Source organism: Novosphingobium marinum (assembly GCF_013408095.1).
GTDB classification, from domain to species: domain Bacteria; phylum Pseudomonadota; class Alphaproteobacteria; order Sphingomonadales; family Sphingomonadaceae; genus Novosphingobium; species Novosphingobium marinum.
On the sequence record NZ_JACBZF010000003.1, the window covers coordinates 164,927 to 389,008 of the forward strand.

The following is a 224,082-nucleotide window of genomic DNA, read 5'->3' on the forward strand; positions in this document are numbered from 1 at the left end:
GTCCGCCAAATCCTCCGGGGCCGCCGTTCCCGCCGCCGAACCCGTACCCCATGGTCGGGTTGCCATCGATGTCGATCTCGCCGCGATCGAAGCGGGCGCGCTTGTCCTTGTCGCTGAGCAGGTCGTAAGCGCGCGTCGCGTCGCTGAAGCGTTGCGCCGCATCGGGATTGTCCTTGTTCCTGTCCGGATGAAGCTCCTTGGCGAGCGTGCGATATGCGGACTTTATATCCTTGTCGCTTGCACTGCGCGAGACGCCCAGGACGGAATAGGGATCGGCTGCCATGGCAATAAGCTAGGTAGGCTCTCCCGTTCCGGCAAGCCACGCTTTTCTAGTACGGCGCAACCGATTATGGGCGGCATGCCTGCATCGAACCGAAAGGAAACGGACAGTGAGCAACGCCGAATTCGAGGATGTGATACCGCATCGCGATCCGCTGGCGATATTCGACGACTGGTTCGCAGAGGCACGCGTGGCCGAGCTCAACGATTCGAATGCCATGGCCCTGGCTACCGCGACTCCCGATGGTCTTCCCTCGGTACGAATGGTGCTTCTCAAGGGCCACGGCCCGGACGGGTTCGTGTTCTACACCAACGGTCGCAGCCGCAAGGGGCTGGAAATCCGCGCCAATCCCAATGTCGCCCTGCTATTTCACTGGAAATCCTTGCGCCGGCAAGTGCGCATCGAAGGATCGCTGGCGCCGGTCGACGACGAGACGGCCGATACCTATTTCCACAGCCGCGCGCGCGATTCGCAGATCGGCGCCGTCGCGTCCGAACAGTCCGCCCCGCTCGACAGCCGTGAGACGTTCATCCGCCGCTACGAAAATGCCAGGGCGCGTTTCGAGGGAGGGGAAGTCGAACGGCCCGCTCACTGGACGGGATTTCGTGTCGAGCCGCGCGCCATCGAGTTCTGGCAGGACCGTCCGCACCGGCTCCATGAGCGCCGGCGCTTCGTGCGCGGTGACCGGGACTGGTCCAGCACGCTGCTCTACCCGTGACCGCGCGCGCACGTTCACGCTGGCTCAACCGCAGCGCCGCATTCGCGAGCATAGCGACGGCGATCTTCCTTGTCCTGCTCAAGGCATGGGCGGCATGGTCGACCGGTTCCACCGCGATGCTGGGCAGCCTGGCGGATACGGTCCTCGACCTCGTCGCCAGTCTCGCGACGCTGACCGGGGTCTGGATCGCCGCCCGCCCCGCCGATGCCGAGCATCGCTTCGGTCACGGCAAGGCGGAGGCATTGGCGGCGATGTTCCAGGTCGTGCTCATTTCGATCTCCGCGATCGGCATAGCGACGCGCGCGATCGAGCAGATGCTCTCGGGCAGCAGGCCGCATGCGGCGGCAGAGGGCATCGGCGTGTCCGTGATCGCGATCGTGGTCACTCTAGGCCTGCTTTCGTGGCAGCGCTACGTCATCCGGCGTACCGGTAATCTCGCTATCGCGACCGATCATGTCCACTACCAGTCGGACCTGCTGCTGAACCTTGCCGTCATCGCCGCACTTGCGCTCGATCGCTATGCGGGGATCGCGGGGATCGATCCGCTGTTCGGGCTGGGCATTGCCGCGTGGCTCGCCTGGGGCGCATGGGGCGCATCGCACGATGCCATAGAGCAGCTGATGGATCGCGAATGGCCCGACGACAAGCGGGAGCGCTTCCTAGACGTCATCGCCCGCAATCCGGACCTCAAGGGGGTGCACGATCTGCGCACGCGCACGTCGGGCGATCGAGATTTCGTGCAGTTCCACGTGTGGATCGACCCCGACATGACGGTGCGCGAGGCGCACAAGGTCATGGACGACATCGAGGCGCGCCTGCATCGCGAGTTTCCCGACGTCGAGATCCTCATCCACCCCGACCCGGAAGGCCTCGTCGACGAAGAGGGGATGGCGGCGAAGAACGTCCTCCCCGACGCCAACGACCTCGTTACGAAAGCGACAACATGAACCGCTCGGTCCCCTATTTCCACGTCGACGCATTCGCCTCCGAGCCTTTCGCGGGCAACCAGGCGGCGGTGATGCTGCTCGATGGCTGGCCCGACGACGAGACGCTGCAGAGGATCGCCGAGGAAAATAACTTTGCGGAAACGGCCTTTCTCGTGCCGGATACGAGCGGAACCGCAGACCTTGAATTGCGGTGGTTCACACCCGCTCTCGAAGTGCGGCTATGCGGTCACGCAACGCTCGCTTCGGGCCATGTCCTGCTTTCACAGCAGGCCGGCCGCGACGCCGTGACTTTCGGCACCCGCAAGGCGGGCGTTCTCGAAGTGCGCCGTTCGGGCGAGGGCTACGAACTGGCGCTGCCCGCGATCCAGACGCGGCCCGAAAACTGGGCCGAAGCGGCTGCGGCCTTGGGCGGCGAACCGGTCGAGGTCTGGCGCAATCCGGACGGCTACAACGTTTTCCTCTACGACGAGGAAGCGGCGGTCCTCTCCCTCGGACCCGACATGCGCGCGCTTGCCGGCTTCGGCGACCACCAGTTCATCGCAACGGCTCGCGGAACGCGGACCGATGTCGTCAGCCGCGTATTCGTGCCGGGAGCCGGAGTGGACGAGGACAGCGTGACCGGCTCGGCGCATGCGGTCCTGACGCCGTTCTGGGCCGCGAAACTGGGCCGCGACGCCTTTACTGCCTATCAGGCGTCGCGCCGTGGCGGGCATCTCGCATGCAGGCTCGACGGCGAGCGCGCGTTCCTTGGCGGCTCCTGCGTGACGGTGGTCGAGGGCCGGTTTCGCTTCTAGCCGGGAAACAGCGCGACGAGTTCGGCGAGCCTGCGGCGCAGTTCGGGCTGGTCCTCCTCGGCGGTGTGGCCCAGGCGCACAACCGTCAGCTTCTTCTCGCGCGAGGCAAGGGCATACTGGCCGAGGTGCCCCATGCAGGCGAACATCGTCTCGGGCGCGCCCGGGAAGCGTATCTCCCCGTCGCGCGAGTCGGGCTTGTTGAGCCACATATGGCCGCCGTAAGAGGCATTGCGCGGCGAGGGCGAAGTCATGAAATCGATCCAGCGTCTTGGAACGACCTGCGCCCCGTCCACCGATCCGCCATGGCGGAAGAATTCGCCCAGCCGTGCCCAGTCGCGCGCGGTCGCGTAGATCATGCTCGATCCGATGATGGTGCCCGCAGCGTCGTACTCGGCCGTCATCGAATCCATGCCTGCCGGTTCGGTCAGCCTGCTTGCCAGGAAATCGGAGACCACGGCGCGGCGCCGCGCGGGATCGTCGCTGCGCGTCAGCGACCGCGCGACGAGATCGGACAGGATCATGCTCGTCGCCGAGGAGTATCCGAACTGACGCCCCGGCTCGGCCCGGAGCGGCTGCGCCTCCGCATAGGCCGCCATGTCGTCGCGTCCGTCGAGGAACAGCATCCGCACCGTGTCGGCTTCATACGGCGGATCGGACAACTCGGCATGGCGCAGGCCCGAGCGCATCTGGAGGAGCTGGCGCAAGGTCACTTCGCCGCGCGGGTCCCCCGGTCGGCGCCAGTCGGGCACCGGCGCACCCTCGTCGAGCCGCAGGCGGCCATCGCTCACCAGCAGGCCGACGAGCAGGCCGGTGACGCATTTCGACATCGACCAGCCGATCAGCCGCGTGTCGGCAGCATAGCCCGGCGCATATCTTTCGGCGACAACTTCGCCACCGCGCATCACGACAAGCGCGCGCGTCTCCCCGACGGACGATTCATCGAAGATCGCATCGACCGAACGCGCGAGCGCGGTTCCGGGCGCTCCCGGCTCTTCGGAGAGCGAGGCCAGCGCCTCTTCGCTGGGCGGCGGCGGACCGGCAGGGGGCTGGCTGCTGCATGACGAGAGGCTTGGCAGCGCCAGCAACGAGAGGATAAGGGATATGCGGCGCGTCGGCATGGCGCGCTCCTGATGCTCAAGCCCGATCGAAATGGCAATCTCCCAGCAACCTGTTTCCCCGCAGCCGGTCCACCAGCCTGCACCGAACCGCCGCCCGCGACGGCGAAAGCGCAAGATCGCGCTTGCCGTCGTCGTCGCCCTGGCGGGGATCGTCGCCTGGTACTGGCGACCTATGCACGAGTTCGGCCTGACCGCCGCATCCTTCGGCGCGCGGGTGGCTTGTCCGTGCCGCTATATCTCGGGAAGGCCGCTGGAGACCTGCAAGGACGATTTCGAGGAGGGCATGGACCTTGTCTTTCTAAGCGAGGACGAGGAGGCCCGAAGCGTCACGGCGACCGTTCCCCTGATCGCAAGTCAGACAGCCACTTTTCGCGAAGGTCAGGGTTGCGTTCTGGAAGGCTGGCGCGACTAGGCGGCCTGCGGCACTTCGGCAGGTTCGGTCGATGCGATCCAGCCGCCGCCGATCACCCGATCGCCCGCATAGATCACTGCGGCCTGACCGGGCGCTACCCCGTATTCGGGCACGTCGAAGCAAATCTTCGCATCGCAGCCGTCCGGAAGGTCTCCTTCGATCGTCACCGGTACGGGCTTCGCCAGCGAGCGCACCTTGGCCGTCAGCGGCGCGTCCGGTACCGGGCCGATACGATTGACCTCAGTGATGCGCGCCGACGATACCGCCAGCAAGCGACGCGGCCCTACGACGACCTTCCGTGCATCGGCATCGATGCGCACCACGTAGAGCGGCTCGGGCTGGCCGCCGATCTCGAGGCCCCGGCGCTGCCCTACGGTATAGTGGATGACGCCCCGGTGCGTGCCGAGAACCTCACCTGTCGTCGCGTGCACGATCTCGCCCCCCGCGACGCCTTCGGGCCGCATCTTCTTCACGGTGGAGGCGTAGTCCCCGTCGGGTACGAAGCATATGTCCTGGCTGTCGGGCTTCGCCGCGTTGCGCAGGCCCATTGCCTCGGCGATCGCGCGGACCTCGGTCTTCGGCAGTCCGCCGAGCGGGAACCGCAGGAACTCGAGCTGCTCCTCGGTCGTCGCGTAGAGGAAGTAGCTCTGGTCGCGTGCCGGATCGCTGGCGCGATGCAGTTCGGGCCCGCCCTCCCCCTCGAGGCGCTGCACATAATGACCGGTAGCGAGACAATCGGCCCCGAGATCGCGCGCCATGGCAAAAAGGTCGGTGAATTTCGGACCCATGTTGCATCGGATACACGGGATCGGCGTTCTCCCTGCGAGGTAGTCGTCCGCGAACCGTTCGACCACCTCCTCGCGAAACTGGGTCTCGTGGTCGAACACGTAATGTGCGATGCCGAGCCTGTCGGCGACGGCACGAGCGTCCCGGATATCGTCTCCGGCGCAGCAGGCGCCCTTGCGGCCCGTCGCGGCGCCATGATCGTAAAGCTGGAGCGTCACCCCGATCGTCTCCGCGCCGGTCGCCGCGGCCAGCGCGGCGACGACCGAGCTGTCGACGCCGCCGGACATGGCGACCACGATGCGCCTGCGAGAAAGCGGTCCTGGCAGCTGGAACAGCGCCGGTGCATCGACGCCCGGGATGAGGTCGGAAAGGTTCATGGGCGGCGCATATAGGGGGCATGTGCGCGCGTGAACAGGCCACGCGCGCGGTTCATGATCCTCAACACAGGGTAAATCGCGTCTTTACCGGTCCTTGAGGGAAGCCGGTTTAAAGAAGCCGGCATGGAGATCGAAGTCACCCACGAATGGATGCCGCAGGACGGCGCCCGAGTGCCCGTACAGCTCGACTGGCACGGCATGCGCTCGCGCCTGTTTGCAGGGCACGAGTTCCGCCGCCAGTTCGGACCAACCGGAAAAACGGGCCTTCGTCTCAGGCACGGCAGCTTTCATCGCAATGCGGCTCGGTTTCTTGCCGATCTCGATCATGGCTCACGTTCCGTTAACCCAACCGCTTTAGCGGATGGAAAGTTCAGGGGGGCCAACATCTTGGCCATCGCCGGGCCACCCGCGGCCGGTGATCGAGGGTAATGATGATCGAGAACCAGAAGATTCGTCCTGCCCAGGTCATTGGGCCGCTCGGAGAGCCGCTGACGATCGATACGCTGCCTCCGCCCAATACCACGCGCTGGGTCGTACGCCGCAAGGCCGAGGTGGTTGCCGCGGTCAACGGCGGGCTCCTGACCATCGACGAAGTCTGCGAGCGTTATCAGCTGACGCTCGAGGAATTCGCGTCATGGCAACGTGCGGTCGACCGGTCCGGCATGCAGGGACTTCGCGTGACCCGCATCCAGCATTACCGCGACCTTTACGAGCGACAGCAGAAGTACTGACGACCCGCTTCAGGCTCCGGCCGACGATCCCGCACCGCACGACTGTTGCCGATTTGTCGCGTTGAGCCGGCCAGGCTCAGCTTCGCATTGCCACCGGGGCGCGGCGGGTTTATTGCGCATCTCAGGAATTTTTTTGCGAGCACGCGGGCCGGCTGGCCTCGGCACGACATTCGCGCTTTTTCGAGGCGCGGGACTCGTCCGGGCAAGCCAGCCGCGTTCGTGCTGCGACCGGGATGCAAGGTCGAATGAACTACGACACGAAGATCGAGAGCGAAGAGACTGCCGAGGGCGGGGCACGGGCCTACGACCCTCTGGAAGCTGATGCCGCAGACGAACGGCGCAGCCGTCGCCGTCTCTGGATCGGCGCTGCGATCGTCCTCGCGATCCTCATCGCCATGTGGTTCATGTCGCGTGACGACGGCGCCGGAGCACTTGCCGAAGACGCCAGCGAACAGGCGCCGGTGGTCACGGTCGTGAGTCCCGGCCGGACGACGGTTCAGGGCGGGATCAGTGCGACCGGATCGCTGGCCGCTCGGCGCGAATTGCCGGTTGGTGCCGTTGGCGAAGGCGGGCGCGTCGATCGGGTTCTGGTCGACCAGGGTGACTGGGTGAGCCAGGGACAGGTTCTCGCGGTCATCGATCGCTCGGTTCAGACCCAGCAGCAGGCCGGGCTCGCCGCGCAGGTCCAGGTCGCTCAGGCCGACGCCCAGCTTGCGCAGTCCAACCTCGACCGCGCGCTTCAGCTCGTCGAGCGGGGGTTCATTTCGAAGGCGGACGTCGACCGCCTAACTGCGACCCGCGACGCAGCGGCGGCACGGGTGAAGGTGGCGCAGGCGCAGCTCGCCGAGATGCGCGAGCGAACCGCGCGCCTCAACATCCTCGCTCCCGCAGCAGGTCTTCTGCTCGAGCGCAACATCGAGCCGGGCCAGGTCGTCGGACCGGGAAGCGGCGTGCTTTTCCGCATCGCCAGCGGCGGCGAGATGGAGCTGCTCGCGCAAGTCGGCGAGGACGACCTTGCCAAGCTTTCGGTCGGGGCCTCTGCGGAAGTGACGCCGGTCGGATCCGAGCAGACCTTCAACGGCCAGATCTGGCAGCTCGAACCGACCATCAACGAAGGCGACCGGCAAGGCACGGCACGGATCGCGCTACCCTACGATCCGGCTTTGCGCCCCGGCGGCTTCGCATCGGCGCGGATCAACAGCGGCAGCGTGGTTGCGCCCATGCTTCCCGAATCCGCCCTGCTCAGCGACGATCAAGGTACGTTCGTCTATGTCGTCGGCAACGACGGCAAGGTGGCCCGTCGCAACGTGAGGACAGGATTCGTGACCGACGACGGAATCACCGTGATCGAAGGGCTCAACGGGACCGAGCGCATCGTCCTGCGCGCGGGCGGGTTCCTCAACCCCGGCCAGACGGTCAAACCCGTCCGGCAGGATGGAAAGCAAGGCTGAGGGCCGGGTCCGCCGATCATGAATTTTCGCAACATCTCGGCTTGGTCGATCCGCAATCCGGTCGTTCCGATCGTTCTTTTCCTGGGGCTCACGCTTGCGGGGATCGTCGCCTTTTCAGGCATGAAGATCCAGCAGGATCCCGACATCGAATTCCCGATGGTCATCGTCTCGGTTTCGCAGCCGGGTGCCGCTCCGACCGAGATCGAGACCCAGATCACCCAGCGGATCGAGTCCTCGGTCCGAACCATTAGCGGTGTTCGATCGCTCAGTTCGACGGCGAGCGAGAGCAACAGCCAGACGATGGTCGAGTTCCAGATCGGAACCGATATCAACGCGGCCGTGAACGAGGTGAAGAACTCCGTCGACCAGGTGCGCGGCGAATTGCCCGACGGCATTCTCGAGCCCCAGGTCTTCAAGGTTCAGACGTCATCCGATCCCATCGCCTATTTCGCGGTGGCCGCCGACGACATGACCATAGAGCAGCTGTCGTGGTTCATCGACGATACGATCGCCAAGCGGCTGCTCGCCATTCCCGGGATGGCGAACGTAGAGCGCGGCGGCGGCGTTGACCGCGAGATCGTGGTCGAGCTCAACCCGGCGCGCATGCAGGCGCTCGGCGTGACTGCCAACCAGGTCAACGCCGTCCTGCGGCAGGTCAACATCAACGCGGCGGGCGGCAAGGCGGAAGTCGCAGGATCGCGTCAGTCGGTTCGGGTTCTCGGGAACGCGGAAGACGCCTACGAACTCTCGCAGACGCAGATTGCGCTACCCGGCGGTCGCACCGTCAAGCTCGCCGACTTCGCAACGGTGACGGACCGCTACGGCGAACTGACCGCCAAGGGCAAGGTGAAGAACCGCGAAGTCGTGACGTTCGGGATTTCGCGCGCTCGCGGTGAATCCGACGTCAGCGTCTATGATGCGACGGTCGAGGAACTCGAGAAGATCAGCGAAGAGAACAACGGCCAGGTCCGCTTCACGCGCCTGTTCACCAGCGTCGATTACACCATCGGGCAGTACGAGAGCTCGATCGCCGCCATGATCGAAGGCGCGATCCTCGCCGTCATCGTCGTGTTCTTCTTCCTGCGCGACTGGCGCGCGACCGTCGTTTCCGCGCTCGCGATCCCGTTGAGCGCGATCCCGACATTCTGGTTCATGGACCTGATGGGATTTTCGCTGAACACCCTGTCGCTCCTCGCGCTCGGGCTCGTCGCCGGCGTTCTGGTCGACGATGCCATCGTGGAGATCGAGAACATCGTGCGCCACATGCGCATGGGCAAGTCGGCCTACCAGGCATCCATCGACGCCGCCGACGAGATCGGCCTGCCCGTCGTTGCGACGACCTTCTCCATCGTGGCCGTGTTCCTTCCGGTAGGCCTGATGCCGGGCGTTTCGGGGCAGTTCTTCAAGAATTTCGGCCTGACAGTCGTCGCTGCGGTGCTCATGAGCCTCGCGGTGGCCCGCATGATCACGCCGATGGTCGCGGCGTACTTCCTCAAGGCGCACGGCCATGCGGATCACGCCAGCGGTCCGATGATGGATCGCTACCTGCGCATCCTCGCCTGGTCGCTCGACAAGTCCAAGGCGCAGCGATACCGCGAAGGTCGTGGCGGGCTGCGCCGCTGGATGAGCCTGTTTCTCGATCACCGCATGTGGATGATGGGCGTGGGCTTCGCTGCGCTCCTGATTACCGGCGTCCTGTTCACCATGATCCCGATGCAGTTCTTCCCGGACAGCAACAGCGATTTCAGTCGCGTCTCGATCGAAATGGTGCCCGGCACCACGCTCGAACAGACCGAGCGCGTGGCGGACCGGGTCGCCGAGATCATCAATGAGCAGCCCGAAGTCGAAACCGCGCTCGAGCGTATCCGTGAGGGTCAGGCGTACATCTTCATCACGCTCAGGGACGATCGCGAGCGCACCAGCATGGAGTTCGAGCGCGAGTTGACTCCGATCCTGCAGCAGGTCCCGGACGCCCGCGTCAACTTCCTGAGCAATCAGGGCGGCGGCGGCACCGGCCGTGACATCTCGGTCATGCTTTCGGGATCGGATCCCGATGAGCTCAACAAGACCGCGGCGACGCTCGTTGAACAGATGCGCACGCTCGACACGGTCGTCGCGCCCCGTCTCAACGCCGACCTGCGGCGCCCCGAGCTCGTCATCGAACCGCGGCTCGATCTTGCGGCGCAACTCGGCATCACGACCGCAGCGCTCAGCCAGACTATCCGGATCGCCACGCAGGGCGAGATCGACCAGAACAGTGCGAAGTTCTCGCTGTCCGACAGGCAGGTTCCGATCCGCGTGAAGCTGCCCGAGGATTCGCGCAGGAACATCGAGACCCTTCGCAACCTTCCGGTTCCGACGGCAAACGGCGGATCGGTACCTCTCGAGCGCGTGGCCGAGATCCGCTTCGGCTCGGGCCCGACCCAGATCCAGCGTTACAACCAGAGCCGTCGCGTCTTCGTCGGCGCCGACCTTGCGCCGGGCGTGGTCAAGGGGACTGCCGACGAGCAGATCCAGAACCTGCCGATCATGAAGAACCTGCCGCAAGGCGTGTCGAATGCTCCGTTCGGCGCGGACGAGTGGCAGGCCGAGATGCTCAACAACTTCTTCATCGCGCTCGCGGCGGGGATCATGCTGGTCTTCTCGGTCCTCGTCCTGCTCTACCACCGGTTCGTGTCGCCGCTGGTCAACATGGGATCGCTGTTCCTCGCACCCCTCGGCGGCCTGATCGCGCTCCTGATCACGGGCCAGTCGCTTTCGCTGCCCGTATTCATCGGAGTGCTCATGCTTTTCGGGATTGTCGCAAAGAACTCGATCCTGCTCATCGACTTCGCGATCGAGGAGATGGCGACGGGCAGGTCGAAGTTCGAAGCCATCGTGGAGGCGGGCCACAAGCGTGCGCAGCCGATCATCATGACGACCGTCGCCATGACCGCCGGCATGGTCCCCACCGCGATTTCGCTTTCCGGCGACGCGGCCTGGCGCGCGCCGATGGGCACGGTCGTCATCGGCGGCCTGATCATGTCGACGGTCCTGACGCTGCTCATCGTCCCGGCGGGGTTCAGCCTTGCAGACGGTCTCGAAAAGCGGATCGGACCGAAGCTTCGCAAGTCGGTGCTCACTTTCGAGCCCGAGCATGCCGAGGACGATCGACGCCGCAGCCAGTCGGATACCGCGTACCCGGCCGAATAGCGGCCTGTCAGTGGCAATCGACAGGCCCATTTCCAGGATTGCGCCCGACAGGGACAAGGCGCGCCGCATGCGGCTGACGGCCACCGGGCTTCTCGTCGCGATGGCGGCGGCATTCATTTTCCTGAACCGCTATTCGGGCACGCACCCGGCCTGGGGCTATGTCCTGGCCTTCAGCGAAGCCGCGCTGGTCGGCGGCCTTGCCGACTGGTTCGCCGTGACGGCACTATTTCGCCACCCTCTCGGACTGCCGATCCCGCATACCGCGATCATTCCGGCGAACAAGGACCGGATCGCGGACACGATGGCGGCATTCCTGCGCAGCAATTTCCTGACCCCGCAGGTCGTCGCGCGCCGCCTTCACGGGTTCAACATTGCCGCCAGCGCCGGGGCGTTCCTCACCGATCCGGCACGCGGCGGCGAATCGCGCATTCGGGCAGGCGCGGCGGGCCTGTTCGCCGACATCCTCGAATCGCTCGACCAGGAGCGCCTGGGCGGCATGGTGAAGGCGGGCCTCAGGCGGCAGATCGAGAAGATCGACCTCGCCCCGCTCCTCGGCCAGATGCTGACCAATGCCATCGCCGACAAGCGCCATATCCCGGTGCTAGAGGCGATGATCCGCTGGATCGGAGGGATGATCGAGCAGAACGAGACGCTGATCCGCGACATGATCCACGAACGTGCGAACACGATCATGCGCTGGACCGGCCTCGACGAGAGGCTGGCCAACGGCGTGCTCGACGGCACCTACCGCCTGCTTGCCGAAATCCTGGTCGACGAGCACCACCCGCTTCGCAGCAAGGCCGAGGAAGCGCTGCATGGCCTGGCGCGCGATCTTCTCGAAGACCCGGAGATGCAGGCCCGCGTCGAAAGCTGGAAGGCGGAAATCCTGGCCAACCCCGCGATCGGGCACTGGCTCGACGGCATGTGGGAACGCAGCCGGCAGGCACTGCTCAGAACGGTACGCGATCCGGATAAGGCCTTGTCGGGCAGCATAGGCCTGAGCCTCGGAGAGCTGGGCAAGGCCCTGTCGGAAGACCGCCGCCTGCAGCAGCTGATCAACCGGTTTTCCAGGCGCACGCTCGTCGGCATCGTGTCGCGCTATGGCGACGAGATCGTACGCATCGTGTCGGAAACCGTCCGCCGCTGGGATGCCAAGACCGTGACCGCGCGGATCGAAGGTGCGGTGGGCCGCGACCTCCAGTTCATCCGGATCAACGGTACCCTCGTCGGCGGCTTCGTCGGCCTGTGCATTCACGGGCTGGAGAAGCTCCTGTGAGCGAGACGGCACCTGTACTGGTTACCAAGAGGCTGGAACTGTGGCGGCCGTCTGCCGCCGACCTCGAGGATATGGTCGACCTGCTCGAGGAGCCGGAAACGCGCCGCTATCTCGCCATGGACGAGGTGACGCATGCCGACGTGCACCAGCGATTGTGCCGCAATGCGGGAAGCTGGAGCCTCTACGGCTACGGCCTGTTCGCGGTGCGCCTGCTCGGCGGTCCGCAGATCGTCGCGTCCTGTGGGATCTTCCACAGCTGGCGCGGGTTCGACGATGCGATGAACGACGTTCCCGAGGCCGGCTGGATCGTCCGGCTCGACCGCGAAGGGCACGGCATCGCGCGCGAGGCGATGGAGGCTGCGCTCGGGTGGTTCGACGATGAGCACGGCCGCAGCCGTATCACCTGCATGATCGACGAGGGCAACGAAGCGTCGCACCTGCTTGCACAGCGCCTGGGCTTCACGCCGTTCGGAAAGCATTGCGAAGACGGGGACGGCGCCGATCTGGTGCTTTACGAGAGGCTGTCCACCAAGGGTCCTGTCAGCCCATGATCCACGTAACGCTGCCTGCGTAGAACGATGCCACCGGGCTTCCCGCCGCGTTCAGGGCAGGGTCGAAGCGCGCATGGTCCATCAACTGGTGGCACGTTTCTTTCTTGAAGATGTCGGATGCCACGGCGGATGCAATCGTGCAGCCGGTGGGCATGCCTTCCGCATCGACCATCAGGACGAAATTGACGATCCCCTGCATACCCTGGGTAAGGGCACGCAAAGGGTAATCGTTCGGCAGGATCCACCGGCCGGGATTGGAGGACGGGCGAGGTCGGTTTTTCAGGGCGCGCTGCTCGGCCGGATCGAAGCCCCACCTGCTGACGAGATTGTCGGTGCACGACCGAAACGCTTCGAACGGCTTCCCGAGCAAACCCGTCTCGAGGACGAGTGCGTGCCGTTTCCATTCGAGAGCGACGGTACCTATCGCATTTTCGACATCCGGCGGGATCGATGAATCCTCGTCCTCCGCCTCCCGCAATCTCGCTTTCGAGACGAGGACGACCGGTTTGCCCTCGGTCGTCTCGGCGGTTCGGGCCTTCAGGACGTTAGGGTCAGGATCGCCCGGGCCGAACGATACGGTGATTTCCTGCCCGAACCTGATCGACGAGAGGTCGTCGCCGACGAGCATAAGGCCGAAGTCGTTATCCGGTGCGAACCGCTCGAAGCGAAGCACGAGGGGCCGTTCGCGCGTGCCGAACTCGCGGCCAAGATAGCAGGTGCTCTCGTCCCAATGAACGTTCCAGGCGCCCAGAGGTTCGAGAACCCGAGGTTCTTTCGCACTTGCTTCCGGCACGCCGAACGCGACGGCCGGAAGCAGTGCCAATACGACCAGGAGGGAGCCGACCGGTTTCACGGCCCGATCAGAGCTTGTCGGTGAGCTCCGGTACGGCCTTGAAGAGGTCGGCGACGAGACCGATGTCCGCGACCTGGAAGATCGGGGCGTCCTCGTCCTTGTTGATGGCGATGATGGTTTTCGAATCCTTCATGCCCGCAAGGTGCTGGATCGCGCCCGAGATGCCGATCGCGATGTAGACTTCGGGAGCAACGATCTTGCCGGTCTGGCCGACCTGGTAGTCGTTGGGCACGTAGCCGGCATCGACCGCCGCGCGGCTCGCGCCGACGCCTGCACCGAGCTTGTCGGCGAGCGGCATGATGTACTGTTCGAAGGTCTCGGCATCCTTGAGCGCGCGGCCGCCGGAAACGACGATGTTCGCGCTGGTCAGTTCGGGGCGGTCGCCGCCCTCGGCGATTTCGGCGCCGACGAAGCTGGAGAGGCCGGAATCGCCCGCGCCGCTCACGTCCTCGATCTCGGCCGAGCCGCCTTCGGCCCCGGCCTTTTCGAACGAGGTTCCGCGCACGGTGATCACCAGCTTTTCGTCAGTGCTCTCGACCGTCGCGATGGCGTTGCCCGCGTAGATCGGGCGAGTGAAGGTCTTGTCGCCCTCGACCGAGAGAATGTCCGAAATCTGCATCACGTCGAGCAGCGCCGCCACACGCGGGGCGATGTTCTTGCCGGTAGTGGTGGCCGGCGCGAGGAAGGCGTCGTGATGACCCATCAGGTCGACGACGAGCGGCGCGATGTTCTCGGCCAGCGCGTTGGCGTACGCGGCATCGTCGGCGAGGTGGACCTTGCCCACTCCGGCGACCTTGGCGGCTTCTTCGGCCACGGCGCGACAGCCCGAACCCGCGACGAGCAGGTGGACTTCGCCGAGCCTGGAGGCGGCGGTCACGACGGCGAGCGTCGCATCGCTCATCGCCGCATTGTCATGTTCGACCCAGACGAGCGTTTTCATCTTATACGACTCCCATGTCCTTGAGCTTGGCGACAAGCGCATCGACGTCCTCTACCTTGACGCCGGCCTGGCGGACCGGGGGCTCGGAGACGTTGAGCGTCTTGAGGCGCGGCGCGATGTCCACGCCGTAGTCGGCGGGCGTCTTGCTATCGAGCGGCTTCTTCTTCGCCTTCATGATGTTCGGCAGCGACGCATAGCGCGGCTCGTTGAGCCGCAGGTCGGTGGTGACGATCGCGGGCAGGGTCAGCTTGACCGTTTCGAGGCCGCCATCGACCTCGCGCGTAACCGACACGGCATCGCCGTCGATCTCGACCTTCGAGGCGAAAGTGCCTTGCGGCCGGCCCATCAGGGCGGCGAGCATCTGGCCGGTCTGGTTCGAATCGTCGTCGATCGCCTGCTTTCCGAGAATGACCATGCCCGGTTCCTCGGCCTCGGCGACAGCCTTCAGGATCTTGGCCACCGCGAGAGGTTCGACGTCCTCGTCGGTCTCGATGAGAATCGCCCGGTCGGCACCCATCGCCAGCGCCGTGCGCAGCGTTTCCTGCGCCTTGGCGGGACCGATCGACACGGCCACGATTTCCTCGGCCTTGCCCGCTTCCTTCAGCCGAATCGCTTCTTCGACCGCGATTTCGTCGAACGGGTTCATGCTCATCTTGACGTTGGCGAGATCGACGCCGGAACCGTCCGACTTCACCCGCGGCTTCACGTTGTAATCGATCACCCGCTTCACGGGCACGAGGATCTTCATGAGGTCTCGTCCTCTCTTGCTTCTGGCTCGCGATGCAGCGATCCGCATCACATAGTACGTTAGTGAACCATATTGTTGTTCACCGCCGCTGCGTCAATCCCCCGTCCAACGCACGGGGAACCGAATCGCTGCGTTCAGGCGGCTTGCTTGACTTCTGCGACGATCTTCTTCGCGGCATCGCCCAGGTCGTCGGCGGAGACGATCGCGAGGCCGGAGTTGTCGAGGATCTCCTTGCCCTTCTCGACATTCGTGCCTTCGAGGCGGACGACGAGCGGTACCGAGAGGTTCACGTCCTTCGCCGCCGCGACGATGCCGTCGGCGATGATGTCACACTTCATGATCCCGCCGAAGATGTTGACGAGGATGCCCTTCACCGCAGGATCGGACAGGATGATCTTGAAGGCCGCGGTGACCTTCTCCTTCGAGGCACCGCCGCCGACGTCGAGGAAGTTGGCGGGGAATGCGCCGTTCAGCTTGATGATGTCCATCGTCGCCATGGCAAGGCCCGCGCCATTCACCATGCAGCCGATGTTGCCGTCGAGCTTGATGTAGGCGAGGTCGTACTTGGAGGCCTCGACCTCGGCGGGATCTTCCTCGGTCTCGTCGCGCAGCGCCTCGACATCCGGGTGACGGTACAGCGCATTCGAATCGAAGCTCATCTTGGTGTCGAGAACGAGCAGGTTGCCGTCCTCGGTCTCGACCAGCGGGTTGATCTCGAGCATCGCGCAGTCGAGCGCCATGAAGGCCTCGTAAAGCTGCCTGGCGAGTTTCTGGGCCTGCTTGTTGAGATCGCCTTCCAGCTTGAGCCCGAACGCCACGGCGCGGGCGTGGTGCGGCATGAAGCCCTGTGCGGGATCGACCGTGATCGTGGTGATCTTCTCGGGAGTGGAGTGCGCTACTTCCTCGATGTCCATGCCGCCCTCGGTCGAAGCGATGATCGCGACGCGGCCGGTTGCGCGGTCCACCAGCATGGAGAGGTAGTACTCCCTGGCGATGTCGACGCCGTCGGTCACATAGAGGCGGTTCACCTGCTTGCCCGCATCTCCGGTCTGCACCGTCACCAGCGTGTTGCCGAGCATGTCCTTGGCATGCTCTTCGACTTCCTCGATCGACTTGGCGAGCCGGACACCACCCTTGGCGTCGGGGCCGAGCTCCTTGAACTTGCCCTTGCCGCGACCGCCGGCATGGATTTGCGCTTTCACCACGTAGAGCGGCCCGGGAAGTTTCTTCGCGCCTTCGACCGCTTCCTCTACCGTGAGGGCAGGGTGGCCGGCGGGGATGCCGACGCCGAATTTCGAAAGCAAGTCCTTGGCCTGGTACTCGTGGATGTTCATGGGCAATCGCTTTCCTGCTGGTGTCCTGGAAGCGCCTATCGAGGGGAGAGCCGCTTTTGCGTTGCCGCATAAGCACAACACGGGCAGCTTGAAAAGGCCCGGAGACCCGCCAAATCTGTCAGGTAGGCGCAGGAAATCATGATCGATCGCATCCGACTCGAAGCCATTATCCGGGAAGCCGGGCGAATCGCTCTCGGTGGCTGGCCGGGCGGTGGCCACTCGGTCGAGGTCTGGGAAAAGGCACCTGGCAACCCGGTGTCGGAGGCCGACCTTGCCGTCGACGCCTTCCTCAAGCGCGAGCTGGGTGCGCTGCTTCCCGCCGCCGGCTGGCTTTCCGAAGAGACGACCGACGCGCCCGAGCGCCTGCAGGACGGCCTTGTCTGGCTCGTCGACCCGATCGACGGCACGCGCGATTTCATTCGGGGACGGGACGGCTGGGCGATATCGGTCTGCCTCGTGAGCAACGGTCGCCCGCTGATGGGCTTCCTCTTCGCCCCGACCAGGGACGATTACTGGAGCGCCGAGGCCGGGAAGGGCAGCCGGCGCAACGGCACGCTGCTGGCAGCAAGCGCGCGGCGCGACCTGAAGGGCGCGCGTGTTCCCGCACATTCGCTCCCACGCGAGGATTCGGACGTGCTCGTCCCCGTCGAACAACCGAACAGCATCGCCTTGCGGATCGCGATGGTTGCTTCCGACGAGGCCGACATGGTTGCGACGCTTCGGTGGGGCTTCGAGTGGGATATTGCCGCGGCGGGCCTGATCGCGCGTGAGGCAGGCGCGGCGGTGACGGATGCTTTCGGTGCGCCGCTCAACTACAACAAGCGCGACCCGCGCGCCTTCGGTGTGCTGGTGACGGCCCCGGCCATGCATGCGCAGGCGGTCGGATACCTGTCCGAACGCGCAGCGCGGCTGTCACAGCTCTGACGTTCCCGAAAAGCGAAGGGCCGGCGCATGGCCGGCCCCTGCCACATCATCGTAAGCGGCTAGCTCAGTTCGCCGCCTGGACCTCGTCGGTCGTTACCGGCGTGATCTTGATCTCGACACGGCGGTTCAGCGCGCGGCCTTCCGGCGTCGAGTTGTCGGCGACCGGATAGGATTCGCCGAAGCCCTGGGTCTGGATACGCGCGGAATTGACTCCCCGCGAAATCAGGTAGCGTGCAACCGCGTCCGCGCGACGCTTGGACAGGTCCATGTTGTAGGCATCGGACCCGGTCGAGTCGGTGTGGCCGTAGACGTCGATCAGGCTGTCCGGGTACTGCTGCAGGTTCTGCGCGATCTGGTTGAGCGTCGACTGGAAGGTCGGGCTGATCGTGCTGCTGTCGACCGCGAAGGTCACGCCGTCGGGCAGGTTGACGAGGATGGCCTCACCGTCGCCCACTTCGGTCACGTCGATGCCGGAACCGGCAGTCTGCTCGCGGAGTTCCTTGATCTGCTTGTCCATCTGGTAGCCGACCGCGGCACCTGCCACGCCGCCGATGCCGGCGCCGAGGATGCGGGCCGTCTTGCCGCCGATTACGCTGCCCAGAAGGTATCCGAGGCCGGCCCCGCCGACACCGCCGATCGCGGTTCGCGAGACTTTCTGCTCGCCGGTGTTCGGATCGGTTACGCAGGCGGAAACGGTAACCAGCGAGAACGCTGCGAAACCGGACAACAGCAGGCGAGACTTTTTCATTTTGATCCCTTCCTCTCAAGCATCGGAAAATGTGACCTAGTGAACATTGATGGCGCTTGAATTGCAACTTCGTCAACGTTTGTTGCCCTGTCCGGTTCCACAATCCGCCATTCGCGCGATGCTTGGCCTTCGCCTTGCCGGTCCTTTCTGCTAGCGCTCCGGAATTGTGACGCCGTTTCCATGGTCCGACGTCCTCGTCATCGCGGGGCTTATCCTTCTTAATGGCCTGTTTGCCATGTCGGAACTGGCGATCGTTTCGGCGCGCCGGTCGCGGCTGAGCGTGTCCGCTGAGCGCGGCAGCAGTGCGGCAAGGACGGCTCTTGCGCTGGCGGCCGATCCGGGCAGGTTCCTGTCCACCGTCCAGATCGGCATTACCCTGATCGCCATCGTGTCGGGTGCCTATTCGGGAGCCAGCCTCGGCGGGCCGCTGGGCGAACGGCTCGTCGCGATAGGTGTTCCGCAAGACGTCTCGGGCGAGGCCGGCTTCGCGCTTGCCATCATCGCCACGACCTATTTCAGTCTCGTCATCGGAGAACTGGTACCCAAGCAGCTCGCCCTGCGCGCCGCCGAGCCCATAGCGATCGTTATGGCCCGCCCGATGGCCTGGCTCGCGAAGGCGATGGCACCCTTCGTCTGGCTGCTCGACCGTTCCTCGGCACTGGTCCTCAGCATTCTCTCGGTCCGGCGCTCCGGCGACGAGAAGCTGACTGCCGAGGAACTGCACATGATCTTCGCCGAAGCGACGCGTTCCGGCCTCATCGAGGAAGAGGAACGCGCGATGATGACCGGCATCCTGCGCATTGCCGAACGCCCCGTGCGTGAATTGATGACGCCGCGCACCGAACTGCACTGGATCGACCGCGAGGCCAGCGAATCGGAATTGCGCGCGCGAATCAAGGAATCGCCGCATTCGCTGCTTCCCGTGGCGGACGGTACCGCCGACACCATAGTCGGCGTGCTCAAGGTGCGCGAAGTGCTCGCGCTGCTGCTGGCCGGGCGCAAGGTCAGCATCGGCCGGCTGATGAAGAAGGCCGAGATCATCCCCGACCAGCTCGACGCGATGGATGCGCTTCGCATCCTCCAGCAGGCCGAAGTGGCGATGGCTATGGTCCACGACGAGTACGGCCATTTCGAAGGCGTCGTCACGCCCAACGATATCCTTGCCGCGATCGCGGGCAGTTTCGCCAGCCACCAGGACGAGGGTGACGAGCCGATGGTCGTCGAGCGCGAGGACGGTTCGCTGCTGGTATCGGGAGCGATGCCGGCGGACGCCTTGTCGGACCGGCTCGACCTCGAGCTGCCCGAGGATCGCGAATTCGCGACGGCAGCGGGATATGCGCTCTGGATCCTGAAGCGCCTTCCCAAGGAAGGCGAGCATTTCAGCGATCAGGGATGGCGGTTCGAGATCGTCGACATGGACGGCCTCAAGATCGACAAGCTGCTCGTCAGCATGATCGCCGAGCCGGTAGAGACGGCTTTGGAGTCGCCGTCACCGGGCGAAGGCTGACCGACGCGAACCGGTTCCGGACCTAGCCGCCGGCCTGGGTGCGAGCTTCGCGGCCGTCGCCTTCCGGCGCTGCGAGAATGTCGCGCGTCACCGAGCCCTTGGCGACGGTGTTGGTCGCGACGTCGCCGACACTCGAACGGATGCCAGGAGCTGATTCTCCGGCCATGCTCAGCGTGTTCGTCTCGATGCCGCTGCGAGCGGAGGGGCCGCCGAACAGCGCGTCGAGCGTCTGTTCCTGCAGGGTGCCTTCGGCAGGGCGCGGCTCGCCCTGACCCGGAGGCTGCAGCGAGAAGTCGGGCGGAACGACCAGCGGGCTCTTGCGCTGGACCGCGAACTCGTCGGGCCGTTCGCGATTGAACAGTCCGCCGCTGCTGCACGCCGAAAGCGCGACGGCAAGCGTCGTTGCGGTGATCAGGGCCTTGGTGGTCTTCATGATTGGCTCTCCGGGGCCGTGGTCGCTGTCTCTTCGGGCTTTTCGCGCGAAAGCAGCGAGCGGGCAATGATAATCAGGACGCCGATGGTAATCGCGGCATCGGCAATGTTGAAAATGAGGAACGGGCGGAAATCGCCGAAATGCAGGTCCGCAAAGTCGACGACATAGCCGAAGCGCACACGGTCCCGGATGTTGCCGAGCGCTCCGCCGAGCACGAGCCCGAGCGCGACGATCTCGTACATCGCCTTTTCGCGCAGCATCCAGACAAGCACCGCGATCGAGATGATCCCGGTCAGCGCGACCAGCATCCAGCGCATCTCGGGCGACTGTGCGGTCAGCATGCCGAGCGAAACGCCGAAATTCTGCGTCCACCGCAAGTCGAAGAAGGGCAGAATCTCGATCACGCCGACGGTACGTAGGTCGAGCGGGCCGAGCATGAGCCACTTGACGAACTGGTCGGCCACGAAAATCGCTGCCGCCAGCGCGAGACCGGTCATGCGCCGTCCGCGCAGTGTCATTGCGCGCCCTCCAGCGAGGCGACGACGCTTTCGCACCGGCCGCACAATTCGCCGTCCGACCCGACTTCGGGAAGGTGGCGCCAGCAGCGACCGCACTTGTGATGGGACGTACGCGAGACGGACACGTCGTCGCCTTGCCCGCGCGCGACTGACGCGGTGATGAACAATTCCTCTAGATCTGCCTCTGGCGCCGCTCCCGGAACCGTCACCTCGGCCTCGAGGCTCGAGCGGACGACTTTCTCGCGCCGTAGCGGCTCGATCGCCTCGTTCACGTCCTCGCGCAAGTCGCGCAGCGCCTTCCACCGCGCCCGGTCCGCCTCGACCTCCGGAACTTCCGGCCATTCGAGCAGGTGGATGCTGCCGGCATCGGGGAAGCGTGTCTGCCAGACCTCCTCGGCGGTGAACACGAGGACTGGCGCGGCGTAGCGGACGAGCGCATGGAACAGCGCGTCGAGCACGGTGCGATAGGCGCGACGCCCGGGATCGTCCGGCGCGTCGCAGTAGAGACAGTCCTTGCGGATGTCGAAGAAGAAGGCCGACAGGTCCTCGTTGCAGAAATCGACGAGCGCGCGGGTGTAATCGTTGAAGTCGAACTCGTCGACGCAGCCGCGCAGCTTGCCGTCAAGATCGCCGAGCAGCGCCAGCACGTATCGTTCGAGCTCGGGCATTTCGGCGATTTCGACCCGCTCGCTTTCGTCGAAGTCGGCGAGCGCGCCCAGCAGGTAGCGGAACGTGTTGCGCAGCTTGCGGTACTGGTCCGCCACGCCCTTCAGGATCTGGTCGCCGATGCGGTGGTCTTCGGTATAGTCGACCGAAAGTGCCCAGAGCCGGATGATGTCCGCGCCGTACTGCTCCATGACCTGCAGCGGGCTTACCGTATTGCCCTTGGACTTCGACATCTTCTCGCCCCTGGCATCCATCGTGAAGCCATGGGTGAGGACTGCCTTGTAGGGCGCGCGACCACGAGTGCCGCACGATTCGAGGAGCGAGGACTGGAACCAGCCGCGATGCTGGTCCGACCCTTCGAGGTAGAGGTCGGCCGGGCTGCGCAGTTCGGGCCACTTGCCGCTTTCGAGGACGAAGGCGTGCGTCGATCCCGAATCGAACCAGACGTCGAGGATGTCGGTGATCCGCTCGAAATCCTCGATATTGTAGCCATCGCCGAGCAGCGCCTGCGCGTTTTCGTCCGACCAGGCATCGACGCCGCCGTTCCTTATCGCCGTGACGATGCGGGCGTTGACTTGCGGATCGGCGAGATACTGGCCGGACTTGCGATCGACGAACAGCGTGATCGGCACGCCCCAGGCGCGCTGGCGAGACAGGACCCAGTCGGGCCGGCCCTCGACCATGCTGCCGATGCGGTTGCGGCCCTTTGCGGGCACGAAGCGCGTTTCGGCAAGCGCACCCAGCGCCGTTTCGCGCAGCGTCCGGTCGCCGTGTGCCTGCATCGGCTTGTCCATCGGTACGAACCACTGCGGCGTGCAGCGGAAGATGATCTTCTTCTTCGAGCGCCAGCTATGTGGATAAGAATGTTGATAATCTGCGGACGCACTGAGCAAAGCTCCAGCGGACTTGAGGTCTTCGCAAATCGGCCCGCCGGTGCCGTCATCGCCCGGCGGCGCGTTCAGGTTCGGATTGATGACCGCGCGGCGGCGTTCGTCGCTGCCGCCCAGCCACGGCCAATCGTCGCGGTAGAGCCCGTCCGGCCCGACCGCGAAGACAGGTTCCAGCCCGTGCGCCTTGCACAGGTCGAAATCGTCCTCGCCGTGGTCGGGCGCCATGTGGACGAGGCCGGTGCCGCTGTCGGTCGTCACGAAGTCCGACCCGTCGAGCAGCGGGCGCGGTCGGGCGAAGAACTCGCTCTCGGGCAATGCATCCGCCATCGGGTGGCGGGCCTTCGTGCCGGCAAGTTCGGAGCCCTTGAGGCGCTTCAGGATATGCGGGACGAGCAGCGTTTCCTCGCCCGCTTCGGACGCCTCGACCTTGTCGTGCACGAGGCTGCGCATGCGTGCGACGAGCTTTTCGAGCAGGACCTCTGCGACGAGCACCTTGCGCCCTACCTGCGAGCGTGCACCCGGTTCCGCGGAGGGGTGCGCCTTTGCTCCGTACCCCTCCGGTTCGGCATCGAATGCGACGAGCACGTAGTCGACATCCGACCCGTAGGCGATCGCCTGGTTGACCGGGATCGTCCAGGGCGTGGTCGTCCAGATCACCGCGTGCGCGCCGACCAGTTCGTCGACCGCGCTCTCGACGATCTCGAACGCGACGTCGATCTGGGTCGAGACGATGTCCTCGTACTCGACCTCGGCCTCGGCGAGCGCGGTCTTCTCGACGGGCGACCACATCACCGGCTTCGCGCCGCGATAGAGCATGCCGCTTTCGGCAAACTTCAGGAGTTCGGCCACGATCAGCGACTCGGCGGCGAAGTCCATCGTCAGGTAGGGATTGTCCCAGTCGCCCCCGATACCGAGGCGCTTCAGCTGTTCGCGCTGCACGTCGACCCAGTGCGCGGCATAGGCGCGGCACTCGGCGCGGAATTCGCGCGGCGGGACCTCGTCCTTGTTCTTCTTCTTCTTGCGGTACTGCTCCTCGACCTTCCATTCGATGGGCAGGCCGTGGCAGTCCCAGCCCGGAACGTAGGGAGCATCCTTGCCGAGCAGGGTCTGCGTGCGCACCACCATGTCCTTCAGCACATGGTTTAGCGCGTGGCCGACGTGGATGTCGCCGTTGGCGTAAGGCGGTCCGTCGTGGAGGATGAACTTCTCTCGCCCCGCGCGCGCATCGCGGATACGGCGGTAAAGGTCCTGTTCCTGCCAGCGCGCCAGGATGCCCGGCTCCTTCTGGGGAAGGCCGGCCTTCATCGGGAAATCGGTCTTCGGAAGGAAGACAGTATCTCTGTAGTCGCGCTCGTCGGTCATGTTGCGGTGGCGCTTAGGAGTTTCCTTGCATCCTCGCAATCCTTGCGCATCTGCGCGACGAGCGGATCGATGCCCTCGAATTTCGCTTCGGGCCGGATGAAGTGGTGGAATGCCACCTCGATTTCCTGCCCGTACAGGTCACCCGAGAAGTCGAACAAGTACGGTTCGAGCAACTCCCTTGGCGGATCGAAGGTAGGACGAACCCCGATGTTGGCTGCGCCTTGCACCACGCGCCCGTCGGGCAGCTTCCCGGTCACCGCGTAGATTCCAAATCGCGGCCTGAGATACGATCCGAGATCGAGATTTGCCGTGGGATAGCCGATTTCGCGCCCTCGCTTGTCGCCATGCCGGACCGTGCCTCGCATCGCAAAGGGTCGGGTCAGCAACCTTGCGGCGCCTTGCGGATTACCGGCTCTCAGCGCCTCGCGTATCCGGGTCGAGGACACCGGTTCTGCCTCGTCGCTGACGGCGGCGACCTTGCGCGTCTCGATGCCCAGATCGGCTGCCCATGCGCGCAAGCGATCGGGATTACCGCCTCGCCCGTTGCCGAATGTAAAGTCCTCTCCCGTCACCAGGCCTGCCGCGTCGAAATCGCCTTCCAGCATTCCGGATACCCATTCCTCTGCGGGCATAGAGGCCAGCTCCGCGTCGAAGTGGAACACGAGCATCGCATCGGCGCCGGCAGCCTCGAACAGGTCCTGCCGCTGGTCGAGCGTCGTCAGCCTGAAAGGCGCGGTATCGGGTGCGAAATAGCGGACCGGATGCGGATCGAAGGTGGCCACGATGGCGGGCCGCTCCTCGCGCCTCGCCCAGTCGATCGCTTCGCCGACCACAGCCTGGTGGCCCAGGTGGAACCCGTCGAAATTGCCGAGCGCGATGATCGCGCCGCGATACTCCGGCGGAAGGGGATCGCGATGGTCGAGGCGAATCATGGCGGCCGCTATAGGCTGCGGACGAGAGTGACGAAAGAAAAGGCGGGCCGGTCGCCGTCCGCCGGATGATCTTCACGCATGGTTTCGGTCCATTGGCCGCCGATCGCCGGCAGGTGCGCGTCGCCCTCGTAATCGGCATGAACCTCGGTCAGCTCGATGCGCCGGGCCAGTGGCTCGAAAAGATCGTAAATCTGCGCGCCGCCGATCACCGCGACTTCGCCTTGCCCGGCGCGTTCCAGCGCCTCGCCCACCGAATGCACAGGCTCCGCCCCGTCGGCCTGCCACTCGCGGTCCCGCGTGAGAACGATGTGCCTGCGGCCCGGAAGCGGCTTGCCAAGGCTCTCGAAAGTCTTGCGTCCCATGATCATCGGCAGGCCGGTGCCGTACGCACCCATGGTCAGACGCTTGAAACGCTTCAGGTCGACCGGGAGATGCCAGGGCATCGCGTTGTCGCGCCCGATCGTACCGTTGGCAGCACGCGCGAAAATGAGGAAAAGTTCGGCGCTCAACCGAGGATCAGCCGCGTCACGTGCCCCATCTTCCGCCCCGGTCGCGCCGCCGCCTTGCCGTAGAGATGGAGATGGTTCGCCGGATCGGAGAGAATCTGCGCCCAGTCGTTCGCCGAATCCCCGAGGATGTTGTGCATCTCGACACCCGTCGCGGCCAGACCCGGATCGCCCAGCGGCAGCCCGCAGATGGCGCGGACGTGGTTCTCGAACTGGCTGGTGAGCGCCCCCTCGATAGTCCAGTGACCCGAATTGTGGACGCGCGGCGCCATCTCGTTGAAGACCGGACCTTCGGACGTCGCGAAAAACTCGCACGTCAGCACGCCGATGTATCCAAGCCGCTCGGCCACTTTCGCCGCAAGATCGCGTGCGGCGTCGACATGCGCCTGCACCGCCGAAGAGGCCGGAACGGTCGAACGCGCAAGGATGCCGCCTTCGTGCTCGTTGACGGGGGTATCCCAGAACCGGATGTCCCCGTCCTCGGCGCGGCACAGGATGACCGAGAACTCGGCGTCGAACTTCACGAAACCTTCGTAGACGAGCGGCGCGCCGGAAAGTTCGATATTCCCGGCGTCCGAAGCCTCTCGCAATCGCCACTGCCCCTTGCCGTCATAGCCGTCGCGCCGGGTCTTGAGGATACCCGGCAGGCCGATCCGTTCAATCGACGACTCCAGATCGGCAATCGTGTCGACCGCCGCGTATGGCGCGGGGCGTCCTCCCAGCCCCTCGACGAAACGCTTTTCGGCGAGCCTGTCCTGCGCGGTTTCGAGCGCGCGCGGATGCGGCCGGAGCAGCGATTCGTCGAGCGCGGCGAGCGGCGCGACCGGCACGTTCTCGAACTCGTAGGTTATTACCGCGCAGTCGGCGGCGAAGCGCGCCATCGCGGCGGCATCGTCCCACGCGGCGCTGGTGAATGCAGCGCAGACCTCGGCGGCGACGCACTGTTCCTCGGGCGCGTATACGTGTGTTCGGTAGCCGAGTTGCGCGGCGGCCATCGCCATCATGCGGCCAAGCTGGCCGCCACCGAGAATACCGATGGTCTCGCCGGGAGGGATCATGGCTGCGATGTCATCCCTCTGCCGAGGGGCGCTCGGCGACCGAAGCTGTCTGCTCCGCGCGAAAGGCGATCAGGCGCTCGGCCAGCGCTTCGTCGGTCGTGGCGAGGATCGCGGCGGCTAGCAATCCGGCATTTGTCGCGCCTGCCTCGCCGATTGCGAGTGTGCCCACCGGAATCCCGGCCGGCATCTGGACGATGGAAAGCAGGCTGTCCTGTCCTGACAGCGCCTTCGACTTTACCGGCACTCCGAGCACGGGAAGGTGGGTCATCGCGGCGACCATGCCGGGAAGGTGCGCGGCACCCCCGGCACCGGCGATGATGACCCTGAAGCCTTCGCCGGCAGCGCCCTCGGCGAATTCGACGAGCCGCCTCGGCGTGCGGTGTGCCGACACGATACGCACGTCGCTTGCCACGCCCAGCTTGTCGAGCGCGTCCGCCGCACACTTCATCGTCGGCCAGTCGGACTGGCTTCCCATCACGATCGCGACGGCAGGAGTGGACGCGCCTGTCACGTCAGCGCTCCGAGAGGTAATAGCGCTCGACTTCCGCCATCTCGTCGTCGAGTTCGTAGACGATCGGCTGGCCGGTCGGGATCTCGAGGCCGGTGATCTCGTCGTCCGAAATGCCCGAGAGATGCTTCACGAGCGCGCGCAACGAATTGCCGTGAGCCGATACCAGCACGCAGGCACCCGCCTTGAGATGCGGTACGATGCTGCTTTGGTAGTAGGGCAGCACCCGTGCGATCGTGTCCTTGAGGCTTTCCGTCGTCGGCACCGTCGCGTTGGCGTAGCGCGGGTCTCCCGAAAGGTCGAAGCGCGATCCGGGCTCCATGTCCGGCGGCGGCGTGTCGAAGCTGCGGCGCCAGATATGCACCTGCTCGTCACCGTGTTTCGCGGCGGTCTCGGCCTTGTCGAGACCGGTAAGTCCGCCGTAGTGCCGCTCGTTGAGGCGCCAGTCCTTGGTCTCGGGAATCCAGAGACGGTTCGCTTCCTCGAGCGCCAGGTGCAGCGTACGGATCGCGCGGGTCTGGAACGAGGTGAAGGCGACCGTGGGCAGCATGCCCTTCGCAGCGAGGAGCCTGCCCGCCTCACGCGCTTCGGCCTCGCCCTTTTCGGTCAGGTCGACATCCCACCAGCCGGTAAAGCGGTTTTCGAGGTTCCACTGGCTCTGGCCGTGGCGAACGAGGATCAGGCGTGGCAAGGCAACAGGCTCCTTGGGTTCGGGAGCCAGACCCCCTAGCTTTTCGGGGGCGGATTGGGAAGTCCGGCGTTGTCCGGCTCGTCCAGCCTGCTTCGCGCCTGCGCCTTGCGGCGGCGAAGATTCTCGCGAAGCTTGGCGGCCAGCCGCTCCTCGCGGGTCATCTCGTCCTTCTCCGGCATAAGGCCGACTTGCCGCGCGAACGGCGAAACCGCAAGGCTTCACTTGACATCGACGGCGCGCGAGACAATAGCGCGCGCCTGCCCGGCGGCCTCAGGGCGCGCCGGACGTAACCGGTCGGGATCGCTGCTGTAGCTCAGTGGTAGAGCGCACCCTTGGTAAGGGTGAGGTCGGGAGTTCAATCCTCCCCAGCAGCACCATCCGCGCAGCCGCAGCCGGCGAGGCGACGGGGCGGAGCGACCGGGTCCGCGTGCGGGAGCGCTTGCTGCACTGGCGAAGAAGGCGCGATTGCAGTAGTTTGCCGGATACGAATCACGGCAGGGAGAACCGGGCAGTTGACCTTTCGGGCGATCTACAGGACCGCAACCGCAATGTCGTTCGCGTTGGCGCCGTTCGCGGCGCATGCCGATGTCCTTGAAATCGACGCGTCCGGTTACGGCTGGGTCGCAGGTGGTCCGAAGGCTGCCGCAATCGTGGCGGAGCCCGTCGGCGGGTCGGCCCCGATCGTCGATTCCGCACCGCACCCGCAGTCCATAACCGAAGTTTCGGTCGAGGCCGGCCCCGCGCAGTGGCGCGCCCGCGTGGCCGAACTGGCCGCCAAGTACGATATCAGCCCGACGCTCCTCGAAGCAGTGGTCTGGCAGGAAAGCCGCTGGAACGCCCGCGCGATCTCGCCAGTCGGCGCGCGCGGCCTTGCGCAGCTGATGCCTGGCACCGCGCGCGACATGGGCGTCGACCCCGACGATCCCCACGCCAACCTCGAAGGCGGCGCTCGCTACCTGCGGATGCAGCTCGACGCTTTCGACGGCGACATCGAAAAGGCGCTTGCCGCGTACAACGCAGGGCCTGGCCGCGTGATAAGGGCAGGCGGCATCCCCCGCATTCGCGAGACGCAGGCCTACGTGGCTTCGATCATGTCGCGGCTCTCGCAGCCGGTTCGCAAGTAGCCACTGTGTCAATGCGCCCGATCCTCGGCGGAGCCGGCGCGGCATTGCTGCTGGCCTCCCTTCCGGTGGCCGCGCAGGATGCGCGCCTTGTCGACGTTCCTTACCAGGAGCGCGAAGTCGTCAAGATCGACAGCAAGCTCGGAATTCAGGCGACGGTCGCTTTCGAGGACGGGGAGCTGATCGAGAACGTCGCGGTGGGCGATGCCGAGAACTGGCAGATCACCCCGAACAAGCGTGCCGACCTGCTTTTCGTCAAGCCGCTCGAAGCTACCGCGCGTACCAACATGACCGTCGTGACCAACAGGCGTACCTATTTCTTCGATCTGGTCGCGACTCCGAAATCCGATCCCGTCTACATGCTCAGCTTCACCTACGGGCAGGTGCCCGGGGTCGCGAGCGCCGAAGCGACGCCCGAATTCTCCGAGGCCTTCGAGCAGATGGGCGCTCCAGCGACCGGCATGGCGAAGATCGAATCGCTGCGCCAGGAGCTGCTGGCCGGTGCGGCGACCGAGAACGTTGCGCCCCCGGCGAGTGCCGGCCCGGTCGAGGGCGCCTCCGCCGACCAGGCGGTCGACCCCGCGATGCTCAATTTCGCATGGCGCCAAGGCGGCTCCCGTCGTCTTATCCCGGCTCGGGTCTACGATGACGGGACATCGACCTACCTGCTCTGGGGAGAAGGACAGGACGTGCCGTCGATCCTCCTCGAAGGGGCGGACGGGACCGAGCAACCGGCGGAATATTCCTTGCGCGGAAACACGATCGTTCTCGCCCAGGTCCCCGAACGCATCCTCCTTCGCAACGGCAGCAGCCGCGCCTCGCTCGAAAACCTTCGCGAACCCGCCCCGGATGCGAACGATGGTTCCGCGACTGCCGCTTCGTCCGATAACGTCCCCGGCGCGGCAGTCGCCGATAGCCGGACGGCCAACACCACCCGCGGATCGCAGCCCGAGGAGAACTGACCCTTGGCCGATGGTCGGCAGCAACCTTCCGGGTCGATAATACCGACCGACGAGCGGCGACCGCTGGGCCAGGTAATCGACTTCACCTCGGGCAGGGCGATAGACGTTTCTCCGCCGCGCCGTTCGCCAAGATGGCAATGGCTTGTCGTGGCCGCGATCGCGGTGATCGCGGCGTTGGCCGGGCTGACCTGGTGGACCAGCGAGCAGGCGCGCAAAGAGCGCGTTCTGGCGGCGGCGGCGGCCTACGAATCGAGACCGCAACGCATCGAGTTTAGCGATATCGTGCGAGACCCGCTTCCGGCAGGCCTGCCCGACGCAATGCCAACGGAACCAGTGCCCTACGCTGCCTCCTCTTCGGGCGATACTACCGAGGAAAGCGCCGGCGTCCTGGCGCCGCCGCCGATGTCCCCCGTGCTGGCTGCCGCGCCCGAGGCTATTCCGGAGCAAGAGAAATTGTCCGAAGCCGCGCCGCCGAAGCGTGATCGCCGCTCGGTTCCGGTCCTCGTTTTCGATTCGAAGGGCGACACGGCGACGCGGACGGGGAGCGACGGGATACTGGCCCCGACGCCCGAGCGCTCGTCGACCCGCCAGGAACGGAAAGAGACGGTTCGCACCCCTGCGGCGGCTTCGCTGACGCGCGGAACCGTGATCCCCGCGATCCTTGAAACCGCCATCAATGCCGAATTACCGGGTTTCGTCCGAGCTGTCGTCAGCACCGACGTACGCTCGCACGACGGGGCCGGCGTCCTCGTCCCGCGTTCGTCCCGCCTCGTCGGGCGCTACGAGGGAACCGGCGCGGATGCCCGGGTCGTCTGGACAAGGCTCACCCGCCCCGACGGGACAGCCGTGAACCTTGGCGCGGGTGCTGCCACCACCGTGGTATCCTCGCGCAGCAAGGGCGACAGCCTGCGCGTCAGGCAGGGTGAACCGGTTCGCGTTTTCGTCGGAAAGACGGTCGCGCTCCCCGAGTAGGCCTGCCGGTTAGCGCGCGCCGGTCGCTCATCCCAGCATCCTGCGCATCAGCGCCTGCACGTCTGCGCCCATGTCCTCGCGCTCGAGGGCTAGGGCGAGAGTCGCTTCCACGAAACCCAGCTTCGAGCCGCAGTCGAAGCGACGTCCTTCGAAAGTGACGGCGTGAAAGGCCTGCTGGCCGATCATCCGCGCCATTGCATCGGTCAGCTGGATTTCTCCGCCCGCGCCCTTGCCCTGCGTTTCGAGCAGTCGCATGACTTCGGGCTGCAGGATATAGCGGCCCGACACGATCTTGTTCGACGGGGCTTCCTCGACCTTCGGTTTCTCGACGAGCCCCCTGACTTCGGTGAGCGGCCCGTCGACGTCGCCCGGAGTGATGACGCCGTACTTGTAGACCTCGTCGTGAGGCACCTCGAGGACGCTGATGAGATTGCCGCCTACGCGGTTGTAGGCATCGACCATCTGCTTGAGGCAGCCCGGCTCGCCCCACATCAGTTCGTCGGGCAGCAGGATCGCGAAGGGTTCGTTTCCGACGATGTCGCGCGCGCACCAGATCGCGTGGCCGAGGCCGAGTGGTTCTTGCTGGCGAACCGACGCGACGTTGCCCGGCTCGATCCGGGTACAGTCGAGCACCGAGAGGTCCTTTCCGCGCTCCTTCATCGTCGTCTCGAGTTCGAATGCGATGTCGAAATGGTCCTCGAGCGCGCCCTTTCCGCGACCAGTGACGAAAATCATCTGCTCGATCCCGGCTTCGCGGGCCTCGTCCACCGCGTACTGGATCAGCGGCCGGTCGACCACGCTGAGCATTTCCTTCGGGACCGCCTTGGTGGCGGGCAGGAAGCGGGTGCCGAGCCCGGCGACGGGAAAGACGGCCTTGCGAACGGGTTTGCGCGTGTCGGTCATGCTCTGGATCGTGCCCCTCGATTGTTTGCGTGGCGGTTAAAGCTCCTGATCCAAGCGCATGCAAGCACCGGCGGTTCCTTCCCGGCGGCTCCAACTTGCCGCGTCGGCAATTCGCGCTAATAGGCCGGGATGGACAAGATCATCATTCGCGGCGGCAAGAGGCTGACAGGCAGCATCCCGATTTCCGGAGCCAAGAACGCGGCCCTCACCCTGCTTCCCTGCGCTCTCCTCACCGACGAGCCGCTGACCCTGCGCAATCTCCCGCGCCTTGCGGACATCGACGGTTTCCAGCACCTGCTGAACCAGTTCGGTGTCTCGACCACGATCGCCGGATCACGTCCGGAGGATTTCGGGAGGGTAATGACGCTGGAAGCGCCGCGCATCACCAGTTCCGTCGCCCCGTACGAGCTCGTCCGGAAGATGCGCGCCTCGATCCTGGTCCTTGGCCCGATGCTCGCGAGGATGGGCGACGCGAAAGTCTCGCTGCCCGGCGGCTGCGCCATCGGGAACCGGCCGATCGACCTGCACCTGAAGGCACTCGAAGCGCTTGGCGCGGAAATCGAGCTGGCGCAGGGGTACGTGCGCGCATCCGCTCCCGATGGCGGCCTGCCGGGCGGGCGGTTCGGGTTTCCCGTGGTATCCGTCGGCGCAACCGAAAACGCCCTGATGGCCGCGGTCACGGCGCGCGGAAAGTCGACCCTGCACAATGCCGCGCGCGAGCCCGAGATCGTCGACCTGTGCAACCTCCTCGTCGCGATGGGCGCCGATATCGAGGGTATCGGCACTTCCGATCTCACGATCCATGGCGTTCCGCGTCTCCACGGTGCGACCTACCGGGTCATGCCCGACCGGATCGAGGCAGGCAGCTATGCTTGCGCGGCTGCCATCACCGCCGGCGAGGTCACCCTGGTCGGCGCCCAGATCGACCAGATGGAAGCGACCGTCCATGCGCTCCGCAACGCCGGCATTCACGTCGAGCCGAAGGACAAGGGCATCCTCGTCGCCGCCAACGGTGATCTTCGAGCGATCAATGTCTCGACCGCCCCCTATCCGGGCTTTGCGACCGACATGCAGGCGCAGCTCATGGCGATGCTGTGCTGTGCGAATGGAACCAGCGTTCTTACGGAGACGATATTCGAGAACCGCTACATGCACGTACCCGAACTGAATCGCATGGGCGCGCGGATCGAGACATCGGGGCGGACGGCGATTGTCCACGGTGTTCCGAAACTGTCGGGCGCCGAAGTCATGGCGACGGACCTGCGCGCGTCGATGAGCCTAGTCATCGCAGGCCTTGCGGCAGAGGGCGAAACACAGGTGCATCGCCTCTACCATCTCGACCGCGGTTACGAACGTCTCGAGGAAAAGCTCGCGCTGGTCGGCGCCGAAGTGGAGCGCGTCGGCGACGATTGACGGAAACCTCCTGCCCTCCTTGCGCGTTGAACGCACAAAGGAAAAGGAGAAGACCATGGGCCTCATCAAGTTGGCAGCAGCCGGTGCCGCCGGGTACGCATTCTACAAATACGCAACGCGCGAGAAGACCGAGCACGCCGCCTTCGCGGCATCCCAGAACGGAACCGTGCGCGATGCCGGGCCGCAAGCCATGCGGGACGAGCCGCGCCGCTGGCAGAAGACCGATGAGGAAAGCGACGAAAGCTTCCCGGCAAGCGACCCGCCCGCAAATTACTGACCCGTCACGTCGCACGAAAAAGGGCGAGGCTTCCGGCCTCGCCCCTTTTTTCATTGCGCCGTCCGGACGGCCTCCAGCACGAGCCAGACACGGATCGCACTTGCGAGGCCGGGCGGGATGTCGGCCTCGAGCCGCTCGGCATCGATGCGGGCGACAATGGCGTTCAGGGGAACGCCGCTACGCTCAGCGGCATCCTTGAGCAGATCCCAGAACACGGGTTCGAGGCTTATCGACGTCTTGTGGCCTGCGATCTCCACCGATCGCTTGACCGGCGGATGATAGCGGGTTCCAGGCAACGCCCGTCCCCGGTCAGTACATGTGCTGGCCGCCATTGATCGAGAGCGTCGATCCCGTCACGAAGGCCGCATCTTCGGATGCCAGGAACGCCACGCCGCGTGCGATCTCGTCGGCATGTCCGAGGCGGCCGACCGGGATGCGCGCGACGATCTTCTCGAGTACCGGCTCGGGAACGGCGGCGACCATGTCGGTATCGATGTAGCCGGGTGCGATCGCGTTGACCGTCACCCCGAATTTCGCGCCTTCCTGGGCCAGCGCCTTGGTGAAACCATGGATGCCGGACTTCGCGGCAGCGTAGTTGACCTGGCCGTACTGGCCGGCCTGCCCATTGACCGAGCCGATGTTGATGATCCGGCCCCACTTGCGTTCGCGCATCCCCGGAAACGTCGCTTTCGCCATGTTGAAGCAACCGCCGAGGTTGATGCGCATCACCTCGTTCCAGTCCTCGAAGCTCATCTTGTGCAGCGTTCCGTCGCGCGTGATGCCGGCGTTGTTGACGACGATGTCGACCGCACCGACCTCTTCGGCGACTTTCGCGCAGCCGTCGAGGCATGCCTGGTGGTCGCCCACGTCCCATTTGTAAGCCGGGATGCCGGTTTCTTCGCTGAATTCCCGCGCGCGCTCATCGTTTCCGGCGTAGACCGCCACGGGCGTATGGCCGAGTTCCTTCAGCGCCACGGAAATTGCGGCGCCGATACCCCGGCTGCCTCCGGTTACGATTGCGACTCGCGACATAGCTGGAACCCCTTCCTGAAAACGGCGTCTCTCGGGATGTGCAGGCTAGGCGCAGGGCAGTGGCCGCGCAACCGAAGAAGCAGACGTTTCAGGGGCCTGGAGTATTTTCGTGACGGCTGTGTGACGATCAGAACTTGAACTGGGTTCCGACGTAAACGGCTTGGCTATCGTCCTGCTTGCCGTCGGTGAGGGGGCGAAGCCTGTCCCTGTCCTGCGAATAGCGCACGCCTGCCGTCACGTTGAGGTTGCGGGTCACGCGATAGCTTCCGCCCACGTCGACCAGTTCTTCGGTATCGCCGGAGAAAGTCCGTGGAGCGCGGCCGGCGGACTGCTTCTCGTCGAGCACGATGCGGGGACTGAAGCGCGATTCGTCAGGCCTTGCGCCGGGCGACAGGCGAAACTTGGAAAGGTCGGGCAGTTCCGCCCGCTTGCTTTCCTTGGGAGGAACCAGGTCCTGCACGATATCTTCGTACCCGCGCGACACGCCCAGGCTGAATGCCGTGGGCGCTATGCGCAGCGGCGACGAGGCCGTCTCGCTGCGGTCACGTGCGAGCGGATGGCGAACGGTGATGGCCCTGGCCGCGTCCGAATCGACCCTGACCGCCACCGTGACAGAGCGGTCCGGACGATTCGGCGTCCCGGCAGGCGTGAAGCGATAGCGCTGGCCCTTGGCAAGCGAACGCAGGGGCACGGCCCGGGCGAATTCCGCATCGGTTCCGCGCTGCAGGGTCTCGATGGGAGCGCTCGCAGCCGAAGGGGCGCCCGCTTCGTACCCGGTCGAGAAGGCGAGCACCGCGCTGGGCAGGGCCAGCAGCGAAACCGCACCGCCGATCAGCAGGCCGGTAGAGATGCCGTTCCGCGCCGGTTCTCCTCCTTTCCAAACCATTGCCGTCGAACTCCTTTTCAATTCGCCCGCTGCACGCACGCAATGGTGCTGCAACCTTTGAGCCGGACTCCCCGTGCGAGTCGCATGCCGCAACTTAACATGTCCTAGATGGCATTGTGGATAACATTCGTGCGCGCGGTTTTCGCGAACACCTCGCGCGCAATTCATCCAGGGTGCAGCGAGCCCGCGTCAGGGAGGCACTTGCAGCAATGCGGGGCGCCCGTACTTGCCGCGCACGCACGCGGGCTATAGAGGCTCGGGAAAGCGCTTCGCCGTTGTCCGGCGAATGGCGCGCCAAATGGACCTGGAAGGCGACGATGACCGCTAGAATTTCTCACGAAACCCGCACCCCCGGAACGTTCGCGCGTGCCGGCCTCGTCGCCGTTGCCGCGCTCGCGCTGGCCGGATGCGGCGGTGGCGAGCGGCCCAAGGCCGACATCGCCGCGTCGCGCGTCACGACGATCGGCGTCAATAGCTACCTGTGGCGCGCCAGCCTCGACACGCTGGCGTTCATGCCGCTTGTACAGACGGACAGCTCCGGCGGCGTCATTGTTACCGACTGGTACGCCAACCCCGAAAACCCGAACGAGCGGGTGAAGGTCTCGGTGAGCATACTCGATCAGGACCTGCGCGCCGATGCGCTGCGTGTGGCCGCCAGCCGCCAGGTCGCCCAGGCGAGCGGCTGGGTCAACGCGCCCGTGCAGGCGGCGACGGTACAGAAGCTCGAGGACATCATTCTCACGCGCGCGCGCGATCTGCGCCGCAATGCGATCGGCGGCTGACGGAGGCTTTCCTTCGCCATGAGCGAACGTTTCGATCCGCAGCAGGCGGATATCCGCTGGCAGCGTGCCTGGGACGAACGCCAGTGCTTCCGCGCCGACGATGCGAGCGACAAGCCGCGCAGCTACGTGCTTGAGATGTTCCCCTATCCCTCGGGGCGCATCCACATCGGGCATGTGCGCAACTACACGATGGGCGATGTCCTCGCGCGCTACAAGCGCATGCGCGGACACAAAGTACTCCACCCGATGGGCTGGGACGCCTTCGGCATGCCAGCCGAAAACGCCGCGATGGAGAAGGGCGTCCACCCGGGCGGCTGGACGCGCGAGAACATCGCCAACATGAAGGCCCAGCTGCAGCGCCTCGGCTTCGCGCTCGACTGGAGCCGCGAACTCGCCACCTGCGATCCCGAATACTACGGGCACGAACAGGCGCTGTTCCTGAAACTCTACGAAGCGGGCCTCGTCTACCGCAAGGAAAGCTCGGTCAACTGGGACCCCGTCGACGAGACCGTGCTCGCCAACGAGCAGGTGATCGACGGACGCGGCTGGCGTTCGGGCGCACTGGTCGAGAAGCGCAAGCTCTCGCAGTGGTTCCTCAAGATCACCGAATTCGCAGACGAATTGCTGGAGGGGTTGTCCGGGCTGGAAAACTGGCCCGACAAGGTGCGGCTGATGCAGGAGAACTGGATCGGCAAGAGCCAGGGGCTGCAGTTCCGCTTCGACCTGTCGAACGGCGAGGCGGTTGAGGTCTACACCACCCGGCCCGACACGATCTTCGGGGCCAGTTTCGTGGCGGTCGCCGCGGAACATCCGATCGCGCAGGGCGTGGCAGAGCGATCGCCCGAAGCGCAGGCCTTCATCGAGACGTGCCGCGCGGGCGGGACAACTGCCGCCGAACTTGAAACCGCCGCGAAGCTGGGCTTCGACACGGGTATCACGGCCAGGCACCCCTTCACCGGCGCCGACCTGCCGGTCTACATCGCCAACTTCGTCCTGATGGACTACGGGACCGGCGCGATCATGGCGGTGCCGGGCCACGACCAGCGCGACTTCGAGTTCGCGACCAAGTACGCCCTGCCCATCCCGCGCGTCGTCGCGGCGAACGCGGACGAAGCCTGCAAGCCGTTTGCGGGCGAGGCGGAAAGCGGCGACGGCGTCATCGTCAATTCCGACTTTCTCGACGGCAAGAGCGTGGACGAGGCCAAGGCCGAAGTCATTTCGCGCGCCGAAGGCGGGGGCTGGGGGCAGGGCAGGACCGTCTGGCGGCTGCGCGACTGGGGCGTTTCGCGCCAGCGCTACTGGGGCACGCCGATCCCGTTCATCCATTGCGCCGATTGCGGCGTCGTTCCCGTGCCCGAGGACAGGCTGCCGGTGGTGCTGCCCGAGGATGTCGATTTCCAGACGCCCGGCAATCCCCTCGTCCGACATCCGGTGTGGAAGCACACCGACTGCCCGAAATGCGGCGGGGCCGCGGAGCGCGAGACCGACACGCTCGACACGTTCGTCGATTCCTCCTGGTACTTCCTGCGCTTCGCCAGCCAGCCTGCCGACCGACCGTTCGATCCCGACACCATTGCGAAATGGCTGCCGGTCGAGCAGTACATCGGCGGCATCGAGCATGCGATCCTGCACTTGCTCTACGCGCGCTTCTGGACGCGCGCGCTCGCCCGCGTCGGCCTGATCGACGTGAAGGAACCCTTCGCCAGCCTGTTCACGCAGGGGATGGTGACGCACGAGACTTACGAGCGCAGGAACCCGCAGAACGGACAGACAATCTACTTCAGCCCGGGCGAGGTAGACCGGTCGGGCGAAGCTGCGTCGCTGAAGGACGATGGACAGCCGGTCGAGATCGGGCGCGTCGTCAAGATGTCGAAATCGAAGAAGAACGTCGTCGATCCCGACGAGATCGTCGCGACATACGGTGCCGATGCGATCCGATGGTTCATGCTCTCCGACAGCCCGCCGGAGCGAGACCTGCCGTGGTCCGAGGCGGGCATCGAGGGTTGCGGCCGCTTCGTGCAGCGCCTGTGGCGGCTTTTTGCCCGGTACGACGCCTCGGCCTCGGGCGAGGACAAGGCGCTTGACCGCAAGCGCGACCAGACCGTCGCCGCCGTGGCCGAGGACATAGAGGCGCTTTCGTTCAACAAGGCGGTCGCGCGGATTTACGAACTGGCATCCGCGATCGAGAAGGCCGAACCTTCGGCCAGCCGCTCCGCCGCGATCCGCGCGATGCTGCTGCTCGTCGCCCCGATGATGCCGCACCTTGCCGAAGAGGGCTGGGCGGCGATGGGAGGCGAGGGGCTCGTTGCAGAGGCCGCATGGCCGGAAGTCGATCCTGCGCTGCTGGTCGATGACGAAGTCACTATCGCCATTCAGGTGAAGGGCAAGCTGCGCGATACGCTTACGGTCGCCAAGGGCATGTCGAAGGATGAACTCGAAGCCCTTGCCCTTGCCAGCGACAAGGTCCAGCGTGCGCTCGATGGAGCGGAAGTGCGCAAGGTGATCGTGGTTCCCGACAGGCTGGTGAACCTGGTGGCGTGAAGCGTCTTGCCGCCTCGCTTGCCGCCATCGGCATCGCCTTCGCGCTTTCCGGCTGCGGCCTTAAGCCCATGTACGCTGGTGGCGGCAGCGGCGAAGTGGCGCGCGGGTTGGCGGCGGTCGATGTCGCGGCGATCCCCGGGCGGTCGGGGTGGCTGGTGCGCAACGCCTTGCGCGACCGGCTCGGCGCAGCAGGCGATGCAACCGCCCGCTACCGGCTCGACGTGAGGCTAGACGACACGCTCGAAGGCTTCGCGCTACTTTCGGACGATACCATCGGACGCGAGCGGCGGGCATTGAGGGCGCGGTACCAGCTGGTCGACCTCGCCGACGGGACGATCGTGCTCGATGCGACTGCCGGTTCGGACGCCGGCATCGACGTAGTCTCGTCCGAGTACGCAACGATCGCCGCCGAGCAGACCGCGCTCGAAAACCTCGCCAGGGACGTGGCGGACAGGATCGTCACGCAAGTGGCGCTCGAACTGCGCGAGAGCGGACCGGGAGCGCCGTGAAGGCAACCCAGAAGGACTTCGCCGGCATCGCACCGCGCGCCGCTAACGACGCGAGGCTCTTCTTCTTCTGCGGCCCCGACGAGGCAGGCGCTCACGACGCCGCCATGCGCATTGTTTCGCTTCTGGGCGATGTGGGCGAGAGGATCGAGCTGGCCGGTGCGGACTTGCGCAAGGACCCCGTCGTGCTTGGCGACGAGGCGCGCTCGACATCGCTTTTCGGCGGCAGGCGGCATATACTGGTTCGGGCACAAGGCGAGGAGGCGCACGACGCCGTTGCCAACGTTCTCGATTCCGAGGTGGAAATCTGCCCGATTCTGATCGTGGCGACCGGCGCGACGGACAAGTCGCGCACGGCAAAGCTGCTCGCGAACCGCGGGGACGCGCTCGTCGCAATGTTCTATCCGCCCGACTTGCGAGCGGCGAGCGCGCAGGTGCGCGCTTTCGGCGATGCGGCTGGCCTGCGCATGGATGCCGATGTGGCCGATCGCATCGCGCGTGCGGCAGGCATGGACTCGCGGCTGGCCCGGTCAGAGATCGAGAAACTGGCTCTCTATCTCGACGCAGCGCAGGAAGCGCCGAAGTCGCTGACGCACGAGGCGCTGGCGGAAGTCGGCGCGGCGACCGAGGAAGAAGGCTTCGCCCCGCTGGTCAACGTCGTGCTCAGCGGTCGCCACGCGCGCCTGCCAGCAGAGCTGCAGCGGATGCGCGAACTTGGCCTCAATCCCGTGGGCCTGCTTCTGGCGCTTGAGAGGCGGGCGGCGCAGCTTGCTGGCCTCGCCGCAAAGCTGGGCAGGGGATCGGATATCGGAACCCTCGTGAAGGCGGAATCCGGTGCAAGGCGCATATTCTGGAAGGATCAGGCAGACATCGCCGACCAGCTCCGGCGCTGGCGTGGGAGAAGACTGGAAAGGCTGGTAGACAGGCTGACAGGCACCCACCGCGCTCTGCTGGCTAACAGCAGGGATGCGGAAATACTGCTTTCTCAGGAACTTGCGGAAATCGCGAGAGTTGCCGCATCGCGCGGCTGACCGGCGCATCAAGAGAACGATTCGTCGGCGCAAGGCAATTATGATATTGCCAATCTGGACTAGTGGAATATACGTACTGCAGTGCAGCATAGCGTGACTGCTTGTCGAAAGCATTCGCGCCGGAGCCGCAAAAGAACTTTCGTATACTTCGACCTCGGAGGGCTGCGACAAGCATGAATGCGCCATTCGCTGCCAAGCGCCTTGATCGATCAAGACCCGACGCGGACAAGCTTGTTCTCGCGCCGTCGCTCGAGCGTCGGAGGCTCCAGAGCTATCTGGGCCTGATGCTTGGCGACATTCTTGCGCTGCTTTTCGGATCGTTCCTCGCGGGATATGCGTACCTCGGCCCGGAAGGCGCGGACGAAGCGTTGTCGATCGGACAGCTTCTGCTGCCGCTTTTCCTGACCATAGCGCTCTATAACGGCGCCTACTCGATTGATGCGCTGCGCGATCCCTGGCGGGGAATTTTCAGGGCCGGGAGCGCGCTCTTCCTCTCTGCCGCCGCACTCGTCTTCTTTGCATTCTACACCAAGTCGAGCGCAGATTTTTCGCGGGCCGCATTCAGCATCTGCGTCCTCATGTCCGGAGCCCTGCTGTTGTGGACCCGTTTGCAGATGCGCAGCTTTGTACGCTGGCGCTGCGGATCCAATGCGGTGAACGAGGTGGTCATCGACGATGGCGGTCCGCCGATCGAGCTCGAAGGCGCGATACGGGTCGATGCGCGCGAACTCGGCTTGCGTCCGGACCTGCAGGATCCACACGCGCTCGACCGAATTGGCCTCGTCTTGCGCAATATCGATCGGGTCGTCGTCAGTTGCCCGCAGGAACGCCGCGCCGCCTGGAGCATGATGTTCAAGGGCGCGAACATCGAAGGCGAGGTTCTTGCCGACGAAGTCATCAGGCTCGGCGCGCACGGTGCGCGGGTTGCGGGCGGCCATGGCTTGTTGATGGTCTCGTCGGGACCTTTGGGGCTTCGTGCGCGAGCCATGAAGCGGCTGCTGGACGTCGCGTTGGCGAGCGCCGCCTCGCTCGTCCTGGCGCCGGTTTTCGTTGCAGTCGCGATTGCAATCAAGCTCGAGGACGGCGGACCTGTCTTCTTCGTGCAAAAGCGCATGGGTCGCGGAAACCGCTTCTTCGACATGTACAAGTTCCGTTCGATGACGGTCGTGGGTACAGATCGCGAGGGCACGATCTCGGCTTCCAAGACCGACCGGCGCATTACCCGCACCGGCAGGTTCATTCGCCGGACGAGCCTCGACGAGTTGCCGCAGCTGATCAATGTGATCGCCGGAGACATGAGCCGGTCGAATCTGTCAGGTCGCCGTAGTGCAGGACGAAGCGCTGGTCCTCGACGTGAGGGTCCTCGTAGATGTCCTCGATCCTGCCGGTGTTGAAGGAAGACGAGCGTCGCTTCATACCGTGGACGGTATATCCCTTCTCGAGCAGGAGCCGTGCGAGATAGGCACCGTCCTGTCCGGTCGCACCGGTAACGAGCGCCACTTTCCCGCTTGTATCGGACATCTGCAAATCTCCCGGCGAGCATAATGCTGCAACTGCGAGAGCGATAACGTCGTGCGCTCTCCGCACAAGGAAAATCATCGTATCCGACGCGGCAATGGCCTTCGACCCGTCGCGAAGCGGGCACAAGCGGACCGCCGACCCGGATACCCGGGTATGCTCAGTTCTGGTCAGGGACCCTGAAAGAGCCGGATACCCGGCCACCGCTGTTCCGGGTGCCCGCAGCATTCCCGGATGCGCGTCCGTCGACGCTCGAAACGCCGCTCTGCAGGTCGATGACGAGCCGGCCGCCGCTCAGGGTATCGCCGCTGCGCTGGAGACGGACGTTGCCGACCAAGGTGATGACCCGGTCGTTGAGGTCGTAGATCGCGACATTGCCCCGCGCGCTTTCGCCCCCGCGCGTGACGGTGACCCCGCCGGTCGCGGTGATGCGATTGATACGAAGCGTCCCGGCGTCAGAGAACGCGACAGTGGTACGTCCGGCCCGCAGCCGCAGGTTGTCCTGTGTGATGTCGACGTTGCCCGAAAGCACGACGCGGTCCTGCCGGTCCTGCAGTTCGATGCGGTCGGCCGCATAATTTACCGGTGCGTTGCTGTTGTGCCCGCCAAGCCCCTGCGCCGAAAGCTGCTGCCAGCCGACGAGCGCGGCCGCCGCGATGGCGAAGGAGGCGAGGCCGATGCGCAGCGCCTGGAAAGGAATGATGCGGCCGGTCATGATCAGAACCTCAGCTTGCCGGGAACCATGCGCATGCGCGCGTTGCCTTCGAGCGCTACGGTGCGCTCGGCGAGATCGGCGACGATGCGGTCGGCCCTGAAGGAGCCCGAGGGCACGGCGCCTTCGACACCCCCCGACCCGACCGCACGTTTCGTGTCGAGATCGATTTCGACATTGCTCGTCACCATCCGGTAGCCGTCCGCAGCGCGGAAATTGACCGGCCCCGAGACCGAGATTTCCTCGTCGCGATAATTGTAGAAGCCCTGGCTTGCCCGTAACTCGGCAGGTCCTTCGGGCATCTGCAGCCTGGCGACGAGATCCTGCATCCGCACGATCGGAACGGCACCGGTGGCCTGGATCGCGCTTCCCGCAGTTACGAGAAAGTCGCGGCCGCGGTCGTCCTGCCCGCGATAGGCCGCATCGTCGACGCGGAGCCGCTCGCCGGTGATGGCGACTTCATTGCGGTCCAGGAGGAACGAGACTTCTCCGCGCGGGCTGAGCGGCGTCAGGATCATCACCGCCGCCACGACTCCGACTGCCGCCGGAAGGGCCTTTGCGAGAAAGGAAACGAGTCGGTCGTGCGAGCCGCCGGGCGCCGCGAAGTTCCGCCTTCGGGACCGGATGACCTGGGCTTCGGCCGTCATTCGTGACTGAAGATGTCACGGTCGGCCCAGCCGGCGATGTCGAGCCGGGCGCGCGTGGGAAGGAAGTCGAAACAGGCCTGCGCGGTCGCAGTGCGGCCTTCGCGGGAAAGCCGCTCCGACAGGATGGCCTGCAGGCCGTGAAGGTAGCGCACGTCGGACGCTGCGTATTCGCACTGCGGCTCGGTCAGTTCGGCCGCGCCCCAGTCGCTCGACTGCTGCTGTTTAGAGATTTCCTTGCCGAGAAGTTCGCGCACCAGTTCCTTGAGGCCATGCCGGTCGGTGTAGGTGCGCACGAGCTTGCTGGCGATCTTGGTGCAGAACACCGGGGTCGCCATGACGCCAAGGTAGTATTCGATGGCGGCGAGATCGAACCGCGCGAAATGGAACAGCTTGACGCGCTGCGGGTCGGCAAGGACCGACTTCAGGTTCGGCGCGGCAAAGTCGCTGTCCACCCGGAAGCGCACTAGATGCTCATCGCTGCCCCCGTCCGAGATCTGGACGACGCACAGGCGGTCGCGATGCGTGACGAGTCCCATGGTTTCGGTATCGACCGCAACGGGACCCGGCGCGAGCACGCCTTCGGGGAGATCTTCTTCGTGGAGATGGACAGCCATATGCGGCAAGTGCTTAGGGATTGGGCCGGATTTGCGCAATGGCGAAGCGGGGAACGCGCCGATGGAAAAGACCGCAACGATGACTGCCGCCGTACCCGAAAGCTGGCGCGCCGCGCTCGACCCGGTACTTGGATCGCCGGAAGCGCGCAAACTTGGTGGATTTCTCAAGTCCGAGGAAGCAGCGGGAAAAAGCATCTTTCCGCCGCGCGGATGCAGGCTTCGCGCCCTTGAACTGACGCCGCTGGACAAGGTCAAGGTCGTGATCCTCGGCCAGGATCCCTACCACCGCCCGGGCCAGGCCCACGGCCTCGCTTTTTCGGTGCCGGAGGGCATCAGGATCCCGCCAAGCCTCGTCAACATCTACAAGGAACTGGCAAGCGATTGCGGCGTGGAGGCGGCGGCGCACGGCAACCTCGAGAACTGGGCAAGGCAGGGAGTCCTGCTGCTGAACAATGCGCTCACGGTCGAGGAGGGACGCGCAGGATCGCACCAGTCGCTCGGCTGGGAAGCGATAACCGATGCTGCCGTTGCGGCGGTCGCCGCGAAGTCCGACCCCTGCGTATTCCTGCTGTGGGGCAGCCATGCCCGGCGCAAGGCGCAGCGGGTTCCGGGTCTCGGCAAAGGCGAGCACCTCGTGCTGACGGCGCCGCATCCCAGCCCGCTGTCGGCGCACTCGGGGTTCTTCGGATGCCGTCATTTCAGTCAGGCCAACGCCTTCCTCGAAAGCCATGGACGGGGCCGGATCGACTGGTAACCTGCGGCGATGGACGAGGATGCAGCAAGGCACCGCCTGATCGCCCGCCGCGAGCAGCTCGACGAGGAAGATCGCATCAGCGCGGAATCGCGGGCTCCCGTCGCTCTCGAGCAGGACAGTGTCGGCCGCCTAAGCCGGATGGACGCGATGCAGGTTCAGGCAATGGCTCTCGCCGCCGAAAAGCGGCGCGCGGCCGAACGCCAGCGGATCGTCGCCGCGCTCGTGCGCCTCGACGAGGGCGAATGGGGCTGGTGCCGAACCTGCGGCGAGGAAATCGCAGAGGCACGCCTGCGCCATGACCCGAGCGCGAGCCAGTGTGTCGGCTGCGCTTCGGGAGAGCGGAGCTAGCGCCGCCCGGCTGCTGTCAGAGCGGCAGTTCCGACGTGCCCATGAGCACTTCGTCGACGGCGCGGGCGCACTGGCGGCCCTCGCGGATCGCCCAGACGACGAGGCTCTGGCCGCGCCGCATGTCGCCGCACGCGAAGATACGCGGATCGGAGCTCTGGTACTTCACGGTATCGGCCTTGACGTTGCCGCGCGGGTCGAGCTCGACGCCCGACTGGTCGATCAGGCCCTGCTTGCGCGGACCGATGAAACCCATCGCCAGCAGGATGAGGTCGGCCTCGAGCGTGAACTCGCTGCCTTCGACTTCCTGCATCTTGCCGTCGACCCATTCGACGCGGATGCATTCGAGGCCCTTGACGTCGTTCTCGCCGACGACGCGTTTGGTCAGCACCGCCCAGTCGCGATCGACCCCTTCCTCGTGACTTGACGAAGTGCGCAGCTTGAGCGGCCAGTTCGGCCAGGTCATCGCCTTGTCCTCCCTTTCGGGAGGCTTGGGCATGATCTCGAGCTGGGTGACAGAGGCGGCGCCCTGGCGGTTCGACGTGCCGACGCAGTCCGAGCCGGTATCGCCGCCGCCGATCACGATGACGTGCTTGCCGGTCGCGGTCAGCGAACCGCGCGGCGCGGCGCGCATCTCGTCGTCACCGGCGTTGCGCTTGTTCTGCTGGGTGAGGAACTCCATCGCCAGGCGTACGCTGGGCAGTTCCGCGCCCGGAATGTCGAGCTTGCGCGCTTCCTCGGCGCCGCCCGAGAAGACGATGATGTCGAAGTTTTCCTTCAGTGCCTTGACCGACACGTCGACGCCGACTTCGGTCGAGGTGCGGAAGGTCACGCCCTCTGCCTCCATCTGCACCGCACGGCGATTGATGAGGTGCTTTTCCATCTTGAAATCGGGGATGCCGTAACGCAGCAGGCCGCCGACCCGGTCGTGCTTTTCGAACACGGTCACCGAATGCCCGGCCCGCGCCAGTTGCTGCGCGCATGCCAGGCCCGCCGGACCGGCGCCGACGACCGCAACCGACTTGCCGGTGCGCTCGCCCGGGACGTACGGAACGATCCAGCCTTCCTTCCAGCCCTTGTCGACGATCGCGCATTCGATCGACTTGATGGTGACCGGCTGGTCGATGAGGTTCAACGTGCAGCTGGCCTCGCACGGCGCGGGGCAGATCCTGCCGGTGAACTCGGGGAAGTTGTTCGTCGAGTGCAGGTTGTCGAGCGCGTTCTTCCAGTCGTCCTCGTAGACGAGATGGTTCCAGTCCGGGATCTGGTTGTTCACCGGGCATCCGTTGTGACAATACGGAATGCCGCAGTTCATGCACCGCGAGGCCTGATCCTTCAGCTCGTTGTCGGCGAGCGGGATCACGAATTCCTTGTAGTGGTGCAGCCGCTCCTTGGGATCGGCGTAGCTGCGATCGTGGCGATCCAGCTCGAGGAAGCCGGTTTCCTTACCCATTGCGTATCAGTCCTGTCTTATTCTGCGGCGACCGTTTCGGCTTCCAGCCGCTCGGCCTCGAGTTGCTTGAGCGCGTTGCGATAGTCGCGCGGCATCACCTTGACGAATTTCGGCAGTGCGCTTTCGAAATCGTCGAGCAGCGCGCGGGCGCGCTTCGAGCCGGTGTGCAGAGCGTGACGCTCAAGCAGGATGCGTAGCCGGTCCGCGTCATGGCGCAGCATGTCGCCCATCCCGGCATCGTCGGCGCTGACAGTCCGCTGCTGCGGACGCCCGGTACCGTCTTCCTCGTCGCGCTCGGACGAGATCGTCTCGAGATCGACCATCGCGTGATTGCACAGCTTCCCGAATGCGCCGTCCTCGTCGTAGACGTAGGCGATGCCGCCCGACATGCCCGCGGCGAAGTTGCGACCGGTCTTGCCGAGCACGACGACAACGCCTCCCGTCATGTACTCGCAGCCGTGGTCGCCGACGCCCTCGACCACCGCGACGGCGCCCGAATTGCGCACCGCGAAGCGTTCGCCCGCGACGCCGTTGAAGAACGCCTCGCCCGAAATCGCGCCGTAGAGCACGGTGTTGCCGACTATGATGTTATTGAGGGGATCGCGGTCGACATGATCGGGCTGGCGCACGATGACGCGACCGCCCGAGAGGCCTTTGCCCACGTAGTCGTTGGCATCGCCCGTCAGGTCGAGCGTGACCCCGTGTGCGAGCCATGCACCGAAGCTCTGGCCGGCAACGCCCTTCAGGCGGATGTTGATCGTGTTGTCCGGAAGACCGGAATGGCCGTACCGGCGCGCGACATCGCCCGAAAGCATCGTCCCGACCGTGCGGTTGACGTTGATCACCGAGCGTTCGATGCGCAATGCCTGCCTGTTTTCGAGCGCATCCTTCGATGCCGCGATCAGGTCGTTGTCGAGCGCGGCGTCAAGGCCGTGATCCTGCGTTTCGGACCAGTTGAGCGACGGACTGTCGCCCTGCGGGACCTGATGCAGGATGCGAGACAGGTCGACACCCGCCGCCTTCCAGTGCGAAATGGCCTTGCGCATGTCGAGGCGGTCGACCCGACCGACCATCTCGGCGACCGTGCGGAAGCCGAGTTCGGCCATGATCGCGCGCAGTTCCTCGGCAACGAAGAAGAAGTAGTTGACCACGTGTTCGGGCTGGCCGGTGAAGCGCGCGCGCAGGACCGGGTCCTGCGTGGCGACGCCTACCGGGCAGGTGTTGAGGTGGCACTTGCGCATCATGATGCAGCCCGCGGCGATCAGCGGCGCGGTGGCGAAACCGAACTCGTCTGCCCCCAGAAGCGCCCCGATGGCCACATCGCGCCCTGTTCGCAGGCCGCCGTCCACCTGCACCGCGATGCGGCTACGCAGGTTGTTGAGCAGCAGTGTCTGCTGCGTTTCCGCCAGGCCGATCTCCCACGGTGAACCCGCATGGGTCAGCGAGGTCAGGGGCGAAGCGCCGGTGCCGCCGTCGTAACCGGAAATTGTCACGTGATCGGCGCGCGCCTTCGAAACGCCCGCTGCAACCGTGCCGACACCGACCTCGGAGACGAGCTTGACCGAAACGCGCGCCTTCGGGTTCGTGTTCTTGAGGTCGTGGATCAGCTGCGCGAGATCCTCGATCGAGTAGATGTCGTGGTGCGGGGGCGGGCTGATCAGGCCGACGCCCGGCGTCGAGTGGCGCACCCTGGCGATGACCTTGTCGACCTTGTGGCCCGGCAGCTGGCCGCCCTCGCCGGGCTTGGCCCCTTGCGCCATCTTGATCTGGATGTCGTCGGCATTGACGAGGTACTCGGTGGTGACGCCGAAGCGGCCCGAAGCGACCTGCTTGATCGCGGAGCGCATCGAATCGCCGTTGTCGAGCGGCAGGAAACGGTCCGGCTCCTCTCCGCCCTCGCCGGTGTTCGACTTGCCGCCGATCCGGTTCATCGCCATCGCCAGCGTCGTATGCGCCTCGCGGCTGATCGAGCCGAAGCTCATCGCGCCGGTGGCAAAGCGCTTCACGATCTCGCTCGCCGGTTCGACCTCGTCGATCGGGATCGGCTGTTCGGCCTTGCGGAATTCCATCAGGCCGCGGATCGCAAGCATACGCTCGGTCTGGTCGTTGATCGACTGCGCGAACTCGCGGTACTTCTCGGGTACGTTGCCGCGCACCGCGTGCTGAAGGCTGGCGACGCTCGTCGAAGTCCAGGCATGCTGCTCGCCACGCAGGCGAAGCTGGTAGATGCCGCCCACGTCGAGCATTTTCTCGAGCGTCGGATCGTCCCCGTAGGCAGCGGCGTGGCGGCGCACGGTTTCCTCCGCGATTTCCTTCAGCCCGGCGCCCTCGATGGTCGTGGCGGTGCCGGTGAAGTACTTCTCGACAAAGGAGGACGCGAGGCCGACCGCATCGAAGATCTGCGCGCCGCAGTACGACTGGTAGGTCGAGATGCCCATCTTGGACATGACCTTGCGGATGCCCTTGCCGACGGCCTTGATATAGTTCTTCTCGGCTTCGGTGGCGGAGACGGGCAGTTCCTTGCGGGTGCGGATGTCCTCGATCGTTTCGAAAGCGACATACGGGTTGATCGCTTCGGCGCCGTATCCGGCCAGCACGCAGAAGTGCTGGACCTCGCGCGCTTCGCCCGTCTCGACGACGAGTCCGGTCTGCATGCGCAGGCCCTGCCGCACGAGGTGGTGGTGCACCGCCGCGGTGGCGAGAAGCGCCGGCATGGCGATGCGTTCCGGACCCTGCGCCCTGTCCGAAAGGATCAGGATGTTCTTGTCGGCCAGCACCGCCTCGGTTGCCGCCCAGCACATCTCCTTGATCGCCATCTCGAGGCCATCGGACCCGCTCTCGGCGTCCCAGGTGATGTCGATGGTCTCGGTGCGGAACGCGCCGTCGAGCGCGGCTTCGACCGAGCGGATCTTGGCGATGTCCTCGTTCGTGAGGATCGGCTGGCTTACCTCGAGCCGCTTGTGCGTGCCTGCATCGTGGCCGAGCAGGTTCGGGCGCGGTCCGATCATCGAGACGAGGCTCATCACCAGCTCTTCGCGGATCGGGTCGATCGGCGGGTTGGTGACCTGGGCGAAATTCTGCTTGAAGTAGTCGTACAGCAGGCGCGACTTGTTCGAAAGCACCGCGATAGGCGTATCCGTCCCCATCGAGCCGACCGGATCGTCGGCCTTGGTCGCCATCGGTTCGAGGAAGCGCTGGATGTCTTCCTGCGTGTATCCGAAAGCCTGCTGGCGATCGAGCAGCGTCGTCGCCTCCACCGGCAGTTCGGAGTGCTCGGTCTCGACCACGTCGAGGTCGCCGAGCATGTACTGCGCCTTGTCGAGCCACTTCTGGTAGGGCTCGTCGTTCGCCAGCTTGGCCTTGAGCTCCTCGTCCTCGATTATGCGGCCTTCCTCGAAGTCGATCAGCAGCATCTTGCCGGGCTGGAGGCGCCACTTGCGCACGATGTTGTCTTCCTTGATCGGAAGGACGCCGCTTTCCGAGGCCATCACGCACAGGTCGTCGTCGGTTACGCAGAAGCGGGCGGGACGCAGGCCGTTGCGGTCGAGCGTAGCGCCGATCTGGCGGCCGTCGGTGAAGGCGACGGCGGCGGGGCCGTCCCACGGCTCCATCAGCGCGGCATGGTATTCGTAGAAGGCGCGGCGCTCGGGATCCATGAGGGGGTTGCCCGCCCATGCTTCCGGAATGAGCATCATCATCGCATGGGCCATCGAGTAGCCGCCGGCGACGAGCAGTTCGAACGCGTTGTCGAGGCAGGCGGTGTCCGACTGGCCGTGCGGAATGAGCGGCCACATCTTGTCGAGATCGACTCCCAAGAGGTCGGATTCCATGGTGCGGCGGCGCGCGTTCATCCAGTTCACGTTGCCGCGAACCGTGTTGATCTCGCCGTTATGCGCCATGAAGCGATAGGGGTGCGCAAGCCGCCAGCTGGGGAAAGTGTTGGTCGAGAAGCGCTGGTGGACGAGGCCGAGCGCGGATACGCAATCCTCGTCGCGCAAGTCGTCGTAGAAGCTGCCGACCTGCGTCGCGAGCAGCAGGCCCTTGTAGACGATCGTCCGGCTGGAAAAGCTCGGCATGTAGGTTTCGGTCAGGCCGGGAAGGTCGTGCTTCTCGGCAAGAGCGCGCAGGGGATTCTGCGTCTGCTTGCGGATCGCAAGCAGCTTGCGCTCGAACGCGTCCTGATCCGCGCAGCTTTCACCGCGGGCGATGAAGCACTGGCGGATGACCGGCATCGATCCGATCACCGCCTTGCCGAGGCCATCCAGCGTCGTGGGCACGTCGCGCCACCCGATCAGCTTCTGGCCTTCCTTGGCGACGAATTTCTCGAACGTGGCGATCACGAAGTCGCGCGCCGCCTCGTCCTGCGGCAGGAAGCACATCGCGACGGCATAATCGCCCGGCTGCGGCAGCGTCAGGCCTTCGCCATCGGCCCACTTGCGGAAAAGCGTATCGGGCATCTGGATAAGGATGCCCGCGCCGTCGCCCATCAGCGGATCGGCGCCCACCGCGCCGCGGTGGTCGAGGTTTTTCAGGATTTCCAGCGCCTGGCTGACGATCGCATGCGATTTTTGTCCCTTGATATGGGCGACGAAGCCCACACCGCAGGAATCGTGTTCATTGCGCGCATCGTAAAGGCCTTGGGGCTTCGGAAATCCCATCTATTCCATCCATCCTGTCGTTTTGCCGGCGACCGCCAGGCATCGTGCCATGTACCCCGCAGGTCGGGCGGCTCGCCGCCGTCACTATAGAGCACGACTCGCGCTGCCGCAAAGACGGCAAGGGGGCGCGAACGACCCCCATGACGACAGGACGCCGATTTTGCAACCGCGAAGGCGACGCGGGCGAACAAAACCAGTAGTTTCGACAGGTGGTCGCGCAAAGATAATGCGCGGCATCACGGAATTCTTCGTTTGGGTGATGCCTTCGCCGGTTTGCCGGATCAGGCGGCGCCGCTCATACGCTGCAGCGTGGCAAGCGCTGCCCTCAGCGCGCGCTCGGCCTCTTCGGGATCGCGAACCTGCTTGCGCGACTTTTCGGCTTCGGGCGGCTCGGGCTTGTCGAAGGGGCGTGCGGGTTCGGCCTCTGCCTCGCGCCGCGTCTCGGCGACAGGGTCCTGGCCGGGGAACACGACGACCGGCTCGACGGCGCCTGCTTCCGGCTCCGGTTCCTCGATCCTGACGAATTCCTGCCGTTCTGCTCCGGGTTTGCTCAGGTTGAGAAGCGAGCTGTACCCCTGGGCAAGGACCTGGCTGTCCTCGTCCTCAACCTCTTCGGTTTCGGTCGAAGGGGACGAAGCGTTGGAACCGGCGCTGGCTGCATCGTCTCCGTCCACCGCCGCAGCTTCGGTCGGCATGGCGAAATGCCGCGGCGGTACGAAGCTGGGAAGCGCATCGTCGTCATCGAAATCGTCGGGCTCTTCGATCGACACGGGTTTCAGAGCGGCGGGGATTCGCGGCACCGGCGGGCTGAACGGGGCATGGGGCTCCGTCAGTGCAGCCTCCGGCGTGCCGGTATCGTCCTCGGCATCGAATTCGCCAATGACGGGCTCTTCCTCTGACGCTGCCATCGCTGCGGCAAAGCCGTTGCGCGCATCTTCGGAGACCTCGGCAACCATGATCTTCGGGCTCGCCTCGACAATGGTTTCAGCGACAGCCTGTCGCCTGCGCTCCATCGAAAGGGCAAGGCGCTCGAGGAGTTCGACGTGCGAGAGATCGCCTAGCTCTGCGGAGCCAATCCGTTCAGCTGCGCTCGCGGCTTCCGATTCGTTCTGGGGCACGGGAACCGAGCCGGTCGCGAAGGCTTTTGCTTCGCCTGAAATTTCTCCGGTCGCCTCGCCTTCCTCGACCAAGTGCTCATCGTACTGCTCGACGTCGGCGGGCGTGGTCGGCTGGAAGCGCGAGAAATCGATCCGGGTCGGCGTGAACACCTGCTTGTCGGCACCTTCGCCGAAAAGGCGATTATCCTGCCGGTGGGCCCCGACCGGCTCCCCGGAATCAACTTCAGCGTCCGCTACTGCCTGATCGAGATCGCCTGCTTGGGCGGGTTCCGGGAGGTCCTCGTCCTGCGAAGCGGCAGGCAGATCGATAATGCGCGATGAGTCCTCGGAATCAGTGCCCTCGATCTCGCAGGGTCCGGGCTCACCGCCTGCGTCGGCCGGTTCAGCGGACTCGACATCGGTCTGAGCAACGTCCGGTTCGTCGACCGGCACGAAGACCTGCTTTTCGGGCTCCGGCCGCTTCTCGCTTGCGTAGCGGTCGAAAAGCGATGCCGCATCGGGAAGCGGCTTGTCCTCGTCTGCCGGCGGCACGAAGGAACTGTTGCGCAGCGCAGCGAAGTCTGCCGCGTGGGCCTCTTCCGCACTGGACTGCTCGTCGGTCGCACCCACCGGCTGCTGGTCGCTATCGCGCAGCCCGTCGAAGCCCACCTCCTCGACGTTCAGGTAGGGCGTCCTCGCACCGGGCAGCGGCGCACGATCCTCGTAATCGGGTCGACCGGTATCTTCTTCCATGGCTAGCGAACGACGGCGTGCAGCCTGCCCCTTCGCAGCGAAAACGCGCGCATCGGGTTCGTCGTCATCTGCCTCGCCCGAAGGATCGTCGAAACGCGCCTTGCCGACTGCGCCGCGCTTGCGTTCGCGCTTTTCGGGAGCAGGCCGGGCAAGCCGACGGGCGATGCTCGCTCCGATGATCCCGCCGAGGCCGGTGGCGGCCAGTGCCAGCAGAATTCGTGCCGTCGATCCCAGGGGCGGCGCGGCGGCCGCGAAGATGCTGTCGATACCTGTCGCGATCACGACGCTTTCGAGGAGGGAGGTGCGGATCGCCAGGCTGCCCAGACCGAACAGTGCCCCGAACCAGAGCGCGACGGTCGCCGGAAACAGCGGATGTCGCGTAATCGGCTGTTTTCCGCCGGACGTCTTGCGGTTTTTCTCTGCCAAGTCCCATACCCCGTAGCATGTAGGGCAAGTGGTGCCGTCGAAGCCTCAGGCGACGGTCTCCAGCCTGCTTTCAGCCTCTCCGACTAACAGGCTTTGGTAAACGCTCTGATAACGCTGAACATTGACGGACCAGTCATGTGCGCTCTCGACGTGCTTTCGACCGGCGACGCGCATTGCGGGCCAGCAATCGCGGTTATCGAGAAGGCGGGCCAGCGCGTTCGCGCAGGCGACCGGATCGTCCGGCGCGAACAGCACGCCGGTCTCGCCGTCCCTGATCAGTTCGCGGTGCCCGCCGACGTTCGAGGCGAGAACGATCTTGTCCTGCGCCATCGCTTCGAGCGGCTTCAGGGGCGTAACCAGCTCCGTCAGGCGGCTGGCCTTGCGCGGGTATGCCATGATGTCGGCCAGGGCGTAGTATCGCTCCACCTCGGAATGCGGCACGCGCCCGACGAAGCGGATCGCCTCGTGCGCGGTGCTTCGTGCGGCCTGTTCCCTGAGCGCGGCTTCGCGCGGCCCGCCTCCGACCAGCAGCAAGCGGGCCTCGGGATGCGTTTTCGCGAGCAGGGGCATCGCCGCAATAAGGTCGTCGATACCCTCGTAATCGTAGAAGCTTCCGATGAAGCCGATCACCGGACCCGAACCCAGGCCGAGTTCTTCGGCCAAGCGAAGGTCACGCGACGCGGTCTTGCCGAAGAGCGAAAGGTCGACGCCGTTCGGTACGATTGCAATCCTCTCCGGATCGTTGCCGCGGGCGACAAGGTCCCGCTTCAGTCCTTCGCAGATGGTGACGACGGCATCGGCCCTCGCGACAACGTGGTTCTCAAGGCTGCGGGTCAGGCGGTATTTTGCCGATCGATCCCTTCCGGTACCGTTGCCGACTGCTGCGTCTTCCCAGAAGGCACGTATCTCGTAGACGAGCGGAATGCCGCGCCGATCGGCGACGCGCACGGCGGCATGGCCGCAAATCGCCGGTGAATGGGCATGGAGGATGTCCGGTCGCCATTCGTCGCATAGCAGGTCGATGGCTTCGGCGAACTTGCCGATCTCGCGCCATTCGCGCCAGCCGGCGGGGCCGTACGCTTCTCCGGGCGTCCTGTGAAACAGCAGCCCGTCGACGTCCTGTACCGCCGGTCCGGACTCGGTATGACGCAGCCCGGTAACGCCGCGGACTTCGATGCCGGACGCCTGCTGCGCCCTGAGGATCGCGCGTGTGCGGAAGGTGTAGCCGCTGTGGATCGGCAACGAGTGATCGAGGACGTGCAGCACCCTGGTCATGGCCGCAATTCCTAGGCGGGCAACACTTAACGCGGCGTCAACCGCACGCTGCTAATCGAACTTTCGCATGATCGACAACTTCGCCCTCGCGCTGACGCATGGCCTGCTTGCGCTTGCAGCATGGCGGCTGCTGCAGCGGCCCGACCTCGACCGCGACCCGGTTGCGGACGAGCAGGACCCCGCCCCCCGGGGCCGGGGGCGCCGTGGTTGACCTTGCGCTGACCGCGTTCGTGCTGGGGCTGCTCGGCCTTGGCCTGCGGCGACCGTTCATCTGGGTTATGGCCTACCTCTACATCGACATCGTCGCGCCTCAGAAGATCAGCTGGTTCCTGCTGTCCTCGGTGCCGGTGTCGCTCATCGTCTTTCTGGCCGCATTCGGGGGGTGGATCGCCGCCGACAGCAAGGAGGGCAGCCGGTTCACTTTGCGGCAGGGCCTGATAGTCCTGCTGATGGCCTATTGCGGCTACACCACCCTGGGCGCCGACTTCCCGATCGATGCGGCAAACAAGTGGTCATGGGTCTGGAAGGCGCTGCTCTTTGCTATATTCCTGCCGCTCACGCTGCGCACGCGGCTCAGAATCGAGGCCACGGCGCTCGTCATGGTGCTTTCGGCGGCGACGATCATCATTCCTGCCGGCATCAAGACGAGCCTTGGCGGCGGCGGCTACGGCTCGCTACACCTGCTCGTGAACGACAACACCGGGCTTTACGAAGGCTCGATCCTGTCGTGCGTCGCCATCGCGATCATTCCGCTCATCGTCTGGCTTGCGAAGCACGGCACTGTCTTTCCCGGCGACTGGCGGGCCAGGGTATTCGCATTTGCGCTCGGATTCGCCTGCCTGCTCATTCCCATCGGGACGCAGGCGCGGACCGGCCTCGTCTGCATCGCGGTGCTCGTGATGCTGTCGCTGCGCAACGTGAAGCGGCGCTTTCTTTACGTCTCGCTGATCGGTGCGGTGGGTTTGCTGGCCATCCCCTTCCTGCCGCAAAGCTTTACCGAGCGCATGGAAACGATCGAGAACCATCAGGCCGACGAGTCCGCTTCCACCCGGATCGCGGTTTGGAAATGGACCTGGGAATACGTCCAGGACCATCCGCTCGGCGGAGGCTTCGATGCCTATCGCGGCAACGAGATCCGATACCAGACCCGCGAAAAGGAAAGCTCGGGCAGCACCGTCGCGATCGAGAGCGAGACGGTTGTCGATGCCGCGCGCGCCTATCATTCGAGCTACTTCGAGATGCTGGGCGAGCAGGGCTGGCCGGGCTTCATCCTGTGGTCTTGGTTGCAACTTCTCGGCCTGTGGCAGATGGAGCGCCTGCGCCGGCGGTGGCGAAATCGCACGGGCGAAGGCGAGCGCTGGCAGGCGCCGCTCGCTTCGGCCCTGCAGAACGCGCAGGCGATCTACCTGGTCGGCTCGCTCTTTGTCGGGATCGCCTACCAGCCTTTCGTCCTGATGCTGATCGGGCTGCAGTGCGGTCTCTGGGGATATCTCCAGAGGGTAGAGGCACGGCGCGAACCGGTGCGCTCGATCAGGAAGCGGCCGCGCCCGCTCGCTCCCGCTCCGGCACCCGACGCGCTTGCCTGATCGGCAAAGCGCGCGCATGCTTGCTGAAACGAGAGGGAGCGAGGCTTGGACCAGCCGCTTGGCATCGTGGAGATACTGGGACTGGCGGCGAGCCTCAGCCTGCTCTCCGGCTGGCGCCTCTACCTCACGATCCTCGCGACGGGCATCGCGATGCGGATGGGCGCGCTGCCCTTGCCCGACCACCTCGAAGCCTTGCAGGCGCTCGCCAACCCGTGGGTCATGGGCATATCGGGGATTGCCGCCATCGCAGAGCTCTTCGCCGACAAGGTGGCGTGGCTCGACAGCCTGTGGGACGGCGTCCATTCGGTGGTGCGTCCGCTGGGAGGCGCGCTGCTGACGCTGGCCGTGGTCGATCCCGCCGATCCCGTGACGCAGGTCATCGCATTCATCCTGGGCGGAGGCGGGGCGTTCCTCGCGCACGGCGGAAAGGCAGGGGCCCGCGCCGTGGTCAATACCAGTCCCGAACCGTTCTCGAATGTCGCGGTCTCGACGGTGGAAGATGTGGCGACGGGTGGCCTCCTCCTGCTCGCGTTCCAGTTTCCGGTCATCGCGGCGCTGATCGCTCTCGTGCTCCTGGCACTGACGATCTGGTTCCTGATCGTCGCCCGACGCTTCCTGAAGCGCCTTTTCGGAAGGGAAGGTGCGCCGGTTCGAAAGTGAGCCAGAATTACCGCGACTCGCGCAATCGTGCGGCTTTACGGATAATTAACCTTTAAACTTCATAGATTGCATGGTTAATGGTCGGCAATATCCCTTGCGAAGGGGTTATCGCCCTCCGTTCACGGGGCAAATACAGGGGGACTACCGTAATGCGCGTGCTGCTGATCGAGGATGAGCCGACCACGGCAAGGGCCATCGAGCTCATGCTCACGTCCGAGGGCTTCAACGTCTACTCCACCGATCTGGGCGAGGAAGGCCTCGATCTCGGGAAACTCTACGATTACGATATCATCCTGCTCGACCTGAACCTTCCGGACATGCACGGCTACGATGTGCTGAAGAAGCTTCGCGTCGCCAAGGTGCAGACCCCGGTCCTGATCCTTTCGGGCATTTCTGAAATGGATTCGAAGGTGCGCAGCTTCGGCTTCGGCGCCGACGACTATGTCACCAAGCCTTTCCACCGCGAAGAACTCATCGCCCGCATCCATGCGGTCGTCCGCCGTTCCAAGGGCCACTCGCAGTCGGTCATCAAGACCGGCAAGCTGACGGTCAATCTCGACGCCAAGACGGTCGAGGTCGATGGCGCGCGCGTTCACCTGACCGGCAAGGAATACGCGATGCTCGAGCTGCTTTCGCTGCGCAAGGGCACGACGCTGACCAAGGAAATGTTCCTGAATCACCTTTACGGCGGCATGGACGAGCCCGAACTGAAGATCATCGATGTCTTCATCTGCAAGCTTCGCAAGAAGCTCAGCCATGCATGCGGCGGTTCCAACTACATCGAAACGGTCTGGGGCCGCGGCTACGTCCTGCGCGATCCCGACGAACGCCAAGAAGCCGCCTGAACCGATTTCCCGTTGCGGGGGTAACGAGAAGCGGCTCGCCCTTCGGGGGCGGGCCGCTTTGCATTTCGGCCTAAGGCGCTTCGGGTTCAGCCCTTGTTGATCGGCTCTGCCTTCTTCGGAGCCTTGGGACGAGCCCGCTTGGGCCTCGGCTTCGGTTTGGACTTCTCAGCCGCCTCGGTGGCCTTATCGCCGTCGCCGTCCGGCTTGGCGAGAACGTCTTCGCCCTTGGCCTTGTTGCCGATCGAATAGCGGTAGATCACGTAGGCGGACGCGCCGCCAAGAGCCCATCGAAATAGCTTCACACACGTTTCCTTTCTTTCCCGGGACCCATTTTCGGGTTTCCTTGCCACAGGCGGAGCGGCACTTCTGATGCTCGCCGCGTCTCCGGGAGAATGCGCGGCCCTTATTTCAGGAATATCGCTGCGACTGCAAGCGCAAGGACGCCACAAAAGCGTCATTTTCACGATATTGGACGCGTGTTGACCCCGCCCGGCAACGCTGCCATCGGGCCGCCATGACTGCGAACAAGCCCGGCGATCCGACAACGCTCAACCGCCTTTACGGCCGCGCCAAGGGCAAGGCCCTGCGCGCCGGGCAGCAGGCGCTGATCGACGATCTCCTTCCACAGATCCAGGTTCCCGATGACGGGCCGGTTACTGCGCAGCGCCTGTTCGGACACGATTGCCCGCTTCATTTCGAAATCGGTTTCGGCGGCGGCGAGCACATGGCGATCCGCGCCGACATGCTGCCCGACCATGGCTTCGTCGGAGCCGAACCGTTCGTCAACGGGGTCGCCCAGGCGTTGGTTCACGTGAGCGGTGGCGATCCCACGATGAAAGGCGGCGCGCATCCTCCGCTGGGTAATGTGCGCATCCATCATGGTGACGCGCTGGAAGTCCTGTCGCGAGTGCCCATTGGCGCGCTCTCCTTTGCGTATCTGCTGCACCCCGATCCCTGGCCCAAGGCCCGGCATGCCAAGCGCAGGATGATGAACGACGGGCCGGTGCGCCTGATCGCGGACAAGCTGAGGCCCGGCGGCGAATTTCGCTTCGGCACCGACCACCCGGTTTACCTGCGCCATGCACTGATGGTCATGCAGCGCTTCACCGGCGACTTCGACTGGCTCTGCAATGCGCCGCAGGACTTCCTGAAGCGTCCCGGCGGCTGGCCCGAGACCCGCTACGAGGCCAAGGCCCGCGCGCAGGGGCACGAAGTCTGGTACTTTCGATTCAGGCGACGCTAGACTACGCTGATGTTGCAAAAACAACGACTTAGCTCAAAACACTTACGCCAGAATTGCCTCCAATTCGCCCCTTTTTCCGCTTGCGTGATTACCCGGTGATTGCCAGAAAAAGGCCACGAGGTATCGCATGGCAACAGGAAAAATCAGCAAGCGCACGGTCGATTCGCTCCCGGTTGGACCAAAGGAAAACTATCTTTGGGACACCGATCTCAAGGGCTTTGGCGTCAAGATTACAGCTGCTGGATCAATCAGTTACATAATCCAGTTCCGAATGGGCGGACGAGAAGCGAAGACCCGTCGTTTCACGATCGGATCACATGGATCGCCCTGGACACCGACTACTGCACGCTTGGAAGCTGAGCGGTTGTTGGTGATTGTTGCGCAGGGCATTGATCCGGTTGATGCGGAAAAGCAGCGCCGCCGGGAAGCTGTCGACCTCGCCTTCTCGAATTACGCTGACCTATTCACTCGCTCCTGCAAACGCGAGGGATGGCGTCGCCTCGTGGAGCGATCCATTCGCCTCTACCTTAAGCCTACATTCGGAATGAAGGCGCTGCCCGCGATTACGAAGATCGACGTCGTATCGGTTCTCGATCAGATGCCGCCCAAGCAGGTGGCAAACCGGCGAAATGTCTTTGCCGTTATGCGCCGCCTGTTTCGCTGGGCCGTAAGTCGCGGAGATATCGATCGCAGTCCGATGGAGGGCATGGAAACGCCGCCTCCGGTCAAGCCACGAGAGCGCTGGCTCAAGGATGGCGAACTCCGCCATATTTGGGACGCGGCACCGGAATGTCATCGATGCTTTGGTCCAATTGTCAGGCTTCTGATCGTGACCGGACAGCGCCGTGAAGAAGTCTCCGGAATGCACTGGCAGGAGCTAAGTCGCAGCGAAAGATTGTGGACCCTGCCCGGATCTCGGACCAAGAACGGAGAACCAAACTCCATTCCCCTCAACGATCTTGCAATCGCCGAACTCGACCGGGAGGCTCGCGGCGAGAAGTGGCCACGCAAGGGCCGTGTTTTCGCGACAGCTAGCGGGGCTGGCTTTACGGGATACGCCAAGGGGAAAGTGAAGCTCGACAGCCTGATTGAAGAACGTCGCGAAGAGCCGCTCGAAGCCTGGCGCCTTCATGATCTACGACGAACCCTCGCCACGAACTTCCAGCGGCTTGGCGTTCGGTTCGAGGTCACCGAAGCCGTTCTCAACCATGTGGGCGGATCTCGCGCCGGAGTCGCCGGCATCTACCAGCGCCACGACTGGAAGGACGAAAAGCGCCAGGCGCTCGATGCTTGGAATGACCACCTCGCGACGGTTCTGTCCGAGAGTGGAGCGACGACCTAAAATATTGGCGAGGGCTAGGCCGTCTGCTGGTTCAAACGTCCGACAAGAGCGGGTACCAGATCCTCAATGTGTTGATGATATGCGCGTACCGCCCGGGTTGAGCTATCGAACCCTTGCTGAGCTGTTCGCTCAATTTGCTCAAGGGCATGCGACGCCCCAGGCCAAATCTCCGGCTCGAGTTCACGTAGCGGATGGAGTCTGTCGCTAATGCGTTCGACCAAATGTACGCGAAACCGATTGCCTGAGTTTGCCGCGATGCCTCTGAAGACGTGCGCCAATCGGTCAGCATAAGCACCCTGAGTGTCGCTGGATGCTTCGTCGATTTGCAGTGATTTGCTGTCGGTATCGGGAGCCTCCGTCAAAAGCAGGGCGTTGACTTGCAGGATGTCGCGCAAGGCCTGTTCGGTAAGCAGCGGTACGCGAAATCCTTCGCCGGGCGTGAGGTCGACCAGCCCTTCACCCACAAGCTGGTTCAGGCTGTCTCTTACCGGCGTCATGCTCACTCCGAAATCGTCGGCCAGTCGCATCGCCTCGAGCTTCGCACCGGCCTGGAAGCGCCCTTCCAGCAATGCATTTTTCAACCGCCTGTACGTAGGCTCGAGGACGTGAGCGGGACTCATCGCCCGCTGCGGCGCGTCTCGGCGAACTCACGAACCGCTTCTTTCTGGTCGGGGCGCAGACTATCGGTTGCCTGTGGGAATTCGGGCACCTTGTCGCTCAGCAGAACCGAGGGGCATTGCCCTTCGAAGTTACCCAAATTCGGACGGTGCTGCACATATCCGGCGAGCTCGGCGAGTTCGGGAGAGAACTCTTTTGCTACTGCTGGCGGATAGGCCAGCCAGAGATTCTCGTAGGGTTTGAGCCAGCCGAGACTGTAGCCGATTACGACACCGCGGCGGACATCCTCGGTCTGGTTTGGTCCTGCTCCATGGACGGTGGAGCCAAGAAAGCAGATGGCATCGCCGGGCTTGCCAACAGCGACTATGGGATCGTCGAGACTTTCGAGATTGTCGACAGGCTTCCTGTGCGTCCCGGGGTAGATGCGTGTCGCGCCATTGAGGCGAGTAAATTCAGTCAGCGGCCAGATGACGTTGAGAAGATATTCGTGATCGCCCTTGCGGCCTGCCCACATATCCTGATCGCAATGCGGAAACTGTTCTATCTCGCCGGGATGGATCGCGATCGCCTGGGCGACATTGAGCTGTATCCGGTCGCAGGCGCTGCCGAGAATTGCGCGGGCGAGCGATAGGACTAGCGGCTGCAGGACCAGATCGCCTGCGACCTGCGACCGGCGAAGCAGGCTTCCGAACCGTTTGGTCCGATGGCCATAGAAGTCTCCCTTGCCGAGGGGTGCCTGCGCAAATGCGCCTTCCAGGTCGGCATCGAGTGCGGCGATCTGTTGCTCGGCGACAAGCTGCGGAATGATGCAATAGCCATCCTCTTGCAGCTGATCGAGCCAATACGCCTCGCTCGGCCCAGTCATGCTGCCAGCTCCATGCCGCCATAGGCTTCCGGCTTAGGATTGCGGTAATAGATCCCTGCGTTGGCGAGTTGCGCGCGTGTATCCTGGTCGATGTCGATGCGAAGAGCGACAAGCTGCTGCCCATCGATAGAAACGCACGGTCCAAGCTGCTGGCAGCGCCAGCCGAACTGGGCGATCTGACGGAACCAGGGCACCGGGGCGACCGCCGAATAGCCAGAGATCCCTTCCGATATTGCAAAATCGGCGAGTGCGGAGACGAGCTGGTTGCGAACACTCCGGCGATCAGCGCGCGGCAATGTGGGATCGATACAGAAGCGGGTAATCTCGCGAAATGCCTCATCCTGCGGAACCGGTCCGGTGCACAACTGCGGAAATAGATCGCGCAAGATATGAGGTCCGTCAGAACGCAGCAGACGGGCCGATGCACGATGCTCGCAATTTTCACCGGTGAGGACGAGATAGGCGGCGGAGGGCGTATCGAACTGGTCGATTTCGAAGGTCCCGTCGAGCACCGGAACGTCCCACCCAAGAAGATCCACGAACACGCGCTTGCGCGCCTCGAACATGGCGCGAAGTGCCGGATCGACCAGGCTTGCGCCATTTATACCGCTGCTTTGCTGCATGAAGATTACCTGTGAACTTGATGACTGCTCGCATCTCATCAAATCCGGATAGGCAGCGACATACCAAGAACTGGGGAGGGACCCGTCTGGCGCTCTACAGTGCGAGTTTACTGACCGCCCACCCTGTGCGATGAGCTTCAGCGTTTGAAAATCAACAAGATACGACAGGTATCCTATCGGTCCGATTCTGTTCATCCCGAGAAGGTCACAAGCTGGCTATGAATGCAAAAGTCATCACGAATTTCCAGCTTGGCAGCCGCGAATCCTCTTCGGCGCCGGATGTCTTGCCCCTGGCTACAGAGCATGCGCTGCAATCCGCGGGAGCTGCTTTCCATGCGCTCGCCGACACCATGCCGCAGATGGTGTGGTCGACTCTTCCCGACGGCTCCCACGATTATTACAATGCGCGCTGGTATGAATTCACGGGTGTCCCTGTCGGATCAACCGACGGCGAAGGATGGGCCGGGATGTTCCATGAGGATGACCAGGCCGACGCATGGAAGAAATGGAACCACTGCCTCGCTACCGGCGAACCGTACGAGGTTGAATATCGCCTGCGGCATCACAGCGGTGATTATCGCTGGATGATCGGTCGTGCGCTGCCGATCCTGAACGAGCAGGGTGAGATTCAGCGCTGGATCGGCACTTGCACGGATATCGACGAGCAGAAGCGCACCGCCCTCCAAAACGAAATCCTGAGCCAGGAGCTTAGCCATCGCATCAAGAACATCTTCGCGATTGTTTCCGGTTTGATCAGCCTGACAGCGCGCGCAAATGAAGCGTTCGGTGAAGCGTCGCGCGATTTGCTAGGCCGGATTTCCGCGCTGGGGCGCGCGCACGAATTCGTCCGGCCGCACAGCGAAAAGTCCCAGCCCGAGGGCAGGGAAGTGACCCTCGCCACGCTGCTTGCGACGATCTTCGAGAGCTATCCTGCCCTTTCCGAAGGAAGGATTGCGATTTCCGGCCCCGATATCGCGGTCGAAAGCCGCGCCGCCACGCCGGTCGCATTGGTGTTCCACGAGCTGGCCACCAACGCGATGAAGTACGGAGCTCTGTCCAATCCTGAGGGAAGGATTTCGCTGGACCTGTCGATCGAGGACGAGATGGTCCGCTTCCGCTGGAGGGAACACGGAGCGCATATCGACAAGGCGAGTGAGCCTCAAATGGGTTTCGGAAGTCGCCTCATCGAGTTGGCCGTGAAGCAACAGCTAGGAGGCAATTACGAGAGAACCTGGCATGACGATGGCGTTGAACTCGTCATGGATGTCCGAAAAAGCAGGTTGCAGGAGCCTAGTTGAAGAAGAGCCTAAGACGGGCTGGCGGATCGATTTTTTCGCCCTTCCGGACCGCAATGACATAGTCGAGAACCTGCTTGAGAATGCTAAGATCGACCGGTTTTTCCAGCGCGCCCAGTGTTCCGCTCACCCCTTCGCCGAGTTGTGCGGGATTGGCGGTTACGAAAATAACCTCGATCCCGAAAGCCGCAGCAAGCTTCTCGCCGATCCTCGGACCTGTGGCTCCATCGGCCAGATTAACATCGACGAGCGCCACATCGATCGCTTCTGAAGCCTTTGCCAATGCCGACTCCATGTCGTCGGCTATGCCTGCGGATTCATGACCGAGATCGTGAACCACCGCCTCCATTTCGACAGCTATGAGGAATTCGTCTTCGACAATCAGAATGGTGGTCGGCATGGAAGGCTATCAAAAGTTAAATGACAAGGCTCTGTAGTGAGGGACGGACAGGGCGCATATTCGTTCCCTCGCCTCGTTGCATCCGGCTTCGATCGAAATAGCTTCAAGACGCGCACCCGTTCCGACGGCATTGCTTCACGATCGGGCGCCAGGACCACGACCAAAGAGCGTATCTATGATGGGGCATTCCGGAACATCACCGCCTTCGCAGCGGGCTGATACATCGGCTAGCGTGCGCTCCAACCTAGTCAAATCAGCAATTTTAGCTCGCACGCTGGCCAGATGGTTATTGGTCAGATCCCGAACCTCGCCGCAGCTGTAGTGGTGCGAATCAACGAGGCTGAGCAGGCTTTTGAGCTCCTCGATCGAAAAACCCAGATCGCGGCCGCGCAAGATAAAGCCGAGCCGCGCTTGGTCGCCGGGTGTATAGAGCCTGTGCCCGCTTGCCGTACGCTCGGGAGGCTGAAGCAGACCGATGTTCTCGTAGTAGCGGATTGTCTCAAGGTTGCAGCCCGACCGTCTGGCCAGTTCTCCCCGTTTGATCACTTGCGATGCTGTCATCAGCCATATGCCAATTAGTGCTTGAACCTGTAGTTACTACAGGGAGTACATTGGTTTCCATGGTCGATCAAATGCACAAGAACGCGCAGCGCTTATGGGCGAGCGGCGGGGCGCTCGGCGCGATACTCGCCTCGTCCTGCTGTATTGTCCCGCTGTTATTGCTGAGCCTTGGCATCAGCGGCGCGTGGATCGGCAATCTCACTGCGCTCGAACAGTACAAATGGACGTTCATCGCTGCAGCGGTCCTCTTTCTCGGGCTTGGATTCTGGCGCGTCTATTTTCGGCAAGCCGAACCTTGCGAAGACGGAACATATTGCGCGCGGCCCGGAGCAAACCTGCTCGTCAAAAGCTCCTTGTGGCTGGCAACCGCTTTGATCGGTGCATCGGCCACCGTCGATTGGTGGGCGCCGCTATTCTATTAGGAGTTCGAAAGATGAAGAAGACGATGATCGCCGCAGTTGCGATATTGGGGCTGGCCGGAGCGGGAATCGGAGCAGCGACCCTGTTGCCGCAAAACTCCGACGAACGGGTTCAACAAAATCCGGCAATTCTGCAAACGGCGAGCTTTGCGGTCGAGAATATGACCTGCGCGACCTGCCCGATCACAGTGCGGCGCGCAATGGAGGGCGTTGCGGGCGTGGAAGACGTCACGATCGATTACGAGGCGAAAACCGCCATCGCCCGGTTTGACCCTGCACAAACGACCACCACTGCCATCGCAGCGGCGTCGACCGACGCCGGTTATCCGGCGACCCTTGCGGCGAGCGCGCTATGATCGAACTGAAGTCCGAGATCACATGCCCTACTTGCGGGCATAAAAGGATCGAAACGATGCCGACGGATGCCTGCTGGTTTTTCTACGATTGCCATGGTTGCGGTGTAAAACTCCGCCCCAATGCGGGCGATTGCTGCGTCTTCTGCTCATTCGGCACCATCCCCTGCCCGCCAATCCAGGAAACGCGTGCCGATGGCACGGGCGCCACATGTTGCGGAGGACGATGAGATGAATACGCGATACTTCGATCTTATAGCGCTGGGTGTTGGCATGGCAGCCGTAAATGCCGCCAACAAATGCGCCTCAGCCGGTTGGTCGGTCGCGGTAGTCGACGAACTGCCTTATGGCGGCACCTGCGCCCTGCGCGGCTGCGATCCGAAGAAAATGCTCCGCCGCGGGGCGGAAATCATCGACGCAGCGCGGCTCATGCACGGCAAGGGCATCGAACCGAACGACATCGCCATCAACTGGCCCGATCTGGTCGCCTTCACGCAGACGTTCACCGACAAAATGCCCGGTCGGATCGAAACCGGTCTGGAGAGCAACGGCGTCACTACCCTTCACGGGAAAGCGCGCTTCGTCGGCGAAGATACCGTCGAAATCGACGGCATGGGGCAGTTTCAGGCAAACCATTTCCTGATCGCAACGGGTGCCAAGCCGCGGACGATAGATGTTCCCGGCTCCGAACACCTTACCGACAGCACCGAGTTCATGCGGCTCGATGCGCTGCCCGAACGCATCCTGTTCATCGGCGGCGGCTTCATCTCGTTCGAGTTTGGCCATATCGCAGCACGCGCGGGCAGCAAGGTGTGCATCATCGACCGTGGCGAGAGACCGCTCAAGGGTTTCGATGCCGATCTTGTCGAAAGACTCGTTGCGCGGGGCGAGGAAGTCGGCGTCCAACTGCGACGGCGCACGTCACTCAAAGCGATCGAGAAGGACGGGACGGGTTTTCTTGTCACGGTAGAAACTGACAACAAAACGAGAGATTTGCGGACCGATCTCGTCGTCCACGGCGCGGGCCGCGTCCCGGCAATTGACCGGCTTGACCTGGCCGCAGCCAATGTCGAGGCAGGTGACAAGGGCGTTGAGGTCAACGCCTACCTGCAAAGCACGTCCAACCCCAAGATCTACGCTGCCGGCGACGCGGCCGACACGCAAGGCGCGCCGCTTACGCCTGTCGCGGTTTTCGAGGGCAAGGTAGCTGCATCCAATATGCTCAAGGGCAATCGGACAAAGCCGGATTATGCAGGCGTACCGAGCGCTGTATTTACGGTACCAGAGCTCAGCCGTGTTGGCATGCTCGAAGAGGAAGCACGAGAGGCCGGACATGATATCCGCGTCGTCGAAAATGACACCGGCGACTGGTATTCCAACCTTCGCGTTGGCGAAAGCTGCGCTGCCACCAAGGTAATCATCGACAATGACAGTGACACCATCCTCGGCGCTCATTTGCTCGGACCGGAGTATGGCGAGATCATCAACTTCTTCGGTTTGACCATTCGACTTGGACTGACAACAAGCGATCTCAAGAAAATGGTGTCGGTATATCCGAGCGTTGGCTCCGATCTTGGCTCCATGCTATCATAGATGCGCCTCGCTTGGTCCAGTAAAGCCATCATCGGGTAATCCGGATTGCGATCGACAGTCGAAATCTCGATAGAGGTCAGATGATGACCTTCCTCGCATATCTCGGTGCCGCAATTGCTGAAATTGCGGGCTGTTTCGCTTTCTGGGCGTGGTTGCGTATGGACAAGTCGGCTTGGTGGCTTGTTCCGGGCGTGGCCTCACTTGTCCTTTTTGCCTATTTGCTTACGCTCGTCGATGCGGAGCATGCAGGTCGGACCTACGCTGCCTACGGCGGGGTCTACATTCTATCCGCGTTATTGTGGCTTTGGATCGCAGAAGGCGTGAAGCCCGATCGGTGGGACACTCTGGGCGTGGCGATCTGCCTCGTAGGCGCCGGCGTTATCTTGCTCGCCCCCAGACCGGTATGAGGCAGATCCTTATGGGGCCGAAGGAAATATCCCACGCGTGCGATTGGCAATCGCTACCAGCGACAACATGACAGGCACTTCTACAAGTACGCCCACAACCGTCGTCAATGCCGCACCGCTGCCAATGCCAAACAGACCGATGGCTACAGCGACGGCCAGCTCGAAAAAGTTGGACGTTCCGATCAGCGCACAGGGCGCGGCAACTGTATGCGGAACTTTCCAGGCCTTGGCGGCACCATACGCGATGAAAAAGATTCCGTAACTCTGTACAATGATTGGCGCGGCGATGAGTGCGATCAGCAGTGGGCGGGCAACGATAGTTTCCGCCTGGAATCCGAACAAAAGGACCACCGTTAGCAGAAGACCAAGAATGGAGAGCGGTTTTATGCGTCCGATGAACTCGGATACCGCCGCTTCACTGCCGCCATGCGTCCCCAGCAGTCGATGCCGTACAAAGGCTCCAGCTGCCAGCGGCACGACGACATAGAGCGCGACCGAGAGCAGCAGCGTCTCCCACGGCACGGCTATGTCGGTAACGCCGAGCAGCAGCGCGACGATGGGCGCGAAGGCTACGACCATGATGAGGTCGTTCGCCGCCACTTGTACCAGCGTATAGGCCGGATCACCCTTGGTGAGCTGCGACCATACGAACACCATCGCTGTGCATGGGGCCGTACCCAACAGGATCAGGCCAGCGATGTATTGCTGAGCGTCATCGGGCGCGATCAGGTCCGCAAAGACGACCTCGAAGAACAGCACGCCGAGTGCAGCCATCGTGAAGGGCTTGATTAGCCAGTTGACCACCAGCGTGATGATGAGGCCCTTTGGCTTGTCGCCTACGCGGCGCACCGCGCCGAAATCGACGGCTACCATCATCGGGAAGATCATCGCCCAGATCAGCACCGCGACGACGAGATTGACCGAGGCGTATTCGATGGCTGCAAGCGAGGCGAAGATGCCGGGTGCAATATTGCCGAGCGCAATCCCGGCGAGGATCGCTCCGCCGACCCAGATCGAAAGCCATTTCTCGAACAAGCCCAGACCCGCCGCGCGGGCATCGATTTCAGCAGTGGTTGTGCTCACTGCTTGTCAGCCTCGTGGCCAATGGCTTGCAGTTTTTCGCGCAAGGCCAATTGTTCCAGGCTCGCAATCGGTAGCGCCAGCATCAGGTCGATGCGGCGCTTCAACATGCGGAAGGCATCGAGGAAGGCCGCTGCCTTCTCGGCATCGCTACCCTCGACTGCAGCTGGATCGGGAATGCCCCAGTGCGCCGAGGTCGGACGACCAGGCCAGACCGGGCAAGTCTCCGCCGCTGCGCTGTCGCAGACCGTAAAGATCAGATCGAACTCCGGCCCATCGGTAAACTCGCTCCAGCTCTTGGAAGAATAGCCCTCTGCCGGATAGCCAAGCGTCTTGAGCGTATGGATCGCCCAGGGGTTCACCGTGCCGGTCGGATAGCTTCCCGCGCTGTACGCTTTGAAGCGGCCCTCGCCGTCATGATTGAGGATTGCTTCGCCCAGAATCGAGCGAGCAGAATTGCCCGTGCACAGGAACAGCACGTTGAGCGGTTGATCGGACATGGGTTGCCTCAGCAGCAGGAAGTCTTGGCCGGGGCCAACTGCGGCGCGCAGCAGGCGCTTGACGCAGCGTTGGCGGAAGCGAGCTGGTCGAGGTCAGGGCTGCCGCCGTAGGTTGTGCTTTCGCTTTCGGTCAGGAAGGCTTCCCACACCACGCCATCAGGATCGGCAATCCAGCTCTTTTCCGATTGCGCGTAGCAACAGGTCGTCGCGCCTTCTTCCAGCACCGGACGATCAGCAGCCTTGAGGCGGCCATAGACCTCTTCAAGCTCGACCTTGTCCTCGACCTGCAAGCCTACATGCTCGATACCCTTGACCGCCTCCTCGCGCATAGAGATCGCGAAGTTGATGCGCGGATCGTCAAGCATCCACTTGGCGTAGTCGGCCTTCAGTACGGCAGGCTCGGCACCGAACAGGCTCGAATAGAAGGCAACGGATTTGTCGATGTCGGTCACGCCGACATGCACATGGAAGCGTTTCATCAGGCGCTCTTTCGTTGAGGAGAAGGAAGGCAGGTGGCGTCCTCGGAACAGGACGTATCGTCGGAACAGGATAGGCCGCCGCAGCAGTTTTCGGTGAGGTAGCCCATCAGGCCATTCATCGCGGCATAGTCCGCCGAATAGATGATCGAGCGGCTTTCGCGCCGCTGGGTGACCAGTCCCGCATTGGCCAGTTGGGCAAGGTGAAAGCTCATCGAAGACGGAGGCACGTCGAGCTTTTCAGCCAGCACCCCGGCGGCAAGTCCCTGCTCCCCTGCCTGCACCAGCAGGCGGAACGCAGCGAGGCGATGCTCCTGTGCCAGGCCAGAAAGGGCACGAATGACGCGGTCGGCTTCCATCGCTCACTCCAATGATTCGATAAATATCGAAATATGGAGTGTAGCGAGCCTGGTCAAGCCGTATCGCGCCAACGGATGATATCGCCGAAACCTATCAGACCATCGAACAGTGCCGAAACCACGAGCGACTGTTTACAATGGACCTGATAACGCTCGCGCGCCACCTTGAGATGCTGAATAACTGTCTCCGAGCTGATACCGAGAATCATGGCGACCTCGGCCGCCGTTTTGCCCCGCGCTACCCACAAGAGACATTCACGCTGCCGGTCGCTCAAAGCAGGCACCGGCTTTTGAGGACACTGGCCACTCAAACCCAGAGCGCAGCTCAGGGCTAGCGTTCCGACCATTTCAGCCAAGGCGAAAAGCCTTCGAGGCAATTTCTTCTCGGGCTTCACGGCGAAAGTGCAGGTACCCCGCCCGATACCCGGGAGGTGCCGGGGAACGGTATAACCGTTCCCGATTCCGCATTCGCGACCCACTGCCAGCATCTGCCGATCGCCGCGTGTCAGTGGAACAAGGTCGTCGATCCAGTCCCAGGCGAACCCGATTACAGTTTTGTCGCAGGCTCTGCGCACCGGATCCTGGCCAGCGAGATCGAAAGCGACGTAAACCTTGGCCCATTCGTCGGGATAATCATGCAGGAGCAAACCCGGATCGTCCCGAGATGCCGACCTCGTCTCCAGGCTGAGCGCAAAGTGGTCAAAGCCCAGGCGACGGGAAACCTGTCCCAGCGCTCCGTCGAGCTCGGCATCCGAGCGCACGTTGATGAGTTCCGATGCGAATTGCTCGGCTAGGTGAGAATGCATAGACCCGCCATCCGATCGGCAGGGCGCCATCCAACACGCCGCAGTCCGATCGCCTGCCCGATGCAGGACCGGAGGGTTCCATTCCATCCGCTCTCGCTGTTGCAGTTGCGACCCTGTGGGTCAGTTTACAGGACCACCCCGGCAAACGCCCCAGCGGTCGATTAAAACCATAGTGCATTCAAGGCGTTTGGGAAGCGCGCCGTCCTCGCGCGCTAAGTAAATCACGATATCCTGAAGCCGCCATCTGGCGAGCTTCTACGACGAGACGCTGCGTTTGGCGGCGCGCGGATGAAGTCTTCCAGTCGATCGCACGCAGATCGGTCTGAGACAATCCGAGGATAGTTGCGAGTTCACGAGTGGTCGGGTTCTTGCCCGCTGCTTCGTCAAGAGCATCGAGTAGCTTCAGCATCAGCAGGAACCGGTGCGATTGATAGGGTGTCGGTCGGAGCGGTGAAGCAACGGTACTGACTGTCTGGCCGGATGGTCGCGAGTTGAAGAACTGCAATGCGGTCAATCGTGTCTCGAGCGACTCATCGGCAGAAAGAAGATACGAAATCTTTTGTCCCGGCACCGGCTGCACGACCTTTAGCCGGTAGCGCTGCCAGCGCTCAGTCAGGACAAGATGGCGCTCTTGGTCATCTGCTTCATCGGCGACGACAGCCGCGGTGGCGAGGATAGCATCGCAGTCAGCGGCAGCCAGTACGATGACCTGTGGGTTGTCTTCGGCGCGCCAGATAGCAGGGTTCTCATTCGACGAGAGCTTGGGATCGATCGGGAAATTCGAGGCCCCATGTTCTCGCCATACGACGGGAAGCTGCAGTTCGCGCATTGCTGATGCCGCTTTGCGAAGTCTGATCGAATGCGCGTCGATATGCGTTGTTTCGGCGCAGGAATTCCTGCGCGAAGTCGCAAAGATCGAGTTCGCCGAACTGGGTCTCGCCGTCTGATGGTCGAGCCATGGAGCACCTCCTTTCTCACCGATCGCGCTAGAGGAGCCAGCACCGGGCGGACATTCCGAGACCAAGGTATCTCCTTCCCCAGTATTGGGGATGTTTGATCTGATGTTGGTTGAAACCGTGGCGTTCTTAGAGACGGCGACTACCGCCGCCACAAGGGCATCCAAAACGGCTCTACTCACCTCTTGCCAGTCATTCCTATCTTAGGCAGATTGACTGTGCGCGGATTGATATTTTGGCACCGTCCGCGTGGATATTTCCGCCGGACATCATGCACGCCGGTCCATCGCAGGCCCGGCGGCCGAACCGATCAAGGGGCACAAGCCAGGGCCCGGACGGCGGCACAGACCTGGAACCCGCACGCAGTTCGCCATGGCGAACTCAGGCTGCGGTCGCCTCCAAGTTCAAAGCATGACGCAAATTGCCGCCGAAGTTCGGCACCAATCTCCGCAGTGCGTGGGCCCCGCATATTGCGCTGCGAAAGTGAGCCGAACGGTCGGCCGCCGCCGCACACTCGATGCCCTCTACCGCGAGGAACGGGCTGGACTGATCGCATATTTTGCCCGCCGCGTGGGGCCCGAACGCGCCCGCGACCTAGCACAGGATGTGTTTTTGCGTGCAGCGACCAGCAAGCAGCTAACGGAGCTCGTCAATCCGGCAGGCTTTCTGAGGCGGATTGCATTCAACTTGCTGGTTGACGAGGCGCGACGGCAAAAGTGCCGGATCAGGACGCAGCCACTTCTGGAGAACGCAGACGCGCCAAGCCGCGCCGCGCAAGAAGATGCCGTACACGTTCGTGAAGCCCGGCACGTGTTGGAAGTCGCGCTCGCGGAGCTCCCGCAAAAGACCGCGCGTATCTTCGCGATGAATCGTATCGAGAAGAAATCCTACCGTCAGATACATCTCGAGCTAGGCATCGCGCTGCCCACCGTCGATTATCATATGATGAAAGCTCTAGCGCATTTGCGCCAAGCGCTGGGGCACAGTCGGTGACTGCAACCACCCGGCAAAAAGAGACCCCCTCAAACTTTTATTTCAAATGAAACTAAGGTGTTCGAAAAAGTGAGCGTCATTCTCTGAAGCGGCCCGACCGCGCCGGAACAGGGAGACCCCAATGTCATTGAGAAATCGCACACTTTCCGTCCTTCTAGCCGGGACAGCATTTGTAAGTGCCGCTCCTCCTCTTTTCGCCCAAGACAGTCCAGGCGAACAGGCACAAGATAACGCTGCCGAGGTTGGCGATACGGCTTTGGACGACGAAAGTTCTGCGATCGTTGTCACGGGAACGCGAATCCGAGGCGCACGGGTCATCGGTGAAGTCATCGAACTTGATCGCGAGACGATCGTCGAGGCCGGCCAAGTGGATCTGGGTGAAGCGATCCGCAGCCTACCCCAGAATTTCTCTGGAGGGCAGAACCCGGGGGTCGGCTCCGGTGCAGGGTTCGTCAACGAAAATGTCAATTCGGCTTCCACCGCCAACCTGCGTGGCATCGGTGCCGATGCCACGCTCACGCTGCTCAATGGCCATAGGCTCCCCTACAACTCGGCCTTTCAGGGGGTAGACATTTCGGCAATTCCCCTAGCGGCGGTCGACCGGGTCGAGGTCGTGCCAGATGGTGCATCGGCACTCTATGGCTCGGATGCCGTGGGAGGCGTTATCAATGTAATCCTCCGGCGCGACTTCGATGGTCTCACGACGTCGGGACAACTCGGTGCCGCAACCGACGGCGGCTACTTTCGCCAGCAATTCGATGCCGTCGGCGGCACCGGATGGCAGGGCGGCGGACTTATGCTCGCTTATGATTACGCCCATAATTCATCGATCAGGGCCGATCAGCGTTCATACGCCGCGACGCTCGATCCTGAAGTGACCCTTTATCCGGACATCCGTCGTCATGCCTTGACCTTGTCGGCGCATCAGGATTTGACACCGGGCATCCGCGCAACCATCGACGGCTTCTACTCCCGGCGCACCACCAGAGCTACGAATGGTGCGCCCGCGTTTCGCATTACCCAAAACCCGAAGCTGGAGGGCTATGCGATCGCGCCAGCCCTTGCGTTCGATATCGGGAATGGCTGGGAGGCGAAAATTGCCGCTGTCTACGGCAGCGACCAGACCCGTTTGGACGGCGCCTTTGCAATCGCGGGATCGGAGCCGATTGACGCGAGTGGTCAATATTTCAATGAAACCACCACGCTTGAGGCGAGTGTGGAAGGGCCTCTTTTCGTCCTACCGGGCGGCAGCGTGCGCTTGGCCATGGGCGCGGGCTTTCGGGACAACAGTCTGGCTTACGAGCGCAATGATGGCACCATAAGCACGAATTTCGATGTGAAGCGCCAAGCCCGCTTCGCTTTCGGCGAACTCTACCTGCCCCTTGTTTCCCCGCAAAACGACGTGGCCTGGATCGCCGAACTCACCGTGACCGCGGCGGTTCGCTACGAGGACTATCTGGGCCTTGACCAGCAGGCAACGCCAAGGATCGCCGTGCGCTACGCTCCTGTTGACAGCATTACCTTGCGCGCGAGCTGGACTCGTTCGTTCAAGGCCCCAACGCTCTACCAGCAGTATGTCTTCTACCAGGCAATCGCGGTCCCGGCATCATTTGTCGGCACGGGAACGGGTTCGGATACGATCATTGCCTCAGCTGGCGGCAATCCCGACGTCGAGGCCGAACGCGCAAGAAGCTGGACAGCCGGCTTCGACTTTTCTCCCTCCAGCATCCCGGAGATCACGATCTCAGGTACCTGGTTCGATACTCGGTTCACCGACCGGGTCGTCGCTCCTATCTCGGGGTCAGTATTTGCCGCCTACGGTGATCCCGCATACGCCAGCCTAATCAATTTCACGCCCACCCTTGGCGCGATCAACGAGCTCATCAATGGAGCGCAGTTTGGCCTTGAGAATTTCACCGGCGCGCCGTTCGACCCGGCGAGCGTGATCGCAATCATCGACAATCGTAGCATCAACGTCGCGACATGGTCCATCCACGGCGTCGATGCGCGTATCGATTGGAACCATGAGCTCGGCGACAGGCGATCGGTCGGGTTCGACCTCTCGGGCAGCTGGCTCGAGAGTGAGCAGCGGATCGTCGACTCATTACCGATCGTTCCACTCGCCGGGACGGTCTTCAATCCACCCAAGTACCGGCTGCGCGGAACAGCGCGTCTCGGATTAGATCGCTTCCTGACAAGTGTTTCCCTGAACTACACTGGGGCGCTTTTGGATCGTCGGTTCGAAAACAAAAGGCGCCTGGCTCCGAGCGCGACGCTTGATGTTGCAGCGACTTACACGCTGGATCAGGGTGACGGTCGCGAGCCAGGCCTTGAGCTATCTCTTTCGATCCAGAACCTCTTCGATCAGGCACCAAGAGGCATCGAGCAGGTCGGCCCCTACGACACTCCCTACGATTCGACGAACTATTCGCCGATCGGCCGCTTTGTCTCCGTGGGCGTCCGGAGGCACTGGTGATGAGCCCGCTACTGCTTGCGGCATTGGCCCAATCCATCGTTCCTGTTGCAACGCCCAGCGAGAGCGGCGGCGATCCGTGTACTGCGTTCGAAAGCGCGCCTACATCGCAAGCAGAAGCGCTTCCGATGAGCATCGCGGAACTCGCCGAAATCGCCGACATTGGCTCGCCCGTCCCCGGTTCTTCACCCGCGTTGGGCATCTCTCCGGACAGGAAGCGGATCGCTGTGCTCGTCAGTCGGGGTAATCCCGGGGAGAACCAATACTGCCAGCGCTTGCTGGTCCTGCCGATCTCGGGCCAGGGCCTCCCCGTCGAAATCGCCCGCGGTGGCGCCTATATTGCCGACGACTATTCGCTACGAGATTTCTCTTTCGTTCAGGCCGGTTGGCCGCGGCCCAATCCGCCACGCTGGTCACCGGACGGGACACTGGTCGCCTTTCTGCGCCGCGAAGAGGGCAGGACGCAGGTGTGGCTGGCGGACCCGGACGGAGGCCTTTCCCCCCGCCAGGCCACGGACCTCGCGGACGACATCGATGCCTTTGCCTGGGCGGCAGATGGCAAAGGCTTGGTCGTTGCCACTAGGCCCGGGATCCACGTGGCTGCTCGAGCAATTGCTGAAGAGGGGAACAGCGGGTTTCTTTACGACAAACGCTTCGCGCCGCAACTCTCCGACCGCCCCATCCCTACGGGCGAGGTAACGGCCCGATATACCTTCGCATCGCTCTCCGAAGGCTACACACGTGTTGCCACGGCGGAGGAGCGCGCCATTCTGGCACCGCTGCGACCAGGCAAGACTTCGGCCACTGCGACGATGTGGCGAACGGGCACACAAGACCGATTGGCGTGGATTGAACCAAAGGAACCGGAGCAAATATTGAGTCCCACCCGGCTCGTGATCGCCGATCCCGACGGCAGGCGCAGGGTCTTTTCGAGAAGCGAGTGCGAAGGGATCTTCGAATTGTGGTGGTCGTCCGATGGGACCTCGCTGATGGCCTTGCAGCGTACAGGCTGGGCAAGGAGCCGGACTGCGCTGCTACGTTGGGACAATGACGAGGCGCTCCCGGAGCGCGTGTTCGAAACCGATGACGTCATCGCAGGGTGCAAGTCGGCTGGGCGGGAGGCAATCTGTACCCGAGAGGGATCGACACGCCCGATCAGGATCGTCGCGTTTAACCTGGGCAGCGGCGCGCAGCGCATCGTCTACGATCCAAATCCGCAATTCGCTGACACGCGCTGGGGGGAAGTGCGTCGCCTACGCTTCCGCAATGCCTACGGGGTGGAAAGCTTTGCCGACCTCGTGCTGCCGCCTGGGCATCGCGCAGGGGAACGGCTCCCGATGGTCGTGGCGGGCTATTCCAGCCGCGGCTTTCTTCGAGGCGGGACGGGGGACGATGTCCCGATCCAGCCGCTCGCCGCGCGCGGCTTCGCGGTCCTTAGTTTCGCACGTCCAGGTTTCCTGCCTGCTGTGAGGGAGGCTCGATCGGAGATTGAGACCCGGACGCTGCTCGAGGAGCCTTGGGCCGATCGCCGCTCGGTGCTGTCGTCCCTCGAAATGGCGATCGAACTAGCAGTAGGCTCTGGAGCGGTCGATCAACGCCGAATTGGAATAACCGGCTTCAGCGACGGAGGGGCTTCAGCGCAGTTCGCACTCATCAACTCGGACCTGTTTTCCGCCGCCTCGTTTACGACTTGTTGCGAAGACAGCGGTTCTTTCGCGCTGGTGGCCGGCCCGCGCTTTACAGACTACCTCAGAGCTATGGGATACCCCTACTTCGACGGTGCGGCCGACGCGTTCTGGCAGCCGATGTCGCTTCTTCGCAATGTCGAGAACATCGATACACCGATACTGATCCTGGCTGCGGATAGCGAATACGAGGCTGCACTCGATGTGTGGGAGACCTACCGGCATCGCGGCAAAGCGATCGAGATGCGTGTTTTTCCGGGCGAGACACATTATCGCTGGCAACCGGCACACCGGCTCGCCACCTACCGCTGGCAGATCGATTGGTTCTCCTTCTGGCTCGCGCATCAATTGGATTGCAGCGCGCCGAGGATGCCCCAATACGCGCGCTGGCTGGCGTTCCCCGGTGCACCGGAACGGTCAGACCTCCACTGCTATCCTCCGGCGTCAACGGCTCCATGAGCGTGCCCAATTCTCGGCCTCGAGCAAGTCCATCAGGCGTTCGATCAACACAAGGTCAGTGACCTCATCTACGTCCAAGGCCGACGCGAGCGCAGATCGATCTAGGATGTTATTGGTCGCAAGGAGACCTCCGAGAAGTCGCTCACGAACGACCGGTCGGTGGCGGGCGAAAGCAAGGCGCAGGAAGCTGTCGGGGCCGGTTTTGGAAGTTCTGGTTCGGATCGATACTGGCAACTCTCGGGCAAAGGCGGACCGCGCCGGTGCACGGTTGCGCCCTCCCTGACTCCAAACCCAGCTGGGGACGCCGAGACAGTATTCGACGAGCGGCTGGCTTGCGAGTGGAGAAAAGCGTCTCCCGTCCTCGGCCACACTATGGAGATGATTCTGGGCATGCATCAGTAGCCGCAGATGATCGATTGCGCCCGACCGGTGTGGCGTCCATCCAGCGAGCCAAGGGGTCAATGGATCGAGCTCGATCTCCTTAACATCGCACGCCAACAGGCTCGAATCTTCGGGCCAAGGATCTTTCGGTCCTGCTCCCCGGATGCGCCGCAGCGCCGCGGCAAGCATGACAGGCACGCTGCATCCGGTAATGTGGCACATATCGAGGACCGTTTGCCACGTCGCTCGGTTAAGACCGCTGGCGCGCAGTCGGTCGACGACTGGCGCGGCCGAATGAAGATAGCAGAACAGATTATCGCCGTTGTTCCCGTCGAGGATCACATCGGCCGCCATCTCCGTGCGCGCCGCGTCAAGCAGATCGTCGAAGGTGGTACGGAATGCGCGCCGAGCTGGTCGCGCTAGTCCCCGAGAGGCGGATCGGGACGGATCGAACGCAGCTGCATCAAGCGTCCGCTCAAGACACCGAACATCGAGCGCCCTAGCGACAGATTGCGCGTGCAGACGCTCGTCGCCGCTCGGATCAGCGGTCGAAATAGTGACGCAATCGAAGTCGATCCCGCCGACTGCCAGAGCCGCAGCGACCAAGGAGGAGTCGACGCCACCTGATAGTGCGACCCCGACCCGACCGAAGCACTCGGCCCAGCAAGTCATGACGGAAACGCTCAGGGCGCGCAGATGTTCGCTCGCTTCCTCGAAACCGGGCGCTTGCTCACCTGGCAACATTGTGCTCGGCTCCCATAGCACTTTTTGGCGCATTTCTGTTTGACCGAATTCTACCAGGACACCCGGGACAAGCTCCTCCACACCGTCCAGACAGGTGGTGCGGCACCTGAGTTCAGGCCGCAGCAGATGCGTCGCAATCGATTGATAATTTATCGTCGCATTGAAGAGGAGAGGATCGCTTGCGACCAGTCTATGCGTGGCGATTTCCATCGAATATACCGGCGCAAGGCCGGATGGGTCAGGGAAAATCCCGATCGAAGATCTCGATGGGTCATGCCGGATCGCAACATAGGCGCCCCAGTATCGGCTCTTCAGGTACCGCGCGAATTGTTCGGTATCGGGAGCGACCGGCTCGATATCCCTTTCGTCCGAGATCGAGCCAAAACTTGATTTCGAGAAGAGTGCGCCAATTAGTATTGCATCACTAGCGACCGCGATGCTGGACACGCCGGGAGCAATCCACAGTGTCGGGTTTCCGGCAATCGCCTCTTCCGGCCGAGAAACGTGTCGGGGCAGGCCCGACATAACTGCACCATGGGGAATAGCCAGCAGGAACCGGAGCGGCGTCATACGACAAGGATTGGGGTATAGCGCAAGACTTCCTCGATCGAGTCGTTGAGCACGGTCTCGCCATGCTGCACCCAGCAATGGGCACGAAACGGATGAAGGCTCACACCGAGCACAACGAAAGTTGCATCGCCGACTGCAGCCAGATTGCTGGAAAGGGCAAGCGATCTGGGAAGACATCGATCGGCCGAGGTACGGAGCAAGCGGGTCTGGCCAAAGGAATGGACCACCGCTTTACCCTGCCCACTCAGGATATCGCGCCGAAAAGCCCGGCGTTCAACGAGGCGGCGGTGGTTCTCGAGGATTTTCTGGAAAGAGGTCGATGCGATCCGGGTCTCAATGCGGCGCTCTATCCACAAGGCGCGCGCGACCCGCGCGAGGTTGAAAGCTCCTCTCTCCTGTGCCGGTGAGGTCTTCGCGGGTTCTGTCCAATCTGATGGGCGCGGAAGAAAGTCGGGCTGGGCCCAGCCACCACGGGCGTTGTTCTCCCCCGCAGCGAGGAACTCGCGTTCGCTTTGCGGGGGCAGCCGAAAATATCGGTCCCGCGCGACATCAAGAAAGACAAGTTGCTCCCCGATGCGACACCAGGCCAGAGCCGAGACGTCTTCTGCAGCAATTGCCATGGGTGCAGATGGCGGGAGCGCGGGCGTCACCGGCCCGCGCTCCGCCTTCAGTCAGTCGTCGACGAGGCCGGGGGTGGAATTCTGCTTGCCGATGCCGGCATCGACGAATAACTGGCCCGCGCCCTTCGTTTCGACTGTCGCCTTGCCGAGATCGATAACCTCGCTGTCGGCGTTCTCGAAGTCCTTCATGATAAGCTCCTAAGGTTGCAGTTGCGACTCTATCAGCCGCCTTGGGAGCATGTTCTTCGATTCAATTATGATCCAACTTATAATGGAATTATAAACAGATAGTCCGGTAAATGAGGTGCGACCGGGCGATGGAAGCACTCGTTGGCAAGTGCAGCGATGCCTTTAACTTGAGCGCCTGGACATGCGCATCGCAACCCGGTCGCGAGGATCCTGAGTTCCCTACGTCACGATAAGGCCAATCATGCCTGATGAAACAGCGCAATTGTACCTATTGGCGCAATTTGCATTAAGTTGTTGCCGAGAAAAATCAGAAAAAATCCGGACACTGTCGGCAATTATTGCTTGGATATTGTGGGCGTCCTTCTAAGTGCCTTGGCAAAATCCCGGTCACTGGCCACGAAGCGCTCGATCATTGGTGGGATCAGAGCTGCGGGCTCGGGTGCGCCCTCTGAAACGCCGCCATTGAGCACGACCCCATATTCGACGAGCCGGCGATGGAGCCGCGCAGGGACCTCGATCGTCAGCTTGACGGGCTTGCCATCGGTGATGTCGGAGAGTTTGAGCCGGGTCATGCCTCACCCTCCAGCACAATATCGCGCGTCACCAGAACGCGTACGGGAAAGCCGGGCCGAATGGTCAGAGTCGGGCGGATATTAAGCTCGCGTGCAACGACCTGCTCGCCCGCCCGATTAATGCTGTCCTGGCTGCCGCGGCGAACGGCGCGGATCAGATCATCATCTCCGCCTGCGCCGAGTTCGCCGCCAATCCCGAGCAAAGTGGAAACGAGCGCCGCCTTAACGACACCGCCCCAATGGTAATCGACGCCGTCCTCCAGCCCGGCATAGCCCGAGGGATCGGCAACTGGCTGGCGATCGAGCACGATCGAGCGACCATCGGGCAGGATGAGCCTGGTCCAGGCCAGCAGCACCCGACGTTGGCCGAATCCGACATCGGACTCGTACTCACCGATCAGGCGCGCACCTTGCGGGATCAGAAGGTGCCGCCCGGTCAGGCTGTCATAGACATTCTCGGTCACCTGCGCGGTCACGAGGCCCGGCTGGTCCGACCGGATACCGGTGATCAGCGCTGCCGGAATGATCGACCCGGCCCGAAGCAGCCAGCCAGATGGCACCGCCTCAAGCCGCTGCACGGACGCCGTTTGCATGTCGGCGGGCCGTTCGAGAAAACTCGGCCGCGCGGTTGAGACGGATGGCTGAACTGGTGCTGGGGGTTGCGGCCCAGCCCCCGAAGCTGCCGGACTGGAATTGGCGGCGGGTGTCCCACTGCCGAAAAACAGTCGACTGCCGCGCGCCGCCTCGCGTTCCTGTTCCAAGCGTTCGCGCGCCATATCCTCGGGGCTAGGCGAAGCCCGCTGGGACGGTGTTGGAGGCGGGCCGCCGACCGGTGGAAGCGCGGCAACAGCCCCGCGATCCTGCGCCTCGAGGATCGGTTGACCGAGATCGCCCGGTAGCGGCGGCCCTAATCTCGGAACCTGGGAATAGTCCGTCGGGGCCGTGGCAAGTCCGTCTGCCACAGCGATTCCGTCGGTGTTCACTAGCTCTTCGCCGACGTCCTGCGAAGCCGGCTGCAGGGCGTAGAGCAGTATACCGCCAAGCACGGTCAGACCCGCGGCGCTGGCAATGCCGATAGCCTTGCGCGAGAGCCTGACCACGCGCGGTCCTTCCCCGCGCAATTGAACGATGCTTTCGGCATCGGGTGGCGGCTCGGTCTTGCTTTCCTCGTTCACGACCGCCCCCGCTTGCGGTTTTCGATCTTCACGCGGACCTGTCTGCGACCGGCACCGAGGCGCAGTTCGGCCTTGTGGAAGAGGCGGTCGACGATGAGATAGCGCCCGGTGACCCGGTAGTTGACCAGCTCGGCTGCGCCACCGGCGCCCACCACGAAAAATGGCGGCATTTCGCCCTGGGCGATATCGGGTGGAAACTCGACCAGGGTCCGCTGTCCGTCGTCGAAGACCCGTAGCGGGCGCCAGTCAGGCTTGTCACCCGAGATGCGGTAATCGAAATTGAGCGCCTCAAACGTGAACCCGTCGGCGACTGGTGCTGTGCGCGCCGCTTGCTCTTCTTCGCGGCGCAACGCGATCAGTTCGTCCGCCGGATAGGACCAGCTGACCGAGGCCATATAGATGTCCGGGTTGGCGCGCAGTTCGATATGATAGGTGCGGCGGTCGGTATTGATGACCAGATTGGTTGCGATATCGGGCCGCGTCGGTTTGATGAGGATATGAACCCGTTGCGTCGCTCCCGAGCCGCTCAGCGTGTCGCCGATCATCCAGCGCACGGTATCACCCGCCGCGACCGGCCCGGGGCCGACCAGTGTTTCGCCCTCTTGCAAGGCGATGTCGGTCACCTGCCCGGGTTTGGCGTAGACCTGGAACAATGCACCTTCGCGATAGGCATAGCGCTGGATGGCATTGTCGAATCCTGCATTGTCCGGTTCGATCCTGGCGGCCTCGTTCGCCGCTCCCACATGGCTCTGAGGATTAGGGGCGGGGTCAGAGGCAGGGGAGCGGCGCGCGGCAGTGGGGGAGGCCTGCCGCGAAGGGGTGATGGCATGTGCCAAGGCCCGAGCAAGGCGGGAAGCATCGGCGAGGTCGGAGGCGGTGATCGCACGCGATGCGGCCTGGGCCTGCGGCGCAGGCGTCGCTGCTGCCGGCGATCCGGCAAGGAGCAGAACGCCGGCTGCGAGCAGCGGCGGACGGGAGAGTTGAAGTAAATGGGTCATCAGCCAAGCTCCTTTGACCAGTTGATCGAGGTGACGAAGATCCCGAGCGGATTGCTGGTGAGCGCGTCGGGCGTTCTGGGAGGCTGGACGGCAATGCCGAGAATGGCGGTCCAGCGAGTGGTTTCGGCGAGCGCGCCGTCACGGTAGCGCCGCTCGACCCAAGCCACGCGAAAGCTGCGCGGGGAGGCACGGATCACGCTGGTGACATCGACCGCCACCTGTTCGCGGCCGATTGCCGCGAACGGGTCGTTGGCCCGCGCATAATCGTTGAGTGCCAAGGCGCCCTTGTCGCTGGCGAACCGGTAGGCTCTGAGCCAGTTCTCGCGCACTACAATTGGATCGTCGGGGATAGCGCGGACATGCTCGATAAACCGCGCGAGGTGAAAGGCGATCTGCGGATCGGTCGGCTCGTAATCCGCAGCGGCGGGAGCGACGGTGCGAGCCTCGCCGAGCCTGTCGACCTCGACCACCCAGGGCACGATGGTGCCGCGCGCATTCTGCCACACGAGCCCGCCGGTCAGCGCTGCCGACAGGCCGAGCGCGCCGAAAAAGGCGTAGCGCCAGCTCTTTGCCTGGACGCGCGCGGAACCGATGCGTTCGTCCCAGACCTGCGCCGCGCGCTGGTAGGGCGTCTCTGCTTGAGGCGTTTTTGCGTACCGGATCGAAGGCCGTTTGAACATTGGAGGCTAATCCTTCTCTTTGGTGTCGATGGAAGCGCCTGCACCATGGCCATCACCGGAGCGCACGGTGTGCGCGGCAAGCGAGGCCGAGTGCCCCAGGCTTTGCCTGTGCTTCATGGACCGCGCCCAGGCCGGCGGGCCGTTCGTCTGTTCCGGATCCGGTGACGAAGCACCGTGAGCAGGCACGATGCGTCCACCCATGTTCCCGACCGACGCACGCGCCCCGTCGCGGAAATTGCTCCTGGCGATGTCTGCCGCCTTGCGCAGCGGCGACATGGCGGCACCGCCTGCTGCGCGGCCAACACCCGCCATTCCGCCTGCAACCGCGGCGCCGCCGCTCTTGCCCGCCGAACCGGTGGCATAGGCCATGGTCGCACCTCCGGCGGCGCGCGAGGTGCCTCGCGCGACGGAAGAGGCAGCACTGGCGACCGCGCCGCCCGCAAGTTTGGCACCGGCCACGCCGCCAACCGCAGCACCGCCTGCAAGAAGCGCGGTGCCCGCAGCAGCGCCTGCACCGAGCTGCGGACCGCCCGCGACAATGCCATTGGCGATCCCCGGCCCGAAAATGCCCAGACCGAGCAGAGTGAGGCTGGCGAGCACGATGGCCAGCGCATCCTCGATGGTCGGCTCGCCGGGGATGGCGCCGGTGAATTCGGCGAAGAGCGTCGAACCGATGCCGATGATGACGGCGAGAACGAGCACCTTGATTCCCGACGAGACCACATTGCCGAGCACGCGTTCAGCGAGGAATGCGGTCTTGCCAAACAAGCCAAAGGGAATGAGCACGAAACCCGCCAAGGTCGTCAGTTTGAACTCGATCAGGGTGACGAACAGCTGGATAGAGAGAATGAAGAAGGCGATGATGACAATCGCCCAGGCGACCAGCAGAATGATGATCTGCAGAAAATTCTCGAAGAAGCCGACATAGCCCATCAGATCGGCAATCGATTCGAGGAGCGGCCAGGCGGCATCGATGCCGACCTGCGCCACCCTTCCCGGTTGCAACAGATCGCCTGCGCCGAGCCCCGAGCCACTCGCCTTCAGGCCTAGCCCGGCGAAACTGTTGAACACGATATTGGCGAGCGCGCTCCAGTTGCCGATGATGTAGGCAAAGATGCCGACGAAGAGCGTCTTCTTGACGAGCCGGGCGATGATGTCGTCGTTCGCGCCCCAGCTCCAGAAAAGGGCGGCGAGCGTGACATCGATCACGATCAGCGTGGTCGCGATGAACGCCACCTCGCCAGAAAGCAGCCCGAAGCCGCTGTCGATATATTGCGAGAAGATCGCGAGGAAGCGATCGACAACACCGGTGCCACCCATGTCAGTTCTCCCTTCGCGCTTCACTGGGCAAGGACTCAGGCAGCGCCTTGTCGCCGATCCCGGAATAAGCCTCGGGGTGATCGACGCCAAAGAAGCGGCGGCGCTTCTCGGCCCAGGCGGCGCGGCAATCGGGCGAGGACAGCGCCAGTTCGCCGATTTGAGCGCAAACCCTCAGCTGTGCCGGCAGCGGATCGCCGTCGGGCACCCATATGCGCCGGTCGGCTTGCCGCACCGGCGCGGGCTCCTCGCGCAGCTGGACGATCGTCGTCGCGATGGCGAGACCGACGAACACAGCGGCACCGGTGCGCGCGAGGAGCTTGGTGTCCATCGCGGATCAGTCCGATCCGCCGGGCAGATAGCGCGGACGAATAGCGAGAAACCGCCCCAACTGCTCGCGCGCCTGTGCCTTGGCCGCCGCGCGTTCGGCGGCATCGAGCGCCTGCGCCCTGCCAGTAGCGGCGATCGTGGCGGTCAGGTCGGCCAGCTGGCGGGCCTGCAATGCCAGCAGCTGGTTGCCAGCCTGTGCTGCCTGCAAGGCGCCCGTGGCGGACTGGCTTGCGGAAACGAGGCTGCCGAGCGCATCGCGCGAACCTTCGATATTGGCAACCGTGCCCGCCTGGACCTTGAGGGCATCTTCGAAGGCCGCCACGCTGTTTTGCCAGCGCGCCTCGGCGCCTTCGACCATCGCCCGCTGCGAGGCACCGAGCGGTACGTTCTTGTAATGCTGGTCGAAAGCGCCCTCGATGGTGCGGACATCGTAGGCGATGCGCTGGGCTTCGTTCAGCAGTTGCTGGGTCTGCCGGATCTGGTCCTGCAGGGGCTGCACGATCGTCAGCGGCAGGCTCTGAAGGTTCTTCGCCTCGTTGATGAGCGACGTCGCCTGGTTCTGCAGCATGCGGATCTGGTTGTTGATCTGCTCAAGCGTGCGCGCGGCAGTCAGCACGTTTTGCGCGTAATTGGACGGATCGTAAACGATCCCGCCGAACTGGGCGTGTGCAGGCGTTGATACCAAGGTGCTCGTACTCGCCAAGGCGAGCGCGGTGCCCATGGCCATGCTGCGGACGATTTTTCGAGAGGTCACTTCAGGTCTCCTTCTGGTGGGTTTGGGGGGTCGGAAGAGTGCGCATCGCTGCCGAGCAATTCGGCGGCCCAGTGGAGGCCGCGATACCTCAGCCAGTGGACGGCAAAGCCGCTCCGACCATGCTTTTCGATGATGCGGGACATAGCGAGCTGGTCGCTCTTGGAAGAAGCGGCGGCAAAGGCGAGCGCCACTTCGCCAAGGCCAAGTTCGAACAGGCGATTACCGCGAGAGGACTGACAGTAATGATCGCGCTTGGCCGTTGCCCGGCTGAGGATTTCAATCTGGCGGTCGTTCAGTCCGAAGCGGCGATAGATGCCCAAAATCTGGGGTTCGACCGCCCGGTCATTGGGCAGGAAGATTCGCGTCGGACAGCTTTCGATAATCGCCGGCGCGATCGCCGAGGTCTCGATATCGGCAAGGCTTTGAGTGGCGAAAACGACGCTCGCATTCTTCTTGCGCAGGGTCTTGAGCCATTCGCGCAGCTGCGCGGCGAAGGCCGGACTGTCGAGCACCAGCCAGCCTTCGTCGATAATGATGAGTGTGGGCGAGCCGTCGAGGCGACCTTCGATACTGTGAAACAAATAGGACAGCACGGCGGGCGCAGCCGCCGATCCGGTCAGCCCTTCGGTCTCGAACGCCTGGAAACTCGCTTCGCCCAGCCGTTCGCTTTCGGCATCGAGGAGCCGTCCGAACGGCCCACCGACGCAGTAGGGGGCAAGCGCCTGCTTCAATGCCTGCGATTGCAAAAGGACAGCAAGTCCGGTGAGCGTGCGCTCAGCGACCGGGGCGCTCGCCAGCGAGCTCAGCGCCGACCACAGATGATCCTTGGTCTCCGGATCGATTGCGACACCCTCCGCAGCGAGGATCGCCTGGAGCCACTCCGAAGCCCAGTTGCGCTGTGCCGGCTCATCGATCCGCGCCAGCGGTTGCAGCAGGACCGCCTCGTCGCTGTCCTCGGAAAGACCCGACCCCAGATCCTGCCAATCGCCGCCGCACGCGAGCGCGGCCGCACGGATCGAGCCGCCGAAATCGAAAGCGAAAATTTGCGACCCGGCATAGCGGCGAAACTGCAGCGCCATCATTGCCAGCAAGACCGATTTGCCCGCCCCGGTCGGACCGACGACGAGGCTGTGTCCGACATCGCCGACATGAAGCGAAAATCGGAACGGGGTCGAGCCTTCGGTCTTGGCGTAAAACAACGGCGGCGCGTCAAAATGCGTATCGCTTTCCGGTCCGGCCCAGACGGCCGAAAGCGGCATCATATGCGCAAGGTTCAGCGTCGAGATCGGGGGCTGGCGAACATTGGCGTAGACATGGCCGGGCAGCGATCCGAGCCAGGCCTCGATCGCATTCATGCCTTCGGTCACGCAGGTAAAATCGCGTCCCTGGATGACCTTCTCGACCAGCCGCAGCTTCTCGGCGGCAAGCGCTGGCTCTTCGTCCCACACCGTAACGGTCGCGGTGACCAGCGCGAGCCCGACATGGTCAGCGCCCAGCTCCTGTAGCGCGGCATCGGCATCCTCGGCCTTGTTGGCCGCATCGCTGTCGACCAGCACCGAGGCCTCGTTGGTCATCACTTCCTTGAGGATCGCGGCGACCGATTTGCGCTTCGCAAACCACTGCCGGCGGATTTTCGAGAGCAGCTTCGTCGCATCGCTCTTGTCGAGCATGATCGCCCGCGTCGCCCAGCGATAGGCAAAGCCCTGCGCATTGAGATCATCAAGCAGCCCGGGGAATGTCGCGCTCGGAAAGCCGATCACGGTCAGTGTCCGCAGATGGGCCGAACCCAGGCGCGGTTCGAGACCGCCGGTCAGCGGCTCGTCGGCAAGCAGCGCATCGAGATGCATCGGGGTTTCGGGAACGCGTACATCGTGCATCCGCGTCGAGATGCAGCTGTGAAGATAGCTCAGGGTCTCGCCATCATCGAGCCATTGGACCTCGGGAAAGAACCCTTCGAACAGGCGCAGCAGCCGGTCGGTCCGATCGGCGAAGCCCTCGAGAAGCTCGCGCGGATCCACGCCTTTCTCGGCCTTTCCTTCGTAGAGCCAGCTTTCAGCCCGCGCGGCATCCTCGACAGGCGGCATCCATAGGAAGGTCAGAAAATAGCGGCTCTCGAAATGCGCGCCCTCCTCTGCGAACTGCGCGGCGCGCTCTCGTTCGACCAGTGCCGAGGCCGGATCGGGAAATGCGCAGACGGGATAATCCAGTGCCGGACGGCGCACGGCCTCGACGAAGATCGACCAGCCCGAACCGAGCCGGCGCAGCGCACTGTTCAGGCGCGCCGTCGTTGCAACCAGTTCGGCAGGGGTCGCGCTGTCGAGATCCGGCCCGCGAAAGCGAGACGTGCGCTGGAAGCTGCCGTCCTTGTTGAGCACGACGCCGGGGGCGACGAGCGCCGCCCATGGCAGGAAGTCCGCAAGCCGGTCGGCCTTGTTCCGATATTCGCGCAGGGACAGCATGGCTCAGACCTGCAGATCCGCGGGGAACCGCAGATGCCGCCGCGCGACATCGACGAATTGAGGATCGTGCCGGGCGGCCCAGACCGCGACCATGTGGCCGAGCGCGAAAAACGCGACGCCTGCGATCCACAGCTGCAGACCCAGTCCGATCGCACCCGCCAGCGTCGCGTTGGCGATGGCAAGTCCGCGCGGCGCACCGCCGAGCAGGATATGCTCGGTCAGCGCCCGGTGGACAGGGACGGCAAAGCCGTTCGGCAGAGAAGATTGACCGCTATCCATCACACCAGCGCTCCGCCGCCGAAGGAGAAGAACGAAAGGAAGAAAGAGGACGCGGCAAAGGCGATCGAAAGCCCGAAGACGATCTGGATCAGGCGCCGGAAACCTCCCGAGGTATCCCCGAAAGCAAGTGCCAGCCCGGTGGCGATGATGATGATCACCGCGACGATCTTAGCGACCGGGCCCTGGATGGATTCGAGGATCGCCTGGAGCGGCGCTTCCCACGGCATCGACGAGCCGGCGGCATGGGCGGGCGCCGCAAATGCCAGCGCAATGACGCTGCCAACGATCAAAGCGGACAGGCGCGGGTGCGCTCGCGACAAGATATGGGTCACGAATGGTCTCCTGTTGTGGATGGAAGGGGTGCGAGGACGTATTCGCCGGCGGCATCGAGTCCGCGCACTTCGGCGAGTTCGGCAAGGCGCCGCCCGGTGCCGTCGCGCACGAGCACGGCGATGATATCGATGGTTTCGGCGATCAGCGCGCGCGGCACGGTGACCACGCTTTCCTGGATCAGCTGTTCAAGCCGCCGCAGCGTGCCAAGCGCCGAGCCGGCGTGGAGCGTGCCGACCCCGCCTGGATGACCGGTGCCCCAGGCTTTCAGCAGATCGAGCGCCTCGGCACCGCGCACCTCGCCGATGGGAATGCGGTCGGGCCGCAGGCGCAGCGCCGACCGGACAAGATCGGACAAGGTGGCAACGCCGTCCTTGGTCCGCAGCGACACCAGATTGGGCGCTGCACATTGCAGCTCCAGCGTATCCTCGATGAGGACGACACGGTCGGACGTGGCTGCGACCTCGGCGAGCAACGCATTGGTGAGCGTCGTTTTGCCGGTCGAGGTGCCGCCAACCACCAGAATGTTCTTTTTCGCAGCGACTGCACCGGCAAGCGCTGTGGCCTGCCATTTGCTCATGATCCCGGTCGTCACGTAATCGGCCAGCGAGAACACCGCGATGGCTGGTTTGCGAATGGCAAAGCTGGGAGCGGCAACCACCGGGGGCAGCAGACCTTCGAAGCGCTCGCCGCCTTCCGGCAGTTCGGCGGACACACGCGGTGCGCTAGCATGCACCTCGGCGCCGACATGATGGGCGACCAGCCGGATGATCCGCTCGCCATCGGCTGCGCTCATCAGACATTCGGTCGCCGCGAGACCCTCGCCCAACCGGTCCACCCAGAGACGCCCGTCGGGGTTGAGCATGACTTCGATGACATCGGGCTCGTCGAGCCAGCGGGCGATGTCGCCGCCAAGCGCAGTGCGCAGCATGCGCGCGCCGCGCGATGAGACTTCGGATCGAAGGGGGATGACCCTCATGGACTGCCTCGGATGCGGCAACCGACCATCGGCTGCATTCGCGAGGCAGATCAAAAAGACATTACTTTGCCCTCAGGCAATAGCGATCTGCGATGAGGGTAGAAGAGCGAAGAATAAGAAAGAAAGGAAAAGGCCAAATCGGAAGGTCGCCGCCGTCCAAGCTCCAACGCCGCGCGATCATGGTTGCTTTGCATGGCCAGGTTTGGTCTTATCGGTGCACCGATTTCAATGAAGGTTGTTCCTTGCGCAGACCCGGCCCCGCCTATCTCGATTTCATGGCCTCAACTCCGGTCGATCCCTCGGTGATCGATGCGATGGCGGATGCGATGAGCAATGACTGGGGCAATCCGCATTCGGATCATGCGCATGGCCTGCAGGCCTCGAAAATTGTCGAACGATCGCGCGAAGCGCTCGCAACGCTGCTCGGTGCCGGAGAGGACGAAATCCTCTTCACCAGCGGAGCAACCGAGGCGAACAACCTCGCCATCAAAGGTGTCATGAGCTCAGCGGAACGACGCGGAAACCATCTGGTGGTGTCGTCGATCGAGCACAAATGCGTGCTGGAAGCCGCCCGTTCGCTCGTGAAAACCGGGATCGAGGTCACCGAAGTCAAACCGGGGGCAGATTGCCGCGTTCGCGCAGAAGCCATCGCGCAGGCCCTGAGGCCCGACACGGCGCTCGTATCGGTCATGCACGCCAACAACGAAACCGGCGTCATTCAACCCGTGCGCGAGATTGCCGAAATCTGTCATCGCCAAGGTGTCCTGTTTCACACAGACGCGGCGCAGACCGTCGGAAAGATCGATGTCGATTTCACTTATATCGGTGCCGATCTGCTGAGTTTCTCCGGTCACAAGTTCTACGGTCCAAAAGGCATCGGCGGGCTTGCCGTGTCGCGCGCCGAGCGGTTACGGCTCGTTCCGCAGCTTGATGGCGGTGGACAGCAGCCTCTCGGACGCAGCGGTACAGTGCCGGTTCCGCTTTGCGCCGGGCTTGCAGCGGCGGCGCGGCTTTACGAGCGCCACGGCCAGTCGGCACGCACACATATTCAATCATTACAAAGACTTTTCGAAGATCGGATCACCAGGAAGGGATGCCCTTTTACTATCAATCCGCATGCCGAGCGCATCCCGGGTTGCACAAGCCTCAGGGCCGAGGGAGTGAATGCGGAAGACATCCTCTTGCATGCCCGCGGCGAACTATCGGCATCGACAGGCTCAGCCTGCAACTCAGGCAGCATCGAGCCGTCTTACGTCCTGTTGGCGCAAGGGCTTTCCTTTGACGAGGCTTCGTCGTCCGTTCGCATCGGGATTGGCCGAACCACTTCCGAGGCGGACATTGACCGTGCCGTCACTGCGCTCTTGGCTGCGTACGAGAAAGCCTACCGCGCCGCTGCCTGAAGCCTAAAACTTCGTACAAGAGGCGCGGGCAGGGTTGCCAACTGGGGGAAATCCCCAGTAGGAACAAATCATGCTCAGAGGACCCCTTGGACAGCCCGGCGTCAAGACGCGCTTCGCGGGACATGAAACCTTCCCGCTGAGGCGGCTGTGGCTGCGCAAGGCTTACGATGCCGTCTGCGAGGATTCGGAAGCTCCGGCCCCCAATACCTTCGACAAGGACGAAGGGATCATCCGGTTCGGGGTCGGCAAGAATATGGTTGCGGCGATCAAGCATTGGGCGCTCGCGTGCCGAATCATTGAAGAAGACCCGGAGAGGGGTGTCGGTGCCTTGAAGGCAACGCCCTTCGGAGATCTCATCTTTGACCGCGATTCAGGTCTCGATCCGTTCATGGAAAGCCTCGCGACCACATGGCTGCTCCATTGGCAGATCGCCAGCAATTTCGAGCGCGCCACGACGTGGTATTATGCGTTCAACCATCTGAATGCACATGGGTTCGACCGCGACGGCATTGCCGAGCCGATCCGGCTGCTGTGTGCCCAACTCGACCGGTCGCGGGCCTCCTCCACAACGATCAAGCGCGACGTGGAATGCTTTGTCAGATCCTATGTCGCCAAGGTCGGCGCGGGCGCGGTTGACGATCAGGTGGAAACCGTACTTGGCGAACTTGGCCTTATGCGCGAAGTGTCATCGCGATCGTTCGCTTTCCGCCATGGGCCCAAGCCCGGCTTGCCCGACGGTATCTTCCTTTTTGCGCTTGCAGATTTCTGGGCGAGGCGTGCGCCCGAGCAAGCAACGCTCGCCATCGATACGCTGGTATACGAGCCCGGATCGCCGGGGCGGATCTTCAAGCTAGACGAGGATGCGCTGATCGACCGGCTTGTCGATATCGAAAGGGTCGCCAAGGGCGCCTTTCTGTGGACCGACAGCGCAGGTGTGCGCGCGATTGCCAGGCGGGGAGAAGGCCTGCCTGATCCGGCCTCCTTCATCGCCAGCGCCTATCCGCACACCAAGGCGCTCGCGGCATGACGCAGGCCTATCTCTCAGACCATGTTTCGGTCGCCCCGCGCTACCAAAGATCGATCAGGATCGATGCCGATTTTGGCCAGGCCGATCCCCTCTCCGGCTATGTACTTCAAGGATCGGCGCGCGATGCGTTGACCACCACGCTCCGCCTCGCGACAAACGGCCAGGGCGCGTTCACCTGGACGGGCCCTTACGGCGGCGGCAAGTCGAGCCTCGCGCTTGCGCTTGCCTCCTACTCGCTCGGGCGCGGGCCCGCCTACAGGGAAGCGAAGCAACTGCTTGGCGATGTGCCCGAAGTGGCCGACGTTTTCGGGCGTGCGCCCAAAGACTGGCTCTGCGTGCCGGTGAGCGGTCGGCGGGGCAACCCGGTGGCGGACCTGCGCGAAGCGGTCGCATCCGCAATCGCTGGCGAGCCGGGCCACGCTCGGACCAAGCGGTCCAGGATGGAAGCCGCTGACGGGCGCGATATCGTCGAGCGGCTGCAACGCGAGGTTGAAGCGCGTCCCAAGGGCGGGGTTCTCGTCGTTGTCGACGAACTGGGCAAATATCTGGAAGGTGCTGCCGATCACGCCGTCGACATCCATTTCTTCCAGGATCTCGCAGAGGCGGCCAATCGCAGCGAGGGAAGACTTATCGTTGTGGGCGTGCTGCACCAGGCTTTCGAGCGCTATGCGGATCGCCTCGGGCAAAGCGTCCAGGACGAATGGCGCAAGGTTCAGGGCCGCTTTGCGGATGTCCCGATCATTACGGCGGTCGACGAGGTCATCGAATTGGTCGGTCGTGCCGTCACGACAGAGCGTTCGCACCCTCAGTCGCATCAAATTGCCGCTATTGTTGCCAGCGAGATTGCCGAACGGCGACCAGGTGTGCCCAAGGATCTTGCGGAAAGGCTCGACGATTGCTGGCCTCTCAACCCTGCGGCGGCAGCGCTGCTCGGGCCGATCACCCGGCGGCGCTTCAGCCAGAACGAACGCAGCCTGTTCGGTTTTCTTGCCTCGGCGGAACCCAGCGGCTTCACCGAATTCCTTCAGCGCACGACACTCGCCTCGGGAAGAACCTTCGGACCGGCAGAACTTTGGGATTATCTGCAGGTCAATCTGGAGCCTGCGATCATGGCTTCGCCCGACGGCCATCGATGGGCACAGGCCGCAGAGGCCATAGCGAGGGCGGGCCGCGACGGCACCCACCTGCGCTTGCAGATCGCGAAGACCGTGGCGGTCATCGATCTGTTCAGCAATGGATCGGGTCTGGCAGCCTCATCCCGGACGATTGCGGCAAGCCTCGGTCATTCCGATGCGGACGTCGAAGAGCAGCTTGCCGATCTCGTGAAGATTTCGGCGCTGGTCTACCGTCGCCATCTCGGCGCCTATGCAATCTATGCCGGCAGCGATTTCGACATTGAGGGCGAAATCGAGGCCCGCATCGCCGAACGCGGGCGGCTCGAGATAGCGTCTCTGAACGATCTCGCCTCGCTGCAGCCGATTCTGGCCAAGCGGCATTACGCCGAATATGGCACGCCGCGCTGGTTCGACGCACAAATCGGCGAACTGGCGCCGCAAGGGCTTGGTCCGAAAGACGTTCGGGTTAGCGCCGGGGCTGCTGGCAAGTTCCTGCTGCTTCTGCCTGGGATCGACGTCGATCCCGGCCAAGCGGAGGCGAGTCTGATCGAAGTCTCGCGCACGGAGCATCGGCACGGTCTGCCCGTAATTGTTGGTCTTGCATCGAACAGTGCGGACATTCGCAAAACAGCGATCGAGCTCGAAGCCGCGCGAGACGTGCGCAACGAAAGCCCCGAACTGGCCGGAGATGCAGCCGCCAGGCGCGAGATCGATGCCCGCATTGCCCATTTGTCCGCGCAGCTGGAAGGTCTCCTGAGAGAGGGTTTCGAGCGCGCGCACTGGTTCGACACTGGTAAGCCGCTCGATTTGCAGTCGCTTTCCTATGGCCTGTCGCAAGCAGCAAGCGATATCGCCCGGCGGACTTTCCGGCAGGCTCCGATCGTGCATTCCGAACTCATCAATCGTCGGCGGCCTTCGAGCAATTCCAATGCGGCGTTGCGAGCCCTGTTGCATGCTATTGTAGTGGGCCGCGGCGAGCAGCACTTCGGGATCAAGGGCTATCCGGCCGAGAAGGGCCTAGCGGTTACCGTTCTGGAACGCGCGGGTCTCTATGTCCGGCAAGGCGAGCGGTGGGACTTCGTTCCGCCCGGCGAAACCAGCACGTTCGCCCCTCTCTGGTCGCTAACCGATGGCCTGCTCGAAGCCGGCGAGCAGGTTGGTGTTGCCGACATCTACCGGGCTTGGGGCGAGCCGCCTTACGGCGTGCAGCAAGGCGTGATGCCCCTATTGCTCGTGACCTATCTTTTCTCGCGCCGTCACAGCACTGCGATCTATGCGAAAGAGGCCTTCCAGCCGGCAATATCCGATCTGGTCATGGATCTTCTGCTGCAGGACCCCGACCATATTGCGCTGAGATCGGTTCCGACCGATGCCGCGAATGCGGTCGCGCTGAAGGAGTTTGCAGCCGTCGCGAGCGAATTCGTCGAAGAGGCGCCGTCGGAGGAGCCGCTCGAGATAGCACAGGCGCTCGTGCAGTTTGCGTACAGCCTTCCCAACTGGTCGCGCAAGGCGCAAGCCACGCTCTCCAAGCAAGCAATCGATGTGCGTCGCTTGTTGCTAGATGCGGACGATCCCTACCAGCTCCTCTTCGTCGACATCCCCGAAGCGCTCGAGGCTTCGGGCGAAGGCACCGCACCTGCGCTGCGCACGGTCCTGAGCGAACTTGATCACGCTTACCCAGACATGATCGAGGATCTGAAAACCCGGATGCTGGAGGGCCTGAAACACCGCGATGCAGGAAATCTCTCCGAGTTGGTGGAACGAGCCAAGCGAATAGCGGGTCACGGGGGAGACGACCTCAAGCTTCGAGGCTTCATCACGAGGCTGGCCGAGTTCGATGGGTCGACGGAAAGCATGGCGGAAATTTGCGGTCTCGTGATGGGTAAGCCGGTGACGACGTGGCACGATCTCGAGCCGAGTCGGGCGGGGATGCAGCTGTCGGAATACGCCTACCGGTTCCGCCGCGTGGAACTGTTCGGCGACAGCGACCAGCAACCGACCCAGACCGCGGTGATGGTGATGGCGGGTGTCGGGTCGACCGAACGAAGCGTCGTCCGCAGAGCACAGATTGCAACCGAGGCGCAGAAGCGCCTCGGGCCACTCCTCGACGAGATCGGCAAGACGCTCGACGCCGCACAGCTCGAGCCCGATATGGTGCTCGCCGTGATCGCGGAGCTCGCACAGCGTTATATCGAGGATGACGGCGAGCGCGATGTCACTGTGCCCATCAGCGCGGAGAAGGAAGCGTGACCGGCGAGGCGATGCATGTTCTGGGTCTGTCCGGTGGACGAGACAGCGCTGCCCTCGCGGTCTGGATGCGCGATCACCGCCCGGACATCGATGTGCGGTATTTCTTCACCGACACCGGCAAGGAGCTACCCGAGGTCTACGATTATCTCGGCCGCCTTGAGGGCTTCCTTGGCAAGCCCATTGAAATGCTCAACCCTGGTCGGGACTTCGATTTCTGGCTAGCCGAATACGGCCATTTTCTGCCTTCCCCGCGGACACGCTGGTGCACCCGGCAGTTGAAAATTCAGCCATTCCAGAAGTGGCTCAAACCGCATCTCGACGCAGGCGTGGAGGTGCATTCCTATGTCGCGATCCGCGCCGACGAACCGAGCCGTTCGGGGATGATCGCAACCCACCCCAACATGCACGTCCATTTCCCATTGAGGGAGGCCGGTCTTGACAAGGCATCGGTCATCGGCCTGCTGGAAAACTCCGGACTCGGCCTGCCGGACTATTACCGCTGGCGCTCTCGCAGCGGTTGCACATTCTGCTTTTACCAGCAGAAAATCGAATGGGTGCGGCTGATGCGCGAGCACCCGGACGCCTTCGAGGAAGCCAAGCGCTACGAAAAATCAGCCATCGAGCACGGTTCGCCGTTCACCTGGACCCAGAACGAAAGTCTCGAAGAACTGGCGCGGCCGGAGCGGGTTTCCGAGATCGAGCGTAATCATGAAGAGCGCAAGGCACAGGCGCTCGCTCGCAGAATGCCAAATCCGCTGCGAGCACGGATCACCGATGAGACGGTGGAACAGATGCTGGCCGACGAGGAGAGCGGCTGCCTCGTCTGCCACAAATAGCCAGCCGCCAGCTTTCTGCTCAACGAAGGCGCGAACCCGCACCCAGTATATGCCTCGGAGTGTCCCGGGTCCGAGAATTCTTCTATCACAATTCTGTTGCCTCTTGCCCGAGCATGCTTTTCTTACCAGCCGAAATATCGCTAGGTAATCAAAGCACATGGATACAACCGCTGGGGGTAGGGTCTCTTGACCATCGATGTAGAAAAGGCCTTTCGGGCAAATCCAAGAAGCGTCTTACAATTCCTGCAGGTCCCGGGGCAGGGTTGCTACATTCCCGCATATCAACGGGAATACCGGTGGGATAAAGAAAACGTCAATCGACTGTTCGAGGATGCGCTTCACGGCCTGAGCCTGCTCCCTGAGCGCGAGGAAACGATCAGCTTCCTCGGTACGATCATCGCGATCCACGACACCCAGTATGTGACCGTGAAGCCGCATTTCCGGAACGAGATGCCACGGCCGGTGATGACGATCATCGATGGCCAGCAGCGCATCTCGACGTTCATTCTGCTTTTTGTTGCAATTCACAATCTTCTGGCGACCTGCCTGCCCTCGGTCGAGAAAGATGACGAAGAAGGCAGCGCCTGGCTGCTTGAAGAAATTCAGAAGATGATGGCGGAACTTCGCGATTGTTTCATTCTCGACAAACGCAGCGGAAAGGCGCTCAACAGGTACTATCCACGTCTCATCAGATCCTTCGACGATGTGTGGTCTTCAAAACCGGAAGCCCGGTATTCGAGCGCGATCGCCCGCCTGATTTGGGACTACCTCAAGCATATCGAGAACGAGGAGACCGAGGCCAAGCAGTTTCGTCCGAGCGAGCCCGATGGCGAAAAAGCTTCGACGCACAAGAATGTGGCCGCCGTCTTCCGGCATATGAACAAACGCCTTCGCGACCTCGTGCAACCGCAGGAGGAGATGCCCAGCCTGATCGAGCACGCGCTCAAAGCGGGCTTCGGCGAAGCACTCTTTGGTTTCGAAGTCCCATCCGAAGTCGCCGAAAGGCTCCGCAAGGATGACGAGACGACCACGGGCAAGCGTTTCCGGCTTGCCTTTGCCGCGATCATTTTTGCTCACTATTTGCAAAGGCGAATGGCCTTCACAGTTGTCGAAAGCGAAGGCGAAGATGACGCTTTCGATATGTTCGAGGCTCTCAATACGACCGGCGAACCGCTCACCGCCTTCGAAACCTTTCGGCCCCGGGTGATCGACGCGGAAGGGCTAGAGGATTATCAATCCACCCCTTCGCACGCGGACATGCTGCGGACCGAGAAATACGTCGATCGCTACGCCAAGGACGCGAGCAAGCTGCAGCGCACGACCTCCGAACTTCTTGTCGCTTTCGCGCTCGCAGAAACGGGCCAGAAGCTGGGTAAGAAGCTCAACGAGCAACGGCGTTACTTGCGCGCACAATACGGCGATCCGGACGACAAGACCCGGACGGAATTTCGGCGGGGCTTCGTAAAGCGTTTGGGCGATGTGTCCGATCTCATGTCGACTTCGTGGGATCCTGCAGAAACCCTTAATCCCAGCTTCGGCGGCCTCTCGAACATCGACGAGCCGGCGAAGGTCGCGTTCGAGTTTCTGCGTGGACTTAAGCATACGGTCACGATTCCACCGCTCAGCAGATTTTTCGGGGCCGCATTATCCGCCGATCCGGAAGAGCGCCTTCAGAAATCGGTGGCCTTTGCCGATGCAATCAAGGCGAGCGCTGCCTTCACTGCGATCTGGCGCGGAGCATTCGGCACGACGTCGGGCATCGATGCGGTGTATCGCGATGTCATGCTTTCCGGCGACGGGCAGGCTGCCCTTGCGGCACGGCCCTTCTCAGGAAACCCATCCACCAAACGCAAGAGCGCGCTCGACATCGCACTTTACAAACGCGTCCTGTGCGATGCGCTGGAAAAGGCCGGCATTTCGGAGAAAGGGAGCTGGTCCGGTAAAGTCGAAACGAGCCTGTTAGCCAAGCACGCGACCGAGGTTGCGAAATTCCTTCTGATAGCTTCGGCGCACGACGTAGAACCCGACCTCAAGAATCCGGGTTTGGTCGTGTCAGGCAGGAAAGGTGTTCATCCAACCCTGACGCTGGACGCGTGGAACCTGCTTTCGCCCATGCAGGTCGAGCACATTGCTCCACAGCAAGGGGCTAGCACTGACTGGCCCGCTGACCTCTACGACGAGCGAGAGCTGTTCCAGACTCTGGGCAACCTCACGCTGCTGCATCGCGACCACAACATCGTGGTGTCAAATCATCCCCAACCGAAAAAGATGGCAAGCTACCGCGCCTTGGCATCGCGAACGCCCGAAGCGTTCGAGGCCGCGCGCGAAGAAGCCAGAAAGTTGGGGTATGACTTGCCCGAAAGATCGGAAGCGATCCTCGCCGAAGCAACCCACGCGAGATTGTTGATCCCGCTCGTCGAATGTCCGTCCGACTGGGACGGGGAATTTGTGCGTCAACGCTCGCGAAGGTTGGCGGAAATTGCATGGGATCGCTTACGGCCGTGGCTAGATTAAGAGACTCAAACAGCGAACTGTTTGGTCAGTGCGCTACAGCCGCGCTATGAGATAGGTGCGGTGGTCTCTTTTGACCCTCTACAAAAACAAATGATGAAAGACACGAACTGGGCCGATAGCGGTCCGTCCGGTTTTAGGCACCGGGCTGGGGAAACTGCCTTTCCGCTGACTCCCCCAATTCAGACCAGCCGCCATGGTTGCGAAGGCAAAACTTCCACTTGGAGCGCCTCTAGATGACGCGGTTTTTGCGAGATCATTTTCCGACCGCAGCGTGTTAACGAACCCCGCATGTTGCTTCCCGTGCATGGCACTGAGTACGGATAGGCGAACCTGTTGCGGCTACCGGGAGCTTCCAGGCGGCGAAGGGGCCGGGGGCGGAATGTGACCTTCCGGCATTGGCGGGGGCGGCGGGGGCTCGAGAACGCTCTCCTCTGATCGTAAATCGAGCCGACGGCCCTCTTCGCCCGATCCATCTACCAGCACGATGCTGTCTGCTCCGGTGCGGATCACTGCAGGGTTGGCGGACAGCATCATCATTACCGCTCCCGGTCCATTGCTTGTCGTGCGACCGACGGCGGGGCACGCGCTTACATCGATATCATCTGTCGCTGCCAGCCGTGCGTCTGCAGTCCATCGTATAGGAATCTGCAGATTGGGACACCGCGACCACAAAAGGCGCTCCCGCCCGATCGTTAGAACACCTGGGTCATCTCCAATCCCAAACCCGGCCGACCCCCAACCGTCGTAGGTTGTCGACATTTGCGGCACCCACCGCCCTTCAATCTCGCGGAAATCGGGCTTATGCGCCTGGCGCCAGAAATCTGGCTCAATGAGCACCAACTCACCTGTCTCGCTTCTTAGGGAAACGCGCCCCGGTCCGATGCTGCGAACTTCGGGGTTACTGCCGAAGAAAGCGAAGAAGCGCTTGTCGCGCGCTTCTCGAGCAGGTCCGCAACCTTGCAGCGTCTGCAGGCGTGTTCCGTCGCCGCTATCACGCAGGATGCCATCCGGACCGAGGGAAGCTGAATTACCAGACTGATTGCAGCCGACGTTGTAGGTTATCCTGTCATCGTCGATCTGGAGATATGCGCTGCGCCATGACGTGCCGTTTCGCCATGAGGGTGTGAAATTCTCGAACCGCTCAATGAGCCAGAACCCTTCAATCTCACGCAGAGATGTCAGCAGCCGCCCGTGCTCCGCGCCCGAGTTCTCAGCATTGCTCTCTTCGTGATCTGTAGTGCCGCAGGCCGCTAAAGAAGCGCAGCATGCGCAAGCGAGTAGAGAATTACGAATAGAGTGGGTCATTCCAACACCAACGGTTAATGGGTCGTCTGGCTCCGACATGTGGAAAATGCCGTCCCCATCCCTGTCCTCCATCGCGCTCTGCTCGTCTGGACAGAAAGCCACCTGCCATGAACAACCCCATTATCTGAGATTGACCGGGCGGGCCTTCGAGCCTGAAATTTGCCGCGAGCACTGATGCGGTGTGTCAGCAACTTCGGGGCCACTAGCGGTCCGGCTACTTTTGACCAAATTTTTCTAAAAGTGGAACTTCCGCTTCCGACCCCTGTGTGGACGGCTCTCCGTTGGCAAGGGTTAGTTTGAACTTAGCGTAGCGTGTTGAGGCGCCCATGTGTCCGGCCTTTGTGTGCGGTTCACATGGACCGCTGGCCTTGATGCCTTTCGCGCGGTTCAGGTCCCTGTCCAATTGCACGCACTTCAAAGTGCTCGGGTCGTTCGGGTTGTCCTGCTCCGGCGGTTTCAACCGGCTTGTTGCATCAGTTCATTCATGCCCCTTCCAACTCTGTTAGCGCCGCAAGGCGCGTGTCTTCAGGCGGCCTGCATCTCGCGGTAGCTCTCGCCTCTTGTCATCATCGCCCAGATGATCCGGGCGTTCTTGTTCGCCAGCGCCACCGCGGCCACCTTGGGCTTCTTGCGTTCGAGCAACTGGGCCAGCCAGGGGCGCTTCGCGCTGCTGCGCTGCGCATGGCGCACGACCGCCATCGCGCCCATCACCAGCAGCTCACGCAGATAGCCGTTGCCCGCCTTGGTGATCGAGCCGAGCCGCTCCTTGCCGCCGCTCGAGTTCTGGCGCGGGGTCAGCCCGATCCACGCCGACAGGCTCCTGCCATTGGAGAACATCGCCGGGTCCGCGACCGAGGCGACGATCGCGCTGGCGAGCAGCGGTCCGATCCCAGGGATCTTCATCAAGCGGCGACCCGCCTCGCTCCTGCGGGCATCGGCCATGATCCGCCGGTCGTTGTCGAGGATCTGCTCCTTCACCATCTCCAGCTGGCTGGCGAGCACAGCCAAGCTCTCGCGTGCCTGTGTAGGCAGGCGGTCATCGTTGGGATCGGCCACTACAGCGAGCAGGCGATCGAGGCCCAGCCTTCCGACACGCGCGGTGATCCCGAACTCGGCAAGGTGCGCGCGCAGGGCATTGGTCAGCTGGGTGCGCTGGCGGGTCAAGATCTTCCTCACCCGGTGCAGCATCATCACTGCCTGCTGCTCGGGCGACTTCACGCCAACGAAGCGCATGGTGGGCCGGGTTACCGCCTCGCAGATCGCCTCGGCATCGGCGGCATCGTTCTTGCCGCGCTTGAGATAGGGCTTCACGTACTGGGCCGGCATGAGCTTCACCTCGTGGCCCAGCGCCATCAGCTGTCTGGCCCAGTGATGCGAGGAGGAACACGCCTCCATCCCCACCAGACACGGCGGCAGCTTTGCAAACAGCTTCACGAACTGACCCCGCGAGACGCGCCTGCGCAGTACCACCGCGCCGCTCTCGTCTACCCCGTGCATCTGGAAAACCGACTTCGCCAGGTCCACGCCTACTACCGCAACTGTCTCCATCTTCGCTCTCCTTTTCCGACTCACTCGAGGGAATTATCCCCCAAGGGATGGAGAGCCGTCCACGGCAACAATTGCGGACGTTCGCTTGCCGTGAGAGGCTTGCCGGGATGCGCCTGTTTCTAGTCCTCGCCGTTGTTTCTCTTATAGCGTCTGCCAGCCTTGTTGCGGTTCCGCTCGTTTCACGCGAAGCTGTTTTGGCTCCGTTGCTAATCATCAATTGGCTCGGGTTTGTTGGCTCGGTGGCTCGTCTGGAACGGGGCGGCAAAGTGACATCTCAACAGTGTCGCGCTTGGCGCCCTTTGTTGGTCTTCGAAGTGTTGGCATTCATAGGAGCTGCCTGGTTCGCATTATCTTCAGGCAGCCCGGTGCTGTAAGTTCAAGTGTCAGCTTTCCACCCCGTTCTCGCCGTTAAGACCAAGTGTGGATTGTGCCAGAAGCGGACCAGCAGATTGCGACGCCAAAGCGGCCATGTGAGACAGCCTCCTGCTTCCCGATATCTGCCGTCGACTCAGCTTATGCGCTTCAGCCATTTTGGGGCCGCTTCGAGACAGTCTGGTTTCGGGCGTTTTCCTAAGGAAACGGACAATCCGTTCGCAACCCAAATCGCATTCAAAGGCAACCCCGTAAAGTTAACGACATAACTCACGTCCCGGCCATTTCGAAGACAATGCCTGTCGCAATGAGGTGCAAGCGATCGCTGCCTTACTGATTTTTATCGGAATGGTTGCGCCTATCCGGTTTCGGCCTGTTCGTTACGGGCAGCAGCAATCGCCGCTGCAAGCTCTTTTGCTGGACCCACTCCCCAGTAGTGGAGGAAGTAAAACATCGGTTCACCGCCGATCATGTGGTTATGCAATGCTACGATATGGATATCCCGCTCGCGCAGTGCGCGGAGCACGGGCTGGACTTCGTCCTCGGTCATGATGAAGTCACCATCCACGGCGGCAAGGTCGTTGGTGCCCGAGAACGCCGCCCAGGTCGTAAGCCCCATCGAACCACCGATCTCAACGCCGTGCATGCGGCCTTGGCGAGCGAAGGTGTATTTCACGACACCATCGGCGATGCTTGGCTCGGTGCCCAAGATTTCGCTCAGCGCCAGGGCTTCGATCGTGCCGTTTGCATCCGGCGTCATGCCACCGAAACTGCGCTGCGGCGTCGGCGAGGCGGCGCGCACTTCCTTGATGGCATCCCAGACGGCTTTTACACCCGCTGCCAACTTGGCGGTTTCCCCATGCCCGCCGATATGCATAAAATAGACCGGCGGATCGTCGAATATGAAGTGATTGTGCAGCGCGGTGACGGTCAACCCGTTGGCGAGGGCAGCGTCCATCGCGGCTGTTATCTCATCCTCGAATACGACCGTGTCGCCCATGACCATCACTCCGCCATCGACGGGTTTGAAGGCAGCCCATGAGCCGAGACCTGCCGGGGGATCGAGGCGCATGCCGTCGACCATCACCGGCACGTCGGCGCGCGTCCAACCGATGCGTGCGACCCCATCGTCGGTCATGGTGACCTCCGAGTGCGATGCCTCGAAAATTAGCGCCTCGAGATTGCCGAGATTATCCTGCGCGTGAAGAGCCGCCGACATCGCTGATAGCGATAGAGCCAAGCCGCCGACGAACAATGTTCTGCGTAATTGCTTCATCTTAGTTCTCCTTGGATGTGATTTCAGGTGCCAGCCATCGTTGCGAGGTAATACAGCGACCCAATGAGTGCGCTCACGAAGAGAACGAGCAACATCCCGATCTTGAAGCGCAGCATGGCGATCAGGGCCGCAGCGGCAATGACGACGGAGGCGACGTCGATCGTGGCGAAGTCCGGCACGAGCAGGCGTGCGCCGTAACCTCGAACCTCGTCAAGCCGTGCGAAGGCAACGTGCAGCGCAAACCAGATGGCAAGGTTTAGGATCACACCGACGACTGCTGCCGTCACCGCCGAAAGCGCCGCTGTCAGAAGCTTCACGCCGCGCAGTTTTTCGATAAATGGCGCACCAAGGAAAATCCATAGGAAGCACGGCACGAACGTGACCCACGTGACGATGACCGAAGCCGCGATGCCCGAAGCCACCGGGCCTAACATGTCTGCTTCGCGATATCCCCCCATGAACCCCACGAATTGGACGACCTGGATCAGTGGACCCGGCGTGGTCTCCGCCATGCCCAACCCATCGAGCATTTCACCGGGGGCAAGCCAGCCATGCGTCTGCACGGCTTCCTGCGCCATATAGGCCAGCACGGAATACGCGCCCCCGAATGTCACGACCGCGAGCTTGGAGAAGAAAACCGCCAGTTCCGTGAACACGTGATTTGGGCCAACAAGAAGGATCAGCGCAATTATGGGAGCTGCCCAGATGCTGCCCCAGATCAAGGCCGTGCGGACTGCTCCGCGCCATGTAGGCTGCGCTTTCGCCATGCCACCTGTATGAAGCACGGCTTCCGGCTCGCTCTCCCCGTCCTCGGTCGTTTCACGGGCGCGAATGACCAGAAACCGTGCAGGATCGAAATGCCCTCCAAGAAAACCGACCAGCGCGGCGGCCGCGATAATCAGCGGGAAAGGTGCATCGAATGCGAATATCGCCACGAAGGCTGCGGCGGCAATCAGATACATGGGCCAAGTTTTCAATGCCCTTTTCCCGATGCGCAGCAGGGCCTCGATGACTATGGCGAGCACCGCCGCCTTAATGCCGAAGAAAATCGCCTGGACGAAGCTGGCCTCCTGAAAACTGGCATAGAGCACGCTAAGCGCCATAATGCTGAGGAAGCCGGGAAGGACGAACAGGCATCCTGCGACGAGGCCACCGCGAACGCCGTGGAGCAACCAGCCAATATAGGTGGCAAGCTGCATGGCTTCCGGTCCGGGCAGGAGCATGCAGTAATTGAGCGCATGCAGGAACCGGTTCTCCCCGATCCAGCGCTCTTCATCGACTAGAATGCGGTGCATCACCGCGATCTGGCCCGCTGGTCCACCAAAGCTCAACGCGGCCACGCGCGCCCAGACACGCACCCCTTCGGAAAACGGGATCGGAGTTTGTTCTACGGAACCTGAATTAGCGGGAGAATTCATCAACGCGTCCTTCGCACACAGCTCATCGAGCCGGACTTGGGCGCATTGCCTTACCGGGCGCCGGAATAAGTGCCCGAAGTCAAACTGCTAGATCATTGATCTGGTGTTGTCAAAAGCCTTACGCGAACAGTCTGCCTTGCACTTGGAGAATGTCGGCTTTCGAGATCGGCATTTGTATCTCCGATTTCCGGAATGGGGGCGCGAAGCGGACATTATCGGGGTAGGGGAACTGAAATTCCCCAATGATTACAGTGCCCATCATATTCATGCCGGGCGCGCCAGTGTTTGTGAAGGGGCAACCCGCAAGTTCCTGGAATTCGCCACACCAACTGTGGAGAATTTCCAATAATAGGCTTTGCCCGTGTGTCCGGATTGCGCCCCCGTCCGGCCGTTCGGCCTTGTCGCCGACGATCCCGAAAGCCGCCATTCTTTCCGCCAGCGCTAAACCGGTTCAGACCCGACATTGCGCTGACGGCCGAGCAGGCGTGGCCACAATTATATTCGGAGTGCAGCAATCAGGGCGTCCCGAGCCATGGCCACGCGCGGGTGTCGCAGCGATGAGCGTGCCCACACGAGGTAGTAAGCGTTGAGCGGCACCGTGACCGGGGCGGGTATCTCGATCAGCGTGCAGGCTGCGCGTTCGCTGCGGGTGAGATAGCCGGGCAGTACCGTCCAGCCGAGGTCCGCGCACAATCCGGATCGCAACACTCTCAAATCTGGCGCGGTCAAGGCAGGCTGGCTGGTCAGCTCGATCTGGTTCGCCTCGAGCCAGGTCCGCAGCAGCGGCCGGTCAAGATCGTAGGCGAGGTGGGCTGTTTGATTAAGCCCTTCGACCAGCGGCAATTCGGCAATCCGGCTCGCCACGGCGGGCGAGGCTATGGCGCGCAGGTGTTCCTCGCCCAGCGCATGGAAGGCCAACCGCGGCTCTTCGGGTTGCGAGGCGGTGACGGCCAGATGCACCTTGTCTTCGAGGAGCATGGCATAAAGCGCCTCGCGCCCGCCGATATGCAGGCGCAGGTCCAGCCCTGCTTCCAGCAGCGGAGCCAGTCGAGGCGTGATCATCTCTCCCAGCAGGTCCGACGGCGCGGCGATGTGGACCGTGCCCGAGATGCGCGACGATCGGGCCCGCGCGCTGGCCAGTGCCGATTCCGCCGTGTCGAGGCTGCTTCCGATCGAAGCCGCGAGATCGTCGGCAATTACTGTTGGTCGAACACCCCGTGAATGGCGATCAAACAAGGGACGGCCCAGTTGCGCCTCGAGCGATGCGATGTGCTGCGAAGCAGCCGGTTGGGTGATGCCGATTGCCCGGGCCGCCTCGCTCAGTGAACGACGGCGGTAGACTTCGACGAAGGTGCGCAACTGCAGGAGGGACATTCCGGTTCCATAAGCGAATTTATGGCCGTCCACCATTCCCGCTGGATTTCATGATGCCGTTCCCTGCCTATCTAGGCCGCCGAAAGGAACGAGCGAATGCAAAATCGCCTCCAACTGCTGAAAGCTTTCACCGCTGCCCTTGTGGCGGGTGCGGCTGCGCCGGTTGCGTTTGCTCGTGCCCCCGACATCAATGGAAAAGGACAATTGACGATGACCCGCATTCTCATGGTGGCCACATCCGCCGACCGCATGACTCCCGGCACCGAACCGACGGGTGTCTGGCTCGAGGAACTTACCACCCCGTACTATGCCTTCCGCGATGCGGGCGCCGAGGTGACGCTGGCCTCCATCAAGGGTGGCGCCATCCCCGTCGACCAGCGCAGCGTCAACGCCGACGGTGAGAACGACGCTTCGGTCGAGCGCTATCTGAAGGACGACGCCCTGAAGACCGAGGTTGCCAGCACCCCTGTATTCACAAGCATCGATCCCGCCGGCTACGACGCGCTGTTCCTGCCCGGCGGCCACGGCACCATGTTCGATTACCCCGGCAGCGACGAACTGGCCCGCCTGGTCGAACGCTTCGACCGCGAAGGCAAGATCGTTGCCGCCGTCTGCCATGGACCGGCAGGGCTGGTCTCGGCGAAGAAGGCCGATGGCACTCCCCTCGTGGCTGGCCGCCGTGTCGCGGGCTTCACCGACAGCGAGGAACGCGCGGTCGGCCTCGATCAGGCGGTGCCGTTCCTGCTCGAAACGCGCCTCAAGGAACTTGGGGGCAAGCACGAGGGCGGCCCCGATTTTGCCCCTTTCGCCCTGCGCGACGGCAATCTGGTGACCGGCCAGAACCCCGCCAGCGCTACCCGCACCGCGGAGCTCGTGATGGAAGCCCTCAAGGACAAGGTTGCCTGATCATGCGCTATCTCCACACCATGGTGCGCGTCGCCGATCCCGAGGCGGCGATCCGGTTCTTCACGCTGCTGGGTCTCAAGGAGACCCGGCGCATGGAGAACCAGGCCGGGCGTTATACGCTGATCTACCTTGCCGCCGACGAGGATTTCCGCGGCGGTGGCGAGCAGGGCGATGCCGAGGTCGAGCTGACGTACAACTGGCCGCCGGAGGACGGCAGCCCTGCCGAGACTTATACCGGGGGCCGCAACTTCGGCCATCTCGCCTACGGGGTCGACGACATCTACGAAACGTGCGCGCGGCTGCAGGCGGGCGGCGTGACGATCAATCGCCCCCCGCGTGACGGATACATGGCGTTCGTCCGCTCGCCGGACGGGATCTCGATCGAACTGCTGCAGAAGGGCGAACCCAAGGCTCCGGCCGAACCCTGGGCCTCCATGCCCAACACGGGCGAATGGTGATGGCGAAATTGTTCGATCCGATTGAGGTTGGCGGGCTGCGGCTCGCCAACCGCATCGTCATCGCGCCGATGTGCCAGTATTCGGCAGTCGACGGCGCGATGACCGACTGGCACCGGATGCATCTCGGCCAGTTGGCGCTCTCGGGCGCGGGCGCGCTGACGATAGAGGCGACGGCGGTCAGCCCGGAAGGGCGCATCACCTACGGTGACGTCGGCCTGTACGATGACCGTACCGAAGCGGCGATGCGAAGCGTGCTCGAAAGTGTGCGCCGTTGGTCGGACATGCCGCTAATCATCCAGCTGGCCCATGCCGGGCGCAAGGCGAGCTGCGCCAAGCCGTGGCACGGCGGAACGCAGATCGCTTCCGATTCGGAGAATGGCTGGCAGACCGTGGCACCCAGCGCCATTCCCTTCGCTCCGGACGACCATCCCCCTGTCGAACTGGACAAGTCAGGGCTTGCCCGCATCCGGGAGGCGTTCGCGGATGCCGCGCGGCGCGCCGGCAGGCTCGGCATCGAAGCCATCCAGATCCACGCCGCGCATGGCTATCTGCTCCACGAGTTTCTTTCGCCGATCTCCAACCGGCGCGGCGACGACTACGGCGGCAGCTTCGACAACCGGATGCGGTTCCCGCTCGAAGTGTTCGATGCCGTGCGCGAAGTGTTTCCGGCCGACCGCCCGGTGACCGTCCGCGTTTCCGGGACCGACTGGGTTGAAGGCGGCTGGACAGCGGAGGAAACCGCATTGTTTGCACAGGAGCTGGAGCGGCGCGGTTGTTCGGCAATCCACGTTTCCAGCGGCGGGCTCGACCCGCGCCAGCAGATCCCGGTCGGTCCCGGCTATCAGGTGCCGCTGGCCCGGACGGTCAAGGACGCGGTCGCCATGCCTGTCGTGGCGGTCGGAATGATCACCGATCCGCACCAGGCGGAGCGCATCCTCGAAGACGGGCAGGCCGACGCCATAGCGATAGCCCGCGCTGCGCTGTGGGATCCGCGCTGGCCCTGGCACGCCGCTGCGGCGCTTGGCGCATCGGTAAAGGCGCCCCCGCAATATCTCCGGTCCGAGCCCCACGAAGCGGGCCGCATCCTCAAGGAAATGATCCCATGAAAATCTCCGTCAAACTGCTTCTGGCCGCTGGCGCTGCCCTCTCGCTTGCTGCCTGCTCGACGACCCGCGAGGGTGCATCCGCGCCCCAGATCGAACAGGTCGCGACCTTCGATGGCGCGATGCCGACTGGCGTGACCGTCGCCCCCAACGGGCGCATCTTCGTCAACTTCCCGCAATGGGGCGACAACGCGCCGTTCACGGTTGCCGAGCTGGTCGACGGCAAGGCGGTGCCTTATCCCGACGCCGCGACCAACCGGCCCGATCCGGCCGACCCGGCGGGGCACTTCATCTCGGTGCAGAGCGTGGTGGCCGATGGCGCCAACCGCCTCTGGGTGCTCGACACGGCCGCGCCTAAATTCTCTCAGCCGCAGGCCGGCGGGGCAAAGCTGGTGGCGATCGATCTTGCGACCAACCGGGTGGTGAAGACGATCGTCCTGCCGCCCAGCGTGGTGCTGCCCACGACCTACCTCAACGACGTGCGCTTTGATCTGCGTCAGGGCGCCGAGGGCGTCGCCTACATCACCGACAGCAGCAACGCCGGTGTCGGCGGCATCATCGTCGTCGATATCGCCAGCGGACGTGCGATCCGGCGCCTGTCGAACCATGTGACGACCAACCCGGAGCCCGGCTTCACCCCGGTTGTCGACGGTGTGGTGCTGATGAACCGTCCCGCTGGTGGACCCGTGACGCCGCTAGCAATCGCGAGCGACGCAATCGGGCTTAGCGCCGACGGCAGCTTGCTCTACTACGGGCCACTATCGGGTCGCACGCTGCACGCGGTCCCCACGGCCATGCTGCGTGACCCCGCGGTGTCCGAGGAGGAACTGGCCCGCGCGGTACGCAGCCTGGGGCGCAAAGGCGCCTCGGACGGGATTGCCGAAGACGACCGGGGCCGCGTGTTCGCCGGCGATTACGAGAACAACGCGATCCGCGTGCTCGACCAGGGCCGCTGGACGACGGTAGTCAGCGACCCCCGCATCAGCTGGCCCGACACACTGTCGATCGGCACCGACGGCTATCTCTACTTTACTGCCAACCAGCTCCACCGCCAGCCCGGCTTTCACGGCGGACGGGATTTACGCCGCAAGCCTTACGAGCTGCTCCGCATCCGGGTGGGCGCCGGGCCCGTCCTCTTGCGCTCACAGTGATCCCATCAGGCCGGGCAGGCTCGCGCGGGGCCGCGATCCGGCAAAAAATCAACAACTGACTTGAAGGAATGCAATCATGACAAAGGGTATCGAAGGCAAGGTCGTTCTCATTACCGGCGGCAGCAGCGGCATCGGCGCGGAAACTGCGCGTCTTCTCGCGGAACGCGGCGCGAAGGTGGCGATCGCCGCGCGTCGCAAGGACAGGCTCGACGAGGTCGTCGCTGACATCGCCGCAAACGGTGGCACGGCACGTAGCTACGCGCTGGACGTGACCGACAAATCGGCGGTCCAGTCCGTCGTCGCCGCAATCATTGCCGACTTCGGCCGCCTCGACGTGCTGATCAACAATGCTGGGCTGATGCCGATCCGTCCGATGGCCGAGGTCAACACCGACGAGTGGGACCAGATGATCGACGTCAATCTGAAGGGTACGCTCTACGGCATCGCGGCGGCCCTTCCCGGTTTTCTCGAGCAGGGCAGCGGTCACATCATCAACCTGAGCTCGGTTGCGGGTATCAAGGTCTTCGCACCGGGCGGCACGGTCTACTCCGGCACCAAGTTTGCCGTCAGCGCGATCAGCGAAGGCTTGCGCCACGAGGTGGGGGAAAAGGTCCGGGTCACGTCAATCGAGCCTGGAGCTGTCGAAAGCGATTTGAAGTTCACGACATCAGGCACGGCTGCCGAAACGGTGCTCGACTTCTATAAGCAGGCCATCCCGACGGCATCGGTGGCGCGTGCTATCGCGTTCGCTGTCGAACAACCTGATGACGTCGACATCAACGCGATCGTCATCCGGCCGACCGCACAGGAGTTCTGATTTCGACGAGGAGGCGGGGCTGCGTGTGCTCCGCCTCTTGGGGAACGTACCGGCCCGCTCGTCTGTTAGATTGCCAAACAATATCTGTCCGTTTCACTTGAGGAGTAAATTATGCCCAAACTTGCCCTGTATGTACCGCTGAAGGCCAAGCCCGGAAAAGAGCGCGATGTCGCCGATTTCCTGACCTCGGCATTGCCGCTCGTTCAAGCTGAGCCGGGCACTCAGACCTGGTACGCGATCGAGGAAGGTCCCGGTGCGTACGCGATCTTCGATACGTTCGAGACAGAGGAGGATCGGCAGGCCCATCTTGACGGCAAGGTTGCCGCCGCACTGATGGACAAGGCAGACGAACTGTTTTCCGAACCGCCGCAGATTCACAAGTTCACCCTGCTGGCCGCGAAATAGCGGAGCGGTCGGCACCCTAGCACGTCGCTCTCGCCCGCGGGGCGACCCGCGCGCGGCGGCGTGCGCTGAACAGCTTTCCCCGAACTGGCCAAGGAGAGACGCCATGCACACCATCCAGACACTCGACCTGAACGACACGCGGACCATCATCGATGCGGGCATCGCGGAGGCCGAGCGGATCGGCAGCCCGTCGAACATCGCGGTGGTGGACGCGGGCGGCTGCCTCCTGGCGTTTGCGCGGATGGACGATGCGTGGCGCGGCAGCGTCGACATCGCGATAAGCAAGGCGTGGACGGCGCGCGCGTTCGACGTCGAGACCAAGGCGCTGGCCAAGCTCTCCCAACCGGGCGCCGACTTCTACGGCATCCATGCCTCCAACGACGGCAAGGTGATGATCTTCGCCGGGGGCGTGCCGATGAAGAAGGGCGAGACGGTGATCGGCGCGGTGGGCGTGTCGGGCGGCACCGGCAAGCAGGACCAGGGCGTGGCCGAGGCGGCGGCGAAGGCTTTCGCGCACGGCTAAGCTTTAAAAGCGCGGCGGCGCCGGCTCAGTCGACAGCGGTGGGCCCGGGCACCGGCCAGTGCAATGTAAAGCAATACAGCCGGCGGCTGATGAAGCTTATCGAGCAAAACCGGGCCAATCCTGCCCAAATCATCTCGCACCGACTGCCGCTTGATCAGGCACCAGACGCCTTCAAGCATTTCGACGAGCGCGATGCCGGTTGGACCAAGGTCGTGCTCAAGCCGGGCATCTGACCTTAATCTTGGACGCAATAGGAGATAAATTATGACTTTAGAAGGCAAATCAGTTGCCATTCTGATCGCACCCCGCGGGACGGAAGAACCAGAATTCTCGAAGCCCAAGCAAGCTGTCGAGGACGCTGGTGGCAAAGTGACCGTGGTCAGTTTTGAACCGGGCAAGGCTCGCACAGTCAATGGCGATCTTGACGAGGGCGGCAGCTATACTATCGACAAGACGTTTTCCGATGTCAAAGCCGACGATTTCGACGGACTTGTCGTGCCCGGAGGGACCGTCGGTGCCGACAAGCTGCGCGGCAGCGACGAGGCAATCGGTTTCATCCGGGCATTCTTCGATCAGAAAAAACCTGTCGCGGCTATATGCCATGCACCCTGGACATTGATCGAGGCGGACGTGCTCAAGGGTCGCACCTTGACGTCCTACCCGACGCTGAAGGTCGATATCGAGAACGCCGGCGGTACATGGACCGATGAGGAAGTCGTGGTCGACAACGGGCTTGTTACCAGCCGCGATCCCGATGATTTGCCCGCCTTCTGTGCCAAACTCGTCGAGGAAATCGCAGCAGGGAATTAAGACGGGGCGTTTCGACGAACCACGTGAGGGCCATCTCCATGGATAAGGTCTGCACAAAGCAAGCGTGGCGGATGGCCAGCGATTGGCCGTCCGCCACGCCGCGTATCACACGAACATGGCCCACCTCACGGGCAATCGAACCCTGAGCCGCGTCAATCCGCGGTGACACCTCGCCGGCTCTCGCATCCAGAATCGACCCATTCCAGCGTGGGTTTGAGGTGCACCTGATCGACGTGCCTTCGACCAGATTTACGACCTACAGCGCCGACTTGAGATAGCGGGCGGTGAGGCTGCCTTCCGCTTCCGCAACGACGTCAGGGACGCCGCTGGCAACGATACGGCCCCCATCTTCCCCGGCCCCCGGTCCAAGGTCGATGATCCAGTCCACCTGTGTGATGGCGCGCATGTCATGTTCGACGACCACGACGGTATTGCCGGCGTCTACGAGGCCCTGCAGGTGTTGCATCAGCCGGTCGCTGTCGGAGGGATGAAGCCCCGAAGTTGGCTCGTCGAGGATGTAGATGGTGTTGCCGCGTTGAGCGCGTTGCAGTTCAGTCGCCAGCTTGATGCGCTGCGCCTCCCCCCCAGACAGCTCGGTCGCCGGCTGACCGAGCCTCAGATAGCCAAGACCGATCTCTCGCAACACATCGAGGGAGCGCATCACAGATGCCTCGCCAGCGAAGAAATCGCACGCATCGTCGACCGTCAGTTCGAGCACCTGGGCGATATTGCGCCCGTTCCATTCGACTTCGAGCGTTTGCGGGTTGTAGCGAGAGCCATGACAGGTCGAGCACGGGGCAAAAACGCTCGGCAGGAACAGCAGCTCCACCATGACGTATCCCTCGCCCTCGCACACAGGGCAGCGGCCTTGCGCAACGTTGAACGAGAACCTTCCCGGGCTGTAGTGCCGCCGGCGGGCGAGCGGCGTATCAGCGAAGATCCGTCGCACATGGTCGAACATGCCGCTGTAGGTGGCCAGGTTCGAGCGCGGCGTGCGACCGATCGGTTTCTGATCGACCCGCACCAGCCTGCGAACATGCTCCATGCCTGCGACAATGCGTCCTTCAGTGTCGTTCTGCGCAACATCGAGCAGCGGATCGATAGCCTCCTCCTCGGCCACGGGGGAGCCGCCGAGGTGTTCCGTGACGAGCTCGGGCAGCGCCTGACTGACAAGACTGGATTTGCCCGATCCCGAGACGCCGGTGACAGCGGTGAAGCAGCCGATGGGAAACTTTACGTCGAGACCATGGAGATTGTTCCGCCTGATCCCTTCCAAGCGTAGCCATGCCTTGGGATCGCGCGGTGTGCGCTCACTGCGGAGCGGCTCTGCGAACAGGTAGCGGCGGGTGATCGAAGTCTCGACGTCGGCAAGCCCCTCTATCGGCCCGCTGTAGAGGACTTCACCGCCCTTTTCCCCGGCTCCTGGCCCGACATCGACAAGCCATTCCGCGCGGCGGATCACGTCGAGATCATGTTCGACGACGAACAGGGAGTTACCCGCCGCCTTGAGACGCTCGAGGATGGTGAGCAAGGCTTCGCCATCTGCCGGGTGCAACCCTGCCGAAGGCTCGTCAAGCACATAGACCACGCCGAAAAGCTGTGACGACAATTGCGTGGCAAGCCGCAAGCGCTGCAGCTCTCCGGAGGAGAGCGTCGGCGTGCTGCGGTCGAGCGAAATGTAGCCAAGGCCAAGATCGATCAGCGGATCCAGCCGCTCGATCAATTCGCAGGCAAGGCGTTGGGCGGCGACCCGCTTCTCGTCGGAGAGATTGGGCGTGCGGCGTACGTCGGGCGCAGCCTTGTGCGCCGAACCTCCTGCCGCGACTCGCCGTTCGACCGCCGCATCGCGGGCCGCCTTGCCGAGGACATGGCCCTTCGGGACCGCCGCGGCGCCCCCGTATTCGCCATGCGCGACGGGCGTGAGCAAATCCCGGAGTTTCAACACCGTCAGGTCGCCGAGCTCGGCAATGTCAAGGCCCGCGAACTTCACGGACAGGGCTTCGCGCTTCAGGCGCTTGCCGTCGCAGGTCGGGCAATCGCGGCCGATGATATATTGCGAGACGCGCTTCTTCATCAGCGCGCTTTTAGTGTTGGCGAAGGTTTCCAGCACATAACGGCGCGCGCCGGTGAAGGTGCCCTGGTAGCTCGGCTCCATGCCGCGCTTGAGCGCCGTCCGGGTCTGTGCGGGCGTCAGGCCCGCATAGACCGGCACCGTCGGTGCCTCTTCAGTGAAGAGGATCCAGTCGCGATCCTTTTTCGGCAGGTCGCGCCACGGCGTATCGACGTCATAGCCGAGCGAAACGAGGATATCGCGCAGGTTCTGGCCATGCCAGGCGGTCGGCCAGGCGGCGATCGCCCGGTCGCGAATGGTGAGGCTGTCGTCAGGAACCATGGTCTCTTCGGTCGCGTCATAGACGCGCCCGATGCCGTGACAGGTCGGGCAGGCGCCGGCGACCGTGTTGGGGGAGAAATCCTCCGCATAGAGCATGGGTTGATGGCGCGGATATTCGCCGACGCGGGAATAAAGCATCCGCACCAGGCTGGAGATCGTCGTCACGCTGCCGACCGAGGATCGCGCGTTGGCCGAGCCGCGCTGCTGCTGCAACGCGACCGCAGGCGGCAAACCGTCGATCGCGTCGACCTCCGGCACGCCGGCCTGGTCGATCAGGCGACGGGCATAGGGCGCAACCGATTCCAGATAACGTCGCTGGGCTTCGGCATAAAGGGTGCCGAATGCGAGCGATGACTTGCCCGAGCCCGATATGCCGGTGAACACCACGAAGGCGTCGTGCGGTACATCGACGTCAATATTTTTGAGATTATTCTGGCGCGCGCCGCGAACCTGCACGCAATCGGGCGGCCCTGCATGCCTATGATCGGTGGCCGGCGTCGTCGCGTGAATATCCTTGCTCTTCACTTCAGTCTTCCTGCCTTATTCGCCCGTGGGCCCGTGGTTCATCACGGTCGGGCAAAAGATGAATGCATCGCGACGCGTTGCCCATTTGCCAGAGGGCGCGTCATCATGGCCGGGGTCGGGCCATGATGACGGCTGAGTTGTCGATCCGAGCGCTTCGCGCCGCTTCGGATCGGTGGGTCAGTAGTGAATGACTGAGCGGATCGACTTGCCTTCGTGCATCAGTTCGAAGGCCTCGTTGATCTCCTCCAAACCCATCGTGTGGGTTACGAACGGGGCCAGATCGATATCGCCTTTCATCGCGTCCTCGACCATGCCGGGGAGCTCTGTCCGTCCCTTGACACCGCCGAAAGCGGACCCCTTCCATACGCGGCCCGTGACGAGCTGGAATGGGCGGGTGGAGATTTCCTCGCCCGCGCCGGCAACGCCGATCACGATCGACTGACCCCAGCCACGGTGCGCTGATTCAAGCGCGGCGCGCATGACGTGGACGTTGCCGATGCACTCGAAGGTGTGATCGATACCCCAGCCCGTCATCTCGATCAGCACTTGCTGGATGGGCTTGTCATGATCCTTGGGGTTGATGCACTCGGTCGCACCGAACTGGCGTGCCAGCTCGAACTTGGACGGATTGGTGTCGATGGCGATGATGCGACCCGCCTTCGCCTGGCGCGCACCCTGAATCGCCGCGAGGCCGATGCCGCCGAGGCCGAACACGGCGACCGAGTCTCCGGGCTGGACCTTGGCGGTATTGTGGACTGCGCCGATGCCGGTCGTGACGCCGCAGCCGAGCAGGCAGACGTGTTCGGGGTTTGCCTCGGGATTGATCTTGGCGAGCGAGACTTCGGCGACGACAGTATATTCACTGAAGGTTGAACAGCCCATGTAATGATAGAGGGGCTGACCATTGTACGAGAAGCGGGTGGTCCCATCGGGCATCAAGCCCTTGCCCTGCGTTTCGCGGACAGCGACGCACAGGTTGGTCTTGCCCGACAGGCAGAAGTCGCACTTGCCGCATTCGGCGGTGTAGAGCGGAATCACGTGATCGCCCGGCACGACGCTGGTGACGCCTTCACCGACCTCGACAACGATGCCCGCGCCCTCATGGCCCAGAACCACCGGGAAAACACCCTCCGGATCACTCCCCTCCAGCGTGTACGCGTCGGTGTGGCACACACCGGTATGCGTCACCCGTATGAGGACTTCGCCTTTTTGCGGTGGGGCGACATCGATTTCGACGATTTCGAGGGGCTTGCCGGCCTCGAAGGCAACAGCGGCGCGAGATTTCATGTTGGGATACCTTCGTTGAGTTAAACTGATTGGTGGTGCGAGTCCGTTGCGTCAGCGCCGCTATGCCGGTCAGACCGTAACGACGACCTTGCCGATCTGGTCGTTCGATTCAAGGAAGCGGTGCGCGTCCTGGATGGCGTCGAGCGGGAAGGTGCGCGCGATCCGCGGCTTGAGCGCGCCCGATTCCAGACCCGCCACGATGAACGCCTTGGCGCGATCGAGGGCGGCATCGTCCGAGACGATCTCGCTGTAGAGATACCCCTTGAGCGTGAGGCTCTTGCCCAGCACGGAGAACAACGGGAACGGCGTCGGCTCGTCGCTGAGCGCGCCATATTGGAGCAGGATGCCGCCGCGTGCCATGCTCTCGGTCAGTGGCTCGAACGACGGTCCTCCGACCGGATCGAGCACCACGCGCGCACCCTGACCATCGGTTATCTCCATCACCCTCGCTACCAGGTCCTCTTCCTCGGTCGCGACGACATGATGTGCGCCGGCATCGATCAGGGCCTGGCGCTTGGCGCCGGTACGCGTCGTCGCGATTACCGTCGCGCCGACCATCCGCGCAATCTGGAAGGCAGCAAGGCCGACGCTGCTGGAAGCAGCTATGACGATGACGAAATCGCCCTCGCCGAGCTTCGCCTGCTCCACCAGTGCACCCCAGGCGGTGACATATTGCATCCACACGGCCGCCGCTTCCTCGAACGACAGCGCCGCCGGATGCTTGACGACGAGGCGGGCGGGCACGTTGGCGACTTCGCCATAAGTGCCCCAGCGCGCGATATCGAGCGGGGGGATGACGCTGACGGCGTCGCCTTCCGCAAACCCGGTCACGTCCGCGCCGACCGCAGCGACAGTGCCGGCAGCCTCATAGCCAAGGCGGCTCGGGAACTCGGCTTCCTGAAGGTAGGCATGGTTGCGGAACATTACCTCGGCGCGGTTTATGCCAATCGCCTTCACCGCGATCTGCACCTCGTCGGCCGCGGGCGCGGGTACTGCCACATCTTCAATTTTGAGGACGTTGGCGTCGCCATATTCGTGGATACGGACGATACGGCTCATTGGAGACTCCTTGATTATTGAATGATCGTTCTGTAAGCGGGTAGACCACCAGTTTCAAGATATTATTTATCGATCGTTCCATATCGTGCACCAGAGATGACAGAGACGAAAGCCCGTCGCCGCGCAGGTCGCCCTCGAGTGTTCGACACTGACGCTGCGCTCGACAAGGCGGTGCGGCTGTTCTGGCAGCGCGGCTACGAGGCGACATCGATGGCCGATCTGGTGGCGGAGACTGGCGTCGCCGCTGCCAGTCTCTATGCAGCGTTTGACAACAAGGCGGGGCTGTTTGCGGCGGTGATCGAGCGCTACGCCGCAACGTTCAGCGTCCACCTCTATGCACCCATCAACGATCCGGCGTTGTCCACTTACGAGGCCGTCAAGGGCCTGCTGGAACGAGCGGCGTCATCATTCTCGGAACCTGGAACGCCGGCCGGCTGCTTCATGTATTCGGCAGCGGCAGCCGTTTCGCCGGCGTCCGCCGCCATCGAATGCCTGCTGCGCGACAAGCGTATCGCGGCGGAGGCCCTCCTGATCGAGCGTCTGCGACGCGGCGCCGCACAGGGCGAGCTTGCGGCCAACACCGATCCGGCCGTGCTAGGCAAATTCATCAATACGGTCATGGAAGGCATGTCCGTTCAGGCGCGCGACGGCGCTACGATCGACGAACTGCTCTCCATTGCCAAAATGGCACTCGATCGATGGCCGGCCGCGATATGATCGTTACATGGTGGTCATCTGCCAATCCGCCTTCCGCGACTGAACAATCGAACTCATCTCATAGGACGAAAGCACATGAAACACGTGACATTGCCCGGCGGGGAAGTGGTTCCTTCAATGGGTCAAGGCACCTGGAAGATGGGCGAACGTCTCGAGCGCCGATCCGATGAGATCGCCGCGCTGCGCGCCGGTGTCGAACTGGGAATGACGCTCATCGATACGGCCGAAATGTACGGCGATGGTGCGGCGGAAACGCTGATATCCGAGGCCCTGGGCAGCGTTCGCGACCAGTTGTTCCTCGTCAGCAAGGCATATCCGCAGAACGCATCGCGCTCCCGCCTTGCCGGTGCGTGCGAGGCGAGCCTGAAGCGGCTCGGCACCGACCGGCTGGACCTCTACCTTCTCCATTGGCGGGGATCGGTGCCGCTCGCTGAGACAGTGGAGGCATTGGAGGCGCTCAAATCGGCAGGAAAGATCCGACACTGGGGTGTCAGCAATCTCGATACCGACGATATGGAAGAACTTGTCGCTGCGGGCGGGAATGGCTGCGTGACCGATCAGATCCTCTACAATCTGGTCCGGCGAGGCCCCGAATTGGACCTGCTGCCGTGGCTCGCCGAGCATAACATACCGGTTATGGCGTATAGTCCAGTCGAGCAGGGACGACTTTCTACCCACCCCGCTCTCGACAAAATTGCAGCCGAGGTTGGCGCAACCCCCGTGCAGGTCGCACTTTCGTGGACGTTGCGGCAAGATGGTCTCATCGCAATCCCGAAAGCGAGTTCAGTCGCCCATGTGCGCGAGAACCGCGCGGCCGCCGATATCGTTCTTTCCGACGCTCAGCTTGCGACACTCGACGCGGCATTTCCCAGGCCACGCGACCGCCGTCCACTCGAGATGCTTTAGCGTCAGATGACGATATTATCGCTCGAAGGAACAGAACCCAAACCGGATCGGCGGTGGAAGCCGAATTTAAACTCGTTGAGCCTGCCACTGGCGCGTGAAGTATCCTTCGCAAGCCTTCGCGCAGCAAGGTGAACCACTAGGAGTCTTTTTATGGATCGGATGCCCGCACTCTTTATCGGCCACGGAAGCCCGATGAACACGCTCGAGAGCAATGGCTACACCTCGGCCTGGCGGGCATTGGGGCCTGAGTTGCCCCGCCCCAAGGCGATCCTCGTGGTTTCTGCACATTGGTATTTCGGTGCCACGGCGGTGACGGCCATGGCACGCCCTCGCACAATCCACGATTTCTACGGTTTCCCACAGGAGCTGTTCGACTTTGAATATCCGGCCAAGGGCGATCCGGACCTCGCGAAAGAGATCGTTGAGCTGGTGAAGCCCGAGTGGGTGGGTCTCGACCAGGATCAGTGGGGTCTCGATCACGGAACGTGGTCGGTGCTCGCCCACCTCTACCCTGAGGCCGACATCCCGGTGGTGCAGCTCTCGATCAACGCGCTCAAGCCGCTGAGCTATCATCTTGACCTTGGCGCAAGACTGGCAGCCTTGCAGGACCGCGGCGTCCTGGTGGTCGCTAGCGGAAATGTCGTTCACAACCTCCGAGCCGTGCGCTGGAACCAGCCCGATTTTGCGTTCGACTGGGCAGAGCGTTTCGACGAAGCAGCGGTTAACCAACTGGCAAAAAACCCGGGCGATCTGCTGCGCCTCGTGGAGCATCCCGATTATGCCGCGGCGGTTCCCACTCCCGACCATTTCGTTCCGATGCTTTATCTTGCCGGAATGGCGGTTGCCCGCAACGAAACCCTTGATCCGCTGGTGCGCGGCTATTCGATGGGTTCAGTGTCCATGACCTGTTACGGTCTTGGCACTGAAGGTTTGGCATGCTCCGAAAAAACGGGCGCGGCCAACTTGCCGAGTGATGTGCCGGCCGACCAGACGAATACATGATCCCTCGGCACACGGGGGACAGGCATGATGAAGTCAGGACGGAAGATACGAAACGTCGGAGTTCGTCTTGATCCTCGAAGACGGGAACATGTCGGAATCCTGGCTCTGCCCTCTCGGCTCGCGAAGTCGCGCCTAATGATTTTGCCTTCCTAAAGGGCGTGTTCAACCGAACTGACGAGGATCATGCCGCGGGTTTTCTCGATCATCAGCTGTGGGCGCTGCGCACAAGCCTCGACCAAGACGCAATAATCGTCCCCCTCTTTGTCGATGACGGTACGATAGACAGTTACACCCTGTAGCGACATGAGGTCGAGCACACGCAAAGGCATGTCGAGCGAGCCGACCCCGCGAATAAGAAATCGGTCCACGGTCACGCAGCGACAGCGAGTTCGTCAGGCGCGTCCAGCGAGGCTTTGGCGATCCGCTGCCGAGCCAATTGATCTGCAGCGGTTTGTGGCGCGACTCCGTGCGTTTTTCCGTGGGTGAACACGTCTGCCAGACGATCTGCGGTCGCTTCCACCCGTGCGTTCGAATCTGCTTGGGGCCAGCCCAGATATTTCGCGGCGACGTTGATGATTCCTCCTGCGTTCACGACGTAGTCAGGCGCGTAAAGAATATCGCGCTCGGCAAGACGGTCGCCGTCCTCCGTAGTGGCCAGCTGATTGTTGGCAGCCCCGCGGACCACCTTCGCCCGCAATTTGCCCGCCGCCACTTCGTCGATCACGCCGCCCAGCGCACAGGGAGCGAATATGTCCGCCTTGGCCGAGAGAATGTCGGCGGCACCAACGACGGTGCCGCCGGTTGCGATGGCAAAGCGCGCTGCCGCGGCGGCGTTGACATCGGACACCAGCAATTGCGCCACTGCCTGATGCAGCATCTGCGCGAGTGCGGCGCCAAGGTGACCGACGCCTCGAATGGGGATCGGGCAGTCGGACAGTGGCCGATGCAGCCTTCTGTGGGCGGCAAGCTACATCGAAGGAAAGACCCCCCGTGCGGTCCATGGCGATGGATCGCCGCCGACGCTATCAGCTTCCAGCGGTAACCCGGCGACATGGGCCGTATGTGTTCGCACCAGCGCCATGTCTTGGGGGGTCGTACCGACATCCTCTGCCGTGACGTACTGCCCATTCGCCGCCGCTGCCTGTTACCCTTTTCATCCTTTTACGATGCCGAAGGACCAAAGGACGCTAAAGGCCGTATCTGGTGTTCCCCGTCAGCACCAATGGCACAGATTTGAGGTTGTGATTTAAGGAGGATTTGGGTCTCGTCGTAGTGACGAAGGAACGAAGATGAGACCCAAATCCTCCAATGCAAAATCGCGCACCAAGGCCTCTGCGGAAGCGGTGGTGAAGGACATCCGCCGGGCCACCCGGCGGCACTTCTCGGCCGAGGACAAGATCCGCATTGTGCTCGATGGACTGCGCGGCGATGACAGCATTGCCGAGCTGTGCCGCAAGGAAGGCATCGCCCAGAGCCTCTATTACACCTGGTCGAAGGAGTTCATGGAAGCGGGCAAGCGGCGCTTGGCCGGCGATACTGCCCGTGCCGCGACCACAGATGAGGTGAAGGATCTGCGCCGGGAGACCGGCGCGCTGAAGGAGTGCGTCGCCGACCTGACGCTCGAGAACCGTCTGCTCAAAAAAAGCATTCTCGCGGATGGGGGCGACGACGAATGAGGTATCCTGCATCCGAGAAGCTGGAGATCATCAGCATCGTCGAGCAGTCGCACCTGTCCGCCAAGCGCACGCTGGACCAGCTCGGCATCGCCCGCCGGACGTTCTATCGCTGGTATGACCGCTACCTCCAAGGCGGGCCGGAAGCGCTGGAGGATCGGCCATCGGCACCGAGCCGGGTGTGGAACCGCATCGGCGAGGACATCCAGGACCAGATCGTCGAGATGGCGCTGGATCACAGTGAGCTGTCCCCGCGCGAGCTAGCCGTGCGCTTCACTGACGAGAAGCGCTACTTCGTGTCCGAAGCCACGGTTTACCGCCTGCTCAAGGCCCACGATCTGATCACCAGCCCGGCCTATGTCGTGATCAAGGCCGCCGATCAGTTCCACACCAAGACCACCCGGCCGAACGAGATGTGGCAGACCGACTTTACCTACTTCAAGATCATCGGTTGGGGCTGGATGTATCTGTCGACCGTGCTCGACGACTTCTCGCGCTACATCATCGCCTGGAAGCTTTGCACCAATATGCGGGCCGAGGACGTGACCGACACGCTGGACCTCGCTCTTGCGGCTTCCGGCTGCGACAGCGCCACGGTGCTGCACAAGCCCAGGCTGCTGTCGGATAATGGTCCCAGTTATATCGCGGGCGAACTGGCTGAATACATCGAGGCCCGGAAGATGAGCCATGTTCGCGGCGCCCCATGCCACCCGCAGACCCAGGGCAAGATCGAGCGCTGGCATCAGACCCTGAAGAACCGCATCCTGCTGGAAAACTACTTCCTGCCCGGCGACCTCGAGGCCCGGATCGAGGCGTTCGTCGAGCACTACAACCACCAGCGATACCACGAGAGCCTGAACAACGTGACGCCCGCCGATGCCTACTTCGGCAGAGCCCCAACCATCATCAAACAGCGTGAAAGGATCAAGCGACAGACCATCGAACATCGGCGCTTGCAACACCGCAGGCTCGCCGCCTAACATCAATCCCCAGACGAGGCCGACACTCCGCTAATCTACGCCGCGAGTTGCGCCAAATGTTCTGACGACGGACAATCGAACTTCGCGATTTCGTAGCGCTTTAGCGCTGCGGAATACCAGTCGTCGAAATACTCCTGCGACATCGCCAGCGCCTCACCGGCAGTCTTGGGCTTGGGCGTGTGGAGCTCGGTGTCATCGGATTGGTAAAGCGCGATACCGTCCTTCGCGACGTCCATGAAGAAATAGCGTCCGTGCGCGAGACCGTCGTTCACCTCCTGCAGGGTATGAACGATAAAGTTGACCGGCGTCTTGAGCGATTTGGTCACGCCGTACTCGCGCATCAGCCGGTCATCGAGCTTCGACCAGTACTTGACCCGGTCGACCAGCCGCTTGTCGTTGACGATGATGAGCAAATCGTAGTCCGACTGGTAGCCCTTGGCCGTATGCGGCTCGTCGACCCAAGTGCCGCGGGCATAGCTGCCGTAGAGAATGACCTTGAGAATGCGACCGGCCTTCTTCCACTCGTGCTTCGCCAGCGCAAAGGCATCATCGAATTCTTCGAAGATCAGCTGCACCACGCGCTCAAGTTCGCGTTGCTTTTGCGGAGGCAGATGATCTAGTTCGGTGCGCATTACTGGACCTTTAGCAAGCACTTGGAATGGTTGCACCCTCGCATTCCTGCAGGTGCGCCGGCGCATGAAAGAAAGCGTTCCTCTGCTCTATTCATGTGGGTTTCCTGCCGGACTATCGAAGGTCTTTGTCAGGGCTACGCCGGAGGCTCTGGGCCGTCTCCGTCCGGATTTTCAATCTCACCCCGCCTTGGTTCTGAAGCCGCGCGAATGAGATCGTCAGCGAGATGCCTGCCTGTTTCCATGCGCCGCGCGAGCGCTTCGACGAAGAAGTCGAACCGCTTTTCTGCATCGGCACGCGCAGCGGCATTGGCTTCAAACGGCATGGCCGGGGTCACCGCCAGCCATCGCCTGAGGTAGAGCGCGAATGCCTCGTTCCCGACCTCGATATGATAGTCGAGCTTGCCGATCTGTCGGCCTATGCGATCAAGGCGTCGGCTGAAGGCCGCTTCCATGCGTTCCGATCCATCGGGAGAGAGAAAAGAGCCGACGGCGGCCTCTACCACCGAAGCCTGGGAAACGCGCTTTCGACCCGCATAGTCTGCAAGCTGCCTGGAAAGGGCTGGCGGCAGGCGGAAGGTATGCTTGATACGGTTGCCCTTTCTCATAGCTCGATCCCGTCGCCGGGATCGAGCGCAGCGCGCCGCGCATTGGCCTGCATCCGCTCGGCCATTCTGCGATTGCGGTTTGCCTGATCGTCGTCCGTTCGGTCGGCAAACTCAAATTCGTTGGGGATCTCGACTGGCGGCGGCGCCACATCTTCGTATTCCGGCAATTCAGGGGATTGGCGGATCCCGCCATCGGACTGGCGATCATCGACCTGAAACTCTTCAGACGCGGTCGGCGATTTCTCCAATTGCGAAGGCGCGGTCACATGTCTCCCGTGCCATTCGCTCTCGTCCGCTGCGAACTCCGGCTTTTCAACCGTCGGTGGACACTCCACCCGTTTGCTGAGCCGCGGATCGCGGTAGTAGCGCGCTTTCCTGGCACGGATCGGATGCACGCCTGCGAGCATCACGATTTCGTCGGTATCGGGAAGCTGCATGATCTCGCCCTGGGTCAGAAGAGCGCGCGCCGTCTCCGAGCGCGAGACCATCAAATGACCGAGCCACGGGGAGAGGCGGTGCCCGGCATAATTGCGCATTGCCCGGGTTTCGGTGGCGGTCCCGAGCGATTCCGAAACGCGCTTTGCGGTTCGCTCGTCATTGGTCGCGAAGCACACCCGCACATGGCAATTGTCGAGAATGGCATTGTTCTGTCCGTAGGCCTTCTCGATCTGATTCAATGACTGGGCGATCAGAAAGGCCTTGATGCCGTAGCCCGCCATGAAGGCGAGCGCGCTTTCGAAGAAGTCGAGCCTGCCCAAAGCCGGGAACTCGTCGAGCATAAGGAGAAGCCGCTCGCGACCGGCACCTTCCTGCAGGTCCTCGGTCAGGCGTCTTCCGAGCTGATTGAGGATGAGCCGGATAAGCGGCTTGGTGCGGCTGATGTCTGACGGCGGGACGACGAGATAGAGCGTGACCGGCCGGCCCTGTGCCACGAGGTCCGCGATGCGCCATTCGCAATGCCGCGTGACGCTGGCGATGACCGGATCGCGGTAAAGCCCGAGGAACGACATGGCGGTCGAGAGCACGCCCGAGCGTTCGTTTTCCGACTTGTTGAGCAATTCTCTCGCCGCGCTCGCAACCACCGGATGGACGCCGTCTTCCCCCAGATGCGGCGTGCGCATCATTGCGGTCAGTGTCGCCTCGATCGATCGGCGCGGATCGGACAGGAAGTTCGCCACCCCGGCAAGCGTCTTGTCAGGCTCGGCATAAAGCACATGCAGAATGGCCCCGACGAGCAGCGCATGGCTGGTCTTCTCCCAGTGGTTGCGCCGTTCAAGCGAGCCTTCGGGATCGACCAGCACATCGGCGATGTTCTGCACGTCGCGCACCTCGTTGATGCCGCGTCGCACTTCCATCAGCGGGTTATAGGCTGCCGACGCCTCATTGGTCGGATCAAACAGAAGCGTGCGACTGAACCGGGAGCGGAAGCCTGCGGTCAGCTCCCAGTTCTCGCCCTTGATATCATGCACGATCGCCGAGTGGGGCCAGGTCAGCAGCGTCGGGACGACAAGGCCTACACCTTTGCCGCTGCGGGTCGGTGCGAAGCAGAGCACATGTTCGGGCCCGTCGTGACGAAGATAGAGATTGGCATGCTGGCCGATAATGACGCCCTTGCCTGCCAGAAGGCCCACGCGTGATATTTCGGAACGGGTCGCCCAGCGCGCCGAGCCATAAGTCGCGCTGTTCCTGATCTCTCGGGCGCGCCAGACCGACATGCCGATCGCGACCGCCACCGACACGAGACCGCCCGATGCGGCAATCATTCCGCCGATCTCGAAGATGCGCGGCGCATAGGCTTCGTAGCTGAACCACCACCAGAAGATGGCATAAGGCGGATAGACGGGCGCTCCGGAGACACTGAACCACGGCGCGCCCAATTGTGCTTGATAGCCGAGCGCGTGCGCCGTCCATTGAGTACCCGCCCACACACCTGCGAGCGTGAGAGCAAAGACGACGAGTATCTGACCCCACAATATCCGGGTTGCCGACAAGGCTGGCTCCTTTCGTGAAGGACAGCACGGCGGCTTTGCATTGCATATTCAAGTCGGAAGCTGCGTGATCGCAGGTTGGCGTAGCAAAAGCGGCGTACGGCTAGATTGCTTCCCGACTATAGTCCGGGTTACCGGACCAGGTCAGGCGGTACATCGCCCCTTGCGCGACCGATTGCACGACGTTGGGCCACAGGGCCGCGATGCAAGTTCCATCCGCATGGCGCACAGAGGGATAGATAATGCCGTTATGACCGGCTGCGCGTGCCTGCGCCGCTAGAGCATTGCCGACAGGATAGCCTTTCGTCTTGTCCGGATCGAGGGCCGGGTGTCCGGGCTGCTCGCGCAAATCGATGAAGACGCCCGCCATGCTGGCAATCATCTCGCCATATTCGACAACGGCATCGAAATCGCCGGCATCGGCGAGCGCCTGTGTCAGGTGATGGCCGACCTCGGCAATACAGGTCTCGACATCGAGCGCGGCATACCATGCGCCGCGGTTCGCGGGGTTGAAGCGATTGGGCTCGCGCGGTTTGGCGTAGGCAAAGCTCGCATTGATGAACCTGGCATGCGGCACGCCGTGAACCAGTTCGTCGGCTGTCAGCCCGCCAAACCCGCGCTCTTCGGCGATCAGGCGCGAACTCGTCGCCCCCTCGATTTCAGCGAGCAGCGCAAGCTCGGCATCACTGTCGGCAAGTGGAGCCATGACCGCTTCGCGCAAGCGCGCGCTGGAAACGAGCCGGACAGTCCGCTCGAACGCTTCGCGGATCTGCGGCGGCTCGCCTGCCTCCTCAGAGCCCGCCACGAAGCGCGTCGATATATTGTCTGGTCTCCAGCATGCGCGGAATGCCGCCTTCGATCATCGCCCCGATGGGCGAGCGGCGATCAAACAACGGGGCCCTGTTTTCGAGCTTTGGCCAGCGATCGGCCATGTCGTTGGCGAACAGCAGATGCAGTCCCTTGAACAGACCGATCAGCGCCGACGCGCGGGTCAGCTGGTCCTGACCGAGCGAGCCCTCCCAGGTTCCGGCTTTCATCCGGTCCCAGGTGCTTTCGGACACGCCGAGCAGCGCAGCGCCCTCAGCGTTGCTCGCACCCCAGGCCCCAATGAGGCGCAGCACGGCCTTTACCGCAGCGCTGGTGAGGCGGCTGCGATCACCGTCGCTTGCAAAGGTCTGAAGCCCCGGGGGAGCTTCGGCATGCTGAATCGCTGCACTTACCATATCGCATCTCCTGATGCGTTTATAAGCATCATATGGTGCGTTTGTCAAGATTTCCGTTATGATGCCGGTGCTCCTCAAACCGCCGGACCGTGCGAACGCGCAAAGTTCCAGTCGACACCGCCTCGCACATGGACCTTGCCAGCGACTTCTTTTCCAAGATGCCGCTCGAGGTCTTGCCTCCAGGGCACGAGCTGCAAACCCACTCCGTCATCGATCATGGCGAAGCGACCCGACGCCAGCGAAATGCGCTCGCGGTAGATGCCGGAAATGTGATCACCTTGCGTTACCGGATTTGCCAGACGACCATGACGCGCAGCCAGCGCTTTACCTGCCGCGTCCAGTTCCTGCTTGCGGAGCGTTCCGAGCAGGTTGCGCACCAAGGTCACGCTCCTACCATGTCGCTTCGCAAGACCTTGATCGACGAGCCAGTCACGGCGCTCGTCAAGAGCCTTCCGGACTTCATTGCCGAAGCCGCCTCCCAGCGACGCGGCTCGTGCCGACAGCAGCTGCCGGTCGAGCCAGGTCGCCCCGCGCGCGTCAATCTGCCGCTCGAGCGGCAGGTCCGAACGCACCAGCAGGCTGCTGCGCCGTCGCCCGTTGCGGTCGGTCCATTCGCCTGTCTCGACGATTGCGCCGGGTGCTGCATCGCTTGTCTGGTCCAGATCGGGAAAACGCAGATAATGCGTACGCCCGTCCACTCCTTCGACGATCGCATAAGCCTCGCCTGTCAGCTCGTTATGGAAACCGCGCTCGACCAACCTGCCGATGACTCGGCGGTTCTCGTCTTCGCCATGCAGCGCGAAGGCTGCAGGGGCAACTTGTACGCCCCGTTCACTCATCGCCTTGTGCAAGGTCTTGATGATGTCGCCGCGCTCGCCAAGCGCGCGCAAGGTCGGTTCGAGATCTGCGGCCAAGGTCCAGCGCGCCGCCCCGATCCGCTCGGCCAATCCCATGCGTTCGAGCGTTCGTGCGCGGCCGATAAGGAATGCGCGGTTGCTGCGGCGTGTCGCATCGACTTCGGGGGACAAATCGACCACGCCGAGATCGTCGCGTTGCTTTTGCAGCCGGCGGTCGAGTGAGGTCCAGCGCTCGGCATCGACCTCGCGGCGAAGCGCTAGCTGAATATCGCGCTCGCTGCGCGGCCCGAGTTCGATAGTGACGCGCTCCTGGGCACGGGCACGCATGCCTTCGCTGATATAAGAGCGATCGATCACCAGATCCCTGCCGTCCGAGGCAACTCCGCGGACCAGAACATGGACGTGCGGGTTATCGGTATTCCAGTGATCGACCGCTACCCAGTCGAGGCTGGTGTCGAGGTCGCTCGCCATATCTTCAAGCAGTTCGCGCGTGAAAGCGCGCAGGTCAGCCATCTCGCTCGCGTCTTCCGGCGACACGATGAAGCGGAAGTGATGCCGGTCGTCTTCGCAGCGCGCGGCGAAGGCATCGCCATCGACCTCATCCGACGAGGCATCGAACATCTGGGCATCCGATCCGTCACGGGTGACGCCGTCGCGTTCGAGATAGGCGATGTGGCGAGCGAGCGGTGCAGAGCGGAAGCGGCTGCCGCCATGACGAACGACGCGCGCCTTGATGATGACCCGCCGCTGGAAAGCATGGGGGCTGCCTCTGAACGCAGCATGTTTGCCGCGCCCCAGGTGACCGGCTCCGCCACCTGCCCGGCCTCGCCCGAGCGGTGTATAGCCTGACCGGCGTGAGGCCTGCAGCACGCGTCCCACCAGCGAACCGGCCTTGCGATAGGCGCGCGCATCGCTGTCTCTCGACCGACCCGGCCTGATGTCGAATTCGTCGTCAGCCACAGACAAGAAAATCGGAAGACGGCGCTTTCAGCATTGAAAAGCCTAAGGATTCCGATCCAAGCGCCTGCAGGCGTACAGCAGAGACGGCGCATATTCTCCCGCAAAACCAACCACCTGCAGCCCGGCCGACGGCGCTGCTTTTATCTCGCCATCTTATTTGGCTTCGTTTTTGAGCAAGTATTCGCCATCGTCGTTTCCTCTCTTTAGCACTAAAAGACCAACTATTCGACGCCAATGTAGGCTGGTCTGCGAAGTAGCGGTTGAGGTCTGATACGCCGCGCAATCTTCCGTGCTCATCGAAGCCGGTATCGCTCTGCATCGAGGCGATACTTGGGCGCTCGCGGCACATGTCGCTATCGGAGTTACGGGGCATCGTCACAGGCAATCAAGCGTGGTCAGTCTGCACTGCCACAGGCGAGATATCGTGCTTCCCGTTGTCCTGGTCTGTATCATTCCTTCTGCCGCTTGCGCGGACCTCCGTATGTTGTCGAGCCGTCAGTCGGCTGCGTTCTTCGTGTTCGTCATCATGACCGCGCGTAGCTCAGCCGCTGCATCTTGGCGGCGTAGGCGCTGTCGAACTCGTGCGCTTCGGCGTCGGGATCGCCGACATAGAACGTGCCGTCGCGCCACATCGCATGCATCACGATGGCGAGCTTGCGGGCGACCGCGACACGCGCCTTGGCGTGGCACTTGGTCTTCGCGAGCTTCAGTCCCCACGTCTTGATCGTGTCGCGCCCCTTGAACCGGGTGAGCATCGCGGATGCAGCCTCGTAGAGCGCGCGGCGCATATCGGGATCACCCGCCTTGCTGATGCGGCCCTTCACGTCGATCGACGAGCCCGACTGCCAGCGGCGCGAGGTAAGCCCGAAGTATGCTGCGACGTTGCGCGAGCGGCGGAAGCGGGTGGGATCATCGATCGCGCTCTTGAAGCTCAGCGCGGTCACCGGGCCGACGCCCGGGATCGCCATGAACCGGCGGCACAGCTCGTCGCGCATGGCGAGCTGGGTGACGAGCTTGTGCAGGATCAGATACTCTTCCCACAGCGCCGCGCGGGCTCTGAGCATGCAGTCCATCAGCCCTGCGGTCATCGCATCGCCTGCGACCGCCTCGCGCACGGCCTTCGCCATCGATCCGCGTCCGACCTTGCCAAGCCGGATCCCGAACACCTTCAGCGAGTGGCGGATGGCGTTCTCGATATCGAGGAACTTGCGCTTGAGGTTGCGCCGCTGGACCAGCAGCAGGCGTATCCGGTAGCACTCCTCGGTCTTGATATGCGCCTGCCGGAACCACCCGGTGCGCATGATATGGGCGATACCGAGCGCATCGGCGGCGTCGGTCTTGTTGCGCTGGGCCGACAGCGCGGCGCGCACATGGCGCGTCTCCAGACAGACGGCGGGCAAGCCCAGCTCGATCAATCCGGCATGCAGCCACGGCGATACCGATCCCGCCTCATGGCCGACCCGGCGCAGCCGTCCCGCAAACCGCTCCAGCGCCTCAGCGATCAGCTCCGGCTCGGTCGGGACCTCGGTCTCCAGTACCACCTTCCCGTCATCGCCCACCACACAGATCGCGGTCTCCTCGATCGATACATCGAGCCCTGCAAAGTACTCCATCATCCGACTCCTACGCTTCCGTTTAACCGGAGCGAGGGAAGCGCCTGATGCAGCCGCTGTGCAAGACTTGGCCGCAGCCAAGTCCTCCCCAAATACAGCGGCAATCTTATTTGGCTTCGTTTTTGAGCAAGTATTCGCCATCGTCGTTTCCTCTCTTTAGCACTAAAAGACCAACTATTCGACGCCAATGTAGGCTGGTCTGCGAAGTAGCGGTTGAGGTCTGATACGCCGCGCAATCTTCCGTGCTCATCGAAGCCGGTATCGCTCTGCATCGAGGCGATACTTGGGCGCTCGCGGCACATGTCGCTATCGGAGTTACGGGGCATCGTCACAGGCAATCAAGCGTGGTCAGTCTGCACTGCCACAGGCGAGATATCGTGCTTCCCGTTGTCCTGGTCTGTATCATTCCTTCTGCCGCTTGCGCGGACCTCCGTATGTTGTCGAGCCGTCAGTCGGCTGCGTTCTTCGTGTTCGTCATCATGACCGCGCGTAGCTCAGCCGCTGCATCTTGGCGGCGTAGGCGCTGTCGAACTCGTGCGCTTCGGCGTCGGGATCGCCGACATAGAACGTGCCGTCGCGCCACATCGCATGCATCACGATGGCGAGCTTGCGGGCGACCGCGACACGCGCCTTGGCGTGGCACTTGGTCTTCGCGAGCTTCAGTCCCCACGTCTTGATCGTGTCGCGCCCCTTGAACCGGGTGAGCATCGCGGATGCAGCCTCGTAGAGCGCGCGGCGCATATCGGGATCACCCGCCTTGCTGATGCGGCCCTTCACGTCGATCGACGAGCCCGACTGCCAGCGGCGCGAGGTAAGCCCGAAGTATGCTGCGACGTTGCGCGAGCGGCGGAAGCGGGTGGGATCATCGATCGCGCTCTTGAAGCTCAGCGCGGTCACCGGGCCGACGCCCGGGATCGCCATGAACCGGCGGCACAGCTCGTCGCGCATGGCGAGCTGGGTGACGAGCTTGTGCAGGATCAGATACTCTTCCCACAGCGCCGCGCGGGCTCTGAGCATGCAGTCCATCAGCCCTGCGGTCATCGCATCGCCTGCGACCGCCTCGCGCACGGCCTTCGCCATCGATCCGCGTCCGACCTTGCCAAGCCGGATCCCGAACACCTTCAGCGAGTGGCGGATGGCGTTCTCGATATCGAGGAACTTGCGCTTGAGGTTGCGCCGCTGGACCAGCAGCAGGCGTATCCGGTAGCACTCCTCGGTCTTGATATGCGCCTGCCGGAACCACCCGGTGCGCATGATATGGGCGATACCGAGCGCATCGGCGGCGTCGGTCTTGTTGCGCTGGGCCGACAGCGCGGCGCGCACATGGCGCGTCTCCAGACAGACGGCGGGCAAGCCCAGCTCGATCAATCCGGCATGCAGCCACGGCGATACCGATCCCGCCTCATGGCCGACCCGGCGCAGCCGTCCCGCAAACCGCTCCAGCGCCTCAGCGATCAGCTCCGGCTCGGTCGGGACCTCGGTCTCCAGTACCACCTTCCCGTCATCGCCCACCACACAGATCGCGGTCTCCTCGATCGATACATCGAGCCCTGCAAAGTACTCCATCATCCGACTCCTACGCTTCCGTTTAACCGGAGCGAGGGAAGCGCCTGATGCAGCCGCTGTGCAAGACTTGGCCGCAGCCAAGTCCTCCCCAAATACAGCGGCAATCCCTCCCTTCCTTTGGTGCGCAAGCCTCCCGTCCTTCGCCCGCTTTCGCCAGGGAACGCATGGCTGCGCGAAGGTGCGAGGCTCGCTTTCATTGGGAGGAAGCCGTCGAGACGGGCGCGAATAGATCGTGCGCGGCTTGTTCCGGTCGCGCGAAGGGGTTCGCCGCGGGGCCGGGCATAGCCACCTCGTCCAACTCTTTTCGCGCTGCGCCGGGAGGCTGCAAGGCGCCAACCGGAACATTCCTGGCTTGTAGAGGCGCCGCCGCAAACATGCGCTCGGACTGCAACAGCGGCGCAATCCGGGCGACATAGCGGCGCGTTTCGAGTGGCAGCGAACGCCGTCCGGCAAGCCAGTCTTCGTAGCGTCCCGGACCTGCATTGTATGCAGCGAGGAAGCCTTGCGCGCCGTAGCGATCGTACATTTCGCGCAGGTAAGACGTGCCGGCCAGAACGTTGTCGCGCGGGTCGAACGGGTCTTGCCCGAGGGAGAACCGGGCGCGCTGCCGCGACCAGGTTCCGGGCATGAGCTGCATGAGACCCATCGCTCCTGCTCTGGAAACCGCCCGCACCCGGCCCGCACTTTCGGCGCGGATCACCGCGTAGATCCAGTGCTCGGGAATGCCGAATTGCTGCGATGCTTCGCTGACATGCGCTGCAATCTCGACGCCCTGGGAAGCTCGGACAAACTGCTCCGATTGCGCAAAAACCTGTGCCGGACTCGCCGCCACCATGGCCGCCAGGAGTCCCGGCAGAAGATACAGGCGGAGCACGGAATCAATCCTTTGCCGGGCGGCGCGCACCGCGCGACCATATAAGGACATGGCTCTGGCCGTCAGAACTGAACAGATTGGCGCGCAGAGGCCGCGGCAATACCGGATCGTCGATGACGAGCGTGACAAAACTGCCTGCCTTGTCGCCGACATGTTTCCAGCCTGCACCCACCTCGTAGGTTTCCTCGCCTTCACCTGCCATGATGCGATAGTCAGGGGCGTTCTCGGTGTCGCCGGGGTCGGCGGCCACCAGGGTCAGCGGTGCGTCGATGGTCAGGGTTTGCAGGCGCCCTTCAAAGCCGTCGGGTGTGGCTGCAAAAGTGCCGATACAGGTCATTGTGCGTCTCCTTCAGTGGTGTTTTGGATGGGAAAGTCGGCGGGCGAGGCGAGCAGCACATAGTCCCCGTCGCCCGATTCGTTGGTCCAGACGGGCCGCGCGCGCCCGATGACATCGGCGCGTGCGACCGGGCCGAAATAACGCCCGTCAAAGCTGCCGGGGGCGCGCCTGTTCATCACGAACAGTTCATCCGCAGCGATAGTCCGGCATCCTTTCCAGACGGGCAGTTCGCGTCCAAGGCTGTCGCGCCGACGCGCCGATCCCGCAGGTGTCCCATTGATCTCGATGAGCAGGTCGCGCCGGCAGACCGTATCCCCGCCAAGCGCCGCAACCTCCTTGATGAGCGGAACGCCCGCAGGAAGATAGCCGCGCGAGGCGAGGTATTTCTGCAGCCTGAAAGCAGGATCGATCGCGACGCGGTCGCCCCTCTGGAGACCGGTCTTTCCGCCGATTGAGTACAGTCCAACCGGCACGCTGGCCGTCACGTTCCAGACCAAAAGTCGCGAGAGCGGGATTGCGATGCTGGCCAGTGTCGCTGCCGCGACCATGCCTGCCAGAAAGGCGGTGCGCCGCCTCATGATTGCAGCTTTCGCCGCCGCAGCCAGTCGCGATGGCGCGCAGGGGAATAGGAACGTACTTGCATGCCCCCTGCCAGCCTGTTGTGGACATGATGCCAGTGGTCGGGAGCTACATCGCAGGGATGGATGCCAACGTCCTCGATCGCATCGATCAGCGCAAAGACCTGGCGAACCTTTGGCCAGCTTCGCACCGAGAGCAGGATTTGCGCGCCAGGATCGACCTGCGGCAGAGTGGTGAACGGCTCGCCGAAACCGGCGGCTTGGGCGATCGTGAGCGTGGAGCCAACGGTCCCGTAGTCGTTCGAAGCCCACCGAACCAAGGCAAAGACCTGTCCCGGAGCATAGCTTTCGATACGCGTCCGGCGGTCGAGGATGCGCTCTGCAACGGGCTTGCCGAACCGAAGCCAGTCTTCCTGCACGCCGCCGCGCCACACCAGCGTGACATGCGTGAGTGGCGGATCACCGGAACCTGCGTCGACCGGTTCCGGAGGCGGAAGCGAAGCGCGCGCTGCGCTTTTGCACAGGCGTGGCTGTGTTAGCAGGAATCTGAAAGATTCCTTGTTAGCATTGTTAAGGGCTTCGCAGGCGCCGCGTTTCCGGCGAGTCGCGCAGGCTCCCGGTTCCCGATAGTCCGGGAATAGGGTTCCCGATCGTCCGAACATCACGGTTCCCGATAGTCCGAACATCACGCACCCTTTTCCACAGGGGGCAGCCCGATACGGCGCCGCGCGGACGCGAAGGGATCGACAGGCGCTGCAACGAACAGGAGCCGCTCGCGGCCGAACTGGTGCTCAAGAGCGAGATTGTAGCCGGGGAGCGACTGGCGGCGAACGATGGCCCGCACTTCGAAAGCGAAACGCTTCAATGGCGAGAGCGCGCCGGACTTCACATGCAAGTGCGAAATGTCGAAACTCCACCCGCCCTTCTGCTTCCCGCCATGCTTGCGTACGATGCGATAGAGCCAGCGCTCGAGACCGCCGGTAAGCGCAAAATAGGCCGGGTCGATGGTCAGAACGAGCGCACGATCGAGCACGCCCTCGTAAAGCCAGTCCGGTACGATCATTTCGATGCCGAGCGCGCGCCCGTTGTCATCGAGCCGTTCGCGCCATTCGTTGATCCAGGAAAATCGTCGGCGGCGTCGCGCCCCGGCCTGCCGGATGGAGGTGGCAATGCTGGTCGACTGCAAGCGGTCGAGCGCCGCCTTCAGGCGCTCGTAGCCAGCCTTTCCGGTTCCGCGCCGGGTGAAGGTAAGGATTTCATGGGGCGTCGCCGCGATAAGGCGCGAGGTGGCTTTGCCGGCATCGCGCGCCTCGACGATCTGGCTCGCTACCCAGATCAGCACATCGGCGTCCCAGATGGTGGCCATGCCATGTTCGGCGGTCGCTTCGACCAGAATGGCGACCTCGCCCATGCGAAAGTCGATCGGCTTCACGCGCTTCGACTTGGCGAGGCTGAAGAAAGGCCAGGCCATCAGATCCTGTGCATCGCGCGCGGCGATGTCGCTGCCGGCGCCAACGAAAAGGTCGAGCTGCCCGGCCTCGCCGTCCGATGTCCTCAAGGAGCGCATCGTACCGCCTCAGCGCCGGACCGGACCGGTGTAGCCGTCGATCCGCTTGGCAGGATGAACGATGCCCCTGCCCGGATCGCTGGTCGAACGCCGGAGACCCTGCTCGGCCCAGGCGTCGAGATCTTCGCACCGGTAAACGATGCGGCCGCCGAGCTTGTGGTAGACCGGCCCTGTTCCATAGCATCTGTGCTTTTCGAGCGTGCGCGGCGAAAGCCCCAGATGCACCGCGGCATCGGGGGTGCGCAGGTAACGGGGACGGACCGGATCGGGAACGGCGGACATATTCTGAGCTCCACAAGGCTTGGGTAGCTGCGGCTAACTGCCGCTGATTGCAGAGGGTGATGGAGCATGCTTTGGCAATGGGGGGAGCGACACAATGGTGCGTTCGGATTTGTCGCCCCTACCGGTCGTGGGCTCGGCAAGATTGAGGGGGGGCGACAACCGTGCAGAGCCCGACGCTATTGCGCCGCCCGGCAGGCTTTCGGCTGCAATGCCGAAAGGCCCGAAAGAGTAGGCGCACCTGCGAGAGAGGCAGCGGCCAAGGGCCTGTGGGAAGCAAGGCAAGCGGGGCATGTCGCGGTCGTAGCTTCCCGCTCGCCCGACCCGCTGCCGGTTCGCAAGTGCGTGCGGGGCCCCGGAACGCATAATGCCGCACCCTCAGGAGCGCATCGCCGGATGCGCGGGACAGAGTGCGTCCCCAGCCCCGCTCCAAACACCCACGAAGGCCAGTGGTCCAAGATGATATTTGGAGAAACACCGGCTTCCCCGGGATCGACATCTTGACCCTGAAGCCCGGCCACCGAGACACACGAAAAAGGGCAGGAACCGCTGCTGGTCCCTGCCCTGCCGGATGACTCAGAATTCGTCGAGCATTCCGCCATGGACGGTATGAACGACCCGGATCGCAAGATGCGGGGGCAGCGCATTGTAGTCGCCTTCGTCGACCGCGCGATATCCGATCTCGTCATCCTCGATGACATGCTGGTCGAAGAAGCTGTGCAAGGCCCGTTGCTCAGCTGTTTCCAGAGCCTCGAAATAGTTGCGCGAAGGCAGTGTGCATTTCGTGAAATAGGTCATGATAATCCTCCTGAAATCTGTCGCGAGACGACAGGAGGTTGGCCGATGGGCCCGGGCAGACCGGGTCACAGGATCGCCTGACAGGGCGACCGCGAAGCGGCGCAGGGGGAAACGGTTTTGTCCGGTGCCGGATGCAATCCGGCGGCGGACAAAATGGTGGGGCCCCTGCCGTCCTTGATGCGGGCGGCGCGGGACCATCATGCTGGAAATGCGGTAAGCCAGGCCAATCCAGTCCACCTCAAACGACCGTTTCAGATGATCGCTGCCATAATGGGTCGGGCCCTCCGGGCAGCGCCTGGCTATTCCCCGGAGAAAAGACCGAGCGAAAGGACGTGTGAACAGCGAAAGAGGCCCTGCCGTTTCCGGCAGAGCCTCCTTTGGCTGGTTCGATGGCGCCGGATCAGTCGATCGGAGGGGCGTCCTGGTTGTCGCCGCCATTGGCCCGCGAGAGGAAATCGACCTTGTCGGCAAGGATCTCCGAGCCATACCGCGTCACACCGTCCTGGTCTTCCCACTGCGTGTAGTGGATACGGCCCTGGACCGAGACCAGCTGGCCTTTCGAGCAATACTGACCGACGGTCTTGGCGAGGCCGTTGAAGCAGGTCACACGGTGGAATTCGCTGTCCTTGGCGGTGTAGCCGTTCTCGTCCTTGTAGGTCTTGCCGTCCTTGTCGCGTGCAGGACGATCGGTGACGACAGTGATCCCGGTGACGCTGGTGCCGCCCTTGGTCTCGCGGGTGTCGGGATCGCGGGCGATGCGGCCGGTGAGGATTGCGATATTGGTCATGATCAAATTCCTTCAGTTCCTCAAACCGGAGACCATCTCCGGCTTGCGAACATCCAGAAGAAGCAGGGCATGGGAGGACTGCACCGCAGGCCTGAAGGGCCGAAGGGAAACCTGTTCATGACGGGTGGTGCGGGCAGGCGGCGAAGCCGCCAACACGGCCGGAAAGGAACGGGTTGCGGCTCCTCAGCTGACCTGGTTCAGGACTGTTCGCGAAGAAAGCCGGATGGGTATCGGGTGCGGGTCTGAAGGTGCCAGGACCCTGCTGCAATCAGCTTACCTCATTGCCTTCCGATGCCGCCAGGAGATCCATGAAGTTGCGGGCTGCTTCCCGGTCTTCCTCGTTCTCGAAGGCCACGTCGAGGTCGGGGGCAGACCCGAGCAGGTAGAGCATGGCCCACAGGGCAAAGCGTTTTCCCCGGTCCTGCTCCAGACCGAGATCGACCTGGCATCGCTCGATCCCCGAGGCCAAGGTTTCTGCGCCAATCGCTCCAGGATCGGCAGTGCCAAAATAGCGGATGAGAAGCGTATCAAGGTCCATCGCACTCTTTTCGGATCATCGGTCGGGCCGCGGCGAGGAAGGCCAGCATTCGTGGCCCGGTCATGCGTCGCTCAATCAGCGGTGGGTTGCTCGCGAAGCCGCCGGGCGCGCTCGACGAAGTGCTCCATCTGGGTGGCGGCATGCAGGGTAAGCGGATGCGGCTTCGCATCGGCACGCGGGGATATGAATTCCGCGATTTCTTCGATTGCTGCAAGCTGATCGGCGCTGGCCTTCGACAGAAGGCCGAGCACCATGTTCTCAAGGGCGATCACCCTGATGCGCAATTGGATGATCTCGGCATCGGAAAGTGGCGGAATATCCCATTTCTCGCAATCGGCAGCGAGCGCTTCCTGCGGCCCGCAGGGCAATGCCCCGCCTTCGTCTTCCCAGCGCGACAGCGCCCCGGCTTTTCCCGTTTCCGACATATGCGGTTCCTTTCATAACCAACGAGGCGATCGTCTGCACGCTGCTCACATAGCACAAAGCCCTACCGGGATGCGCCTGGCACGGCGACAGCGAAGCCGGGCAAACGGAACCCCGCGCGGGTTGGTCTTCACGCGGGGTTCCTGAACGACCCCTTGGGGGCACCTGCGACCCGCAGGGCTTCGGGGGGAGGCGGGGCCGTCCTTTCCTGATCTTGCGTTGTTCGTTGCGATTTCTTGCCGAGGGTCTCTCCTGAATAACTGTGTCACCGGGAAACGCGTCCGATCACATGCCTTCCATGTCGTGATCGGCCATCGAGGACATGTCATGGCCCGCATGGGGATCGGCGGGTTGGGTCGCTTCGCTCGCGGGTTGTGTGCCCGCTGCTGGCGCTGCGGGTTTGGCAGTTGCGCGTGATGCGGGAGAGGCAGCAGGCCGTGAGGCGGTCGGCGCGGCGCCATTTGTCGAAAGAGCGTCCTGCCGCGCAGTCGCTGCCTCATCTTCGGAGGGAGAGGCTGCCGGATCGGCGAGGCCCGGCTCGGGTGCCGTGCCAGCCACCACCGCAGCTTCGCCCATAGGCGAAACCTCGGTGATCGGTGTGCTCTCCTGCGCCTCGTCGCAAGCAGCAAGAGCGGACATCAAGGGCGCGATCGCGAGAAACCCGATCGCTACATTCAATCTGGAAGTACGCATGCTTTTCAACTCCTTCAGAGCCAGGAAATACCGAGGTGGTTCGGTCCATGCGCGAGCTCGCCGCCAAGGAAGCCCTGGATGAGAACGAGTGCCGCCATGGAGAAGATCGAGGCGCGCAACCATGCACGGCTCTGGCTCGGCCTGCTCGCGAGATACGCCATCGCAATACCGAGAACCGCGATCAGCATACCGTTCCATCGATGCACCTGCATGACAGTGTCGCCGCCGAACCACAGCCCGGTGTGAATCCATCCGAACAGGACTGCGACCACCGCGCCGATGGCTCCGCCGTAGACAAGCACGCGCACCGCACTTTCCAGGCCCGCTCCTTTCCGGCGCATCACGAACAATTCGGTGGCCGCAGCCATGAGAAACAAGGCGATCGGGAAATGGATCGTTGCCGGATGCAGCTTCTTCATTACGGCCATGAGTCCGGCCTCGCCCACATCCGCATGGCCACCGGCCTCGTCATGGCCTCCGCCCGCTTCGTCGTGCGCGCCGGACGACTCGCCAGCATCGGCAGTCTCGCCCATCTGCGCCATGGCCGCCTGGTCGTGCGCATCGCCATTGGTGGCAGCAGGCGCGGCGCTCGCCTGTTCGCCGTGCTTTTCGTCGCCATGAGCCTGAACGGGTCCGACGAAGAGCAGGCTTGCGGCGAGCAGCGCCAGAAATGAGGGGGCTTTCATGTCTCGTATATCTCCCGACCCTGCAGTTAAAGTGCGACCTATGTGCCTGATACGCACCGCAGCCGCATGCCCCTCGCATTAATTTGATGGTATTGGCGCGACAGATGTGCGTCCGCCGTATCACGTCTGATGGCGGCACCATCGCGATCGTCGAACGCATTCGGCTCCTGGCCGCGTTCGGCCTGGCGAACGAGGGTAAGGCGTTCGCCCACGCGCATTAGCCCCATGGGCTCAGGCGAGCTTGCTCTTCTTTGCGCGGCGGCGCAGCCTCGGCATCCGGTTCGCAAGCAGGACGAAACCCGACAGGGCTATGATCGTACCGCCAATGCCGAACAGCAGAAGCCACCAACTGTTGATGCGATCACGCTCGGTCCAGTCCATGATGTGCAGGCCCCAGATGAAATCGAACAGGCGCCAAGTATCACTACGCGCCGCCCCGAGGGTACCGCTGCTGGCATCGATGTAGAGGCGCGTCGAAGCCTCGTCAGCATAGGTGACCTGCCAGGCCGGAAAAGGGCCGCGAAACTCGGTCCCCACCGGTTCGTGAACGAGCCGCGCGCCTTCGATCGTCGTGCGCGGTCCGGTCCATGCGCGCAAGGCGATGGATCTTGCCGTCGCAGCCGAGATGGGGGAGAGTTTGCGCCCTGTCACCGGATCGTGAAGGCTCACGCTACCGTCAACCTTTCGGACCTCGGTCACGGCATCGCCGTCGAGCGAACGCGTCGTCACCGCTGCAAGAGTACCGTCATTTGCGACCCAGGCCGGGAGCGGGGCATCGGCGGGCAGCGCCTCTTGTTCACGCGAAACGACATGTTCGGAGCGAACTTCTTCCAGGTCGAGAAACGACATGAGGGCGCCGGTTCCCATCCACAAGAGAACCTGGACACCGACGAAAATCGCCAGCCATTTGTGGATCTTGCTGCCGAGCACATGCAGGCGCAGCTTCAGCGACGGCGTTGCCAACCGGTGCTACCTCTTCGAAAGCCGTAATCAGTTGCGCGGCGCGCGCGACGAGGAATGGTACTGGACGATTCTCCACCCGTCCGCATCGTGAGCAAGCACCGATGTCGCCACGCCGTCGCGCTCGATCACCCGGCCATCGGTAAGTTCGATACGATATCCATACGTCTCATTAGCATGGGCCATGTGCCCCATCCGGGTGACGGTCAGCGTGGGGTCGGTAAAGGTGAAGCTCACGATCGCGTCGAGCTCGGGTCCGAGATGATGCTCCATGTAATTCGCGAAACTTCCTTCGGCCTTGCCATTCTCGAAGATGGCCGAGTCCTCGGTGAAGAGCGCGCGCATTGCCTGCGCGTCGCGCGCTTCAAGAGCGGTCCGATAGGCCTTGAGAGTTTCTTCCGCGCCCGTGACATCCTCCGCCGTAGCGTCCATCGCGTGCATCTGATGGTTCGCATGGGAAGAGTGGTCCATCTGCTGCGCGAAGGCTGGCAGCGGTATCAGCGTGGCAACAAGCGCAGTCGCCGCGATGCGTGTCAGAGTCTTGGTCATAGGAGTTCTATCCTTTTTGAGATTTCAGAACCAGAATCGCACACCGACGACATAATTGGTGACGCTCGGATCCTCTCCCGCGGCCCGCGCAAAATCCGCGCTGTCGCCGATGCGCCATTCCTGCGAAACGCCGACATAGGGTGCGAATTCGCGTGCGAACTCGTAGCGAAGACGCAGGCCCGCCTCGATCCGATCGAGCCCGGCACCGATGCCCAGCTCGGGAATGTCCTGCGCAGAAAGCGCGACCTCGGCTCTCGGTTGGAGGATCAACCGCTGCGTGATGCGCTGGTCGAGTTCGCCCTCGATCCGCGCGGTCACATCGCCCTTGGTGGACACGAAGGCCGCAGCATCGACCTCGAAACGGTACGGCATGAGGCCCTGGATCCCGATAACCGCGTGCGTGCGCTCCGGACCGGTGAGGTCCTGGCGAACACCCGCCTGGAAATCGAAGAAGGGCGCAATGGCGCGGCTCCAGAGCGCCTGAACCTCGGCGCCTTCTATGGGTTCGCCGAAGCTGCCCTCCCCCTCTGACTTGAACCAGAATTTGTCGATGTCGCCGCCATAATAGCCCTGGATGTCCCACAGATATCCATCCTTCCCCTCGCGGGCGCGGTATTCGAACCGATCGCCCTGAAACCAGAAGCGCATTCCTCCGTCGGTCTCGCGGACAAGCTCGCGGCGCGCTTCGTTCATGGCTTCCTCGCCCCAGATGGCGACCGCCGCGCGCGCGGGGCCGCTCCCGGCTTCTGGAGGAGGCGGCAGCAGCGGGATATCATCGTCCGCGCCCATCTGCATCGCCGAATGGTCCATGCCCTGCATGTCCTGCGAAGGCGTCTCCCCATGGTTCATCTGGCTGTGATCCATCTGCCCATGGTCCATCGACGAACTGGCTTCCGCCTGTCCCATCTCGCCGTGATTCATCTGCGAATGATCCATCGCGCCTTCGGCAGGCTTGCCCTGCGGCACCGAGCCGTGATCCATTCCGTCATGACTTTCGGGCGATGCCTGTGGACGGGCAGCGTCCATCGGCATTGTCATGCCAGAATGACCGTCCCGAGCGGTCATCGAACCATGATCCATGGTTGAATGATCCATCTCGGAGTGGTCCATGGCGGCTTCAGGCTGAGCAGCCGGTTCGCATGCTCCATCTGCTACGGGATGCCCCATTGCGCGATGGCGCTCGGCTTCTAGTTCGCACTTTGTCTTCGCGTCAGACTGCGCCTCGACACTCTGCTGCGGTTCCGTCGGCGAATGACCGGCATGCTGCGCCGCCGCGGGGGAGGCGAGAACTGAGCCGGCTGCGACCGATGCGAGCAGGCTGGCAATACGAATTTTCATGCTTCGCTCCCGTCGGGATTGGCGACCGTGACGATCTGAAACATCCCGGCATGCATGTGGTAGAGAAGGTGACAGTGGAAGGCCCAGTCGCCCGGCTCGTCCGCCGTCAGGTCGAACTGCGCGCTGCCACCCGGCTGCAGGATTACCGTGTGCTTGAGCGGTTGACGATCGGCCGGCGCGCCATTGACCAGCTCGAAGAAATGACCGTGCAGGTGAATGGGGTGCGCCATCATCGTGTCGTTGATAAGTTTCACGCGCACGCGCTCGTTATAGGCGAAACGGATCGGCTCGTCTGAGACGGCGGAGAACTTCTTGCCGTCGAACGACCACATGTAGCGCTCCATATTGCCGGTCAGATGAATTTCCATTCGCCGGGACGGCGTGCGGCCCTCGCGGTGCGGCGTCAGAGCGCGCAGCTTGCGATAGTCGAGCGTACGATGCGGCACATCGGCGAGACCGATGCCGGGATCGCCCATGCGGTCGACCGGGTTCATCGAGACCATGTCGAGACCGGGCCCGACCTTCACATCGGGCGGCAGAAGCGACGTGTCGCGCATCTGCATCCCCGACATGCCGGCCATGCCTGCCATCTCGGATTGGCCGGACGAACCATGATCCATCCCCGCCATGTCGCCGCCACTTCCGTGGTCCATGCCCGACATGCCGGCATCGCCAGACGAGCCGTGGTCCATGCCGCTCATGCCCATGTCGGCCATGGTCAGAAGCGGCGGATCGCGCAGCGGCGGAATGGCGGCGCGAGCGCCGGGTGTGCTCGCGAGTGTGGCAATACCCATGCCCGAGCGGTCCATCGACTCCGCGACCAGCGTGTAGGCCTGTTGCGCGCCCGGCGTCACGACGACGTCATAGGTCTCGGCCACACCGATCTGGAACTCGTCGACCTCAACCGGCTCGACGTTCTGCCCGTCTGCCTGAACGATGGTCATCGGCAGGCCGGGAATGCGAATATTGAAGAAGGTCATGGCGCCGGCATTGATGAAGCGCAGTCGCACGCGTTCGCCCGGGCGGAAGAGGTATTCCAGATTGTCGAGCGGGCCATGGCCGTTCAGAAGATAGGTATAAGCCGCGCTCGACACGTCGAGGATGTCCGTCGGCATCATGCGCATTTTCGCCCACATCCGGCGATCCTCGCCCGAAAGCGGGTAATCGTCGGTCCATGTATTCTGGTTGTAGTTGAAGTAGCCTTCGCCCTTCTTGAGCTTGTCGAAAATCGTGTGAGGCGACATTTCGCTGAATTCGCTCAGCACCACGATATATTCGCGGTCGGCCTGAACCGGATCGGGTCCGGCGGGATCGACCACGATCGCGCCGTAATGCCCGGCCTGCTCCTGCAGGCCGCTATGCGAGTGCCACCAGTAGGTACCTGACTGGCGAACCGGAAATTCTGCGGTGAAGGTCTCTCCCGGTTTGACACCGGGGAAGCTGACGCCGGGCACTCCATCGAGCTGAAACGGCACGAGCAGACCGTGCCAGTGGATCGAGGTATCTTCCTCGAGCTGGTTATGGACATTGAGCCGGACGGTCGTGCCTTCCTGCAATCGCAACAGCGGACCAGGGATAGTGCCGTTGACGGCGATCGCTCCCCCGCGCCTGTTACCGGTCGCGAAAGCCGATCGGGCAACGTTGAGGTCGATATTGGGGCCAGATACCTCGTCCAGCCCCTTGCGGGCGTTACCTGCGAGGATGTCCGCGCCGCGTGCCCAGGCAGGCATCGCCCCGGCAAGGCCGAGCAGGCCCATTCCTCCTGCTCCGGCTCCGAGAAACTTGCGTCGATTGACGGCGATCATAAAGGGCTCCTGACTTGGCGTTTACCGTTACTTACGCGCGCGCCCATCCAACCCCTCAAAGTTTTTCGAAGCGCTCCTTTAGCCTGTTGCGCGCGCGGTATACGCGGGTTTCGATCGCCTTTTCGGTCGTTCCGAGAAGATCGGCCGCCTCGGCCTGGCTACGCCCCTCGATGGTCACGAGCACGAGGGCTTCGCGCAGCCTTACGGGCATTCGCGCGATCTCCGCCTGAACGAGATTGAGCTCTTCCCTGGAAACGGCCGACGTTTCAGGACCCGGCAAATCGTCGGCGATGGAATGGAGTTCGTCATCACCCGACAGTCCGAAAAAGCCCGCGACCTTGCGCCTGCGCAGACGGTCCCGGCAGCGGTTGAGGACGACGGTTGTCAGATAGGGTCCGATCGGCTTGTCCGGATCGAGCCGATGGCGCGTCAGCCACACCGAAGCAAGGCTGTCCTGAACAACGTCCTCTGCCTGAGAAGGAGAGGAAAGCATGCGTGTCGCGAGCGCGAGAAGCCGGCCCGTTTCATGCTCGATGAGCTGGGTAAAAGCCCGCTTGCTTCCGGCCCTTGCCTGCGAAACAAGGGCCTCGTCCGGATTGTCGCCCGCCCCCGACATGGCGCTTCAGTCGCGCGGGTCGCGGGTCAGGGCGTCGGAGACCTTGCGGTCGAACTGGCGTTGCTGCTCGGGTTCGAGAATTTCGCGCATGTCGAAGACATGCCGCACCGTTGCCTTCTGCAGATCGCCCATACGCGCATGCACCTCGTCGATCGCGGCCGAAACCTCGGGACCGTACTCGTGCTCATTTTCCATCGCCTGGGCGAGCCGGGCATTGGCTGCGCGCGCCGATCCTTCGAGCCGTGCCCTTTCGACAGCGAAACGAGCCTCGAGCGCATCGAGACGCTGCTCCTGGTCGGCCGTCAGGGTGAGTTCGTCGTGCACGAAATCGTGGAGGCCGGAGCCAGCCTCGTGATTGGCCCAGCGGTCCGCGGCAATCGCGCCGAGGCATCCTGCAAGTGCTGCGAGAAGCACCGCGAGAACGATATGCGTCGTCTTCAAACCCTATTGCTCCACATGGAGGAGCGCCGATGGGGACAGCTGTTCGCCGAGGATAAGACTCTCGCCAAATGACGCGGAAGACGTGCCATAGCCGCCGGGCCAACCGCTCGTTCCGGCGCCAGCTCCAAGCCCGACGACGAACAGACCGACGAACAGAGCCGTCCGGCGGCGTCGGTCGGCGATTTCGCCAAGCTGTCCGGCGCGCTGCCAAACGCCATCCATGAAGTCGGCGGGGACCTCGCTGGTGCCGGTGGCGGAAAGGGTTCCGAGCACCGCATCAAGAGAGTGATTGTCACGCATCCGAAAAACTCCTGTGGGTTGCACGTGTCCTATACGCGCTCGCCTGCACAATCCCTTAAACTTCTTTTTTTGAGGGAATGTCCACCACCATACGTAATCGAGACGGGTCTGTCAGAATCGGGTCGAACCCGGGATGAATGGAAACCAACTCGTGAGCAATATCACCGCACCTGAAGATCACGGCGAATTTACGCCTCTTCTTGGCAAGAGCTTTCTGACGCCGCTTTACGACCGGGCGATCGGTCTGTTCACCCGCGAACATCTCTGGCGCCAAAGGATTGTCGAAGAGCTGCACCTTGTCCCCGGCGACCGGGTGATCGATGTTGGCAGCGGAACCGGCACTCTTCTCAAGGCCTTGATGACGGATTGTCCGGAAGCGGGTCTGATCGGTGTCGAACCCGACCCGGATGCGCTCGCGCTTGCGCGGCGCAAGTTTGGCACGGGAGCCGATCTCGTGAAATGGCACAATGGCTTTCTCGAAAGCCTCAAGCTACCCGCAGGGTGGCAGCCGAACAAGATCGTCAGCAGCCTCGTCCTGCACCAGGTCCCCTTGCGCAAGAAGCAGACAATCCTGGAAACCATCGAAAGCTTGCTCGTGCCAGGCGGAACCGTGTTGATCTCCGATTATATGAAGCAGGATAGCCCACTCATGCGGAGCCTCTTCCGGGCGACCGTCCAGTCTCTTGACGGCATAAGCGACACGCAGCCCAGCGCCGACGGCGAAGTCGAAAAACTGTTCGCCGAAATCTTCACCGAGCCATGCCTGCTCCAACGGTTCCCGACGGCAACCGGGACGATCTCGCTATGGCGCGGATACAAGAAAGGAATTGCACAATGAATTTGAAAAAGCCTTCGCTGCTCCGGCGATCGATTAGCGGCGCGGCCTTGCTCGTGCTGGCAGCCTGTTCGAACGTGGCTCAGGCAGCGACCTATACGATGTTCCGGGATCCAGGATGTGGGTGCTGTCTCAACTGGGCAGGCCATGTCGAAGACGGGATGAACACGAAGGTGGCATCGGTCGACAGCAACGACATGGCGGCGATCAAGACCGCGCGGGGCGTACCCCAAGAGTTATGGTCATGCCATACGATGGAGGTCGATGGATACATCATCGAAGGTCACGTGCCTGCAGAAGCCGTCGCCAAGCTTTTGCGCGAACGGCCCGCCGGCGTTGCCGGCCTCGCGGTTCCGGGAATGCCTCTGGGATCGCCCGGCATGGAGGCCGGAAACCGGGTGCAGCCCTTCGAGGTCATCGCCTTTGGTTCAGCCGGACGGAGCGTCTTCGCGTCGTTTCCGTGAGTGTGTGGAACCACACCATGCGTCACCGTGAAAGGGATGAAGGTGATGAAGATTATTTGCGGGAAGCGACACAGAACCCGGTAAAACCGGGACAGGCGGTAAGAAGCCTATCGAATTCTCGCAGGGTCCGGGGCTGGCTGCCCCCACCGCCCCGGACCCGTCCAATTGTATGATTTAAGCACGCATGAAGTGGGAGAAATGCGATGGTAAAAGGATCAATCAAGAGCTCGATATTCGCATGGGGCTGGACGCTCAGCGTGTTCCTGCTTGTCAGCTATCTCCTCTGCATTGCCTTCGGAGTCCTCGCACCAGAGCGCTTTCACATGCACGAAGCCTGGGCTCCCTTACTGCCATGGTTCGAATGGCTAACGCCGCGCGGGTTCCTCGCCGGAGCGGTGGGGAGCTTTCTCTATGGCTGGTACATCGCACTCATCGCGGTTCCGCTCTATCGGTATTTCCGGAGACGAACTGGTAATTCGGTCTGATTTCCCGATGCCCTTCGCGGGACAAGACGTTTTGCATGCGAAGCCATTAGGCCGGTAGCCTGAAAAAACGAAAAAAGGGAATGCGCGATCTACAGGACAAAGCCTTCACAGAGCGCTCGAACGCTAACCGCCCATGCGGTTCTTGGTGCTGCCCTCGGCATCACGATCCTCCATCCGGTAACCACCCTCGTCTTCTGGTACGAGTTCGGTCCGTCGCACGACACCGGCAGCAATACTGCCATTGGGTTCATGATCGGCCGGCTGGTAAATGCTTTCGCGTTCGAAATGCTTCCCATGAGCGCCATCTACGCGGTGATCGGCGGCGCCCTTGGTCTGGGATTTGGCATGTATCACATGCGGTTGGCGCGAGCTCAGTCCAAGGTACTTTTTCTCGAACGCGAACTCGACGAGGAATTGCCGCTTCTTATCGCACGCGGCGAGGGCGAGCGATTGGAATTCAAATCGTCCTTGCGGTGGGACAGGCGTGAGAACCGGGTCAACCGGTCACTCCAGCAGGTCGTACTCAAAACGGTTGCCGGCTTTCTCAACCATGAGGGCGGAACACTGCTTATCGGGGTTGGAGACGATGGGAACATCACTGGCATTGAAGCCGATATGCAGACACTCAAACATGCCAATCGGGATGGGTTCGAGCGCCTTGTGATGGACCTCGTGAAGGATGGTTTCGGCGGTCACGCGTGCGCTTTGGTCCATTGCCGTTTTCACGAAATGACAGAGAAGACGGTATGCCGGGTCATTGCTGAAAGGAGCGCTGATCCTGTCTACCTCGTAGAGGGAGGTACCGCGCGCCTGATGTTACGTATCGGAAACAGCACGCGTGAGCTCGACGTGCGCGAAGCGCAGGCACATTTGCGCAATCGATCCCCCGGTCGAGCTTAATCCGGCTGCTGGGCACGTCAGATTGATCGAACAGGGCCAGTTACCTCTCGCGAGACCTGCTAGAGAAAATTCACAGTGGGCCACCCTGGCGATACGCGTCGCCTCCTATCGACGCACCTTGTGCTGAGAGAAGCCTCGCGAAAAGCGGACTCCCTATCTTGCCAAACCGCCCCCTGGGGCAGGCGCGCACCATGTCGAAACTTTTTTGAGGGGTGAGGCGCTACGCAACGTACTGTCTGGCGTGATGTTTCTCGGACGGGAGGACATCGACAGGGGAAAGACTTGCAGACAGATGGCGACGATCAACATAACGAGAGTGCGGCCTCGATAACATTGCTGGGCGGCGTCGCGATGGGAACCGGCGTCATGATCGGCGCCGGTATCTTCGCACTGACTGGCCAGATTGCCGAACTGGCTGGACCGCTATTTCCGCTTTCGTTCATTGCCGGCGCGCTGGTTACTTCGCTCGCCGCCTACAGCTACATCAAGATGTCGAACCGCTGGCCATCTCCGGGCGGCATCGCGATGATACTGGTTCGCGGCCTCGGCATTGCTCCTGATGGCGCTGTCGATAGCCATCAACGAAAGCCTTGTCGCTCGGGCCTTTCCGAGCAATGCCCTGCGGCCCTTCAGTTTCGGGAGCAGCGTCAATCTAGGGCTGACAATCTTGAGTTCAGCCTCTGGTATGGTAATTGCTTCGCAGCACCGCATATACCCCCACGCCGTATTATCGGAAGGCGCTTTGAGTGCTGCAGGAGGTTAGTGTGATGTCGATTGGCAGCGTTAAAATAATGAACCGATTGCGCCGTGTCGAAGGGCAGGTTCGCGGCGTCGCCCAGATGGTCGAGAACGATCGCTATTGTGTCGACATCTTGACCCAGCTTCAGGCGGTTAAAGCTGCGCTTGGCCGAGCCGAAAGTGAGATCCTGAAGCGTCACGCGGCGCGCTGTGTCGCCGAGGCGATCGCCAGCGGGGACGAAAACGAACAACAGCAGAAGTTCGACGAACTGATCGACCTGTTCGAGAGAGCGAAGAGATGAACACGCGAGCCCGGCAATCGAAGATCGCTACCGTTTATCGCATGGTCATGCCGGACCACGTCTGTCCGTATGGATTAAAAACGGTCGACCTGCTCAAACGCGACGGTTTCGAGGTGGACGACCACCATTTGACAACGCGCGAGGAGACCGATGCGTTCAAAGAGCAGCATGGTGTAGAAACCACCCCCCAAACCTTCATCGGGGGGAAGCGCATCGGAGGTTACGACGATGTCCGTGAGCATGTCGGCAAGAAACGAACGCAAGCCGGCGATGACGAGACCAGCTACCAGCCGGTCATTGCCATTTTCGGCGTCGCTTTCCTCCTGGGTTTGGCAATTAGCTGGTACGTTTTCGACACGATTTTCACGGTTGAAGCGGTCGAATGGTTCGTCAGCCTGTCGATGGCCTTGCTCGCGATCCAGAAGTTGCAGGACGTGCGCAGCTTCTCGACCATGTTCCTCAACTACGATCTGCTGGCGCGACGCTGGGTACGATACGGATTTCTATACCCGTTCGGTGAGGGTTTGGCTGGAGTACTGATGGTCGCGCACGCGCTTCCGGTCGTCTCGGTTCCGGTATCGCTGTTCATCGGGACGGTCGGCGCGGTCAGCGTGTTCAAGGCGGTCTATATCGACAAGCGCGAGTTGAAATGCGCTTGCGTCGGCGGAGGCAGCAACGTGCCGCTCGGCTTCGTATCGTTGACCGAGAACCTGTTCATGATCGGCATGGGTCTTTGGATGGGTGCCAAGGCCCTGGGTTGGGTCTCGCTATGATTTGGGCACTGCTTCTCGGTTTCGCGCTGTTCGCGATCTCTCTCTACTTCCACATGTGGATGCTGCGCGGGGCGAAAGCCATTTCTCCGCCAGGCAAGGACCCACGCCATTTCCGGCTGCTTGCAGGCTCCAGCCTCGTTCTTCTCAGCCATCTGGTCATCGCCGGCATTTTCGCGGGCGGAATGTATCTTGCTTCCGCCTGGGGCCTTGGCGGGCTCGAGAAGGACGTCATCAACAGCTGGATGGATTATTACTACTTCGCGCTGATCACGATTTCGACGGTCGGTCTGGGCGATATTCTTCCCGCCGGGCACATGCGGGCCATTTCCGGCATCGCCGCCCTTACCGGGTTCCTGATGATCAGTTGCACCGCCCAATATGTCTATCAAACCATGAGCGAAAAGGAGAATTGATATGGCTGAAGCTAGGCACGATGCACACGAAAAAGGTGGAGGGGGCGGCAACTACTGGCGGTTCATGGCAATGGTATCGACCTCGACCGTGATCATGTTCTTCCTGATGTATGCCAACAGCTTCGACATGGACGACGTTTTCTGGAGCGAGACGCGCTTCTGGATGATGTTCGTCATGGGCGCGATGATGATGGTGGTCATGCTTCTCTTCATGTGGGGCATGTACAAGGACCGGACCAAGAACTTCATCATCTTGGGTGTCGGAGCCGTCGTCTTCGCGCTCGCGCTATGGCTCGTACGCAGCCAGACCACGGTGGACGATACCGAATACATGGCCGCGATGATCCCGCACCACTCGATCGCGATCATGACTAGCGAGAGGGCGAGCCTGAAGGATCCGCGGGTTCGCGAACTCGCGCAGGCCATCATCGTCGCGCAGCGGCGCGAGATCGCCGAGATGAAATATCTCATCCAGGACATCGAGGAAAACGGTCCGCGCACCGAAGAACGCCTGCCCGAGGAGATGCAGCAATGAACAAGATCGCAATCCTGACGCTTGCAGCCCTCCCTCTGGCGGCCTGCAACACCAATACCGCGGTCGGCAATGATCGCGAAGCACAGCTCGATCCCCCGGCAACTGCGGCGCCGATAGAGAGTGCTGCGAGCGCTCTTGCCAACCTCAGCCCGGGCCTCATGCTGCCCGAGACCATGAGCGACGCGGACCTCGCCACGCTGGGAGCCGAGAACACGTGTCAGTTTCGCCTGACTGAGGTCGCGTTTCCGTCGTTCGTCTACGACAACAGCGGTGGCGGCGCGATCAAGATCAACGACAAGCTGATCCCTGTCACAGCAAGCGCCTCGGGTGAGTATGCGAATGGTGAGCTTCGTATCCGCACGCGCCTTCTCGATGACGAAGGAGACGCGGGCCTGCAGATGCAGGAACTCATCGTCGCCGGACCTCGGATGAAGGACGAGTTCGGGTTCTGGGGGTACACGACCTGCGGCAACAGCGAGGCGTGAACACGAGCGAGCGGGCGCCAGCGTGCGTCGGTGCCCGCTCTATGATCATGTTCGGCCCGGCACGCGCGGCCGAATTTATAATGAGGTGCTACAGTGGAAGCTGAGCCTGTGAGCGATGCAGCCCCCCTTGCGGTCTTCGGTGCCGGAGGAAAGACCGGCACGGAAATACTGCGCCATGCGGTTCACAAGGGCATCGAAGTTCGAGCGTTCGAGCACACCTTGCCCGAACCATCGGACCGGGTCGACAACGTCGAGTACCTCCAGTGCGATGTACTCAATGACGACTTCAGCAGCGAGCTCGAAGGTTGCCGTGCTGTTATTTCCGCACTCGGTATAGGATTTAGCCCATCCACGGCGATCGATCCGCCTCCGCTTTACACGGAGGGAACCCGCAGGCTTGTGGAAGCGATGTCGGCGACCGGCATTTCCCGGATCGTCGTGATATCGGCGGCGTTCGTAGAGCCGCAGCCCAGCGTTCCTGCATGGTTCGAGCTCACAGCAAGACCAGCCTTGCACAATATTCTCGAACAGATGCGCGCCATGGAAGATCTTCTGGAGCGCGCGAAAGGCCTGAAATGGACGGCTGCGCGACCGGGCTGGCTCCTCGACGAACCCTATACGGGTGAAGCCGTCATTACCGACGAGCGCCTTGCCCAAGATTGCTTTCGCTGCAGGCACGCCGACCTCGCGGCAGCGATGCTCGAATTCGTCTGCGAGAACACCTGGGTCAACGCTAAACCCGCTATCGCCCGGCCAGAAGAAGACCGCTTCGAGAACGTCTCGGCGCTCAAGACCGAACTCGGGATCGACTAGATCGATGCGGACTTGCGGAAACATTCCAACAACGAGGTAAGATATGCTGCTTGAGAAGATAAAGACCCCCGGCCTTTCGCACCTTTCCTATCTGATCGGTTCGCAGGGCAAGGCAGCGGTCATCGATCCGCGCCGCGACTGCGAGATATATCTCGAGCGAGCCCGCGCCGAAGGGCTGGAGATCACGCATATCTTCGAAACGCACAGGAATGAGGATCTCATCACGGGATCGCCGGTACTGGCCAAAATGACCGGCGCCCGGGTTCTGCACGGTCCAAACCCTGCGGATGAGGTTGTGTTCGCCGACACCGCGCGAGAGGGCGATGTTTTCGAGATCGGTAAGATCAGGGTCGAAGTGCTCGAAACCCCCGGTCACACCGACGATCATCTCGCCTTCGTCTTTCACGACGACGATTATCCCGAAGGACCGGTCGGCGTGTTCACCGGCGATGCGCTCTTCGTGGGCGACGTCGGCCGAACCGATTTCTATCCCGAGCGCGCGCGGGAGGTCGCGGGCCTCCTGTACGATTCATTGCAAAAGATTTGCGCTCTGGGTGACCAGACAATCATATACCCGGCGCACGGTGCCGGATCAGTTTGCGGGTCCGAAATGGCAGACCGGGAATTCTCGACAATCGGCCATGAGCGGCGCAACAACCCGCGGCTGCTCATTGCTGACCGCGACGAGTTCATCAAGGCGAAGGTAGAAGAGCATCATTACCAGCCACCTTATTTTCGGCTAATGGAGCGGCTCAATCTCGAAGGCGCCAATGCCGCGCCGCGAGTCATGCGGCCAAAGCATCTGGGGCTGGAAGACCTCGGCGAGAGCGGCGCCGATCACCTGGTCGATGTACGCGAGCCGCTCGCCTATGCCGCCGGTCATATGCAGGGTGCCGTGTGCCTTCCAGTGGGAATGATACCCGCCTTTGCCGGGTGGTTCATCAGCGAAGGCGACACGATAGCCCTAATCGCTTCCGAAGAAGACGAGCTCGCTCAAGCTATGGCGCATTTGGTGCGCATTGGTCTCGATAATATTGTCGGCGGTTATGTCGGCGTGATCCCAGCCGCCGCACAGGGCAAAGCGATGCAAAGTATTGCCATGATCGACACCGAGGAAGTCGCACGCAGGCTCGCTGAGGACAGCGAAGATTGGACCTTGCTCGACGTGCGCGCCCTTGACGAACGGCAGCAAGGCAGCATCGATGAATCCGAACATGTCTATGTCGGCGAGCTCAACACCCGCTGGAAAGAGCTCGATCGCGACCGTCATTACACTTTGATGTGCGCCAGCGGCATGAGGGCGAGCGTAGCAGCGGGCTGGCTCGCAAGCCAAGGCTTCAAACACCTCGACGTCTATCTGGGCTCCATGGGCGCATGGACAAACGCGCAGGGCTAAAAAGCTGGAAAACCTCGAAAATGGCCAACCCGCGATCCCTTCAGGGCCGTGCGCGAAAGCTGTTTGGCCCACCGGAAGACACGCTGGTCTATCCTGCGCTTGATTGTGCAGGGGGGCGCGTCTCGACGATCATACAGGCAGGCAAACGCAACCCCCGCTTGAATGGCGATGTCTCACTTTTTCGAATTTCAGCAGATCAGGGCCGTGCTGGACCTGCCCTACCTTGAAAAAATCGACGTGGCCGTGCCTACCAATCTGAAATGCGGAAATTGCTCTGAAGATGCTGTCGAGCGACTGCACGAGCTCGGCGGGAAATCACCGCAGGGATAGGTTGGATTGCCTTGGCCACCGCGGAGCCATGTGCGGGCTATTGTGCGCTATCCGCATTCCCAATCATTTGAACGAACCGGGAGGCTATCATCAGAACCACATCGGGATGACAGTCGAATTGGAGTCCTTCGGGATTGGGGAGCTTTTTTGAACCTGTCGCAATTAAGACCGCTTTTTTTTCGCTCGATTCCGAAAATGCTTCCCCTCGAACATTGCCAAGGCGCATTTGTCTGTAGGACGTTGCGCGCAGAAGATCGTCTGAACCCTCATTGTCCGGTGGCGGTTTATAGACCCCCGCAAAGTTTCGCTATCGCAGTAAAAGGAGCCAATCCGAGTGTCGTTCTCTCAGAACCTCGGATTACATAAATGCTTTCATGAGAGTTGGCTCGAAATAGCCCCAGGCGGCCGCGATGAAGCTCATCACGGTTGCAACCAGGAGCAAAATTATCTGACGGTTCTTGAGCCATTTAACTGCGGCCCGGGAGTGGCAATGACTCTTATGCCGATACTTGCGCAGAACAATGAGCCAACTAGCCGCCACCGCAATCATCGAAAATGCGGTCATTGGCCAATGGAGCGAACCCAGAGGTGCCAAAACACTGCTCAGGCTCGCACTCAGCCCGGCGGCAACCAGCACCATCGGTAGAATGCAGCAAGAGCAAGCTGCCAAAACAGCAGCCGAACTGCTTATGATGCTAACAACGGTCGTCTTGCCGTCGTGCAAAGGTAGTGGTTCGACAGCATGAGTCGGTTCGGCCATCAAGCGACTAGCAACCACGAACGGCCCTTACCCATATGAAGTCTTCAAATAGGTCTGCCATAGTACTCTTTCGAACAGAGGCTTCACACGCGAGGGTTCATTGTATTTCGCGGATGTGGCATAGCCCTCCACCAAATGAAGGTCGAGGTCAATTGCGTCAAACTTTCTGACAGCTCCTCAACCCCGTCACGCAGCTGAGGTGTCCAAGCTCGGCGGACGCCGCAGTCCTTTGACCAACATAGCCGCGCTCAACAGCTATTGTACCTGAGAGACGGAACCCCGCGCCAGGCTTGGGTGAAGCGCGGGGTTCCTGAACGGCCCCGGGACACCTGCGATCCGCAGGGTTCAGGGGGAGGTGGGGCAGCCATTCGATTAACGAGGAGAAAACCGATCAGGACCGGATTTGGTTTCACCGTACACCTAATCGCTTACGCTTCTTGCCAATCTATATTGAACCGCCCCGGGATTGCCGGAGGCCATTCGGTTTAAATTATGCCGCCATGGGCGTGTCGTCCAGCATGGCGTAGTATCGTGCTTCAGCTTCGGCAGGCGGGATATTGCCGATGGGCGCGAGCAGGCGCCGGTTGTTGAACCAGTCGACCCATTCGAGCGTGGCGTATTCCACGGCTTCAAATGATCGCCACGGACCTCGGCGGTGGATGACCTCGGCCTTGTAAAGGCCGTTGATCGTTTCGGCCAAGGCGTTGTCGTAGCTGTCGCCAACACTGCCGACCGATGGTTCGATCCCGGCTTCGGCAAGACGCTCGGTATACTTGATCGAGACATATTGGCTGCCACGATCACTGTGGTGGATCAGGCCGCCACGGTGAACAGGCCGTCGGTCATGGACCGCCTGCTTCAGGGCATCGAGTACAAAGCTGGCATGCGCCGTTCTGCTCACCCGCCAGCCCACGATATAGCGGGCGTAAACGTCGATCACGAAGGCGACATAGACGAACCCGGACCACGTCGCGACGTAGGTGAAGTCCGAGACCCACAGCATGTTGGGTGCCGGTGCATGGGACTGGCGGTTGACCTGATCGAGCGGACATGGCGCTGCCTTGTCGCTCATCGTCGTCTTCACCGGCTTCCCCCGGATCACGCCCTGCAGGCCCAGCTCACGCATCAGCCGTTCCACCGTGCAGCGGGCAATATCGAAGCCCTCGCGCTGCATCTGCCGCCACACCTTGCGATACCCGTAGACCTTGAAGTTGGCATCGAACACGCGCTGAACCTCGGGCTTCATTGCTTCGTCGCGCTGGGCGCGTGGTGACAGGCGCGACGGATCGCGGCGCTGTGCGACACGCTCGTGGTAGGTTGATGGGGCGATCGGCAGAACCCGGCAGATCGGCTCGACCCCATACTCACCCCGATGCTCATCAATGAAGCTGGTCATCGCTTGAACGGGCGGTCGAGCTCCGCCTGGGCAAAATATGCAGAGGCCTTGCGCAGGATCTCGTTGGCCTGGCGCAGCTCGCGGTTCTCGCGTTCCAGCGCCTTCAGCTTGTCTGCAACCTCCACCGGTACGCCGGCACGCTTGCCGCTGTTCACCTCGGCTTTCTTCACCCACTCCAGCAACGTGTGCCCTGAACAGCCAATCATCGCCGCTATGGATGTGATCGCTGCCCACCGGGATGGATGCTCGCTCTCTTGGTCCAGAACCAGGCGGACTGCCCGCTCGCGAACTTCCGGTGCAAACTTGTTCGTCGTCTTGCTCATCGTAGACCCTTCCTCTCAGGAGTTAGGGCCTCCGACAATCCCGGGGCGGTTCAATATATCGAACAGATAGATCCACTCGCAGGTGTGGCGACGCGCTCAAATTCTAGCATGAGCATGCTCTATTCACGCCGACATGCAATTGCTGGCAACCTGTTCGCGCAATTAGTCGATCGGTTCTTGGATCACACGCAAATACGGTTTCTTTTCGTCCCAGCCATCAGGATATTTGGCTTTCGCATCTTCGTCCGACAAGGAAGGCGGAATGATCACATCATCACCCTTCTGCCAATTAACCGGTGTCGCTACACCCTTGCGTTCGGTGAGTTGGACCGAATCCAGCAGCCGGAGCACTTCATCGAAATTCCGCCCGCTGCTCATCGGATAAAGCAGCATGGCACGAATTTTCTTGTCTGGGTCGATGATATAGACAGCGCGGACGGTGGCATTGTCGGCTGCGGTTCGCCCCTCCGCATTGCCCGTTTCGTCGGCCGGCAGCATGTTATAAAGCTTGGCAACCTGAAGGTCGCTGTCGCCGACCACGGGATAGTCGACCTTATTTCCGCTCACCTCTTCGATATCGGGAAGCCAATCGCGATTATCCTGGCTGCTGTCGACCGACAGGCCGATAATCTTAGTGCCGCGTTTGGCAAATTCCTCGCCGAGCCCGGCCATGTAACCAAGCTCGGTCGTGCAAACCGGTGTAAATGCCTTGGGATGGGAAAAGAGGATTGCCCAGCTGTCACCCATCCAATGATGGAAGTGAATGCTGCCTTGTGTGGTCTGAGCTGTGAAGTCGGGGGCTGTCGAGCCAATTGAAAGGGTCATGTAGATACTCCTATTTATCTTGTGGGAACTCAGGGCACATTACTAGGGTCAGGACCTATTAATTTGCATTGAAGACGAAGACGTGATTCAGAGTGGCAAAGGAGCTTTGCCATGTCTGATCTGTTTTTGCTTTCGCCGTTGCAGATGTCGAAGATCGAACCGTTTTTTCCAAGGTCGCACGGAGTCCCCCGCGTCGATGACCGGCGTGTTGTCTCTGGCATTGTTTATGTGCTCAAGCATGGGCTTCAATGGCGCGATGCTCCACCGGCCTATGGTCCTCACAAGACGCTTTACAATCGCTTTCGACGTTGGACCGAGATGGGCGTGTTCGACAAGATATTCAGTCATTTGGCAGCTGAAAGCGGCCCACCCGACACACTCATGATCGATGCAACCCACCTGAAGGCGCATCGCACGGCTTGCAGCCTGCTAAAAGGGGGGCACTTCCCAGACATATCGGGCGCACAAAAGGCGGTCTGAACTCAAAGTTGCACGCCATATGCGATGGCGAAGGGCGACCGCTCTTCATGTGCCTGACTGCCGGACAAACTTCAGACCATGTCGGAGCCAAAATCCTCTATCCGACGCTGCCGGAACATGGTGATACACTGATGATCGGCGACAAAGGATACGACTCCGATCAATACCGCCAAGCCTTGAAGGCGAAAGGCATTAGCGCCTGTATCCCGCCACGCAAAGGACGCAACTCACCAGCGGCGTTCTGCAAAACACAATACAAACAGCGCCATAAAGTCGAAAACATGTTCGCCAAACTCAAAGACTGGCGAAGGGTCGCAACCCGATACGACCGACGCGCCGATGTCTTCATGGCCGCAATCATCATCGCGGCCATCGTCATATGGTGGCTCTAATGAGTCCTGACCCTAGCGATTTTCTGAGAAGAATGCGGGTCCGACCTCGTCTTCATCCTGTTCCTCAAGGATGGGCACCAGATCCGCTTTGCTCGGGTCAACCGGTCATACGACAAACCGATCCCAGCCAGCATAATGCTCACCGCTACGCTTGCCTTGAGGCAGGCTCAGTCCGATCAAGAGCAGGCCGGCCACAACCGACGCCACCGTTCCGGCAGACGACGCCCCCGCAAGGAGGAATGGCGCTGCGACAAGCCAGGCACCGAATGCAGCATTGATGAAGCGGAGGGCGCGCGCGACTTCCGCAGTCGCGATGATTGCCACCGTAATCACCAAAGCACCCACCACGTGATCGCTGTTGGCCATCGCGCCCTCGCTGCCAAGCGTGATCCTTGTCAGCATCAGCCAGGCTCCCAGAGCCGTGCTGGCCATCAGGGTCCAGGGGAAGGTTACGCCGCGCACCGTGTTGTTCCAGATCGAGCGCGCATCGGTCATATAGTCGGTATCGTCGATTTCGCCGTGTGACACTGCGCCGCCCTTGAAGAAGGTTCGGATAAGCGGTTTGCCTTCCTTTTTCGACCAGTAGAGATACTGTCCCATGGCGATGACTTCATCGAGCGAGAACGGGATCATGATGAGCATCGCAAGGGCAGCGATCAGAGCCGGCGTACTCCACGTTCCGATCATGATCGGCTGAATGATCACGAAGTAGATACTGACCACGCCCAGCGGAATGACCAGAATGCCGAAAAAGGTGACCATCCACGGCATCGTGCGCCAGCGCGCGCGGGTTCCCATGACCGCCATCAGGATTTCGAGCACATAGCTGACCGCGCCAAGCCCGGCATCCGGGATCGGCCAGGCCTTGGATACATCCGAAGTGATGATTTCCTCGGTCCCGTTCTTGGGATCGGCGAGCGATCCGGAAAAAAACGGTTCCCACGCCACATCGATATGGCCCAGCTGGTAGGAGGTGAGCATGCGCGATATCAACAGGCCGATAATGCCCATCGCAACAATCGGGAATCGCTGGGCATCTGTCGAGGGACTGTAGGACCACCCGGGCGGGATGGACTTCTTGTCCATCATCCCTTCCATGCTCATGCCGGGCATCATTGGCACCAGCACCGAAAATGCGATCGCCAGTGTACCGACAAGCAGATTGGTCAGATATTGGGCCGCGCTCGGACTCCAGAAGAACAACGGCGCGAAAAGCAGCCAGATGCCAATGAAGGCTGTCGCCCACTGTCCGAACCAGGCGGTGCGCTTCGAAAGCGACATCGCGCCGAAGATCATCAATGCGATCCCGCTCAGCATATCGCTTAGGGCAAGAGCGTTGGCCCGCCATTCGATCGATGGCAAACCCCGCTCCAGAGTGACCGCTACGACCGACGCACGGGCAGTATCGGCGGATACGACGTCATAGACACCCGGACTTGCAGCGAGCCACAGACCGAGCCCGATGACAGCAAACTGCGTCCAGCGGGCACCACGCTGGGGGCCGTCCATGTCGTGCATGTCGCCGTCCATCTGGTGCCCATCATGAGCCATATCGGTGTCATGCGATTGGGGCCGCGCCGGTTCGGTCTTCCCTGCATCCGAACTCTTTGGATGCCAAGCTACGCGGGACGTGTTCAGCTTATTCGTTTCGTACCAGTCCTGCGGGTCGGCTTTCAACGCGTCGATGATGGTCGGAAGCGTGTCGCGGAGCGAATGTTCTGGCTCCCACCCCAACAGGTTCCGGGCACGGGAGATATCAAGGATGTAGTGAGCGTTGGCATCATCGACCATCCATTGCTTGATGAATCCGTCATGGCCAAGGACTTCTTCCTCGATCCACGTGCCCAGTTTCGCCACGCTCTTTGGAATGCGCACTGTCGTCCATTCCTCGCCGTGGATCCGGCAATGGACGATGTCCTGAATCTCGGCGTAGCCCAGCGTTTCGGGCTCGCCGACAAGTATCGGCGTCTCGCCCTCGAGGTCAGCGCGATTTGCAATTGTACGCTCTACCGCTCTGGTCAGATCTTCGAGGTGCAGTGCCGATTGCGCTGCGCACAACATGCCGGGATACAGATGCGCCGACACGCGGTGCTCATAGACACCGGCAATTTGTTCGGCGAGAAAGGCGGAGTGCCCCTTATCGTCATAGACTCCGGCGAACCGCAGGAACACAACCGGAATGTCGCCACGGTTCTCGCGCAGTACCTGCTCGGCGTCGGCTTTCGACTGGGGGTAAGGCCAGGTTGGTCCGAGCGGGCTCGATTCGTCGATACGTACGCCCGGCAGCGGTTTGGGCTCGTGTACAAGCATTGAGCTTGCATAGATGAACTGTTCGATGTCGAAGGCCTGCAGCGCCGTGATCAGTCGGCGTGAACCCTCAACGTTGACCTTCTCGTAGAGAGGATTGGGCTCGCCGGTGATATCGAAATAGGCGGCCAGATGGATACAGGCAGCAAGCTCGTTTCCGAAATCGTCCCTGACCTTTTCGAGGGCAGCAGACACGGACGCGTCATCGGCGAGATCTATCGAATAAGAAGCGGCGAGATCGGGATTATCCTCGACGGGAGACCGGTCGAGACCAATCACGCGATATGTCCTGCCGAGGCGCTGCGTCAGCGCGCGCCCAATATATCCGTTCGCGCCTGTAATCAGAACGATACGCTTGTCCATGGGAGTGCCCTCGATTTGGTAGCCGGAAGATGTTCGACTTCGGTACGATGAAGACGGCAGCCGCTCCCTTCAAGGAGCGGCTGCTGCATGTCGCCGCCCTAACAACAGCCGGAGGATTTCCCATCTGCGCGTGACTGGGAAACTTCCTGCACGAGCTCGGCCGTCTTCGCATCGCTTCCGGTACGGGCGACATCGGCTTGCGAAACCATGCCGCAGCATTTCCCGTCATCGTCGATAACCGGGACACGGCGAACCTGGTTTTTCTCCATGGATGCTAGACAGTCTTCCAGAGAGGTGTCGGGGGTAACGCTTACAACCGACCGGGTCATCACGTCTCCGACGCGTGTCTCCGCCGACATTCCCTCGGCCACGGCCCTGCAACACACGTCGCGATCCGTGATCACGCCGACAAGACCACCTTCATCGTCGACGACCGGAATTTGCCCACAATCATTGTCAATCATAAGCCTGGCGGCGTCCTGAAGGCTTTGGTTTTCCTTGCAGCATGCCGGATCGCTAGTCATAATTTCGCTGGTTTTCATCTGTCTCTCCAAAAGTTCGGCGTTCCGTTCAATGGGAAGCCATCTCCGCCTAAGCAAATGGAGGACGTGACCGCCGCATCGAATCATCGGGTCCAGCAAACCTAGTGCTTGCCATCATTGGAAGGTCAAGGCCGGCTTGCGAGATTCCAGACTTCCAACAATCTGGCGCCGGGTCGGTTTCCATGGCCCAAGGCTGAAACGATCAAGCATTGGTTTGTCTCAATAGAGACGTTTATTCGTGCTCGATGCAAATACCTCCTGACCCTCCAACGATGGCAAGCGGCACCGTGGGCCAGGGCCCGGTGAGTGGATCTTCGTAGGCTGTTCGGTTTGGAGCTACGGAACTCGACCCAGCATATTCGGGTCTGTGGCGATGCCAGAACTTCGTGGCAGCGGGCTGCATTACGCAAGACAGGAAACTCTGTCGGCATAGGCAAGCGAAGGGGGAAAGACCGATGGCTTGGGGTTTAGCGGCGATCATGGTCGTCATCGTATCGTGGGTTTTCTACCGGTACTTCGCCCCGCGCGGATGGCGCGAATGGACCGGCGCCGGCCTCGTGCAGGCTTTCATCATCGCCCTCTACGCTGAAATGTTCGGCTTTCCGCTGACAGTCTATGTGCTCATACGGACGTTCGGACTAGACCGGGAGTATATCAGCGCCAATCTGTGGTCGACACTCGTGGGTCTGGGCGAAACCGGGATGTTTGTCTCGATGCTGGTAGGCTACTCGCTAGCGATCATCGGCGTGGGAATGTTCATTCACGGATGGCGCGCGGTCTATAAGGCGCGTCACGATGACCGGCTTGTCACCGATGGACAATATCGTTTCGTACGGCACCCGCAGTATACCGGGCTGTTTCTCGCTCTGTTCGGAGAAGGCGTCATTCATTGGCCGACAATCTTTTCGGTCGTTCTCTTCCCGGTCATCGTGCTTGCCTACTATCTTCTCGCGCGCAAGGAAGAACGCGGCATGATCCGTAAATTTGGCGACGAGTATCGCGCTTATATGCGCAAGGTCCCAATGCTGCTGCCACGCCCCAGTCGTTGGAAAGAGCTGGCCAAGAAATCGCAGCAGCCAAGAAGCTAACGGGACCTGGGCCAAGCGCCAACTCTGCATACCCATATCAAGAGAAACGGCGCTGGACCCGGCGAACGGTAGGCGTGAAATTTCGGGGTGGAGGATAATTGTCCTGCACCTGCCTGCGCGTCCTCATACAGAGAAGTTTCGGGGTCTTCCGTGCCTTTAACGGCTGATGTCCAATGAGCCGCCTTGACCTTCCCATGATGGGAAGGACTACATTGTGGGTCGAACCTTAATCTGGCGCTGCGGAGATGCTTTCTATGCAATCAAAAGAATCACGATTGACGCGCCGCGCGGTCCTCGCCGGTTCCGGTGCTCTGGCCATTGGCGGCGGATTGGCCGCCGTTCTGGGAGCCGGAGGTAAAACGCCGGTGGGTGCCAGCACAACCGCCGGTCGCCGCGTCCTCAAGGCCGGAACGACCAGCGCGCCACTTATCGACGAAGCCTTTCAAATACCAGTGTGGGGTTACAATGGCTCGGTACCGGGTCCTGCTCTCAGGGTTGGGCAGGGAGAGGCCTTCGAGGTCCTGCTGGAAAACGCTCTGGATGAGGAAACAACCATCCATTGGCACGGCGTTCGTGTTCCCAACGCGATGGATGGCGTTCCCCACCTCACCCAGCCCCCCGTGGAGCCCGGCGAAAGGTTCAGATATGCCTTTACGCCGGAGGATGCGGGCACTTTCTGGTACCATCCCCATCAGCGCAGCTTCGAGCAGGTCGGTCGCGGCCTCTACGGACCGCTCATTATCGAAGAGGCAGATCCGCCGCAGGTCGATCGCGACCTCGTCTGGATGCTCGACGACTGGAGGCTCGATGACCAGGGGCAAATAAGTGGAGGGTTCGGCAGTCGGCACGACGCGATGATGGCAGGCCGGATCGGCAACACGATCACTATCAACGGAAAGCCGTCGGCACCACTGATCGCGAGGCCGAATGAGCGGATCAGGCTGCGGCTCGTGAACGCTGCCAATGCCCGCATCTTCGGGCTCGATTTCGGTGACCTCGATCCAATGGTCGTCGCGCTCGACGGCCAGCCCGTCAAGCCTCACCGCCTAAGCGCGCCCCTGCTTCTCGGGCCGGCAATGCGGGCGGACCTGATCGTCGATTTCGATTATCCCGCCGGGACCCGGCATTCACTGCGCGATGTGTTCTATGATGGACTGGAATACGAACTCACCACATTCGAGTGTCAGGGCAAAGAGGTCAGGGAAAGACGCCTGCCCGACCCCGCGCCGCTACCGCCCAACCCTCTCGCCGAACCCGAACTGGCAACGGCCGAGCGTCACCGGATCATATTCGGTGGCGGAATGATGGGCATGATGGGGCGAACAGCCAGCGGCTCTGACGCGCGGAACGAACAACGAACCGGCTCCGGCATGATGATGGAGCGGATGGGAGGTTCGGGAATGATGTCCGGAGGAATGATGGGCTGGACCGTCAACGGTGTTTCGGCGAGCGGCCATGTTCACGATCCGATTATTTCCGCCGCGCGAGGAACCACGCTTCTCCTCGACATGACCAATGAGACTGCGTGGTGGCACCCGATCCATCTGCATGGCCACAGTTTCCGTGTCTTGTCGCGCAATGGACAGCCGACACGATATCAAGAGTGGCAGGATACCGTGCTCATGGCGCCCGAAGAGCGCGTCGAGATCGCATTCGTAGCGGACAACCCGGGCGACTGGATGTTCCATTGCCATATTCTCGAACACCAGGCCGCAGGAATGATGGCCACCATTCGAGTTAACTGAAAGAAAGGAAAACTGATGCGTTTGTTACCCAAGGTCTTGATGTCGTTTTCGGCCCTCGCGCTGCTGCCCTCGGCAGCGGCGGCACAGGAAGCAAGACCATTTGCCACGATCTTCAAGAACCCTCAGTGTAGTTGCTGTGAAAGCTACGGCGACTATCTCGAAGCCAGCGGATATGAGGTGAAGATGGTCGCGACCCACGACCTCGCCCTAATCAAGGAACGCCAGGGTGTGCCCGCCGGGCTCGAGGGATGCCATACGATGCTCATCGGCGGCTACTTCGTCGATGGACATGTGCCGGCCGACAGCGTTGACCGCCTGCTGGAGGAACGCCCGCGGATTTCAGGCATCACGCTTCCCGGCATGCCTGCAGGTTCGCCGGGCATGGGCGGTGCCAAGACAGGCACGTGGACGATTACGGGCGTAAGAGCGGATGGTGCCACGAGCGTCTTTGCGCGATACTGAGCACCGTCCGAAGCCTAGCAAACGCGCTCGAAGCCAAACTTGTGACCAACGTCCTTGGGACGAGCCGGATTGGCATCGTCAGCGAGGTCCTTGAGGATGGGACAGTCGGGACGTTCGTCATTCGTACAATTCTCGAAAAGATGTTCGAGCGCGTCTATCATAGAATGGATTTCGGCAGCCTTCGACCGCAGGGCCGAAAGATGGCCATCCGCCACTCGGCGAACGTCCTTGCTCGCTCGGGTGTCGTTTTTCCATAAATCGAGCAGTTCGGAAATATCGTCGACCGAGAAGCCTAGATTGCGGGCGCGTCGCACAAACCGGAGCGTATGGATATCTGCCGGAGTGTAGAGGCGGTAACCGGCATCGGTCCGGTCCGCCGCCTCGATCAAACCGATCTTTTCATAATGTCGGATCATCTTGGCAGAAACCCCGCTCGTTGCAGCCGCCTCGCCAATCGTGTGTGAATGTTTCATGTGGGCGCTTTAACCTTCCAATGATGGGAATGCAAGGTGGCTGGCTGAAAGCCGGGAAAATCCCCACAAAGTGTCTTGACCTTCCAATGATGGGAAGCCCTACTTAATGTGCATTGGTTGATTCGATGAAGGATACGACATGACTATTCCGTCGTCCCGAGCCCCGGTGCCCGTTACCGCCATTTCCGCACGCTCCAATACCGATGCGGAAGGCCTCTGTTCTGCCGGTAAAGGCCGACAGCGCAAGTGGATGCTCGCCCTTGGTGTCGTTCTGGCATTGGCCGCGCTGGCGCTTGGCTCGATGTGGTTGGGCTTCGCAGCCATTCTTCCGTTTCTTTATGTACTGCCCTGCCTGGCAATGGTCGCCATGTGCATGCGCAAGAGCGGAACGTCGACCGAAACCTGAAAACCCGTGCCGAATTCGCTCGTGCGCCGAAGAATAAAGGACGGAGCGAAGCCCAAGGCATCAATAATTTGAAAGGAAAGATCATATGAACACTTTTAAGATGACCGCACTCGGTGCGCTCGCGACGGTTGGCCTCGCAACGACGGCCGTCGCGCAGTCCAAGGTCGATCACCGTCCCGACAGAGCCCAAAACACGCAGGAGCAGCAGCGCGCAGAAATGCGGGGCGGAATGCAAGGCGATATGAGCGAGAGGGAGATGTCCGGCATGATGGCCATGATGAACGATCCGGAGATGCGCGCCGAGATGATGGAAATGATGCGTAACTGCAATGAAATGATGAAAAAGAAGCGCGAGCAGATGGCGCAAGGCGAAGCAGGCTGAAGCCTGCGTGCCAGTATGTCTGACGCTTCAACCAGTCCCCCCACCTGCCCCGCATGAACCTGCGGGGCAGGACCCTTCTGTTATAAGGCCAATGCAAACGCTATGACGATAGTCCGCCAGGATAGAACGATGGGGCGCCGCGCGGTGGCGGCAAACCTGCGCTTGCCGGTGACGGCTCGTTTCCGTATTGTGGGATGATGCGGATGCTGCGCGCTCTCGGCCTTATCTTGGTTGGCGTTGGACTCTTTGTTCAAACGGCAGCTCATGCGTCGGCGCTTCCCCAGGAGCCGAGCATGGTCGAGCGCAATTGCAACGACATGGTCATGGACACCACCGACGACGAGGCTGAAAGATCGCCGTGCGCCGACCTGCGGCTCGATTGCCTGGTTGCCCTTGGCTGCATTCCGCCGCTTGTCATGACTCAAGACCTCGCGGTTGTGAGGGTGCCGCTGGCGGTCGCTAGCCAGTTTACCGATCTCGCTTTCTTCGAGTTGACTGGCACCGGCGCAGGGCCGGAACCGCCCCCTCCGCAAGCCTAGAAACCTGGAATTGATGCAGATATAGCTCTGCAGGCTATGGCTGGACATTTTGCGCGCGCGAAGGATGTGCGCGAACTGTCTCGAACGCGCGCTCGCCGCGCCCTTTAGCGGAATCCTACTGTCATGAAACGAATATGCTGGACCGCGCTTCCGGTCCTGCTGGCTATCGCGCCGGCGAGTCACGCCCAATCGGTGGGCTATGAAGAAACTCTAGAGGCTGCGGTCAGCGGCCAGCCCCAGGTTCGCACCAGCGAACTACGGCTCGACGCCCGGCGAGAGATCGCCGAGGCGGCTGACGAACTGCCCGATCCGCAATTGCGCGGCGGCATTCGTAACCTCCCGGTGACGGGGCCGGACATTCTCGATCCCACGATGATGACCATGGTCGAGATCGGGATCGAGCAGGACTTTCCCAACCTTGCCGAACGGCGTGCCCGTGCGGGCATCGCTTCTGCGGATATCGATTTTGCTTCGGCCCAACTGGCTCATGCGCGGCACATGGCACGACTGGGCGCTGGACGCGCGTGGATCTCGCTTGCCTATGCCCAGCGCGCGGATCTGGTCGTTGGCGAAGCACTAGACGAGATCGAACGCCTCGTACCCCTTGCGCGCAGTTCGGTTGCGGCGGGTACTGCACGGCCTGGCGAAAGTCTGGAGATCCGCCGAGCCGTCCTTGAAGTGGAAGACGCGCGGACGCGGATCGCGGCAGAGCGCGAAGCCGCGCAGGCTCGTCTCGGCCGATTTATTGGCGCCGAGAATGCGGTCGCTTCGGGCGAAATTCCACCGGTCGATATCCAAGCCGAGCGGCTGCGGGCTACGCTGGAATACAACCCGGAGATTATTCTGGCGGCAGCTCAAGTCCGTCAGGCTGACGCGGCAATCGACCTCGCGCGGTCGGACTTGCGCCCGGATTTCAGCGTCGGGGTCAGTTACGGCGTCAGGGAGCGCCAATATGGTGATTTGTTTTCCGTTATGGGGACGGTCACCTTGCCGCTGTTCAGCAAGAAAAGGCAGGAGCCACGCATTGCTGCGGCGCGGTCGGAAGCGGCTGCGGCACGTGAGGCGCAGCTCGACGAGCTGCGCGCGCTCGAGGCGCAATTCGAGGCTGATCTGGCCGCCTGGCGCAGCGCCTTCCGACAATGGCAGCGCGCGACCGAGGAGTTGCTTCCATTGGCCGAAAGCCGAGCCGAACTCGAACGAGCCAGCTTTGCGGCGGGCAGAGCGGAACTGCTCGACGTGATCGAAGCCATCAAGGCGCTGGCGCTGCTTCGCATCGATATTCTCGAACGCGAGGAAGCGACTGTCGAAGCTGCCGCCAACCTACGACTGACATACAAGGAACGCCATCTATGAGAGCCGCAATGGGAGCTGCGTGGGACAGATTGTCACCACGCCAGAAGTCTTGGACGATGGCAGCCACGGTTGCCCTCATCAGTGTTACCGCCGGATATGGCCTCTCGCAGCTTGGCCAAGATGGCGCAGGAACGGCCGAGAGCAGCGGAACGTCGAGCGCAGAATGCGAGGATGTCCTCTACTGGTACGACCCGATGGTCCCCGGACAGCACTTCGACGAACCGGGCAAATCGCCGTTCATGGACATGGAACTGGTGCCCAAATGTGCAGGCGAGGAGGCGACCGCTGGCGTTCAGATCGACGCGGGCCTGGTCCAGAATTTCGGCATTCGCACCGCCGAAGCAGAGTACGGTCTTCTCGAGCCCGAGATAACCGTCACTGGCGTGCTCGCTTACAATGAACGCGACGTCGCGATCGTTCAGCCCCGCGCCGGGGGCTATGTTCAAAGGACTTACGGTCGTGCGCCGGATGACGTGATTGGACGGGGCGCGCCGCTTGCGGATATCCTGGTTCCCGAATGGGGCGGAGCGCAGCAGGAATATCTGGCCGTCCTGAATAGCGGTGATGAAGAACTTGCGCAGGCGATGCGCGAGCGAATGCGCCTTCTGGGCATGTCTCCAGGCCTGATTTCGTCGGTGGGACGCAGCGGACGACCGCATTCGACGATCACTGTTACCGCGCCGATCGGCGGGGCGATCACATCGCTCGGCGTGCGTCCGGGGATGACGGTCATGGCCGGACAGACGCTCGCTGAGATCACCGGTTTCTCGCCGATCTGGCTGGAAGCCGCGGTGCCTGAAACGCAGGCGGCGAATGTACGGGTTGGCCAGCCTGTCAGCGCGAACCTGACCGCGTTTCCCGACGAACGGTTCGCGGGGCGCATTATCGCCATCCTGCCGAGTGCACAGGATGCGAGCCGGACGATCACCGTCCGTGCGCAGCTGCCCAACGCATCCGGACGCCTCAAACCGGGCATGTTCGCGCAGGTTTCGCTGACCCCGGACACACGCCGCGCGCTGCTGGTACCGTCCGAAGCGGTTATCAGGACCGGACGTCGAACCATCGTAATGGTGAAGCAGGACGAGGGCGGTTTCATGCCCGCCGAGGTTCGGATCGGCCGCGAAGCGGGTGGAAGGACCGAAGTGCTGGCCGGACTTTCCGCCGGCGAACAGGTCGTGACATCGGGTCAGTTCCTGCTCGATTCCGAGGCAAGCCTGGCCGGGCTCGATGTCCGCCCGATTGAACAGGGCAGCCGCGAGCAGGCAGATAAAGACGAAGCAACGACTTTCAGTGCGATTGGAACAATCGAGAAAATCGCCGATGGCTCGGTGACGCTGCGCCACGGGCCCGTCCCGCGGCTCGACTGGCCAGCCATGACGATGACCTTCCGCACGAAGAGCGCGGCGCAGATGCGCGGGCTCGAGAAGGGAGACAGAGTCCGTTTCACCTTCATCCAGGAGGATGAGGGCCCCCGGATCGAGACTATCGGGAGGGCCGGACAATGATTGCTCGGATAATCGATGCCTCGATCGCCAACCGCTTGTTCATCGTTCTGGCGGCCATCGCGGTAACGCTAGGCGGTTTCTGGGCAGTGCGCACGACGCCGGTCGACGCGCTGCCCGATCTTTCCGACGTCCAAGTTGTGGTCCGGTCCAACTATCCGGGGCAAGCCCCCCGGATCGTCGAGGACCAGGTTACCTATCCGCTGGCAACGACCATGCTCTCGGTGCCGGGAGCCAAAACCGTCCGCGGTTACTCGATGTTTGGCGACAGCTATGTCTATATCATCTTCGAGGACGGAACCGACCTCTACTGGGCGCGCTCGCGCGTGCTCGAATATCTCAACCAGGTGCAGAACCGCCTGCCCGATGGTGTGACGAGCACGCTGGGTCCAGATGCCACGGGGGTCGGCTGGATTTACGAGTACGCGCTGGTCGATCGCACCGGCGGTCATGACCTTGCCGGGCTACGCAGCCTGCAGGACTGGTTCCTGCGCTACGAGCTCAAGACGATCCCCGGCATTGCCGAAGTCGCGAGCGTCGGCGGTATGGTCAAGCAGTACCAGGTGGTGCTCGAACCTTACCGGATGGCCTCGCTCGGCGTGACCCACGCCGAGATCGTGAGCGCCATCCAGTCTGCCAACCAGGAAGCGGGCGGCTCGATCGTCGAGATGGGCGAAGCCGAATATATGGTTCGCGCCTCGGGCTATCTCGGCGACCTCAATGATTTTCGGCAAATCCCTTTACGTACCGCGAGCGGCGGCGTTCCGGTCACGCTTGGCGACGTAGCGACGATCCAGGTCGGCCCTGAACTGCGGCGTGGCATCGCCGAGCTCAATGGTGAAGGTGAGGTTGCCGGCGGCATCATCGTTCTGCGCCAGGGAGCGGATGCGCGAAGCGCGATCCAGGCCGTGGAGCAAAAACTCGACGAGTTGCAGGCGAGCCTGCCCGAAGGCGTCGAGATCGTCACGACCTACGACCGTTCACAGCTTATCGACGCCTCAGTGGAGAATCTGACCCACAAGCTGATCGAGGAATTCATCGTGGTTGCGCTCGTTTGCGGGCTGTTCCTCTGGCACGCGCGCTCCGCCCTGGTCGCCATCATCACCTTGCCGCTGGGTGTGCTGGCCGCTTTCATCGTGATGCGCTTCCAGGGCGTCAATGCCAACATCATGTCGCTGGGTGGCATCGCCATCGCGATCGGGGCGATGGTCGATGCCGCGGTGGTGATGATCGAGAACGCCCACAAGCATCTCGAACGATGGGAGCACGAAAACCCGGATACCGTGCTCGCGGTAAAGGAACGGTGGAGGATCATCGCCGATGCATCGAAGGAAGTGGGACCGGCGCTGTTCTTCAGCCTGCTGATCATTACGCTGTCGTTCCTACCGGTCTTTACCCTGCAGGCGCAGGAAGGGCGGTTATTTGCACCGCTTGCTTTCACCAAGACCTATGCGATGGCTGCCGCGGCCATTCTTTCGGTAACGCTGGTGCCGGTGATGATGGGTTGGCTGATCCGTGGGAAGATCCCTTCGGAAGATTCCAATTTTCTAAACCGCTGGCTGACGAAAATCTATCGTCCGGGGCTCGACTGGGTCATGCGGCGCCCCAAGGCAACGCTGGCGATCGCGGCGCTGATCTTTCTGACCACCGCGATCCCCTTCACCCGGCTTGGCGGCGAGTTCCTCCCGCCGCTCGATGAAGGCGATTTGCTTTATATGCCGAGTGCATTGCCCGGCCTTTCCCCCGGCGAGGCGTCGGCGCTGCTGCAGCGCACCGATCGCCTGATCAAGTCGGTCCCGGAAGTGGAAAGGGTGTTCGGTAAAGCGGGGCGCGCCGATACGGCGACGGATCCGGCTCCCCTGACGATGTTCGAAACGACGATCCGCTTCAAGCCCCGCGAAGAATGGCGCGAGGGAATGACGCCCGATCTGCTGGTCGAGGAACTCGACCGGGTCGTCCAGGTGCCGGGCCTCGCCAATGTCTGGGTGCCGCCGATCCGCAACCGGATCGACATGCTCGCGACCGGAATCAAGAGCCCGATCGGGGTCAAGGTGTCAGGCGACGATCTCGATCAACTGGAACGCGTTGCACTCGATGTGGAGCGTATCGCCAAGACCGTGCCTGGCGTGAGTTCCGCGCTGGCCGAGCGGCTGTCGGGCGGTCGCTATGTCGATGTCGATATCGACCGGATGGCGGCCGCGCGATACGGACTCAACATTGCCGACATCCAGCAGATCGTCTCTGGTGCAATAGGCGGCGCCAATGTCGCACGGACCGTCGAGGGGCTGGCGCGCTATCCGATCAATGTGCGCTATCCCCGCGAAATCAGGGACAGCGTCGATGAACTCAGGGCCCTGCCGGTTCTGACGCCGTCCGGCCAACAGATTACGCTCGGCACTGTCGCCCGTATCGCCGTCAGCGACGGTCCGCCGATGCTCAAGAGCGAGCAGGGTCGTCTGACCAGCTACATCTATGTCGATGTCCGGGGCCGGGATCTCACCTCGGTGGTGGCCGATCTCCAGGAGGCGGTTGCTGCGGGTGTCGATCTGCCTGCCGGTGTCAGCCTCTCATATGCGGGCCAGTTCGAATATCTGACACGCGCTTATGAGCGGTTGCAGATCGTGGTGCCCGCGACACTGGTGATCATTTTCCTGCTGCTCTACCTCATCTTCAGGAGAGTGGATGAGGCGGCACTCATCATGGGCACCCTGCCTTTCGCGCTCAGTGGCGGTTACTGGCTGCTTTATCTGATGGGCTACAACCAGTCTGTGGCGACAGCGGTTGGCTTCATCGCGCTCGCCGGTGTCTCGGCCGAGTTCGGCGTAGTGATGCTGATCTACCTGAAAGCCGCCCTCGAGCGGCGGCAAGGTACCCTCAGCGCTGAAGAAGTGGACGAAGCCATCCGGGAAGGCGCGCTCCTGCGCGTGCGACCCAAGGCGATGACGGTGGCGGTCATTCTTGCTGGCCTTTTCCCCATCCTGATCGGCACCGGTGCAGGTTCTGAGGTGATGAGCCGGATCGCCGCACCGATGATCGGGGGTATGATAACTGCCCCGCTTCTGTCGATGTTTTTGCTTCCCGCCGCATATTTGCTGTTGCGGCGGCCCCGTCCGGAAAAACCGGCACAAACCGAAGGAGACGAAGAATGCGTACCCCAACCTACATGATCCTGCTCGCAGCTCCGCTGGCGTTGGCAGCCTGCGATAGCGCCGAGGACGCAAGCCAACCGGCAGAAACGATGATGGCCGACGAGATGTCCAACGCGGACAGCATGCCGATGTCAGACGATATGCCGATGATGGACAATGGGGAGGTAGGCCAGTCTGGCAGCGGCGAAGGCTCGGTGACCGAGATCGATGAGGCCGAAGGAAAGATCACGATCGATCACGGCCCTATCCCCGCGGTGGGATGGCCGGCCATGACCATGGCTTTCGCCGCCGATGAGGAAAGCCTCGGCAAGGTGTCGGTCGGCGACCGCGTGACTTTCGAGTTCCGGACTACAGAAGGCGGGGGCGGAGAGCTCACCGCAATCGCCAAGCAGTGAATCGAGAAGCGCCGCACCGAAGGACGGTGCGGCGCACTTCAACCCGGATTGTTTAAATCGATACTCGTCAGAAAGGAGCGCGAGATGATGACCGGAAACAGCATGATTGATGCCCCCATGATGATGTGGGCGATGGGCCTCTTCTGGGTCCTGCTCCTGACACTTATGATCCTTGGGATCCTGGCACTGCTCAAATACCTCAGAACGTAGAAGACCATATGGCGGCGCGAAGTGGTCGTGGTCGAGGCCTTGGACGGTTCGGAACAAGCGCGGCCAGAGCATCGTATTTCAATAGGCGCTTTCGAAACGGGAAGAATACATGACTGACAAATCTGTCACAGGCACGCAGACCGCTGTCCCGAACGAAACGGCGGTCGACCCCGTATGCGGAATGAACGTCGCTATGAAGACTGCGAAATATACGCATGAGCATGAGGGAGCCGAACACTACTTCTGCTCCTCGCGCTGTCTCGACAAATTCCGCGCCGATCCCGAACTCTATCTCTCGAAGGCTCACCTCGACGCCGTAGAAGATGTACCCGAAGGCACGATCTATACCTGCCCCATGCATCCCGAAATCAGACAGCCCGGGCCGGGGTCCTGTCCCATTTGCGGGATGGCGCTCGAACCGGAGACAGTCAGCCTGGACGACGGGCCGGATCCCGAACTCGTCGACATGAGCCGCAGGTTCTGGTGGAGCGCGCTCTTCACGCTTCCGCTGTTTGCGTATGCCATGGGCGACCTTTTACCCTCGAGACCATTCCACGGGGTCATCGACCCGGCCTGGGCACAGTGGCTGCAGCTGGTGCTTGCCTCTCCGGTCGTTCTGTGGGGCGGCTGGCCTTTTTTCACGCGTGCCGTGCAGTCGGTCCGCACGATGAATCTCAACATGTTCACCCTGATCGGGTTTGGCGTAGCGATCGCCTATTTTTTCAGCGTGGTGGCGACGCTCGCGCCGGACATCTTTCCCGATGCGTTTCGCGATGATGCGGGCCGCGTCGGCGTCTATTTCGAAGCCGCCGCGGTCATTACCACACTGGTACTGTTGGGGCAGGTGCTGGAGCTCAAGGCGAGGGGGTCTACTTCGAGCGCCCTACGCGCCCTGCTGGAGCTAGCGCCTCCAAAAGCGATGAAGATCTTCGCCCGCGGCGACGAGCGAGAAGTGCCGCTCGACGAATTGAGTTCGGGCGATCTCCTGCGCGTCCGCCCAGGTGACAAGGTTCCGGTTGATGGCAGCGTCGAGGAAGGCAGCAGCACCGTCGACGAATCGATGATCAGTGGCGAGCCCATCCCGGTCAAGAAAAATGCCGGCGATACGGTAATCGGCGGTACGGTGAACCAGACCGGCAGTTTCACCATGCGCGCCACGAAGGTTGGCGCGGACACCATGCTGTCCAAGATTGTCCAGATGGTGGCGGAGGCGCAGCGCAGCCGGGCGCCGATCCAGCGTCTCGCCGATCAGGTTACTGCCTGGTTCGTACCCATCGTTGTTCTGGTGGCCATCGTCAGTTTCGGTGTCTGGGCGGTGTGGGGGCCTGCGCCGGCTCTGGCATACGCATTGATAAACGCGATCGCCGTTCTGATCATCGCCTGTCCCTGCGCCCTCGGACTGGCGACGCCGATATCGATAATGACCGGCACGGGCAAAGGTGCCCAGCACGGGATCCTTATCAAGAATGCCGAGGCACTCGAAACCCTCGAAAAGATCGATACACTGGTGGTCGATAAGACTGGCACGCTGACGCTCGGGAAACCCGATCTGGTCGATGTGCAACCCCGCTCCGGCTTCACCGACGGCGAATTGCTCAGCCTGGTGGCGGCGGTCGAACGCGGAAGCGAACACCCGCTCGCGCATGCGATAGTCGAGGGTGCTGAAAACCGCGGAGCAGCCATTCTGGATGCCGCGAATATCGAATCCGTCACCGGCGAAGGCATCCAAGCAAACGTCGAGAAACGCAGGATCGCGATCGGCAATGAGAAGATGATGGAGCGCATCGGCGCGCTCGAAGACAGCTGGCGGTTGTCGGCAGATGAAGGTCGACAGCTGGGCCAAACGGTGATGTTCGTGGCAGTGGACGGAGCGCCGGCGGGCCTCATCGCGGTCGCCGACCCGATCAAGGAAACGAGCCGCACTGCCATTACCGCGTTGCACGAGCGAGGCATCAAGGTCGTGATGCTGACCGGCGACAGCGAGGCTACCGCCCTCGCGGTTGCCGAACAGGTCGGCATCGATGAGGTCGAGGCGAACGTCTCGCCAGAAGACAAGCATCGCAAGGTTGAGGAGTTGAAGAGCGGCGGCAGCCGTGTCGCCATGGCCGGCGATGGGATCAACGACGCCCCTGCGCTCGCCGCTTCGCATGTTGGAATTGCAATGGGAACCGGGACCGATGTCGCCATCGAAAGCGCGGGCGTGACACTGGTCCGCGGCGATCTGGTTGGCGTTGTTCAAGCGCTGGTCCTGTCCCGGGCCACGATGCGCAATATCCGCCAGAACCTGTTCTTCGCCTTCGCTTACAATACGCTCGGGATTCCCGTGGCCGCCGGCGTCCTTTATCCTTGGACTGGCATGCTCCTCAGCCCGATGATCGCAGCCGCGGCAATGAGTTTGTCGTCGGTCTCCGTTATCGGCAATGCGCTGAGGCTTAGAGGCCTATCGCTCCCAAGGTTCGACGCGTGAGATGTACTGACCGAAAAGACGAACGCACGGATGTCGCCACGCGATCGCATGGAACGAGCGCTAATCCGAGCGGTGAGACATGGCGCGGCGCACATCCATTGGTTTGGATTTCGGTGATCGGGTTTCTGATCGCCTTCGTCTGGGAGATGCTACAATTGCCCTTCTACGAGGCGGGCGGACTGACGCCCGCGCAGGCCGCATACCGCTGCGGCCTCGCATCGTTCGGCGATGCCGGTATCATGGTCGCGGCCTATCTCGTGGGCTCCATCGGCAACTCGTATTCCCCATGGCTGGTGCGCTGGCCCGCGGGGCGGTTTAGTGCATACCTCGCGACAGGTCTTGTCATCACTGCGAGCGTCGAGGTTCTCGCGGTCGGGACCGACTGGGGCTGGACCTACAGCGATCTCATGCCCCTGCTGCCAGGAACGCATATCGGACTTGTTCCTATGCTCATGTGGGTCATTGTCCCTACTGCGACCCTGTGGCTGGTCCGCAGAATAGGCGTCGGACCGAAGGAGCATCTCCCGAACAATTAGAGCGGGTTCGAGATGCCCCGTTACTGTCAGCGGTGGTGACGATTGCCGTAGCGAAATCCAAGCACCAAAGCGAGGAAGGCTACCAGCTGAGCGGCGAGCGTTTCCACGGTGGGAAAGAACCCGAGATCGGGCAGGCGGGGAAGTCCCGACACCGCGGTCATGGAGATCGTGCCCGCTTCCTGGAACGCGCCCACACCCTTGCCGGCCAGGATGATCGCGAGGACTGCGATCAGTATCGCGCTGTACTTGAAGAATTGCGTGATCGGCAGCTTGCGGCTGTAGCGGAGCATGAACCATGCAATGGCCGACAAAACCGCGACAGCCGACAGCGCTCCTGCAAGTATCACCGAACTGCTATCAGGGCTCCAGAGGGCGGCATAGAACAGGATCGTCTCGAAGGCTTCGCGGTAGACCACGACAAAGGCGAGCCCGAAGAGAAACCATGCCGATCGCCTCGAAAGAGCCTTCCCCATCTTCTGCTGAATATAGCGTCGCCATTCATCCGCATGGCTCTTGCCGTGCATCCAGATCCCGACGGAGATGAGGATAACCGCCGCCAACAGCGCACCAAAACCTTCGGTCATCTCGCGGCTCGCTCCGCTGATAGCGACGAAATAGGTCGCGGCTACCCAGGTGGCGACGCCTGCCAGCAGCGCGGCGATCCAGCCGCCATGAACGTAGGCGATTACTTCGCCGCGGTTCGATTTGCGAACGAAGGCGATCATGGCAATCACCACCAGAAGTGCCTCTACCCCCTCGCGCAGCAGGATCGTGAAGGCGCCCAGAAAAGTGGAGATGTCGCTGGCTGCTTCGGGCGCGAGAGCAACCTCCGCTTGCTCGAGGAGGTTCACGGCGAAGGCGTGTCGTTCGCGCAATCGCAAGACGGATACGTCGCTCTCGATATCTGAACGATACTGGCTGAGCGCTTGCTCGATCTGCCGCATGAGATCGCCATCGCGCGTCGCGAGGATGCCCTCGACCGGTTCGAAGCCGTCAAGATAGGCCGACAGGGCGAGTCGGCGCGCCTCTGCGCGCTCGCCCCGCTCGTAGGCGGCGAGACTTTGCTGGAGCGTCCGGCGCGCGAGATCGAGCGAGCCGTCCGCGCTTTCTTGCCCGACAATCCCGGGATTCGATCGCAGGTACGCCATGACGGCCAATGCCCGGTTCTCTCCGATCGCGTCGGCGAGCTCTGCGGGCGTGATGGCCGCAAGTGTCTCGAGATCGGGTATCAGACGCCGCACCCGGTCATCTTCGCGCCAGATTTTCTCCCCCCGTTCGAGATCCTCGAATGCAATGCCGCCTGCATAGAATGCGAGGGCCCAGCGATCGGCTTCCGAAAGTCCAGCAAAGCTGGGCATCGACGTGCCCTCGAGACCCTGTGTTATGACCTGATAGAGACCGAAAATGCTGCGCTGGCGCGCTCGGTCGGCATCGGTGAAATCGATTGGAGGAGGCTCGAGCGTCATGCTGGCTGCCGGAGGGGAACGGCCCGATGCACCGTGACACGAGGCGCAGTTCTGGGAAAAGAGTGTCGATGCGCGAGACAAATCGGGCGGGCTTCGGGGAGCCAGCGGAACCGGGTACGCCTCCAACAGCGATCCACCCAAGGCACGGGCCAGCCGGGAAACGCGCTCGACCGAAGCTTTCTTCTCAATCGCCTGACGCAGGTCCACAGACATCGCGATTAGACCGGGTTTGGCCGAAACATCGGGAAGCGCGGCTACTTGTTCGCCGACGGTCGAAGAAAATTCGACCATTTCGCTGTATTCGAAATCGTCGATGACCTGCCCGTTCGACACCGCTGCGGAGTAATCGACAGCAATGTAGTCGAGAAGGCGCCAGGTCGTGCGCACCTCTGCGCCCTCCGCGCGCGCTACGCCGGACAGGCTTAGAAGGAGGGAGATGATGAAGACCCTTAGCACCATGTGCGGCGATGGAATGGAAACAGACATCCGAACCCTTCTCAGGCTATGCAATTAAGTCGCAATATCAAATAAACTACTTCTCATGTCCGACGCAACCGGCGGCTGTGCTTTAGACCGTTCATGCTGCCCTGAGCTCGCGCCTCGCTTGGACGAACACGTCGGCACTTCCCCAGATCGCCAAGCTTGCCAGGATTCCGGCAACAGCAAGATCAGGCCATGCCGCCCCCGTCCCGAAAACACCGACCGCGGCCGCTAGCACCGCGACGTTTCCGATCGCGTCGTTGCGCGAACAGATCCATACCGAGCGCATATTCGCGTCCCCGGTTCGATACCGAAAGAGCATCGCCGCGACCGCGAGATTTACTGCGAGCGCCAGGAAACCGACGATGCCCATCGTTCCGGCATCCGGAGATGCGCCGGCGAAGAGGCCCCAGATCGCCGAGCCCAGGACCCAAAGACCAAAGCCCAGCATGGTCGCCGCCTTCGCGAGCGCCGCGCGCGCCCGCCATGCAATCGCCATTCCGGCAACTCCGAGACTGATGGCATAATTGGCCGAATCGCCCAGAAAATCGAGTGCATCGGCCTGTAGCGCGCGCGAATCGGCGGCAATCCCGGCCACGATTTCGACTGCAAACATGATGGCGTTGAGACCAAGGGCCACCCACAGGACCTTGCGCCATCTCGGATCGTTATGGACATCGCCGACATCGGCAGCATCGCAACAATTCTTCGCCATCTACTCGACTCCTGGTTTCAAGACCGCCTATGCACCTTGTAGCCACTACAAGGTCAAGCGATTGGGGATGATGGTATGAGAATTGGTGAGGTCGCGCGGAAGACCGGCGTCAAAGCCGAGACGATCCGCTTTTACGAGCGCGTAGGCATTTTAACCGCCCCATCCCGAACCCGATCGAACTATCGCGATTACGGACCTGCCGAAGCGGCGAGATTGATCTTCATTCGCCGCGCGCGCGATCTCGGCTTTTCGATGCCGGATATCCGCGAACTGCTCGAGCTCTCGGAAGAGGATGATCGATCCTGCGCAGAGGTTGATTCATTGGCGCGCGCGCATCTTGGTCAGGTAGAGCGTAAGATTGCCGCCCTGCAGGTCATGCGCGACGAACTCTCGCGCATGATCGCGAAGTGCGAACAGGACACGATCAGTGAGTGTAGGATCATAGACACTCTTGCCGTGCGCGATAGATAAATCGGAGGCGCCTCTAGAAGCGCAAACTAGCTCCTCCCACGAATCGGCGCGGCGCACCCGGTCTCAGGCCGGTTGGCTGGCGTGCGACAGCATATGTTTCGTCGAGCAGATTATCGATACGCGCGAAGAGTGATACCTCGTCGGTTACGGCAAATCGTCCAGCAAGATCAAAAATGATCCTGTCGTCCACCCGCTCGGCAACCGGAATGGGGCCGCTGCCGGCTTCGGTTCGCACCTTTGATACATAATTGGCACCTAGCGTCATGGATACAGGACCGTAAACAACGCCCGTCTCGGCATACAGCTGATGGCGGGCGAGATACGGCAGGGCATCGCCGGCGGAAACGGAACCGAAAAATTCGCTCTCAAAATTGCTGTCGAACTGTGCGTCGGTAAACGTGTACGCAACTGAGATGGGAAATGAAATCGCCTCGCCGATCGTCGGTGTCGCCGAGGCGGAGAGCTCAACACCTTTGGCCGTAACGGCCCCACCATTGAACTGATCGCCGATGTCTCCCACGCTGCACCCGACCGACTGCGTGCAATTTCCGAGCAGGTTGGAATAATCGGAGTAGAACGCAATTGCAGAGGCGCTTACCAGATTGTTTTGGAACCTGGCGCCAGCTTCGTAATTCCAGCTTTTCTCCGCACGGGCGTCCGGATTGCCCGGGCCGGGAGGGGAGAAGCCGCGTGAGACTCCTGCAATCAGCCGAACATTCCCGAGATCGTATGTGGCACCGAGCGCTGGGAGCCATTCATCGATGTTCGTTTTGCGCGTGCGTGTCGGACCAGCCAGTCGCTCGGGATCGTCCCGACCATAATCCAGCCTGGTCAACGTGATGCCCTCGTAGCGAATGCCAGGTGTGAGTGTGAGCCTTCCAAACTCAATCCTGTCCTCGAAGTAAAAGGCGATGGCATCAGCTTTGGCCTCGCGATTGGCTTGTGCTCCGAGCGCCGTCTGACGGACAAAAACAAGATCGCCGGCTGTTTGCGAATAAAAGTCCTCATTTTGCAGACGGTCCTCTTCATCCTCATGGATGCGCGCCGATACAGTAAGATTGTGTCGAAGCGATCCCGTATCGAAAGGCTTTTCCAACGACACCTGCAACCCTTGACTGCGGTACACGCGATTGTTGTTACGGACCCGAAGCGCTCCCGCGGCGCTGTCCGCTCCACGAAGAATGGCCAAGGCTTCAGGGTTTGCATCAGGATCATCAAACACGGGCTGAATGGCCTCAAAGCGGCCATCGCCATCGAAGTCGATATCCTGCAATTTTGACCAGCTTCGAGCGAAATCGTTGCGATAGAGCGTCGCGGCGATCTTCGTATCATCGATGAGGCGGAGACTGCCTGTTATCCGGTATTGGTCATGCTCACCGGTAAAGCGGTCGCGTTGGCTTGCCGCATAACGTCGATAAGGGTCGGCGGCAAAGTCTGTATCAACAAGCCCGAGATAGGTCTCGTTCGCGTCCAGCTCGGATCTTCCATAGACAAGCTCGAGGCGAGCGTCGGTGGGCGCGTCAGGGCTTGAATGCACGGCAAACCGCCCGCGGTAATCCTGACGATCAAAGCCGGTGTCGGCATTCGGGAACCCGTCAATCGTCTTGAACCCGTCGCTCCCCTGCTGAAAGGTCTCGAGCAGCGCACCCACATTATCTGTCTCGCCACCGACCCAGCCATGTCCCTGGTAGTAGCCGCGCGATCCGTATTGGCCTGAAGCCGAACCGGCGAAGCCCGCGACGGGGATCGGCGTCGAGCGAAAGTTCACGGCCCCGCCGATCGTGCGGGGTCCGTAAGCCACAGCCCTAGCTCCCTTGACGACTTCGACAGCCGCCATTCGGCCAACCGCCGGAAAATAGTAGGCTGCGGGGGCCGCGTAGGGGGCTGGCGCAATGAGCACCCCGTCTTCCATCAGCGTGATATTGCTCGAACGTTCCACCGGAGTACCGCGCAATCCGATATTGGGAAAAAGTCCGAACCCGTCCTCTTCTTGAAGATTGACCCCCGGCACCTGCCGCAAGACCCTATTGACGTCGCCATACTCAAATTCGCGAAGGTCCTCGGGGCCGACAATGTCCGCCGACCCGGCGACGTCGCCCTCATCAACTCGCCCGCCGGTGACGATGATCGATTCGGATTGCGGAGGCATGCCGCCCTGCGCGCCTGAACCGCTTTTGGCATCAACCGACTGCGCGACCGCCGGACTGGAGAGCGCCAATGCCAGAAGAGAGACAGTTGCACGGTACATATTCAATCCTTTCAAATCCGTTCGACGCCCTAATAACCATTCTGCTATTGATTCGCAATAGTGATATATGCCGATGTCCTGCGTTTGCGAGGAGGCGAAAGGTGGGTGCTAGAGACTTGGCGGGACGCTCAAACAGCTACCTCACCGAGAAGAGTGATGAGGCGGAACCAGGTCGGTGTTGCAATCGTGCGCTTTGCAAGCCTCGAGCGTCGCATGCGCAATTTCGAACCGCTGAGCGAGTTGCTCTTTCACGGACATTTTTAAGGTTTCAAAATCATCGAGTGATCCCGACGAGAGAACAATGTGCGTTTCGAGAGCGCGATGGTGTTCGCCGAGATTCCAAATATGGACGTGGTGCACGCTTTCGATGCCTTGCTGGCTTTCAAGAAAGGCGACGATCCGGTCGAATTCCAGCTCGTCGGGAACAGCTCCCATCAATAGTCGCACAGTTCGCGGAAGAAGCGTAACACCCTGCCAGATCACATAACCTGCGATGATCAGCGTAATCACAAGGTCGGCGATGGTAAGATCGTAGAGAAGGATGAGTACGCCGGCTACAATCACGCCAACCGATGCCAACGCGTCCGAGACGTTATGCAGGAAGGCTGCCTTCATATTGATGCTGTCATGCGCGCCGCGATAGACGATAAAGGCGGTCACGAGATCGATGATCAGAGCGATGCCCGCCACCCAGATCACCGTCCATCCCTCGACCGGCTGCGGCTCGGCGAAACGGTTGACTGCCTCGACGATCAGATAGAATCCGATGATGAGCAAGGTCGTCAAATTGATGAGCGCGGCGACCACTTCTCCCTGGGCGTACCCGAAGGTCATCAGCTTGTCGGCCGGACGTCGACCCATCCGGCGCGCAAACCATGCAAGGCCCAGGGAAGCCGCGTCGCTGAAATTGTGCAACGCATCCGCGATTAGTGCCAGCGAGCCCGAAACGATGCCGCCGATGATCTGGGCCAACGTCAGGAGAACATTGATGGCGACAGCAAACACAAGCTGGCGATCGCTCAGGTTTTCCTCACCGTGGCTGTGTCCTGCATGGCCGTGGGCGTGCGCCATCATCGCGCTCCTTCTTTAGAAAGTTTACTATCGGTTGCGCTCGGATGCTGGAGGATGGCATCGGAAACCCCTGTCGCTTGGAGCACGGCGTCGAGACCGGCGGCGAGCAGGCCGAATCCCGCCATGCCGCATATAAATGCCACCAGCGCCTTCACGTTCATTCGGCATCGCTTGACAAAGGGCCGGGCAATCAAGTGAACAGAGGCCAAGAGAAAATAGCCCGCGAGCAGTATCGCCATCGCGCCATCGACGTTGCTGTTTCTCCCGTGCAAAAGCCAGAAAGCCCCGACAACCCAGGCGACGAAGACAAGCGCGAGAATGACATGGACCGCGCCGCGATCCATGGGGTTCACGATCTCTTCGAGCAGACTGGCGGTGGTTCTTCTTGCGACCAAGAGAGCGGATAGGCCGACTCCAAATGTGGCAGCCAAGCCAGCGTAGACAGAGATGGCCGATGCAGCTCCTAAAACGAGCCCACCGCATGCCAGCGCGATGCCGGATGCACACAGAATGCCTACTTTCGGCCCGCGCTTGGGTCCCCAGCGCCGGTAGATCCCTTCTACGACCTTCGTCGATAGAAGATAGAGGGCACCGCCCGCAGGAAACAAGACGACGGACCCCAAGCTTCCCGCTATAAAACCGCCCGACTGCTCGGCCATAATGAACGCGAGCATGACGAACACACCGGAAATTATAGCGCCCCAGAGTCGCTCTACGGCGTGCGAGGATCCGTTCCGTTCTTCCCAGATTGCACCGATCCCGAGACCTAGGCTCGCCATCATGGCCATGCCTAGAACCCGCGAGGCATCCTCGGTGGCGAATATTTCATGAATAAGCGTCATTCGCGCTTGTCGCCATGCACGGTTCCGCGTTCGTCATGCCGATCCTTGTGGGTGTCGCGCAGAATGTCGATCCCGCCATATATGGCAATTGCCGCAACGGCGACGCCAACGACGAGATCGGGCCAGTTGGCACCTGTCAGCATGACGATAATGGCGGCAATTATGATGCCACCATTGGAGATGAAATCGTTAAAGCTGAAGGTTGTGGCGGCGCGGAGATTGACGTCCTTCTCCTGCATGTTCTGCAGCATTCGTAGACAGATCAGATTCACGACAGCTGCCACTGCAGCCATCGCCATCATCATTACTCCGCCGGGATCGGAACCCTCCACGAAGCGCCTTATGGCATCGGCAATGACCCCGGCAGCGAAGACCAGCAGCATGATCCCTGAAAAGCGAGCGGCTCCGCGCTTCCATTTCCGTGATCGGGTCAAGGCGAGCAGGCTGAGCGCATAGACAATGGCGTCCGAAGAATTATCGAGGCCGTTAGCCAGGAGGGCGTTGGAATCGGCCAGATAGCCGACGGCGAAAAACCCGATGGCAATCGCCACGTTGAGCCACAGAACAATCGAAAGCGTTTTCCGCTTGGCAGTTGTATCGAGTTGCAGATCCCCTTCGCCGCTCATGCGTTGACACCTCGGGCTTGAGCCCAATTCTCCGCCTGCTTGCGTTTGGAAAACGGAAAGACCTGCAACTCCGCGCGGAACAGGCGGTCAAATATTCGAGTGCCCCGCTTTTCCGGTTTCTGGTCGTCGACGATAGCAATCCGCCCGAAGCTGTCCTTGGGCCGGATGTCGAACTTAAGGTCACGCCAAAGACCTCCCGAAAAGTTTGGTGCGAGTGCGAGCAGCATCGGAACCGTATCGTTTCTGCGCCGCGCGCTACGTTCGAAAACGGCCACGAAGGTATCGCAATCTGATGTTTGCACCGTTCGGGCGGCCTCGACCAGGTTCAGTCCATCCTCTTCCGACAAATTCAACACAGCTCCCTCCAAAGTTGGTACACTTGAAGTTCGTTCAGCGCGGGCCGTCGGCATGGGGACGTGGGAAAGTTCAAGCGCCGACATTTGCCAAAGCCTGCTCACTGCTATGGTGGGATGGAGGCCCATTGTCGCTAGAACGTTTCTCGCGATAGGCGAGAAGCCGTAGAGCATTGGCAACGACAATCAGTGTAGAGCCCTCATGCACAGCAACTGCGGGACCAATGCCGAGACCGAAGATGGTCGCCGGAATGAGCACTGCGACAATCCCGAGGCTCACCACCATGTTCTGGCGAATGATGGAACGGGTCTTGCGGCTGAGGTCGACCGCGAACGGCAGCTTGGCGAGGTCATCTGCCATAAGTGCGACATCGGCGGTTTCCAATGCGACGTCGGACCCGGCTGCGCCCATTGCTATCCCGACGGTTGCATTTGCCATGGCAGGAGCATCGTTCACCCCGTCTCCGACCATTGCCACTTTGTCCTGACCGGCGAGCTTGCGGATAGCTTCGACTTTGTCATCAGGCATTAGATTGCCCCATGCCTCATCGAGACCAACATCCTCTCCGACAGCGTCGGCGACCCTCTGATCATCGCCGGAGATCATGATCATTCTCGTGATTCCGAGTTCGCGCAGCGCGTTAAGCGTCGTTCTTGCTGCCGCGCGCGGTGTGTCCAATAGCCCAATGGCTCCAAGATCGCGCGTCCGCGAACGGATAGCCATCGTGGTCCGCCCACGCTCGCGCAAAACCTCGATTGCGCTCGTCAATTCAGGGCCAAGCGGAGGGACCCCGTCGACACCGAACATCTCGAGTTTGCCGATCCAGACTTTTTCACCTCCGACGATCGCGGTAATGCCCTTGCCCGTGAAACTTTCGAGGTCGGTCGCCGCCGGCAACGCTTCTTCACCATTTCGCTCGGCACTATCCCTGACGATGGCTTGGGCCAGCGGATGGTCGCTCAAACTCTCCGCTGCCGACGCGATTCTCAGCAATTCGCGCTCGGACACGCCGGTCGCTGTCTCGATATCGGTTATTCGGGGCTCACCTTCAGTCAGCGTGCCCGTCTTGTCGAATGCGATGGCCTTCAATGCACCTAAATCTTCGAGGGGTGCGCCGCCTTTTACGAGGACGCCGCCTCGCGCAGCTCGCGCGACCCCGGACAGGACCGCGCTAGGCGTCGCAATAGCGAGTGCGCAGGGGCTGGCAGCGACCAACACTGCCATGGCGCGGTAGAAGCTATCGCGGAACGGCTCGTCTATGATGACCCAGGAGAAGAGCAAAAGCCCCGCAAGCGCGAGCACGGCAGGCACGAAAATGCGCTCGAAGCGCTGCGTGAAACGCTGGGTTGGCGATTGCTGCGCTTCGGCGGCACTCACCATCTGCACCACTTTCGAAAGAGTGGTTTCGCTCGACCGGCGGGTCACCACGACTTCGAGAGCCCCCGAGCCATTTATTGTGCCGGCGAAAACCCGGTGGGTGTCTGCCAGCCTGTCGGGAGTCTTCCGCGCGGAAGCGATATCCGATACCGCGCTCTTGTCGACGGGCACGCTTTCGCCCGTGACCGGGGCCTGGTTAATGGCGCTCGCCCCTTCAGACACAAAGCCATCGGCAGGCAAGCGCTCATTCGGGCGGACGACCACAACATCGCCTACCACGAGTTCCTCGACGCGTATCTCCTCGACAGCCTCGCCGCGCTTCACGCGAGCTGTTTCGGGAGCGAGCTCGGCGAGCGCTTCGATCGCTCTTTTCGCGCGACCCATTGCATAGCGCTCAAGGGCGTGGCCGAAGCTGAACAGAAAAAGCAGCAACGCGCCCTCCGCCCATTCGCCGAGGATCGCAGCGCCCGCAGCCGCCACAAGCATAAGACTGTCGATCTCGAACCGGCGGAGCCGGAGATTGTCCCAGGCCTCTCTGAGTGTGTAGAACCCACCGAAAAAATATGCCGTAACGTAGCAGAGAAGAGGCACGAACTGGGGGTAGTTCCCCCATAGTTTTTCAATGCCGAAGCCCGTTGCGAGCAAGCCCCCCGACGCCAGGGAAAAATAGAGCTCCGTATTGGCACCAAGAATGCCGCCATGCTTATGATCGTGCTCGCCACCTCCATCGTGGGCATGCCGTTCGCGTGAAGAGTGGGAAACATTGCCGGAAGTTTTCGCTCGTCGCGTAGCGCCAAATCCTTTTAGCGCTGCGACAATTTTCTGCTCGTCGGTCCGTTGGCGGTCGAACTCGATCACGAACGTCCCCGCCGCATCGGCATAGGCTTCGAGCACCCCGGTTTGCCGAGCGATAAGATCGGCAACGGTCCGGGCGCGCCGTGTGGAGTTCACGCCATCGACGTCATAGGTCAGGTGGCCGTACCGACTGGAGATCTCTGCCCCGGCCACATGCGCAAGCTCCTTGATGCGCGCGACGGAGAGCCGGTCTGGATCATAAGAGATGTTAAGCCGCGCTGCAGATTGGCCCGGCTGCTCTTCCACGGTGACGTCGTGAACACCTGTCTGTCCACGCAGCAGCGCCTGAAGTCTTCCGATACACGGATCATCGCTCGTTGCTTCGGGCACGAGAGCTGACACTTCGATTTGAATAGTACGTGCCAATTTGCCTTTCTCCTTTGAAGAAACCGTCGAACGCAATTGAGCCGTGCCGGAATTCGCGGCACCCGAGCCTTCATGGATCGAACGAGCCGGTCATTCGATAGCTTGGCGGGCCAGCGCTGCCACTCCTCCGCGCGCTTGCGAGAAAGGACGCTGTCCCGCCATATAGCTTCGCCACTAGGTCACATTTTGAAGCTCCTCGCGCTCTTCAGGCGTGACATTGCGCCGCAGCCTGTCCCACCAACGCTGTCGCCAGGTCCGGTCATCTTCTCTGGTCCCGAAAACCAGCTTCAAGATTGCGGGCAAGACGAAGAGGGTGAGCGCGGTGGCGGTGATCAACCCTCCGATGACCACTGTCGCCAAAGGACGCTGCACTTCCGCGCCGGTCCCCGTCGCAATCGCCATCGGCACGAAGCCGAGCGATGCAACGAGCGCGGTCATGAGAACCGGCCTCAGGCGCGCCAGGCCACCGGCCACGATGGCGTCATCGAGCGCCATGCCCTTGTCGAGCCGCTGACGGATCGCAGTCACCATCACGAGCCCGTTCAAGGTCGCTACGCCCGACAGGGCGATAAAGCCTACCGCCGCAGAAACCGAGAATGGCATCCCGCGCAGGGCCAAGGAGAATATTCCGCCTGCCAGGGCCAGCGGGATCGCGCTGAATACGGCGAGCGCCGGCACCCAGCCCCCGACCGCCATGTAGAGCAACAGGAGAATGACCGCGAACGCGATGGGAATGACGATCTGAAGTCTTTCCTGGGCAGCTTGGAGGTTCTGGTATTGCCCGCCCCACTCGATAAACGCGGCAGCGGGCAGTTCGACTTGCGCCGCAACCCTTTCCTGGGCCTCTTCTACAAAAGACCCGAGGTCGCGTTCTCGCACGTTGGACGAGACGATCACCAGTCTGCGTCCCTGTTCCCGGCGAACCTCCGCGAGACCATCCACCACACGGAACTCGGCAACCGAGCGTAGCGGTATGGTTGCCCCGTTCGGGAGCAGCACCGGCAAAGCACCCAACTGGTCGAAATCGTCGCGGGTCGCGTCCGACAACCGCACAACCACATCGAAGCGGCGATCGCCTTCGAAAACGAGGCCCGCAGGCCGACCGCCCAGTGCGATCGCCACCGATTGCGCAACGTCTTCGACCTTCAGCCCGTAACGGGCAATCGCTGGCCGATCGAAGGCAATATCGAGGGTGGGGAACCCGGTCACTTGCTGGACCTTGACGTCCGCGGCGCCGTCGACATTGCGCAGCGCGCCCGCAACCTCGTTCGCCGCCGAGGTCATGGCGCTGAGATCGTCTCCGTAGATCTTGACGGCAACATCTCCGCGAACGCCTGCGATCAATTCGTTGAACCGCAATTCGATCGGTTGGCTGAACTCGTAAAGGTTGCCGACGAGACTGCTGAGGGCGCTCTCCATTTGCGCGACCAACTCGTCCTTGGCGAGGTCGGGATCGGGCCATTCCTCACGGGGTTTGAGGATCACGTACGCATCGGAAGCGTTCGGCGGCATCGGGTCACTGGCCACTTCCGCCGTGCCCGTCCGCGAAAAGACGAGCTCGACCTGCTCAAACTGCTCGAGCCGGTCCTCGACCCGCCTTTGCATCGCGAGCGAACGTTCGAGCGATGTCGAAGGAATACGCAGCGATTGCACGGCGATGTCGCGCTCGTCCAATTGCGGTGTGAACTCGCTCCCGAGGAAGCTGAACACGAAGGCCGCAAAGGCGAAGATGCCGACGCCCATGCCGATGACCGGCCAAGGGCGGGTGATCGCCCTGCGGACCAGCGGTCCGTATCGCTCCTTGGCGATCCGGATCGGCTTGACCTCCTTTTCCGTCAGCTTCTTGTTGAGCAGGATGGCGATCATTGCCGGGACGAAGGTCAGCGACAACACGAACGCCGAGGCGAGCGCGAGCATGACCGTGATCGCCATGGGCGAGAAGGTTTTGCCTTCGACCCCGGTAAAGGTCAGAAGCGGTGCGAAGACGAGAAGAATGATCGCCTGCCCGTACACAGTCGGCTTGATCATTTCCTGCGCGGCAAGCCGCGTTTCCGTCAGCCTCTCGCCCAGTGTGAGAAGTCGCCCTTCGTGTTCCTGTCGGGCCGCGAGCCTCGCGACGCTGTTCTCGACGATGATGACTGCACCATCGACGATCAAGCCGAAGTCCAGCGCACCCAGGCTCATGAGGTTGCCCGAAACGCCGAGCCGGTTCATTCCGATCGATGCCATCAGCATGGAAAAAGGAATGACCAGCGCCGCGATGATCGCTGCCCGGATATTTCCCAACAGCAAGAACAGGATTGCGATCACCAGAAGCGCGCCTTCAACGAGGTTCTTCTCGACGGTCGCGATCGTGGCATCGACCAGCGAAGACCGGTTGTAGACGATCTCCGCGACAATTCCTTCCGGCAGGGAGCTGCGAACTTCCTCGAGCCGTTCGGCCGCCTGGGCCGAAACGGTGCGGCTGTTCTCGCCCGCGCGCATGAGCACGGTACCCACGACTGCTTCATCGCCATTCAGCGACGCCGCGCCCGTTCGCAGGTCGCCACCGATGCTGACCGTGGCAATGTCGCCTACGCGAATGGGGACCCCCTCGCGGGTGGAAACGACCGCCTGCTCGATATCCTCGACACTGCCGAGGCGCGCATCGACCCGGGCGAGGAGCGCTTCACCGGCCCGCTCGACGAAATTGGCGCCTTCGGCGAGGTTGGCCGCTTCCAGCGCGGTAATCACTTCGTCGAACGACAAACCGTATCCGGTCATTCGCGCGGGATCGGGTTGAACGAGGTATTGCTTTTCGAAGCCGCCGATCGAGTCGACACCTGCCACACCGTCGACCGACCGCATGAGGGGTGCAACCACCCAGTCTTGGATGGTTCGCAGATAGGCAGCCTTGGCAACATCGCTGTCGAGCCGGTCGCCACGTTCGGTCACAAAACTCCCGTCGGACTGCCAACCGACCGCTCCGCCCCGCGGTGCTTCCTTGCCGTCCGGAAACTCGTACTCGATGGTATACATGAGCACTTCGCCCAAGCCGGTCGAGATGGGTCCCATCACCGGTTCGGCACCCTCGGGTAGGGAGGCGCTTATGGGCGTCAGCCGTTCGTTGACCTGCTGACGCGCGAAATAGATGTCGGTCCCTTCCTCGAAAATTGCGGTCACCTGGCTGAACCCGTTGCGCGATATCGAGCGGGTCATCTCCAGACCCTCGATACCGGCAAGCCCGGTTTCAACGGGATAGGTGACCTGCGTCTCGACTTGCGAGGGCGACAAGGCTGGTGCCTCGGTGTTGATCTGCACCTGTACGTTGGTGATATCGGGCACGGCATCGATGGGCAGGCGGAGCAAATTCACCACGCCATAGATTGCCACACCGAGCGTCAGCACGACCATCGCCCAGCGAAAGCGCACGGCGACGTCGAGGATCATGCCGATCAGGCCATGGTGGTGGGAGCGATCCGCGTCCTGCATGTGATCAGTGTCCATGCTCGGCCTCCTCCTTCTCGAGTTCAGCCTTCAGCAAAAAGGCATTGGTGGTGGCGATCCGCCACTGCGCTTCGAGACCGGACTCGATGACCACCCGTCCTCCCGAACGCGCACCGGTGACCACCGGACGGGCTTGAAACCCGCGGCGCGTGCGAACGAAGACCACTTCTGCGCCATCGATTGTCTGGACGGCACTTTCCGGCACCGACATGCGGCCTGTATCGACCTCACCCGAAGGGCGGATACGTGCCTGCAGGAAGGCCCCGGGCTGCAGGCCGGGAATCGGCCTTGCCAGCGACAGGACCGCCGTAGCGCTGCGGCTTTCGGGATCGAGCGAGGGAGTGACAGACCGCACGCGCGCACCCACTTCCCGGTTGTCCGCGATTTCCAGCGTCGCCTCGTCGCCAGGCTGGATGCGGCTTGCTTCAGCCGACGGGAGGGCAACCTCGACCTGCATGCCGTTCGGATTCACGACCTGATAGAGTTCTTCCCCGGCATCGACGAAGGAACCGAGAACGATAGGCGCCGAGGTCACTCTGCCCGCGAGCGGGCTCGTAACCGCAAGGGAGCGCCCGTCGCCGCTAACGCCCGCCGCGGAGACTGCCGCCTGGGCGCGCGCAAGTTCCGACTGGGCGACCTGCAGATTTGCTCGCGCGGCCTCGAGATCCTGCCGTGCGGTGACATTGGCCTCGAACAGGCGGCGCTCCCGATCGTAGGCAGCGGACAGTTCGTTGACCCTCGCGCGTGCTGCGCTCAACTGCGCTGCGAGAGCAGCCGCGTCGGCGCTCTCGATGCGGGCAATCGTCTCGCCCTGCCTCACGTAATCGCCCAGCGTTTTGCCGACACTGCGGACCACGCCCGCCGCGCGGGCATCGATGCGGGCACTTGCCGTCGGGCTTGCCGCGACGGTGGCCGGGAAGACCAGCTCGACCGCCGATCCCTGGCCGACGGTTTCAACCACTATCTGGGACGCTTCAATTTGTTCGGCGCCAAGCAGGACAAGGCCTTCGGGAAGCTCGACCTCCTCACTCGTCTCCTCGGCGTTTTGGTCAGCTTTGTTATCGGGCCACAGCATGAGCGCCGCGACTACAAAGAGAATGGCAAGGCCGATCACGACGGCCAGACGTTTACGGTTCATCGGGAAATACCTCATTGTGCACCGAGCCAGATCAGTGTCGCCGCCAGGCGACCACGATCTTCCTGAGCTTGAATCAAAGCTTCACGGATGGTGTCGCGTGCTTCGGCCGCAGCCAGAACTTCGATCAGCGGAAACCTGCCGTTGCGGTAGCCAATCCGAACGAGGCGCAAGGCTTCTTCGGCTTGGGGTAAGGACGTCTCCGCGAGGGTCTCGACCCGCGCTTCGGCTGCCAGAAATTGTCCGCGGGCCTGCGTGACCTCGAGTTCGAAATCGGTGCGGGCAATTGCTTCCCGCGCCGTCGCGGCGCGAAGCCGCGCTTCGGCAGCGGCGATGTTTCCCTGGTTGCGATTACGGAATGGAAGCGGGATCGAAACCCCCACGAGAAACGCCTGGTCTCTACTTTCCTCGAACCGTCGGATTCCGGCGGATATTGCCGGATCCGGAATGCCTAAAGAGCGTTCCCGGGCGATCGCGGCATCCGCGGCCTCGCGTTCGGCACGGGCGACCTGAAGACGTAAGGCCGAAGGTGACGCGAGCAGCGTCGCCGGAGGTTCGATCTCGGGGAACACCGAAGGCACGTCCGTAGCAGGTGTTGCCTCGCCCCAAAGCGCGGCGAGCGCGTTCCTCGCCGTACTGTCGGCAGCCAGGGCCGCTTCAAGCTCCGCGAGCGCCTCCGCAAGTGCCGCTTCGGCACGAAGCGAGCGCAGGGGAGGCTCCCGCCCAACATCGACCAGTACGCCTGCGATCCTGGCAAGCTCGCGATTGCGCTCGACTATGTCGCGCGCGAGTTCCAATCGGGCTGCCGCAGCGACGGCTTCGACATAGCGTTCGCGCACCGATCGCCCGAGCTGAGCAACCGAGAGCGCTCCTGAAAGGGTCGCGACGCGCGCTTCCGCCTGGGCGGCGCGGACGCGCGCTCCTTGTTTGCCGCCCAATTCGAGCCGCTGGCTCAGGGACAAAGTGTACTCGGTGGCCTGCAATCCCGAAAATGCGCCGCTTCCGGCAATGTTTTCGGCTTCGAGAGCAATTTCGGGGTTGGGCCGCAGCCGCGCCTGGTCGACCAGGGCCCGCGCCGCGTCGGCTTCGGCCCGCGGTCCGATCAGGCGCGGATTTTCTGGGGGCTCATCTGCGCTGTCGACGATGCCCGCACGAGCGAGCGCAGCTTCGAGCGTCAGAAGCTCACGCTCCTGCGCCGCCACGGTCGTGGCTTGAGCGGCGAGGAACAGCCCTCCAAGGAGGACCCCTCGCCAATGAATGGCTGACATTTTTCGAAAATTCCTCTGCTGACGATCCGAACTGCGCTGCGGCATGCAGCGCGGTGACGGTCGTCAGGCGCGAGGGGGGCGCTTCAGTCGGTCGGTAATGTCGGAAGCGAGCGCTTCGGCGGGAGGCGCATCGGGAACCACGACCAAGTGAGGGACCGAATTCTTCTGCACGGTGCCGGCAAAGCTCGCCCCGTGATGGCAATGGCCGTGTCCACACACGCCGTGTTGCTCGGCCGGCGCATCCGGATCGCCCGGCACTTCGTCGGCGGCTGCGGATGACGCAGACGCGCTATCGAGCGAAGCCAGAACGGGCGCGCTTCCGGGCGCCACTTCGGCACCGCAAGCAGCAGCATCCGCCGCCGTCACGAACACCATCGCGACCAGCATGAGCAGGACGACGAAAGGGTGCAGGACAAGGCGACGATAGCTTGTAGTCATGGATTCCAATGGCTCATAGCAAACCGCATCAAGATTGCAAGTTCCGCAACACGATGAAGTATAAGTCTTTTGTTACAGTATAACAGTCCTCGAATACTGTTTCGGTCTTTTAGAACGGCGCGATCAGGCCGCGCGAAGCTCGGGATGCGGATGCTCGCAGCGATGCACCTCGATCGTAACGTGCACGTATTCTGCATGCTCTGAAAGTCGACTGGCATAATTGTCGGGCGCGAGCGGATCATCGGCGATGAGCGAGGCGATGACTGCATACTTGCCGGGACCGATCCGCCAGATGTGCAGATCGCCGATCGCGGCGTCCCGGTCCTCGAGCGCCTCGCGCACCTCTGTGTACCGTTCAGAGGCCGCTTCGGCGTCGACAAGCACGGCAGCGGTATCGCGCAGCAGTGACCATGACCAGCGCCCGATCACGAATGCACCCACCAGCCCGATTGCCGCGTCCATCCATGCCCAGCCGAGGTACATGCCGGCGAGAAGGGCCACGATAGCCAGGACCGAGGTCAGGGCATCGGCAAGCACGTGGAAATAGGCGGAGCGCAGATTGTTATCGGCATGCGCGTAGTCGTGGTGATGATGATGGTCATGATCATGCCCATGGTGATGATTGGCACCAAGCAGCCAGGCACTCGCGAGGTTCACCACGAGGCCGAGCACGGCGATCCAGATCGCCTCGGTATAGGCAATCGTGAGCGGGCTGACGAACCTTTGAGCCGATTCAACCGCGATCCCGATTGCGAAGATGGCAAGGACAAGCGCGCTCGCGAAGCCGGCGAGGTCGCCCACCTTGCCGGTACCGAATGTGAAACGCGGGTTGTTCGCATGGCGCCTGGCAAACCAGTAGGCGAAGGCCGCGACGCCCAAGGCACCTGCATGGGTCGCCATGTGGATACCATCGGCTAGAAGCGCCATCGATCCGGTCCACAGGCCAGCGATGATTTCGACCACCATCATCGCGGCGGTCAAGGCAACGACATAACGCGTGCGCCGCTCATGGGCGTCGTGCGAGGCGCTCAGGAAGTTGTGATCATGGGCGAGCGGATTGGAGTCGGCGTGGTGCATGCGGGGCGGATAACCCGAGATGCCTTCCCAAGAAATCCCCTCTCCAACCGAAAAGGCAATCGACGACGATTGTCTGTGATGATCGCCGCAGCTAATCGATGGTAGAAACGCTGCGGCGACCAACAGGCTATTATCCCTTAGTCTTGGATCGGGACGTGACGGTCCTGCGATCGACCACGGTGATCCGGCGCGTCTTGGCGTCGATCACTAGCCGTTCAGTCACGCCATTGCCCGGAAAGGCGACAACGTAGCGCGGATTGAGCGAGAGCATCTGCTCGTTGCGCTTGAACCCGGCGCGGGCACCAAGACGACGATCGAGCGAAAAGGTCAGCTGCTGGACTTCGCGGCGTTCAGCCCAGCTCGCGGCGAGGCGATCGGCACCCTTGCCGTCGCCGCCATGGACCAGGAAGAGATCGGGAACCGCATCGCGAACCTTGTCCAGCGTTGCCCAGATAGTGTCGGCATAGATGCGCGCGTCCTCAGCGTTGTCGAAGCTCTGGCGACCACCGGCAAAGACGACCGGAGTTCCTTCAGGGATCAGGGCGTGACGCCGGTTCTCAGCACGTGCGCGGAGGAAATCGCGGGCATCGATCACAGCCGAAGTAAGGTGGCGCGAATGGCTCGTACGCGAGCCCGAAACGGGCTTCCACGAGGAACCAGTTTCGTCGCGATAGAGTGCTGCAGCAGCCTCGCGCATCTGCTCGAAGGCCAGCATGCTGGCTTCGGCAGCCTGCGCACGCTCGACCTGCTCTTCAAGATTGCTCGAATGCACTTCGGAGCCATCGGCTGATGCTAGAAGGACCCTGATCTCGTCGCTGGCCCGATCAAGTTGAGCCGACTTGCGGCTGGCTGCGCGGTGAAACAGATTGACCACGCCCCAGGCAATGTCCTCGGCATCGGCTTCCAGGGCGGTGTCGGAAAACATCGCGAAGAGGTCGGACCAGACGGCGCCAAGCGTCTGGTCAATCGCGTCCTCGCAGGGAAAGTCGGTCTCGTTGAAGGGAGCTGGCCTGATGCTGAGGCCTGAAAGGTCAAGGCCGCTCAACTGGTCGATGAAGCTGTCGTACATGGGTGTCTCCTGATCGCGGGGACAAGGAGAGGAGGCACTATTGCCTCGGCCCTGTCCGCCGGAGCCCGATCAGGGCCGGTAAAAGGGGCGAGACGCACCGCGCAGCGGGAAACCTGCGGCCCTAGGCTGGCGCGGGCAACACGGGCCGACGGGCCGCAGGTTGCGGCGCGCCCCGACCGGCCCAAGGGCCTCTCCCGGCGGACAGGGATGAGGCAGGATCAGGTCCCGATGTCGCAGGTGGATCGGGAGCGCTCGAAGATCGCTTCGCCATTCGAGAATCGCCCGATCAGGCGCAGATCCCCGAACAGGTCGATGAAGCGTCCCGACACCTGGGCGAGCCAGTGCCGTGCCCTTGCCGTTCGTGGGACGTAGAAATCGGCTTCCCAATAGCGGGCGTCATCCCGCTCGGCGAGCCAGATCGCAGCGAGCCCGCAATATGTCGATATGCCGCAATCGGCGAAGGCGTTGCGCAAGAGGATGCGATCCTCGCGGCCGCGCCATCCATCGAAGCGTTCGAAGGAAGGAAAGGTCGCCTTCATGGTGTCGATGATCTCGTCGACGAGGCACTCATAAACCCAGTCGACATCGTCGTCTTCGCCCTCATCGAGCAGGCGAAAGGCCACCACGGAGCCGGTCGGATAGCTGACGGAACGTCCCATCTCACTGCTCCTCAGGCTGCATCAGCGAGATCGATGTCGGCCTCGCTTTCACGGGATTGGTGACCACCAAGGTCAAGCAACAGGCTGGCCGCTTCCTCGGCCTTGGCCGCAGCGGTCAGGATCGCGCGCTCGTCAGATTTGAGGATCTTGAGCCAGGACGCGATGTAGCTGGCGTGATGGTCGAGGTGGGTGACCGGAAGACCCAGTTCGGCCCCGAGGATGGCCGAGGACAATTCGGCGATCAATTCCTCGGCAGCATAGGCATCGCTGCCGAAGCGGTTCTTGAGGTCGCGGTCGAGCCGCGAAGAATGCCCGGTCCAGTGCGACAGCTCGTGGGCGAGTGTCGCATAGTAGTGGTCGTAGGCTTGGAAGAGTTCGGCTGGCGGCATGGTGACCCGGTCGCGCAGCGGCTCGTAATAGGCCTGCGCACCGTGATGGCGCAGGTCTGCGCCGATATGGGCAAAGAAGGCATCGAGGCGGTCTTCGCGTCCTGCGGGCTCAAGCGCGGCAACCAGCGGCTTGGGATGGTAAAATGCAGGGAGGCCGTCGCACTGGTCGGCGTTGAACACGGCATAGGCCTTGAGCACGCGCCGGCTTTCGGTGTCGGCCTCGCCTTCGGCGTTCTCGACCTCCTTGGTGTAGCTCTTGTAGAAGATCGCAATCGTCGACTTCTCACCTTTGCGGACCTGTCCGCCGAGCGCCTGGCACTGGCGATAGGTCATCCAGTAGGGCGAGGCGTAGCCACAGCCATCGGCCACCATCCACAGCCAGAAGGTGTTCATGCCGCGATATGGCGTTCCGCAGGAGCGTAAGGGCCGTGAAACCGGCACACCGCGCCACGGCTTGACCCAGGGCTTCGTGCCCTGCTCGAGCTTTTCAATGATGGCGGCAGTGATGCGGTGGGCTGGCGAAGCTGAAGCAGCGCGGCGGGACTTGGTCATGGGAGGTCTCCTGATCGCCGGGACGGGCATATCCCGGTTCAGGAAGAGCAAAGCTCCCTCTTCTCTCTTTTTGCTGCGTGCAACCTCGCACGCGCCGGATCTTCCGTCGGACACGGGGTCGTACGGCAAGCAATCGCTCAAAAACCGGTCCCCGCGGCTTGCCCATTCGCTTGCGATCGGCTAACCGCCCGCCGATGCGCCAGCTCCATTTCCTGTTTTTGTTGGCATTGCTCCTGGTCTCGCATGGCGGACTTCCGGGATCGATTCCGCATCTGGAAGCGGCGCATGCACACGAGGCGGCAAGCGCGCATCATGCGCATGAGCACAATTCCGCCGATGTCATCGAGGTCGAGACAGACGCCGATTCGCTCGCGTCCGAAGATATCGTGCCTCACCCCGCTTCGCATTCGCACAGCTCGATTGCGATGCCGGACCAGACCGAGTTCGCGGGCAACGCCCCTGCGCCTCGAACACTTCTGCGGCCGGGCGAGACACCGCCTCTCATCGGCTCTTCGCCGGCTCCGTTAACACAGCCCCCATCAGCCTGATTTTCTGAATCCGGCCCGCATTCCGGGCCAATTTCCATTCAGACAATCAGGAGCAGTCTATCATGCACGTGTCCACGCGTGCCGCCCTTCTGGCGGCCACGTTGGTGTGGGCGACCTCGGCATCCGCCCAGACGTACACACTCGAGGAGGCCGTTCGAACTGCGGTCGCCAATTCACCGCAGGGCGAGGCGACCGCCGCGCGCCTCGACGGCCTCAACGCAGCGCGAAGCGCTGCCGATACCAACCCCGCGCCCACGATCGATGGGACCGTCGAGAACATCGGCACCCCGGGCTTTTCCCAATGGCAGATCGACGGGACTTACAACCAGCGACTGGAGCGCGGCGGCAAACGCGCGGCGCGCGTGGGCCTCGCGCAAGGCGATATCGCCGTTGCCGAGGCCGAGGCGCTCGTGCGGCGTCTCGATCTCGCGAGCGAAGTCCAGGCGTTGTACGTGGAAGCGCAAGCCGCCGCCTTGTCGCTCGAACTTGCCAGGAGCAGGGTCGAGATCGCCGAGACCCTCGCCAATGAGGTGCAGCGCAGGGTCGATGAGGCGCGCGACCCTCTGTTCGCCGGAACGCGGGCCCGCACACAACTGGCCGAAGCCCGGGTGGATCTTGGGCTGGCGGAACACGCCTTCGAAGCCGCTCTGGCGCGCCTGGCGCTCCTTACCGGCGGAGATCCACGCAGCATCGGAGTCGTGACCTCGGGCTTCCTCGAAGCCGAAGAGATTGCCATCACCACTGCCGACCTTACGCCAGTCGATCTTGCCGTTTTCCAGGCCCGGCGCGAGAGGGCGGACGCGAACTATCGCCTCCAGGAAGCCAATTCGCGCACCGATCCAACTGTCTTCGCGGGACCCAGGTTGTTCGGCAATGGCGACGTCGCCGTCATTGCGGGCTTCTCGCTGCCTTTGCCCAACCGCGCGCTCAATCGGGCCAACATCGACCGCGCCGCGGCCGAGCAGCGGCAGGTAGAGGCGGACCTCGCGGTCGAACGGTTCCAGCGTCGCCGGCAGATCGCTCTGGCTGCCGAACGCGTCGAAGAGGCGCGCCACGAGGCCGAGGCGATCCAGGAGCAGGTGGTGCCCGGTGCCGAACAGACCCTGCGGGAGGTCCGTGCCGGCTACAATCGCGGAGGGTTCACCTTTCTCGATGTCTCCATTGCCCAGACCGCATTGCACGAAGCCAGAGTCCGCTTCGTCGATGCGCTCGCCGAATATCATCAGGCCAAGGTCGACTACGACCGACTGACTGGCCGCTTCATCGAACTTGTTGGGGGTTATTGATCATGCGCAAGACGCATTTATTCCTTGCTGCATGCTTTGCAGCGACACTTGCCGCCTGCGGCCAGTCGGCAGATACGCCGGAAACTTCCGAAGAACAGGCAGCCGCAGAGAGCGAGTACGAGCGCGGTCCACACAACGGGCGCATGCTTCGTGACGGCGACTTCGCTATCGAGATTACCGTCTTCGAAGACGGTGTTCCGCCCGAATACCGTCTCTACGCCTACCGTGACAACGAGCCCGTCGATCCCGAAACGGTCCGTGCCCGGGTCCTGATCACGCGTCTGGACGGCGAAAAAACCACGTTCGAATTCGAACCGGAACAGGATTACCTGCGAGGCCAAGGGGTTCTCGTCGAACCGCACAGTTTCGACGTCGTGGTAGTGGCAAACGAAGGCGACAACAGCCATCGATGGGCGTTCGAATCCTACGAGGGTCGGGTCACGATCTCGGACGAGGCGGCACGTGCGGCCGGCATTCGGACCGAAACGGTCGGACCGCAGCAGGTCGGTGAAACCGTGGAAATCATCGGACGGGTTGAGCTCGATCCCTCCGGCAGCGCCGAGGTGGGAGCCAAATTCCCGGGCACCGTCATGTCGCTGCATGCCAATCTCGGCGATCGTGTAGTCCGGGGGGCGCTGCTGGCGCGGGTGGAAAGCAGCTCATCGTTGCAGACCTATCCGATCTACGCGCCGATTTCCGGAGTGATCACGCAGCGCAATACCAATATCGGCGACATCGCGGACAGCGATCCGATGTTCGTCATCTCCGATCCGTCCCGCACGGTTGCGACCTTCCCGATCTTTCCACGCGACATCGAGCGGGTTCGTCCCGGACAATCGGTGCTCATCCGGGGCCTCGAAGGCCAGCGTGCGCAGGGCTCCCGCATCCGGGACTTCCTGCCTCTGGCGGAAGTCAGCAGCCAAGCGGTGACCGCACGTGCGCCGCTCCCCAATCGCGATGGCTTCTGGCGACCGGGAATGGCGGTCCGGGGTCTGGTCTCGGTCGACCAGCGACGGGTGCCTCTCGCCGTCAGGACGGACGCCATCCAGCAGTTCCGCGATTTTCGCGTCGTCTTCGCCAAGATCGGCGAGACCTACGAGGTGCGGATGCTCGAGCTTGGTCAGGAAGGTCCCGAGTGGACCGAGGTGCTGAGCGGGATCGATGCAGGCACCGTCTACGCATCCGAGAACAGCTACGTGATCAAGGCCGACATCGAGAAGTCGGGCGCGAGCCACGATCACTGAGGAGCGCGATTTCATGTTGGAAAGAATTGTCGAGCTGTCGATCAGACAGCGTTTCGCAGTGCTGGCAGCGGTGTTCATTTTCGCCGCCGTGGGCATTTACAGTTTCGGCCGGCTCAAGATCGATGCGGTGCCGGACATCACCAATGTGCAGGTGCAGATCAACACTTCGGCGCCGGGCTTTTCTCCGCTCGAAGCCGAGCAGCGCATTACCTATCCGGTCGAAACCGCCATCGCGGGGTTGCCGGGGCTTTCCTATACGCGCTCGGTTTCGCGCTACGGTCTGAGCCAGGTTACCGTCGTTTTCGAGGATGGCACCGACATCTACTTCGCCAGACAACTCGTCAACGAGCGCCTGCAGGCGGTACGTTCGAACCTGCCGGAGACGGTCGAACCCGAACTCGGACCTATCGCCACGGGCCTGGGCGAGATCTTCATGTACACGGTCGAGGCCGAGCAGGGCGCGGTCAAACCCGATGGGTCGCGCTATACCGCGCAGGATCTGCGGACGTTGCATGACTGGGTGGTTCGGCCACAGCTTCGCACGGTTCCAGGGGTCACCGAGGTCAACTCGATCGGCGGCTACCGCAAGGAGTATGTCGTAGCGCCGCTTCCCGAACGTCTTGCCGGCTTCGGTCTGACGGTCGAGGACGTGATCGAGGCGCTCGAAAACAACAATGCCAATGTCGGTGCTGGCTACGTCGAGAGGTCGGGTTCGCAATATCTTATCCGCGTACCCGGACAGGCCGAGGACGAACGCGATCTGTCCGGGATTATCGTCGATTACCGTGATGGGGTTCCCATTCGCATCGCTGATGTGGCGGATGTCGAGATCGGATCCGAGATCCGCAATGGCGCCGCGACCAAGGATGGCCGCGAAGTCGTGCTCGGCACGATCTACATGCTCGTTGGCGAGAATGCCCGCGATGTCAGTGTCGCGGTGGCCGAAAGGCTGGAAGAGGTAAACCGCTCGCTGCCCGGCGGCGTTGTCGCCAATACGGTCTACGATCGCTCCGAACTGGTCGAAGCAACGGTCTCCACAGTCGAGAAGAACCTCGCCGAAGGGGCGCTGTTGGTCATCGTTGTCCTGTTCGTCCTGCTCGGCAACTTCAGGGCTGCACTCATTACCGCTGCCGTGATCCCGCTCTCTTTCCTCCTGATGATCACGGGGATGGTCGAGAACAACGTGTCGGGCAATCTGATGAGCCTGGGGGCATTGGACTTCGGCCTGATCGTGGATGGTGCGGTCATCATTGTCGAAAACTGCCTACGTCGGTTCGGCGAGGCGCAGCATTCGCTCGGAAGACTGCTGAATCGCGAGGAACGCTTCAAGCTGGCGGCCCGCGCATCTGCCGAGGTGATCAAGCCGAGCCTTTTCGGCATTCTGATCATCACGATCGTCTACGTGCCGATCTTCGCTCTCGAAGGCGTGGAGGGCAAGACGTTCCACCCGATGGCGATCACGGTCGTCATGGCGCTCACCGCCGCCATGGTGCTCTCCCTCACCTTCGTTCCGGCCGCGGTCGCGACATTCGTGACGGGCAAGGTCGAGGAGAAGGAGACGCGCGTCATGCGCGCCGCCAAATCGGGCTATCAGCCTATGCTCGACTTCGCCTTGCGTTCGCGCAAAGCTGTCCTTGCCGGAGCCGTGGCTCTGGTGGTCCTGAGCGGATGGGGCGCAAGCCGGATGGGATCGGAATTCATTCCCAATCTGGATGAAGGCGATATCGCGCTCCACGCCCTGAGAATTCCGGGTACCAGCCTCAGCCAGGCGGTCGCCATGCAGACTGCCCTGGAAGACAAAATTCGGACCTTCCCCGAGGTGGACCAGGTGTTCGCGAAGATCGGTACCGCCGATGTGGCCACTGACCCAGTGCCGCCATCGGTCGCCGACACCTTCGTGATCATGAAGCCGAGAGAGGATTGGCCGGATCCCCGCAAACCAAAGGAGCAACTCGTCGCCGAGATGAACGAGGCCGTCCAGCAGGTGCCCGGTTCGCGCTACGAGTTCCTTCAGCCGATCCAGATGCGCTTCAACGAGCTCATAGCGGGCGTGCGTTCCGACGTCGCGATCAAGATCTTCGGGGACGATCTCGACCAGCTTGCTTCCGTTGCAGCCGAGGTCGAGGGCGTCGTCTCTTCGATCGAGGGATCGCAGGACGCGCAGACCGAACAGGTGACCGGCTTGCCGTTCATTCAGGTCATCCCTGATCGCATCCGCCTGACCCAGCTCGGGTTGAACGTGGACGATGTTCAGACGGTGGTGTCGACGGCAATCGGCGGGACCGAGGCCGGCCAGATCTTCGAGGGTGATCGACGCTTCGATATCGTTGTCCGGCTGCCCGAAGAGATGCGCGAGGATCGCCAAGTCCTCGAGCGTCTTCCTATCGCACTGCCAGGTGGAGGGTCTGTCCCGCTGTCGGAGGTTGCGACGATCGAGAACGTTCAGGGGCCGAACCAGATCAGCCGCGAGGACGGCAAGCGGCGTGCGGTGGTCACCAGCAATGTGCGCGGACGGGACCTGGGTTCCTTCATATCCGAGGCGCAAGAGAGGATCGCCACGGAGGTCGAGCTGCCCGAGGGCTACTGGGTCGACTATGGCGGCACATTCGAGCAACTCGAATCCGCGAGTGCGCGGCTTCAGATCGTCGTTCCGCTCGCCTTGCTGCTGATCTTCGGCCTGCTGGTGGCGCTGTTTCGCTCGGTGAAGGACGCGCTGGTCGTGTTTTCCGGGGTGCCATTGGCTCTTACCGGAGGCGTGGCGGCGCTCATGCTGCGCGGCATCCCCTTCTCGATTTCCGCGGGGGTTGGCTTCATCGCCCTGTCGGGAATCGCCGTGCTGAACGGCGTCGTCATGCTGACGTTCATCCGGCAGCTGATGGATGAGGGCAAGCCGCTCGAGGACGCCATTAAGGAAGGAGCCATGGCTCGTCTGCGGCCCGTTCTCATGACCGCACTCGTTGCAAGCCTCGGCTTCGTTCCGATGGCTCTGAATGTCGGGCTCGGTTCGGAGGTGCAGCGTCCGCTCGCGACGGTCGTCATCGGCGGGATCGTTTCGGCTACCGCGCTGACACTGCTGGTTCTGCCAGCACTCTACAGGGTGGTTCGCGGCGAACGCACGGAAGTCCCGGAGACAAGGGCGTCCGACGAAAACCCCAACCCCCAACTCGCAAGCTGAAGCCGGAGCGGTCGTCCGCAGGGTGCAATCCCGCGGGCGGCCGACATCCGGGACCGGAGAACGAAATAATGTCCATAACGCAATCTCTTTCCAATACATCAGTCGTGCGCATTCTCGCGCTCGCTGCAGTTCTGTTGATCTTCCTCGCCTCGGGTGCCGAAGCGTGGGCGCACAATGTCGCCGAGGGGGACAAGGGCTACATCCAGGAGAGCAGCGGAACGCTGATCCTGCCCTTCATCTATCTCGGCGCGAAACACATGGTGACCGGATACGATCACCTGCTCTTTCTTTTCGGCGTCATCTTCTTTCTCTACCGGTTGAAGGACGTCGGAATCTACGTGACGCTGTTCGCGATCGGCCATTCAACCACGCTGCTTTTCGGTGTCCTGACCGGTATCACCGCCAACGCCTATCTCATCGATGCGATCATCGGTCTGTCGGTCGTCTACAAGGCCTTGGACAATCTCGGTGCCTTCCAGCGGTGGTTCGGATTCCAGCCAAGTACCAAGGCAGCAACCCTCATTTTCGGCTTCTTTCACGGCTTCGGCCTTGCCACAAAGATCATCGAATTCGAGATCGCCGAAGATGGCCTCATCCCAAATCTTCTCGCCTTCAATGTCGGTGTGGAAATCGGGCAATTGCTCGCCCTTGGCGCAATCCTGATCGTGATGGGCTTCTGGCGCAGGACCGAGAGCTTCATGCGTCACGCCTTCGCCGCCAACACTCTTCTCATGACCGCGGGCTTCATGCTCGTCGGCTACCAACTCGTCGGCTTCGCCGTAGCCTGATCACATTTTTCCAGGAGCAATAGACATGTTCAATTCACAGCGCCCGTCCATCAGCGACCTTCCCACCAACCGCCAGCTTGTCAGGGCGACCGCGTTCGCCTTGGTGACCGCGACCGTCCTCTTGGTCACCGTGGTTCTACCCGCGGAATATGCGATCGATCCGACCGGAGCGGGTCGTCTTCTTGGATATTCCGAGATGGGCGAGATCAAACAGCAACTTGCCGCGGAAGCAGCCGCCGACGAGCAGAACACAGCCATCGGGGAGGTTCGTACGCTCGCCGGTAACAGCGATAACGGCGCAGAAGCGGCAACGCGCAGCGATGTGACCGAATTAACGCTCGCGCCTGGTGAGGGTGCGGAAGTCAAGGCGGTCATGGCCGAAGGGGCCAGCCTTCAATACGAATGGTCGGTGCAGGACGGCCACGTCAACTTCGATACGCATGCCGATGCGCCGGGCATCTCTTATCACGGGTATGACAAGGGCCGTGAATCCACGGGAGAAGCGGGCACGCTCGTCGCCGCCTTCGATGGCAGCCATGGATGGTTCTGGCGCAATCGTTCAGGCGCAACCGTCACCGTGACCCTCAAGACCGACGGCAGCTACTCCGATATCAAGCGCGTGGTCTAGATCACGCTCTGGCTGAAGGAAGACATCGCCATGCTCTCCGTTCTGACCAATCGCACTTATCGTCACCTGTTTCTTGCCCAGGTCATCGCGCTTGTCGGAACGGGGCTGGCGACGGTCGCTCTGGGCTTGCTGGCCTACGATCTCGCCGGTGCCGACGCCGGCGCGGTCTTGGGAACGGCCCTGGCCATCAAGATGGTCGCTTATGTCGGCATCGCCCCCCTCGCGGGCGCTTATGCCGACAAATTACCACGCAAACGTCTGCTTGTAGGAATGGACATTGTCCGTGCCGGCGTGGCGCTCCTGCTTCCCTTCGTCGATGCGGTCTGGCAGATCTATCTGCTCATTTTCCTGCTGCAATCGGCATCGGCCGTGTTCACGCCTACCTTCCAGGCCACCATACCCGACATCCTGCCCGACGAAGAGAAATACACCAAGGCTCTGTCCCTGTCCCGACTGGCCTACGATCTCGAGAGCCTCATCAGTCCGGTCCTGGCCGCCGCGCTGCTGACAATCCTGAGTTTTCACTGGCTATTTGCAGGAACAGCCGTCGGTTTCGTGATCTCTGCGTTGCTGGTGATGAGTGCCGCTCTGCCGTACAGGAAATCGGTCGCAAAGCGGGTCGAGGGCGTCTGGCGTAAAACCACGCGCGGTATGCGGGTCTATCTCAAGACCCCGAGGCTTGTCGGCTTGCTGGCGGTCACCCTGGCAGCGGCAGCCGGCAGCGCCATGGTCATCGTCAACACGGTCGTGATCGTGAAGAACATGGGAGGGACGGAGGGCGACGTCGCGCTGGCTCTGGCGGCTTACGGAGCGGGCTCGATGATGGCTGCCCTCGCCCTCCCACGCATTCTGACGCGAATTGACGATCGCACGATCATGATCGCCGGCGGCGGCCTCTTGCTGGTCACGCTGGCAACGATAGGCCTGGTGTTCGGGCAGTTGGGCCCCCGAACCTTCTGGCCGGTTGTGCTGGTCGGCTGGCTGACGATGGGTATCGGGTATTCGCTTTGCGTCACGCCCAATGGGAGATTGCTCAAACGCTCGTCGGCGGATGAGGACCGCCCGGCATTGTTCGCCGCCCAATTCGCGCTCAGCCATGTTTGCTGGCTCGTCGCATATCCCCTGGCAGGTCAAATCGGCGCACGGTTCGGCATGGCACCGACCTTCCTGGTTCTCGCTGGCCTGGCCGCACTGGGTGTCGGACTTGCCCTGTGGCTATGGCCCCGCAACGACCCCGCGAAATTGCTCCATTCGCATCCCGACCTGCCATCCGATCATCCGCACTTGGAAGAGCACGGAGGCAGCAGTCACCAGCATCATTTTGTCATCGACGATCTGCACACTGGGTGGCCGGGCAAGGTGTGAAGCAAGAAAGGCGGCCCGTCCCGATTGGGACGGACCGCCCGCCGAGTGACCTGGACCTGTCAGGAGGGGTCAGGCAGCCTGCTCGGCAATCTCACCAGTCGCATCGTCGCTGACCGTTTCGTCAGCTTCGTCATCAATCCACGCAGCTTCTTCGAGATCGGCTGGAACATCGGCATCAGTGAACCGCATGATCGAAGGAACCCAGGCCTGCGCCCGTTCCTTGACCTCGGCCTCGCCGATGAAGTTGCCCGAGAAGATGCGTTCGGCAGCGCTCGCCAGTTCGGCCTTCTTCGATGCGGCATAGCGACTGACCAGTTCGGGACCACCAGCAGCGTCGAGCGCTTCGAGCGTGCGAGCCTTGGCCACGCGGTCGAAGTAGTTCGCCGCCGTAGGACGCCACCAATGCGCGGTCTCGATTTCGAGGAGGGAGCCGAGTGCTTCGTGCAGCGGCACCGAGCGTTCGCCTTCGCAGGCCAGGCTGGCAACCAGTGTGCGCGAGACGACATGGCCGAGCCAGGCCGAACGCACTTCGTCGGAAAGCGCCCGGAAGCTCGCAAATCGCTCCACGTCGCTTTCGCCAGAACGCCAGCTCTCATTGAGCGAACCGGCAAACTCGGCCAGCGCAGCGCTCGCCGGCTCGTCCTTGGCCTCGAACCCAGTGACCGGGCCGGACGCGACGGGGCCAGACAGCGTCGATGCCTTCTTGGCGCGCCAGTCGTGTCCATCTGCATCTGCGAGCGTGAAGACCATGAAGTCGAGCGCCAGTGCCGGATCGTTGGCGAGGTGGATCGCCAGGATATCGCGGCGCTGCATTGCCAGTTCGTCGAGTAGGCGCTGCGACAAAGAGCTTCCCTTGGGCTTCGCCGCACCGCTCTCTTCAATGGGCTCGACCACGCCTTCGTCAGCGATGACCTCGGTCTCGGTGTAGAACTGCGGGACCAAGGTCGGCTCGCCATTGCGCGAGAGGACGAGGAAGGCACCGGCCTCGGCTTTCAGTTCGTCGGCCAGCACCGGCGGACGATCGGTGAGGTCCCGCATGGCGCGATTGATCGCCACCAGTTCCTCCTCGGCCTTGGCGACCTCGTCCTCGTCGCTGTCCTCGTCTTCGAGAATGGCGGCGACGCGGTCGTAGTCGGCCTCGAGCTCGCCGAGCTCCTGCGCTTCCTGCTCGGTCATCGGTGCAGGTTCGCAAGGCAAGCGATTGAGGCCGTCGACAAGGTCATGGCTGACATAGGTGCCAAGCGTCGGCCGGACCCAGGCAAGGCCATATTCGAGCGCGGCCTTTTCTGCCGCCCCTTCCATGGCCTTGTGCGCGAGGTCCTCGAGCAGCGCGACATCGATCCAGCTCTCGCTGGCATCATCGTCGAACAATTCGCGCTCGATCCGGCCACCTGCGGCGAGGTACGCATCGCGTCCGACCAGAACGGCTCGCGGATCGGAACCGCGCACCGTGGCATCAAGCACCATGCGGCGGATCGTGTCAGGCGTGATCTGGTACCAGGCGTCCTGCAACTCGGCATAGACATGCGCCTGTCGCTCGATGTCAGAGATTGCGCCGTAGGCCTTGGCCATGTCGAGCGTGATGGTGCCTTCGGCGAGCGCTTCGAAGACGCAAGGCGCGAGAGAGGCCAGGCGCAGCCGTCCTTCGACAAAACGGACAGTGAGGCCGAAGCGGCGCGCCACGTCTTCTGTGGTAGCCCCCGCCTCGATGATGGAGGCGAAGGCCTGGGCCTCGTCGGCCGGATTCATCGCGAGACGTTGGAAGTTTTCGGCAAGGCTGGCTTCACGCACCTCGCTTTCCTCGCCTTCGATCACGAGGCAGGTGACCTCGTGGTTTTGGGACAAGGTGCCCTCTTCGGCCAGTGCCTGCAGCGCGGCGAGCCGACGACCGCCGGCCTCGACCTCGAACTTGCCGCGCTTTCCTTTGCGAACGACGAGGTTCTGCAGCAGACCGCGCGCAGCAATGTCTGCCCGCAGCTGGAGGTCGGCGAGCACGTCGCTCGACTTGCGAACGTTGCGGGGGCTCGCAGCGAGCTTCTTCAAGGGGATCGACTGGATCATGGGTTTTCTCCTGATGGAATGAAGGCGCAGGTGAGGATCACGAGGCCCACAAGCCCAAAGGGCTCCCTCCACTCTCTTCAATGGCTGTGGCGACCATCTATACGACCGAGATGGGGCGAGCAGGGATCGGCTGAGTTCCGTCCATGAGAGCAGTTGTTCTCAATGCGCGAACCCATTCGCAGGCCCGTCATCAGCGGGCACAGGCAGATCAGCCGCTCGGACTGGAGGAAGGACGTGATTAGGCTCCGGCGTACGCGATACGGGAGCTTATCGATTCATTCAGTCACACGGAGGGGAGGAGAGAAGGGGAAACTTGAGCGCAATCGAAGGCAGCGCTCAGATTCATCCGGACCCTGACCTCTTCAGCGGAGCCTATGCCTATCCGCTGCTAAGCAAGCGCTCTTCGAGAAGCGTCCGAAAATCCCGACGCGCATCAGCGATTACGAACACGGTCACCTGACCGGGTGCTGGCTCGGGCTGATACCCGTAGATGATGCGGAACGGAAAGCGCGACAATTGCCGAAAGTCGGTAATCCCGAGAGCCTCAAGTTCCGGTGGAACCGGTCCTTTCTCAGGATTGTTCACAAGGGATTCGATAGACGCGACAATGTCATCCAGCAGTGCGTCCGCACCATCGTCGCCATCCGGCCCGCGCTGCGTCAGGCGGCGCTGCCAGATACCCGTGAGATCGCGCTCCGCACCGGAGGTGATCTCGATCGCTACGGCGGCCGTCATCATTCAGTTTGACTTACCCCGTACGCGATCCGCAAGGCCTGCCACCAGGCGGGTCCGACCGGCGGCAACATCGGCCTGTCCGAGCGCCAGAAGTTTTAGCAGAGCGAGCGTTTCCTGTGCGCGCTCGTAGCTGGCGACATCCTGCAGAACTGCCTTGGCTTCGCCATTCTGCGTGATGACCATTGGCCCGGCGCCATCTCCAATCTCCCGGATAATTTCGGCGCTGTGGGCCTTCAGATAGCTGATCGGTTTGATGCGCTGGTCCAGCTTCATAGAACACCTTAGGACTGAATTTGGTCTCTATATAGACCAGTTTAGGGCAAATGAGAAGTTCAAGGCTCGATTGCGATGCTTTGGAGGATCTCGCTTGCTCTCGAGACCGAGGCAAATAGCCGCGTGCGGTAGCGGATGATCTCGGTGAAGCAGCCCTTGTTCTTGTACCAGTCGAGGCGATCCGGCGAGAATCCGGTCAGTTCAAGGCGCTGTTCGCCGCCGACCAGCGAGCGCTTCAAGGTGAGTGGATCGTGGCTCACAAGGCCCAGCGGTTTGCCGCTGGCGAGGACGAGGTCGCCGATCTGATCTGCCGATGGTCCGACAACGCCGGAGAGGCCAAAGGTTTCGGCGATTGCGGCGAGATCGATATCGAGCACTTCGCGGCCGATGATCGCTTGACCATCTTCGGCAACGAGCCGGGTGACCCGAACATGATCGCCGGGCAGGCGCTTCCAGACCGGGAGCAACAGGCCGGTAGCAAGATGGACGCGCTCGGTCACCGGTGACATGGCCGCCTCTGCTTCCTCGGCCCGCCAGGCGCTCGTGAACGCGGTGACGCCAATTTCTTCCCAGTGGCTTTCACCGAGTGCCTCAAGCGTCCAGTTCGCGGACTTGAGCGGTCGAAGCAGGCGCCGGCGTTCGATCACGGCGCCGTCGTCAGCGATGAGGCGCCGGACAGGAACCGACAGGGCGACCTTGCCCGAGCGCGCATTGCGCATCGGGATCGCGTGCGGGCTGCCAATCTCGTGCATCCGCACCAGGCGCTGCAATCTTAGGGGCCGAAGGTGCCTCGTTACTTCGAGCGAGACAAGACGGGTCTCGGCACCGGTCACGGGGTCCGTGCGCAGGAGTTCGTCGGCGAGGACCGTGAAGTGATCGACCCTCACGGTTTCCAGTCCCTGGTCGAGCGTCCCGGCCTCGCGCGCGGCTTCGATCCGCGCTTCGACGAGGCCGAGATATTCATCGAAGATCGCGTTCTGGAGCGCGATCGGCAGCGCGAGGATGCGGTTGAGCCAGCGCTGGATCGTGGGGAGATTGTCAGTCAGCCCGCCATCGGGGTTTTCGAGCCTAAGCCCGGTGCGCTCGACGAAGTTACCGAAGCTCGTGGCTTCGAGCTTGCCGTCATAGAGCAGCTGGAACCAGCGGCTGAGCGCATCGCGCGCATAGTCGCTTTCGAGATTGTCGGCCGGATCGAAAAGGTTTTGTCCGCCGGTCTGGCGCTGACCGCGCGTAAGCGCGCCCAAAGCGTCGAGCCTTCGCGCAATAGTCGAGATGAACCGGCGCTCGCCCTTCACATCTGTGGTGACCGGGCGGAACAGCGGGGCCGAGGCCTGGTTGGTGCGGTTGGTACGACCAAGACCTTGGATGGCGTTGTCGGCGCGCCATCCCGGCTCGAGCAGAAAATGGACCCGGCGTTGCTGATTCCTGGCGCCGAGGTCGGCATGGTAGGAACGCCCCGTACCGCCGGCATCCGAGAAGACCAGGATGCGCTTGGTCCCTTCCATGAAGCTTTGCGCTTCGGCGACATTCGCACTGGGGCTCCGGCGTTCGAGGCGCTGCTGACCATCGCGGCCCAGGACCAGCCTGCGGGTCCGGCCCGTAACCTCGGCCACGGCTTCGGTTCCAAAGTACTCGATGATCGCATCGAGTGCTGTGGCGATCGGCGGCAGCGCACAGAGCTGTTCGATCAGCGCATCGCGCGCGGCCATGGCGCGCGGGCAGAAAACGGGATTGCCTTCCTCGTCGCTCATCGCCTCGGAGCGAAGATTTCCGTCCTCGTCGGCGAAGACCTGCATCAATCGCACAGGGAAGCTCATCGCAAGATAGTCGATGACATATTCACGCGGGGACAGATCGATGTCGAGCGCTTCGCGTTCTTCCACGCTAAGGTCGGCAAGGCGCCGGTCGAGCATGGCCTCGGCGGTCGAGACGAGCTGCACGACAACCGAATGATCATCGCCAAGCGCCGCTTCCATCGCGGGGATCAGGCTCGGCAGTTTCATCGAGAGCAGGAGCTGGGCAAAGAAGCGCTGCTTGGTGCCTTCGAAGATCGACAGCGCAGCAGCTTTGGCGTTGCGATTGAGCGTATCGCCGCTGTCCTCGTCGACCACGCGGGTTGCTTCGAGCGCGGCTTCTAGGTTGCGGTGAATGATCGCCCAGGCATCGGCATAGGCATCGTAGATCCGCACCTGTGCTTCGGTCAGGCTGTGTTCGAGGATCTCGTACTCTACCCAGGCGAAGGACAGCGCACGGGCGAGATAGAGGCCCTGAGCCTTTAGGTCGCGGGCGACAAGCTCCATCGCCGCGACGCCGCCAGCGCGGATCTCGGTCAAGAACGCCTCGTGGGTCGGGAAAGCGGTCTCGGGTCCCCAGAGGCCAAGCCGGGAAGTATAGCCCAGATTGGCGATATCCGAGGCGCCAGTGGCAGACGCGTAGAGCACCCGGGCGCGCGGGAGACGGTTCTGTAGCCTGAGGCCCGCCATCCCCTGTTCGGAGCCTTTGACCTTGCCACGGGTTGATGAGCCCCCGAGCGCATTGGCCATGGCGTGGGCTTCGTCGAAAGCGATCACGCCGTCGAAATCCACGCCCGCCCAGGCAAGAATCTGGTCGAGCCGCGTATCCTCGGCGCGGCCCGAGCGCAGCGTCGGATAGGTGACGAAGAGAATGCCTTCGGACATCGTAATGGATTGGCCGAGTTTCCAGCGTGAGAGCGGCTGGAGATCGAGTGGCAGCCCGCCAAGCGCTTCCCAGTCGCGGCGTGCATCTTCGAGCAGCGCCTCGTTCTTGGTGATCCAGATATGGCGACGCTCGCCTGCGAGCCAGCGGTCCATGATGACTGCGGCGATCTGTCGTCCCTTGCCCGCTCCGGTTCCGTCGCCAAGGAAGAAGCCTTGGCGGAATGCGTGCCCGTCTTCGGACAGTTCCAGCGCGGTGCCTTCCTGACTGATTTTGAACTGGCCCGGTAGGTCGCGCGCGAATGCCTGGGCAGCGTAGACCAGTGTCTCGCACTGAGCCTCGGATAAAAGGCCATCGGCCTGCCAGTTGGTGGGGAGACGTGGCCGCACTTCCGGCTGCGGAGCCGCGACCGAGCCCATCGCGACCGATTCCACGAGCGGGGTGGGATGTACCAGCGCATCCTCGAACGCGATGCGGCTGGGCCGGTAGGGCAGGTAGATGCCTGTTTGTTCAGGCACCGGCGCAGGTTCGGCGAGGACCGAATAGGTCAGCTCGATCGCAGTTGCTGTGAGTGCAGGAGTCCCTGCAAATGGTGCTACCGGGCGGACTGGCGCGCGATACACTGAGGTCTTGCCAACGAGGCAGACTGGCTTCCCGATTGCCAGGCGATGGATGTTGGTGGAGGTCTCTACGCGTGGCGGAAGCGCGTTGAGCAGCTCGTGGAGCGCGATGAGATCGCAGGTATCTCCGGTGATCGCTGACGAGGGCGCAGTCGACACCTTGTCGATCACGATCAGGCGAACGGCAATCCCCGTCCCTGTCCGGCGAAACATCTGCTCCAAGCGGACATTGAGCAGGAGCGACGCTTCGTCCTGTGCTTTGGCGAACGTGGAAGCATCGAATCCTTCGGGCATGATCGCAACAATCCTCGCCCCAGCAGCAGCAGACCGGATTGCACTTCGAAGGTGGCGCTGTGCCGTCTCGCCGTCCATGCCTCGTTCCTGGCTCCGGGCGAACGGCGCGTTCATCAGCACGACTGACGGAACAGGGCCGCGATGCAGGTCGGCGATCAGTTCCCCGTCATGCGCAGTGATTGTGGCCTTGGGGAAGATATGGCCCAGGCTGTCTCGTCTTGCCGGATCGATCTCATTGAGAAGCAGCGAGGCACTCTGAACGCTGCCCCAAAGAGCAAGCGCACCATTGCCTGCGGATGGTTCGAGGAGCGTGTCTTGCGCAGAGATAGCTGCGGCCTTCGCCGTCAGCCAGGCCAGCATCGGCGGGGTGGAGAACTGCTGGAGCTCGACCTGTGCTTCGCTGCGAACGTGCCGGGGCGGCAAGGCTGCTTCGAGCCAGTCGAACCGCGCTTCGGCTTCGTGCACGCTTGTCGTCAGATCGATGCGTGAAGACTCGCGAAGCCAGAGCAGTGCGCCGATCTCGGCCGCGTTGTTGTAGTCGTCGATAGTCCAGGCGCTTCCCCAGTCCAGGGCGCCGGTCTCTTCAGCGAAGAAGCCGGAAATGTCCGCACGGGTAAGATGACGTCCCGAAGCGAGAAGTTCGGCAACTCGGGTGCCGATGGCATAAGCCAGGGGCTCTGACGGCGACTGCTCGCCAGCTGGAAACAGGTCTGATTGAAACATGGCAATTCGTGCTCCTGATGGGGGCATCGGGACACGCCCTCTGCCGGATCAGGAATTCGAGAAGCCCTCTCTCCTCTACCGCGCCGCTTTGCGGCGCAGCCATGCCGTGAGTTCATCGTTCCAGTCGGTGTCGTTTAAGGAAGGCTTGCGAACGTGGATTGACCGCCCATCGTGGGCATAAGCGGCCAGGCCACGGGACGCGGCTAGCTCGCCGCCAGCATCGTGATCGACGAAGAGATGAAGCTCGGTCACGCTCTCAGGCACGCTGACGAGGCCGAACCGCTCATTGCCCAGGGTCGCCCAGACGGGGATGCCGGTAAGAGCATAGGCCGACATCGCGCTTTCGATGCCCTCGGCGAGGCCGAGCTTGCCGGAAACCGGAGCGAAGAGGCGGACGGCAGCTTCACCGAGCGCGCCGAGCGCGCGCTTCGGTTTGTCGAATTCGGCCTTGGCATTGCCCGAAAGGAATGTGCGATGGATGGCGATCGGCCCCTCATCGAGACTGACCGCCGAGATCATGGCCGGCAAAAAGCGGGTGCGTCCCTTCGGGCCAAGCGGTGTTCGCGGATGAAAGCGGAGCGCTGACGATGCGGCGAGAATGCCTCGGCTCTCCAAGTAAGCCTTTGCCGGACTGGTAAGCAGCGGTTGCGCATCGCGCCAGATGCGCAAGGCAGCGGCCGAAGGCTTCGCTGCGTGACCAGTGTCCATCGTGGGCTCGATTGCACCTTCCGAAAACAAGGTTGACGCCGGTACGCCTTCACGCGCTAGCGCTGCGAGCACGGACTCCTGATCGCATCCGGCAAAGCAATGGAGGAGAATGGCTCCTCGCCCGAGTGACACACCGAGTGACGGCGTACGGTCGTCATGCGCAGGGCAGCAGGCCATGCCCTTTGTGCCGGACCATTTGCCGCCCCGGTTTTCACAGATGCGGCGGGCGGCTTCTTCCAAAGAGCTTATCTTGGTGGAATATCGGTGGGACATGGCACATCGCGATCCTTTCGGCTCGCTCACAAAGGCCCTCCTCCCCTCCAGCCCTTCTGTGTTGTAAGAACAGGTCGGAGGGGATTCACGTCTGCACTGCGAGCCCGTCGATTTGAGCGTCACATCGACATCGCCGCTCACCCGCGAGGTCTACCGATTATTCGTAGTGACTTCTCACTAGCGCCATTGATCCTTATTGCTGCCCCACGACCTGGTCAGTTTAGATCATGCGACACGTTACCTAATCGAAAATTCCGGTCCGATCTTTCCTTTTGCAAATCGCGTCGTGCCTTCGGAAGGTAGTCCCGCCAAGTCCGTCGATGAGTGATATGGCTGATTTTGCCGGGCTTGCTCATTCCCGCCATCGCGGCAACCGCCATTCTGCCATGGCCGGTTTGATCATTTTCACGAGCGAATAATGTCTTCGCGCGTTCGATTTCCTCGTCTGAATAATGCATTCGATGCTCCATCGGGTTGGACCTGCGAGAGCGTTCGAACGAAATTCGGCGAACCCTCTGCAGGGTCCGCCGGTTAACCTCCAACTGGAGGACGGGACCTCGGAATTCTTCCGAGGCTGTCGGCTTGTGCCGACATGCGTGACGTTTGCGATATAGTCGCTGAGACAATTCGCGCAACTGCACAGCGACTTTTGAAGTACGATGGTCAAGCCGCGGCCTAGCGACCGCTCACTAGCGCCTCTCCACTCAGTCATGGTCATTGTAAGCCTCGTGCAGGAGGCGGTGAAGCATCTTCCTTCGGTAAATCTGCTTCAAGCGAAAGAGCACAAAAACATGACATATCATTTCTATTTGCGGAATTTAGCATGATATGTCATATATCGGGCCATGCCCCGTTCGTCTCGAGCTGCTAGCGGACTACCGCCCCAGAGCCAACGTGCGATTACACGGCTAGGTAAGGATATCGCCCTTGCTCGCCGCCGGAGAAAACTTCCTCAGCGTTTAATGGCCGAGCGCATGATCGTCTCGGTTCAAACGCTGCAACGCCTCGAAGCGGGAGATCCTACCGTGGGCCTCGCGGTTCTGGCGAGCGCCCTGCATGTCCTGGGGATGACACAGCGCCTTGCCGAGCTGGTAACCCCAGACAGTGACCGGGCTGGCATCAGCGAGGATTTGTCCCGCCTGCCCCAGAAGACCCACGCTGTCAGCGACGATGATCTGGATTTCTAGCAAGCCGTGACGACCATCCGCACCTATGTCTTCGTGCATCTTGAGGAGGGGCCTGTTCCGGCAGGCCTTCTCACGATGACCGACGAACCGCGCAACCAGTTTGCTACCTTCGCTTACGGGCGGCGTTATCTGGAACGCGCTGACCGTATTGCGGTCGATCCTGTAGCTCTGCCGTTGCACGAAGCTGGAACTTCTCGAACATTCAGGACGGAAGAAGGCTTTGCCGTGTTCGGTGGCATTCGGGATGCTGCTCCTGACGGCTGGGGCCAATACCTAATGTACAAGGCGATGGGCGATCGCTTGCCGAGCGAAATCGATCTCATTCTGGCCTCGGGCGAACATCGCGTGGGTGCGCTCGCCTTTGGGCCGACGTCCGCCCAGCCTGAGAGAATTACGCCATGGGGGGACGGCCCTGCTCCGGGCGAAGAGTTCACGCTCGCAGAGCTAGCAGAAGCCGCCGAACGAGCGCAGCATGTCGACGAACTCGACGAGAACTTGAGGGCGTTGCTGGCCGCCGGGTCATCTCTGGGCGGCGCCCGGCCGAAGGCAGCTACAAAAATCGGCGAGCAGCCCTGGATCGCGAAATTCCAGAAGCGGGGGGATAGCTTTCCCGAATGCAGGGTCGAACTAGCGACAATGCGGCTTGCCGGCGAATGTGGTCTCGACGTTCCGCCACTCGACTTCCGCTGCGTCCTTGATCGCGACATCTATCTGATCGAACGGTTCGACCGGATTCCTCACGGGAACTGGCTGGAGCGTAGGCCCTTCGCTTCGGGGCTCACAATGCTCGGGGCGCATGAGAGCGAGGTCAGCAGCTTCAGCTATGCCGATCTCGCAGGAGCGATCCGGCAATTCGGAACCGAAGTACGTCAGGATCTGCACGAGCTATTTCGTCGTATGCTGCTCAATATCCTCGTCACGAATGATGATGATCACCTGCGTAATCATGGCTTCCTGTTCGATGGTGAGGGTTGGCGGCTATCGCCGCTTTACGATGTAGTGCCAAAGCCGCAGCTGGGACTGGAGCGACGGCTCGTCCTCGGTGTGGGGCCGGAAGGCCGCAATGCAACGATCGAGAATGCTCTCGCCGGTGCCGCGGTCTTCGACCTCGGCCATGAGGACGCGACAGCAATCGCCGAAGACATGAGTAGGATCGTAGCGACACGGTGGGAACACCTATTCACAGAAGCAGGGATAAGCGCGGCTGATCGCAAGCGTTTCGCCACCTGCTTCCGATTGGCAGCACCTGCGTCATGATCACAAACGCAGAAATCCGTTCATGGGGGCGCGCGCTTACCAAATTCGGCACGGTGATTACCCGGTGATTGCTAGCCGAGAAAATGGGGATCAAAAAATGCTAGTTAGTGATTATATATCAGTGTGTTATGATAGTATAGCCACTAAGGTCTGGTATTTCAGGTACCGGCGCCGGTAGGAATTTCCTCTTCTACGCAGCGTTCGATTTCTTTGTCGATTTCAGGCGCGTTTCATCCGAATTGAGAGTCCTCGAAACCTTGGAGGGCGCGGCCTGTGGACTTTGCCTCTTTCGACCTTGCCGCACTCTTGCCGTTCGTCGCGGTGGGCTTTGCGGCGCAACTGGTGGACGGCGCTCTCGGCATGGCGTTCGGGGTGATTTGCAATACCCTGCTCGTCGGGGTTCTGGGCGTTCCGCCCGCCCTGGCGTCGCAGCGGGTCCATCTCGTCGAATGTTTCACCACGGCGACGTCGGGACTCAGTCATCTTATCCACCGCAACATCGATGCTGGACTCTTCTTCCGGCTACTGGTGCCGGGGGTGCTTGGCGGCCTTGCCGGCACCTACCTGCTTGCCAGCATCGATGCAGAGGCGATCAAGCCCTTCGTTCTCGCCTATCTTGCCGCCATCGGCGTCTGGCTGCTGGTCAGGGGTATCCTTTACCCGCCCCGATTGAAGGAAGCGCGCTTCGTTTCCCCGCTGGGTTTTGTCGGCGGTTTCCTCGACGCGGCGGGCGGCGGAGGCTGGGGCCCGGTTGTCACCTCGAACCTGCTCATTCAGGGCGCAGAGCCGAGAAAGGTTATCGGGACGGTGAATTCCGTGGAATTCTTTCTCACTGTCGCGATATCCGCTGCCTTCATCTTTCACCTGGGGATAGCGGATCTGGTCGGGGCGACGCTCGGTCTCCTTATCGGCGGAATGGCGGCCGCGCCGATCGGTGCCTGGGCGGCAAAGCGCATTCCGGCCAAGCCGATGCTCATCCTCGTCGGCATCGTCCTTTCGCTGACCAGCGCATTCGGCATATGGAACGCGCTGATCCGGTAACCGCTCAACCGCAAACGCCACCCGCGGCGAGCACGGCCAGCGTCAGGACGTCGGGGGCAATCGCCGTCATCGGGGCGACCTGCACCGGTTTCTCCATGCCGATCAGCATCGGGCCGATCACCGTGGTGCCCGCCAGTTCGCGCAGCAGCTTGGCCGAAACGTTCGCCGATTGCAGTCCTGGCATGACCAGGACGTTGGCTGGGCCGGAAAGGCGCGAGAAAGGATAGGCCTTCTGGATGATCGGATTGAGCGCCACGTCGGGCGACATCTCGCCTTCGTATTCGAAGCCCGGCGCTTCCTGGTCGAGGATGCTGACCGCCTCGCGAATGCTGTCGAGCCACTTGCCCGAGGGATTACCGAAGGTCGAATACGACAGGAAAGCAACGCGCGGCTCGTGCCCCATGCGGCGCGCGACGGCTGCGGTTTCCTTGGCGATGATTGCCAGGTCGGCGGAGCTCGGGCGCTCGTTGACAGTCGTGTCGGCCATGAACACCGTGTAGTTTTTGCCCACCATCACGTGGATGCCGAACGGCAGCGCACCGGGCTTTGGATCGAGAACGCGGCGGACCTCCTGCATGGACTTGGCGAAGGGCCGCGTCATGCCGGTTATCATCGCATCGCCGACGCCCAGCTTGAGCAGCCCAGCCGAAAAGACGTTGCGGTCCTGGTTGACCATGCGCTGCACGTCGCGCTCGAGGTAGCCGCGGCGTTGCAGTCGCTGGTAGAGCATGTCGACCATCGGCTTGACGTAAGGCGAGCTTGCGGAATTCTGGATGTCGAACGTCGCGGCATCTGTTTCCGACACGCCGAGCTCGGCGAACTTGTCGAGTACCGCCTGCGTGCGCCCGACGAGCACCGGCTCGCCGTACCCGAAGCTGCGGTACTGGATAGCCGCGCGCAGCACGATCTCGTTCTCCGCCTCGGCAAAGACCATCCGCTTGGGGTTTTCCTTCACCTGCGCATAGACCTGTGTCAGCACCGAGGTCGTCGGGTTCAGGCGGCTCTTGAGCGCGTGACGATAGGCCTCGAAGTCCTCGATCTGCGTGCGGGCCACTCCCGATTCCATAGCTGCTTTCGCCACGGCGGAGGGGACGACCTCCATAAGGCGCGGGTCGAACGGCGCGGGGATGATGTACTCGCGACCGAACTGCTGGGTCTTGCCGTAGGCGGCGGCGACTTCCTCGGGAACGTGCTCGCGCGCCAGTTCGGCGATGGCCTTTGCCGCGGCGATCTTCATTTCCTCGTTGATCGCGGTCGCCCGCACGTCCAGCGCGCCGCGGAAGATGAAGGGAAAGCCCAGGACGTTGTTGACCTGGTTCGGGTAGTCAGAGCGCCCGGTGGCGATGATCGCATCGGGGCGGACCGCCTTCACGTCGGGCGGCGAGATCTCGGGATCTGGGTTGGCCATGGCGAAGATGATCGGCTTGGCCGCCATCGACTTGACCATGTCCTGCGTGACGGCGCCGCCGACCGACAGGCCGAGGAATACGTCGGCACCCTCGAGGGCCTCGGTCAGGGTGCGCTTGTCGGTTGCGATCGCGTGTGCCGACTTGAACTGGTCGACCTTCTCGCGACCGGTGTAGATCACGCCCCGGCTGTCGCACATCGTGACATTCTCGTGCTTCACGCCCATCGACTTGATGAGCGAGGTGCAGGCGATGGCCGATGCGCCCGCGCCGTTCACCACCACCTTGATGTCCTCGAACTTGCGCCCCGTGATCAGGCAGGCATTGACGAGGCCTGCCGCCGCGATGATCGCGGTGCCGTGCTGATCGTCGTGCATGACGGGGATCTTCATCCGCTCGCGCAGGGCCTGCTCGATGATGAAGCATTCGGGCGCCTTGATGTCCTCGAGGTTGATGCCGCCGAAGCTCGGCTCCATCATCGCCACTGCCTCGATAATCGCGTCGCAATCCTCGGTGGCCAGTTCGATGTCGATCGAATCGACGTCCGCGAAGCGCTTGAACAGCACGGCCTTGCCTTCCATCACCGGCTTGGATGCGAGCGCACCGAGATTGCCCATGCCGAGGATCGCCGTGCCGTTCGAGACGACGGCGACGAGGTTGCCGCGCGCGGTGTAGTCCCACGCCGCGTCCGGGTCCTTCGCGATCGCGTCCACGGGCACCGCCACGCCCGGCGAATAGGCGAGGCTGAGATCGCGCTGCGTCGCCATCGGCTTTGAGGCGATGATCTCGAGCTTACCGGGCCGGATCGTCTTGTGGTAGAACAGCGCCTCGCGCTCGGTGAACTGGACTTTGTTTTCTTCGGACAACGGCCTTCTCCACGATTCGCCAAGCCGCCTAACCAATGTCAGGCCGACGCGATAGGGGAAAGCTGACCCGCGGCGGCTTCCCGAATCGCACGGCAGGCCTGTAACCGGGTACGCCCATGCCTGCGCAACCCACCCCGATGATGGCCCAGTACCTCGCCCTCAAGGAGGAGGCGGGCAACTGCCTGCTGTTCTATCGCATGGGCGATTTCTTCGAACTCTTTTTCGACGATGCGCGCAAGGCAGCCGGGGTCCTCGACATCGCGCTGACGACGCGCGGCGAGCACGACGGTCAGCCAGTGCCGATGTGCGGGGTGCCCGTGCATGCCGCCGAAAGCTATCTTGCGCGCCTGATCAGGGCCGGGTGCCGGGTGGCGATCGCAGAGCAGGTCGAAACGCCGGCGGAGGCGAAGAAGCGGGGCGGATCGAAGGCGCTGGTCGCGCGCGACATCGTGCGCTTCGTCACCGCTGGAACCCTCACCGAGGAAGCGCTTCTCGAGCCGAGACGCGCGAACGTCCTTGCGGCGGCCTGCGAAGTTCGCGGGAGCATCGGCGTTGCGTCGTGCGACATTTCGACCGGGCGGCTGGAGGTCGAGGAATGCGAACCCGGTGCATTCGGTGCCGCACTTGCGCGCACCGGGATCAGCGAGCTGGTCGTTCCCGACGAGTGGGATGGCGCACCGCCGGGCGCAATCGTCCGGTCGCGCGGCGAATTCGCAAGCGGTGAAGGCGAGCGAAGGCTCAAGGCGATCCACGGGGTCGCGACACTCGACGGCTTCGGCGCGCTTTCGCGCTCGATGCTTGCGGCGGTGGGCGGGCTGCTCGCCTACCTTGAGCATGTCGGGCGGGGCACGCTGCCGTTCCTCCAGCCCCCGGTCGTGCGTACTGGTGGTTCCAGCCTCGCAATGGACGAAGCGACGCGCGCGAGCCTTGAAATCCTTGCGGCAAGCGGCGGCGGCCGGAAGGGGAGCCTGATCGACGCTGTCGACCGCTGCGTGACCGGCGGCGGCGCCCGCCAGCTTGCCGAGGACCTCGCAGCCCCGCTGACCGAAAGGGACGCCATCGCCGCGCGGCTCTCGCTCGTCGGCTGGCTGAACGACGAGGCATTGCTGCGCGACGACTTGCGCGCAACCCTGCGCGCGCTTCCCGATATCGAGCGCGCGCTCGGGAGGATCGTCGCGGGACGCGGCAGCCCGCGCGACCTGGGCCAGCTTCGCGATGGCATGGTCGCAGCGGGGCGGATCCGCGACTTGCTGACCGGGCGCGAGGGTGCTCCGCCATCGCTCGATTCGCTGGTACCGCGACTTGGAGGGCATGCCGCGCTCATCGACCTGCTCACCCGCGCACTGGTGCCTTCGCCGCCGACCGAGCGGTCGCAGGGCGGCTTCATCGCGAGCGGCTACGATGCCGCGCTCGACGAACTTCGCGAAATGTCAGGCAACGCCCGCCGCTCAATCGCCGCGCTCGAAGCGAAGTATCGCAAGGAAACCGGGATTGCGGCGCTGAAGATCAAGCACAACGGCGTCCTCGGCTATTTCATCGAGGTCCCCGCGAAACATGCCGACGCTCTGATGGCGCCCAACAGCGGCTTCACCCATCGCCAGACGATGGCGGGAGCGGTCCGGTTCAACGCGCTGGCGCTTCACGACGAAGCGACGCGGATCGCCGAGGCGGGGGGCCATGCGCTCGCAGCGGAGGAAGCACATTTCGAGGATCTGACCGGGCAGGTCGTCGCGGTTCGAAATGCCATTGCCGCGACGGCTGCTGCGCTCTCGCGCCTCGATGTCTCGGCGGGTCAGGCCGAGCGGGCCGCGGAGGGCGGCTGGTGCCGCCCGGATATCGTGGAGGAGCCCTGCCTGGAAATCGACGGCGGCCGCCATCCGGTCGTGGAGGCTGCCCTGGCCGGATCGGGCGACCGTTTCGTCGCGAACGACTGCAGGCTGGGGGCCAACGACAGACTGTGGCTGATCGGTGGCCCCAACATGGGCGGCAAGTCCACTTTCCTGCGGCAGAACGCGCTGATCGTGCTGCTTGCGCAGGCCGGGGGCTTCGTGCCCGCGCAAGGCGCTCGCATCGGCCTCGTCGACCGGCTGTTCAGCCGGGTGGGGGCCTCCGACAATCTTGCAAGAGGGCGCTCGACGTTCATGGTCGAGATGGTCGAGACCGCTGCTATCCTTTCTCAGGCGACCGAACGCAGCTTCGTCATCCTCGACGAGGTCGGGCGGGGTACATCGACCTACGACGGTCTCGCTCTTGCCTGGGCGGTGGTCGAGGCAGTGCACGAGACGAACCGCTGCCGCTGCCTGTTCGCAACGCATTACCACGAACTGGCCCGGCTGGCCGAAACGTGCGACGCGCTTTCGCTCCACCATGTCCGGGCGCGCGAGTGGAAGGGCGAACTCGTCCTCCTGCACGAGCTTGCCGAAGGCCCGGCGGACCGAAGCTACGGCCTCGCCGTCGCCCGGCTGGCAGGTGTTCCGGCCAACGTCGTCTCACGTGCCAAGGCCGTGCTGGAAAAACTCGAGCGTGGCAGGGCGGAGACCGGGGGGCTGGCAGCCGGCCTGGGTGACCTTCCGCTGTTCGCTGCCGCCGCCGACGCGCAGGAGGAGCGGTGCGACACCCTGAGCGACCGGCTTCGCGACCTGGACATCGACGCGCTCAGCCCGCGCGACGCGCTCGACCTGCTCTACGAACTGAAGCGGGAAGCAGGAACCGGGAGTTAACCCGTCGGGCATAGATCCGGGGGCATGTTCGGGCCTCGCATCAATACCCTTTTTCGCAGTCGCTGGAATGCCATGGTCTGGGCCTGCTTCGTCCTCGCCACGGCCTACTGCTCGGTGCCCTCGCAGGAGGAAACCCACCGCAAGGACGAGACTGCGGCGCAGCACGTGAACCCCTGGGCAAAGGACAGCGCCGAGCCGCGCTGACGATCGCAGCGGTCGCGCAACGCCACCGTCGACGAATGGTTAACGTTTTCGCGGTAGCCTTTCGGACATGTACCAGCTGCTGTTCAAGAACCGCTTCAACGCGCTCGTATTCGTGGCCATCATGCTCTTCAGCGTGCGCATTCTCGTCGGCACCGAGGGTGAGGAAGGAGCGTTGCAGAACGCGACATTGCAGATCGCCGACGACCCTGCGAGGATCGTGCCCACCCAGGCGCTGCCGGTCGCGAAACCGCAGCGTCACGCGTCCGACAAGCAGCAGGACGATGACGACGAAGTGCTTTACGGCTTCACGCCCGAAGCGGACCTGGTCGACGAAGCCGAGGGATTCGATCCGTCGGGCTTTTCCGCCGATCCCAGCGTCGATCTTGGCGAACCCGAAGACGCCTGACCCGAAGGTGCCCGGCCCAGGGTCGCCTGAAATCCCGCGCTGGCAGGCTTGACCTCACGCCGGCAGGGCGTTTTAACCGCCCGCCTGATGTCCGACGATCATGCTTACAACCGGGCCGCGAAAGCGGACAAGGACGATACGCGCGTCGAGCTCGCGCAGGACCGCACCGACATGGCCGAGGACCGCACGGTCATGGCGGTCGAACGAACCTACGCGGGCTGGATCCGCACTGCATTCGGCGCGATAGCAATTGGTCTGGGCTTTCGCGCTCTGTTTGGCGAACTCGAGCCGCCCTGGCTGGCAAAGGTTATCGCCACGGTCTTTATCGCGCTGGCGATCCTGCTCTCGCTGAATGCCCAGCACCATGCGGTGTGCACTCTCAAGAAGATGAAACCGCAGGCGGTCGAACTGCCCGGAAAGACGAGGATTCGGATCATCGCCTACTGTGTTGCTGTGGGAGCGGCGCTGCTGATCGCGGGGCTCTGGATGCTCAACGACGGCGATATCTCGTCGGCTTCGCCGGGACCAGCCTGAGCAGCGCCGCTGCGCGATCAGGTTCCGTCGCCGCGCAGGCCGTCCGGTTTCGATTCGCGTCCGTACTTGTCGACGTTGTCGTCGTGGTTCGGTTCGCCGGCGAAAGCCGAATTGTCGATCTGGCCGCTCGTGTCCATCTGCTTCATGTGATCGACAAGGTCTTGCGCCTCGGCTGCGTTGAAAGTCGATTCCAGCTTCTCGCTGTCCACGCTGCCAAGCACCGAAATGGACCGGTTCATGGCCTGCCCGGCGACCGTCTGCGCCTGACCGTAGGCTTCCACCTGCTCCGAATTCTCGTTTTCGGGAGCGAGTTCATCGGTCTGGCGACGCTCGCCGTCGAATTTGCTGGGCTTGTCGTTCATGCCAATTCTCCTTTGCCCTGCACAACGGCCGGGCAAAGGAGCAGGTTCCACGCCCGGTCCCGGGCGCGCGAACGGTTCAGCGCGTGGGCACGGGCTTGTCGCCGGAATAGTCGTAGAAGCCGCGACCCG

General features: G+C 62.5%; 219 protein-coding genes, 1 tRNA gene, 3 pseudogenes and 1 other annotated feature (2 of these 224 only partly in view). Of the genes and pseudogenes, 98 read left to right on the forward strand and 125 right to left on the reverse strand.

The window, feature by feature from the left end:
- On the reverse strand, positions 1–283 hold the start of the coding sequence (locus FHS75_RS10100; protein WP_179407607.1) for a DnaJ C-terminal domain-containing protein. Its footprint begins 656 nt before the window's first position; only the first 283 of its 939 coding nucleotides appear in the window; the start codon lies at positions 281–283; its stop codon lies off the left edge, out of view.
- A gap of 106 nt (positions 284–389) precedes the next feature.
- Between FHS75_RS10100 and pdxH the strand changes: the two genes are divergently transcribed.
- From pdxH to FHS75_RS10115, 3 genes are read left to right on the forward strand one after another with little or no spacing between them, the layout of a single operon-like run.
- Positions 390–998 carry a pyridoxamine 5'-phosphate oxidase gene (gene pdxH, locus FHS75_RS10105; RefSeq protein ID WP_179407608.1) on the forward strand — a complete coding sequence of 203 codons (609 nt, stop codon included), beginning with the start codon at positions 390–392 and terminating at the stop codon, positions 996–998.
- Positions 995–1,945 carry a cation diffusion facilitator family transporter gene (locus tag FHS75_RS10110; RefSeq protein ID WP_179407609.1) on the forward strand — a complete coding sequence of 317 codons (951 nt, stop codon included), beginning with the start codon at positions 995–997 and terminating at the stop codon, positions 1,943–1,945. The genes pdxH and FHS75_RS10110 overlap by 4 nt, the downstream gene beginning before the upstream one ends.
- On the forward strand, positions 1,942–2,739 hold the full coding sequence (locus tag FHS75_RS10115; protein WP_179407610.1) for a PhzF family phenazine biosynthesis protein: 798 nt from the start codon (positions 1,942–1,944) through the stop codon (positions 2,737–2,739). Before FHS75_RS10110 ends, FHS75_RS10115 begins: the two co-directional genes overlap by 4 nt.
- Here FHS75_RS10115 and FHS75_RS10120 read toward each other — a convergent pair.
- Complete coding sequence (locus FHS75_RS10120; RefSeq protein ID WP_179407611.1) at positions 2,736–3,857, reverse strand: serine hydrolase domain-containing protein; 1,122 nt, start codon at positions 3,855–3,857, stop codon at positions 2,736–2,738. The two genes, FHS75_RS10115 and FHS75_RS10120, sit on opposite strands and share 4 nt — an antisense overlap.
- Before the next feature lie 31 nt (positions 3,858–3,888).
- On the opposite strand from FHS75_RS10120, the gene FHS75_RS10125 reads away from it, so the two are divergent.
- Positions 3,889–4,269: a hypothetical protein gene (locus FHS75_RS10125; protein WP_179407612.1), complete on the forward strand. Its 381-nt coding sequence runs from the start codon at positions 3,889–3,891 to the stop codon at positions 4,267–4,269.
- Here FHS75_RS10125 and mnmA read toward each other — a convergent pair.
- Both mnmA and FHS75_RS10135 read right to left on the reverse strand, forming a co-directional pair.
- Positions 4,266–5,432, reverse strand: coding sequence for a tRNA 2-thiouridine(34) synthase MnmA (gene mnmA / locus FHS75_RS10130; protein WP_179407613.1), 1,167 nt, complete (start codon positions 5,430–5,432; stop codon positions 4,266–4,268). The two genes, FHS75_RS10125 and mnmA, sit on opposite strands and share 4 nt — an antisense overlap.
- 84 nt (positions 5,433–5,516) lie before the next feature.
- Positions 5,517–5,759 carry a hypothetical protein gene (locus FHS75_RS10135; RefSeq protein WP_179407614.1) on the reverse strand — a complete coding sequence of 81 codons (243 nt, stop codon included), beginning with the start codon at positions 5,757–5,759 and terminating at the stop codon, positions 5,517–5,519.
- Positions 5,760–5,863: 104 nt separating this feature from the next.
- Here FHS75_RS10135 and sciP point away from each other — a divergent pair, with 104 nt between their 5' ends.
- From sciP to FHS75_RS10160, 5 genes are all read left to right on the forward strand, one after another.
- A complete protein-coding gene (sciP, locus tag FHS75_RS10140) occupies positions 5,864–6,163 on the forward strand; it encodes a CtrA inhibitor SciP (RefSeq protein WP_179407794.1) in 300 nt (99 codons plus the stop codon).
- Positions 6,164–6,408: 245 nt separating this feature from the next.
- On the forward strand, positions 6,409–7,614 hold the full coding sequence (locus FHS75_RS10145) for an efflux RND transporter periplasmic adaptor subunit (RefSeq protein WP_179407615.1): 1,206 nt from the start codon (positions 6,409–6,411) through the stop codon (positions 7,612–7,614).
- An 18-nt stretch (positions 7,615–7,632) separates the two neighbouring features.
- Positions 7,633–10,806 (forward strand): efflux RND transporter permease subunit, encoded by a 3,174-nt coding sequence (locus FHS75_RS10150; RefSeq protein ID WP_179407616.1) that lies wholly within the window; start codon positions 7,633–7,635, stop codon positions 10,804–10,806.
- A 67-nt stretch (positions 10,807–10,873) separates the two neighbouring features.
- Positions 10,874–12,082, forward strand: coding sequence for a DUF445 domain-containing protein (locus tag FHS75_RS10155; RefSeq protein WP_179407795.1), 1,209 nt, complete (start codon positions 10,874–10,876; stop codon positions 12,080–12,082).
- Positions 12,079–12,633, forward strand: coding sequence for a GNAT family N-acetyltransferase (locus tag FHS75_RS10160; RefSeq protein ID WP_179407617.1), 555 nt, complete (start codon positions 12,079–12,081; stop codon positions 12,631–12,633). The genes FHS75_RS10155 and FHS75_RS10160 overlap by 4 nt, the downstream gene beginning before the upstream one ends.
- On the opposite strand, the gene FHS75_RS10165 is transcribed toward FHS75_RS10160, so the two are convergent.
- From FHS75_RS10165 to sucC, 4 genes are all read right to left on the reverse strand, one after another.
- The gene (locus tag FHS75_RS10165) at positions 12,623–13,456 is read right to left on the reverse strand and encodes an energy transducer TonB (RefSeq protein WP_179407618.1); all 834 of its coding nucleotides are present in this window, start codon (positions 13,454–13,456) and stop codon (positions 12,623–12,625) included. The genes FHS75_RS10160 and FHS75_RS10165 overlap by 11 nt on opposite strands.
- A gap of 37 nt (positions 13,457–13,493) precedes the next feature.
- Positions 13,494–14,426 carry an electron transfer flavoprotein subunit alpha/FixB family protein gene (locus tag FHS75_RS10170; RefSeq protein WP_179407619.1) on the reverse strand — a complete coding sequence of 311 codons (933 nt, stop codon included), beginning with the start codon at positions 14,424–14,426 and terminating at the stop codon, positions 13,494–13,496.
- 1 nt (position 14,427) lies between these two features.
- Positions 14,428–15,174 carry an electron transfer flavoprotein subunit beta/FixA family protein gene (locus FHS75_RS10175; RefSeq protein ID WP_179407620.1) on the reverse strand — a complete coding sequence of 249 codons (747 nt, stop codon included), beginning with the start codon at positions 15,172–15,174 and terminating at the stop codon, positions 14,428–14,430.
- Positions 15,175–15,308: 134 nt separating this feature from the next.
- A complete protein-coding gene (sucC, locus tag FHS75_RS10180) occupies positions 15,309–16,508 on the reverse strand; it encodes an ADP-forming succinate--CoA ligase subunit beta (protein ID WP_179407621.1) in 1,200 nt (399 codons plus the stop codon).
- 138 nt (positions 16,509–16,646) lie between these two features.
- Between sucC and FHS75_RS10185 the strand changes: the two genes are divergently transcribed.
- The gene (locus FHS75_RS10185; RefSeq protein ID WP_179407622.1) at positions 16,647–17,432 is read left to right on the forward strand and encodes a 3'(2'),5'-bisphosphate nucleotidase CysQ; all 786 of its coding nucleotides are present in this window, start codon (positions 16,647–16,649) and stop codon (positions 17,430–17,432) included.
- Positions 17,433–17,496: 64 nt separating this feature from the next.
- Here the strand turns inward: FHS75_RS10185 and FHS75_RS10190 are convergent, their stop codons facing one another.
- Positions 17,497–18,180: a YiaD family glycine zipper/OmpA-like lipoprotein gene (locus FHS75_RS10190; protein WP_179407623.1), complete on the reverse strand. Its 684-nt coding sequence runs from the start codon at positions 18,178–18,180 to the stop codon at positions 17,497–17,499.
- 166 nt (positions 18,181–18,346) lie between these two features.
- On the opposite strand from FHS75_RS10190, the gene FHS75_RS10195 reads away from it, so the two are divergent.
- Complete coding sequence (locus FHS75_RS10195) at positions 18,347–19,687, forward strand: hemolysin family protein (RefSeq protein ID WP_179407624.1); 1,341 nt, start codon at positions 18,347–18,349, stop codon at positions 19,685–19,687.
- Positions 19,688–19,709: 22 nt separating this feature from the next.
- Here the strand turns inward: FHS75_RS10195 and FHS75_RS10200 are convergent, their stop codons facing one another.
- The 9 genes from FHS75_RS10200 to FHS75_RS10240 are packed head-to-tail and all read right to left on the reverse strand — an operon-like array spanning position 19,710 to position 27,430.
- A complete protein-coding gene (locus tag FHS75_RS10200; RefSeq protein WP_179407625.1) occupies positions 19,710–20,120 on the reverse strand; it encodes a DUF3035 domain-containing protein in 411 nt (136 codons plus the stop codon).
- Positions 20,117–20,638: a signal peptidase II gene (gene lspA, locus FHS75_RS10205; protein ID WP_179407626.1), complete on the reverse strand. Its 522-nt coding sequence runs from the start codon at positions 20,636–20,638 to the stop codon at positions 20,117–20,119. The genes FHS75_RS10200 and lspA overlap by 4 nt, the downstream gene beginning before the upstream one ends.
- Complete coding sequence (gene ileS, locus FHS75_RS10210; RefSeq protein WP_179407627.1) at positions 20,635–23,556, reverse strand: isoleucine--tRNA ligase; 2,922 nt, start codon at positions 23,554–23,556, stop codon at positions 20,635–20,637. Before ileS ends, lspA begins: the two co-directional genes overlap by 4 nt.
- On the reverse strand, positions 23,553–24,488 hold the full coding sequence (locus tag FHS75_RS10215; RefSeq protein ID WP_179407628.1) for a bifunctional riboflavin kinase/FAD synthetase: 936 nt from the start codon (positions 24,486–24,488) through the stop codon (positions 23,553–23,555). The genes ileS and FHS75_RS10215 overlap by 4 nt, the downstream gene beginning before the upstream one ends.
- Before the next feature lie 8 nt (positions 24,489–24,496).
- The gene (locus FHS75_RS10220; protein ID WP_179407629.1) at positions 24,497–24,997 is read right to left on the reverse strand and encodes a dihydrofolate reductase; all 501 of its coding nucleotides are present in this window, start codon (positions 24,995–24,997) and stop codon (positions 24,497–24,499) included.
- A complete protein-coding gene (locus FHS75_RS10225) occupies positions 24,994–26,052 on the reverse strand; it encodes a 5-(carboxyamino)imidazole ribonucleotide synthase (RefSeq protein WP_179407630.1) in 1,059 nt (352 codons plus the stop codon). Before FHS75_RS10225 ends, FHS75_RS10220 begins: the two co-directional genes overlap by 4 nt.
- Positions 26,053–26,062: 10 nt before the next feature.
- Positions 26,063–26,527 carry a 5-(carboxyamino)imidazole ribonucleotide mutase gene (gene purE / locus FHS75_RS10230; protein WP_179407796.1) on the reverse strand — a complete coding sequence of 155 codons (465 nt, stop codon included), beginning with the start codon at positions 26,525–26,527 and terminating at the stop codon, positions 26,063–26,065.
- A 37-nt stretch (positions 26,528–26,564) separates the two neighbouring features.
- Positions 26,565–27,251, reverse strand: a complete 687-nt coding sequence (gene gpmA / locus FHS75_RS10235; RefSeq protein ID WP_179407631.1) for a 2,3-diphosphoglycerate-dependent phosphoglycerate mutase — start codon at positions 27,249–27,251, stop codon at positions 26,565–26,567.
- A 35-nt stretch (positions 27,252–27,286) separates the two neighbouring features.
- The gene (locus tag FHS75_RS10240) at positions 27,287–27,430 is read right to left on the reverse strand and encodes a hypothetical protein (RefSeq protein ID WP_179407632.1); all 144 of its coding nucleotides are present in this window, start codon (positions 27,428–27,430) and stop codon (positions 27,287–27,289) included.
- Positions 27,431–27,553: 123 nt separating this feature from the next.
- Here FHS75_RS10240 and FHS75_RS10245 point away from each other — a divergent pair.
- The 4 genes from FHS75_RS10245 (at position 27,554) to FHS75_RS17860 (ending at position 30,306) form a co-directional block, all read left to right on the forward strand.
- Positions 27,554–27,628: transfer RNA gene (locus FHS75_RS10245), tRNA-Thr, on the forward strand.
- Positions 27,629–27,799: 171 nt separating this feature from the next.
- Positions 27,800–28,375, forward strand: a complete 576-nt coding sequence (locus FHS75_RS10250) for a lytic transglycosylase domain-containing protein (protein WP_179407633.1) — start codon at positions 27,800–27,802, stop codon at positions 28,373–28,375.
- An 11-nt stretch (positions 28,376–28,386) separates the two neighbouring features.
- Positions 28,387–29,334 carry a TrbG/VirB9 family P-type conjugative transfer protein gene (locus FHS75_RS10255; RefSeq protein ID WP_179407634.1) on the forward strand — a complete coding sequence of 316 codons (948 nt, stop codon included), beginning with the start codon at positions 28,387–28,389 and terminating at the stop codon, positions 29,332–29,334.
- 3 nt (positions 29,335–29,337) lie between these two features.
- Positions 29,338–30,306: a TraB/TrbI/VirB10 family type IV secretion system protein gene (locus FHS75_RS17860; protein WP_229735540.1), complete on the forward strand. Its 969-nt coding sequence runs from the start codon at positions 29,338–29,340 to the stop codon at positions 30,304–30,306.
- A 27-nt stretch (positions 30,307–30,333) separates the two neighbouring features.
- Here the strand turns inward: FHS75_RS17860 and galU are convergent, their stop codons facing one another.
- Positions 30,334–31,209, reverse strand: a complete 876-nt coding sequence (gene galU / locus FHS75_RS10265; protein ID WP_179407635.1) for a UTP--glucose-1-phosphate uridylyltransferase GalU — start codon at positions 31,207–31,209, stop codon at positions 30,334–30,336.
- 129 nt (positions 31,210–31,338) lie between these two features.
- Here galU and murA point away from each other — a divergent pair, with 129 nt between their 5' ends.
- Positions 31,339–32,622: a UDP-N-acetylglucosamine 1-carboxyvinyltransferase gene (gene murA / locus FHS75_RS10270; protein WP_179407636.1), complete on the forward strand. Its 1,284-nt coding sequence runs from the start codon at positions 31,339–31,341 to the stop codon at positions 32,620–32,622.
- A 55-nt stretch (positions 32,623–32,677) separates the two neighbouring features.
- A complete protein-coding gene (locus FHS75_RS10275; protein WP_179407637.1) occupies positions 32,678–32,899 on the forward strand; it encodes a hypothetical protein in 222 nt (73 codons plus the stop codon).
- A gap of 50 nt (positions 32,900–32,949) precedes the next feature.
- On the opposite strand, the gene FHS75_RS10280 is transcribed toward FHS75_RS10275, so the two are convergent.
- From FHS75_RS10280 to FHS75_RS10290, 3 genes are all read right to left on the reverse strand, one after another.
- Positions 32,950–33,195 (reverse strand): ribbon-helix-helix domain-containing protein, encoded by a 246-nt coding sequence (locus FHS75_RS10280; protein WP_229735541.1) that lies wholly within the window; start codon positions 33,193–33,195, stop codon positions 32,950–32,952.
- A 13-nt stretch (positions 33,196–33,208) separates the two neighbouring features.
- Positions 33,209–33,931 carry an acetoacetyl-CoA reductase gene (phbB, locus tag FHS75_RS10285; RefSeq protein ID WP_179407639.1) on the reverse strand — a complete coding sequence of 241 codons (723 nt, stop codon included), beginning with the start codon at positions 33,929–33,931 and terminating at the stop codon, positions 33,209–33,211.
- Positions 33,932–34,058: 127 nt separating this feature from the next.
- On the reverse strand, positions 34,059–34,817 hold the full coding sequence (locus tag FHS75_RS10290; RefSeq protein ID WP_179407640.1) for a hypothetical protein: 759 nt from the start codon (positions 34,815–34,817) through the stop codon (positions 34,059–34,061).
- A gap of 317 nt (positions 34,818–35,134) precedes the next feature.
- Here FHS75_RS10290 and FHS75_RS10295 point away from each other — a divergent pair, with 317 nt between their 5' ends.
- The 5 genes from FHS75_RS10295 to FHS75_RS10315 all read left to right on the forward strand — a co-directional run bounded on the left by FHS75_RS10295 (position 35,135) and on the right by FHS75_RS10315 (position 41,071).
- Positions 35,135–35,599: a DUF3576 domain-containing protein gene (locus FHS75_RS10295; RefSeq protein WP_179407641.1), complete on the forward strand. Its 465-nt coding sequence runs from the start codon at positions 35,135–35,137 to the stop codon at positions 35,597–35,599.
- Between the two features lie 18 nt (positions 35,600–35,617).
- Positions 35,618–38,140 carry a leucine--tRNA ligase gene (leuS, locus tag FHS75_RS10300; RefSeq protein ID WP_179407642.1) on the forward strand — a complete coding sequence of 841 codons (2,523 nt, stop codon included), beginning with the start codon at positions 35,618–35,620 and terminating at the stop codon, positions 38,138–38,140.
- A gap of 68 nt (positions 38,141–38,208) precedes the next feature.
- Complete coding sequence (gene lptE, locus FHS75_RS10305; RefSeq protein WP_179407798.1) at positions 38,209–38,649, forward strand: LPS assembly lipoprotein LptE; 441 nt, start codon at positions 38,209–38,211, stop codon at positions 38,647–38,649.
- Positions 38,646–39,677: a DNA polymerase III subunit delta gene (gene holA, locus FHS75_RS10310; protein WP_179407643.1), complete on the forward strand. Its 1,032-nt coding sequence runs from the start codon at positions 38,646–38,648 to the stop codon at positions 39,675–39,677. The genes lptE and holA overlap by 4 nt, the downstream gene beginning before the upstream one ends.
- Before the next feature lie 284 nt (positions 39,678–39,961).
- The gene (locus FHS75_RS10315) at positions 39,962–41,071 is read left to right on the forward strand and encodes a sugar transferase (RefSeq protein WP_425325959.1); all 1,110 of its coding nucleotides are present in this window, start codon (positions 39,962–39,964) and stop codon (positions 41,069–41,071) included.
- Here the strand turns inward: FHS75_RS10315 and FHS75_RS10320 are convergent.
- From FHS75_RS10320 to FHS75_RS10335, 4 genes and pseudogenes are all read right to left on the reverse strand, one after another.
- Positions 40,980–41,198: pseudogene (locus FHS75_RS10320) on the reverse strand (GDP-mannose 4,6-dehydratase); the annotation flags it as partial. The gene FHS75_RS10315 and the pseudogene FHS75_RS10320 sit on opposite strands and share 92 nt — an antisense overlap.
- Before the next feature lie 157 nt (positions 41,199–41,355).
- Positions 41,356–41,910 (reverse strand): LptA/OstA family protein, encoded by a 555-nt coding sequence (locus FHS75_RS10325; protein ID WP_179407645.1) that lies wholly within the window; start codon positions 41,908–41,910, stop codon positions 41,356–41,358.
- A gap of 2 nt (positions 41,911–41,912) precedes the next feature.
- Positions 41,913–42,554, reverse strand: coding sequence for an LPS export ABC transporter periplasmic protein LptC (lptC, locus tag FHS75_RS10330; protein ID WP_179407646.1), 642 nt, complete (start codon positions 42,552–42,554; stop codon positions 41,913–41,915).
- Positions 42,551–43,168 (reverse strand): ribonuclease D, encoded by a 618-nt coding sequence (locus FHS75_RS10335; protein WP_179407647.1) that lies wholly within the window; start codon positions 43,166–43,168, stop codon positions 42,551–42,553. The genes lptC and FHS75_RS10335 overlap by 4 nt, the downstream gene beginning before the upstream one ends.
- Before the next feature lie 79 nt (positions 43,169–43,247).
- Between FHS75_RS10335 and ung the strand changes: the two genes are divergently transcribed.
- A complete protein-coding gene (gene ung / locus FHS75_RS10340; RefSeq protein WP_179407799.1) occupies positions 43,248–43,922 on the forward strand; it encodes a uracil-DNA glycosylase in 675 nt (224 codons plus the stop codon).
- A gap of 9 nt (positions 43,923–43,931) precedes the next feature.
- Entirely contained in the window at positions 43,932–44,270 is a 339-nt protein-coding gene (locus FHS75_RS10345; RefSeq protein ID WP_179407648.1) for a TraR/DksA family transcriptional regulator, read from the forward strand.
- Positions 44,271–44,286: 16 nt separating this feature from the next.
- Here FHS75_RS10345 and FHS75_RS10350 read toward each other — a convergent pair whose 3' ends face one another.
- From FHS75_RS10350 to FHS75_RS10365, 4 genes are all read right to left on the reverse strand, one after another.
- Positions 44,287–45,720, reverse strand: a complete 1,434-nt coding sequence (locus tag FHS75_RS10350; protein WP_179407649.1) for a glutamate synthase subunit beta — start codon at positions 45,718–45,720, stop codon at positions 44,287–44,289.
- Between the two features lie 17 nt (positions 45,721–45,737).
- Positions 45,738–50,378 carry a glutamate synthase large subunit gene (gene gltB, locus FHS75_RS10355; protein ID WP_179407650.1) on the reverse strand — a complete coding sequence of 1,547 codons (4,641 nt, stop codon included), beginning with the start codon at positions 50,376–50,378 and terminating at the stop codon, positions 45,738–45,740.
- Between the two features lie 281 nt (positions 50,379–50,659).
- Complete coding sequence (locus tag FHS75_RS10360; RefSeq protein WP_179407651.1) at positions 50,660–52,654, reverse strand: hypothetical protein; 1,995 nt, start codon at positions 52,652–52,654, stop codon at positions 50,660–50,662.
- Between the two features lie 45 nt (positions 52,655–52,699).
- Positions 52,700–53,929, reverse strand: coding sequence for a TIGR04063 family PEP-CTERM/XrtA system glycosyltransferase (locus FHS75_RS10365; protein WP_179407652.1), 1,230 nt, complete (start codon positions 53,927–53,929; stop codon positions 52,700–52,702).
- A gap of 67 nt (positions 53,930–53,996) precedes the next feature.
- Here FHS75_RS10365 and FHS75_RS10370 point away from each other — a divergent pair, with 67 nt between their 5' ends.
- From FHS75_RS10370 to ctrA, 4 genes are all read left to right on the forward strand, one after another.
- Positions 53,997–54,140, forward strand: a complete 144-nt coding sequence (locus tag FHS75_RS10370) for a hypothetical protein (protein WP_179407653.1) — start codon at positions 53,997–53,999, stop codon at positions 54,138–54,140.
- On the forward strand, positions 54,133–55,515 hold the full coding sequence (locus tag FHS75_RS10375; protein WP_179407654.1) for a DUF5935 domain-containing protein: 1,383 nt from the start codon (positions 54,133–54,135) through the stop codon (positions 55,513–55,515). Before FHS75_RS10370 ends, FHS75_RS10375 begins: the two co-directional genes overlap by 8 nt.
- 45 nt (positions 55,516–55,560) lie before the next feature.
- Positions 55,561–56,175: a DUF4126 domain-containing protein gene (locus tag FHS75_RS10380; protein WP_179407655.1), complete on the forward strand. Its 615-nt coding sequence runs from the start codon at positions 55,561–55,563 to the stop codon at positions 56,173–56,175.
- A 149-nt stretch (positions 56,176–56,324) separates the two neighbouring features.
- Positions 56,325–57,020 carry a response regulator transcription factor CtrA gene (gene ctrA, locus FHS75_RS10385; protein WP_179407656.1) on the forward strand — a complete coding sequence of 232 codons (696 nt, stop codon included), beginning with the start codon at positions 56,325–56,327 and terminating at the stop codon, positions 57,018–57,020.
- 86 nt (positions 57,021–57,106) lie between these two features.
- Here ctrA and FHS75_RS10390 read toward each other — a convergent pair whose 3' ends face one another.
- The gene (locus FHS75_RS10390) at positions 57,107–57,322 is read right to left on the reverse strand and encodes a hypothetical protein (RefSeq protein ID WP_179407657.1); all 216 of its coding nucleotides are present in this window, start codon (positions 57,320–57,322) and stop codon (positions 57,107–57,109) included.
- A 212-nt stretch (positions 57,323–57,534) separates the two neighbouring features.
- Here FHS75_RS10390 and trmB point away from each other — a divergent pair, with 212 nt between their 5' ends.
- Positions 57,535–58,263, forward strand: a complete 729-nt coding sequence (gene trmB / locus FHS75_RS10395) for a tRNA (guanine(46)-N(7))-methyltransferase TrmB (RefSeq protein WP_179407658.1) — start codon at positions 57,535–57,537, stop codon at positions 58,261–58,263.
- A 127-nt stretch (positions 58,264–58,390) separates the two neighbouring features.
- Entirely contained in the window at positions 58,391–59,605 is a 1,215-nt protein-coding gene (locus FHS75_RS10400; protein ID WP_179407659.1) for a tyrosine-type recombinase/integrase, read from the forward strand.
- A 14-nt stretch (positions 59,606–59,619) separates the two neighbouring features.
- Here FHS75_RS10400 and FHS75_RS10405 read toward each other — a convergent pair whose 3' ends face one another.
- From FHS75_RS10405 to FHS75_RS10415, 3 genes are read right to left on the reverse strand one after another with little or no spacing between them, the layout of a single operon-like run.
- Positions 59,620–60,186 (reverse strand): GntR family transcriptional regulator, encoded by a 567-nt coding sequence (locus tag FHS75_RS10405; protein ID WP_179407660.1) that lies wholly within the window; start codon positions 60,184–60,186, stop codon positions 59,620–59,622.
- A 35-nt stretch (positions 60,187–60,221) separates the two neighbouring features.
- A complete protein-coding gene (locus tag FHS75_RS10410; protein ID WP_179407661.1) occupies positions 60,222–61,088 on the reverse strand; it encodes a phytanoyl-CoA dioxygenase family protein in 867 nt (288 codons plus the stop codon).
- Positions 61,085–61,906, reverse strand: a complete 822-nt coding sequence (locus FHS75_RS10415) for an acyl-homoserine-lactone synthase (protein ID WP_229735543.1) — start codon at positions 61,904–61,906, stop codon at positions 61,085–61,087. Before FHS75_RS10415 ends, FHS75_RS10410 begins: the two co-directional genes overlap by 4 nt.
- Before the next feature lie 23 nt (positions 61,907–61,929).
- Here FHS75_RS10415 and FHS75_RS10420 point away from each other — a divergent pair, with 23 nt between their 5' ends.
- Entirely contained in the window at positions 61,930–63,009 is a 1,080-nt protein-coding gene (locus FHS75_RS10420) for a sensor histidine kinase (RefSeq protein WP_179407662.1), read from the forward strand.
- On the opposite strand, the gene FHS75_RS10425 is transcribed toward FHS75_RS10420, so the two are convergent.
- Both FHS75_RS10425 and FHS75_RS10430 read right to left on the reverse strand, forming a co-directional pair.
- Positions 63,002–63,406 (reverse strand): response regulator, encoded by a 405-nt coding sequence (locus FHS75_RS10425; RefSeq protein ID WP_179407663.1) that lies wholly within the window; start codon positions 63,404–63,406, stop codon positions 63,002–63,004. The two genes, FHS75_RS10420 and FHS75_RS10425, sit on opposite strands and share 8 nt — an antisense overlap.
- Before the next feature lie 135 nt (positions 63,407–63,541).
- A complete protein-coding gene (locus FHS75_RS10430) occupies positions 63,542–63,967 on the reverse strand; it encodes a MerR family transcriptional regulator (protein ID WP_179407664.1) in 426 nt (141 codons plus the stop codon).
- 59 nt (positions 63,968–64,026) lie between these two features.
- Here FHS75_RS10430 and FHS75_RS10435 point away from each other — a divergent pair, with 59 nt between their 5' ends.
- The 5 genes from FHS75_RS10435 (at position 64,027) to FHS75_RS10450 (ending at position 66,739) form a co-directional block, all read left to right on the forward strand.
- On the forward strand, positions 64,027–64,389 hold the full coding sequence (locus FHS75_RS10435; protein WP_179407665.1) for a mercuric transporter MerT family protein: 363 nt from the start codon (positions 64,027–64,029) through the stop codon (positions 64,387–64,389).
- Between the two features lie 11 nt (positions 64,390–64,400).
- The gene (locus tag FHS75_RS10440) at positions 64,401–64,742 is read left to right on the forward strand and encodes a heavy-metal-associated domain-containing protein (RefSeq protein ID WP_179407666.1); all 342 of its coding nucleotides are present in this window, start codon (positions 64,401–64,403) and stop codon (positions 64,740–64,742) included.
- Complete coding sequence (locus FHS75_RS18090; protein ID WP_280526265.1) at positions 64,739–64,969, forward strand: GDCCVxC domain-containing (seleno)protein; 231 nt, start codon at positions 64,739–64,741, stop codon at positions 64,967–64,969. Before FHS75_RS10440 ends, FHS75_RS18090 begins: the two co-directional genes overlap by 4 nt.
- A gap of 1 nt (position 64,970) precedes the next feature.
- Positions 64,971–66,332 (forward strand): dihydrolipoyl dehydrogenase family protein, encoded by a 1,362-nt coding sequence (locus tag FHS75_RS10445; RefSeq protein WP_179407667.1) that lies wholly within the window; start codon positions 64,971–64,973, stop codon positions 66,330–66,332.
- A gap of 80 nt (positions 66,333–66,412) precedes the next feature.
- Positions 66,413–66,739: a YnfA family protein gene (locus tag FHS75_RS10450; protein WP_054522830.1), complete on the forward strand. Its 327-nt coding sequence runs from the start codon at positions 66,413–66,415 to the stop codon at positions 66,737–66,739.
- A gap of 9 nt (positions 66,740–66,748) precedes the next feature.
- Here the strand turns inward: FHS75_RS10450 and arsB are convergent, their stop codons facing one another.
- The 7 genes from arsB to FHS75_RS18255 form a co-directional block, all read right to left on the reverse strand.
- Positions 66,749–67,822: an ACR3 family arsenite efflux transporter gene (gene arsB / locus FHS75_RS10455; protein WP_179407668.1), complete on the reverse strand. Its 1,074-nt coding sequence runs from the start codon at positions 67,820–67,822 to the stop codon at positions 66,749–66,751.
- Positions 67,819–68,319: an arsenate reductase ArsC gene (locus FHS75_RS10460; protein WP_179407669.1), complete on the reverse strand. Its 501-nt coding sequence runs from the start codon at positions 68,317–68,319 to the stop codon at positions 67,819–67,821. The genes arsB and FHS75_RS10460 overlap by 4 nt, the downstream gene beginning before the upstream one ends.
- 8 nt (positions 68,320–68,327) lie before the next feature.
- Positions 68,328–68,798 (reverse strand): ArsI/CadI family heavy metal resistance metalloenzyme, encoded by a 471-nt coding sequence (locus tag FHS75_RS10465; protein WP_179407670.1) that lies wholly within the window; start codon positions 68,796–68,798, stop codon positions 68,328–68,330.
- Positions 68,798–69,154, reverse strand: coding sequence for an ArsR/SmtB family transcription factor (locus FHS75_RS10470; protein ID WP_179407671.1), 357 nt, complete (start codon positions 69,152–69,154; stop codon positions 68,798–68,800). Before FHS75_RS10470 ends, FHS75_RS10465 begins: the two co-directional genes overlap by 1 nt.
- 53 nt (positions 69,155–69,207) lie before the next feature.
- Positions 69,208–69,960: a LuxR family transcriptional regulator gene (locus FHS75_RS10475; protein WP_179407672.1), complete on the reverse strand. Its 753-nt coding sequence runs from the start codon at positions 69,958–69,960 to the stop codon at positions 69,208–69,210.
- Between the two features lie 178 nt (positions 69,961–70,138).
- Positions 70,139–70,789: a DNA -binding domain-containing protein gene (locus tag FHS75_RS10480; protein ID WP_179407673.1), complete on the reverse strand. Its 651-nt coding sequence runs from the start codon at positions 70,787–70,789 to the stop codon at positions 70,139–70,141.
- On the reverse strand, positions 70,707–70,919 hold the full coding sequence (locus FHS75_RS18255; RefSeq protein WP_373284992.1) for a transcriptional regulator domain-containing protein: 213 nt from the start codon (positions 70,917–70,919) through the stop codon (positions 70,707–70,709). The genes FHS75_RS10480 and FHS75_RS18255 overlap by 83 nt, the downstream gene beginning before the upstream one ends.
- 480 nt (positions 70,920–71,399) lie before the next feature.
- Between FHS75_RS18255 and FHS75_RS10485 the strand changes: the two genes are divergently transcribed.
- The 3 genes from FHS75_RS10485 to FHS75_RS10495 all read left to right on the forward strand — a co-directional run bounded on the left by FHS75_RS10485 (position 71,400) and on the right by FHS75_RS10495 (position 76,526).
- Positions 71,400–71,909, forward strand: coding sequence for an RNA polymerase sigma factor (locus tag FHS75_RS10485; RefSeq protein WP_179407674.1), 510 nt, complete (start codon positions 71,400–71,402; stop codon positions 71,907–71,909).
- A gap of 256 nt (positions 71,910–72,165) precedes the next feature.
- A complete protein-coding gene (locus FHS75_RS10490; RefSeq protein WP_179407675.1) occupies positions 72,166–74,385 on the forward strand; it encodes a TonB-dependent receptor plug domain-containing protein in 2,220 nt (739 codons plus the stop codon).
- A gap of 125 nt (positions 74,386–74,510) precedes the next feature.
- On the forward strand, positions 74,511–76,526 hold the full coding sequence (locus FHS75_RS10495; protein ID WP_179407676.1) for an Atxe2 family lasso peptide isopeptidase: 2,016 nt from the start codon (positions 74,511–74,513) through the stop codon (positions 76,524–76,526).
- On the opposite strand, the gene FHS75_RS10500 is transcribed toward FHS75_RS10495, so the two are convergent.
- From FHS75_RS10500 to trbB, 14 genes are all read right to left on the reverse strand, one after another.
- Entirely contained in the window at positions 76,512–78,176 is a 1,665-nt protein-coding gene (locus FHS75_RS10500) for an asparagine synthase-related protein (protein ID WP_179407677.1), read from the reverse strand. The two genes, FHS75_RS10495 and FHS75_RS10500, sit on opposite strands and share 15 nt — an antisense overlap.
- A gap of 41 nt (positions 78,177–78,217) precedes the next feature.
- Entirely contained in the window at positions 78,218–78,841 is a 624-nt protein-coding gene (locus tag FHS75_RS10505; RefSeq protein ID WP_179407678.1) for a lasso peptide biosynthesis B2 protein, read from the reverse strand.
- A gap of 51 nt (positions 78,842–78,892) precedes the next feature.
- On the reverse strand, positions 78,893–79,030 hold the full coding sequence (locus FHS75_RS10510; RefSeq protein WP_179407679.1) for a benenodin family lasso peptide: 138 nt from the start codon (positions 79,028–79,030) through the stop codon (positions 78,893–78,895).
- A 335-nt stretch (positions 79,031–79,365) separates the two neighbouring features.
- The gene (locus FHS75_RS10515) at positions 79,366–79,602 is read right to left on the reverse strand and encodes a DUF2274 domain-containing protein (protein WP_179407680.1); all 237 of its coding nucleotides are present in this window, start codon (positions 79,600–79,602) and stop codon (positions 79,366–79,368) included.
- Entirely contained in the window at positions 79,599–80,777 is a 1,179-nt protein-coding gene (locus FHS75_RS10520; protein ID WP_179407681.1) for a TraB/TrbI/VirB10 family type IV secretion system protein, read from the reverse strand. The genes FHS75_RS10515 and FHS75_RS10520 overlap by 4 nt, the downstream gene beginning before the upstream one ends.
- Positions 80,774–81,775, reverse strand: a complete 1,002-nt coding sequence (gene trbG, locus FHS75_RS10525; RefSeq protein WP_218845206.1) for a P-type conjugative transfer protein TrbG — start codon at positions 81,773–81,775, stop codon at positions 80,774–80,776. The genes FHS75_RS10520 and trbG overlap by 4 nt, the downstream gene beginning before the upstream one ends.
- The gene (gene trbF / locus FHS75_RS10530; protein ID WP_179407682.1) at positions 81,775–82,455 is read right to left on the reverse strand and encodes a conjugal transfer protein TrbF; all 681 of its coding nucleotides are present in this window, start codon (positions 82,453–82,455) and stop codon (positions 81,775–81,777) included. Before trbF ends, trbG begins: the two co-directional genes overlap by 1 nt.
- A 6-nt stretch (positions 82,456–82,461) precedes the next feature.
- A complete protein-coding gene (trbL, locus tag FHS75_RS10535) occupies positions 82,462–83,775 on the reverse strand; it encodes a P-type conjugative transfer protein TrbL (protein WP_179407683.1) in 1,314 nt (437 codons plus the stop codon).
- Position 83,776: 1 nt separating this feature from the next.
- Positions 83,777–84,103 (reverse strand): putative entry exclusion protein TrbK-alt, encoded by a 327-nt coding sequence (gene trbK-alt, locus FHS75_RS10540; protein WP_067696274.1) that lies wholly within the window; start codon positions 84,101–84,103, stop codon positions 83,777–83,779.
- Positions 84,104–84,109: 6 nt separating this feature from the next.
- A complete protein-coding gene (gene trbJ / locus FHS75_RS10545; protein ID WP_369815379.1) occupies positions 84,110–84,856 on the reverse strand; it encodes a P-type conjugative transfer protein TrbJ in 747 nt (248 codons plus the stop codon).
- On the reverse strand, positions 84,853–87,315 hold the full coding sequence (gene trbE / locus FHS75_RS10550; protein ID WP_179407684.1) for a conjugal transfer protein TrbE: 2,463 nt from the start codon (positions 87,313–87,315) through the stop codon (positions 84,853–84,855). The genes trbJ and trbE overlap by 4 nt, the downstream gene beginning before the upstream one ends.
- A gap of 3 nt (positions 87,316–87,318) precedes the next feature.
- Positions 87,319–87,594 carry a VirB3 family type IV secretion system protein gene (locus FHS75_RS10555; RefSeq protein WP_179407685.1) on the reverse strand — a complete coding sequence of 92 codons (276 nt, stop codon included), beginning with the start codon at positions 87,592–87,594 and terminating at the stop codon, positions 87,319–87,321.
- Positions 87,594–87,917, reverse strand: coding sequence for a TrbC/VirB2 family type IV secretion system protein (locus tag FHS75_RS10560; RefSeq protein WP_255356053.1), 324 nt, complete (start codon positions 87,915–87,917; stop codon positions 87,594–87,596). Before FHS75_RS10560 ends, FHS75_RS10555 begins: the two co-directional genes overlap by 1 nt.
- A gap of 5 nt (positions 87,918–87,922) precedes the next feature.
- On the reverse strand, positions 87,923–88,903 hold the full coding sequence (gene trbB / locus FHS75_RS10565) for a P-type conjugative transfer ATPase TrbB (protein WP_066558463.1): 981 nt from the start codon (positions 88,901–88,903) through the stop codon (positions 87,923–87,925).
- Between the two features lie 92 nt (positions 88,904–88,995).
- Here trbB and FHS75_RS10570 point away from each other — a divergent pair, with 92 nt between their 5' ends.
- From FHS75_RS10570 to FHS75_RS10590, 5 genes are all read left to right on the forward strand, one after another.
- A complete protein-coding gene (locus tag FHS75_RS10570) occupies positions 88,996–90,303 on the forward strand; it encodes a cysteine desulfurase family protein (protein ID WP_082836102.1) in 1,308 nt (435 codons plus the stop codon).
- 70 nt (positions 90,304–90,373) lie between these two features.
- The gene (locus FHS75_RS10575) at positions 90,374–91,330 is read left to right on the forward strand and encodes a DUF4007 family protein (RefSeq protein WP_066558474.1); all 957 of its coding nucleotides are present in this window, start codon (positions 90,374–90,376) and stop codon (positions 91,328–91,330) included.
- Positions 91,327–94,695, forward strand: coding sequence for a hypothetical protein (locus tag FHS75_RS10580; protein ID WP_066558475.1), 3,369 nt, complete (start codon positions 91,327–91,329; stop codon positions 94,693–94,695). Before FHS75_RS10575 ends, FHS75_RS10580 begins: the two co-directional genes overlap by 4 nt.
- The gene (locus FHS75_RS10585; RefSeq protein WP_082836103.1) at positions 94,692–95,531 is read left to right on the forward strand and encodes a phosphoadenosine phosphosulfate reductase family protein; all 840 of its coding nucleotides are present in this window, start codon (positions 94,692–94,694) and stop codon (positions 95,529–95,531) included. The genes FHS75_RS10580 and FHS75_RS10585 overlap by 4 nt, the downstream gene beginning before the upstream one ends.
- A 186-nt stretch (positions 95,532–95,717) precedes the next feature.
- Positions 95,718–98,045 (forward strand): GmrSD restriction endonuclease domain-containing protein, encoded by a 2,328-nt coding sequence (locus FHS75_RS10590; RefSeq protein ID WP_160734385.1) that lies wholly within the window; start codon positions 95,718–95,720, stop codon positions 98,043–98,045.
- A 339-nt stretch (positions 98,046–98,384) separates the two neighbouring features.
- Here the strand turns inward: FHS75_RS10590 and FHS75_RS10595 are convergent, their stop codons facing one another.
- From FHS75_RS10595 to FHS75_RS10615, 5 genes are all read right to left on the reverse strand, one after another.
- Positions 98,385–99,422 carry a hypothetical protein gene (locus FHS75_RS10595; protein ID WP_179407686.1) on the reverse strand — a complete coding sequence of 346 codons (1,038 nt, stop codon included), beginning with the start codon at positions 99,420–99,422 and terminating at the stop codon, positions 98,385–98,387.
- A gap of 453 nt (positions 99,423–99,875) precedes the next feature.
- The gene (locus tag FHS75_RS10600; RefSeq protein ID WP_067677962.1) at positions 99,876–100,898 is read right to left on the reverse strand and encodes an IS110 family RNA-guided transposase; all 1,023 of its coding nucleotides are present in this window, start codon (positions 100,896–100,898) and stop codon (positions 99,876–99,878) included.
- A 730-nt stretch (positions 100,899–101,628) separates the two neighbouring features.
- The gene (locus FHS75_RS10605) at positions 101,629–102,546 is read right to left on the reverse strand and encodes a DUF1259 domain-containing protein (RefSeq protein ID WP_229735545.1); all 918 of its coding nucleotides are present in this window, start codon (positions 102,544–102,546) and stop codon (positions 101,629–101,631) included.
- A 23-nt stretch (positions 102,547–102,569) separates the two neighbouring features.
- Complete coding sequence (gene chrA / locus FHS75_RS10610; protein ID WP_179407687.1) at positions 102,570–103,964, reverse strand: chromate efflux transporter; 1,395 nt, start codon at positions 103,962–103,964, stop codon at positions 102,570–102,572.
- A 495-nt stretch (positions 103,965–104,459) separates the two neighbouring features.
- Positions 104,460–105,338, reverse strand: a complete 879-nt coding sequence (locus tag FHS75_RS10615) for a LysR family transcriptional regulator (protein WP_067684037.1) — start codon at positions 105,336–105,338, stop codon at positions 104,460–104,462.
- A 210-nt stretch (positions 105,339–105,548) separates the two neighbouring features.
- Between FHS75_RS10615 and FHS75_RS10620 the strand changes: the two genes are divergently transcribed.
- From FHS75_RS10620 to FHS75_RS10660, 9 genes are all read left to right on the forward strand, one after another.
- The gene (locus tag FHS75_RS10620) at positions 105,549–106,244 is read left to right on the forward strand and encodes a type 1 glutamine amidotransferase domain-containing protein (protein ID WP_067684033.1); all 696 of its coding nucleotides are present in this window, start codon (positions 105,549–105,551) and stop codon (positions 106,242–106,244) included.
- Positions 106,245–106,246: 2 nt separating this feature from the next.
- The gene (locus FHS75_RS10625) at positions 106,247–106,702 is read left to right on the forward strand and encodes a VOC family protein (protein WP_179407688.1); all 456 of its coding nucleotides are present in this window, start codon (positions 106,247–106,249) and stop codon (positions 106,700–106,702) included.
- A complete protein-coding gene (locus FHS75_RS10630) occupies positions 106,702–107,808 on the forward strand; it encodes an NADH:flavin oxidoreductase/NADH oxidase (protein WP_229735546.1) in 1,107 nt (368 codons plus the stop codon). Before FHS75_RS10625 ends, FHS75_RS10630 begins: the two co-directional genes overlap by 1 nt.
- The gene (locus FHS75_RS10635) at positions 107,805–108,956 is read left to right on the forward strand and encodes an L-dopachrome tautomerase-related protein (RefSeq protein WP_067684714.1); all 1,152 of its coding nucleotides are present in this window, start codon (positions 107,805–107,807) and stop codon (positions 108,954–108,956) included. The genes FHS75_RS10630 and FHS75_RS10635 overlap by 4 nt, the downstream gene beginning before the upstream one ends.
- 76 nt (positions 108,957–109,032) lie before the next feature.
- Positions 109,033–109,773, forward strand: a complete 741-nt coding sequence (locus FHS75_RS10640) for an SDR family oxidoreductase (protein WP_067684716.1) — start codon at positions 109,033–109,035, stop codon at positions 109,771–109,773.
- Positions 109,774–109,884: 111 nt separating this feature from the next.
- The gene (locus FHS75_RS10645; protein ID WP_179407689.1) at positions 109,885–110,178 is read left to right on the forward strand and encodes a putative quinol monooxygenase; all 294 of its coding nucleotides are present in this window, start codon (positions 109,885–109,887) and stop codon (positions 110,176–110,178) included.
- A gap of 103 nt (positions 110,179–110,281) precedes the next feature.
- Positions 110,282–110,701 (forward strand): GlcG/HbpS family heme-binding protein, encoded by a 420-nt coding sequence (locus FHS75_RS10650; RefSeq protein ID WP_179407690.1) that lies wholly within the window; start codon positions 110,282–110,284, stop codon positions 110,699–110,701.
- Between the two features lie 89 nt (positions 110,702–110,790).
- The gene (locus FHS75_RS10655) at positions 110,791–110,934 is read left to right on the forward strand and encodes a hypothetical protein (protein ID WP_229735547.1); all 144 of its coding nucleotides are present in this window, start codon (positions 110,791–110,793) and stop codon (positions 110,932–110,934) included.
- Between the two features lie 31 nt (positions 110,935–110,965).
- A complete protein-coding gene (locus FHS75_RS10660; protein ID WP_160659405.1) occupies positions 110,966–111,511 on the forward strand; it encodes a type 1 glutamine amidotransferase domain-containing protein in 546 nt (181 codons plus the stop codon).
- Positions 111,512–111,767: 256 nt separating this feature from the next.
- Here FHS75_RS10660 and FHS75_RS17865 read toward each other — a convergent pair whose 3' ends face one another.
- The 3 genes from FHS75_RS17865 to FHS75_RS10675 form a co-directional block, all read right to left on the reverse strand.
- A complete protein-coding gene (locus tag FHS75_RS17865) occupies positions 111,768–114,428 on the reverse strand; it encodes an excinuclease ABC subunit UvrA (RefSeq protein WP_229735548.1) in 2,661 nt (886 codons plus the stop codon).
- A gap of 177 nt (positions 114,429–114,605) precedes the next feature.
- On the reverse strand, positions 114,606–115,715 hold the full coding sequence (locus FHS75_RS10670) for an S-(hydroxymethyl)glutathione dehydrogenase/class III alcohol dehydrogenase (protein WP_067679738.1): 1,110 nt from the start codon (positions 115,713–115,715) through the stop codon (positions 114,606–114,608).
- 69 nt (positions 115,716–115,784) lie between these two features.
- Positions 115,785–116,774, reverse strand: coding sequence for a zinc-dependent alcohol dehydrogenase family protein (locus FHS75_RS10675; protein ID WP_179407691.1), 990 nt, complete (start codon positions 116,772–116,774; stop codon positions 115,785–115,787).
- A 138-nt stretch (positions 116,775–116,912) separates the two neighbouring features.
- Here FHS75_RS10675 and FHS75_RS10680 point away from each other — a divergent pair, with 138 nt between their 5' ends.
- The 3 genes from FHS75_RS10680 to ygiD all read left to right on the forward strand — a co-directional run bounded on the left by FHS75_RS10680 (position 116,913) and on the right by ygiD (position 119,399).
- Positions 116,913–117,491 carry a TetR/AcrR family transcriptional regulator gene (locus FHS75_RS10680; RefSeq protein ID WP_229735549.1) on the forward strand — a complete coding sequence of 193 codons (579 nt, stop codon included), beginning with the start codon at positions 116,913–116,915 and terminating at the stop codon, positions 117,489–117,491.
- Positions 117,492–117,566: 75 nt separating this feature from the next.
- Entirely contained in the window at positions 117,567–118,397 is an 831-nt protein-coding gene (locus tag FHS75_RS10685) for an aldo/keto reductase (protein WP_179407692.1), read from the forward strand.
- A gap of 159 nt (positions 118,398–118,556) precedes the next feature.
- Entirely contained in the window at positions 118,557–119,399 is an 843-nt protein-coding gene (ygiD, locus tag FHS75_RS10690; protein WP_268234541.1) for a 4,5-DOPA-extradiol-dioxygenase, read from the forward strand.
- Positions 119,400–119,548: 149 nt separating this feature from the next.
- On the opposite strand, the gene FHS75_RS10695 is transcribed toward ygiD, so the two are convergent.
- Entirely contained in the window at positions 119,549–119,773 is a 225-nt protein-coding gene (locus FHS75_RS10695; protein ID WP_067679726.1) for a hypothetical protein, read from the reverse strand.
- A complete protein-coding gene (locus FHS75_RS10700) occupies positions 119,770–120,276 on the reverse strand; it encodes a Rossmann-fold NAD(P)-binding domain-containing protein (RefSeq protein ID WP_067679723.1) in 507 nt (168 codons plus the stop codon). Before FHS75_RS10700 ends, FHS75_RS10695 begins: the two co-directional genes overlap by 4 nt.
- A gap of 412 nt (positions 120,277–120,688) precedes the next feature.
- On the opposite strand from FHS75_RS10700, the gene FHS75_RS10705 reads away from it, so the two are divergent.
- Positions 120,689–122,052, forward strand: a protein-coding gene (locus FHS75_RS10705) for an IS3 family transposase (RefSeq protein WP_179407693.1) whose coding sequence is annotated in 2 segments (ribosomal slippage) — positions 120,689–121,037 and positions 121,037–122,052 — 1,365 coding nt in all. Because the reading frame shifts where the segments join, the coding sequence is not laid out codon by codon here.
- Between the two features lie 80 nt (positions 122,053–122,132).
- Here FHS75_RS10705 and FHS75_RS10710 read toward each other — a convergent pair.
- The 27 genes and pseudogenes from FHS75_RS10710 to FHS75_RS10840 form a co-directional block, all read right to left on the reverse strand.
- Positions 122,133–122,684, reverse strand: a pseudogene (locus tag FHS75_RS10710) (nucleotidyltransferase domain-containing protein); the annotation flags it as partial.
- 134 nt (positions 122,685–122,818) lie between these two features.
- Positions 122,819–123,289: a CopG family transcriptional regulator gene (locus FHS75_RS10715; RefSeq protein WP_067679891.1), complete on the reverse strand. Its 471-nt coding sequence runs from the start codon at positions 123,287–123,289 to the stop codon at positions 122,819–122,821.
- Positions 123,286–125,280, reverse strand: a complete 1,995-nt coding sequence (locus FHS75_RS10720) for a conjugal transfer protein TraG (protein ID WP_067679894.1) — start codon at positions 125,278–125,280, stop codon at positions 123,286–123,288. The genes FHS75_RS10715 and FHS75_RS10720 overlap by 4 nt, the downstream gene beginning before the upstream one ends.
- A 100-nt stretch (positions 125,281–125,380) precedes the next feature.
- Positions 125,381–126,082, reverse strand: coding sequence for an RES family NAD+ phosphorylase (locus FHS75_RS10725; protein ID WP_054527877.1), 702 nt, complete (start codon positions 126,080–126,082; stop codon positions 125,381–125,383).
- The gene (locus FHS75_RS10730) at positions 126,069–126,500 is read right to left on the reverse strand and encodes an antitoxin Xre-like helix-turn-helix domain-containing protein (protein ID WP_047822813.1); all 432 of its coding nucleotides are present in this window, start codon (positions 126,498–126,500) and stop codon (positions 126,069–126,071) included. The genes FHS75_RS10725 and FHS75_RS10730 overlap by 14 nt, the downstream gene beginning before the upstream one ends.
- Positions 126,501–126,574: 74 nt before the next feature.
- A complete protein-coding gene (locus tag FHS75_RS10735; RefSeq protein WP_179407694.1) occupies positions 126,575–128,323 on the reverse strand; it encodes a relaxase/mobilization nuclease domain-containing protein in 1,749 nt (582 codons plus the stop codon).
- 518 nt (positions 128,324–128,841) lie between these two features.
- Positions 128,842–129,930: an IS110 family RNA-guided transposase gene (locus FHS75_RS10740; RefSeq protein WP_179407695.1), complete on the reverse strand. Its 1,089-nt coding sequence runs from the start codon at positions 129,928–129,930 to the stop codon at positions 128,842–128,844.
- Positions 129,931–130,407: 477 nt separating this feature from the next.
- On the reverse strand, positions 130,408–131,496 hold the full coding sequence (locus tag FHS75_RS10745) for an IS110 family RNA-guided transposase (RefSeq protein ID WP_179407695.1): 1,089 nt from the start codon (positions 131,494–131,496) through the stop codon (positions 130,408–130,410).
- A 193-nt stretch (positions 131,497–131,689) separates the two neighbouring features.
- Positions 131,690–132,400 (reverse strand): lytic transglycosylase domain-containing protein, encoded by a 711-nt coding sequence (locus FHS75_RS10750; protein WP_229735551.1) that lies wholly within the window; start codon positions 132,398–132,400, stop codon positions 131,690–131,692.
- Positions 132,375–132,707, reverse strand: coding sequence for a DUF736 domain-containing protein (locus FHS75_RS10755; protein WP_179407696.1), 333 nt, complete (start codon positions 132,705–132,707; stop codon positions 132,375–132,377). Before FHS75_RS10755 ends, FHS75_RS10750 begins: the two co-directional genes overlap by 26 nt.
- Complete coding sequence (locus FHS75_RS10760; protein ID WP_179407697.1) at positions 132,704–133,285, reverse strand: S26 family signal peptidase; 582 nt, start codon at positions 133,283–133,285, stop codon at positions 132,704–132,706. Before FHS75_RS10760 ends, FHS75_RS10755 begins: the two co-directional genes overlap by 4 nt.
- Positions 133,282–133,827, reverse strand: coding sequence for a DUF2840 domain-containing protein (locus FHS75_RS10765; protein ID WP_373285007.1), 546 nt, complete (start codon positions 133,825–133,827; stop codon positions 133,282–133,284). The genes FHS75_RS10760 and FHS75_RS10765 overlap by 4 nt, the downstream gene beginning before the upstream one ends.
- A 143-nt stretch (positions 133,828–133,970) precedes the next feature.
- Positions 133,971–134,852, reverse strand: coding sequence for a replication initiator protein A (locus FHS75_RS10770; RefSeq protein WP_179407698.1), 882 nt, complete (start codon positions 134,850–134,852; stop codon positions 133,971–133,973).
- A gap of 9 nt (positions 134,853–134,861) precedes the next feature.
- On the reverse strand, positions 134,862–135,134 hold the full coding sequence (locus FHS75_RS10775; protein WP_179407699.1) for a helix-turn-helix transcriptional regulator: 273 nt from the start codon (positions 135,132–135,134) through the stop codon (positions 134,862–134,864).
- A 573-nt stretch (positions 135,135–135,707) separates the two neighbouring features.
- Positions 135,708–135,929: a hypothetical protein gene (locus FHS75_RS10780; protein ID WP_067683257.1), complete on the reverse strand. Its 222-nt coding sequence runs from the start codon at positions 135,927–135,929 to the stop codon at positions 135,708–135,710.
- Positions 135,930–136,329: 400 nt separating this feature from the next.
- Entirely contained in the window at positions 136,330–136,716 is a 387-nt protein-coding gene (locus tag FHS75_RS10785) for a single-stranded DNA-binding protein (RefSeq protein ID WP_054522840.1), read from the reverse strand.
- Between the two features lie 268 nt (positions 136,717–136,984).
- Positions 136,985–137,254: a hypothetical protein gene (locus tag FHS75_RS10790; protein ID WP_054523318.1), complete on the reverse strand. Its 270-nt coding sequence runs from the start codon at positions 137,252–137,254 to the stop codon at positions 136,985–136,987.
- Between the two features lie 71 nt (positions 137,255–137,325).
- Positions 137,326–137,679: a hypothetical protein gene (locus tag FHS75_RS10795; protein ID WP_010240464.1), complete on the reverse strand. Its 354-nt coding sequence runs from the start codon at positions 137,677–137,679 to the stop codon at positions 137,326–137,328.
- A 283-nt stretch (positions 137,680–137,962) separates the two neighbouring features.
- On the reverse strand, positions 137,963–138,370 hold the full coding sequence (locus tag FHS75_RS10800; protein WP_156502108.1) for a hypothetical protein: 408 nt from the start codon (positions 138,368–138,370) through the stop codon (positions 137,963–137,965).
- Positions 138,371–138,384: 14 nt separating this feature from the next.
- Positions 138,385–139,056: a DUF2231 domain-containing protein gene (locus FHS75_RS10805; RefSeq protein ID WP_054523316.1), complete on the reverse strand. Its 672-nt coding sequence runs from the start codon at positions 139,054–139,056 to the stop codon at positions 138,385–138,387.
- Positions 139,057–139,287: 231 nt separating this feature from the next.
- Positions 139,288–140,019, reverse strand: coding sequence for a PepSY domain-containing protein (locus FHS75_RS10810; protein WP_067696325.1), 732 nt, complete (start codon positions 140,017–140,019; stop codon positions 139,288–139,290).
- Between the two features lie 27 nt (positions 140,020–140,046).
- The gene (locus FHS75_RS10815; protein WP_179407700.1) at positions 140,047–140,565 is read right to left on the reverse strand and encodes a YybH family protein; all 519 of its coding nucleotides are present in this window, start codon (positions 140,563–140,565) and stop codon (positions 140,047–140,049) included.
- 24 nt (positions 140,566–140,589) lie between these two features.
- Complete coding sequence (locus tag FHS75_RS10820) at positions 140,590–141,903, reverse strand: copper resistance protein B (RefSeq protein ID WP_179407701.1); 1,314 nt, start codon at positions 141,901–141,903, stop codon at positions 140,590–140,592.
- A complete protein-coding gene (locus tag FHS75_RS10825; RefSeq protein ID WP_179407702.1) occupies positions 141,900–143,708 on the reverse strand; it encodes a copper resistance system multicopper oxidase in 1,809 nt (602 codons plus the stop codon). Before FHS75_RS10825 ends, FHS75_RS10820 begins: the two co-directional genes overlap by 4 nt.
- Positions 143,709–143,763: 55 nt before the next feature.
- Positions 143,764–144,324, reverse strand: coding sequence for an RNA polymerase sigma factor (locus FHS75_RS10830; RefSeq protein WP_179407703.1), 561 nt, complete (start codon positions 144,322–144,324; stop codon positions 143,764–143,766).
- 6 nt (positions 144,325–144,330) lie between these two features.
- The gene (locus FHS75_RS10835; protein WP_008603940.1) at positions 144,331–144,765 is read right to left on the reverse strand and encodes a Spy/CpxP family protein refolding chaperone; all 435 of its coding nucleotides are present in this window, start codon (positions 144,763–144,765) and stop codon (positions 144,331–144,333) included.
- A 3-nt stretch (positions 144,766–144,768) separates the two neighbouring features.
- A complete protein-coding gene (locus FHS75_RS10840) occupies positions 144,769–145,065 on the reverse strand; it encodes a hypothetical protein (RefSeq protein WP_009823994.1) in 297 nt (98 codons plus the stop codon).
- Between the two features lie 133 nt (positions 145,066–145,198).
- On the opposite strand from FHS75_RS10840, the gene FHS75_RS10845 reads away from it, so the two are divergent.
- The 12 genes and pseudogenes from FHS75_RS10845 to FHS75_RS10900 all read left to right on the forward strand — a co-directional run bounded on the left by FHS75_RS10845 (position 145,199) and on the right by FHS75_RS10900 (position 153,204).
- A complete protein-coding gene (locus FHS75_RS10845; protein ID WP_179407704.1) occupies positions 145,199–145,903 on the forward strand; it encodes a class I SAM-dependent methyltransferase in 705 nt (234 codons plus the stop codon).
- Positions 145,900–146,364, forward strand: a complete 465-nt coding sequence (locus FHS75_RS10850) for a DUF411 domain-containing protein (RefSeq protein ID WP_179407705.1) — start codon at positions 145,900–145,902, stop codon at positions 146,362–146,364. The genes FHS75_RS10845 and FHS75_RS10850 overlap by 4 nt, the downstream gene beginning before the upstream one ends.
- Before the next feature lie 203 nt (positions 146,365–146,567).
- Complete coding sequence (locus FHS75_RS10855) at positions 146,568–146,849, forward strand: DUF5676 family membrane protein (protein WP_054527892.1); 282 nt, start codon at positions 146,568–146,570, stop codon at positions 146,847–146,849.
- A 249-nt stretch (positions 146,850–147,098) separates the two neighbouring features.
- Positions 147,099–147,749 (forward strand): AlbA family DNA-binding domain-containing protein, encoded by a 651-nt coding sequence (locus FHS75_RS10860; protein ID WP_123880436.1) that lies wholly within the window; start codon positions 147,099–147,101, stop codon positions 147,747–147,749.
- A 351-nt stretch (positions 147,750–148,100) separates the two neighbouring features.
- A pseudogene (locus tag FHS75_RS10865) lies at positions 148,101–148,443 on the forward strand (amino acid permease); the annotation flags it as partial.
- A gap of 73 nt (positions 148,444–148,516) precedes the next feature.
- Positions 148,517–148,789, forward strand: a complete 273-nt coding sequence (locus FHS75_RS10870; RefSeq protein WP_179407706.1) for a metal-sensitive transcriptional regulator — start codon at positions 148,517–148,519, stop codon at positions 148,787–148,789.
- A complete protein-coding gene (locus FHS75_RS10875; protein WP_229735555.1) occupies positions 148,786–149,562 on the forward strand; it encodes a glutaredoxin family protein in 777 nt (258 codons plus the stop codon). Before FHS75_RS10870 ends, FHS75_RS10875 begins: the two co-directional genes overlap by 4 nt.
- Positions 149,559–149,975: a potassium channel family protein gene (locus FHS75_RS10880; protein WP_179407707.1), complete on the forward strand. Its 417-nt coding sequence runs from the start codon at positions 149,559–149,561 to the stop codon at positions 149,973–149,975. The genes FHS75_RS10875 and FHS75_RS10880 overlap by 4 nt, the downstream gene beginning before the upstream one ends.
- A 70-nt stretch (positions 149,976–150,045) precedes the next feature.
- Positions 150,046–150,510 (forward strand): DUF305 domain-containing protein, encoded by a 465-nt coding sequence (locus FHS75_RS10885; RefSeq protein WP_008603933.1) that lies wholly within the window; start codon positions 150,046–150,048, stop codon positions 150,508–150,510.
- Positions 150,507–150,995, forward strand: coding sequence for a DUF6692 family protein (locus FHS75_RS10890; RefSeq protein WP_179407708.1), 489 nt, complete (start codon positions 150,507–150,509; stop codon positions 150,993–150,995). The genes FHS75_RS10885 and FHS75_RS10890 overlap by 4 nt, the downstream gene beginning before the upstream one ends.
- Before the next feature lie 108 nt (positions 150,996–151,103).
- Entirely contained in the window at positions 151,104–151,808 is a 705-nt protein-coding gene (locus FHS75_RS10895; protein ID WP_179407709.1) for an NAD(P)-dependent oxidoreductase, read from the forward strand.
- Positions 151,809–151,851: 43 nt separating this feature from the next.
- Entirely contained in the window at positions 151,852–153,204 is a 1,353-nt protein-coding gene (locus FHS75_RS10900; RefSeq protein WP_179407710.1) for an MBL fold metallo-hydrolase, read from the forward strand.
- 688 nt (positions 153,205–153,892) lie between these two features.
- Here FHS75_RS10900 and FHS75_RS10905 read toward each other — a convergent pair.
- The 3 genes from FHS75_RS10905 to FHS75_RS10915 form a co-directional block, all read right to left on the reverse strand.
- Positions 153,893–154,294 (reverse strand): hypothetical protein, encoded by a 402-nt coding sequence (locus tag FHS75_RS10905; protein ID WP_156323799.1) that lies wholly within the window; start codon positions 154,292–154,294, stop codon positions 153,893–153,895.
- A 490-nt stretch (positions 154,295–154,784) separates the two neighbouring features.
- Positions 154,785–156,013, reverse strand: a protein-coding gene (locus FHS75_RS10910) for an IS3 family transposase (RefSeq protein WP_179407711.1) whose coding sequence is annotated in 2 segments (ribosomal slippage) — positions 154,785–155,725 and positions 155,725–156,013 — 1,230 coding nt in all. Because the reading frame shifts where the segments join, the coding sequence is not laid out codon by codon here.
- Positions 155,616–155,732: a sequence feature (AL1L pseudoknot), on the reverse strand. (Overlaps the previous gene by 117 nt.)
- Before the next feature lie 162 nt (positions 156,014–156,175).
- Positions 156,176–156,838: a peroxiredoxin gene (locus FHS75_RS10915; RefSeq protein ID WP_179407712.1), complete on the reverse strand. Its 663-nt coding sequence runs from the start codon at positions 156,836–156,838 to the stop codon at positions 156,176–156,178.
- A gap of 111 nt (positions 156,839–156,949) precedes the next feature.
- Here FHS75_RS10915 and FHS75_RS10920 point away from each other — a divergent pair.
- A protein-coding gene (locus FHS75_RS10920; RefSeq protein ID WP_373284999.1) for an IS5 family transposase occupies positions 156,950–157,710 on the forward strand; the annotation gives its coding sequence in 2 pieces (ribosomal slippage) (positions 156,950–157,282 and positions 157,285–157,710; 759 coding nt in all).
- Positions 157,711–157,815: 105 nt separating this feature from the next.
- Here FHS75_RS10920 and FHS75_RS10925 read toward each other — a convergent pair.
- Together FHS75_RS10925 and FHS75_RS10930 are read right to left on the reverse strand one after the other, a co-directional pair.
- Positions 157,816–160,380, reverse strand: a complete 2,565-nt coding sequence (locus tag FHS75_RS10925) for an NAD-dependent epimerase/dehydratase family protein (protein WP_179407714.1) — start codon at positions 160,378–160,380, stop codon at positions 157,816–157,818.
- Between the two features lie 98 nt (positions 160,381–160,478).
- Positions 160,479–160,922 (reverse strand): CBS domain-containing protein, encoded by a 444-nt coding sequence (locus FHS75_RS10930; protein ID WP_054527527.1) that lies wholly within the window; start codon positions 160,920–160,922, stop codon positions 160,479–160,481.
- Between the two features lie 479 nt (positions 160,923–161,401).
- Between FHS75_RS10930 and FHS75_RS10935 the strand changes: the two genes are divergently transcribed.
- From FHS75_RS10935 to FHS75_RS10945, 3 genes are all read left to right on the forward strand, one after another.
- The gene (locus FHS75_RS10935) at positions 161,402–162,010 is read left to right on the forward strand and encodes a methyltransferase family protein (protein WP_218845207.1); all 609 of its coding nucleotides are present in this window, start codon (positions 161,402–161,404) and stop codon (positions 162,008–162,010) included.
- A 275-nt stretch (positions 162,011–162,285) separates the two neighbouring features.
- Positions 162,286–163,755: a multicopper oxidase family protein gene (locus tag FHS75_RS10940; RefSeq protein WP_218845208.1), complete on the forward strand. Its 1,470-nt coding sequence runs from the start codon at positions 162,286–162,288 to the stop codon at positions 163,753–163,755.
- A gap of 15 nt (positions 163,756–163,770) precedes the next feature.
- Positions 163,771–164,217 carry a DUF411 domain-containing protein gene (locus tag FHS75_RS10945; RefSeq protein WP_054527531.1) on the forward strand — a complete coding sequence of 149 codons (447 nt, stop codon included), beginning with the start codon at positions 163,771–163,773 and terminating at the stop codon, positions 164,215–164,217.
- A gap of 14 nt (positions 164,218–164,231) precedes the next feature.
- On the opposite strand, the gene FHS75_RS10950 is transcribed toward FHS75_RS10945, so the two are convergent.
- Positions 164,232–164,690: a Cu(I)-responsive transcriptional regulator gene (locus tag FHS75_RS10950; protein ID WP_054527532.1), complete on the reverse strand. Its 459-nt coding sequence runs from the start codon at positions 164,688–164,690 to the stop codon at positions 164,232–164,234.
- Positions 164,691–164,829: 139 nt separating this feature from the next.
- Between FHS75_RS10950 and FHS75_RS10955 the strand changes: the two genes are divergently transcribed.
- The 10 genes from FHS75_RS10955 to FHS75_RS10995 all read left to right on the forward strand — a co-directional run bounded on the left by FHS75_RS10955 (position 164,830) and on the right by FHS75_RS10995 (position 175,629).
- Positions 164,830–165,096 (forward strand): hypothetical protein, encoded by a 267-nt coding sequence (locus FHS75_RS10955; RefSeq protein WP_179407717.1) that lies wholly within the window; start codon positions 164,830–164,832, stop codon positions 165,094–165,096.
- Positions 165,097–165,196: 100 nt separating this feature from the next.
- The gene (locus FHS75_RS10960; protein ID WP_179407718.1) at positions 165,197–165,478 is read left to right on the forward strand and encodes a hypothetical protein; all 282 of its coding nucleotides are present in this window, start codon (positions 165,197–165,199) and stop codon (positions 165,476–165,478) included.
- Positions 165,479–165,771: 293 nt separating this feature from the next.
- Positions 165,772–166,017 carry a hypothetical protein gene (locus FHS75_RS10965; protein ID WP_179407719.1) on the forward strand — a complete coding sequence of 82 codons (246 nt, stop codon included), beginning with the start codon at positions 165,772–165,774 and terminating at the stop codon, positions 166,015–166,017.
- Positions 166,018–166,140: 123 nt separating this feature from the next.
- A complete protein-coding gene (locus FHS75_RS10970; protein ID WP_179407720.1) occupies positions 166,141–167,370 on the forward strand; it encodes a TolC family protein in 1,230 nt (409 codons plus the stop codon).
- An 8-nt stretch (positions 167,371–167,378) separates the two neighbouring features.
- Positions 167,379–168,875, forward strand: a complete 1,497-nt coding sequence (locus tag FHS75_RS10975; RefSeq protein ID WP_179407807.1) for an efflux RND transporter periplasmic adaptor subunit — start codon at positions 167,379–167,381, stop codon at positions 168,873–168,875.
- A complete protein-coding gene (locus FHS75_RS10980; RefSeq protein WP_179407721.1) occupies positions 168,872–172,039 on the forward strand; it encodes an efflux RND transporter permease subunit in 3,168 nt (1,055 codons plus the stop codon). Before FHS75_RS10975 ends, FHS75_RS10980 begins: the two co-directional genes overlap by 4 nt.
- Positions 172,018–172,416 carry a copper-binding protein gene (locus tag FHS75_RS10985; RefSeq protein WP_229735557.1) on the forward strand — a complete coding sequence of 133 codons (399 nt, stop codon included), beginning with the start codon at positions 172,018–172,020 and terminating at the stop codon, positions 172,414–172,416. The genes FHS75_RS10980 and FHS75_RS10985 overlap by 22 nt, the downstream gene beginning before the upstream one ends.
- 84 nt (positions 172,417–172,500) lie before the next feature.
- Positions 172,501–172,626, forward strand: a complete 126-nt coding sequence (locus tag FHS75_RS18095) for a hypothetical protein (RefSeq protein ID WP_268234538.1) — start codon at positions 172,501–172,503, stop codon at positions 172,624–172,626.
- Positions 172,627–172,735: 109 nt separating this feature from the next.
- A complete protein-coding gene (locus FHS75_RS10990) occupies positions 172,736–175,093 on the forward strand; it encodes a heavy metal translocating P-type ATPase (protein WP_179407722.1) in 2,358 nt (785 codons plus the stop codon).
- Between the two features lie 113 nt (positions 175,094–175,206).
- Complete coding sequence (locus FHS75_RS10995) at positions 175,207–175,629, forward strand: hypothetical protein (RefSeq protein WP_229735558.1); 423 nt, start codon at positions 175,207–175,209, stop codon at positions 175,627–175,629.
- A gap of 26 nt (positions 175,630–175,655) precedes the next feature.
- On the opposite strand, the gene FHS75_RS11000 is transcribed toward FHS75_RS10995, so the two are convergent.
- Positions 175,656–177,581: a cytochrome c/FTR1 family iron permease gene (locus FHS75_RS11000; RefSeq protein WP_229735559.1), complete on the reverse strand. Its 1,926-nt coding sequence runs from the start codon at positions 177,579–177,581 to the stop codon at positions 175,656–175,658.
- A 91-nt stretch (positions 177,582–177,672) separates the two neighbouring features.
- Entirely contained in the window at positions 177,673–178,290 is a 618-nt protein-coding gene (locus FHS75_RS11005) for a cation efflux transmembrane domain-containing protein (protein WP_047822057.1), read from the reverse strand.
- Positions 178,291–178,365: 75 nt separating this feature from the next.
- On the opposite strand from FHS75_RS11005, the gene FHS75_RS11010 reads away from it, so the two are divergent.
- A complete protein-coding gene (locus tag FHS75_RS11010) occupies positions 178,366–178,761 on the forward strand; it encodes a MerR family transcriptional regulator (RefSeq protein WP_047822055.1) in 396 nt (131 codons plus the stop codon).
- A 13-nt stretch (positions 178,762–178,774) separates the two neighbouring features.
- Here the strand turns inward: FHS75_RS11010 and FHS75_RS11015 are convergent, their stop codons facing one another.
- From FHS75_RS11015 to FHS75_RS11080, 14 genes are all read right to left on the reverse strand, one after another.
- A complete protein-coding gene (locus FHS75_RS11015; protein WP_179407724.1) occupies positions 178,775–181,009 on the reverse strand; it encodes a TonB-dependent receptor family protein in 2,235 nt (744 codons plus the stop codon).
- A 141-nt stretch (positions 181,010–181,150) separates the two neighbouring features.
- The gene (locus FHS75_RS11020; protein ID WP_230279166.1) at positions 181,151–182,083 is read right to left on the reverse strand and encodes a cation diffusion facilitator family transporter; all 933 of its coding nucleotides are present in this window, start codon (positions 182,081–182,083) and stop codon (positions 181,151–181,153) included.
- A complete protein-coding gene (locus FHS75_RS11025; RefSeq protein WP_047822051.1) occupies positions 182,080–182,922 on the reverse strand; it encodes a hypothetical protein in 843 nt (280 codons plus the stop codon). The genes FHS75_RS11020 and FHS75_RS11025 overlap by 4 nt, the downstream gene beginning before the upstream one ends.
- Positions 182,919–183,548 carry a cation diffusion facilitator family transporter gene (locus FHS75_RS11030; RefSeq protein WP_047822049.1) on the reverse strand — a complete coding sequence of 210 codons (630 nt, stop codon included), beginning with the start codon at positions 183,546–183,548 and terminating at the stop codon, positions 182,919–182,921. Before FHS75_RS11030 ends, FHS75_RS11025 begins: the two co-directional genes overlap by 4 nt.
- Positions 183,545–183,988, reverse strand: coding sequence for a SpoIIAA family protein (locus tag FHS75_RS11035; protein ID WP_082892251.1), 444 nt, complete (start codon positions 183,986–183,988; stop codon positions 183,545–183,547). Before FHS75_RS11035 ends, FHS75_RS11030 begins: the two co-directional genes overlap by 4 nt.
- Positions 183,975–186,500 (reverse strand): heavy metal translocating P-type ATPase, encoded by a 2,526-nt coding sequence (locus FHS75_RS11040; RefSeq protein ID WP_160733291.1) that lies wholly within the window; start codon positions 186,498–186,500, stop codon positions 183,975–183,977. Before FHS75_RS11040 ends, FHS75_RS11035 begins: the two co-directional genes overlap by 14 nt.
- 174 nt (positions 186,501–186,674) lie before the next feature.
- On the reverse strand, positions 186,675–189,938 hold the full coding sequence (locus FHS75_RS11045) for an efflux RND transporter permease subunit (protein WP_179407810.1): 3,264 nt from the start codon (positions 189,936–189,938) through the stop codon (positions 186,675–186,677).
- A 37-nt stretch (positions 189,939–189,975) separates the two neighbouring features.
- A complete protein-coding gene (locus FHS75_RS11050) occupies positions 189,976–191,124 on the reverse strand; it encodes an efflux RND transporter periplasmic adaptor subunit (RefSeq protein WP_046904063.1) in 1,149 nt (382 codons plus the stop codon).
- An 11-nt stretch (positions 191,125–191,135) separates the two neighbouring features.
- The gene (locus tag FHS75_RS11055; protein WP_229735560.1) at positions 191,136–192,434 is read right to left on the reverse strand and encodes a TolC family protein; all 1,299 of its coding nucleotides are present in this window, start codon (positions 192,432–192,434) and stop codon (positions 191,136–191,138) included.
- An 18-nt stretch (positions 192,435–192,452) separates the two neighbouring features.
- Positions 192,453–192,827, reverse strand: a complete 375-nt coding sequence (locus tag FHS75_RS11060) for a hypothetical protein (RefSeq protein WP_179407725.1) — start codon at positions 192,825–192,827, stop codon at positions 192,453–192,455.
- 123 nt (positions 192,828–192,950) lie between these two features.
- Positions 192,951–193,904, reverse strand: coding sequence for a CDF family Co(II)/Ni(II) efflux transporter DmeF (gene dmeF / locus FHS75_RS11065; RefSeq protein ID WP_179407726.1), 954 nt, complete (start codon positions 193,902–193,904; stop codon positions 192,951–192,953).
- A gap of 130 nt (positions 193,905–194,034) precedes the next feature.
- Entirely contained in the window at positions 194,035–194,973 is a 939-nt protein-coding gene (locus FHS75_RS11070) for a DUF2493 domain-containing protein (RefSeq protein ID WP_046904059.1), read from the reverse strand.
- A gap of 218 nt (positions 194,974–195,191) precedes the next feature.
- Positions 195,192–195,632 carry a hypothetical protein gene (locus FHS75_RS11075; protein ID WP_179407727.1) on the reverse strand — a complete coding sequence of 147 codons (441 nt, stop codon included), beginning with the start codon at positions 195,630–195,632 and terminating at the stop codon, positions 195,192–195,194.
- Between the two features lie 11 nt (positions 195,633–195,643).
- Positions 195,644–196,573 (reverse strand): ArdC family protein, encoded by a 930-nt coding sequence (locus tag FHS75_RS11080; protein ID WP_179407728.1) that lies wholly within the window; start codon positions 196,571–196,573, stop codon positions 195,644–195,646.
- 194 nt (positions 196,574–196,767) lie between these two features.
- Between FHS75_RS11080 and FHS75_RS11085 the strand changes: the two genes are divergently transcribed.
- The 7 genes from FHS75_RS11085 to FHS75_RS11115 all read left to right on the forward strand — a co-directional run bounded on the left by FHS75_RS11085 (position 196,768) and on the right by FHS75_RS11115 (position 205,607).
- Positions 196,768–197,121, forward strand: a complete 354-nt coding sequence (locus tag FHS75_RS11085; RefSeq protein ID WP_179407729.1) for a hypothetical protein — start codon at positions 196,768–196,770, stop codon at positions 197,119–197,121.
- A gap of 62 nt (positions 197,122–197,183) precedes the next feature.
- Positions 197,184–198,407 carry a TolC family protein gene (locus FHS75_RS11090; RefSeq protein WP_179407730.1) on the forward strand — a complete coding sequence of 408 codons (1,224 nt, stop codon included), beginning with the start codon at positions 197,184–197,186 and terminating at the stop codon, positions 198,405–198,407.
- Positions 198,408–198,409: 2 nt separating this feature from the next.
- Positions 198,410–199,651, forward strand: coding sequence for an efflux RND transporter periplasmic adaptor subunit (locus FHS75_RS11095; RefSeq protein ID WP_179407731.1), 1,242 nt, complete (start codon positions 198,410–198,412; stop codon positions 199,649–199,651).
- 13 nt (positions 199,652–199,664) lie between these two features.
- Positions 199,665–202,826, forward strand: a complete 3,162-nt coding sequence (locus FHS75_RS11100; protein WP_046904053.1) for an efflux RND transporter permease subunit — start codon at positions 199,665–199,667, stop codon at positions 202,824–202,826.
- Positions 202,827–202,894: 68 nt separating this feature from the next.
- A complete protein-coding gene (locus FHS75_RS11105; protein ID WP_179407732.1) occupies positions 202,895–203,614 on the forward strand; it encodes a HupE/UreJ family protein in 720 nt (239 codons plus the stop codon).
- Positions 203,615–203,639: 25 nt separating this feature from the next.
- The gene (locus FHS75_RS11110) at positions 203,640–204,242 is read left to right on the forward strand and encodes a hypothetical protein (RefSeq protein ID WP_046904052.1); all 603 of its coding nucleotides are present in this window, start codon (positions 203,640–203,642) and stop codon (positions 204,240–204,242) included.
- 30 nt (positions 204,243–204,272) lie between these two features.
- Complete coding sequence (locus tag FHS75_RS11115) at positions 204,273–205,607, forward strand: MFS transporter (RefSeq protein ID WP_179407733.1); 1,335 nt, start codon at positions 204,273–204,275, stop codon at positions 205,605–205,607.
- 69 nt (positions 205,608–205,676) lie between these two features.
- Here the strand turns inward: FHS75_RS11115 and FHS75_RS11120 are convergent, their stop codons facing one another.
- The 6 genes from FHS75_RS11120 to FHS75_RS11145 form a co-directional block, all read right to left on the reverse strand.
- Complete coding sequence (locus tag FHS75_RS11120; protein ID WP_179407734.1) at positions 205,677–207,668, reverse strand: ParB/RepB/Spo0J family partition protein; 1,992 nt, start codon at positions 207,666–207,668, stop codon at positions 205,677–205,679.
- Between the two features lie 378 nt (positions 207,669–208,046).
- Positions 208,047–208,406 (reverse strand): type II toxin-antitoxin system RelE/ParE family toxin, encoded by a 360-nt coding sequence (locus FHS75_RS11125; protein ID WP_053833565.1) that lies wholly within the window; start codon positions 208,404–208,406, stop codon positions 208,047–208,049.
- Entirely contained in the window at positions 208,407–208,676 is a 270-nt protein-coding gene (locus tag FHS75_RS11130) for a type II toxin-antitoxin system Phd/YefM family antitoxin (RefSeq protein WP_046904049.1), read from the reverse strand.
- Positions 208,677–208,735: 59 nt separating this feature from the next.
- Complete coding sequence (locus FHS75_RS11135) at positions 208,736–212,989, reverse strand: strawberry notch family protein (protein WP_179407735.1); 4,254 nt, start codon at positions 212,987–212,989, stop codon at positions 208,736–208,738.
- Positions 212,990–213,064: 75 nt separating this feature from the next.
- A complete protein-coding gene (locus tag FHS75_RS11140; protein ID WP_425325958.1) occupies positions 213,065–214,111 on the reverse strand; it encodes a DUF7146 domain-containing protein in 1,047 nt (348 codons plus the stop codon).
- A 74-nt stretch (positions 214,112–214,185) separates the two neighbouring features.
- Positions 214,186–214,428, reverse strand: a complete 243-nt coding sequence (locus FHS75_RS11145; RefSeq protein ID WP_179407736.1) for a hypothetical protein — start codon at positions 214,426–214,428, stop codon at positions 214,186–214,188.
- Positions 214,429–214,932: 504 nt separating this feature from the next.
- Between FHS75_RS11145 and FHS75_RS11150 the strand changes: the two genes are divergently transcribed.
- The 3 genes from FHS75_RS11150 (at position 214,933) to FHS75_RS11160 (ending at position 217,455) form a co-directional block, all read left to right on the forward strand.
- The gene (locus tag FHS75_RS11150) at positions 214,933–215,157 is read left to right on the forward strand and encodes an XRE family transcriptional regulator (RefSeq protein WP_008601437.1); all 225 of its coding nucleotides are present in this window, start codon (positions 214,933–214,935) and stop codon (positions 215,155–215,157) included.
- A gap of 75 nt (positions 215,158–215,232) precedes the next feature.
- Positions 215,233–216,414 (forward strand): type II toxin-antitoxin system HipA family toxin, encoded by a 1,182-nt coding sequence (locus FHS75_RS11155; RefSeq protein ID WP_218845232.1) that lies wholly within the window; start codon positions 215,233–215,235, stop codon positions 216,412–216,414.
- A gap of 273 nt (positions 216,415–216,687) precedes the next feature.
- Positions 216,688–217,455, forward strand: coding sequence for a sulfite exporter TauE/SafE family protein (locus FHS75_RS11160; RefSeq protein ID WP_179407737.1), 768 nt, complete (start codon positions 216,688–216,690; stop codon positions 217,453–217,455).
- 4 nt (positions 217,456–217,459) lie between these two features.
- Here FHS75_RS11160 and FHS75_RS11165 read toward each other — a convergent pair whose 3' ends face one another.
- Complete coding sequence (locus FHS75_RS11165) at positions 217,460–219,727, reverse strand: NADP-dependent malic enzyme (RefSeq protein ID WP_179407738.1); 2,268 nt, start codon at positions 219,725–219,727, stop codon at positions 217,460–217,462.
- Between the two features lie 116 nt (positions 219,728–219,843).
- Between FHS75_RS11165 and mutS the strand changes: the two genes are divergently transcribed.
- The 4 genes from mutS (at position 219,844) to FHS75_RS11185 (ending at position 223,591) form a co-directional block, all read left to right on the forward strand.
- Entirely contained in the window at positions 219,844–222,447 is a 2,604-nt protein-coding gene (gene mutS, locus FHS75_RS11170; protein WP_229735561.1) for a DNA mismatch repair protein MutS, read from the forward strand.
- A gap of 24 nt (positions 222,448–222,471) precedes the next feature.
- Positions 222,472–222,651 carry a hypothetical protein gene (locus tag FHS75_RS11175; protein ID WP_179407739.1) on the forward strand — a complete coding sequence of 60 codons (180 nt, stop codon included), beginning with the start codon at positions 222,472–222,474 and terminating at the stop codon, positions 222,649–222,651.
- Between the two features lie 67 nt (positions 222,652–222,718).
- Positions 222,719–223,057 (forward strand): hypothetical protein, encoded by a 339-nt coding sequence (locus FHS75_RS11180; RefSeq protein WP_179407740.1) that lies wholly within the window; start codon positions 222,719–222,721, stop codon positions 223,055–223,057.
- Between the two features lie 87 nt (positions 223,058–223,144).
- Positions 223,145–223,591: a YidH family protein gene (locus FHS75_RS11185; protein WP_179407741.1), complete on the forward strand. Its 447-nt coding sequence runs from the start codon at positions 223,145–223,147 to the stop codon at positions 223,589–223,591.
- A gap of 17 nt (positions 223,592–223,608) precedes the next feature.
- Here the strand turns inward: FHS75_RS11185 and FHS75_RS11190 are convergent, their stop codons facing one another.
- Together FHS75_RS11190 and FHS75_RS11195 are read right to left on the reverse strand one after the other, a co-directional pair.
- Positions 223,609–223,953 carry a hypothetical protein gene (locus FHS75_RS11190; protein ID WP_179407742.1) on the reverse strand — a complete coding sequence of 115 codons (345 nt, stop codon included), beginning with the start codon at positions 223,951–223,953 and terminating at the stop codon, positions 223,609–223,611.
- A 76-nt stretch (positions 223,954–224,029) separates the two neighbouring features.
- Positions 224,030–224,082: the 3' portion of a 3-hydroxyacyl-CoA dehydrogenase family protein gene (locus tag FHS75_RS11195; protein ID WP_179407743.1), read on the reverse strand. It continues 817 nt past the right edge of the window; 53 of the gene's 870 nt are visible here — the last part of the coding sequence; its start codon lies off the right edge, out of view; the stop codon is at positions 224,030–224,032.

What these genes read in the sequence shown, in the direction of transcription:
- FHS75_RS10115 (WP_179407610.1), top strand. Translation starts at nt 1,942, where the DNA reads ATGAACCGCTCGGTCCCCTATTTCCACGTCGACGCATTCGCCTCCGAG.
- FHS75_RS10120 (WP_179407611.1), bottom strand. Translation starts at nt 3,857, where the DNA reads ATGCCGACGCGCCGCATATCCCTTATCCTCTCGTTGCTGGCGCTGCCA.
- FHS75_RS10125 (WP_179407612.1), top strand. Translation starts at nt 3,889, where the DNA reads ATGGCAATCTCCCAGCAACCTGTTTCCCCGCAGCCGGTCCACCAGCCT.
- mnmA (WP_179407613.1), bottom strand. Translation starts at nt 5,432, where the DNA reads ATGAACCTTTCCGACCTCATCCCGGGCGTCGATGCACCGGCGCTGTTC.
- FHS75_RS10135 (WP_179407614.1), bottom strand. Translation starts at nt 5,759, where the DNA reads ATGATCGAGATCGGCAAGAAACCGAGCCGCATTGCGATGAAAGCTGCC.
- sciP (WP_179407794.1), top strand. Translation starts at nt 5,864, where the DNA reads ATGATCGAGAACCAGAAGATTCGTCCTGCCCAGGTCATTGGGCCGCTC.
- FHS75_RS10145 (WP_179407615.1), top strand. Translation starts at nt 6,409, where the DNA reads ATGAACTACGACACGAAGATCGAGAGCGAAGAGACTGCCGAGGGCGGG.
- FHS75_RS10150 (WP_179407616.1), top strand. Translation starts at nt 7,633, where the DNA reads ATGAATTTTCGCAACATCTCGGCTTGGTCGATCCGCAATCCGGTCGTT.
- FHS75_RS10155 (WP_179407795.1), top strand. Translation starts at nt 10,874, where the DNA reads ATGCGGCTGACGGCCACCGGGCTTCTCGTCGCGATGGCGGCGGCATTC.
- FHS75_RS10170 (WP_179407619.1), bottom strand. Translation starts at nt 14,426, where the DNA reads ATGAAAACGCTCGTCTGGGTCGAACATGACAATGCGGCGATGAGCGAT.
- FHS75_RS10175 (WP_179407620.1), bottom strand. Translation starts at nt 15,174, where the DNA reads ATGAAGATCCTCGTGCCCGTGAAGCGGGTGATCGATTACAACGTGAAG.
- sucC (WP_179407621.1), bottom strand. Translation starts at nt 16,508, where the DNA reads ATGAACATCCACGAGTACCAGGCCAAGGACTTGCTTTCGAAATTCGGC.
- FHS75_RS10185 (WP_179407622.1), top strand. Translation starts at nt 16,647, where the DNA reads ATGATCGATCGCATCCGACTCGAAGCCATTATCCGGGAAGCCGGGCGA.
- FHS75_RS10190 (WP_179407623.1), bottom strand. Translation starts at nt 18,180, where the DNA reads ATGAAAAAGTCTCGCCTGCTGTTGTCCGGTTTCGCAGCGTTCTCGCTG.
- FHS75_RS10200 (WP_179407625.1), bottom strand. Translation starts at nt 20,120, where the DNA reads ATGAAGACCACCAAGGCCCTGATCACCGCAACGACGCTTGCCGTCGCG.
- lspA (WP_179407626.1), bottom strand. Translation starts at nt 20,638, where the DNA reads ATGACACTGCGCGGACGGCGCATGACCGGTCTCGCGCTGGCGGCAGCG.
- ileS (WP_179407627.1), bottom strand. Translation starts at nt 23,556, where the DNA reads ATGACCGACGAGCGCGACTACAGAGATACTGTCTTCCTTCCGAAGACC.
- FHS75_RS10215 (WP_179407628.1), bottom strand. Translation starts at nt 24,488, where the DNA reads ATGATTCGCCTCGACCATCGCGATCCCCTTCCGCCGGAGTATCGCGGC.
- FHS75_RS10225 (WP_179407630.1), bottom strand. Translation starts at nt 26,052, where the DNA reads ATGATCCCTCCCGGCGAGACCATCGGTATTCTCGGTGGCGGCCAGCTT.
- purE (WP_179407796.1), bottom strand. Translation starts at nt 26,527, where the DNA reads ATGGGAAGCCAGTCCGACTGGCCGACGATGAAGTGTGCGGCGGACGCG.
- FHS75_RS10240 (WP_179407632.1), bottom strand. Translation starts at nt 27,430, where the DNA reads ATGCCGGAGAAGGACGAGATGACCCGCGAGGAGCGGCTGGCCGCCAAG.
- FHS75_RS10250 (WP_179407633.1), top strand. Translation starts at nt 27,800, where the DNA reads ATGTCGTTCGCGTTGGCGCCGTTCGCGGCGCATGCCGATGTCCTTGAA.
- FHS75_RS10255 (WP_179407634.1), top strand. Translation starts at nt 28,387, where the DNA reads ATGCGCCCGATCCTCGGCGGAGCCGGCGCGGCATTGCTGCTGGCCTCC.
- galU (WP_179407635.1), bottom strand. Translation starts at nt 31,209, where the DNA reads ATGACCGACACGCGCAAACCCGTTCGCAAGGCCGTCTTTCCCGTCGCC.
- murA (WP_179407636.1), top strand. Translation starts at nt 31,339, where the DNA reads ATGGACAAGATCATCATTCGCGGCGGCAAGAGGCTGACAGGCAGCATC.
- FHS75_RS10275 (WP_179407637.1), top strand. Translation starts at nt 32,678, where the DNA reads ATGGGCCTCATCAAGTTGGCAGCAGCCGGTGCCGCCGGGTACGCATTC.
- phbB (WP_179407639.1), bottom strand. Translation starts at nt 33,931, where the DNA reads ATGTCGCGAGTCGCAATCGTAACCGGAGGCAGCCGGGGTATCGGCGCC.
- FHS75_RS10290 (WP_179407640.1), bottom strand. Translation starts at nt 34,817, where the DNA reads ATGGTTTGGAAAGGAGGAGAACCGGCGCGGAACGGCATCTCTACCGGC.
- FHS75_RS10295 (WP_179407641.1), top strand. Translation starts at nt 35,135, where the DNA reads ATGACCGCTAGAATTTCTCACGAAACCCGCACCCCCGGAACGTTCGCG.
- leuS (WP_179407642.1), top strand. Translation starts at nt 35,618, where the DNA reads ATGAGCGAACGTTTCGATCCGCAGCAGGCGGATATCCGCTGGCAGCGT.
- lptE (WP_179407798.1), top strand. Translation starts at nt 38,209, where the DNA reads ATGTACGCTGGTGGCGGCAGCGGCGAAGTGGCGCGCGGGTTGGCGGCG.
- FHS75_RS10315 (WP_425325959.1), top strand. Translation starts at nt 39,962, where the DNA reads ATGCTTGGCGACATTCTTGCGCTGCTTTTCGGATCGTTCCTCGCGGGA.
- FHS75_RS10325 (WP_179407645.1), bottom strand. Translation starts at nt 41,910, where the DNA reads ATGACCGGCCGCATCATTCCTTTCCAGGCGCTGCGCATCGGCCTCGCC.
- lptC (WP_179407646.1), bottom strand. Translation starts at nt 42,554, where the DNA reads ATGACGGCCGAAGCCCAGGTCATCCGGTCCCGAAGGCGGAACTTCGCG.
- FHS75_RS10335 (WP_179407647.1), bottom strand. Translation starts at nt 43,168, where the DNA reads ATGGCTGTCCATCTCCACGAAGAAGATCTCCCCGAAGGCGTGCTCGCG.
- ung (WP_179407799.1), top strand. Translation starts at nt 43,248, where the DNA reads ATGACTGCCGCCGTACCCGAAAGCTGGCGCGCCGCGCTCGACCCGGTA.
- FHS75_RS10345 (WP_179407648.1), top strand. Translation starts at nt 43,932, where the DNA reads ATGGACGAGGATGCAGCAAGGCACCGCCTGATCGCCCGCCGCGAGCAG.
- FHS75_RS10350 (WP_179407649.1), bottom strand. Translation starts at nt 45,720, where the DNA reads ATGGGTAAGGAAACCGGCTTCCTCGAGCTGGATCGCCACGATCGCAGC.
- gltB (WP_179407650.1), bottom strand. Translation starts at nt 50,378, where the DNA reads ATGGGATTTCCGAAGCCCCAAGGCCTTTACGATGCGCGCAATGAACAC.
- FHS75_RS10365 (WP_179407652.1), bottom strand. Translation starts at nt 53,929, where the DNA reads ATGACCAGGGTGCTGCACGTCCTCGATCACTCGTTGCCGATCCACAGC.
- FHS75_RS10370 (WP_179407653.1), top strand. Translation starts at nt 53,997, where the DNA reads ATGATCGACAACTTCGCCCTCGCGCTGACGCATGGCCTGCTTGCGCTT.
- ctrA (WP_179407656.1), top strand. Translation starts at nt 56,325, where the DNA reads ATGCGCGTGCTGCTGATCGAGGATGAGCCGACCACGGCAAGGGCCATC.
- trmB (WP_179407658.1), top strand. Translation starts at nt 57,535, where the DNA reads ATGACTGCGAACAAGCCCGGCGATCCGACAACGCTCAACCGCCTTTAC.
- FHS75_RS10400 (WP_179407659.1), top strand. Translation starts at nt 58,391, where the DNA reads ATGGCAACAGGAAAAATCAGCAAGCGCACGGTCGATTCGCTCCCGGTT.
- FHS75_RS10410 (WP_179407661.1), bottom strand. Translation starts at nt 61,088, where the DNA reads ATGACTGGGCCGAGCGAGGCGTATTGGCTCGATCAGCTGCAAGAGGAT.
- FHS75_RS10415 (WP_229735543.1), bottom strand. Translation starts at nt 61,906, where the DNA reads ATGAACAGAATCGGACCGATAGGATACCTGTCGTATCTTGTTGATTTT.
- FHS75_RS10420 (WP_179407662.1), top strand. Translation starts at nt 61,930, where the DNA reads ATGAATGCAAAAGTCATCACGAATTTCCAGCTTGGCAGCCGCGAATCC.
- FHS75_RS10425 (WP_179407663.1), bottom strand. Translation starts at nt 63,406, where the DNA reads ATGCCGACCACCATTCTGATTGTCGAAGACGAATTCCTCATAGCTGTC.
- FHS75_RS10430 (WP_179407664.1), bottom strand. Translation starts at nt 63,967, where the DNA reads ATGACAGCATCGCAAGTGATCAAACGGGGAGAACTGGCCAGACGGTCG.
- FHS75_RS10435 (WP_179407665.1), top strand. Translation starts at nt 64,027, where the DNA reads ATGGTCGATCAAATGCACAAGAACGCGCAGCGCTTATGGGCGAGCGGC.
- FHS75_RS10440 (WP_179407666.1), top strand. Translation starts at nt 64,401, where the DNA reads ATGAAGAAGACGATGATCGCCGCAGTTGCGATATTGGGGCTGGCCGGA.
- FHS75_RS18090 (WP_280526265.1), top strand. Translation starts at nt 64,739, where the DNA reads ATGATCGAACTGAAGTCCGAGATCACATGCCCTACTTGCGGGCATAAA.
- FHS75_RS10445 (WP_179407667.1), top strand. Translation starts at nt 64,971, where the DNA reads ATGAATACGCGATACTTCGATCTTATAGCGCTGGGTGTTGGCATGGCA.
- FHS75_RS10450 (WP_054522830.1), top strand. Translation starts at nt 66,413, where the DNA reads ATGATGACCTTCCTCGCATATCTCGGTGCCGCAATTGCTGAAATTGCG.
- FHS75_RS10460 (WP_179407669.1), bottom strand. Translation starts at nt 68,319, where the DNA reads ATGTCCGATCAACCGCTCAACGTGCTGTTCCTGTGCACGGGCAATTCT.
- FHS75_RS10465 (WP_179407670.1), bottom strand. Translation starts at nt 68,798, where the DNA reads ATGAAACGCTTCCATGTGCATGTCGGCGTGACCGACATCGACAAATCC.
- FHS75_RS10470 (WP_179407671.1), bottom strand. Translation starts at nt 69,154, where the DNA reads ATGGAAGCCGACCGCGTCATTCGTGCCCTTTCTGGCCTGGCACAGGAG.
- FHS75_RS10475 (WP_179407672.1), bottom strand. Translation starts at nt 69,960, where the DNA reads ATGCATTCTCACCTAGCCGAGCAATTCGCATCGGAACTCATCAACGTG.
- FHS75_RS10480 (WP_179407673.1), bottom strand. Translation starts at nt 70,789, where the DNA reads ATGCGCGAACTGCAGCTTCCCGTCGTATGGCGAGAACATGGGGCCTCG.
- FHS75_RS18255 (WP_373284992.1), bottom strand. Translation starts at nt 70,919, where the DNA reads ATGGCTCGACCATCAGACGGCGAGACCCAGTTCGGCGAACTCGATCTT.
- FHS75_RS10495 (WP_179407676.1), top strand. Translation starts at nt 74,511, where the DNA reads ATGAGCATCGCGGAACTCGCCGAAATCGCCGACATTGGCTCGCCCGTC.
- FHS75_RS10500 (WP_179407677.1), bottom strand. Translation starts at nt 78,176, where the DNA reads ATGTCGGGCCTGCCCCGACACGTTTCTCGGCCGGAAGAGGCGATTGCC.
- FHS75_RS10505 (WP_179407678.1), bottom strand. Translation starts at nt 78,841, where the DNA reads ATGGCAATTGCTGCAGAAGACGTCTCGGCTCTGGCCTGGTGTCGCATC.
- FHS75_RS10510 (WP_179407679.1), bottom strand. Translation starts at nt 79,030, where the DNA reads ATGAAGGACTTCGAGAACGCCGACAGCGAGGTTATCGATCTCGGCAAG.
- FHS75_RS10515 (WP_179407680.1), bottom strand. Translation starts at nt 79,602, where the DNA reads ATGACCCGGCTCAAACTCTCCGACATCACCGATGGCAAGCCCGTCAAG.
- trbG (WP_218845206.1), bottom strand. Translation starts at nt 81,775, where the DNA reads ATGACCCATTTACTTCAACTCTCCCGTCCGCCGCTGCTCGCAGCCGGC.
- trbF (WP_179407682.1), bottom strand. Translation starts at nt 82,455, where the DNA reads ATGTTCAAACGGCCTTCGATCCGGTACGCAAAAACGCCTCAAGCAGAG.
- trbL (WP_179407683.1), bottom strand. Translation starts at nt 83,775, where the DNA reads ATGGGTGGCACCGGTGTTGTCGATCGCTTCCTCGCGATCTTCTCGCAA.
- trbK-alt (WP_067696274.1), bottom strand. Translation starts at nt 84,103, where the DNA reads ATGGACACCAAGCTCCTCGCGCGCACCGGTGCCGCTGTGTTCGTCGGT.
- trbE (WP_179407684.1), bottom strand. Translation starts at nt 87,315, where the DNA reads ATGCTGTCCCTGCGCGAATATCGGAACAAGGCCGACCGGCTTGCGGAC.
- FHS75_RS10555 (WP_179407685.1), bottom strand. Translation starts at nt 87,594, where the DNA reads ATGGATAGCGGTCAATCTTCTCTGCCGAACGGCTTTGCCGTCCCTGTC.
- trbB (WP_066558463.1), bottom strand. Translation starts at nt 88,903, where the DNA reads ATGAGGGTCATCCCCCTTCGATCCGAAGTCTCATCGCGCGGCGCGCGC.
- FHS75_RS10570 (WP_082836102.1), top strand. Translation starts at nt 88,996, where the DNA reads ATGAGGGTAGAAGAGCGAAGAATAAGAAAGAAAGGAAAAGGCCAAATC.
- FHS75_RS10575 (WP_066558474.1), top strand. Translation starts at nt 90,374, where the DNA reads ATGCTCAGAGGACCCCTTGGACAGCCCGGCGTCAAGACGCGCTTCGCG.
- FHS75_RS10580 (WP_066558475.1), top strand. Translation starts at nt 91,327, where the DNA reads ATGACGCAGGCCTATCTCTCAGACCATGTTTCGGTCGCCCCGCGCTAC.
- FHS75_RS10595 (WP_179407686.1), bottom strand. Translation starts at nt 99,422, where the DNA reads ATGGAGGACAGGGATGGGGACGGCATTTTCCACATGTCGGAGCCAGAC.
- FHS75_RS10600 (WP_067677962.1), bottom strand. Translation starts at nt 100,898, where the DNA reads ATGGAGACAGTTGCGGTAGTAGGCGTGGACCTGGCGAAGTCGGTTTTC.
- FHS75_RS10605 (WP_229735545.1), bottom strand. Translation starts at nt 102,546, where the DNA reads ATGAAGCAATTACGCAGAACATTGTTCGTCGGCGGCTTGGCTCTATCG.
- chrA (WP_179407687.1), bottom strand. Translation starts at nt 103,964, where the DNA reads ATGAATTCTCCCGCTAATTCAGGTTCCGTAGAACAAACTCCGATCCCG.
- FHS75_RS10615 (WP_067684037.1), bottom strand. Translation starts at nt 105,338, where the DNA reads ATGTCCCTCCTGCAGTTGCGCACCTTCGTCGAAGTCTACCGCCGTCGT.
- FHS75_RS10620 (WP_067684033.1), top strand. Translation starts at nt 105,549, where the DNA reads ATGACCCGCATTCTCATGGTGGCCACATCCGCCGACCGCATGACTCCC.
- FHS75_RS10625 (WP_179407688.1), top strand. Translation starts at nt 106,247, where the DNA reads ATGCGCTATCTCCACACCATGGTGCGCGTCGCCGATCCCGAGGCGGCG.
- FHS75_RS10630 (WP_229735546.1), top strand. Translation starts at nt 106,702, where the DNA reads ATGGCGAAATTGTTCGATCCGATTGAGGTTGGCGGGCTGCGGCTCGCC.
- FHS75_RS10635 (WP_067684714.1), top strand. Translation starts at nt 107,805, where the DNA reads ATGAAAATCTCCGTCAAACTGCTTCTGGCCGCTGGCGCTGCCCTCTCG.
- FHS75_RS10640 (WP_067684716.1), top strand. Translation starts at nt 109,033, where the DNA reads ATGACAAAGGGTATCGAAGGCAAGGTCGTTCTCATTACCGGCGGCAGC.
- FHS75_RS10645 (WP_179407689.1), top strand. Translation starts at nt 109,885, where the DNA reads ATGCCCAAACTTGCCCTGTATGTACCGCTGAAGGCCAAGCCCGGAAAA.
- FHS75_RS10650 (WP_179407690.1), top strand. Translation starts at nt 110,282, where the DNA reads ATGCACACCATCCAGACACTCGACCTGAACGACACGCGGACCATCATC.
- FHS75_RS10655 (WP_229735547.1), top strand. Translation starts at nt 110,791, where the DNA reads ATGAAGCTTATCGAGCAAAACCGGGCCAATCCTGCCCAAATCATCTCG.
- FHS75_RS10660 (WP_160659405.1), top strand. Translation starts at nt 110,966, where the DNA reads ATGACTTTAGAAGGCAAATCAGTTGCCATTCTGATCGCACCCCGCGGG.
- FHS75_RS10670 (WP_067679738.1), bottom strand. Translation starts at nt 115,715, where the DNA reads ATGAAATCTCGCGCCGCTGTTGCCTTCGAGGCCGGCAAGCCCCTCGAA.
- FHS75_RS10675 (WP_179407691.1), bottom strand. Translation starts at nt 116,774, where the DNA reads ATGAGCCGTATCGTCCGTATCCACGAATATGGCGACGCCAACGTCCTC.
- FHS75_RS10685 (WP_179407692.1), top strand. Translation starts at nt 117,567, where the DNA reads ATGAAACACGTGACATTGCCCGGCGGGGAAGTGGTTCCTTCAATGGGT.
- ygiD (WP_268234541.1), top strand. Translation starts at nt 118,557, where the DNA reads ATGCCCGCACTCTTTATCGGCCACGGAAGCCCGATGAACACGCTCGAG.
- FHS75_RS10700 (WP_067679723.1), bottom strand. Translation starts at nt 120,276, where the DNA reads ATGCTGCATCAGGCAGTGGCGCAATTGCTGGTGTCCGATGTCAACGCC.
- FHS75_RS10715 (WP_067679891.1), bottom strand. Translation starts at nt 123,289, where the DNA reads ATGAGAAAGGGCAACCGTATCAAGCATACCTTCCGCCTGCCGCCAGCC.
- FHS75_RS10730 (WP_047822813.1), bottom strand. Translation starts at nt 126,500, where the DNA reads ATGGTAAGTGCAGCGATTCAGCATGCCGAAGCTCCCCCGGGGCTTCAG.
- FHS75_RS10740 (WP_179407695.1), bottom strand. Translation starts at nt 129,930, where the DNA reads ATGGAGTACTTTGCAGGGCTCGATGTATCGATCGAGGAGACCGCGATC.
- FHS75_RS10745 (WP_179407695.1), bottom strand. Translation starts at nt 131,496, where the DNA reads ATGGAGTACTTTGCAGGGCTCGATGTATCGATCGAGGAGACCGCGATC.
- FHS75_RS10755 (WP_179407696.1), bottom strand. Translation starts at nt 132,707, where the DNA reads ATGACCTGTATCGGCACTTTTGCAGCCACACCCGACGGCTTTGAAGGG.
- FHS75_RS10760 (WP_179407697.1), bottom strand. Translation starts at nt 133,285, where the DNA reads ATGAGGCGGCGCACCGCCTTTCTGGCAGGCATGGTCGCGGCAGCGACA.
- FHS75_RS10770 (WP_179407698.1), bottom strand. Translation starts at nt 134,852, where the DNA reads ATGCGCTCCTTGAGGACATCGGACGGCGAGGCCGGGCAGCTCGACCTT.
- FHS75_RS10775 (WP_179407699.1), bottom strand. Translation starts at nt 135,134, where the DNA reads ATGTCCGCCGTTCCCGATCCGGTCCGTCCCCGTTACCTGCGCACCCCC.
- FHS75_RS10780 (WP_067683257.1), bottom strand. Translation starts at nt 135,929, where the DNA reads ATGACCTATTTCACGAAATGCACACTGCCTTCGCGCAACTATTTCGAG.
- FHS75_RS10785 (WP_054522840.1), bottom strand. Translation starts at nt 136,716, where the DNA reads ATGACCAATATCGCAATCCTCACCGGCCGCATCGCCCGCGATCCCGAC.
- FHS75_RS10790 (WP_054523318.1), bottom strand. Translation starts at nt 137,254, where the DNA reads ATGGACCTTGATACGCTTCTCATCCGCTATTTTGGCACTGCCGATCCT.
- FHS75_RS10795 (WP_010240464.1), bottom strand. Translation starts at nt 137,679, where the DNA reads ATGTCGGAAACGGGAAAAGCCGGGGCGCTGTCGCGCTGGGAAGACGAA.
- FHS75_RS10800 (WP_156502108.1), bottom strand. Translation starts at nt 138,370, where the DNA reads ATGCGTACTTCCAGATTGAATGTAGCGATCGGGTTTCTCGCGATCGCG.
- FHS75_RS10805 (WP_054523316.1), bottom strand. Translation starts at nt 139,056, where the DNA reads ATGAAAGCCCCCTCATTTCTGGCGCTGCTCGCCGCAAGCCTGCTCTTC.
- FHS75_RS10815 (WP_179407700.1), bottom strand. Translation starts at nt 140,565, where the DNA reads ATGACCAAGACTCTGACACGCATCGCGGCGACTGCGCTTGTTGCCACG.
- FHS75_RS10820 (WP_179407701.1), bottom strand. Translation starts at nt 141,903, where the DNA reads ATGAAAATTCGTATTGCCAGCCTGCTCGCATCGGTCGCAGCCGGCTCA.
- FHS75_RS10825 (WP_179407702.1), bottom strand. Translation starts at nt 143,708, where the DNA reads ATGATCGCCGTCAATCGACGCAAGTTTCTCGGAGCCGGAGCAGGAGGA.
- FHS75_RS10830 (WP_179407703.1), bottom strand. Translation starts at nt 144,324, where the DNA reads ATGTCGGGGGCGGGCGACAATCCGGACGAGGCCCTTGTTTCGCAGGCA.
- FHS75_RS10840 (WP_009823994.1), bottom strand. Translation starts at nt 145,065, where the DNA reads ATGCGTGACAATCACTCTCTTGATGCGGTGCTCGGAACCCTTTCCGCC.
- FHS75_RS10845 (WP_179407704.1), top strand. Translation starts at nt 145,199, where the DNA reads ATGAATGGAAACCAACTCGTGAGCAATATCACCGCACCTGAAGATCAC.
- FHS75_RS10850 (WP_179407705.1), top strand. Translation starts at nt 145,900, where the DNA reads ATGAATTTGAAAAAGCCTTCGCTGCTCCGGCGATCGATTAGCGGCGCG.
- FHS75_RS10855 (WP_054527892.1), top strand. Translation starts at nt 146,568, where the DNA reads ATGGTAAAAGGATCAATCAAGAGCTCGATATTCGCATGGGGCTGGACG.
- FHS75_RS10860 (WP_123880436.1), top strand. Translation starts at nt 147,099, where the DNA reads ATGATCGGCCGGCTGGTAAATGCTTTCGCGTTCGAAATGCTTCCCATG.
- FHS75_RS10870 (WP_179407706.1), top strand. Translation starts at nt 148,517, where the DNA reads ATGTCGATTGGCAGCGTTAAAATAATGAACCGATTGCGCCGTGTCGAA.
- FHS75_RS10875 (WP_229735555.1), top strand. Translation starts at nt 148,786, where the DNA reads ATGAACACGCGAGCCCGGCAATCGAAGATCGCTACCGTTTATCGCATG.
- FHS75_RS10880 (WP_179407707.1), top strand. Translation starts at nt 149,559, where the DNA reads ATGATTTGGGCACTGCTTCTCGGTTTCGCGCTGTTCGCGATCTCTCTC.
- FHS75_RS10885 (WP_008603933.1), top strand. Translation starts at nt 150,046, where the DNA reads ATGGTATCGACCTCGACCGTGATCATGTTCTTCCTGATGTATGCCAAC.
- FHS75_RS10890 (WP_179407708.1), top strand. Translation starts at nt 150,507, where the DNA reads ATGAACAAGATCGCAATCCTGACGCTTGCAGCCCTCCCTCTGGCGGCC.
- FHS75_RS10900 (WP_179407710.1), top strand. Translation starts at nt 151,852, where the DNA reads ATGCTGCTTGAGAAGATAAAGACCCCCGGCCTTTCGCACCTTTCCTAT.
- FHS75_RS10905 (WP_156323799.1), bottom strand. Translation starts at nt 154,294, where the DNA reads ATGGCCGAACCGACTCATGCTGTCGAACCACTACCTTTGCACGACGGC.
- FHS75_RS10915 (WP_179407712.1), bottom strand. Translation starts at nt 156,838, where the DNA reads ATGACCCTTTCAATTGGCTCGACAGCCCCCGACTTCACAGCTCAGACC.
- FHS75_RS10925 (WP_179407714.1), bottom strand. Translation starts at nt 160,380, where the DNA reads ATGGACAAGCGTATCGTTCTGATTACAGGCGCGAACGGATATATTGGG.
- FHS75_RS10930 (WP_054527527.1), bottom strand. Translation starts at nt 160,922, where the DNA reads ATGAAAACCAGCGAAATTATGACTAGCGATCCGGCATGCTGCAAGGAA.
- FHS75_RS10935 (WP_218845207.1), top strand. Translation starts at nt 161,402, where the DNA reads ATGGTCGTCATCGTATCGTGGGTTTTCTACCGGTACTTCGCCCCGCGC.
- FHS75_RS10945 (WP_054527531.1), top strand. Translation starts at nt 163,771, where the DNA reads ATGCGTTTGTTACCCAAGGTCTTGATGTCGTTTTCGGCCCTCGCGCTG.
- FHS75_RS10950 (WP_054527532.1), bottom strand. Translation starts at nt 164,690, where the DNA reads ATGAAACATTCACACACGATTGGCGAGGCGGCTGCAACGAGCGGGGTT.
- FHS75_RS10955 (WP_179407717.1), top strand. Translation starts at nt 164,830, where the DNA reads ATGACTATTCCGTCGTCCCGAGCCCCGGTGCCCGTTACCGCCATTTCC.
- FHS75_RS10960 (WP_179407718.1), top strand. Translation starts at nt 165,197, where the DNA reads ATGACCGCACTCGGTGCGCTCGCGACGGTTGGCCTCGCAACGACGGCC.
- FHS75_RS10965 (WP_179407719.1), top strand. Translation starts at nt 165,772, where the DNA reads ATGGTCGAGCGCAATTGCAACGACATGGTCATGGACACCACCGACGAC.
- FHS75_RS10970 (WP_179407720.1), top strand. Translation starts at nt 166,141, where the DNA reads ATGAAACGAATATGCTGGACCGCGCTTCCGGTCCTGCTGGCTATCGCG.
- FHS75_RS10975 (WP_179407807.1), top strand. Translation starts at nt 167,379, where the DNA reads ATGGGAGCTGCGTGGGACAGATTGTCACCACGCCAGAAGTCTTGGACG.
- FHS75_RS10980 (WP_179407721.1), top strand. Translation starts at nt 168,872, where the DNA reads ATGATTGCTCGGATAATCGATGCCTCGATCGCCAACCGCTTGTTCATC.
- FHS75_RS10985 (WP_229735557.1), top strand. Translation starts at nt 172,018, where the DNA reads ATGCGTACCCCAACCTACATGATCCTGCTCGCAGCTCCGCTGGCGTTG.
- FHS75_RS18095 (WP_268234538.1), top strand. Translation starts at nt 172,501, where the DNA reads ATGATGACCGGAAACAGCATGATTGATGCCCCCATGATGATGTGGGCG.
- FHS75_RS10990 (WP_179407722.1), top strand. Translation starts at nt 172,736, where the DNA reads ATGACTGACAAATCTGTCACAGGCACGCAGACCGCTGTCCCGAACGAA.
- FHS75_RS11000 (WP_229735559.1), bottom strand. Translation starts at nt 177,581, where the DNA reads ATGTCTGTTTCCATTCCATCGCCGCACATGGTGCTAAGGGTCTTCATC.
- FHS75_RS11005 (WP_047822057.1), bottom strand. Translation starts at nt 178,290, where the DNA reads ATGGCGAAGAATTGTTGCGATGCTGCCGATGTCGGCGATGTCCATAAC.
- FHS75_RS11010 (WP_047822055.1), top strand. Translation starts at nt 178,366, where the DNA reads ATGAGAATTGGTGAGGTCGCGCGGAAGACCGGCGTCAAAGCCGAGACG.
- FHS75_RS11015 (WP_179407724.1), bottom strand. Translation starts at nt 181,009, where the DNA reads ATGTACCGTGCAACTGTCTCTCTTCTGGCATTGGCGCTCTCCAGTCCG.
- FHS75_RS11020 (WP_230279166.1), bottom strand. Translation starts at nt 182,083, where the DNA reads ATGATGGCGCACGCCCACGGCCATGCAGGACACAGCCACGGTGAGGAA.
- FHS75_RS11025 (WP_047822051.1), bottom strand. Translation starts at nt 182,922, where the DNA reads ATGACGCTTATTCATGAAATATTCGCCACCGAGGATGCCTCGCGGGTT.
- FHS75_RS11030 (WP_047822049.1), bottom strand. Translation starts at nt 183,548, where the DNA reads ATGAGCGGCGAAGGGGATCTGCAACTCGATACAACTGCCAAGCGGAAA.
- FHS75_RS11035 (WP_082892251.1), bottom strand. Translation starts at nt 183,988, where the DNA reads ATGTCGGCGCTTGAACTTTCCCACGTCCCCATGCCGACGGCCCGCGCT.
- FHS75_RS11050 (WP_046904063.1), bottom strand. Translation starts at nt 191,124, where the DNA reads ATGAACCGTAAACGTCTGGCCGTCGTGATCGGCCTTGCCATTCTCTTT.
- FHS75_RS11055 (WP_229735560.1), bottom strand. Translation starts at nt 192,434, where the DNA reads ATGCCGCAGCGCAGTTCGGATCGTCAGCAGAGGAATTTTCGAAAAATG.
- FHS75_RS11060 (WP_179407725.1), bottom strand. Translation starts at nt 192,827, where the DNA reads ATGACTACAAGCTATCGTCGCCTTGTCCTGCACCCTTTCGTCGTCCTG.
- dmeF (WP_179407726.1), bottom strand. Translation starts at nt 193,904, where the DNA reads ATGCACCACGCCGACTCCAATCCGCTCGCCCATGATCACAACTTCCTG.
- FHS75_RS11070 (WP_046904059.1), bottom strand. Translation starts at nt 194,973, where the DNA reads ATGTACGACAGCTTCATCGACCAGTTGAGCGGCCTTGACCTTTCAGGC.
- FHS75_RS11075 (WP_179407727.1), bottom strand. Translation starts at nt 195,632, where the DNA reads ATGGGACGTTCCGTCAGCTATCCGACCGGCTCCGTGGTGGCCTTTCGC.
- FHS75_RS11080 (WP_179407728.1), bottom strand. Translation starts at nt 196,573, where the DNA reads ATGACCAAGTCCCGCCGCGCTGCTTCAGCTTCGCCAGCCCACCGCATC.
- FHS75_RS11085 (WP_179407729.1), top strand. Translation starts at nt 196,768, where the DNA reads ATGCGCCAGCTCCATTTCCTGTTTTTGTTGGCATTGCTCCTGGTCTCG.
- FHS75_RS11090 (WP_179407730.1), top strand. Translation starts at nt 197,184, where the DNA reads ATGCACGTGTCCACGCGTGCCGCCCTTCTGGCGGCCACGTTGGTGTGG.
- FHS75_RS11095 (WP_179407731.1), top strand. Translation starts at nt 198,410, where the DNA reads ATGCGCAAGACGCATTTATTCCTTGCTGCATGCTTTGCAGCGACACTT.
- FHS75_RS11100 (WP_046904053.1), top strand. Translation starts at nt 199,665, where the DNA reads ATGTTGGAAAGAATTGTCGAGCTGTCGATCAGACAGCGTTTCGCAGTG.
- FHS75_RS11105 (WP_179407732.1), top strand. Translation starts at nt 202,895, where the DNA reads ATGTCCATAACGCAATCTCTTTCCAATACATCAGTCGTGCGCATTCTC.
- FHS75_RS11110 (WP_046904052.1), top strand. Translation starts at nt 203,640, where the DNA reads ATGTTCAATTCACAGCGCCCGTCCATCAGCGACCTTCCCACCAACCGC.
- FHS75_RS11115 (WP_179407733.1), top strand. Translation starts at nt 204,273, where the DNA reads ATGCTCTCCGTTCTGACCAATCGCACTTATCGTCACCTGTTTCTTGCC.
- FHS75_RS11120 (WP_179407734.1), bottom strand. Translation starts at nt 207,668, where the DNA reads ATGATCCAGTCGATCCCCTTGAAGAAGCTCGCTGCGAGCCCCCGCAAC.
- FHS75_RS11125 (WP_053833565.1), bottom strand. Translation starts at nt 208,406, where the DNA reads ATGATGACGGCCGCCGTAGCGATCGAGATCACCTCCGGTGCGGAGCGC.
- FHS75_RS11130 (WP_046904049.1), bottom strand. Translation starts at nt 208,676, where the DNA reads ATGAAGCTGGACCAGCGCATCAAACCGATCAGCTATCTGAAGGCCCAC.
- FHS75_RS11135 (WP_179407735.1), bottom strand. Translation starts at nt 212,989, where the DNA reads ATGTTTCAATCAGACCTGTTTCCAGCTGGCGAGCAGTCGCCGTCAGAG.
- FHS75_RS11145 (WP_179407736.1), bottom strand. Translation starts at nt 214,428, where the DNA reads ATGCATTATTCAGACGAGGAAATCGAACGCGCGAAGACATTATTCGCT.
- FHS75_RS11150 (WP_008601437.1), top strand. Translation starts at nt 214,933, where the DNA reads ATGGCCGAGCGCATGATCGTCTCGGTTCAAACGCTGCAACGCCTCGAA.
- FHS75_RS11155 (WP_218845232.1), top strand. Translation starts at nt 215,233, where the DNA reads ATGACCGACGAACCGCGCAACCAGTTTGCTACCTTCGCTTACGGGCGG.
- mutS (WP_229735561.1), top strand. Translation starts at nt 219,844, where the DNA reads ATGCCTGCGCAACCCACCCCGATGATGGCCCAGTACCTCGCCCTCAAG.
- FHS75_RS11175 (WP_179407739.1), top strand. Translation starts at nt 222,472, where the DNA reads ATGTTCGGGCCTCGCATCAATACCCTTTTTCGCAGTCGCTGGAATGCC.
- FHS75_RS11180 (WP_179407740.1), top strand. Translation starts at nt 222,719, where the DNA reads ATGTACCAGCTGCTGTTCAAGAACCGCTTCAACGCGCTCGTATTCGTG.
- FHS75_RS11185 (WP_179407741.1), top strand. Translation starts at nt 223,145, where the DNA reads ATGTCCGACGATCATGCTTACAACCGGGCCGCGAAAGCGGACAAGGAC.
- FHS75_RS11190 (WP_179407742.1), bottom strand. Translation starts at nt 223,953, where the DNA reads ATGAACGACAAGCCCAGCAAATTCGACGGCGAGCGTCGCCAGACCGAT.